Annotated in this window: 199 protein-coding genes, 12 tRNA genes, 1 other RNA gene and 1 riboswitch; of the genes, 106 read left to right on the plus strand and 106 right to left on the minus strand. The window is 47.0% G+C overall.

The genetic code is table 11. From position 1 onward, the window contains the following. Positions 1 to 14 precede the first annotated feature (14 nt). The 7 genes from P22_RS08610 to P22_RS08635 all read right to left on the minus strand — a co-directional run bounded on the left by P22_RS08610 (position 15) and on the right by P22_RS08635 (position 3900). The gene (locus P22_RS08610) at positions 15 to 296 is read right to left on the minus strand and encodes a YaaL family protein (RefSeq protein ID WP_054259837.1); all 282 of its coding nucleotides are present in this window, start codon (positions 294 to 296) and stop codon (positions 15 to 17) included. Between the two features lie 196 nt (positions 297 to 492). Then, positions 493 to 780 carry a DUF2508 family protein gene (locus P22_RS08615; protein WP_054259838.1) on the minus strand — a complete coding sequence of 96 codons (288 nt, stop codon included), beginning with the start codon at positions 778 to 780 and terminating at the stop codon, positions 493 to 495. A gap of 94 nt (positions 781 to 874) precedes the next feature. Beyond that, on the minus strand, positions 875 to 1474 hold the full coding sequence (gene recR, locus P22_RS08620) for a recombination mediator RecR (protein WP_054259839.1): 600 nt from the start codon (positions 1472 to 1474) through the stop codon (positions 875 to 877). A gap of 2 nt (positions 1475 to 1476) precedes the next feature. Further along, positions 1477 to 1812, minus strand: a complete 336-nt coding sequence (locus tag P22_RS08625; RefSeq protein WP_054260013.1) for a YbaB/EbfC family nucleoid-associated protein — start codon at positions 1810 to 1812, stop codon at positions 1477 to 1479. 6 nt (positions 1813 to 1818) lie between these two features. Further along, the gene (gene dnaX, locus P22_RS08630; RefSeq protein WP_054259840.1) at positions 1819 to 3549 is read right to left on the minus strand and encodes a DNA polymerase III subunit gamma/tau; all 1731 of its coding nucleotides are present in this window, start codon (positions 3547 to 3549) and stop codon (positions 1819 to 1821) included. 107 nt (positions 3550 to 3656) lie between these two features. After that, positions 3657 to 3756: signal recognition particle sRNA small type (gene ffs, locus P22_RS19915), an RNA gene on the minus strand. Positions 3757 to 3810: 54 nt separating this feature from the next. Then, a tRNA-Ser gene (locus tag P22_RS08635) sits at positions 3811 to 3900 on the minus strand. Between the two features lie 186 nt (positions 3901 to 4086). Between P22_RS08635 and P22_RS08640 the strand changes: the two genes are divergently transcribed. Further along, positions 4087 to 4299: a hypothetical protein gene (locus P22_RS08640; protein WP_054259841.1), complete on the plus strand. Its 213-nt coding sequence runs from the start codon at positions 4087 to 4089 to the stop codon at positions 4297 to 4299. 6 nt (positions 4300 to 4305) lie between these two features. Here the strand turns inward: P22_RS08640 and metF are convergent, their stop codons facing one another. The 12 genes from metF to P22_RS08700 form a co-directional block, all read right to left on the minus strand. After that, complete coding sequence (metF, locus tag P22_RS08645; RefSeq protein WP_054259842.1) at positions 4306 to 5184, minus strand: methylenetetrahydrofolate reductase [NAD(P)H]; 879 nt, start codon at positions 5182 to 5184, stop codon at positions 4306 to 4308. 141 nt (positions 5185 to 5325) lie between these two features. After that, positions 5326 to 5736 (minus strand): hypothetical protein, encoded by a 411-nt coding sequence (locus P22_RS08650; protein ID WP_054259843.1) that lies wholly within the window; start codon positions 5734 to 5736, stop codon positions 5326 to 5328. A 247-nt stretch (positions 5737 to 5983) separates the two neighbouring features. Continuing rightward, a complete protein-coding gene (locus P22_RS08655; RefSeq protein WP_054259844.1) occupies positions 5984 to 6295 on the minus strand; it encodes a hypothetical protein in 312 nt (103 codons plus the stop codon). Between the two features lie 195 nt (positions 6296 to 6490). After that, positions 6491 to 7339, minus strand: a complete 849-nt coding sequence (locus tag P22_RS21465) for a methyl-accepting chemotaxis protein (protein WP_054259845.1) — start codon at positions 7337 to 7339, stop codon at positions 6491 to 6493. 212 nt (positions 7340 to 7551) lie between these two features. Beyond that, positions 7552 to 8406, minus strand: a complete 855-nt coding sequence (locus P22_RS08665; protein ID WP_054259846.1) for a YitT family protein — start codon at positions 8404 to 8406, stop codon at positions 7552 to 7554. 614 nt (positions 8407 to 9020) lie between these two features. Continuing rightward, a tRNA-Ser gene (locus P22_RS08670) sits at positions 9021 to 9110 on the minus strand. Positions 9111 to 9124: 14 nt separating this feature from the next. Then, positions 9125 to 9577, minus strand: coding sequence for a tRNA adenosine(34) deaminase TadA (gene tadA, locus P22_RS08675; protein WP_216598057.1), 453 nt, complete (start codon positions 9575 to 9577; stop codon positions 9125 to 9127). A 384-nt stretch (positions 9578 to 9961) separates the two neighbouring features. Continuing rightward, complete coding sequence (locus P22_RS08680) at positions 9962 to 11089, minus strand: DUF362 domain-containing protein (RefSeq protein ID WP_054259847.1); 1128 nt, start codon at positions 11087 to 11089, stop codon at positions 9962 to 9964. Between the two features lie 509 nt (positions 11090 to 11598). Further along, a complete protein-coding gene (gene nadC, locus P22_RS08685) occupies positions 11599 to 12429 on the minus strand; it encodes a carboxylating nicotinate-nucleotide diphosphorylase (protein WP_054259848.1) in 831 nt (276 codons plus the stop codon). Continuing rightward, entirely contained in the window at positions 12426 to 14015 is a 1590-nt protein-coding gene (nadB, locus tag P22_RS08690; RefSeq protein ID WP_235814596.1) for an L-aspartate oxidase, read from the minus strand. Before nadB ends, nadC begins: the two co-directional genes overlap by 4 nt. A gap of 1 nt (position 14016) precedes the next feature. Continuing rightward, entirely contained in the window at positions 14017 to 14922 is a 906-nt protein-coding gene (gene nadA, locus P22_RS08695; protein WP_054259849.1) for a quinolinate synthase NadA, read from the minus strand. A 251-nt stretch (positions 14923 to 15173) separates the two neighbouring features. Then, positions 15174 to 16052 carry a LysR family transcriptional regulator gene (locus P22_RS08700; RefSeq protein WP_054259850.1) on the minus strand — a complete coding sequence of 293 codons (879 nt, stop codon included), beginning with the start codon at positions 16050 to 16052 and terminating at the stop codon, positions 15174 to 15176. A 153-nt stretch (positions 16053 to 16205) separates the two neighbouring features. Between P22_RS08700 and P22_RS08705 the strand changes: the two genes are divergently transcribed. Further along, positions 16206 to 17417 (plus strand): MFS transporter, encoded by a 1212-nt coding sequence (locus P22_RS08705; protein ID WP_054259851.1) that lies wholly within the window; start codon positions 16206 to 16208, stop codon positions 17415 to 17417. A 9-nt stretch (positions 17418 to 17426) separates the two neighbouring features. Here the strand turns inward: P22_RS08705 and P22_RS08710 are convergent, their stop codons facing one another. The 10 genes from P22_RS08710 to P22_RS08760 all read right to left on the minus strand — a co-directional run bounded on the left by P22_RS08710 (position 17427) and on the right by P22_RS08760 (position 26665). Further along, positions 17427 to 18506, minus strand: a complete 1080-nt coding sequence (locus P22_RS08710; protein ID WP_054259852.1) for a hypothetical protein — start codon at positions 18504 to 18506, stop codon at positions 17427 to 17429. Next, on the minus strand, positions 18503 to 19417 hold the full coding sequence (locus P22_RS08715) for an acyl-CoA dehydratase activase-related protein (RefSeq protein ID WP_054259853.1): 915 nt from the start codon (positions 19415 to 19417) through the stop codon (positions 18503 to 18505). The genes P22_RS08710 and P22_RS08715 overlap by 4 nt, the downstream gene beginning before the upstream one ends. 158 nt (positions 19418 to 19575) lie before the next feature. Further along, entirely contained in the window at positions 19576 to 20178 is a 603-nt protein-coding gene (locus P22_RS08720; RefSeq protein ID WP_054259854.1) for an SEC-C metal-binding domain-containing protein, read from the minus strand. Between the two features lie 120 nt (positions 20179 to 20298). Continuing rightward, entirely contained in the window at positions 20299 to 21465 is a 1167-nt protein-coding gene (locus P22_RS08725) for an ABC transporter substrate-binding protein (protein ID WP_054259855.1), read from the minus strand. A gap of 339 nt (positions 21466 to 21804) precedes the next feature. After that, a tRNA-Arg gene (locus P22_RS08730) sits at positions 21805 to 21881 on the minus strand. Positions 21882 to 21998: 117 nt separating this feature from the next. Further along, the gene (locus P22_RS08735; RefSeq protein ID WP_054259856.1) at positions 21999 to 23414 is read right to left on the minus strand and encodes an SGNH/GDSL hydrolase family protein; all 1416 of its coding nucleotides are present in this window, start codon (positions 23412 to 23414) and stop codon (positions 21999 to 22001) included. Positions 23415 to 23908: 494 nt separating this feature from the next. Further along, positions 23909 to 24436: a ClbS/DfsB family four-helix bundle protein gene (locus tag P22_RS08745; RefSeq protein ID WP_235814597.1), complete on the minus strand. Its 528-nt coding sequence runs from the start codon at positions 24434 to 24436 to the stop codon at positions 23909 to 23911. Positions 24437 to 24479: 43 nt separating this feature from the next. Further along, positions 24480 to 24854 carry a fluoride efflux transporter CrcB gene (crcB, locus tag P22_RS08750; protein WP_054259858.1) on the minus strand — a complete coding sequence of 125 codons (375 nt, stop codon included), beginning with the start codon at positions 24852 to 24854 and terminating at the stop codon, positions 24480 to 24482. 157 nt (positions 24855 to 25011) lie between these two features. After that, positions 25012 to 25074: riboswitch (Fluoride riboswitch) on the minus strand. A gap of 86 nt (positions 25075 to 25160) precedes the next feature. Next, a complete protein-coding gene (locus tag P22_RS08755; RefSeq protein ID WP_054259859.1) occupies positions 25161 to 26099 on the minus strand; it encodes a DUF1848 domain-containing protein in 939 nt (312 codons plus the stop codon). Beyond that, positions 26096 to 26665 (minus strand): bifunctional transcriptional activator/DNA repair enzyme AdaA, encoded by a 570-nt coding sequence (locus P22_RS08760; RefSeq protein ID WP_054259860.1) that lies wholly within the window; start codon positions 26663 to 26665, stop codon positions 26096 to 26098. The genes P22_RS08755 and P22_RS08760 overlap by 4 nt, the downstream gene beginning before the upstream one ends. Before the next feature lie 14 nt (positions 26666 to 26679). On the opposite strand from P22_RS08760, the gene P22_RS20465 reads away from it, so the two are divergent. Beyond that, entirely contained in the window at positions 26680 to 26919 is a 240-nt protein-coding gene (locus tag P22_RS20465; RefSeq protein WP_156318898.1) for a hypothetical protein, read from the plus strand. 14 nt (positions 26920 to 26933) lie between these two features. On the opposite strand, the gene P22_RS08765 is transcribed toward P22_RS20465, so the two are convergent. The 10 genes from P22_RS08765 to P22_RS08805 form a co-directional block, all read right to left on the minus strand. After that, on the minus strand, positions 26934 to 27407 hold the full coding sequence (locus P22_RS08765) for a methylated-DNA--[protein]-cysteine S-methyltransferase (RefSeq protein WP_054260017.1): 474 nt from the start codon (positions 27405 to 27407) through the stop codon (positions 26934 to 26936). A 433-nt stretch (positions 27408 to 27840) separates the two neighbouring features. Next, positions 27841 to 27921 (minus strand) — tRNA-Ser (locus tag P22_RS20470). A 505-nt stretch (positions 27922 to 28426) separates the two neighbouring features. Beyond that, positions 28427 to 28684, minus strand: a complete 258-nt coding sequence (locus tag P22_RS08770; RefSeq protein WP_054259861.1) for a hypothetical protein — start codon at positions 28682 to 28684, stop codon at positions 28427 to 28429. Between the two features lie 62 nt (positions 28685 to 28746). After that, positions 28747 to 29253, minus strand: coding sequence for a hypothetical protein (locus P22_RS08775; protein WP_054259862.1), 507 nt, complete (start codon positions 29251 to 29253; stop codon positions 28747 to 28749). A 72-nt stretch (positions 29254 to 29325) separates the two neighbouring features. Then, complete coding sequence (locus tag P22_RS08780; RefSeq protein WP_069972793.1) at positions 29326 to 29736, minus strand: very short patch repair endonuclease; 411 nt, start codon at positions 29734 to 29736, stop codon at positions 29326 to 29328. Then, a complete protein-coding gene (locus P22_RS08785) occupies positions 29727 to 31199 on the minus strand; it encodes a DNA cytosine methyltransferase (protein WP_054259863.1) in 1473 nt (490 codons plus the stop codon). Before P22_RS08785 ends, P22_RS08780 begins: the two co-directional genes overlap by 10 nt. 168 nt (positions 31200 to 31367) lie before the next feature. Beyond that, positions 31368 to 33281, minus strand: a complete 1914-nt coding sequence (locus tag P22_RS08790; RefSeq protein ID WP_054259864.1) for a hypothetical protein — start codon at positions 33279 to 33281, stop codon at positions 31368 to 31370. A 208-nt stretch (positions 33282 to 33489) separates the two neighbouring features. Continuing rightward, a complete protein-coding gene (locus P22_RS08795; protein ID WP_054259865.1) occupies positions 33490 to 34680 on the minus strand; it encodes a response regulator in 1191 nt (396 codons plus the stop codon). 3 nt (positions 34681 to 34683) lie between these two features. After that, positions 34684 to 36834 carry a sensor histidine kinase gene (locus P22_RS08800; protein ID WP_054259866.1) on the minus strand — a complete coding sequence of 717 codons (2151 nt, stop codon included), beginning with the start codon at positions 36832 to 36834 and terminating at the stop codon, positions 34684 to 34686. A gap of 481 nt (positions 36835 to 37315) precedes the next feature. Next, on the minus strand, positions 37316 to 37543 hold the full coding sequence (locus P22_RS08805) for a hypothetical protein (RefSeq protein ID WP_156318900.1): 228 nt from the start codon (positions 37541 to 37543) through the stop codon (positions 37316 to 37318). Positions 37544 to 38137: 594 nt separating this feature from the next. On the opposite strand from P22_RS08805, the gene P22_RS20480 reads away from it, so the two are divergent. Next, entirely contained in the window at positions 38138 to 38305 is a 168-nt protein-coding gene (locus P22_RS20480) for a hypothetical protein (RefSeq protein ID WP_156318902.1), read from the plus strand. Positions 38306 to 38815: 510 nt separating this feature from the next. Here P22_RS20480 and P22_RS08810 read toward each other — a convergent pair. The 3 genes from P22_RS08810 to P22_RS08820 form a co-directional block, all read right to left on the minus strand. After that, on the minus strand, positions 38816 to 40720 hold the full coding sequence (locus P22_RS08810) for a UvrD-helicase domain-containing protein (RefSeq protein ID WP_054259868.1): 1905 nt from the start codon (positions 40718 to 40720) through the stop codon (positions 38816 to 38818). Positions 40721 to 40723: 3 nt separating this feature from the next. Further along, positions 40724 to 42748 carry an ATP-dependent nuclease gene (locus tag P22_RS08815; RefSeq protein WP_054259869.1) on the minus strand — a complete coding sequence of 675 codons (2025 nt, stop codon included), beginning with the start codon at positions 42746 to 42748 and terminating at the stop codon, positions 40724 to 40726. Positions 42749 to 43438: 690 nt separating this feature from the next. Beyond that, positions 43439 to 43690 carry a hypothetical protein gene (locus tag P22_RS08820; protein WP_054259870.1) on the minus strand — a complete coding sequence of 84 codons (252 nt, stop codon included), beginning with the start codon at positions 43688 to 43690 and terminating at the stop codon, positions 43439 to 43441. Positions 43691 to 44412: 722 nt separating this feature from the next. Between P22_RS08820 and P22_RS08825 the strand changes: the two genes are divergently transcribed. Continuing rightward, the gene (locus tag P22_RS08825) at positions 44413 to 45846 is read left to right on the plus strand and encodes a nitrilase-related carbon-nitrogen hydrolase (protein WP_069972795.1); all 1434 of its coding nucleotides are present in this window, start codon (positions 44413 to 44415) and stop codon (positions 45844 to 45846) included. Positions 45847 to 45985: 139 nt separating this feature from the next. On the opposite strand, the gene P22_RS20485 is transcribed toward P22_RS08825, so the two are convergent. The 9 genes from P22_RS20485 to P22_RS08860 all read right to left on the minus strand — a co-directional run bounded on the left by P22_RS20485 (position 45986) and on the right by P22_RS08860 (position 49334). Next, on the minus strand, positions 45986 to 46165 hold the full coding sequence (locus P22_RS20485; RefSeq protein ID WP_156318903.1) for a hypothetical protein: 180 nt from the start codon (positions 46163 to 46165) through the stop codon (positions 45986 to 45988). Beyond that, positions 46132 to 46287, minus strand: coding sequence for a YvrJ family protein (locus P22_RS20235; RefSeq protein WP_082378445.1), 156 nt, complete (start codon positions 46285 to 46287; stop codon positions 46132 to 46134). The genes P22_RS20485 and P22_RS20235 overlap by 34 nt, the downstream gene beginning before the upstream one ends. Before the next feature lie 22 nt (positions 46288 to 46309). Beyond that, positions 46310 to 46534, minus strand: coding sequence for a DUF2922 domain-containing protein (locus P22_RS08830; protein ID WP_054259872.1), 225 nt, complete (start codon positions 46532 to 46534; stop codon positions 46310 to 46312). Between the two features lie 44 nt (positions 46535 to 46578). Next, positions 46579 to 46800, minus strand: a complete 222-nt coding sequence (locus tag P22_RS08835; protein WP_054259873.1) for a DUF1659 domain-containing protein — start codon at positions 46798 to 46800, stop codon at positions 46579 to 46581. A 198-nt stretch (positions 46801 to 46998) separates the two neighbouring features. Next, entirely contained in the window at positions 46999 to 47760 is a 762-nt protein-coding gene (locus P22_RS08840) for an N-acetylmuramoyl-L-alanine amidase family protein (protein WP_156318904.1), read from the minus strand. Continuing rightward, positions 47703 to 47957 (minus strand): hypothetical protein, encoded by a 255-nt coding sequence (locus tag P22_RS20490; protein ID WP_156318905.1) that lies wholly within the window; start codon positions 47955 to 47957, stop codon positions 47703 to 47705. The genes P22_RS08840 and P22_RS20490 overlap by 58 nt, the downstream gene beginning before the upstream one ends. A gap of 262 nt (positions 47958 to 48219) precedes the next feature. Continuing rightward, positions 48220 to 48651, minus strand: a complete 432-nt coding sequence (locus tag P22_RS08850; RefSeq protein ID WP_156318906.1) for a single-stranded DNA-binding protein — start codon at positions 48649 to 48651, stop codon at positions 48220 to 48222. Between the two features lie 46 nt (positions 48652 to 48697). Then, entirely contained in the window at positions 48698 to 49057 is a 360-nt protein-coding gene (locus tag P22_RS08855) for a hypothetical protein (RefSeq protein WP_156318907.1), read from the minus strand. 55 nt (positions 49058 to 49112) lie between these two features. Further along, positions 49113 to 49334 (minus strand): helix-turn-helix domain-containing protein, encoded by a 222-nt coding sequence (locus P22_RS08860; RefSeq protein WP_054259878.1) that lies wholly within the window; start codon positions 49332 to 49334, stop codon positions 49113 to 49115. Positions 49335 to 49526: 192 nt separating this feature from the next. Here P22_RS08860 and P22_RS08865 point away from each other — a divergent pair, with 192 nt between their 5' ends. The 3 genes from P22_RS08865 (at position 49527) to P22_RS08875 (ending at position 51589) form a co-directional block, all read left to right on the plus strand. Further along, positions 49527 to 49871, plus strand: coding sequence for a helix-turn-helix transcriptional regulator (locus tag P22_RS08865; RefSeq protein ID WP_054259879.1), 345 nt, complete (start codon positions 49527 to 49529; stop codon positions 49869 to 49871). Between the two features lie 222 nt (positions 49872 to 50093). After that, complete coding sequence (locus tag P22_RS08870) at positions 50094 to 50306, plus strand: hypothetical protein (protein WP_054259880.1); 213 nt, start codon at positions 50094 to 50096, stop codon at positions 50304 to 50306. Between the two features lie 104 nt (positions 50307 to 50410). Then, on the plus strand, positions 50411 to 51589 hold the full coding sequence (locus P22_RS08875; protein ID WP_054259881.1) for a tyrosine-type recombinase/integrase: 1179 nt from the start codon (positions 50411 to 50413) through the stop codon (positions 51587 to 51589). 111 nt (positions 51590 to 51700) lie between these two features. Here P22_RS08875 and P22_RS08880 read toward each other — a convergent pair. From P22_RS08880 to mdh, 4 genes are all read right to left on the minus strand, one after another. Beyond that, positions 51701 to 51777 (minus strand) — tRNA-Arg (locus P22_RS08880). Positions 51778 to 52172: 395 nt separating this feature from the next. Continuing rightward, the gene (locus P22_RS08885; RefSeq protein WP_054259882.1) at positions 52173 to 55952 is read right to left on the minus strand and encodes a phosphoribosylformylglycinamidine synthase; all 3780 of its coding nucleotides are present in this window, start codon (positions 55950 to 55952) and stop codon (positions 52173 to 52175) included. A gap of 251 nt (positions 55953 to 56203) precedes the next feature. Then, positions 56204 to 57013, minus strand: coding sequence for a hypothetical protein (locus tag P22_RS08890; RefSeq protein WP_054259883.1), 810 nt, complete (start codon positions 57011 to 57013; stop codon positions 56204 to 56206). 165 nt (positions 57014 to 57178) lie between these two features. Beyond that, positions 57179 to 58117, minus strand: coding sequence for a malate dehydrogenase (mdh, locus tag P22_RS08895; RefSeq protein ID WP_054259884.1), 939 nt, complete (start codon positions 58115 to 58117; stop codon positions 57179 to 57181). A 203-nt stretch (positions 58118 to 58320) separates the two neighbouring features. On the opposite strand from mdh, the gene P22_RS08900 reads away from it, so the two are divergent. Continuing rightward, on the plus strand, positions 58321 to 59019 hold the full coding sequence (locus tag P22_RS08900; protein WP_054259885.1) for a heparan-alpha-glucosaminide N-acetyltransferase: 699 nt from the start codon (positions 58321 to 58323) through the stop codon (positions 59017 to 59019). A gap of 73 nt (positions 59020 to 59092) precedes the next feature. Here P22_RS08900 and P22_RS08905 read toward each other — a convergent pair whose 3' ends face one another. The 11 genes from P22_RS08905 to P22_RS08955 form a co-directional block, all read right to left on the minus strand. Next, on the minus strand, positions 59093 to 59488 hold the full coding sequence (locus tag P22_RS08905; protein ID WP_054259886.1) for a response regulator: 396 nt from the start codon (positions 59486 to 59488) through the stop codon (positions 59093 to 59095). Positions 59489 to 59535: 47 nt separating this feature from the next. Continuing rightward, the gene (locus P22_RS08910) at positions 59536 to 62268 is read right to left on the minus strand and encodes a PAS domain S-box protein (protein ID WP_172675825.1); all 2733 of its coding nucleotides are present in this window, start codon (positions 62266 to 62268) and stop codon (positions 59536 to 59538) included. 31 nt (positions 62269 to 62299) lie between these two features. Continuing rightward, positions 62300 to 63343 carry a protein-glutamate methylesterase/protein-glutamine glutaminase gene (locus tag P22_RS08915; protein WP_054259888.1) on the minus strand — a complete coding sequence of 348 codons (1044 nt, stop codon included), beginning with the start codon at positions 63341 to 63343 and terminating at the stop codon, positions 62300 to 62302. A gap of 5 nt (positions 63344 to 63348) precedes the next feature. Then, on the minus strand, positions 63349 to 64161 hold the full coding sequence (locus P22_RS08920; protein WP_054259889.1) for a CheR family methyltransferase: 813 nt from the start codon (positions 64159 to 64161) through the stop codon (positions 63349 to 63351). Positions 64162 to 64256: 95 nt separating this feature from the next. After that, on the minus strand, positions 64257 to 65981 hold the full coding sequence (locus tag P22_RS08925; protein WP_054259890.1) for a methyl-accepting chemotaxis protein: 1725 nt from the start codon (positions 65979 to 65981) through the stop codon (positions 64257 to 64259). A 53-nt stretch (positions 65982 to 66034) separates the two neighbouring features. Continuing rightward, positions 66035 to 66526: a chemotaxis protein CheW gene (locus P22_RS08930; protein WP_054259891.1), complete on the minus strand. Its 492-nt coding sequence runs from the start codon at positions 66524 to 66526 to the stop codon at positions 66035 to 66037. 31 nt (positions 66527 to 66557) lie between these two features. Beyond that, a complete protein-coding gene (locus tag P22_RS08935) occupies positions 66558 to 68621 on the minus strand; it encodes a chemotaxis protein CheA (protein ID WP_054259892.1) in 2064 nt (687 codons plus the stop codon). Between the two features lie 26 nt (positions 68622 to 68647). Next, on the minus strand, positions 68648 to 69001 hold the full coding sequence (locus P22_RS08940; protein WP_072169789.1) for a response regulator: 354 nt from the start codon (positions 68999 to 69001) through the stop codon (positions 68648 to 68650). A 34-nt stretch (positions 69002 to 69035) separates the two neighbouring features. Further along, positions 69036 to 69623 carry a TetR/AcrR family transcriptional regulator gene (locus P22_RS08945; protein WP_054259893.1) on the minus strand — a complete coding sequence of 196 codons (588 nt, stop codon included), beginning with the start codon at positions 69621 to 69623 and terminating at the stop codon, positions 69036 to 69038. A 347-nt stretch (positions 69624 to 69970) separates the two neighbouring features. Next, a tRNA-Ser gene (locus P22_RS08950) sits at positions 69971 to 70061 on the minus strand. 61 nt (positions 70062 to 70122) lie between these two features. Further along, positions 70123 to 70211 (minus strand) — tRNA-Ser (locus P22_RS08955). Between the two features lie 357 nt (positions 70212 to 70568). Between P22_RS08955 and P22_RS08960 the strand changes: the two genes are divergently transcribed. Then, positions 70569 to 71519: a magnesium transporter CorA family protein gene (locus P22_RS08960; RefSeq protein WP_054259894.1), complete on the plus strand. Its 951-nt coding sequence runs from the start codon at positions 70569 to 70571 to the stop codon at positions 71517 to 71519. Between the two features lie 59 nt (positions 71520 to 71578). On the opposite strand, the gene nrdD is transcribed toward P22_RS08960, so the two are convergent. Further along, positions 71579 to 71857, minus strand: coding sequence for an anaerobic ribonucleoside-triphosphate reductase (gene nrdD / locus P22_RS08965; RefSeq protein WP_069972794.1), 279 nt, complete (start codon positions 71855 to 71857; stop codon positions 71579 to 71581). A gap of 530 nt (positions 71858 to 72387) precedes the next feature. On the opposite strand from nrdD, the gene P22_RS08970 reads away from it, so the two are divergent. Then, positions 72388 to 72813 carry an EVE domain-containing protein gene (locus P22_RS08970; RefSeq protein WP_054259895.1) on the plus strand — a complete coding sequence of 142 codons (426 nt, stop codon included), beginning with the start codon at positions 72388 to 72390 and terminating at the stop codon, positions 72811 to 72813. Positions 72814 to 72961: 148 nt separating this feature from the next. Next, entirely contained in the window at positions 72962 to 73504 is a 543-nt protein-coding gene (locus tag P22_RS08975; protein ID WP_054259896.1) for a GNAT family N-acetyltransferase, read from the plus strand. Between the two features lie 157 nt (positions 73505 to 73661). On the opposite strand, the gene addA is transcribed toward P22_RS08975, so the two are convergent. The 7 genes from addA to P22_RS09010 form a co-directional block, all read right to left on the minus strand. Then, the gene (gene addA, locus P22_RS08980; protein ID WP_054259897.1) at positions 73662 to 77360 is read right to left on the minus strand and encodes a helicase-exonuclease AddAB subunit AddA; all 3699 of its coding nucleotides are present in this window, start codon (positions 77358 to 77360) and stop codon (positions 73662 to 73664) included. Continuing rightward, entirely contained in the window at positions 77357 to 80818 is a 3462-nt protein-coding gene (gene addB, locus P22_RS08985) for a helicase-exonuclease AddAB subunit AddB (protein ID WP_054259898.1), read from the minus strand. Before addB ends, addA begins: the two co-directional genes overlap by 4 nt. 23 nt (positions 80819 to 80841) lie before the next feature. After that, positions 80842 to 83892 carry an AAA family ATPase gene (locus P22_RS08990; RefSeq protein WP_054259899.1) on the minus strand — a complete coding sequence of 1017 codons (3051 nt, stop codon included), beginning with the start codon at positions 83890 to 83892 and terminating at the stop codon, positions 80842 to 80844. Next, positions 83889 to 85040 (minus strand): exonuclease SbcCD subunit D, encoded by a 1152-nt coding sequence (locus P22_RS08995; protein ID WP_054259900.1) that lies wholly within the window; start codon positions 85038 to 85040, stop codon positions 83889 to 83891. The genes P22_RS08990 and P22_RS08995 overlap by 4 nt, the downstream gene beginning before the upstream one ends. Beyond that, positions 85040 to 85975, minus strand: coding sequence for a DMT family transporter (locus tag P22_RS09000; RefSeq protein ID WP_235814599.1), 936 nt, complete (start codon positions 85973 to 85975; stop codon positions 85040 to 85042). Before P22_RS09000 ends, P22_RS08995 begins: the two co-directional genes overlap by 1 nt. Before the next feature lie 14 nt (positions 85976 to 85989). Further along, positions 85990 to 86790 (minus strand): polysaccharide deacetylase family protein, encoded by an 801-nt coding sequence (locus tag P22_RS09005; protein ID WP_054259901.1) that lies wholly within the window; start codon positions 86788 to 86790, stop codon positions 85990 to 85992. 132 nt (positions 86791 to 86922) lie between these two features. Then, a complete protein-coding gene (locus P22_RS09010; protein WP_054259902.1) occupies positions 86923 to 88353 on the minus strand; it encodes a glycosyl hydrolase family 18 protein in 1431 nt (476 codons plus the stop codon). Between the two features lie 301 nt (positions 88354 to 88654). Between P22_RS09010 and ercA the strand changes: the two genes are divergently transcribed. Together ercA and P22_RS09020 are read left to right on the plus strand one after the other, a co-directional pair. After that, on the plus strand, positions 88655 to 89833 hold the full coding sequence (gene ercA / locus P22_RS09015; RefSeq protein ID WP_054259903.1) for an alcohol dehydrogenase-like regulatory protein ErcA: 1179 nt from the start codon (positions 88655 to 88657) through the stop codon (positions 89831 to 89833). Next, the gene (locus P22_RS09020; protein WP_054259904.1) at positions 89817 to 91745 is read left to right on the plus strand and encodes a sensor domain-containing protein; all 1929 of its coding nucleotides are present in this window, start codon (positions 89817 to 89819) and stop codon (positions 91743 to 91745) included. The genes ercA and P22_RS09020 overlap by 17 nt, the downstream gene beginning before the upstream one ends. A 42-nt stretch (positions 91746 to 91787) precedes the next feature. Here P22_RS09020 and P22_RS09025 read toward each other — a convergent pair whose 3' ends face one another. Further along, a complete protein-coding gene (locus tag P22_RS09025; RefSeq protein WP_054259905.1) occupies positions 91788 to 92285 on the minus strand; it encodes a cysteine hydrolase family protein in 498 nt (165 codons plus the stop codon). Positions 92286 to 92492: 207 nt separating this feature from the next. Between P22_RS09025 and P22_RS09030 the strand changes: the two genes are divergently transcribed. Further along, positions 92493 to 93407: a GGDEF domain-containing protein gene (locus P22_RS09030; protein ID WP_054259906.1), complete on the plus strand. Its 915-nt coding sequence runs from the start codon at positions 92493 to 92495 to the stop codon at positions 93405 to 93407. Positions 93408 to 93452: 45 nt separating this feature from the next. Here the strand turns inward: P22_RS09030 and P22_RS09035 are convergent, their stop codons facing one another. The 11 genes from P22_RS09035 to P22_RS09085 form a co-directional block, all read right to left on the minus strand. Beyond that, entirely contained in the window at positions 93453 to 93695 is a 243-nt protein-coding gene (locus P22_RS09035; protein WP_054260022.1) for a hypothetical protein, read from the minus strand. Positions 93696 to 93852: 157 nt separating this feature from the next. After that, positions 93853 to 95580 (minus strand): ABC transporter ATP-binding protein/permease, encoded by a 1728-nt coding sequence (locus tag P22_RS09040; protein ID WP_054259907.1) that lies wholly within the window; start codon positions 95578 to 95580, stop codon positions 93853 to 93855. Positions 95581 to 95744: 164 nt separating this feature from the next. Continuing rightward, positions 95745 to 97058 carry a glutamate-1-semialdehyde 2,1-aminomutase gene (gene hemL / locus P22_RS09045; RefSeq protein ID WP_054260023.1) on the minus strand — a complete coding sequence of 438 codons (1314 nt, stop codon included), beginning with the start codon at positions 97056 to 97058 and terminating at the stop codon, positions 95745 to 95747. Between the two features lie 28 nt (positions 97059 to 97086). Beyond that, positions 97087 to 98067: a porphobilinogen synthase gene (hemB, locus tag P22_RS09050; protein ID WP_054259908.1), complete on the minus strand. Its 981-nt coding sequence runs from the start codon at positions 98065 to 98067 to the stop codon at positions 97087 to 97089. Positions 98068 to 98169: 102 nt separating this feature from the next. Further along, the gene (cobA, locus tag P22_RS09055; RefSeq protein ID WP_054259909.1) at positions 98170 to 99678 is read right to left on the minus strand and encodes a uroporphyrinogen-III C-methyltransferase; all 1509 of its coding nucleotides are present in this window, start codon (positions 99676 to 99678) and stop codon (positions 98170 to 98172) included. Between the two features lie 11 nt (positions 99679 to 99689). Further along, entirely contained in the window at positions 99690 to 100610 is a 921-nt protein-coding gene (hemC, locus tag P22_RS09060) for a hydroxymethylbilane synthase (RefSeq protein WP_054260024.1), read from the minus strand. Next, complete coding sequence (hemA, locus tag P22_RS09065; RefSeq protein WP_054259910.1) at positions 100570 to 101886, minus strand: glutamyl-tRNA reductase; 1317 nt, start codon at positions 101884 to 101886, stop codon at positions 100570 to 100572. The genes hemC and hemA overlap by 41 nt, the downstream gene beginning before the upstream one ends. Then, entirely contained in the window at positions 101855 to 102499 is a 645-nt protein-coding gene (locus tag P22_RS09070; RefSeq protein WP_054259911.1) for a precorrin-2 dehydrogenase/sirohydrochlorin ferrochelatase family protein, read from the minus strand. The genes hemA and P22_RS09070 overlap by 32 nt, the downstream gene beginning before the upstream one ends. A gap of 111 nt (positions 102500 to 102610) precedes the next feature. Then, on the minus strand, positions 102611 to 104401 hold the full coding sequence (mrdA, locus tag P22_RS09075; RefSeq protein WP_054259912.1) for a penicillin-binding protein 2: 1791 nt from the start codon (positions 104399 to 104401) through the stop codon (positions 102611 to 102613). A gap of 91 nt (positions 104402 to 104492) precedes the next feature. Further along, a complete protein-coding gene (locus P22_RS09080; RefSeq protein WP_054259913.1) occupies positions 104493 to 105923 on the minus strand; it encodes an LCP family protein in 1431 nt (476 codons plus the stop codon). 146 nt (positions 105924 to 106069) lie between these two features. Continuing rightward, positions 106070 to 107305, minus strand: a complete 1236-nt coding sequence (locus P22_RS09085; RefSeq protein WP_054259914.1) for an MFS transporter — start codon at positions 107303 to 107305, stop codon at positions 106070 to 106072. A 128-nt stretch (positions 107306 to 107433) separates the two neighbouring features. Here P22_RS09085 and P22_RS09090 point away from each other — a divergent pair, with 128 nt between their 5' ends. Continuing rightward, the gene (locus P22_RS09090; RefSeq protein ID WP_054259915.1) at positions 107434 to 108309 is read left to right on the plus strand and encodes a LysR family transcriptional regulator; all 876 of its coding nucleotides are present in this window, start codon (positions 107434 to 107436) and stop codon (positions 108307 to 108309) included. A 49-nt stretch (positions 108310 to 108358) separates the two neighbouring features. Here P22_RS09090 and P22_RS09095 read toward each other — a convergent pair whose 3' ends face one another. After that, the gene (locus tag P22_RS09095) at positions 108359 to 109000 is read right to left on the minus strand and encodes a ribonuclease H1 domain-containing protein (RefSeq protein WP_054259916.1); all 642 of its coding nucleotides are present in this window, start codon (positions 108998 to 109000) and stop codon (positions 108359 to 108361) included. A 447-nt stretch (positions 109001 to 109447) separates the two neighbouring features. On the opposite strand from P22_RS09095, the gene P22_RS09105 reads away from it, so the two are divergent. Beyond that, positions 109448 to 110509 carry an HD-GYP domain-containing protein gene (locus P22_RS09105; protein ID WP_054259918.1) on the plus strand — a complete coding sequence of 354 codons (1062 nt, stop codon included), beginning with the start codon at positions 109448 to 109450 and terminating at the stop codon, positions 110507 to 110509. Between the two features lie 50 nt (positions 110510 to 110559). Here P22_RS09105 and P22_RS09110 read toward each other — a convergent pair whose 3' ends face one another. From P22_RS09110 to P22_RS09120, 3 genes are all read right to left on the minus strand, one after another. Further along, positions 110560 to 111594, minus strand: coding sequence for an HD-GYP domain-containing protein (locus P22_RS09110; RefSeq protein WP_054259919.1), 1035 nt, complete (start codon positions 111592 to 111594; stop codon positions 110560 to 110562). Positions 111595 to 111699: 105 nt separating this feature from the next. Beyond that, complete coding sequence (locus tag P22_RS09115) at positions 111700 to 111915, minus strand: heavy-metal-associated domain-containing protein (protein WP_054259920.1); 216 nt, start codon at positions 111913 to 111915, stop codon at positions 111700 to 111702. 108 nt (positions 111916 to 112023) lie between these two features. Further along, on the minus strand, positions 112024 to 113094 hold the full coding sequence (locus tag P22_RS09120) for a glycosyl hydrolase family 18 protein (RefSeq protein ID WP_054259921.1): 1071 nt from the start codon (positions 113092 to 113094) through the stop codon (positions 112024 to 112026). A 277-nt stretch (positions 113095 to 113371) separates the two neighbouring features. Between P22_RS09120 and P22_RS09125 the strand changes: the two genes are divergently transcribed. The 3 genes from P22_RS09125 to P22_RS09135 all read left to right on the plus strand — a co-directional run bounded on the left by P22_RS09125 (position 113372) and on the right by P22_RS09135 (position 116179). Next, a complete protein-coding gene (locus P22_RS09125; RefSeq protein ID WP_235814600.1) occupies positions 113372 to 113656 on the plus strand; it encodes a hypothetical protein in 285 nt (94 codons plus the stop codon). Positions 113657 to 113839: 183 nt separating this feature from the next. Next, on the plus strand, positions 113840 to 114982 hold the full coding sequence (locus tag P22_RS09130) for an amidohydrolase (protein ID WP_054259922.1): 1143 nt from the start codon (positions 113840 to 113842) through the stop codon (positions 114980 to 114982). Positions 114983 to 115192: 210 nt separating this feature from the next. Further along, positions 115193 to 116179, plus strand: a complete 987-nt coding sequence (locus tag P22_RS09135) for a Gfo/Idh/MocA family protein (protein WP_054259923.1) — start codon at positions 115193 to 115195, stop codon at positions 116177 to 116179. 28 nt (positions 116180 to 116207) lie between these two features. Here the strand turns inward: P22_RS09135 and P22_RS09140 are convergent, their stop codons facing one another. Further along, positions 116208 to 116651 (minus strand): hypothetical protein, encoded by a 444-nt coding sequence (locus P22_RS09140; RefSeq protein WP_054259924.1) that lies wholly within the window; start codon positions 116649 to 116651, stop codon positions 116208 to 116210. Between the two features lie 205 nt (positions 116652 to 116856). On the opposite strand from P22_RS09140, the gene P22_RS09145 reads away from it, so the two are divergent. From P22_RS09145 to P22_RS09160, 4 genes are all read left to right on the plus strand, one after another. Further along, entirely contained in the window at positions 116857 to 117915 is a 1059-nt protein-coding gene (locus P22_RS09145) for a S1C family serine protease (protein ID WP_235814601.1), read from the plus strand. A gap of 131 nt (positions 117916 to 118046) precedes the next feature. Then, complete coding sequence (locus P22_RS09150; protein ID WP_054259926.1) at positions 118047 to 118628, plus strand: TetR/AcrR family transcriptional regulator; 582 nt, start codon at positions 118047 to 118049, stop codon at positions 118626 to 118628. 102 nt (positions 118629 to 118730) lie between these two features. After that, positions 118731 to 119798, plus strand: a complete 1068-nt coding sequence (locus tag P22_RS09155; RefSeq protein ID WP_054259927.1) for an efflux RND transporter periplasmic adaptor subunit — start codon at positions 118731 to 118733, stop codon at positions 119796 to 119798. Beyond that, positions 119791 to 122832, plus strand: a complete 3042-nt coding sequence (locus P22_RS09160; RefSeq protein ID WP_054259928.1) for an efflux RND transporter permease subunit — start codon at positions 119791 to 119793, stop codon at positions 122830 to 122832. Before P22_RS09155 ends, P22_RS09160 begins: the two co-directional genes overlap by 8 nt. 334 nt (positions 122833 to 123166) lie before the next feature. Here P22_RS09160 and gyrB read toward each other — a convergent pair whose 3' ends face one another. The 7 genes from gyrB to dnaA all read right to left on the minus strand — a co-directional run bounded on the left by gyrB (position 123167) and on the right by dnaA (position 130517). Next, positions 123167 to 125077, minus strand: a complete 1911-nt coding sequence (gene gyrB, locus P22_RS09165; RefSeq protein ID WP_082378450.1) for a DNA topoisomerase (ATP-hydrolyzing) subunit B — start codon at positions 125075 to 125077, stop codon at positions 123167 to 123169. Positions 125078 to 125131: 54 nt separating this feature from the next. Continuing rightward, positions 125132 to 125392, minus strand: coding sequence for an extracellular matrix regulator RemB (remB, locus tag P22_RS09170; RefSeq protein ID WP_054259930.1), 261 nt, complete (start codon positions 125390 to 125392; stop codon positions 125132 to 125134). After that, positions 125370 to 126236 carry a DciA family protein gene (locus tag P22_RS09175; protein WP_054259931.1) on the minus strand — a complete coding sequence of 289 codons (867 nt, stop codon included), beginning with the start codon at positions 126234 to 126236 and terminating at the stop codon, positions 125370 to 125372. Before P22_RS09175 ends, remB begins: the two co-directional genes overlap by 23 nt. Then, positions 126233 to 127357, minus strand: a complete 1125-nt coding sequence (gene recF, locus P22_RS09180; RefSeq protein ID WP_054259932.1) for a DNA replication/repair protein RecF — start codon at positions 127355 to 127357, stop codon at positions 126233 to 126235. Before recF ends, P22_RS09175 begins: the two co-directional genes overlap by 4 nt. Positions 127358 to 127367: 10 nt before the next feature. Continuing rightward, complete coding sequence (locus P22_RS09185) at positions 127368 to 127583, minus strand: RNA-binding S4 domain-containing protein (RefSeq protein ID WP_054259933.1); 216 nt, start codon at positions 127581 to 127583, stop codon at positions 127368 to 127370. Between the two features lie 18 nt (positions 127584 to 127601). Continuing rightward, on the minus strand, positions 127602 to 128711 hold the full coding sequence (gene dnaN / locus P22_RS09190) for a DNA polymerase III subunit beta (RefSeq protein ID WP_054259934.1): 1110 nt from the start codon (positions 128709 to 128711) through the stop codon (positions 127602 to 127604). Positions 128712 to 128969: 258 nt separating this feature from the next. Beyond that, positions 128970 to 130517 carry a chromosomal replication initiator protein DnaA gene (dnaA, locus tag P22_RS09195; RefSeq protein ID WP_054259935.1) on the minus strand — a complete coding sequence of 516 codons (1548 nt, stop codon included), beginning with the start codon at positions 130515 to 130517 and terminating at the stop codon, positions 128970 to 128972. 541 nt (positions 130518 to 131058) lie between these two features. Here dnaA and rpmH point away from each other — a divergent pair. The 9 genes from rpmH (at position 131059) to noc (ending at position 138390) form a co-directional block, all read left to right on the plus strand. Continuing rightward, complete coding sequence (rpmH, locus tag P22_RS09200; protein ID WP_054259936.1) at positions 131059 to 131193, plus strand: 50S ribosomal protein L34; 135 nt, start codon at positions 131059 to 131061, stop codon at positions 131191 to 131193. Positions 131194 to 131241: 48 nt separating this feature from the next. Continuing rightward, on the plus strand, positions 131242 to 131589 hold the full coding sequence (gene rnpA, locus P22_RS09205) for a ribonuclease P protein component (protein ID WP_054259937.1): 348 nt from the start codon (positions 131242 to 131244) through the stop codon (positions 131587 to 131589). Between the two features lie 11 nt (positions 131590 to 131600). Then, positions 131601 to 131807, plus strand: a complete 207-nt coding sequence (gene yidD, locus P22_RS09210) for a membrane protein insertion efficiency factor YidD (protein ID WP_054260026.1) — start codon at positions 131601 to 131603, stop codon at positions 131805 to 131807. 65 nt (positions 131808 to 131872) lie between these two features. Further along, positions 131873 to 132547, plus strand: a complete 675-nt coding sequence (locus tag P22_RS09215) for a YidC/Oxa1 family membrane protein insertase (RefSeq protein WP_156318910.1) — start codon at positions 131873 to 131875, stop codon at positions 132545 to 132547. Positions 132548 to 132551: 4 nt separating this feature from the next. Continuing rightward, positions 132552 to 133175, plus strand: a complete 624-nt coding sequence (jag, locus tag P22_RS09220; protein WP_054259939.1) for an RNA-binding cell elongation regulator Jag/EloR — start codon at positions 132552 to 132554, stop codon at positions 133173 to 133175. 216 nt (positions 133176 to 133391) lie between these two features. Next, a complete protein-coding gene (mnmE, locus tag P22_RS09225; RefSeq protein ID WP_054259940.1) occupies positions 133392 to 134774 on the plus strand; it encodes a tRNA uridine-5-carboxymethylaminomethyl(34) synthesis GTPase MnmE in 1383 nt (460 codons plus the stop codon). A 22-nt stretch (positions 134775 to 134796) separates the two neighbouring features. Then, a complete protein-coding gene (mnmG, locus tag P22_RS09230; RefSeq protein ID WP_304437567.1) occupies positions 134797 to 136674 on the plus strand; it encodes a tRNA uridine-5-carboxymethylaminomethyl(34) synthesis enzyme MnmG in 1878 nt (625 codons plus the stop codon). Beyond that, on the plus strand, positions 136675 to 137385 hold the full coding sequence (rsmG, locus tag P22_RS09235; protein ID WP_054259942.1) for a 16S rRNA (guanine(527)-N(7))-methyltransferase RsmG: 711 nt from the start codon (positions 136675 to 136677) through the stop codon (positions 137383 to 137385). Between the two features lie 78 nt (positions 137386 to 137463). Beyond that, entirely contained in the window at positions 137464 to 138390 is a 927-nt protein-coding gene (gene noc, locus P22_RS09240) for a nucleoid occlusion protein (RefSeq protein ID WP_054259943.1), read from the plus strand. 80 nt (positions 138391 to 138470) lie between these two features. On the opposite strand, the gene P22_RS09245 is transcribed toward noc, so the two are convergent. Then, positions 138471 to 140858: a homocysteine S-methyltransferase family protein gene (locus tag P22_RS09245; protein WP_054259944.1), complete on the minus strand. Its 2388-nt coding sequence runs from the start codon at positions 140856 to 140858 to the stop codon at positions 138471 to 138473. 56 nt (positions 140859 to 140914) lie between these two features. Next, complete coding sequence (locus tag P22_RS09250) at positions 140915 to 141598, minus strand: vitamin B12 dependent-methionine synthase activation domain-containing protein (RefSeq protein WP_054259945.1); 684 nt, start codon at positions 141596 to 141598, stop codon at positions 140915 to 140917. A gap of 232 nt (positions 141599 to 141830) precedes the next feature. Here P22_RS09250 and P22_RS09255 point away from each other — a divergent pair, with 232 nt between their 5' ends. The 8 genes from P22_RS09255 (at position 141831) to P22_RS09290 (ending at position 149003) form a co-directional block, all read left to right on the plus strand. Next, positions 141831 to 142592 carry a ParA family protein gene (locus tag P22_RS09255; RefSeq protein ID WP_054259946.1) on the plus strand — a complete coding sequence of 254 codons (762 nt, stop codon included), beginning with the start codon at positions 141831 to 141833 and terminating at the stop codon, positions 142590 to 142592. Beyond that, positions 142585 to 143478, plus strand: coding sequence for a ParB/RepB/Spo0J family partition protein (locus P22_RS09260; protein ID WP_054259947.1), 894 nt, complete (start codon positions 142585 to 142587; stop codon positions 143476 to 143478). Before P22_RS09255 ends, P22_RS09260 begins: the two co-directional genes overlap by 8 nt. Positions 143479 to 143515: 37 nt before the next feature. Then, positions 143516 to 144898 carry an aspartate ammonia-lyase gene (locus P22_RS09265; RefSeq protein ID WP_054259948.1) on the plus strand — a complete coding sequence of 461 codons (1383 nt, stop codon included), beginning with the start codon at positions 143516 to 143518 and terminating at the stop codon, positions 144896 to 144898. Positions 144899 to 144945: 47 nt separating this feature from the next. Next, complete coding sequence (hydF, locus tag P22_RS09270) at positions 144946 to 146169, plus strand: [FeFe] hydrogenase H-cluster maturation GTPase HydF (RefSeq protein WP_054259949.1); 1224 nt, start codon at positions 144946 to 144948, stop codon at positions 146167 to 146169. A gap of 52 nt (positions 146170 to 146221) precedes the next feature. Beyond that, positions 146222 to 146899: a DUF554 domain-containing protein gene (locus P22_RS09275; RefSeq protein WP_054259950.1), complete on the plus strand. Its 678-nt coding sequence runs from the start codon at positions 146222 to 146224 to the stop codon at positions 146897 to 146899. A gap of 29 nt (positions 146900 to 146928) precedes the next feature. Then, positions 146929 to 147435, plus strand: coding sequence for a DUF4446 family protein (locus tag P22_RS09280; RefSeq protein ID WP_054259951.1), 507 nt, complete (start codon positions 146929 to 146931; stop codon positions 147433 to 147435). A gap of 98 nt (positions 147436 to 147533) precedes the next feature. Continuing rightward, positions 147534 to 148475: a M23 family metallopeptidase gene (locus P22_RS09285; RefSeq protein WP_235814602.1), complete on the plus strand. Its 942-nt coding sequence runs from the start codon at positions 147534 to 147536 to the stop codon at positions 148473 to 148475. A gap of 111 nt (positions 148476 to 148586) precedes the next feature. Continuing rightward, complete coding sequence (locus P22_RS09290) at positions 148587 to 149003, plus strand: bactofilin family protein (protein WP_054259953.1); 417 nt, start codon at positions 148587 to 148589, stop codon at positions 149001 to 149003. Between the two features lie 69 nt (positions 149004 to 149072). Here the strand turns inward: P22_RS09290 and yyaC are convergent, their stop codons facing one another. Continuing rightward, complete coding sequence (gene yyaC / locus P22_RS09295; protein WP_054259954.1) at positions 149073 to 149660, minus strand: spore protease YyaC; 588 nt, start codon at positions 149658 to 149660, stop codon at positions 149073 to 149075. Positions 149661 to 150285: 625 nt separating this feature from the next. Between yyaC and P22_RS09300 the strand changes: the two genes are divergently transcribed. From P22_RS09300 to P22_RS09360, 13 genes are all read left to right on the plus strand, one after another. Next, positions 150286 to 151392 (plus strand): class II glutamine amidotransferase domain-containing protein, encoded by a 1107-nt coding sequence (locus P22_RS09300; protein WP_054259955.1) that lies wholly within the window; start codon positions 150286 to 150288, stop codon positions 151390 to 151392. Next, on the plus strand, positions 151380 to 153014 hold the full coding sequence (locus P22_RS09305) for a glutamate synthase-related protein (RefSeq protein WP_054259956.1): 1635 nt from the start codon (positions 151380 to 151382) through the stop codon (positions 153012 to 153014). The genes P22_RS09300 and P22_RS09305 overlap by 13 nt, the downstream gene beginning before the upstream one ends. Positions 153015 to 153027: 13 nt before the next feature. Continuing rightward, positions 153028 to 155337 (plus strand): FAD-dependent oxidoreductase, encoded by a 2310-nt coding sequence (locus tag P22_RS09310; protein ID WP_054259957.1) that lies wholly within the window; start codon positions 153028 to 153030, stop codon positions 155335 to 155337. 160 nt (positions 155338 to 155497) lie between these two features. Then, positions 155498 to 156325, plus strand: coding sequence for a carbon-nitrogen hydrolase family protein (locus P22_RS09315; protein ID WP_054259958.1), 828 nt, complete (start codon positions 155498 to 155500; stop codon positions 156323 to 156325). A 266-nt stretch (positions 156326 to 156591) separates the two neighbouring features. Continuing rightward, complete coding sequence (locus P22_RS09320; RefSeq protein WP_054259959.1) at positions 156592 to 157749, plus strand: ABC transporter substrate-binding protein; 1158 nt, start codon at positions 156592 to 156594, stop codon at positions 157747 to 157749. Positions 157750 to 158131: 382 nt separating this feature from the next. Continuing rightward, positions 158132 to 159295, plus strand: a complete 1164-nt coding sequence (locus P22_RS09325) for an ABC transporter substrate-binding protein (RefSeq protein ID WP_054259960.1) — start codon at positions 158132 to 158134, stop codon at positions 159293 to 159295. Positions 159296 to 159530: 235 nt separating this feature from the next. After that, a complete protein-coding gene (locus P22_RS09330; RefSeq protein ID WP_054259961.1) occupies positions 159531 to 160694 on the plus strand; it encodes an ABC transporter substrate-binding protein in 1164 nt (387 codons plus the stop codon). A 282-nt stretch (positions 160695 to 160976) separates the two neighbouring features. Continuing rightward, positions 160977 to 161873, plus strand: a complete 897-nt coding sequence (locus P22_RS09335; protein WP_373432669.1) for a branched-chain amino acid ABC transporter permease — start codon at positions 160977 to 160979, stop codon at positions 161871 to 161873. Between the two features lie 12 nt (positions 161874 to 161885). Further along, positions 161886 to 162857, plus strand: a complete 972-nt coding sequence (locus P22_RS09340; RefSeq protein ID WP_054259963.1) for a branched-chain amino acid ABC transporter permease — start codon at positions 161886 to 161888, stop codon at positions 162855 to 162857. Continuing rightward, positions 162835 to 163602: an ABC transporter ATP-binding protein gene (locus P22_RS09345; RefSeq protein ID WP_054259964.1), complete on the plus strand. Its 768-nt coding sequence runs from the start codon at positions 162835 to 162837 to the stop codon at positions 163600 to 163602. Before P22_RS09340 ends, P22_RS09345 begins: the two co-directional genes overlap by 23 nt. Further along, complete coding sequence (locus tag P22_RS09350; protein WP_054259965.1) at positions 163602 to 164306, plus strand: ABC transporter ATP-binding protein; 705 nt, start codon at positions 163602 to 163604, stop codon at positions 164304 to 164306. Before P22_RS09345 ends, P22_RS09350 begins: the two co-directional genes overlap by 1 nt. Positions 164307 to 164381: 75 nt before the next feature. After that, positions 164382 to 165026: a CBS and ACT domain-containing protein gene (locus P22_RS09355; RefSeq protein WP_054259966.1), complete on the plus strand. Its 645-nt coding sequence runs from the start codon at positions 164382 to 164384 to the stop codon at positions 165024 to 165026. 178 nt (positions 165027 to 165204) lie between these two features. Further along, the gene (locus tag P22_RS09360; RefSeq protein WP_235814603.1) at positions 165205 to 166128 is read left to right on the plus strand and encodes a cation diffusion facilitator family transporter; all 924 of its coding nucleotides are present in this window, start codon (positions 165205 to 165207) and stop codon (positions 166126 to 166128) included. 22 nt (positions 166129 to 166150) lie between these two features. Here P22_RS09360 and P22_RS09365 read toward each other — a convergent pair whose 3' ends face one another. Continuing rightward, positions 166151 to 166621, minus strand: a complete 471-nt coding sequence (locus P22_RS09365) for a hypothetical protein (protein WP_054259968.1) — start codon at positions 166619 to 166621, stop codon at positions 166151 to 166153. Between the two features lie 199 nt (positions 166622 to 166820). On the opposite strand from P22_RS09365, the gene P22_RS09370 reads away from it, so the two are divergent. The 35 genes from P22_RS09370 (at position 166821) to P22_RS09540 (ending at position 196275) form a co-directional block, all read left to right on the plus strand. Beyond that, complete coding sequence (locus P22_RS09370) at positions 166821 to 167642, plus strand: mechanosensitive ion channel family protein (RefSeq protein ID WP_054259969.1); 822 nt, start codon at positions 166821 to 166823, stop codon at positions 167640 to 167642. A 16-nt stretch (positions 167643 to 167658) separates the two neighbouring features. Next, positions 167659 to 167874, plus strand: coding sequence for a DUF951 domain-containing protein (locus tag P22_RS09375; protein WP_054259970.1), 216 nt, complete (start codon positions 167659 to 167661; stop codon positions 167872 to 167874). Between the two features lie 77 nt (positions 167875 to 167951). Then, positions 167952 to 169058, plus strand: coding sequence for a redox-regulated ATPase YchF (gene ychF / locus P22_RS09380; RefSeq protein WP_054259971.1), 1107 nt, complete (start codon positions 167952 to 167954; stop codon positions 169056 to 169058). 167 nt (positions 169059 to 169225) lie between these two features. Further along, the gene (rpsF, locus tag P22_RS09385) at positions 169226 to 169510 is read left to right on the plus strand and encodes a 30S ribosomal protein S6 (protein WP_054259972.1); all 285 of its coding nucleotides are present in this window, start codon (positions 169226 to 169228) and stop codon (positions 169508 to 169510) included. Between the two features lie 76 nt (positions 169511 to 169586). Further along, positions 169587 to 169997, plus strand: coding sequence for a single-stranded DNA-binding protein (locus P22_RS09390; RefSeq protein ID WP_054259973.1), 411 nt, complete (start codon positions 169587 to 169589; stop codon positions 169995 to 169997). A 15-nt stretch (positions 169998 to 170012) separates the two neighbouring features. Continuing rightward, complete coding sequence (gene rpsR, locus P22_RS09395; RefSeq protein WP_054259974.1) at positions 170013 to 170243, plus strand: 30S ribosomal protein S18; 231 nt, start codon at positions 170013 to 170015, stop codon at positions 170241 to 170243. A 263-nt stretch (positions 170244 to 170506) separates the two neighbouring features. After that, entirely contained in the window at positions 170507 to 172069 is a 1563-nt protein-coding gene (locus tag P22_RS09400; RefSeq protein ID WP_054259975.1) for an ABC transporter substrate-binding protein, read from the plus strand. Positions 172070 to 172138: 69 nt separating this feature from the next. Continuing rightward, positions 172139 to 173155 carry an ABC transporter permease gene (locus P22_RS09405; protein ID WP_054259976.1) on the plus strand — a complete coding sequence of 339 codons (1017 nt, stop codon included), beginning with the start codon at positions 172139 to 172141 and terminating at the stop codon, positions 173153 to 173155. A 2-nt stretch (positions 173156 to 173157) separates the two neighbouring features. Further along, a complete protein-coding gene (locus tag P22_RS09410; RefSeq protein WP_054259977.1) occupies positions 173158 to 174003 on the plus strand; it encodes an ABC transporter permease in 846 nt (281 codons plus the stop codon). Positions 174004 to 174019: 16 nt separating this feature from the next. After that, the gene (locus tag P22_RS09415) at positions 174020 to 175024 is read left to right on the plus strand and encodes an ABC transporter ATP-binding protein (protein ID WP_054260027.1); all 1005 of its coding nucleotides are present in this window, start codon (positions 174020 to 174022) and stop codon (positions 175022 to 175024) included. Then, positions 175002 to 175961: an ABC transporter ATP-binding protein gene (locus tag P22_RS09420; protein ID WP_054259978.1), complete on the plus strand. Its 960-nt coding sequence runs from the start codon at positions 175002 to 175004 to the stop codon at positions 175959 to 175961. Before P22_RS09415 ends, P22_RS09420 begins: the two co-directional genes overlap by 23 nt. After that, positions 175958 to 176860, plus strand: coding sequence for an aminopeptidase (locus tag P22_RS09425; RefSeq protein ID WP_054259979.1), 903 nt, complete (start codon positions 175958 to 175960; stop codon positions 176858 to 176860). Before P22_RS09420 ends, P22_RS09425 begins: the two co-directional genes overlap by 4 nt. A gap of 34 nt (positions 176861 to 176894) precedes the next feature. Continuing rightward, complete coding sequence (locus tag P22_RS09430; RefSeq protein ID WP_054259980.1) at positions 176895 to 177434, plus strand: helix-turn-helix domain-containing protein; 540 nt, start codon at positions 176895 to 176897, stop codon at positions 177432 to 177434. 320 nt (positions 177435 to 177754) lie between these two features. Continuing rightward, a complete protein-coding gene (locus P22_RS09435) occupies positions 177755 to 178063 on the plus strand; it encodes a MazG-like family protein (RefSeq protein ID WP_054259981.1) in 309 nt (102 codons plus the stop codon). 4 nt (positions 178064 to 178067) lie between these two features. Then, positions 178068 to 179033 carry a YybS family protein gene (locus P22_RS09440; RefSeq protein ID WP_054259982.1) on the plus strand — a complete coding sequence of 322 codons (966 nt, stop codon included), beginning with the start codon at positions 178068 to 178070 and terminating at the stop codon, positions 179031 to 179033. A gap of 36 nt (positions 179034 to 179069) precedes the next feature. Continuing rightward, a complete protein-coding gene (locus P22_RS09445) occupies positions 179070 to 181085 on the plus strand; it encodes a DHH family phosphoesterase (protein WP_054259983.1) in 2016 nt (671 codons plus the stop codon). Further along, positions 181057 to 181503: a 50S ribosomal protein L9 gene (gene rplI / locus P22_RS09450; RefSeq protein WP_054259984.1), complete on the plus strand. Its 447-nt coding sequence runs from the start codon at positions 181057 to 181059 to the stop codon at positions 181501 to 181503. Before P22_RS09445 ends, rplI begins: the two co-directional genes overlap by 29 nt. 53 nt (positions 181504 to 181556) lie before the next feature. Next, positions 181557 to 183488: a Lon family ATP-dependent protease gene (lonC, locus tag P22_RS09455; RefSeq protein ID WP_054259985.1), complete on the plus strand. Its 1932-nt coding sequence runs from the start codon at positions 181557 to 181559 to the stop codon at positions 183486 to 183488. A gap of 103 nt (positions 183489 to 183591) precedes the next feature. Then, positions 183592 to 184929, plus strand: coding sequence for a replicative DNA helicase (gene dnaB / locus P22_RS09460; RefSeq protein WP_054259986.1), 1338 nt, complete (start codon positions 183592 to 183594; stop codon positions 184927 to 184929). A 197-nt stretch (positions 184930 to 185126) separates the two neighbouring features. Continuing rightward, complete coding sequence (locus tag P22_RS09465) at positions 185127 to 185489, plus strand: ArsR/SmtB family transcription factor (protein WP_054259987.1); 363 nt, start codon at positions 185127 to 185129, stop codon at positions 185487 to 185489. Positions 185490 to 185500: 11 nt separating this feature from the next. After that, positions 185501 to 187402 carry a heavy metal translocating P-type ATPase gene (locus P22_RS09470; RefSeq protein ID WP_054259988.1) on the plus strand — a complete coding sequence of 634 codons (1902 nt, stop codon included), beginning with the start codon at positions 185501 to 185503 and terminating at the stop codon, positions 187400 to 187402. A 154-nt stretch (positions 187403 to 187556) separates the two neighbouring features. Continuing rightward, on the plus strand, positions 187557 to 187754 hold the full coding sequence (locus tag P22_RS09475; protein WP_054259989.1) for a hypothetical protein: 198 nt from the start codon (positions 187557 to 187559) through the stop codon (positions 187752 to 187754). A gap of 362 nt (positions 187755 to 188116) precedes the next feature. Beyond that, positions 188117 to 189400, plus strand: coding sequence for an adenylosuccinate synthase (locus P22_RS09480; RefSeq protein WP_054260028.1), 1284 nt, complete (start codon positions 188117 to 188119; stop codon positions 189398 to 189400). A gap of 19 nt (positions 189401 to 189419) precedes the next feature. Then, positions 189420 to 189680: an HPr family phosphocarrier protein gene (locus P22_RS09485; protein WP_054259990.1), complete on the plus strand. Its 261-nt coding sequence runs from the start codon at positions 189420 to 189422 to the stop codon at positions 189678 to 189680. After that, complete coding sequence (gene hprK, locus P22_RS09490) at positions 189677 to 190639, plus strand: HPr(Ser) kinase/phosphatase (RefSeq protein ID WP_054259991.1); 963 nt, start codon at positions 189677 to 189679, stop codon at positions 190637 to 190639. The genes P22_RS09485 and hprK overlap by 4 nt, the downstream gene beginning before the upstream one ends. A gap of 274 nt (positions 190640 to 190913) precedes the next feature. Next, entirely contained in the window at positions 190914 to 192044 is a 1131-nt protein-coding gene (locus P22_RS09495; RefSeq protein WP_235814604.1) for a cation:proton antiporter, read from the plus strand. Positions 192045 to 192186: 142 nt separating this feature from the next. After that, a tRNA-Lys gene (locus P22_RS09500) sits at positions 192187 to 192262 on the plus strand. Positions 192263 to 192265: 3 nt separating this feature from the next. Beyond that, a tRNA-Glu gene (locus P22_RS09505) sits at positions 192266 to 192340 on the plus strand. A 9-nt stretch (positions 192341 to 192349) separates the two neighbouring features. Beyond that, positions 192350 to 192425, plus strand: a tRNA-Val gene (locus P22_RS09510). Between the two features lie 19 nt (positions 192426 to 192444). Further along, positions 192445 to 192520: transfer RNA gene (locus P22_RS09515), tRNA-Asp, on the plus strand. Between the two features lie 9 nt (positions 192521 to 192529). Beyond that, positions 192530 to 192605, plus strand: a tRNA-Phe gene (locus P22_RS09520). Between the two features lie 159 nt (positions 192606 to 192764). Beyond that, positions 192765 to 194465, plus strand: a complete 1701-nt coding sequence (locus P22_RS09525; RefSeq protein WP_054259992.1) for a methyl-accepting chemotaxis protein — start codon at positions 192765 to 192767, stop codon at positions 194463 to 194465. A gap of 115 nt (positions 194466 to 194580) precedes the next feature. Next, complete coding sequence (gene hsp18 / locus P22_RS09530) at positions 194581 to 195018, plus strand: heat shock protein Hsp18 (protein WP_054259993.1); 438 nt, start codon at positions 194581 to 194583, stop codon at positions 195016 to 195018. Positions 195019 to 195091: 73 nt separating this feature from the next. Beyond that, the gene (locus P22_RS09535) at positions 195092 to 195439 is read left to right on the plus strand and encodes an HAD family hydrolase (protein WP_054259994.1); all 348 of its coding nucleotides are present in this window, start codon (positions 195092 to 195094) and stop codon (positions 195437 to 195439) included. Between the two features lie 533 nt (positions 195440 to 195972). Continuing rightward, positions 195973 to 196275: a hypothetical protein gene (locus tag P22_RS09540; RefSeq protein ID WP_054259995.1), complete on the plus strand. Its 303-nt coding sequence runs from the start codon at positions 195973 to 195975 to the stop codon at positions 196273 to 196275. Positions 196276 to 196307: 32 nt separating this feature from the next. On the opposite strand, the gene P22_RS09545 is transcribed toward P22_RS09540, so the two are convergent. After that, a complete protein-coding gene (locus P22_RS09545) occupies positions 196308 to 197243 on the minus strand; it encodes a DNA/RNA non-specific endonuclease (protein WP_054259996.1) in 936 nt (311 codons plus the stop codon). A 346-nt stretch (positions 197244 to 197589) separates the two neighbouring features. Between P22_RS09545 and P22_RS09550 the strand changes: the two genes are divergently transcribed. Next, positions 197590 to 197934, plus strand: coding sequence for a hypothetical protein (locus P22_RS09550; protein ID WP_054259997.1), 345 nt, complete (start codon positions 197590 to 197592; stop codon positions 197932 to 197934). Positions 197935 to 198197: 263 nt separating this feature from the next. Here P22_RS09550 and P22_RS09555 read toward each other — a convergent pair whose 3' ends face one another. Beyond that, complete coding sequence (locus P22_RS09555; protein ID WP_054259998.1) at positions 198198 to 199307, minus strand: M48 family metallopeptidase; 1110 nt, start codon at positions 199305 to 199307, stop codon at positions 198198 to 198200. A gap of 611 nt (positions 199308 to 199918) precedes the next feature. On the opposite strand from P22_RS09555, the gene P22_RS09560 reads away from it, so the two are divergent. The 4 genes from P22_RS09560 (at position 199919) to P22_RS09575 (ending at position 204661) form a co-directional block, all read left to right on the plus strand. After that, positions 199919 to 200587 (plus strand): hypothetical protein, encoded by a 669-nt coding sequence (locus tag P22_RS09560; protein WP_054259999.1) that lies wholly within the window; start codon positions 199919 to 199921, stop codon positions 200585 to 200587. A 123-nt stretch (positions 200588 to 200710) separates the two neighbouring features. After that, positions 200711 to 201412 carry a YczE/YyaS/YitT family protein gene (locus P22_RS09565; protein ID WP_054260000.1) on the plus strand — a complete coding sequence of 234 codons (702 nt, stop codon included), beginning with the start codon at positions 200711 to 200713 and terminating at the stop codon, positions 201410 to 201412. 383 nt (positions 201413 to 201795) lie between these two features. Beyond that, entirely contained in the window at positions 201796 to 204417 is a 2622-nt protein-coding gene (ppsA, locus tag P22_RS09570; protein ID WP_054260001.1) for a phosphoenolpyruvate synthase, read from the plus strand. A gap of 22 nt (positions 204418 to 204439) precedes the next feature. Next, positions 204440 to 204661: a VOC family protein gene (locus P22_RS09575; RefSeq protein WP_216598056.1), complete on the plus strand. Its 222-nt coding sequence runs from the start codon at positions 204440 to 204442 to the stop codon at positions 204659 to 204661. Positions 204662 to 204903: 242 nt separating this feature from the next. Here P22_RS09575 and P22_RS09580 read toward each other — a convergent pair whose 3' ends face one another. After that, a complete protein-coding gene (locus P22_RS09580) occupies positions 204904 to 205845 on the minus strand; it encodes an AraC family transcriptional regulator (RefSeq protein ID WP_054260002.1) in 942 nt (313 codons plus the stop codon). 144 nt (positions 205846 to 205989) lie between these two features. Between P22_RS09580 and P22_RS09585 the strand changes: the two genes are divergently transcribed. Beyond that, positions 205990 to 206436, plus strand: coding sequence for a YybH family protein (locus tag P22_RS09585; RefSeq protein WP_054260003.1), 447 nt, complete (start codon positions 205990 to 205992; stop codon positions 206434 to 206436). Positions 206437 to 206539: 103 nt separating this feature from the next. Here the strand turns inward: P22_RS09585 and P22_RS20050 are convergent, their stop codons facing one another. Beyond that, a complete protein-coding gene (locus P22_RS20050) occupies positions 206540 to 206782 on the minus strand; it encodes a tyrosine-type recombinase/integrase (RefSeq protein WP_072169790.1) in 243 nt (80 codons plus the stop codon). 616 nt (positions 206783 to 207398) lie between these two features. On the opposite strand from P22_RS20050, the gene P22_RS09590 reads away from it, so the two are divergent. The 11 genes from P22_RS09590 to P22_RS09635 form a co-directional block, all read left to right on the plus strand. Further along, complete coding sequence (locus P22_RS09590; protein ID WP_054260004.1) at positions 207399 to 208310, plus strand: tyrosine-type recombinase/integrase; 912 nt, start codon at positions 207399 to 207401, stop codon at positions 208308 to 208310. A 599-nt stretch (positions 208311 to 208909) separates the two neighbouring features. Beyond that, entirely contained in the window at positions 208910 to 209101 is a 192-nt protein-coding gene (locus P22_RS09595; protein WP_054260005.1) for a helix-turn-helix domain-containing protein, read from the plus strand. 256 nt (positions 209102 to 209357) lie between these two features. Then, positions 209358 to 209534 (plus strand): hypothetical protein, encoded by a 177-nt coding sequence (locus tag P22_RS20495; protein WP_156318912.1) that lies wholly within the window; start codon positions 209358 to 209360, stop codon positions 209532 to 209534. 13 nt (positions 209535 to 209547) lie between these two features. Beyond that, positions 209548 to 209736: a hypothetical protein gene (locus P22_RS09600; RefSeq protein ID WP_054260006.1), complete on the plus strand. Its 189-nt coding sequence runs from the start codon at positions 209548 to 209550 to the stop codon at positions 209734 to 209736. A 40-nt stretch (positions 209737 to 209776) separates the two neighbouring features. Further along, on the plus strand, positions 209777 to 210109 hold the full coding sequence (locus P22_RS09605) for a hypothetical protein (protein WP_054260007.1): 333 nt from the start codon (positions 209777 to 209779) through the stop codon (positions 210107 to 210109). Next, a complete protein-coding gene (locus P22_RS09610; protein ID WP_054260008.1) occupies positions 210109 to 210672 on the plus strand; it encodes a hypothetical protein in 564 nt (187 codons plus the stop codon). The genes P22_RS09605 and P22_RS09610 overlap by 1 nt, the downstream gene beginning before the upstream one ends. 4 nt (positions 210673 to 210676) lie before the next feature. After that, positions 210677 to 210988 carry a hypothetical protein gene (locus P22_RS09615; RefSeq protein WP_054260009.1) on the plus strand — a complete coding sequence of 104 codons (312 nt, stop codon included), beginning with the start codon at positions 210677 to 210679 and terminating at the stop codon, positions 210986 to 210988. A 65-nt stretch (positions 210989 to 211053) separates the two neighbouring features. Then, a complete protein-coding gene (locus P22_RS09620; protein ID WP_054260010.1) occupies positions 211054 to 211335 on the plus strand; it encodes a hypothetical protein in 282 nt (93 codons plus the stop codon). Positions 211336 to 211376: 41 nt separating this feature from the next. Next, the gene (locus P22_RS09625; protein ID WP_054260011.1) at positions 211377 to 212177 is read left to right on the plus strand and encodes a M78 family metallopeptidase domain-containing protein; all 801 of its coding nucleotides are present in this window, start codon (positions 211377 to 211379) and stop codon (positions 212175 to 212177) included. Continuing rightward, positions 212147 to 212428: a tail assembly protein gene (locus P22_RS09630; RefSeq protein WP_054260012.1), complete on the plus strand. Its 282-nt coding sequence runs from the start codon at positions 212147 to 212149 to the stop codon at positions 212426 to 212428. Before P22_RS09625 ends, P22_RS09630 begins: the two co-directional genes overlap by 31 nt. Before the next feature lie 37 nt (positions 212429 to 212465). Continuing rightward, positions 212466 to 213576: hypothetical protein (locus P22_RS09635; protein WP_156318914.1), on the plus strand; the 1111-nt coding region annotated here is incomplete at its 3' end.

Below are 213576 nucleotides of genomic sequence, written 5' to 3' on the forward strand. Positions count from 1 at the left end.
ATTGTAAATCAGAATTACCCGTCTGTCATGCATTTATTTGCATCTTCTAAATGCAAGCTGTCTTTTATCCCTTCTTTTTTAGCTTGTTTTAATAAATAGTTGTATTTTTTTTCGGATGCTTTTATCAGATAAATGGCATACTCTACCAAATCCGGCTCATTTACATTATTAAAATATTGTTGGGCATAGAGCCATTCTTTCCGCGCTTGTTCAACTAACTCCGGCAACCCTGGCAATGCAAGGCCATGCCGTTCTTCAAACAGCCAGCCTAAAAAAAACCTTCGCCACAATCCCATTGTCTTCCCTCCCCTAACACCCCTCTTTCAACAAATATAGTCGCAGCCAGTCCGATTTATGCCAAAAAGGACAAGCCCCCAGTCGAATTGACAAAAAGTTACCTCCATCTCATAATTAGTTCATTCGATACATAAACACCGCTGTCAGGTGTTCCTTTGACAGCGGTGTTTATGTATCGGCAATACAGCCAATAGGCTAATAAACCAATTTAGAATTCTCCTCTATTTCTGCTGGATAAGGATAATAAGTAATGCCAGCCCGTCTTGCTTGTTTTAACAGGTAAACATATTTCTTTTCCGCTGCCTGCATCATATATACTGCATGATCCACCAAATCCTGGTCAGTTACGTTATCATAATAATATTGGGCGGCCAACCACTCTCGCCGGGCTTCCTCCACCATATCCTTCAAATCCGGCAATCTGGCCGGGCTTACATCATGGCTCAAAAGTTGTTTAACAAGTTTTTGCCAGGTTATTTGCATAATCAATCCCCCTCATGAGGTTATTTTTTCCACAAAAGGCGGCAAATAAACAAAAAAGCCCAAACCTTAACAAAAAAGGTTTGAGCTTTTTATATCACAACATTTCTCTGCGGTTCTCCAGAGCTTTCGATAAGGTAACTTCGTCCGCATACTCTAAATCTCCGCCTATCGGTAATCCATGAGCAATTCTCGTCACTTTGATTCCCATCGGCTGAATTAAACGGGCAAGATACATCGCCGTAGCTTCCCCCTCCACATCCGGATTGGAAGCCATAATGACCTCCTGTACCCGGCCATCCCGGAGCCGCATAAGTAATTCCTTAATACGGAGTTCATCCGGTCCGACTCCTTCCAGCGGTGACAAAGACCCGTGTAAAACATGATACATTCCGCTGAATTCGCGGGTTCTTTCCATTGCCGCCACGTCACGGGGCTCTTCAACTACACACAATACAGACTGATCTCTGTTTTGCGACCGGCATATGGCACAGGGATCACAATCAGTCAGATTAAAACAGATCCGGCAATATCCGATTTTGTCTTTGGCCTCAACAATAGCCTTGGATAGCTGCAATGCCTTGTCCTTATCCATTTCCAGTATATGATAAGCCAAACGGGCGGCCGATTTAGCTCCTATACCCGGCAAAGCCCGCAATTGCTCAATTAATCTGGCCAACGGGGCAATCTGCTGCATCTTTAAAACAATCCCGGCGGGAGATTTAATCCTCCGGTCAGTTTTCCCATTTCCGCTGCCATCATGTCATCCACTTTCTTAATGGCTTCGTTCACTGCCGCGGCAATTAAGTCTTCCAGCATTTCAACATCCTGCGGATCTACCGCACTGGGCTCAATTTTTACCGATTGGATTTGTTTTTCACCGTTAATGATAATTTTGATGGCTCCACCGCCGGAAGATACTTCTACCGTACGCGCTTTTAATTTCTCCTGCAGTTTGGCCATATCCGCCTGCAGTTTTTGCACCTTCTTCATCATACCGGCCATATTGCCCATGTTTCCCATATTACCAAACATATTCAATTAAACCTCCTTATTTGTTTCCTGCTTTATCACTTTACCACCGAATACTTTTAGCGCCTGCTTCAAAGCATGTTGTTCTTTTTCCGGCACATTCGGCAGGCTCCCGGTTGAACTTACTGCCTTGACCGGAGTAGAAACCTCGGCCGGTTTAGGCACTGCTGCACTGCCTAACACACAGCGAAGCTGTATCTGTTTTCCTGATACTTGCATGAATATCTTCTCTACAATAGCCCGGTAATCCTCTTTTTCCGTGCGCTCTTTAGGAAAGGCCGCTGTAAATTGAATGACCGCCTGTTTATCGTCCAGTGAGACCAACTGGCCTTGCGCCACACAGGCATGCACCGAACGTTTGCCGGCTGATAACAATTCTTTTAATACCCCATCCCAAACCTGCTTTTTATCTTTAGGTGGCTCGGCGGATGGCTTAACAGTTTCCGGTGGATTTGCCGGCTGTGGCCTTGCCAGGTCAGATGCCGTACGCTGTCCGGCTGCCGCGGGGGGACTGGGAACCGGCTCGGCCGGCGGGACAATGTGTGCAGCTACCTGCGGGTGAGTGACCGGAATATGCCCTGCCTTTATATCACCCATGCCGGCCAGTTTTTCTTCCAACAACTCAATTCGTTTTAAAAGACCGGCCGTGTCGTCCCTCGCGTTGCGGCAGAGAGACAGAAGGGCCATCTCAGCGGTTACCCGCGGCTCCGGCGATCGCTTGGCTTCATTGGCCGCCTCGTTCAACAAACGAATCATACCTACTAATTCTTCATGCGTAAACCTGGCGCTTTGTTCTGCCAATACGGACCTGTCCTCAACATAAAAATCAATGCCGGTAAGATCCGGTGCCGCTTTGTACAACATCAGGCTCCGTATATGCAGTATCATTTCCAGCAAAACCTGCCGTATATCTTTGCCTAAATTAAATAACTCGTCAATAATCAGTAATGTTTCCTTAACGTCCTTATCAGCCAGGCAACCAGTTAACCGTATGACCCATTCGTGACCGACAAGCCCCAGTAGTTGCCGGACCTTTTCCGTATTAATAACCGAGTCGGACAACGTAGCACACTGATCCAGGATACTCAGCGCATCGCGCAAACCGCCATCTGCATGAACAGCAATCATTTTGACGGCCTCATCTTCAATAGTAAGACCGGTATGCCCGGCAATGTCCAGCAAGCGTTTTTCAATTTCTTTATTGCTGATCCGCCGGAAATCATAGCGCTGGCAGCGCGAATGAATGGTAGCGGGAATTTTATGGGCTTCCGTAGTTGCCAGTATAAAGACCACATGCGCCGGTGGTTCTTCCAGCGTTTTCAACAGGGCATTAAAGGCCTCTGTTGTTAACATATGTACTTCATCTATGATGTATACTTTGTAACGCCCGTCAACCGGTGCAAATTTAATGGTCTCACGCAAATCACGGATTTCATCAATTCCCCTGTTGGAAGCAGCATCAATTTCAAAAACATCCATAGAATTACCGGCAGTAATTTTGGTGCAGTTAGCGCAGGTATTACACGGCTCAGCCGTTGGCCCCTGCAGGCAATTTAAAGCCTTGGCCAGTATTTTAGCCGTACTGGTTTTCCCCGTCCCCCGTGGACCGGAAAATAAATAGGCGTGTGAAATCCGGCCCAATTTTATGGCATTCCGTAACGTTTGCGAGATATGTTCCTGTCCTACCAACCCATGAAAATCCTGTGGCCGCCATTGGCGGTATAACGCAACATAAGACATGGCTTTACCTCCTGCTGAGAACTGATTAATGCCAAAAAAGCAACCAGAATCGAATAACTGGCTGCTTTTAAAATGCTATGTCACTGTTTTTAACGTCGGGCCACGGTAATAATCAGGCACCCTTGCGGCACATAGAAATGATCACTTACCGTTGCTCCCTTCCGGACCTGGCGGAGTTCATGAGTTCCTATTGCGCAAGACCCAACATTACCGCGGTCCGACCTTAAAAACAGAAGCCGCAAAGCGGCTGTTTATGTTTTCTGGCGGAGAGAGAGGGATTCGAACCCTCGGTACAGTTTCCCGTACACACGCTTTCCAGGCGTGCTCCTTCAACCGCTCGGACATCTCTCCGGGTCTACCATGTTTAAACCATCTGCAATTTGTCAAGTCAAAACACGTATCGTGTATCGGCTACGCAAAATATATTATCATTTATCAAAACAGTTGTCAATAGAAGATTAGATAAAGGAATAGTGTCAATTCTTACCTGCTGCAGCATACAATATTTCACAAAACGTATCCCAAGGGGGGCTTGCTATGAGGGATGAAGTATTGGCACAAATAGCTGCAAAGCACTCTCTGACAGCCAATAAGGCACTGCAATTCGGAGATTTTGCTGCCATTTATACAATACTGATACTGCTGAATATTCTGGATACCCTGAACACAGACCCGGAAACCAACCTAACCAGCATTTTATCTGTTTCCAACGCAATTGCACAACAAGTCTCCAGCCTGCAAAGTTTTTAGGAGATTTTACACCATAGTTGTTATTCCGGTTTGCTGCAAAATTGTTTTTATCTGTTCCACTTTATTCATAGTGTACAAATGTATCCCGTCAATTTGATGGTCCCTTAAATCCAGAATTTGTTCACAGGCATATTCAATACCGGCTTTTTCCATATCGGCTGTCGAATTCCGGTATTTATCCAAAAGTATCTTTAGTTTTTCTGGTATCCGTGCTCCGCATAGTGACGTAATCCGTTCAATCTGAGCCGCATTTAATACCGGCATGATGCCGATGGAAATCGGACAGTCAATACCGGCTTGTAGTACTCTCTCCCGAAACGCGTAATAACTGTTATTGTCAAAAAACAGTTGGGTGATTAAAAAATCAACACCTTGATCCACCTTCATTTTCAGATACTCTATACTTTTTCCCATATCGCGGCATTCCATATGCCCTTCCGGATAAGCAGCCGCTGCAATGCAAAACTGCCGGCGATCTTTAATATGGCCTATCAGTTCTTGCGCATACCTATATCCGTTGGCAGGCTGCTTAAAGGAAATTTCACCGGCAGGAGGATCTCCTCTTAACGCTAAAACATTATGCACTTGGCACGCCTCCAGCCGGTCTAACATATTGTCAATTTCTTCACGTGCCAAACCAACACAGGTCAGATGTGCTAAGGCTTCAATACCGCAGTGGTTTTTAATCCGGTCGGCAATCTCAAGCGTCCGGGCGGAATTACCGCCCCCGGCACCATAAGTGACGCTGATAAAACTGGGCTTTAGCGCCTTTAGTCCCTCCAGTGTGTTAAAAACATTTTCAATGGGCGACGTAGGTTTAGGTGGAAAAACCTCCAAAGAAACGACCGGTTTAGCTTTCTTTTTAAATAACTCCCCAATATGCACAGCATCTCACCCTTTTATTATACGGCCTGCAAACCGTCTGTCTTTTTCTCTATCTTCGCTATGTACTGCCTAAAATTCCTGCTGTGTTATTCCTGAACCTACTTTTCCGCATAACAAATCCGACTTCAGACGTAAAAAGTTTCAGAAATCTTTCTGAAACTTTTTAGACAATATAGCCACAGGGACTTTATCTTTCCGGCTGGAAGAAAATCGTATATCTTCAAAAATCCGTTCATAAAAATCCGCTTCTTCTTCCGTTACTTCTTCATAACACAGAATTTTTTTATTCTTTTGTGGTTTAGACATCAGCTCGCGGAGTATGCCGGGAAGTTCATCTTCATCAACATATTGAATGGCTTCATTGGTAAAGTAATCATCAACAACATCAAAGAATTGACATAGTTGCAGCATCTCGTTATGACTTAGCTGACGCTGACCGGTTATTTGCAAATACAACGAAAATGGTTTGACACCGGTTGCGTTGCATACATCCGCAATGCTTACAGAAAAAACCCGACATGCATGCACTAATTTTTCTTGAAATGTCGCCATATCGCCATTCCTCCTTAAACCACTATCTGCTAATAGTGATTTTCCTTATTATGCCACATCGTCCTGTAAAATACCATACTTTTCGGTAAAGGACGAAAGAATCCCCGCATTCTAGGGCTCTACAATCCTGCCGGACATGATATATGGGTTGCATCTGGTGACAGTATACGGCATATTTGTGACAAAATTATTACAGAAAAGTAATCTAAGGATAATAAAAAAACGACGCCGTCAAGCGTCGATAAAACTATTTTTTTCTCGCCGGATCTGAACATTTGTCCGCATTCGGCTCCAAAAAAAATGATTTTAATATATTGTTATCCGGGTCCGGTCTGTTAAGTTCAGCCTCAACATACATTCTCATCATTTCCAAATGTACGGCTTGTGAATTTCCTGCCATACTGGCCTTGATTAATTGCTGCAAGCCGGCCTCTCTTACATAAGGGAGTACTTCTTTAATAAAATATTGCTTTGCCGCTTCGTGATCAATCCTCAAATGGCTGTCAGATAAAAATCTAGAAAAATCAACCACGTTGTCTGTTATAGGATTTTTGCCCATATTTTTTCAACCTTTCTCAGACAAGTTTATTTACACTTCTTCATTTTTATCATAGATGGATAGTCTTAGAAAAACGTTTGATTTTAACTAAAAATATCCTTCCATAGCGACAGCTTTTAGCATGACAGATAGTACCCGCACAAGGTTTATCGATAAAAAAACGTCCGGATTAATATTCGGACGTTTTCAGTCTCATTATCGATACCTTTCCACATAGGTTTCCAAATTCTGAGCCCCTTTATTAATTTGTTCTAAATTCGCAGCGATTTCCTGTGTTGCGGCAGCCTGCTCCTGACTAACTGAACTGGTAACCTCTATCGATTTGTAAATTTCAGCAACGGCTTGACTCATTTCCTGGAGGGTCGTCTGTATCTTTTTCGTTGCCTCCTGTGATTGATCCGCCAGCTTTCTCACTTCTTCGGCTACAACGGCGAATCCCCTGCCTTGATCACCGGCCCGGGCAGCCTCAATCGCCGCATTCAGACCCAAAAGATTGGTTTGCTGAGCGATATTCCGGATAAAGCCGATTACCTGCTCCGTTTCTTTATTACGTTTAATCAGCTCTTCAGCCAATTGAATCGCCCTTTGACCTGCCTCAGCTAGTTCGTTGGCGCTCTGGGCAACTTGTTCAACACTTGCGGATGCCTGACTAGTAGAATCAGCCAGTTTTTCCACGGTAGCTACCAAAGCAAAACTGTGCTCTAAATCAATTCCGGAGCTGAGTGTGCCAATAATTTCCCGGTTACTGCCATATATCGGTGTAAAAATCGTTTTTATATTGCGACCATATACTTCCGGCGGAACATCAGCAAAAGTGTTTTTCCCCGTACGAATGCATTCCTCTATTGTTTCAATACCTTGAATCGGTTTACCGGCAGGTAAATCGAGTTCAAAACCCTTAGCCCGTTGATAAGCCAAATATTCGGTCAGATTCGTCAACCCTACAGCCATATCCTCCCGGACAATATGATTCAGGTAAGGCAGCACGATCTTAAAGGCTTCTAATATTTCCTCATTCGTAGGCACCGAGTCTGCATGTCCCATAAAATCCTCTCCATTTTGCATAAAATAACTTTGTCAAATAAATTCGATACGAAACGCCAAATACCTTTATCCCGACAGTTACTATTTGTACTTAGCCGCAGAGAGTCTGCTCTTTCCTTAACATCCTCCGACGTAAAAAGTCGATGCCAAAGCCACCGGGCGGCCCTAGATTCCGAACTATTTCTAAACACAAATAACCTGTTATCATCAGATTAATGAATGGCTTTTTTCCTAAATGTTCCTCCAAAGACATCATATACGTCACTAATCGTTACGAAAGCCTTCTCATCAATTTCTTCGACAATTGCTTTCAATTTGGCAATTTCCAATCGGGTAATTACAGCATAAAGAACCTTCTTGGGGTTATTGCTGTATGCCCCCTCACCATGGAGCACCGTTACACCTCTGCCCAGCCGGTCCATCAATGCCGCAGTAATGTCTGCCGAATAATCCGATACAATGATAACACCTTTGGATTCATCCAGTCCTTTAATCGTAATATCAATTACTTTTGACGCAATATAATAGGTAAACAGGGAATACATGGCCCGGTCCCAGCCAAATACCAGCCCTGCGGCGCTCAAAATAAACAGGTTGATTACCATGACAAATTCACCTACGGAAAAACTGGTCCGCCTGTCCATTAAAATAGCTACAATTTCCGTTCCATCCAGCGAACCTCCGTATCGGACAATGAGTCCTACCCCAACTCCCAGAATGATACCGCCAAATGCTGAAGCTAAAAACAAATCATCTGTTAATCCGGGAATTGGCAAAAATACATTGGTCCAATAGGATAAGGAAAGAATGGCAAACAAAGTTGAGATGGTAAACGTCTTTCCAATTTGTTGATACCCCAAATAAATAAACGGTATATTCACGAGAATTAGAAAGACCCAAAACGGCCAACCACTCAGATAGCTGATCATGATTGCAATACCAACAACCCCGCCATCAATTACATTATTGGGGACCAGAAATATTTCCAGCCCTGCAGCATAAATAATCGCCCCTATAAAAAGTAAGGAATAGCGCTTTATTTGTTGCAAAATCTTGTTTTTCTTCATTAATCAGCCTCTTTTCGATATACTGTGTTATTTAATATTACCATATTTTTATCAAAATAAGAAAAACCGGCCTGACCGGGCCGGCAAGAAAAGAAAAAGAATTATATCTGATAATATAGGCTTTCCCCCTTTCAGGACCAGCCCCTTTCTTTTTCACAAAATATACTGCGTATACATAAGATATGGTGAGGAGGTGATTAGATGTCCTATTATTGTCCAGAATGCATAAGAAGGCAACGAAATTTTTATTTTAAAAGCCGGTTTCCCTTTTGGGGAGCATTCGTATTGGGCCTGGGAATAGGTTCCCTATGGGGATCTCCTTATTTTCGTGACGGGAGATATTCTCCTTATGTAAATCGCTATTACGATTACGATGATGATGACTAGTACGTTTAATAAATTAAAATGGAGGCGAAATTTACTCAACAGTTCCAGGGCCAGTAGCTGCTGGCCTTTTTTATGTAAGCCGGAGCCACTATATCCCTATGAGTTCTCCAGCTATGAAATAAATGCTCTCGAGCTTCCATCCCCTGGTGGGGTACAACCTTAGTTGAAAGTCAACAAAATAAAAAAAGCCCTGCAAATAGCAAAGACTCTAATTTACCAGATTTCTATGGCGGAGAGGGTGGGATTCGAACCCACGGTCCCTTTGACAGGACACTTGATTTCGAGTCAAGCACCTTCGACCACTCGGACACCTCTCCAAATAATAAATATGTTAGTTTCTTCTCCGTTCACGGAAAAAATCTTTCATTAACGCAGCGCATTCTTCCCTGCGCACACCTGAGGTTACTGCCATTTGATGATTTAATGCCGCATTTTGGACAATATTAAAGATGGATTCGACTGCCCCGGCTTTGTAATCCGAACTACCATACACCAACCGGTCAACACGCCCCATCACCAGTGCCCCGGCACACATCGGGCACGGTTCTATAGTAACATAAATCGTTGCTCCCGTCAAACGCCACCGTCCAAGCTTTTGGCACGCCTGCCGGACTACAATGATTTCGGCATGAGCAGTGGCGTCATTCCAGCTTTCACGCATGTTATGCGCACTGGCTATTACCTCATTATCTACTACCAGTACCGCTCCGATAGGGATTTCCCCTAAATCATACGCTTTACGTGCCTCCGCCAAAGCTAATCCCATATAACCGCTGTCATCCATTTTCCGGTTCACCACACAAGCGATTTTCCCATGAACAAAAGTTGACACTGTATCAGTATAGCGCATAGAACAGTATTATACAACCGCAAAATTTAATTTTCTAGAGCTAACCGGATAATACAGTATATTCTTTTAGTTTTTCGTCCTTTATAGGGTATTATCCTTTCAGGATCAACGTTTAGTGTCTCCGCAATAGGCTTCTGTTTATACCTGCAAGATCAGTTTAAAAGGCCTGCGTTTATTTCCGGCAGCCGTATCCGCTAAAATCCGGTAACGAAAATATTTTTCCACAGGATACTAGACCAAACAGCAAAGACAGCGGCTGAAAAAGCCCGTCTTTGCTGTATGCAATGTAAAATTTCGTGATTACAGACAAAATCATCATCAAATCTCGATCAGCTCATAGGCCTTTTGGCCAATGCCGATTTTTTCAGCGTGATCAACACAAGACATCCAGTTGGTTTCCGGGTGAGTCACATGGAAATGATCCTGCCGGGCGCCAGCATTGCCGCCCTGTTTTTCCAATTGTTCGGCTAAATAGCTACCCGGAAAGGCCGGTGCACGATTAGCCATATCCGCACAGGCGACATCCAGCGCTACCGGGTCAAAGGAGGCAAACATACCGACATCCGGAATAATGGGTACGTCATTTTCCGAATGGCAGTCACAATTCGGAGACAAATCAATGACCATACTGATGTGGAAATGGGGTCTGCCATAAAGTACAGCCCAGCTGTATTCAGCGATTTTTTCATTAAGAACATCATTGGATTCATCCCAGGCCGCCGTTATCGCATTAAAATGGCACATCCCAATACATCGTCCGCAGCCGACGCATACCGCGTGATCAATCCCGGCTTTTTTATCAACCATACTGATTGCGCCGTGTGCGCAAATTTTTATACAGGCACCACACGCAACGCAGGCGGCTGTCTTAACCCGGGGCTTGCCGTCACTGTGCATTTCCATTTTACCGGCCCTAGAACCGCAGCCCATGCCAATGTTTTTCAATGCACCGCCAAAACCGGTAAGTTCATGTCCCTTAAAATGATTCAAACTGATCACAATGTCGGCATCCATAATGGCTCTTCCGATTTTAGCCTCTTTTACATGCTTACCGACCGGAACCAGCACATAAGCTTCATCGGTCCCCTTCAGCCCGTCGCCAATGATGATCTGACAGCCGGTGGTAAACGGGTTATAACCATTTTCATAGGCGGCGTCCATATGCTCAAGGGCATCTTTGCGCCGCCCGACATACAAGGTATTACAGTCGGTAAGAAATACCTTGCCACCCAGGCTCTTTACTACATCGACAATCACCTTGGCATAATTAGGCCGGAGGTAGGCCAAATTGCCCGGTTCGCCGAAATGAATTTTAATTGCCGTATATTTCCCCTTAAAATCAATGTCACCAATGCCTGCTCTTCTAACCAGACGTTCCAGTTTTTGCAGTAAATTCATATTGGAACTCGCCCGCAAGTTTGAAAAATACACCTTGGATTTTTCCATAAGAATCCCCCTTAAACACATTTGATACGCATGCCTGAGCATGTTGTCATGGTATTGTAATAATCATACTACAAGATCAATGGAAATAAAATATTGAAGAACAGTCCAAAACGGAATGTTATTTTATTTAGCATGTTGTCGACAGGAATGGCTTTGTATCTGTTGAATTGGTTTAGGTAAACAAATCGTTTCCTAAAGAAGGGGTCCCGGTTTGTTATCTTCCAGACACAAGATTCTAATCGTAGCATCTGTCCTGTTGCTGCTGTTGGCGGCAGGCGCTTTTGGCTGCGTTTACATATGACCCGAGCCTGCAGCTTTTTACTCTATGCTAAGACCACGTTAAACCGCTGGGGGGCAAACAGGCTTGCGGATTTCATTTATTCACCTTAGCCTGGGTTCCCTGACCAGAATATGACTAAGCTTTCACAAAAACGCAATAAAGCGGACTTTATGACTTAAAGTCCGCTTTATTGCGTTCTCTATCGAACCGTTTCCCTACCGACTTTATCCTATTCCATCTTCATGCTGATATCGGCTGCCGCTACCGAATGGGTCAACGCGCCGCTGGATATGATGTCCACTCCGGTTGCCGCCAGTTTGGCAACGGTCTCCAGTGTTACGTTTCCGGAAACTTCGACCAAAGCTCGGTGATTAATCAGCCGCACCGCTTCTTCGACCACGTCCAGCGGCATATTATCCAGCATAATCACATCAACGCCTGAGGCAAGTGCTTCCCGGACCTCAGCCAGACTCTCGGTTTCCACTTCTATTTTGATAAACGGCGATACGCGGCTGCGTACGCTTTGTACGGCCGGCACTATGCCTCCCGCTGCCTTGCTGTGATTGTCTTTAATCATCACCATGGTATCCAATCCATAACGGTGATTGCTGCCGCCACCGGCAGTAACCGCATATTTTTCCAGCATCCGAAGACCCGGTGTCGTCTTGCGGGTATCAACAATCACCGCCCCCGAATGAGCGCAGGCAGCCACATATTTTCTTGTCTCCGTGGCAATTCCCGTCATGCGCTGTAAAAAATTCAGCGCTACCCGTTCCCCGGAAAGCAGCGACCGGGTGGGGCCGTAAAAATGAGCAAAAATATCACCTTTTTGCACAGCATCGCCGTCCTGGCGATGCCATTCGACACCAATCCGTTCATCCAGCATCCGGAAAACATGAGTAAATACCTCCCTCCCGGCCAGAATCATATCCTGCTTGGCCAAAAGATATCCTTTTGACTCATGATCATCAGTAAAGATAGCCTCGCTGGTAATGTCACCAAAGCCAATATCCTCCTGCAGTGCCTGACTGATCAGAACCTCCAGCGCAATCCGATTCATTGCAGGCTCACCTTCTTTCCCCATACATGAATACTGTGTTTTTTAAAATCCCGGTCATTTTGCACCGGGTAGTCGGCTCGATAATGCCCTCCCCGGCTTTCCCGCCGTAATAACGCAGCCTCAACCAATAACCCTGCTAAGAGATAAGCATTATCGGCAGAAAAATCAGGTTGCCCCTCCTCTTGGCGGTTGGCTTCCTGCTGCTGGTGCAGCCACTCGGTCATGTCCTTAAGTTCTCTACCCTGCCGGACCACCCCGGCTGTCACATCCATTTTCTTCCGCAACAAAGCTACCGGCGGCAACGAATGCCGTTTGCGTCTTTCAGCAGCCGAAAAGTCTGCCGTCTGCAAAGGGTTCCGGCTATTATCATGAATATGCGCAGCCACCCTGCGGCCAAACACGACTCCCTCCAGCAAAGAGTTGCTGGCCAGCCGGTTGGCCCCGTGAACACCGGTTGCCGCCGATTCCCCGCAGGCATAAAGGTGCGGAATGCTGCTTTGCCCCCACAGGTCGGTCTTTATTCCACCAATGGTATAATGCGCGGTGGGCAGCACCGGAATCAATTGTTTTTCCATGAAGTAACCGTGCTCCGCCAATTCAGCATAAATTGCCTGAAATCGTTCCATCAGATAGTCTTGTCCTAAAGCCCTGGCATCAAGATAAAGACAGCCGCCCTGCTGCCGCTCCAGTTCAGCCAGCATGGCCCTGGACACCTCATCCCGCGGGGCCAGTTCGGCGCTTTCATGATAGTTAGGCATAAACCGCTCCCCGGCGGCATTTACCAGTAACGCTCCCTCACCTCGCAGCGCTTCACTTACCAAAAAAACCTTGCCTGTCGGCAAAGTAACCGCAGTAGGATGAAACTGGACAAACTCCATATCCGTTATAACTGCTCCGGCACGATAGGCAGCCGCAATCCCGTCACCATTGGCCGCAACGGAGTTGGTAGAACGGCCGAAAATCCCGCTGTAACCACCGGCAGCAATTACGACCGCGGGCGCCAAAAGCTGTAGCGTTTGCTTTTTTTTCTTAACCAGACAGCCACAGCAGCCTTGTGCATTTGTTAAAATATCTATAAGAAAGGTATCTTCCCAACATTCAATATTGCTCCTGCCGGCAGTCTGACGAGCTAGCACTTCGGCAATATGCCTTCCGGTAAAATCATAATGGTGCACCACCCGCTTACGCGAATGGCCGCCTTCCCTGGCCAGTTCCAGGCCTTGTTCACTTTTACAGAACCTGGTCCCCATAGTCTGTAAAAAGTCCAAAGCAGCAGGAGCCTCCCGGGTGAGCACAGCAACGCTTTCTTTTGAACAAAGCCCCTTGCCAACATGCAACGTATCCGCCGCATGTTGCGCCGCACTGTCATCAGTTCCGGCCGCAACCGCCATACCACCCTGTGCTTTATAAGTACTACTTTCGTCCAGGGAATTTTTACTGACCAGAGCTATTCGAAGCTTTTTATCCAAAGACAAAGCAACCGTCAATCCGGCAACCCCCATACCGACAATGATTACATCATACCGCCTGCTTTTCGGGTATTGGCCGGCAGGCAGCATTCCGTTACTATATTCCCGCCCTTTCACATTACACCATCTCCAGCATTTTTCTTAATGTGAGAGTAGCCTTTCGGGCTACAGTGCTATCAAGTTTCATAACACACTGATTCGCAAGTAGCGCCCGGTGAATACTTTCCAAACGGGTTTTCTTCATATTCGGACAAAACAGACCGGCGTGCAGGAGTAAAAATTCCTTGTGCTGCTGACTGGCCCGCAGCCTGCACAATACCCCTGCCTCCGTACCAATAAGATACTGCCGGTCCGGCATTTCCTCCGCATACCGGATGATTTCCGAAGTGCTGCCGGCAAAATCAGCCAGGCTGACCACTTCCGGCGAACATTCAGGATGCACCAGCACTTTCGCTGCAGGATACTTTTCACGGGCTTTCAGCACATCGGCAACCTGTACCTTGGCGTGGGTAACACAACTGCCCTCCCAAAGTATAAATTCCTTATCCGGCAACTGTTTAGCCACATAGTTTCCCAGATTGCTATCCGGGATAAAAATCACTTTATTTCCCGGCAATAATCCGGCTACCTGCACGGCATTGGCGGAAGTGCAACAGACATCGCTTTCTGCCTTTACCTCCGCTGACGAATTGATATAACAAACAACCGGAACCCCGGGATGCTGACGCTTAAGTACCCGTACTGCCTCGGCATCAATGGTGTCCGCCAGTGGACAGCCTGCATCCGCCTCCGGCAATAACACCGTTTTTTCCGGTGACAGCATTTTTGCCGTTTCAGCCATAAAAAACACACCGCAAAAAACAATCACTTCACAGGCCACACTGGCGGCGATTTTGCTTAAATAAAATGAATCACCAACATAATCGGCCACAGCCTGGACCTCATCCAACTGATAATTGTGGGCAAGAATCACGGCGTTGCGTTCCTGCTTCAGCCTGTTTATCTCCTGTGCTAATTCTATCAAAGCTTTCTTCCCCTCTACCTATTCTTTGTTTCAAGATTCACGTACTCATTGTAACGCCAAGGGGGATAGCTGTCAATACACGTGTATTGACAGCTATCCCCCTTGGCGTATTGGTCTATGCTGTTGCTATAAGCATAACTTTCCAACATTATTATTAAAATAAGATTAGAAAACAACCTATAATTCCCCTTAACAGCATGAAAACCCGCTAAGATGATCTTAGCGGGCTTTCATGCTGACTGGTTGTCTTTTTACGGGACAAAATCTTTTAGCAGCCCCAGGAAATGACGGCCGCCAGAGGATAAATTGTGCTTTTGCCCCCATACAATGACCGTTTGCGTACTTACTCCGGGTTCGACAATCTTCTTGTAAGCCAGGGCAGAATCGTAAATCAGGCCTGCAGCAGATTGTGGTACAATCGCCATACCGATCCCCAGTTTAACCCATAATAAATTTTGTAAAATTCCATCGCTTATACAAACAATTTTAGGCTTAAAGCCGACCCGCTGGCAACTTTCGTAAAATACATTACGCCAGCGCCGGGGAACAATCAACGGCTGATTCTGCAACTCTATGAGCCGTACCTGTTCCGGGTCATCACCGCAATAGCAGCCCTCCTGTTTCATGGCAATAACCAGCGGCTCATCCGGCAGGCTGATGGACTCGTAGCCGCTGGAATCAAACGGAGCACGGACAATACCGATTTCAATAATCCGGTTATCCAGCAGCTCCAGAATATGATATCCGTCGCCTTCCCATAATTCAAAAGTAACATGGGGATATAAATCATGAAATTTTTGAATCCACTTCGGCAACAATGCCGCACCCGACGAAGTAACCGTACCAATGGCTACCGTCCCCACCACCCCGGCATTCAGGTCGGTGATTTCCTTCATCGTGGTATCCATCAAACCCAGAATTTGTTCCGCCCGTCCTCGCAGCAGCTTGCCGGCTTCGGTAAGCCGTATCCGTCGGCTGCCGCGTTCAAACAGCTGAACTCCCAAGGCATCTTCCAGTTGTTTCATTTGTTTGCTAAGCGGCGGCTGGGCTATATTCAGCCGCCTGGCAGCATGGCTTATGTTCCCTTCTTCCACAATGGCATAGAAATATTTCAGATCCCGGATATCCATCTGTACACCCCAAACCTATATATTTTTCATATATATACTATATTTTTTTGGTAATTTTAGTATACTATGGTCTATGCTATAATGTACAGGAGCTCATAAAATATTGTCAATACTAATTGTTCCCATGGGTCTTAAAAGAAGGTATTTTTAGTCATGTTGTCAACGGAATGGAAAAAAAATCTGGCCGTTATGTGGGGCATCCAGTTCATTGGGATGAGTGCAATTACCGGTGTAATTTCCTTTTTGCCGCTATATGTTACACAGCTGGGTGTGACCGGTACGGCAGCGGTCAGCGTGTGGTCCGGGCTGCTAATGGGCATCACCTCCTTATGTGCCGCATTGTCCAACCCCTACTGGGGAGCAAAAGCCGATCGCAGGGGCCGCAAGGCATTGGTTAAACAGGTCCTGCTCTTTTTCGGTCTGATCATTATAGCCATGTCCTTTGTTTCCAATGTCTACCAACTTCTGATTTTACGCATACTCCAGGGTTTTTGCGGAGGATTTACGGCGGCGGCCACCGCATTGGTTACAAGCATGTCACCGCCGGAAAAGATCCCGTTTACCATCGGCATGTTTCAATCGGCCATGATCATTGGGGCGGCCACCGGTCCTATGGCCGGAGGGTTTGTCGCCGATACTTTCGGCTACCGCCAGCCTTTTATTGTTTTTGGTGTACTGTGCTTATGTTCACTTGTTATCTTGCACTTTGCCGTAACGGAAAAATACACTCCGTCAGTGGAAAAAGAAAAAACATCCATATGGAAAAACATCCAATACGTTTGTTCGCTTAAAAGTGTAAAATTACTGCTGTTTATTCAGTTTTTGGCCCAGTTCGCCATTCAAAGCATTGGTCCTATCCTGCCGCAATACATCCAGTCACTGGGCATTAATCATAACAATATCGCCAGCATATCCGGCATGATTATTGCCATTGCCGGCATTGCCAGTGCCATTGCTTCCGCAGGTATCGGTTATATCAATAAATATGTTTCCAATAAACAAATTCTGGTCGGAGCCGCATTGATCGGAGCATTGTCTTTCATCGGGCAATTAGCGGTGGATAATCTGACGGCATTATCCCTGTTGCGGGCCCTCAGCGGCCTGTGTATCGGTGTGATGGTCCCCTGCTCCAACACTATTATTGCCTATAGGTTACCGGAAAACAAACGGGGTGCCGCCTTTGGCATAACCGGTGGCGCAGCTTTGCTGGGTAATGTTCTTGGCCCCATCTCCGCCGGGTTATTGTCCTTAAGTTTCGGTATGTTTTCCATATTTGGCTTTACGGCCCTACTATTCTTCCTGGTTTTTCTCTTACTTGCAGCACAGGTTGAGACCGTTTACAAAACCAAAACAGCCTCAACCTGATCAACATATTTAATTTCTTGATAGTCTACGCTTCAGACAATCGGCAAAAGCTTCCAGACGGGTAATTATGGCGACATCACTGAATTGCTCGTCAAGACTGAGCGACAGCAGCGGCACATGGTAGTCCGCTGCCATTTTTTTTAAAGCATATTCGGCAACCACCTCCGGCATGCAGCTGAACGGATAGATGTGAACAATGCCGTCATAGCCATTTTGAATGCACCATAATGCCGTACCAACCGTTTTCAGGCCTTCCCCGCCCACATGATAATGGAAATACGGTTGTGCTTCTTTGAGATAGGCTTTCTCCTCCTTATGCAGCCCGGCAGCCTGTAGCCAGGTATTCGCAAAAGCCCACTGTCCGGTATAAACGAATTTTTTTACCTCTATGCCCTGCTGTACCAGGACATCTTCGATCATATGATTTACATACGGTTCAAGTAATACATAAAATTCTCCCACTAATCCAATCTTTACAGGCTGTTCCCCGTCGTCACCGCTGCTGGCCCTCATTAAATCAATCACCAGTTTTTTCCCTGACTGCACTTCGCTGAATGTTTTATACTCCGCCAGCTGTTGCAAAGCATTATTGCTAATAGCAATGATATCCTTGGGATATTTTGTTCGCGCGCCATAAAAATTTTTGGCATTAACGATGGCATCAAAAGCTTTAAGCTGCTGTATGGCCAGCATGATCTGCTTAATGATGTCCATCCGCCCGGCTTGCGGTGCCAGTGTTTTTAGCAGGTTGTACAAACTAAAAAAGCAACGGTTGGTGTCCAGGGTATAAAATTGCACCTGTTTCCGCTTGGCAAGTTGGATTTTTTGCACAGCATTATAAAATCCCAGACGGCATTTACCGGCACCACACGCCGTGACAAAGGTGTCCGCACCAAGCTCCATGCTTTCCAAAAAATTCCCCAGATTGATTTTGTAAGGTAAACATACTCCCTCCGGCGAAAAACTCGCTCCCAATTCCACCGTTTTTTTGGTAATGGGCGGCGCTTCCACTACATCAACACCTAAATGGTTCAACATGTTACGTACCGGTATACTCAAATATCCCATATGAGGATAGGTTACTTTCAAGCTAATGCCCTCCTATTCACCAAATCCCAAAACGCTTCGACCCGGGTGATGATACCGGCACTTCCGGTATGTTCATCCAGGTTTATAACGATATAAGGTTTTTTGCTTGGTTGCAGAATATGATGCTCCAGATATTCGTTTACCAGTGAATCAGGGCCACAGCCAAAACTTGATACCAGCATGATTCCCTGAATACCGCTCTGCCGACAAAAATAACGGGCGGCACCGGCAAGTTTGGCCGATAACTGCCAATACAGATCCGGCACAAAAATCTGAGCCTCTTCATACAGCATTTTGCCGGGAAGATCATCCGGAGTAATGATGGTTGCTCCCTGGGATTGCAATGTTTTGATGATATCACGGCAAAAAAAGGAATCCCTGACGAGATAATTATGCCCGACCAGACCGATCTTTTGGCTGGAGTAACCATTTTTTAAAGAAATTTGCGAACGCCAGGCCTTAACCGCATGATGGTAGGCAGCCTGACCGGCCAGCGGTGAAATGCCCAGTCCCCGGCAGATGGAGTTCACGGCCTGGATCCGGTTTAGTGGAGTTTGGTTTTCCACATTCGGAGCGAGCAGCCGCTCCGGAGATACTCCGAAGGTATTGCTGATAATGTCGGGCAATCCGGCAAATTTTGCACAAAAATGAAAATTGCGGTGATACTGAGCAATCCGGGGAACAAAAATATGGCTGCATTGGGGCAAAAGTTTATCAACATGACCCAAATACACCTTCAACGGCAGGCAAGATTCGTCAATCGCCAGGGCAGTACCGCGGTCCAGTATGCCTTTATTGGTTTCACCGGACAAAGTAACCGGAATATCCAGCTTTTTAAAAAATTCCCTCCATAAACTACCAAATTCATGAAATAATAATGCTTGCGGAATACCAATATTATATTGCTGCATTATGCCATCCTTTAATATAAAGTAGTCGCCCGAACTCCTTAGTATTTTTTGCAAGTCCTGCCATTTTATAAGTGGAAGATACAGGAGATACTTCGGAGTAAGTAAAAAAGACTTCACGGTCTATTATTCCCATAAAGTCTTTTTATGTTTCATGATATTTAGTGCCCACAGCACTTTTTAAACTTTTTACCGCTGCCGCAGGGACATGAATCGTTACGTCCCACACTGCCTGACAGCTTTTGATCAATTTCTTGTTCCAAAGCGTCCTTTCTGGCAATGAGCGGTGCGACCACTTCGCAAATTTCCATATCTGTTTTTCCGGCCCCGGTTAGTTCATCCGTTTGCCGCCAGATGGTTTGATTCAATTCCACATATTCCCTAACCAGCGGATGGTTAATCATTGGTTTTACAATGCTGTTGATGGGGGTGCCCTGAAATTTGGTCTGATTATCCGCAATAAACAACAGCCGGTTTCCTCTGCCCCGCGGTGTAACATCAATCCACTGTCCCGCAGGGTTTACCCAGACTGTCCAGAATTCGGCTTCCAGCATGACCTCCGGCCATTCCCACACTGCCCAGCCACATTGAAAATCACCACCCTCCTCCAGCATCTTTCTGGCCACATTCGCCAGACAATCCGCTTCCTCATCACCTGTATCGGGACAGTCAACAGGGATGAACACCGGAGAGGCACACGAGTTGATTTGCCGGCATAGTGCTTCTATTTCCTTGGTCATTCGCTGCGGAACCCTAATCTTCATATATTTCCTCCCTTAGCCGTTCTGCCCCATACAGGACAACCGTGCCTGCCTTATAGAGAATGGATGCGTAATGCTACGCATCCATTTCATATTCATACTTCTTGCTTTACTGACAAAGTCTTATTGCTTTATCGTTTCTTTATACACCTGCTTACCGTCTTTCATTTCCATAATTACGACCCCGCGCACCGCATCATGACTTGCATTTAGATCCATCTTCCCGCTGACACTGTCAAAGCCCCTGGTTGCTGCCAGTGCTTCACGGATTTTATCGGCATCGGTGCTACCCGCCCGTTTGATGGCATCCACCAGCAGACGTGCAGCGTCATAACCCATGGCAGCCATGGAGTCCGGCAATTGTCCGTACTCTTTTTGGTAGGCTTCTACAAAATCATTGGAAACAGGATTCTTGTCTTCAACCGAATAGAAATTGGTAAAATAGGTATTGTTCAACGCCTGGGCACCGCCTAATTCGGCCAGACGCGGCGAATCCCAGGCATCGCCGCCGAGAATCGGTACGGTAATGCCTAACTCACGGGCCTGCTTTATAATCTTGCCGACATCTTCATAATACCCCGGTATGTACAATAAATCCGGATTCTGGGCTTTAATCGCCGTCAAAGTGGACTTAAAATCCTGATCTTTTTGCAGGTATGCCTCTTCAGCCACGATTTGTCCGCCCTGGCGGGAAAAAACCTCTTTAAACACCCGCGCCAGTCCTTTGCTGTAGTCACTGGAATTATCTACTAAAATAGCCGTCTTCTGTGCTTTCAGGCTGTTGAGGGCATAATTGGCCCCTACCGTTCCCTGAAAAGAGTCAATAAAACAAGCCCGGAAGGTATAGTCCTTCGCTTTGCCGGTAGCTTCGTCCACCGTCACTTTAGGATTGACCGTAGCTGCCGCAACAAACGGAATTTTGTTATCCTCGGCAACAACCGAACCGGCAATGCCGCAGGAACTCACCGTAAAGCCGGTTACCGCGGCTACCCTGTCCTGCGTAATCACTTTCGTCATGGCATTGGCTGATTCGGAAGGCTCGCCCTTATTATCAGCGGTTACGATTTGAATTTGCTTTCCCAGAACACCACCGTTGGCATTAATCTGCTTAAAGGCCAAATTAGCACCATTGGCCGCCGACGTGCCGTATGACGCGGTATTGCCGGTCAATTCATACACCATACCGATTTTTATGTCTTCGTTGCCGGCACTGCCGCCACAACCTGCCACCACACCGCTAAGACCGATCAATAAAAGTGCTGCACAACCCCATTGAGACAATCGTTTCATCCAGACCTTCCCCCTATATCTCACTCGTCTCTTATAAACCAATATTTTATTGTAAAATGAATATCTTCGCAAGTATTTTAGCTCAATTTTGATGAATTTTTATTCTCCCCGAAGCACCGGTAATGGCAACGTCCGGAAAAGCATCTGGAAGCTACCTTTACCAGCAACTGGTCTGAAAGGCATGTGGCTTGGAAAAATATAAGCCGAGATATGGCTGCGGAAAATGTCAGGCAGGCGTACCTTGTGAAGGAAACATCCCCAGGCAGCCGAAACAATACGGAGCCTAAAAAATAAAAAGCTTCAAGAGCCTGATCCTCTTGAAGCTTTGCTGTTTAAAACTGGTGCGCCTGGGAGGACTCGAACCACCGACCAACGGTTTAGGAAACCGCTGCTCTATCCACCTGAGCTACAGACGCATACTAGCTTTACTTTAGCCATTATAGCAAACCGTCATTTTTTTGTCAAAGCACACAGAGAATAAATATCACTACCGGTTATGCGGCACGCTGCTGAGCCCCAGTCCTCGTGCACCATTAGCCCTTCACTTCAACGGAAGTGGGAGATTGTAGGATATGCTGCCAATTGGCGTTGATAACGGCAGCTATGGCCTGCTTCCCTTTCATGTCCAGATGCAGTCCGTCAATCGCCATACCTGTTGGCAGAATTCCCTGTTCGTCCCCCATGTCCTGTGCGATATCAATGTATTCCCTCGTACGAATAAAAGCATTCACCTGCTGCAGTTTTTCCTGCCAGTCCGGATCCGTTTCTTCATTAAATACTCTGTTTATATTATCCGGGTTAATTGGCGGAAGCGTCAAAAATACAGGCCGTATCCCATTTTTCAAGCATTTTTCTTCCAGCACCTGCAGATCGTCAATAATACTTTGCGCCGTATAGCTGCCCCGTACGCTGTTGCTACCCGCCATGATCAGAAGAATTTGCGGCTTAAACGGTAAAACATCCTGATCAAACCGTTCAACCATAGTTTGACTGGTATCACCGCTTTTACCCAAGTTTATCGTCGGAAAATCCAGATAATGCTGGTAGCTGAACTCCCAGTCCGCCGGTGAATAAGAAACTGAGCCGCCTCCGTGAGTAATACTGTCACCAAAAGTTGCTACTGGCACCGGCTCATCCGGATTCAGTATGAATTCACCGGCATCCGAAAACACTCCGACCGGCCGCCCATCCCGGTCCATGCCCCGGACCCGCCAGTAAAAAGGTTTTGCCGCAAACCGAGGAGTTACATCATAATAATCAAAGCCAACGGCAATGGCCGAATCAATCCGGTGCACAGACGGCATAATACCATTCGGATTTTCCGGCGGTGCATCAAGAATTTCCACCTCATACTTGTCCGCCCCGTTTACAGGAATCCAGGCATATACGGGATAGAGAAGGGTACTGCCCGTGCTTTGATTAAAAATGGAAGTTGGTACCGGCTTTTGGCGTATATCTTTGTTCCTGTCGAGATACACTTTGACAGCGTCGGAAAACTCCCCGACTGGCTTTCCGTCCAAATCTAACCCGCGCACCCGCCAGTAAAATATATTATCCTGAAGAAATTCCGTCAGATCCGCATTAAAACCGTTAACATAAATCTCCCTGCTTGAAAAAAAGGGAACCGGATGAACGTACGGACCTTCAGCAGTCTCCGGCAGCTCATGAAAAAATTCAATTTCGTATGCCACAGCCCCTTCTACTTTAGTCCAAGTCAACACCGGCTTTAAAGAAGCCGGCGACTGCTTTGAAAAGCAAACTGTCGCCACGGGTTTACCACCTTCGGCGTAGACCGGATATTCTATCTCGGCAGACGGCGTTTCCCCATCGGCACCTACCGGTATTTCCGCTTCTGTGGTAGGGAACATAAGGCTAATCACCAAATAGGTCAAGGTAACCGTTACCAAAAAATTGATAATCAGTGATTTTTTCTGAAAGAAGCTATTCATCGGCTCCCCTCCCTACAGATTTTTAATGACGCACCTGCCGATTCACCTTCCAGGACATGAAAAACGCAGTATGATTCCCCTGGATACTGTTTGCTTCATTGAATCACTCTTACGATTAATATACCAGATAAAAACTGGCGTTGCCAAGCCTTCTTTTTCTCTGTAAAAATTACGGATTCCCTTATGAACTGATTGATTGTCCGGATTATTTTCCCCGTCCTGATAGAAAACCATACCTTCACAGCAGCAACACTGTCCACAACCGTTTTTAAGAGCAGGAAAAAAACCACTTCCTATCTTTCCGGTTTAATGACAACGGGAAACATAGGAAGTGGTTTGACTCCAAACAAACGGGCTCTGCCGCAGAAAAGATCACTATCCGGTACGAATTAAAGCCGAAAAACAGGGTTCCGGCATATATTTCTGGAAACAACAGAAGATCAAAAAACAGCTATCCAGATGTATGTGAAAGCAGGTTTCCAAAAACCCAAAATTTATACAACATGCTTTTTCCACTTTCTAAGCTTAGCTCTGAAACTCTTAAAGGGCGCAACCGAATTGATGTGCACCCATTTCCACAGCGGCCAGTTGGCATTGGTTACTGTCCACTTACGTACATTCGGTGTAAAAAGTTCCTCATCGCTCAATTGCTCAATCCAGTTGCACCATTTTTCAACACTTTTCTCAAATAATGTACGTAGTTCTTTTAAGGAATAACCGCTGTATTCAGCATAAAAATGCTGATAAAGCGGCCCTAACTGATTCCATTTGTAATCAGGAGAAGGAGTGACAACCGTTTTACCCGCGAGTTCATCCTGCTCCCAACTCATCACCAGTTGTAACCAGCCAAGCTGGTAGGCAATCATTTCCTGTGGTGTTCTGTCCACTTCTTTGATACGGACATGTATTTTCTGTTCCGGAATATCGTCAAACTCTCTGTCAAAAAGCCGGTACGTCTTTTTAACGGTAGCAATCAACGCTTCCTTGTTATCGTATTCCTGCACCATAACACCCCTTCCCATCGTTTGTCCCTTCCAGCAAAAAAGCCTAATCGTAATAAGATTGTTAGAACAGTTTGGTGACACCCATTCCCAGCCACGTAGCCAAAAAACCGGCCAGGACATTGAGTCCGACATTATAAAACGCCCGCATGACCTCCGCGTCCTGTAAGAGGCGCAGGGTCTCATAACTAAATGACGAAAAAGTGGTCAGCCCGCCCAAAAATCCTACGGCAATAAAAAGCCGCCAATAAGGGCTGACACTCAGGCGTTCAGTCGCCAGCGCCATAAATAAGCCGATAATAAAACATCCCACAACATTAACCAGTAAGGTTCCCAGGGGAAACGCCGTACCAAACCGTGCTGCCATCCAGTTGGACGTCAAATACCGGGTAGTCGCGCCAATTCCGCCGCCAATCGTTACCAAGATGATTTCCAGCATATCTTTCACCTCTCTTGCTCTATCTACTTTCCTATTCTTGTTTCAACGGCCTGCCGTCGTATTTGATAACCTCCATATCGTCAATCATAGCCATTCCTTCCCTAGCGTATCCTCCAATAATATGGCACCACCTGATAAAAAACAAACTCCTACCACATAGGTGGTAGGAGTCATTACCGTTTATACGGAATTCAAGGCGAACTCCATCGCCCGCTATTCAAAGACGAATTCATTATACCAGCCCGCCAGATTCAGTGTCAATATAAACCTGCTTTACACCACGCGCAGGTAGGATTTTTTCTCTATTCAAAACAGCTTTAGCTGTGAGACCTTATTGCTTTTCATTTCCCGCTCGGTCACGACATCATTATTCGTAACACTGCCAACTAAAACCGGTGCTCGCGGATCATGAGAGCCGGTATGTTTAATAATACTGCCCGGTTTGGAAGCTGCATAACAGTAAATGCAGCCGTGCGAACAGCAGTCATAGGTTCCGATGTCAATACTCTGGATGCACCTGCAGGCGGGACGTTGGTTGGTATCCTTTGTAGCTTGAATTTGGCAGCCAATGATTTCCTCAACCATGTGCTGATCAATGCAGGCTGCGTGGGTAATGCCGAATTGGCTCAAATCCAGCGGCTCGGAACAGGTAAATAACCGAATGTCATGGCTGCTTGCAACTTTTGCGAAGCCTTCCGCAATGCGGCGCATATCGGCTTCGTCTGTTTCCTGTGACGTTATGCCATTCAACGGTTTACGCACTTTAGGATAAAGGTCAAGAAAGCTGAAAATACACCGAAACGTAAATCCCTCCAAGGCGGCGGCCATGTTTGCAAACTGATGGAGATGATAGCCTATATTTATTCCTGTGCCTAAGATAACCGGATCATAGCGCCAAACCACACGGTGCGGCCCCAGTCTACCGCTCAGTTTCCGGAAGGTTTCAAGCAGAACGTTTTTGGGCGGAAGGCCCTGTTCAATCCGCCGGTCGTAAGGCGTCAGGGTAAACTGGAAGTAAAACGGATACCCCATATTTTCAATTTCATCCAGCCTAGAAAGCATAGGCGCGGGGTTTTTCGTCCAAAAAACGATACAGTCCACCACTGCCGGATTTAATTCCACACGGCTGTAGTGGTCCGGCCGCCTCGGATTCGGCACCAAAACAGCGCCCTCCCGCAGACGCTGCAAAAACCATTCGGAATAAAAAGCAGGAATATCCGTACGCCGGCTTGCACTGATAATCATAAATCAACCTCCCTGCGGACGAATGCTTGGCGGTATCCTCCGGGAGAAGTGTCTGTTAAACGTTTGAACATGTCGTAAAAGGTGGAGAGGCTGTTAAAACCGCACAGCAGGGCGATATGCAGGATACTATCCTGAGTATCTGCCAGCAATTCTTTTGCCATTTCGATCCGCAGTGCATTTAAATACTCTACCGGTGTTTTCCCGTACTGCTTATAGAACAACTGGGTTATCCGGTTATGGCTCAAGCTGAGCTTTGCCAGTTCTTCCCTCAACCGGTTCCGGTCGGCAAAAAAATGGTCATACACCTTTTTAATTTTTTCGGCCATTTCTTTTTGCGGCTGAAATTCCAAAAGATCGGGCCGGCAGCGTTTACAAGGACGTAGTCCGCAGGCGCACGCCTGCTCTGCCGTATCAAAGAAGAGTATGTGTTCCCTTTTAGGGCTCTTGGATTTGCAGGACGGACGGCAAAAAATGCCGGTTGTCTTAACTCCATAAAAAAAACTGCCGTCATAAGCCGCATCACAGCCGATAATCGCCTGCCATTTTCCTTCATGATCCAGCGCCATGGGAAACACCTCCTTTGCGTCTATTTGCGTTTCATGCTGCGGATTATTCTTTTTGCATCCTTGTCAACACAACAGGATTCCGTAATTTTCTGCAGCGCCTTATTATAGGCCTGAACCGACACGAGTTGGCCGATAATCGCACGAACCAAAGCGGCAAATACATCCGGGATGACCTCCCGCTCTGCTTTGCCCAGCCGTTTGATCGCAAAGCAAAACGCTTCATCGACAGCAAGCGCATTTCTTTGGCGCTATAGGAAAAAACTTGGTTTTAACGGCGGACACGATGCTTTTCCAGTTCAAGCAGTTTTTCCTTAACGTCCAGCCCCGCAGCGTAACCCACCAGTTTGCCGCTGTTGCTGATCACACGGTGGCAGGGTATCAGAATTAATAGAGGATTTTTATTGTTTGCCATGCCGATGGCGCGGGAAGCCCCGGGTTGTCCAATGACTGTTGCCACTTGTTTATAGCTGCGGGTTTCACCATAGGGAATTTCCCGCAGTGCTCCCCAGACGGTTTTCCGGAAGCTGGTTCCCTCCGGTGCCAGCGCCAGCTCAAAGGTCTTACGCTTACCGGCAAGATACTCCTTCAGTTGCTTTGCCGCTTCCCTGAGTAAGGGCGTTTCCCTCTCCACGCTATCTTGGGGCTGGTGTTCCCTGCCAAAGAACAAATCTGTGAGTGCTCCGTTTTTTTCTGCAATACCAACCAATCCGAGCATGGTTTGATAAAATGCGATCTGTTTCATAAAACTTTCTCCTGTTGTTTTATTTTCTTTAGTATAGCCGATTTTCTTTAATGGGTCTTCCGAATTTTCACCATTCAATTTTTATTCCAACTGCTCTTGTTGTATATACGGGAATCAACAAGCCTATAGGCGAAGAGTACTGCCATTTTTTAGATGACCTAAATGCAGCAGCAAAAAATGGGGTGATATTGTAAACGACACCAGACTGGTTAATGGATAAAAGAAAACAGGAAATTGTCTGCAGAATAAAAAGTATATTACGCCTTACCGCTTAATTCATCTCTTCCATCCGCTCCGAAGGTTCATGAAACATCATTTCAATAAGCATTTACAAAATGCAGTTTCCGCCGCGTTGTTGTACGGTTGTTGTAAAACTGCTCTGAAAACGAAAAAAAGGCTTTACGAAAATGCTCGTAAACCCTTGAAATATCTATGGCGACCCCGGCAGGATTCGAACCTGCGACCTTTTGATTCGTAGTCAAATTTCGCCATCATTTTTCGTTTTCAAAATGTCATGAATGCTTGATAATGCTGGATTTTCATCACAGACAGTCACAGAGCTTTTTCGCCGCGTTGTTGTACGGTTGTTGTAGTACAGTAACGGCTGGGTACTAGTGAGCTTACGCTTCCTGCTCCGTTTTGGGAGCCGCTCACCGGATGTTTAGTTAGTATAACATAATCCGGACAACTTCGCAAGTGTCTTCTGATAAAAAACATTCTGACAGGTCTGCCATTACCACCACCAAGCCGTGGTGGTCTTTTTTTCTATGGCCAGCAACCAGAGGGCTGCCGCAAAAAAGCCGCCGGCATCACCAGCAGCTTCCCTCCAGATACTGTACAATTACCTCAAAGGCCATCAGCCAGAAAACCTATATCACCAAGACCGGCCATAGCAAATGGCGGATGGTAGCGCAGTCTGCAACAACCCTACTATCGACAGACCTTTACATTTCCTCTCACTCCGGCAACTGACTGCTAAGATATTATCTACGCTACAAGATAGCCCGCTTTTTTCTTTGTTATAAATTTAGAAGTTCTTCCAAATAATTAATGGTGTTTTTCCTTATCAGACTTTCCCGCATATTACCAAGTCTGACCAGGATTTCATTACCCCGATCAACTACTTCCACATCACGACCGTAATGAAGTTCCCGGTGACAGTTGGGACATACAAGAATTACATTATCAATCTGCACCAGATGATGTGCTTCTATATACCGGTCACCGTTATGTTTGACAAATCCCTCGGCGCCGCATATCTGAGAAAAAAGGGCCAAGGAGCTTTTTCAGCGAAGCGGTTATCCGTGTTCCCCGTTCAATGTGGAGGCTTATCATACAGTCACGCTTTTGCGGGGGAACAATCTTTGTATGTCTCATTCATCAGACCGAGTGCATGAAGCGGGTTTTCCGTTTTTTCAATAACACCGCATATATTAACAGTACGATGCATTCCCGCTGCAGCCAGAATAGCACTGAAGGCACTTTCCGATACGGGCCTGATTGAATTCTGCCAGGAAGGAGTTTCACTTTTCCGCACACTGGCATAATCCAGGCTTTCATAGTATCCGCCCGCCGGATTATAAATGGGAACCCGTCTGATGAACCGTTTCGCCTCCAAAAACCAGGCATTATAATGGTCGCCATCTTCGCACAGTTCAATCTTCCCGATTATGCCTGTTCCAAAATAATACCGCTGTTCTTTCTTTAAGCGGTTCCCCTGATAATACAGAAACAAATCTCCTGGGTTAATCTGTCTCCGGGAACGTTTTGGAAAATGGTACACGACGAAAGGCACATCATTATAATCCGAACCTGCATCCACCCGCTGCGACAGAATTATCGGCATACATCCCGACCTCCGTGATTATAAAATAAAGATGTCTTCATGGCCGTTGTTCCATAGCAACTCCATAAGACATCAAGATGATCGTTCAGCCAGCGCTGTTCTGATTACTTCCATCACTGACTCTGTGTTTTTCCTGACTTCATGCTCCCAGAACCGCAGAACCAACCAGCCTGCTTCTTCCAGTTCCCGGGTTACTTTCAGATCCCGCTCCATGTTTCCGGATATCTTTTTGCGCCAGAACTCCCGGTTGTTCTCCGGTTCCTTGTAGCAAACCGGACAGGCATGCCAGAAGCATCCGTCAACAAACACAGCAACTTTTTTCCCAGCAAAAACAATGTCCGGCTTTCCTGTAATTTTATAATTCACCCGATATCGGAATCCGGCTGCGAAAAGAGCTTTGCGCAGCTTAAGCTCAACCCGTGTGTTCCGGCTTTTGATCGCGGCCATGTTTTTACTGCGGGCTTCTTTCGATTTTACGTCCACTGCTGTTCAGCCTGAATGACCGACTCAGCACCTAGAGCTTCATGGTCATTCCCTGTTTGCGTTCCTGTCGATTGCAATGCTCCTGAATTCAAAGCATGGAACAACGAATCGGCAATTGCCATTGACAAAAGTGGTGGCACGGCATTGCCAATATAGGTATACCGCCTGTTGCCAATAGCTTCAAAGACATAATCATCGGGAAATGACTGAATTCTGGCAGCCTCCCTAACGGTTAAGGTCCGCCCCTGCCTGCCATCCGGATGAATAAAACGGTTGCCATCTTTGGTAAGATGGGCAAAAATTGTAGAGCATGGTTTGTCCCAGGACAGTTTTTTGTATTTGTCCTTAAAACTGTCCATTTTATATTTGATTAGCGATCGAAGGCGCCGGTTTCTGAGGCTATCAGGTATGCCAAAGAAGACTTTGGAAGATGTCCCTTCTTCCATAAATCTGAACAGAATAATATCACTCTGTTGCTGACCTCTGGCTATATGTCCGGTTAATACAGGCTCTTCCTCCTTGGACATGACAAAACGAAGAAATTTTTTTCTGGAATCGTTCCCGGAGGACAGGCTTTGGTTTAAAGCACTCCAGTGATACTCTGCCGGGTCTGCCCCACAGTTGCGTTTCATATTTCGCCGTGCAATCTTTTGTTTCCGGGCTTCACATATAGTAACGCCCTTTTTCTTTTTACCTGCAGCTGTCGTGGTAATTTTAGGAAGTACAGGCGGTAAATCACCAATGGCATCACGCAATGTCACATACGGCAGCAAACCGGTATCTCCAACCTGTTCGGCCGGACAGTGAGTGGGCTCGGGAAAGGGATTAAGCCTGTTAAGCCTGTTACCAATAATAATAACCCGTTCTCTCAACTGTGGAACTCCATAGTCAGCCGCATTGAGGATAAGAAAGTCTGTCGTTACAGCTTCTTTCGAACTCCGGAGAGAATAACCGGCAGCCTTCATCCTTTCGGTTATTTTTTCAATATAGCGGATACCATTTTTATCTTTTTTCGACAATATTCCCAGCACATTTTCAAAAACAAAATAAAGAGGCCTGTAATGATTTATAACCTCAATGTAATGCTCAAAGAGATCATTCCGGTAATCCGTCACATTCTCTTCCTGCTTTTCCGGGGAACCTGAGCGGGGCCCGATCATAGAAAAACTCTGGCATGGGGGCCCGCCGATGATGATATCCGCCTCAGCACAGGCTTCATACAGTTGGTTCTTAACACTGTTCTCACGAATATCACCACAGATAGCAATACGCTGAGCTTTATCACGACCATAACCCGCCCGGATCAGGGATGACCGAACCGTATTAATAGCGTTAACGTCCCAGTCAAGTGCTCCGACAATCTCATACGGGTGGTAACTTTTCTCTGTATATAGTTTAAATCCGAGAGAAAACCCTCCGGCCCCGCAAAATAATTCAAGTACTTTATATTTTTTTTCTGCCATTCGGGAACGCCACCCGCCATTCAATTAGTCAAAATTAAAATATTAATTTCGCTAAAACTTACCAAAATCCTGCCACTTTAATGTCCATAAAGGTTTGGTAAAACCTGCGGGAAGAAACGGCAGATATCTTTCCATGTTAGACGATAATTCTGCAACAAACCCAATTCACTATAAAGGTAAATCAGGCTGATTTGAATCTTCAATCAAATTATCTTCATCTATTTCAGAAGGTGGACAAATGGGAAAAATGACCCCATATTGTGTCAACTGATGCTGAATGCGAATATCTCCCTGTATCAGTATCTGATTTAGCAAATAATTTCGTATATCATCACCGGATACCAGTTCCTGATCGCTCTTTCTGTACCGGCCTGTATGTTTACTGAGTTTCCATGCCGGAGCCTTCCTTTCAGCGATTATTTTCTTAAGCAGGATAAAATCTATGATCGGAATATGCCGGTTCTCATCTATTGTAAGTCCTTTAAATCCGGAAAAAAACATATGATTGCAAATTATCAGCGGCTGAATTATTTTGCCTTCAAATGACAGTCCTGTTTGTTTTTCTATGAACCGTCGCCTTACAGCATCATTTTCCAGCATGTGAGTGCGCTCCCGGATTTGTTCCTCTGCCTTTAGCAGGCTGTCTTTTAAAAAGCAAAATGCCTCAACGAAATTCTCTGGCTTTATACTTGCTTTAGCCTCATAAACAAACACAATATTATCAATCAAAAATATACCATCAATTTCGGGGATCATTTTGACGGCTTTTCGGGGGATACGCCAGAACGGAATAGCATTGTCCCGAAAAAACTTTTCAATATGTTCCTCAAAAAATATACCCCGACTTCTTTTCTCTGGGTACCTGACAACGACTTCATTAGCCAAAATCTTATCAATGACTTTTATAAGAGTTGGTGCCTGTATCCGGGAACGTAATAAATAAATCAGCTCTCCTCTGCGAAAAAGTAATTTGTTCCATGATTGATACCCTCTGTCCTCTTCCAGGTTAAAACAAAACAGTTCTAATAGTTTCTTTCTTCCGGATGTTGGCGGCAACCCAACCATTCTCAGTAGTTGTCTGCTGCCGACAGTTTTTAGTACAGCAGGACGTTTGTCTCCAAAATACACCTCATCCTGCCTTCCGGCATATTCACTAAGTGCCTTTACCATTTCCATCAGATCCCTGATTTTGAAAATGTCTCCCTGATATTCAAACTCGGTATCCGCACTACCATAAAGAAAAGAAAGCATCTGATTTGTTTTAAAAGTTTCAAGTTCAGCAAAGTACCTTTCCGCTTTTGCAAAATCAAACCGAAAAACTTCATTATTGCATTCTCTTCTTAGAAATCCCGAACTTTCAAAAAGATTAATTGAATCACACAAGGTGGTATCATGCTGGCAATAATATTTAAAATTCAAATCACGGTACAATTCAAATTCGGTCCAGTAGTTACAGGTGTGTTCTAAAACCCAGCAGTTCTTTGCATAATTGGGGTTATAAAATTTATATGAAATTCCATTAAAAATATCAGTCGCACTCTCTTTTTGCAGTATTACTGCCATGATTTGCTTAAGCCCTGGCTTTTCTTTTGGTGCAGTATCCTTAAAAGGTATTGCATATCTGGTAATTATATCAATCAAACATCCGAACACTGTCTCATAAAATGCGAATTGTGAATCTGCAATGTGCGAAGGAACATCGTCAAAAAATTTACCTTCTGTTTTATACTTCACCGCTAATTTTTCATAATAATAAAGCAGATCCTGTGCACTAATATTGTTCTCATTTATTAAATGTTCGATTTTCTCATCACATCTGGAGATAAAATGTTTCAGCCATCCCAGGCAAACCAAATCATTCCATGTTTTCTCACTTAAACAGCCTCGCAGTTTGCCAAATATTATCTGAATATCCTGCCCGTCCATTTTTAACATAAACCGGCTTTGCAGAAAAATGTCATGAAATCTGTCTCTTTCTTTCTCATATCCGGCTACAATAAACTGAACAATTCTCCCCTCAAGCAGAGCGCAATCTGCCTGTTTAAGAAATTCATCAATAAATTTCTGGCTTACAGCTCTCACATTGTTCCCTCTTATCATGCACAAAAAATAGGCTTTCTGTTGACCCGAAATATTACAACTATTATTTAATAAAACAGGCTTATGCTGTACACCCATTCATTGTATGCTCAATGGCAGCACATCATAAGCCGCTAATTTGTACCAGTGATTAACGGGAATCCCACAAAGAACAGATTATCCATGCATCACTTTTTTATCTACCAAATCTTTATTCTGTTCCTTTGTTCGTCTCAGTACCTGCGGCCACCTGAGTTTCCGCCGTCGCTGGCTGTAATGACGCCATTACATAATCAACATTTATTCTTGGATGACCAATACGGCCTTTATATCTGGAATAGGATGCCAGTAAATTCTCGGCAAAAGGGCTATCGAGTGATGCAATTTTCTTAAGTGTCATTAAAACATCCGGTGATTCTGTCTTTATCCATTGAAAATCAATTATTGAATGTGGAATATCTAAAGTTCCGGGTAAAAACCAATAGCGCTCAGCCTGACCGTCCTGCTTGTTATTGCAAATTAGCTGTTGTAAAGCTTTTACTTTACCTTTAATTGTTTTGGAGCTTTCCCAATCTTTATATTCGGGAAACGAGGTTAAAGGCCTTGCTTTTGCAACTGTTACATATTCCGCTTTGCACCGCCCATTTGCTCTTGGCACCATATCACAGGTAGGGTGAAGAACAACCCAAGTACCATCTTCTCCGCTTATCTCTCCAGTTAATACATCTCCAGCTGCAAGATACGTAAAAATCGGAGGAATAATATAAAATTCGATAGGCTGTACAACAGGATCGACATCAGCAAGTGCAGTAAATGCTACAGTCGGCTGCGGTAAAAAGCGTTCTGCTGCATTTGGCTCACGTAATTCAGCTGCGAGACGTCTAAGAACAAGTTTTTTAAGTACTCTGGCATCTTGCTGAAATAGTTCGGTTTTCATTTGCTCTCCATATTGATTTACAAAATCCCACATGTAATTTTTTACTGTTTCTTCCACAAATTTTCGTAAGGTATCTTGGAACTGTGGCATCCCTTCTAACATAATTTCTTGTACAATGGTACTTAGCTTTTCGAGGCCTCCCGCCTCTTTCGGAACAACCCGTACCAGCGTTTCTTCGTTGATTTTGCCGGTTAACCCGGTATAAAAAATTACTGGTACAAATCTTTTACTTTTTATAAACTTCAAAAAGGTAGCACCATCATCCTCACCGGCTAATCTCAAATCCAGGATGATAAGGTCAAAAAATGTTGCTTCCAACGCCGCCTTTGCAGCATCAATATTATTTAATCCGGTAACCTTTACCTCAGCATCCCTAAATAATCCAGGCGTTTGAAGATACATTGCAACCTGTTCAGCAAGCTGAGGTTCATCTTCTACGTGGAGTATATGAAAACTAATGCTCATAATTTAGCCATCCTTTCTTGGTAAGGTTATCACAAAACAGGCTCCGGAAAGCATACCGGAAGAAGATAATTCCAGAGTACCATCATGCTCAGCAATAATTTCGCCACATATGACCAGACCTAATCCAGTCCCATCCGGTTTGGTTGTAAAATAAGGTTCAAATATCCGATCTGCATCATCCTGGTTAATTCCGGGTCCACTGTCACAATATACAATTTTTATCTTATCGTTTTCAGTTTCAATCCTTACCAAAATTTCTTTGGCAATCACCTTTGACGATCTCATCCAATAGATACTGTTATCAATAAGATTAATAAAAACCTGTTGTATCTCAGTTGAAAACACCTTCGCTGTGGCAGAGCCGACAACGGATACCCGTATTTTTTCAGAGGTGATTCTGCGTTCAAACACTGAAACGGCATCCCTAAAAATGTCCTCAATTGCCACGACTGATCGGCGCCGGTAACCGGCTCTGCCGCTAAAAGGTTCAATCTTTTTAAACAGCCTGGATATATCCGTGCATTGCCCTCTTATTATTGTGAAATGTTTGTTTAGTTGCGTAGCATATGGATCTTTTATATTGTGTTTTACTTCAATACCACCCAAAAATGCTGCATTATCTATCATTGCCAATGGCTGACGTCCTTCATGAAGAATAATATCCACCAGCCGCCCCAAACTGGCTAACCGCCGGTATCTGATAAATGCACTTTTAACCCGATCAATCCTTAATTTCAATTCACGGTTTGCCTCAGTTACAATTTTGAGCGTATCTTTAGGAGTAAGACTGTCTTTTTTCTCATTTATTGTTGTTTTAAGCTGATCAAGATTGATTTCCGCAAAAAGATCAGTAGTTTTCTTCTTGGTTTCTGGTTCAGCACTTACTACTGGCGGACGCTTTGTCTTATATCTCTTTTCCTCCAAAATTTTAAAAACTGAGATCAGACTTTCCTTCAAATCTTTAAGTGCCTGGTTATTCAATAACCCTTCCCGGCTACTTTTATCAATTAGTTCAGAATTTCTTTGCGATGAAATCTGAACAAATCCTACTACCTGATTATTAGACAGTCGTAAAGTCGGATTCTGTATCCTTCGACTGTCAAGACCAAGCCAGTCATCACCTGGCTCACCATAAGGAAAAACCCTGAATCCATCCCGGTAAACAGATACCCCTGAACTTTTATCCAGCATATCTCTAAGGTCAACAATACTTAACTCAAACAAATCCGCAACTTTTTTTAAGTCACGATGTTCCCGGTCCCACACACGCAATTCAACTTTATACTCACCACAGGAAATTGTCGTTCCAAGTTGTCCGTTTAAGGGCTCCTGATTTCCACCGCTGCTATATGTCAGGGCATACGTTCCATCTGCATATACAGTTCCTTCCAAAATATATTTGGGATTACGAAGAGCATCCGGGCTGAGTACCTCCCCGGTAAGCTCTTCATAATCAGTTTTGACATTAATTTTAAAGTCTAATGTAGTTCCTATCGGAGATTTTAGCCTTTCAAGAGCATTCCACAAATCCTGTATTTTTTCTTTCGTCCATTGTGTATCACGTCGCAAATTTAGAATTCTTATGCAGGTACCATGCAGCCCGGGCTTGGTTTCGGATGGAGTTTTTCCTGCTGCTATTGGTGTAAACTTTTTAGGATCTATAGTTTTCCATGTGTATTTAACTTCATCAAGAAACAGATCGTCATTGTCGAATTGATCCCAATTTAATTCAAAATATGTTTCATATTTTTCCCCTTCTGCCCTAGTACGAATTTGTACCAAACTACCCAGCCTTGCTGTTGCAAACCGACCTATCCCTTTGTTTCCCAACACAGGTCGCCCTTTTCTGCTAAACGGGGATTTCTTCTTAAATGTGGTCGCCGGTTGAAACCAGCCATTTAGTACGACATCTTTAGTCATTCCATGACCATCATCTGTTACAGTAACGGAATCATCCCGTATATTAATCCAAACATTTTCGGCATCAGCATCATAAGAATTTTTCACAAGTTCAATAACGGAAACAATCTGATCACTAACAAGTTCATCACCAAGGAGTCCTTTAACAAGCCTCGCCTTTGGTCTAAATCCTATAACACCCTTTTCTAAAATTTTTTCAGGTTCTTTGTTTTTATTCTCTGATATTATAGGCATGCAAAATTCCCCCGTCATTATTTGTTCAGTCATTATAAACGTCCGCAGAAAAAACAAATACCCGTCCTTTTCTATTAATCAATGACGGGTGCGATTGAGCAGAATATATCTAACTATAATATTTTTATGTGCATTTACTTTTATCATTTGTTCTACAAAACTTACCAAAATCCTGCCAAAATATTATAGTTCACAGTAGCCTCCTTAGAACCAAACAATAATTATGTTTAATTTTTCCGGTTTAAGCTTTTTACCATACTGTATTAGCACAATAATTTTCAGCCTGTTACAGACAGGTTAATGTTCATGCAGTTGTGTCCCCGTGTTGCAGACAGGCATAGAATGCGGGGTAAGCGTTGGTTTATTCATCGCCTTATGCAATCAAACAGATTTACAGGCGTTACACAGGTTTCGTAGCCGAGCCGTCTTGCCCCCAAAGATGTACTAAAAAATAGTAAGAGTATGAAGAAGGCCGCCGGCATCACCGGCAGCCTCCCTGCAAAAACTGTATAACTGTCCCAAAAGCCATCAGCCCGCCGGCCAGCATGATCAGCCAGAAAGCCGACAGCAGTAAGCTGTGGTCGGCGCAGTACCGGATGCTCGGCCGGTCATCCCGGTCCAGCGCGTTCCAATAGCACACCCACAGCGCGGCCTCCACCCGCCACCGTCTCACCAGATAGTCCCACATACTCATGCACCTCCCGCTCATCGTCAGCGGCTCCCCGCCGCCGTCACTCTCCAAAAGAGCGCGGGAGTAAACTTCCTATTGCGCTAAGATTCCGGCGCGGCGCACCGTGTCACCCGCAGGGGCGCAGCGAAGCGGAGCAGGCGCACCCTTGACCGGTGTGATACAATTTGCAGACCGGCGGCGGGGCGTTTCTCGGCACGGGATTACTTTTTAAGCAGTTCCATTCTCGGCGCAAAAAAAGAGCTTCCGCCCTAGTCTGGGATGAACCCGTAACAGGTCACCCGCTCCCGGTAGTATTGCAGTACACGCCGTGTCAGGTGCAGTCGTATCCACTCGGAACCGTCCGGGCTGGTCACAAGCCGGCCGTATAGCACCCGGTCCCTCCGCAGTCTTTTCTGCACCTGTTCGAGTGTCAGCATGGTTACCGCCTCCTGCTCATTTCAGCGGCTCCCCGCCGCCGTCACCCTCAAACAGGATGCTGGCAGAAAACTTGCTGATATAGAGGTAGGCATTTACGCGGCACACCGGGTCACCCGGCAGGGGCGTAGCAAAGCGGAGCAGGCACAAGCCTTGACCGGTGTGATATCATGAAAAGACCGGCGGCGGGGTGGCGCAATGGGCGCGCAGTTCGCGGCTTCCTTGCTGCCGGCAGGCCCGTCGCACGGGTTGCGGCGGCATGGGTTTGGCCGCCGTGCCGGTGCGCTCCCCTGCCAGATTAGCTTACTGCGAATAAAACAGGCTTACAATGTGCGGCCACATGGGTTTCGTGGCTGCTCATCGTAAGCCGTCTGATATGAGACTGCCCGCATATATTGGGACAGTTTTTTTCTGCATTACCCACATTTTTCTCAGGTATGACTTTTTCTCGACCGGTTGCATATTTTTATTCCAATGGGTATAATATAAGAAAAGGACTGACGTGTTAGTAGCACGCCAGCCCACTCCAGACTGCCTAACCGGAAAACGGTTAGCCCATGTCTACGGGATTAAAATAACCGCCGCACTTTGAGCAGGGGCGGTTATTTTTTTATGACTAAGACTATGAGCGTGGCAAATGCGACTGCAAATGTCAATGCCTCATATGTAGTCATAGGCACCACCCCCTTTCTAAAAAGGGTGTGGACTAACCGTCCCCCGAGCAGCCTGTACGATTATTATAGCATTTTCTTCCAAAGATAAATAGACATTAATGCGGCTTCATTGTCAGATGAAGCCGCACTTTTAGTTTCCCTGCTTCTAGCTATCTCTAAGGTAATACATATTACAAATAAAGCGGATTGCCTCTCATAAATTCTAATTACATTTCCTATTATCAATGACCGCCACACCGGCCCCTGTCAAAAGACCATATAATGATCCAATGGATTGACGCGCTTGGCGATTGTTTCCCCGCCGCGTCTGCCTGCGCTCACAAAACGTAAAATAAACTCTCTTCTTTGCCCTAGATAAAGCAACAAAAAATGCACACGTATCTTCATGGGGTTGATTACGAAAACTCCAAAAAGCGTCATCTTCCAGTCCTATAAATATGACTATATCGTATTCAAGACCTTTACTTTTATGGATTGTCATGATGGGAATTGTATTTTTTCCAATGAAATTGTCTAATGTCTGCGACCATTCACATGAAACCTGGTAATCATCAGAGAGAATTGTTGAGGCCTTATTAAGTAAGCTATCATACCAACGGTCCCTTTTATATTGCGGAAATTGGCTTTTGATCGAACTCTCACCCACAAAACTGACAATCAGATTTACTATATACCGTATCACTGTAGAAGAACAAGTCTCCATAGTAACATTACCGAGTTCATTCCTAAGTGTCTGAAGAAAACTAGCTAACTGTCTCTCAATCTCAATATTTTTTCCAGACTTTTCCTCGTGTTGGCAGCCACGAAGTTCTAACAATAGATCAACAACCGCTTGCCAGTCTGTGGGCATGCGTTCCATGGTTGCTAGTCTTAAAAACTGCAAAATGATCTGAATCAAAGGTTCTGCTAACAAATCCTGCATATCGGACTCTACTCGAGCTTTTTGGCCGACAAGACTTAGTTGATTAATTACTTCTCTCGCATAAACATCAACCTGTTGCTTTGCTAAAATCACTATTTTTCTTGGATCTATATATTCGAGAGTTATCCATTCATGAATCTGCCGGGCTAGCACCTCTGCTTCCTGTATATGACTATCAAACAAATAAATTTCACATATCCCCTCATTTGCTTTCCATCCCTCCGCCGCTACGGCTGGAACTGCTTCAGGGTCAAGATGTTGAAAAAGGGCTGCTTGAATATTCACCAGTACAGGGGCAGATCGATGATTTTTTATTAAGTCTAACCTTTGGGCTTGAAAGTCATTACAGTATGTTGAAAATATATTAGGTAAAGCTCCCGCCCACCCCATAATTCTTTGTTTAGTATCGCCGACGGCCGTAAAAATCGCCTGCGAATTATGGAAGGCCGTTTTTAATAAGTCATATTGAAGGTATGTAGTATCCTGAAATTCATCCAAAAAGATATGGCTGTACGTCATTTGTAATGCCTTGACTAGCAAAGGGTTTTGCGTTAGCAAATACTCCGCTAAACGACTGATCATTGGAAAAGTCAACTGTGATGAATTAGAACTATGTAACCATTTTTGCCATATTTCCCTTATAGCCCACTGCTCTAAAGTAGTGTCATTATTTAACGGCAGCTTTCTAACACAAAGATTATTTAATACTCTCTGCGCATGTATTTCGTAGATATTGTGGCCAGACCAAGCAGGTGGCAAAACGAGTTCTTGAATTGCTTCTTGCATCTGATCTCTGGTCGGAAAAATAATCTCGTAATTTCTTGAAGGTTTATAGTCTGCCGGCAGTGCATTTAAAAACTTATCGAGTAGTGACTTTGCAAAAGCGTCAAAGGTATAGGAATCGAAACGTTGTGCCAGAAGCTTGCCACACCGCTTTTCCACACGTTCTGCCAAATTAGTTGCCGCATCTTTTTTGAAACTAATCGCCAAAATTCGTTTTGGCGATTTGCAGCTATTGGTTTGAAGTAAAAGACAAGCTCGTTGGGCAAGTAATTCCGTCTTCCCAGCCCCCGGACCAGCAACCACTACCGTATTAACATTGCTACGAACAGCGGCCTCTGCATTCGGCTCAAGAATAATATTATCAGATGGAACCCAATTTTCAGGGCGAATTGGCGTTAACATGTTTTAACGCCTCCCAAGTCTATTGACGACAGTATTCATTAATGCCGTAATGGGTTCAGGCAGATTGCCTACCAGCGCCCCATCCTCTATCTCTTTTAAAGCAAGTAAGTGAGTCACTGGCTTCCCACGACCAAGGAACAAGTAATTATACCAAATAAACAGTTCCTTTTCTTCCTCACTGTATGTATAACCAGTACATTTTTCATTTTTCAAAGTTGCCTTAATCGCCGTGTTTAATTTCTCCAAAAATGCCGGTTCTGTCCTGTTAGGAATTCTAGGACCAGTCCCTTCCGTGGCACTCTGATAGATTGTTGGAAATGATGAAAGCATCATAAAATCAATATCCAAGGGCGTTGAGAAAAATATCCCATATTTACGTAGCCATTTTACAAACTTATCCATTAATTCTAAACGTTCTGGGTCCAATGGCCATAAATGCATTCCTTCTAGTTGTTCATTCGTAAAAGCAATTGTACTCCCATCTTCAAACTCAATATTAGTCAACTCTGTTATGGGAACACCAACTTCATTGAGTTGCTTTATCGCATACTTAATCCGGCCCCAACCACCTCCATCTCTTTCCCTATCCAGGTCAAGAATTGTAACATACGGAATATCAAGCTGACTTAAGAGACGCCAGAAATGATTAACATGCCGCCCCCCCAACGGTACTATGGAAATAAAGCTTCGGTCGATAGGAGTATTCATCGCTTCAAGAGTCTTTGCCAGAATTAATTCTTCGCTATCTCCCTCGCCTAAAATTACAAGCTTCGCGAAATACAACTCCGGATATGCCTTGACTGCCTCTTTAATATATTTGAATGCTTCAGAGGTAGCTGGGGGAAGTGTGATAGTTTTAACACAAGTTCGCATCTGAGGATTCAACATTCGAAAATAGAGAATATTTTCAGGTTCCACACGCTTTAACACTGCAGGTGTATGTGAGGAGATGATCACTTGTGCATTAGGCTGGCTGGAAACACTTTTTAGTAAGCCAATCACCCGGCCAAGCAGATGGGGGGCCAAATGGTTTTCCGGTTCTTCAAGAGCCATGATCGTTAATACAGGTATTGAGTTACAGTCAATTTCAATTCCTGATTCGGCTGTCATACTTGTATAATCAGCTTCTAATTTCAACAAAGCGGAAACTAACGCAATATAAAACAAGGAGCGGAGACCATCACCCAATTGATCAATCGTATAGCTTTTTTCCTCAGGAGTAGGCTGAAAATAAACTTCAACCCGCTTTAATACTTTTTCCAACTCCGTCGCCGAGAAACCAAGCCTGGCCTCCGAATATTTGATATCATCGTGAAACTCTTTCCATTGAGCTTTTATTAGATTTTCGACAGTTTTAACCCCAGGCTGACTGGTGAAGAGTCCATTTACTTCTTCACTTTTTGCTTTTAGTGTCTCGGCAAGATCAGAAGTCCATTTTACTGCCTTAAAAAAACGATATAAAATTGTGCCAGAGTCATGTTTTAACTGAGCTCGAGGATCACGCATGGCAGGAACATAAAAGGCTTGGATTAGTGAGCGCTGATGAGGTTTGACTGGTATTCTATTATCATCAGTAATAGTCTCCCCTTCAGCAACCGTAATAAATTCAAGTTTAGAATCAATATCACCGTCAGGCGTGTTTCCTCGCTGCCAGGTTGCCGAAAGCCTGATCCTAACATATGGAGCTTGTCCTTGTCCGTTAACAACCATTTGATGAAATAATTGAGGAATGCATCCCGTTCCTGAGCCATCTGTATTTTGCAATTCAGCAAATTCTATTACTGCTTCAATATAAAGTTCGGCCTCAGTAATGTCCTCCGGTTCGACTCCAGGAGGAACATGAAAATCGGCACGCACGAGTTCGCGGTCTTTCGCATACACACCAAAAAGTTTTATTAGTGCCTGCATGGCAGTGGTCTTTCCTGTGCTATTGTTGCCAATAAGGATAGACATATCTTTTAAAGGAATAATGGTTTCTTCCTCTCCCAAGGACCGAAAATTAGACACCTTGAGTTTCGTAATTTGCATTCACACACACTCCTATCTTTCGCCGCTCTATGGTACCTCAAAACTCATAATTCAACCCTTCTGTAAATTACAAATATTTTCTTGATTCGCGGGAGTATATCCTGCCTCTTTTAATATTCGATACAATATAGCCGCGCAGTTCGCGGCTCCCTTGCTGCCGGCAGGCCCGTCGCACGGGACGCGGCGGCATGGGTTTGGCCGACGTGGCCGGTGCGCTTCTCCTGCCAGGCTAGATTACTACAAACAAAGTAGGTTTACGATGTGCGGCCACACGCTTTTCGTGGCTGCTCATGGTAAGCCGTCTGATATGGACTGCCAGTAATACAACGGAATGGGTTCTATTTGGCAGTAGCTAAATGTTATACAATGCCCAACATTTTTTCCTGACCGGTTGCATATTTTTACTCCAATGGGTATAATATAAGAAAAGGACTGACATGTTGCAAGCACGCCAGTCCTACAGGCTGTCTAACCAGAAAACGGTTAGCCCAAACGTTATAGTTATTAAGAAATAACCGCCGCTTTTGAGCTAGGGGCGGTTATTTCTTTTTGGTCGTGATCAATACCATGAGAGTGGCAAATGCAACCGCAAATGTCAATGCCTCGTAGATACTCATCCTACCACCCCCTTCCTGAAAAGGAAGGGGCTAACCGTCCCCCGAGCAGCCTGTACACTTAGTATAGCATATTCTACCAGAGCAAAAAAGAATTTTTATTGTCCCTAACCTTGCTCCGATACAGTGCCGCCTTCCAACCGTGGGCGGCTTTTTTCATTTCTCCCGCCGCGCAGTTCGCGGCTCCCTTGCTGCCGGCAGGCCCGTCCGCACAGGGCGCGGCGGCAAGGGTTTGGCCGCCGTGGCCGGTGCGCTCCCCTGCCAGCCAGACTATAGCAAACAAAACAGGCTTACGATGTGCGGCCACAGGGGTTTTGTGGCTGCTCATGGTAAGCCGTTTATTGGGCTGTAGACACCGGACTGCGAATTCCCCCTCCCGCTTGTTCGTTCGGGAGGGGGTCAGGGGGTGGGTCCATTGAAGCGTAACCGGGCCGTCTGGTGCCGCCGCCGTCTAATTGCCTCCCGGCTAGTGAAGGGCCCTGCCGTGGCCGCGTACCCCCCAATTTGTTCGGCCGCTCCTTAGCGGGGGGGGGTTGGGGGGGTAGTCCTTCCCGTTAGGGCGCCCGGAGTCCTCCCTTCCCCCTGAATTTCAATTGCGGCCCACCGCTTGGACGGCAACGCCATCTAGGTGGGATGGGGGGCGCGGGGGGAAGGGAGGACGGAGAGTGGACACATGCCTTTGGTGTCCACGGGGCGGGACGGGCGCGGCCGCGGCAGGGAACGAACGGCGGTTGCCGCTTGGCCAAGCGAGTGGCGGCAGGTGGCCCGGTGGAGCGTTTGGTCACCGCTCGGGCTGCGTGCTTGGTTTTCCGTTCCCGGCGGCCGGCGGGACGCCCGGCTGGGTCGGCCGATGGTTTTGCGGCCGGTCCGGCCGGAGTGTCCTGCCGGGGCCCCGCGCAGCGTGCGGGGCCAGCCGCCGTAGTCCCGGCCCCGCCAAGCCGGCGGCAACGGGCAAAGTACGCTCTTGCGTTTTCTTTCCGGCCCAGCCTGCACAGGATTTCCTTTGCGCCTGGCGAAAATATCCAGAAGAATGCAAGGGAGGTTTTCCGTATGTCCGTCTTACCGCCCGTGAAAAATCGGTTGCCTTATTTTTTTCTGTCTGCCGCCGGCCTGAGCGCCGTCCTGTTCTTTGTCTCCACCGGCTTTTACGACAACTGGCCGCTGACCTGGCTGGCCCCGCTGCCGGTCTGCCTGTATGCTTTAGAGGCACATGCCGGCCGGGCGGCGCTGGCCGCGCTTGCGGCCTACAGCCTTGGCGCGCTGAACGCGTGGGGCTATTTGCCGCCGCCGCTTTTCGCCGCCTCAACCATCCTGAACGCGGTCGCCTTTGCCGCGGCAGCGCTGCTGCTGCGCAGCCTGGTCCGGTCCGGGCAAGCCGCTTTCGCACCGTTTGCCTTTGCCGCCGCCTGGACGTCGTTTGATTATGTCCGTTCCCTGGTATCCTCGTTCGGCACATTCGCCAGCCTGGCCTATACCCAGGCGCTCAATCTGCCGGTCATGCAACTGGCTTCTCTGACCGGTATCTGGGGCATCACCTTCCTGCTCATGCTGGTGCCGGCCGGCCTGGCGGTTGCCTGGCGCTGCCGCCGGCAGGGGTGCGGGTGTCGCTCCGTCCTGCTGCCCGCCGGCGGTCTGCTGGCGGCAGCGCTGCTGTACGGGGTCTGCCGCCTCTATCTGCCGGCCGCCGGGCCGGTAGTGACCGTCGGTCTGGCCGCCGTCCCGGCCACCAGGGCCGAGCTGCGCAGCCAGGACGCCGCAACCGTGAACCGTACGCTGCAGGGCTACAGCCGCAGCGTGGACGCGCTGGCCGCCGCCGGGGCCCAAGTAGTGGTGCTGCCGGAAAAGCTGGCCTTCTTAGCGCCGGAAAACCGGGAAGAGGGGCTGGCGCTGTTCAGCCGGACAGCGGCGAGAAACCGGGTTGTCCTCGTTGCCGGCCTCAGTCTCCAGCAGGAGCGGCTGGCCAATTCGGCGGTCGCCTTTGCGCCGGACGGCTCGCCGGCTGCCGCCTATGACAAGCAGCATTTGCTGCCGGCCTATGAAAGCCGTTACACGCCCGGCGACAGCCTGGCCTGGCTGAACACCGGCGGGACCGCGGCGGGACTGGCCATCTGCAAAGACATGGACTTTGTCCGGCCGGCCAGGGACTACAGCCAGCAGGGGGCTGGCCTGCTGCTGGTACCGGCGCTGGATTTTCATGATGACGGCTGGCTGCACGCCCGCATTGCCGTCCTGCGTGGCGTGGAGGGCAATATGGCCGTCGCCCGCACCGCCCAGTGGGGCCTGCTGACGCTCAGCGACAGCCGCGGCCGCATCCTGGGCATGAGCGCCACCGATGCGGCTGCCGGCGAAGCGGCCCTGCTGGGGCGGCTCCCGGCCGGCGGCGGCCGCTCGCTGTATAGCCTGACCGGCGACTGGCTGGCCTGGCTGTGTCTTGCCATCACCGCCTTGGCTGTATTACGGCTCCGTCGGCACAGGGGCGACTAACCCGCGCTTGCTAAGTCCCGCCCCACAGGAACGGACGGGCAACGCCGGCCGCACCAGACCAAAGCAACAAGCCATTGACCGCTGCTGAAGCAAGCGTCAATGGCTTGTTTTCATTGCCTGTTCAATTATCGGCCCCGGTTCAGCCGGCCGCGCCGCTGCTGTTTACCACGACTGGCGGAGCGGCCGCCGGCGCTTCCTGTTCGCGGATGCAGCTTTCCTCTTCCTGCTCCACCGCCTCAATCCGCTCCTGATCGGCCGGCGGCGGACCGTACACTGTTTTTAGCATCATTTTTTCGTGACCTCCATCCTTTCGACGCAATTACACATCTGGTTGATTGCGCTGGTCAGTTCGGTCAGGCGCTTTTCCAGTCTGACCAAAAGATAGAAGGCCACCACCATGGGAAAACCGTAGGTCGCCGTCAGGCGGGCCAACTCTTCCATTTGCAGGGCCTCCTTTCCCTCATTAAGTCAACTCGGTAATCGCCAACTGACGGATTTGCGCTTCCTTGGCGGTCACCAGGTCGCCGCTGGTGCTGGAAAATATGTTCTTGGCAATGATAGTCGCCATCACCGCCTGTGCCTCGGCCAGCGTCACCCCGTCCTTGGGGTCTTTCACCACCACCGTCACCTCTTTATTGGCCTCGGTGATAAACACCAGCTCCAACGTCTTGGTGTTGGTATCAGCCATCGGTCACTCCTCCTTTCCCCTTGCTCACTAAGCCTGCCTTACCGTTACTCGCTGATCAGGTTGGCATTGTCCACCCGCGTAATATCCGCCACCGGATACGACTGTAGCCCCATCAGCGCCACCGCGACATCGAACATATCCTGATCGGTCGCCGCCGGTTTGCAGGTGTAATTCCGGGTCACATACGCCGGGCTGCCGCTCGTGGTCACGCCCTTTTGCAACTTAACAGCAATCGTGCTGTTTTGCGGTACCTTTACCACCGCCATGGCTCTCGCCTCCTTTCCTGCCCGGATGGTCCCGCGCAAAAGGCACACCCCGGGAGGTGTGCCTGTCTGCGCCTGGAACGGATTATGACAAGCGCGGCCTAATGGCCACGCGGGTCACCAACTCTTGCCCGTTCCAGGAGCGATATTTCATTTTGTATTTATTATATAGGCAAATTGAAATATTGTAAAGCCCTTTCGCTACCCGGCCGCATAATCGGCCAGGCCGGCGGCCAGGGCCACGGCTGCCGCCAACTGGCCGGCATAACCGGTTAACAGTGCCCGGTCCGCCTCGTTTGAGATAAAGGCCACCTCCGCCAGCACCGCCGGGCAGTCCGTTTCCCGCAGCACCTGGAAATCGGCCTCCTTTACGCCCCGATCGGCGGTATTGAGCTCGACCACCAGCCGGGCCTGCAGGCAGGCCGCCAGCTGCCTCCCCCGTTCGCTGCCCGGATAACAATACACCTCCGTGCCGTGAGCGGCGGGGCTGGCGGCACTGTTGGCATGAATACTGACAAACACGTCCGCCCCGTTGGCATTGGCCAGCTCCGCCCGGAAGGCCAAGCCATCGGTCCCAATATCGCCCGTCCGGGTCAGCAGCACTTCATGGCCCTGTTCATACAACTGGTCGGCCAATAGCTTAGCAATGGCCAGCGCCACGTCGCACTCCCGCACGCCGGCGGCGCAGGCCCCCGGTTCCACCGGCCCGGAATGGCCGGGGTCGATCACAATTTTCATTTCCTTTCCCACCCCTTTAGCGTATGATTTGATTACACCCCCGTCTGCCGCCAGGCAGAATAATGCTAGGCCAGCCCGCTCCGCAGCCCTGCGGGCGGCGCTGCAGCCGCTGCCGCGTCTTCCGCCTGCCGTCCTCGGGCTGCTCCGCTCAGTGCCACACCCAACGGCTACCGCTCTCTGGCCGTCCGCTGCTTGCGGCGTTCCGCTTCGCTCCCCTTGCCGCATCCGCTGCCGTCCGGCCACCGCTGACGCTGAGAGCCGTAGCCTGCCGGGCGGCCATACTCAGTTTGGCAAGGAGCAGGCCCGCCGTTCCCTGCCGCTCGCGGCCGGCCTGCCGAAGCACGGGGCAACGGCCACCCATCCCTACCCCTTCCCTGCCAGGGAAGGGAAGGCGGCCATCCGCTAATGGCTTTTATGTCCACGCCCGCCCGTTGGGTCCGCTTCGCCGGGCTACCGCTGCGCTGGACATAAACCGGACATTAGCGGACGTCCACCGCCGCTGCCGCGGAGCGTCGCCCTGGCTCCTCAGACTACCGGACCCACCCCTGACCCCTCCCGTCAACCGGGAGGGGAACAAGCCGCGCCGGCAGCCGCCTGTCTCCCGTCCTCTATATCCGCGTCCGGCCGCCCGTCCCGGCTACCGTCAACGCCTTGCTTTCCACACACACCACCGCGGCCTGACGGCTAACCCGGCCGGGCCAGGCCCAGCCTGTCCAAAAACTCAATATCCCGGACCACCACCTCGGTCACCTTTCGCCGCTGGCCGTCCGTTCCTTCTAGCTGCCGCGTATGCAGCCGCCCTTCAATCGCCACCCGGCGGCCGCCGTGGCCCTCCTGACCAATCTGCTCGGCCAGCGTATCCCAGGCGACGCAGTCAATCGCGTCGGTTTCCTCCCGCACTCTGGTCTTGAAAGCGACGGTCAGCGAAAACGAACACACCGCCTTGCCGCTGTTGGTTATGCGCATGTCCAGGTCCGGGGACAAGCTTCCCACCAGAAAGACCTTATTCATGCCCGTCCTCCCCCTTGTTGTCCACATAGTCACAGGCTCTATTACTATTATTGGTTTACGTTTATAAATAAAGTTTACGTTTAAATAATGTAACCAGGTTGCCAACCATAATGGTTAACAAACCCGCCTTTGCCAACCCGCTTGCCAACCATTATGGTTGGCAAAACGGCTTCACCAGCGAAAGCCGCGGCTTATCCACAGGGTTATCAACAGATTTATCCACAGTTTTATGATGGACTGGCTGCAGTTCATAATACGGTGCCAGCCGGCCGGGGCGGGGCGTATGAATGAGCAGCCCGGCCGCCACCAGTTCGCCGCGGGCCCGCGACAGCGTCGTATAACTGTAGCCCAGAAACCCCAACAGCGTACTGGCGGCCACCGTCAGCCGGGGCGGCCAGCCGGCCCGGTTGAACAGATGCATCAGCACACCCCACAGAGCCTGGGCTTCACTGGACAGCGGCCGCGTGAGCAACTGCGCGTAGAACGCGTTGAGCTCGACAATGTAATTCATGGCCCCGCCCACTTCCACCGGTGAAAGGCTTCTTTGGACCGCCGGCGCCTCAGTCTCACGGCAGGACGTGCTTCAAATTGGCCGTGTCCACGCCCGTCTTGGCGCTGGCCCGCCGCCGCAGCCACTCATCGGCAGCCTCCACATGAATTAAAAAACGGTTGCCCTCCTTCGACGCCGGAAAGTCCGGCAAATAGCAAAACTCCCGCACCCGGTTCTGGCCAATACCGGTCATGGCGGCAAACTCCTTGACCGTGACTACCAGCTTGGCGTTACTCATAAAAGACCCTCCCCATAAATGAATTAACGCAATTTTTATATTGCATTATGTAATAATTATACGGGACGATTTTCCTTTTTTCAATACAATTTTCACTTTTATATTTACAAATCGCAATACACTATGTACAATGTGGGTAGCAACTACTTTTTACAGTGTGTGCAAATCAATCGTAATGGTGTGTGATAAAACATGAGCAAAGAACTTGGCGCACGCATCCGTGCCGCCCGTGAACGGCTCCATATGTCCCAGGCCGCCCTGGCCGAGGCCATCGGGGCCGGCAATCAGTCCACGGTGGCCGGCTGGGAGCGGGGCCGCACCGAACCGGACGGCGAAACGCTGGCCCGCCTAGCCGTCATCCTGAAAGTCTCAACCGATCACCTCCTGGGTATCGACGACGGCGTGCTGTCCCTGCCGGCCGATGTGGCCGACCTGGCCAAAGACATTGCCGGCCTGCCGCCCTCCGAACGGGCCGTCATCGAAAAAATTGTGGCCGCCTTAAAAGCCGAAGACAAAGCCAAAGTTGTCCCTCGTTAACCGGTGGATACGCAATATGCTCTATCCCGGCGGCAAGCGCCGGAAATAAAACAGGCGGCCGAGTGGCGGCCGCCGAGTGGATAATGTACCTAGGACAAAAGGATGGTGTGTGAACATGGCGCATGCGGCAAAATGCCTGCGTAGCTCCGGGAGGCCGCCGTAGCGTGGACAAGCGCTGCGGCCCTTCCCCGGAGAAATCGCCAGCAAAGGAGGTGTGTGTATATGGAACGCAAATACGGCAATGGCAGTATCTATCGACGTCAGGACGGCCGCTGGGTGGCCGCCGTCTGCAGCCGCGACCCGGTGGCGGGTAAAACCGTCCGTACCTATCTCTACGGCAAAACCAAACAGGAAGCGCTGCAGAAAAAAATGGAGCTCCTTGCAAAACGCAAAGAACTCGCCGCCACTTCCGGCCTGACTGCCTCTCACAGCTAGGCTGCGCCTGTAATTCGTTGCAAACCGCATGCGGTGGCAACGGGTTATACAACAACAGCGTGCAGCCGCCCTTGCCACCGACATCAAGAAGGTGGTGTGTGCTCATGGCGAAACGGGCCAATGGCGAAGGTACCATATGCAAACGCAAGGATGGCCTCTGGATGACGGCCGTCATCATCGGCCGGGACATCGAAACCGGCAAACCCATCCGCAAATACTGCTACGGCAAGACCAAGGGCGAGGTACAGCAAAAAAGAGACGCCCTGCTCGAACAGAGCAAGGGGCCGGTCTTCATTGACGCCGACAAAATCACCGTCGGCCAGTGGGTGGAAAAATGGCTGACCATCTATGCCAGGGCCAGCGTCCGGGGCAATACCTACATTGGTTATCGCTCGGTCGTCAACAACCATATTCTGCCGCTCTTAGGCCAGATTAAACTGCAAAAACTCAGGGGGATTGATATTCAAAACATGGTAAACACCATCAAAGACAACGGCGGCGGACCGCGCCTGGCCGAACTGACCTTTGCCGTCCTGCGCGCCGCCTTAAACACAGCGTTCAACGAAGAAATCCTGCACCGGCTGCCGTTCAAAACGGTGTCCCTGCCCAAGAAGAAGCGCCGCAAGGAATTTGTGCCCTTAAGCAGCGCCGAATGGGCGCGCCTCTTCACGACAGCCGAGGCCGACGCCGAAATGTATGCCGCCCTGTCCCTGGAATGGGCCACCGGCATCAGCCGCTCCGAACTCTTAGGATTGAAGGGGCTAGACTTCAATTTCACCACCGACAGCGTCAGCATCCAGCGGGCCGTCATCATCACCGACAACGGCCTGGAGCTCGACGACACCAAAACCACCGCCCGCCAGCGCGTCCTGCCCCTGCCGGAAATCACTATCCTGCAGGTCAAGCAGCACCTGGCACAACTGGCGGCAACGATCGCCGCCCATAAGCTCAATGGCCAGCCCTGGGAAGACAACAACCTGGTATTTCCCAATTCCCTCGGCAAACTCCAGGACCCGCGCAACTGGTCCAGGAAATTTAAGCGCCTGGTCAAAGCGGCCGGCGTCAATGTCACCTTTCACAAACTCCGGCACGATCACGCCAGCCGCCTCTCGGCCAACGGCGTCAGCATCAAGGACGCCCAGTACCGGCTGGGCCACAGTACCACGCAAATGCTGCTTAATGTCTACACCCACAGGATAACCGGCGGCCAGGAACAAATCGCCTCATGGCTCAATTCTTCCTTTCCGGTCGCACCGATCACTCATGAGACACCACTTAACTGACCGTTTAGAAAATGCAGCTTCCGCCGCGTTGTTGTACGGTTGTTGTAAAGCTGCTCTGAAAACGAAAAAAAAGGCTTCACGAAATCACTCGCAAAGCCTTGATATACCTAATGGCGACCCCGGCAGGATTCGAACCTGCGACCTTTTGATTCGTAGTCAAACGCTCTATCCAGCTGAGCTACGGAGTCATCATGGTCAGCAACAGAGCTTTCTGTTAACCGACAAAAAGTATTATATCATATTCAATTATTTAGTGTCAATAAGTATCTCCAATAAAAATATCGGTCTATTTTATCTAAAAACGCACCTTTTATCCATAGGTAAGTCGTTTTTCATCCGTTTATAGGCACTAATGTCAAAAATATTAACATAAAATTAACCTCATATAACCTCTTCCTACCTGGATTAACGGTCACTGTGGAAAAGCAAACAAAAGTTGTCCACCTTTTGCACAGGTTTATCCACAAAAACAATGACGGTTTTTCGGGAAAAGTGGGTTTTTTCCACAATTGTCATTTTCATTTTTCCACTTATCCACATTTACATAGCATTTGTGAATAAAATTGTGGATAACTTGCTTAGTTTACTTAAAGTAATCCACACCGGCAGTAAATAATTGCTGATCCTTTTTCCCGGGGACATTTTTGGCAATTTGATCGCCGATACGCTCAGAGTGCCCCATCTTTCCCAAAACCCTTCCATCAGGGCTGGTAATCGCCTCTACAGCCTGTACGGAGCCATTGGGGTTGTGTTGTATATCCATTGACGGCACTCCTGCAAAATCCACATATTGTGTAGCAATTTGTCCATTCTGTATCATCCTGGCTACAACTTCGGCGCTGGCTACAAAACGGCCTTCACCATGCGAAAGAGCAATGGTATGCACTTCGCCCAAATCCACACGGCTAAACCACGGCGACAAAATAGATACCACCTTGGTCTTAGCCAAGCATGAAATATGTCGCCCAATGGTATTATAGGTTAAAGTCGGACACTCCGGAGTTAAGTCGCGAATTTCCCCATAGGGAACCAGCCCCAGCTTAATCAACGCCTGGAAACCGTTGCAAATTCCCAGCATTAAACCGTTCCGCTCCTTCAGCAGTTGCATAACGGCCTCTTTTACCCGGGGATTTCTAAACAGGGTGGCGATAAATTTGCCGGAGCCGTCCGGTTCATCCCCGGCACTAAAACCACCCGGGAGCATAACGATTTGGGCTTGATTGATATACCGGACCATGGCATCTATCGATTGCTCCACAGCTGCCGGCGTCAGATTGCGGATAATTAAAGTTTCCGCCAGTCCCCCCGCCTTTTCAAACGCCCGGGCTGAATCATACTCGCAGTTTGTCCCCGGAAAAACGGGGATAAAAACCCGCGGTTTGGCAAACCGGGCAGACGGTTTATGGCGGTTACGTCCGTTGAAAGCAATCGTCTGTACCTGCAAGTCTGCGCCTTTAGTATGAGTCGGGAAAATTTTCTCCAACGGCTGCTGCCAGGCGGCTAGTGCTTCCTTAAGCGCAATGACGGTATTATTGACACGGATCTCCGGAGTTTCCTGCGTCGTACCCAGCAATTGGTAGGAAACCTCAGCAAAAACGGCTGCGATATCCACACCGGCAGACAATTCCAAAATAATAGAGCCGTAATCCGGAGCAAAGAGCTGCTTCATATCAATTTCACCGGCAAAGGCAAAACCAATGTTATTGCCAAAAGCCATCTTGCTGACAGCTGCGGCAATGCCTCCCCATTTCACCGTATAGGAGGAGAGCACGTGCCCCTGCCGGATAAGCCGGTTAATCTTACGGTAATTTTTATCAAGCACGCCAAAGTCCGGCAACTCATAGGCGTCTCTGGGCAGTGAAACCAGTACCACCGGATTGCCGGCATGCTTGAATTCCTGCGACACTACTTGGCCGGCCTTTACCACATTGACAGCAAAAGAAACCAGCGTCGGCGGCACATGCATATCTTTAAACGTACCGGACATGCTGTCCTTACCGCCGATTGCCGGTATGCCCAGCCGTTTTTGTGCATAGTAAGCCCCTAACAGTGCGCTGAAGGGCTTGCCCCATTTTAAACTATCCTGTCCGAGCTTTTCAAAATACTCCTGTAGTGTAAGGCGGATGGAAGAGTAATCTCCCCCTAAAGCCACAATTTTGGCAACCGATTCAATAACGGCATAAAGGGCGCCGTGAAAAGGACTCCAGGCAGCCATAGTCGGATTATAACCATAAGTCATCAACGTGGCCGTTGCTGTTTCACCCGTCAATACGGGGATTTTAGCAGCCATGCCTTCCGCCGGCGTCAGCTGGTATTTCCCGCCGAAAGGCATTAACACCGTTCCGGCACCAATGGTGCTGTCAAAACACTCTACCAGCCCTTTTTGGCTGCACACATTGAGATCGCCCAACATGGCCAGCCAGGCCTGCCGCACATCCGGCTGCTGCCCTGCCAGTGCCTGCGGCTGTTGCCGGAAAAAGTTTTGATCAACATCCGGAGCCGTTACGGCAACATCGGTGAACTGGGTAACCCCATTCGTATTTAAAAAATCCCGGCAGAGATCGACAATGGGTTTGCCGCGCCATAACATCTGCAGGCGATTGGTATCGGTAACATCGGCGACGACAGTCACTTCCAGGTTTTCCGCATCGGCATACCGGCGAAATTCCTCCACATTTTCCGGTGCGATAACGACCGCCATCCGTTCCTGCGATTCCGAAATAGCCAGTTCCGTGCCGTCAAGTCCCTCGTATTTTTTAGGCACAGCATCCAGATTGATTTGCAGTCCGCCGGTCAGCTCGCCGATGGCAACCGATACGCCGCCGGCACCAAAATCATTACAGCGTTTAATCATGGTGCTGACTTTTGCATTCCTAAACAACCGCTGCAGCTTTCTCTCCGTCGGTGCATTGCCTTTTTGGACCTCTGCACCACAGGTTGCCAGCGATTCCTCAGTATGTTCTTTGGACGACCCGGTGGCACCGCCACAGCCGTCACGGCCTGTCCGCCCACCAAGTAATATGACCACATCGCCGGGCAGAGGCTGTTTCCGCACCACATTGCGTTTGGGAGCGGCGGCAATCACCGCACCAATTTCCATGCGCTTAGCCACATAACCTTCATCATAAATTTCCGTCACCTGGCCGGTAGCCAGTCCAATCTGGTTGCCATAAGAACTGTATCCGGCAGCCGCTCCCAGTGTGATTTTACGCTGCGGCAGTTTGCCCGGCAACGTGTCCGCCACACTGGTGCGGGGATCACCACTGCCGGTCACGCGCATGGCCTGGTAAACATAAGACCGGCCCGACAGCGGATCGCGGATGGCGCCGCCCAGACAGGTAGCAGCGCCACCAAAAGGCTCTATCTCCGTAGGATGATTATGCGTTTCGTTTTTAAACATCACCAGCCAGTCTTCCGTTTCACCATCCACATCCACCGGGACGACGATACTGCAGGCATTGATTTCCTCCGATTCGTCCAGATCGGCCAGTTGCCCGCTGCACCGCAATTCTTTCATGCCAAGCACGGCAATATCCATCAGGGAAATAGCTTTCTCTTTCCCCCGGTATACCATTTCGCGGGACGTAAGGTATTCCTCATAAGCGGTTGCAATCGGACGGGCAAAGTGTCCGTCCGCTACTTCAACCTGTTTAATATTTGTCAAAAAAGTAGTATGCCGGCAATGATCCGACCAATAGGTGTCAATCACCCGAATCTCGGTTACAGTCGGATCGCGTTTTTCGCTGTCCCGGAAATATTGCCGGCAAAATTCGAGATCAGCCAAGCTCATAGCCAATCCCAGTTCTTGACGGAAGGCTTCCAATTCCGCTGTATTTTTAGCAATAAAACCCTCAAAGATAGCCACATCGGCCGGAATGTCCGCCACCATCTCCAGGCTGTCCGGTTTCGCCAGCTGCGCTTCGCGGCATTCTACCGGATTGATGCAATACGCTTTAATGGTATTTAGATCATCCTGGGAAATATCACCCTGTAAAATAACCACTTTGGCGGATACAACTACCGGCCGCTCCTTCTGAGTAAGCATCTGCACACATTGAGCCGCCGAATCCGCCGTTTGATCGTATTGCCCGGGCAGAAATTCCATGGCAAAGAGTTTATCCCCGGCTCCAACCGGCAGAATTTCATCATAGACATCATCTACCGTCGGCTCCGAAAAAATGGTATTGCGGGCTAGCGCATACTCTTCCTCGCTAATACCGGCCATATCATAACGATTGATCAGCCGCACTCCGCGCAGCTGTCCAATACCCAGATTTTCCTTCAGATCATGATAAAGACTTTGCGCTTCCACCCCAAAAGGGCTTCGCTTTTCCACATAAATTCGTTTTACAGTTTGCGTCATCAGGCCGCCTCCATTACTTTACTCATTGCTATCTGTCGGCTATATGTTGAACAACATAGCCGGAGTATTTCTCTACTATAGTATACTAAACAATATCGGCTTTAACCGCACAGTGATTTACTTTACGGTTTTACAACTAATTCTGCAGAAGATAGGATTATCCTGCTAACGAAGGGTCTTCCGGCAAAATACCGCTCATAAATCGACAAAAAAAGCGCGTACATAAGACCCTGCTTGTGTACGCGCCTACTTTACAGTTTGCTGACAATACCTAAAATGAGTTCGATCCTACCCAAACGCAGTGTTAACGGAATGCGGTAGCCTTTCGTATTCTGCAGGCTCCCGCCCTTTTCTGTGCAGGGGCTCTTCAGGTCCAGTTCCAGTCCCTGGTCAGATGCATTGACGCAATAGATACCGTTGACCAGATTTAAAAATTCGGCAACACTGTCCTTAGCCAGCTCATCAATTCCCGTCAAATTTTCCTGACTGTAACACCGGGCGATCTCTAATAAACTGCCGTCATTCAGTAAAAGCCCGGTAACTAGCTGTTTCTGTCCGACCGCCCGCTGAGTGACAAACCAGAGATGATCCGTAATATCCAAATCGTCAAAAGACACTCCGGCACCGACCAGCGGGAATTCATCCAAGAACCGCACCATATTGCGGGCCAAAAGCGACGTATAGTTCGTATACCACTCTCGTTCCCCGCCGGCTTCCGGAATTTGGAGCGCAGCAGCAAGCAGGTCATCCATATCCGCCGTCATTATTTCCTGCCCTTTTTTCACTGAAAGACGATTGTCCCGCTTGTATTCTTCCAGCACCTGCTGCATTTGCGAGAGATTCAGGTAGCCTTTATCCAGAATGGCCTGGCTGAGGTATAGCTGCCTGGAATCTTGCAGTGTCAGTAACTCCTGTATCTGCCCTGACGCCAGATATCCCTTTTCCTCGGCAATTTCACCAAAACGCTTATCCCTGCTGCGCTGCAGTTCATGAATTTCCTCTACCTGAGCAGCCGTCAGCATTCCGGAATTCATTGCCAGCACACCCAGTTTGGGCCGCACCGACCATAAATCCTTCTCTCTCCCTCCAGCACAGCGGCTGCCTGCATTTTTCCGTTATATGCTTCTACACTGGCAGAGTGAATCCTGTCACGCCCAGCTAAAAATAACAAATTATTAACATAAAAAGAGACAGCATTCGCTGTCTCTTTTCCGGTAAAGAAAGGATTAGATAACTTTCATTTCTTTTAATACGTTATTCATATTGCGTACAGCCTCAGCACTCTTATTGAATGCCGCCTGTTCTTCCGCATTCAGTTTATAGTCAACAACTTTTTCCCAGCCGTCTTTACCCAGAATAACCGGTACGCCCAGGCAAATATCGCTTTGTCCGTATTCGCCGTCCAAAGCTACGCAACAAGGATAAATTTTCTTTTCATCCAGCACAATGGCTTTCACCAGCGCACCGCAGGAAGCACCGGGAGCATACCAGGCGGAAGTACCCAGCAATTTGGTCAGGGTAGCACCGCCTACCATGGTATCGGCCGCTACTTTTTGCAATGTTGCTGCGTCTAATAATTCGGAAATACGGATACCCTGATATGTAGCAAAACGTGTTAACGGAATCATGGTGGTATCGCCATGTCCGCCGATTACGAAGCCCTGCACGTCAGTAGCCGGACGTTGCAATGCTTCACTCAGATAATATTTGAAACGGGAGCTGTCCAGAATGCCGCCCATACCGATTACGCGGTTCTTCGGCAGTCCAAGTGCTTTATACGCCAGATAAGTCATAGTATCCATCGGATTGCTGATCACCACGATGATGGCGTCCGGAGAATATTTCAAAATGTTGTCGGCTACGCCCTTAACGATACCGGCATTGGTACCGATCAGGTCTTCACGGCTCATACCCGGTTTACGGGGAATACCTGAAGTAATTACAACAACGCCGGAACCGGCAGTTTTGCTATAATCATTGGTGCTGCCAATGACACGGGTGTTAAAACCCAAAGTCGTGGCAGTCTGCATAATATCCATGGCTTTGCCTTCCGCTACGCCCTCTTTAATATCCAGCAATACAAGTTCACTGGCAAGTCCTTGTTGTACAATGACATTTGCACAAGTCGCGCCAACGTTGCCAGCGCCAACTACTGTAATTTTCATGTTGTCATCATCCTCCTAAATGTTTGTTCCCTAAATGTTTGTACCTTTTATATGTAATTATACATCCTTTTTTATTTTTTATCATCCCTTTTATCAAAAGAATGTGAAAAAAAATACGTTCCTTCCAACTGCCTAAAATGACGGCTGGAGGACAACATGGTATAATAACGGTATTCATATCTATATATGAACAGAGGTATATCATGACACATCCTGCCACCCGTATCCGCGAAATCGACCTCCTGCGATCCTTTGCCATCTTTTTAATGACGGTATTTCATGCCGTATTCGATCTGGCGGTTTTTTATGAATACGATTTTGAGTATGATAGCGGTTTTTGGTATTATATCGGCAAAACCTCCGCCATACTCTTTATCCTGGTTTCGGGAGTCAGCACGACCCTGGGCCGCCACAGCCTGCGCCGGGGTTTCGTCGTATTGTCCGCCGGTTTTGTTGTCACGGCTGTTACCTACTGGCTCAGTCCGGCCGACTTTATTGTTTTCGGGATACTGCAGCTGCTGGGAACCAGCATGTTGACCTATCCCTGGCTAAAAAAACTGCCTCCAGGGTATTTACTGCTGTTAGCCTGCCTGATCTTTCCGGCAGGGTATTGGGCTGCCAATCATCAAACTGCCTTTCCCCAGCTGATTCCCTTCGGATTTACCCCTCCGTCATTTTCCTCTCTGGACTACTACCCGCTACTGCCCTGGTATAGTGTCTACCTGCTCGGAGTTTGGACAGGCAAATGCTTCTATTCCGATAGACAGCCCCTCTGCAAGCTTCCGGAGAACCGCATCAGCTTCTTTCTGGAAACCATCGGCCGTCATTCTCTGCTCTTCTATCTGCTGCACCAGCCGATACTGCTGGCATTATTGTATCTGCTGCATGGAAAGCCGGGCTAACCCGCTGTGCAAAAAAACACCGTCAGTCTGAACCAAGTAAACCATGCGGTTGCCACCATACGCATGGTTTTACTTATACCTCCAAGCCCAGTTGCCGCATAACCTCAATCAGCTTTTCTGCATTGACCGGCTTGGCTGCATACGCTTCACAACCTTTATCAAATGAATGGTGTACATACTCTGCATCATGTAAAGCGGTTATCATAATAACCCTGGCTTTATTTTCCTCCGAAACACCTTTTTGTTTTTCCAGATCACGAATGGCCTGCAATGCCTGCAACCCATCCACCTTGGGCATCATAATATCCAGACAGATCAGATCATACGGAGTTCCCATATCCCAGGCCATCATAAAAGCCTCTACCGCTTCGATTCCGTTTACAGTAAGATCGCATTCGCCATAAGGCGATAATAGTTTATCCAGATATTTACGGCTGGCAAGATCATCCTCGGCTATTAATATGCGCATAACGACACCTCTCTTCTATACATTTATCCCGTACAATGCTCTCTTCGTTACCCTGAAGCCCCCTGTTGCACCCGCTTAAAATGGGAATATTCCTGCTTAAGTCCGGCCAGCCGTTTCTGAACCACCTCCTGATTTTCTTTACGGCAAGCCATTTCCAGAAGAAATGCACTGGCTTTCAGCCCTTCAGCCCCCAGACCGGCAGCGGCCTGTTTGATTTGGTGGGCCAGCCCGCCGGCAACCGCATATTGCTCCCCTTTTACCTGTCCTAACTGCTCCATGTATTGCCGGAGCGCTGCCGTCAGCTGCGCCCGTTCCAGCGCTCCCGGTTTGTCACTGCTATTTTCGTTATGGTGTAAAGCAGCCAGGATTTTCCTTTCTTTCGCTTTCAGCAATACACGGTCAATAGCCCGGAGCAGTTCATCCCTAACGATCGGTTTAGCTAGGTAATCATCCATCCCCGCCGCCAGAAATTTTTCCCGGTCACCTTCCAGTGCATGGGCCGTTACGGCAATGATCGGCATATGTTTACCCGTCATTTTTTCTCCCGCCCGGATTTGTTCCGTTGCTTCCAGACCGTCCATCTTCGGCATTTGAATATCCATTAAAACCAGATCCGGTTGTACGCGGGGAATGGCAAGCAGGGCCTCCCGTCCGTTATTCGCTAAACATATCCGGTATTCCGGCGCTTTCAGCATGCGGGTGATCACTTTCTGATTGACAACATCATCTTCCACCAGCAGGATGGTCAGCACCGCCTTCTTCTGCGGTGCCGACGCTTCCCCGGCAACCGCCGCTTCCACAGGGCCGCTCCCTACGGCAAACCCCAGCCGGACATAAAACACACTGCCTTTTCCTTTTTCGCTTTCGGCACTGATGCTCCCGCCCATCAATTCCGCCAACTGCTTGGAAATGGCCAGTCCCAGCCCGCTGCCACCATGCTTGCGGGTATAAGAGCCGTCAACCTGACTAAACTTCTGAAAAAGCAGCGGCATATCCTGCGTGGAAATACCAATGCCGGTATCCTTAACTGCTATTTGCAGTTCTACCTTTTGACCGGCAGCAGCCACCTTGTGCACTGAAAAAACAATGTTTCCTTCATCGGTAAATTTCACGGCATTACTCAACAAATTATTGATAATCTGCTGCAGCCGGTGAGGATCACCATTTAATACCGGCGGTATATCTTCCGCTATATCACACTCCAGCACCAGTCCTTTTTTGGCGGCGTGCACATCATGCATTTGTATGGTGCTGAATAAAACCTGCCTGACGTCAAAATCAATATTTTTCATGACAACTTTACCAGCTTCCATCTTGGAAATATCCAATATGTCATTAATGACATTGAGCAGGGAACCGGCACATTCCCTGGCAATTTTCATATTTTCCCGCTGTTCGTCGGAAAGTTCGGTCAGCAGTGTTAAATCCAGCATCCCCAGGATTCCATTCAGCGGTGTACGTATTTCATGGCTCATATTGGCTAAAAACTGACTTTTGGTACGATTAGCCCGTTCGGCTTCCTCCTTGGCCTCCTGCATCTTTTGCTCCGCCTGCTTGCGTTCGTCTATATCATACAGCGTACCGATATAGCCGGAAAAATCCCCCTCCAGGCCATAAAACGGTTTGCCCATTTCCACTACCCAGCGGTATTCCCCGTCGTACCGCTTTAGACGGTATTCCAGCGCAAAAGGCCGGCGGGCATCAAAGGAGGTCAGAAATTGCTGGTAACGCCGCTGCTGGTCTGCCGGATGAATAATATCCCGCCAGTCGCAGTCCGCCACACCGGAAATATTTTTACCGGTAAATTCCTGCCAGCTCTTATTAAAATAGTCACAAGTCCGGTCAACATTAGCCCGCCAGATCAGAACTGGAAAATTTTCAAATAAGGTCAGATAAAAGTCACAGGATTTCGTAAGATTGTCCTGCAAAACCTTGTATTGCGTAATGTCCTCTATGACCAACAGAATAGATCGTTTTTTGCCGAAAAAGAGCGGTACGGCACTTACCCGCCACCATACCTGTTTCACGCCTGCCGCACTGTTGACGGACTGCAGCCACTCACGTCCGTAACAACTTTCGCCAAAGTATAACACCGCATCCGTTATCTCCCGGACAGGGCATGCCCGGCAAGCTTCACCGCTTCCGCACCCTTTTGGTGTGTCATAACTGTTCATGCACCGGAAACTATCCCCAAGCGGCTGATCGTATATATCCAGCAAATTGCGGTCCAGTTTCTGCAACGCTTCCAGATTGGCCTGTTTAACTTTTTTATCTTCATCCAGAATCAGCATTCCTACCGGAGCAGCATGAAAAATGACTTCCAGCTTCTTTTGCTTATTGATGATTTCCAGCTCGGCCCGCTTCATGCGGTCAATATCCTGAAAAGCAATGACCACGCCACTGATAATGCCCCGTTTTCTTACCGGAGAAGCCGTGGCAGACAGATAACACTCTTTTCCCGAGCGGGAAACAAGAACAGAGTCTTTCGGCAAACCGGTCCCCTGTTCTCCGTTTAGTGCTTTTTGAAACAGGCTGGGCACCGGCCTGCGGGTTTTAACATGAAGGATGCTCATAACGTCGTCCAGTAAAACTCCCTGCACCTCTGCATTAGTCCATCCGGTAATCCGTTCGCCGGCCTGATTCAAAAACTCGACTTCTCCCCGCCGGTTGGCAATGATGACCCCGTCATCCATACTGGACAAAACCGCTTCCATATTCTCTATTTTTTCTGAAGTTTTTCCGACATTCGCCCTTACCGGCTTACCGCGAATTGGATACATACCATCACCTTCATTGAAAAAATACACAACGTCATGATTTACACTGGCCCAGCAACGCATACATTACGCGGGGAATATCACGTAAAGCCGCCTGCTTTTCCACCGCCCCCATTTCCCAGGCTACTTTCGGCATGCCATATACCACGGAAGACTGCTCATCCTGCCCGATGGTTCTGGCCCCCTGCCTCCGCATCTGCAACAGCCCCCTGGCACCGTCACTGCCCATCCCGGTGAGAACGATACCGACAGCCCGCTGCTTAACCACCTCAGCCATGCTTTCAAACAGGACATCCACCGACGGACAATGTCCGTTCACCCGAGGCCCTTGAAAACACTCTACCGAATACAGGGTTCCTGTTTTTTTAATCCGCATATGATAATCTCCCGGTGCAATCAATACCAAGCCGGAATGAATCCTGTCCCCGTTTTGGGCTTCCCGCACTTCCATCGGACAGCACTTGTTCAGCCGATCAGCATACATAGCCGTAAATCGCGGCGGCATATGCTGCACAACCAGAATACCGGGAGCATCCGGCGGCAGCATACTTAAAATATGATACACCGCTTCCGTGCCGCCGGTCGAAGAGCCGACGGCGACAAACCGGTCACTAACGTCGGGCCCGTTTTTGCAGTCTACCGCCTGACAGCTTGCCGCCTGCTGCCAGTTTTTCATATTGGCTACCGAGGCAATTTTAATCTTGCCAATCAAATCATTAATCAGCGTTTTCAGTCCTCCCATATCATGCAGGTCCGGCTTGGTCACAAAGTCGACCGCTCCCGCTTTCAATGCATCAAATACATGACTGCCTATAGAACTGATTACTACAACCGGCAGCGGATACTGCGGCATCAAACGGCGCAAAAAATCAATACCGTTCATCCTGGGCATTTCCACATCCAGGGTCATGACATCCGGCTCGAAAGCAATGATTTTATCCCGCGCATCGTAAGGATCAGTCGCTGTAGCTATCACTTCAATCGCCGGATCAAGAGCGATCCCCCGTGCCAGCGTTTCACGGAATACCAGTGAGTCATCCACCACCAGTACCCGGATTTTCCTGCGCAAAGCTGGCATACTATCTACTCCCTTCTATAAACCGCCGGCATAATATATTTATACCGTGTCCGCTCACGGTTGATGGTTTCCGAATGGCCCACAAATAAATAGCCACCCGGTTCGGTATATTCATAAAATTTATTAATGAGGGCCTCGCGTTCAGCCGATCCGAAATAAATCATGACATTACGGCAGAAGATGACGTGAAACCGCCGTTTAAAGGGGAAGGGCTGCTTTAAGTTAAAATGGCGAAAAATGACATTATCTTTAATTTTTTCGGTTAAGATACTTCTTTCCGCATCAAGTCCGCAAAAATACGCATTCTGCCAGCTTTTCGGCAGGGGTTCCAGACTGTCGTTCGCATAAATGCCCTTTGCTGCTTTGCTCAGTACTTCAGTGGATATGTCGGTTGCCAGAATCCGGGTATCCCATGGTTTAGGACTATTCTGAAAATAGTCCGCCATAATCATGGCCAGCGTGTAGGGCTCTTCCCCGCTGGAACAACCGGCACTCCAGATGCCCAGATCGCGATTGGTTACGGTAGCTGCTAAAAAAGGCAGTACGCTGTTTTTAAAATACTCAAAATGCCGGATCTCCCGCATAAAATAGGTATGGTTTGTTGTCATCCGGTTGATGAGAGTGGTAATAGCTTCGCCGCTTTTGTCGTTAACTACGTAATCGTAAAAATCGGCAAAGCTGCGAAAGTTCTGTTTCTTTAATACGTTTTCCAGCCGTCCGGCTACCAATGCCCGCTTTTCCCTGCCCAGGTGAATTCCATAATTCTGTTTTAAAAATCCGGAAATTAACTCAAACTCTTTTTCCGATAGTTCGGTCATGCTCAATCCCCCCAAGGCCCCGGCACAAGCTGCTCAGAAAAAATGACCCGGGCAGGACAGGCTGCTCCTGCCCGGCTTGTATTCCTGTTAAAAGATTAATACTTGCCAAAATCATGATTCCCTAACGATATTTTAATTTTGGAACCTGCCGGTTTCTCGGAAAAATCATCCGGTTCACCACTGGACTGGGCCGTGTTTTTTCCCGCCATGCCTTCTAGCATTTTCATGATATCCGGACGCAGCGTTTCTAGTGAAGCTCCCTGCTGGCCGCCTTTCTTCAGTTTAAACTTATTGACCATGCTGCGCAATACTTCAGCCTGGCTGGACAGTTCTTCGCTGGCCGAAGCACTTTCTTCAGCCGTAGCGGAGTTGGTTTGCGTGACTTGCGAAACCTGCATGATGCCTTGATTAACCTGACCGATAGCAGCCGCCTGCTCGTTGGACGCTCCGGCGATATCGGCTACAAGCGCCGCCGCCTGAGAAACCTTGTCTACAATATGTTTAAGCGCTTCCGCCGTCTCACTGGCGATTTTCGTCCCGGCATCCACTTTCTTGATCGATCCTTCAATCATAGTGGTCGTTTCCTTGGCCGCATTCGCACTCCGGGCCGCCAGATTGCGTACTTCCTCCGCCACCACGGCAAACCCCTTGCCGTGCTGTCCGGCACGGGCAGCTTCCACTGCGGCATTCAGCGCCAGAATATTGGTTTGGAAAGCAATTTCATCAATGACTTTAATAATTTTGGAAATATTAGCGGAAGATTCATTGATCTCTTCCATGGCCTTAAGCATTTCTCCCATCTGGCTTTCGCCGCGCCCCGCATTGTCTTTGGCCGTATTAGCCAGCTCGTTGGCCTGGCTGGCATTAGCGGCGTTTTGTTTGGTCTGTGTCGAAATTTCCTCCATAGAAGCCGATAATTCTTCCACCGAACTGGCCTGTTCCGTTGATCCCTGTGACAGGGCCTGGCTGGAATCAGATACCTGGCGGGCGGCGGCGGCAACCTGTTCGGCCGAGCTGTTTATCCCGGTAAGGACCTGATTGATATTATCCGACATTTTCCTGAACGAACCGGCCAGCATACCAATTTCATCCTGTGACTGAACATCAACTGTTACATTTAAATCACCGTCGGCAATCTTTTCTGCCGCCACTACCAATTGGCTCAACGGCTGGCTGATTCGCCGGGAAATAAACAGCCCTAGTCCGATGGCCACCAAAATCCCGATCAAAATAACACCAATCATCACTTTAATGGTCATGGCTGTCTGCTGACCATTCTGATTGGAGGTTTCCCGTCCGGCGGTAACTTTCATCTGAAAAAGCTCTTCAATGGAATTATTAATATCCTGCGCCATTTGCAGCGTTTCCCCATTGATCATATTCCAGGCTTTATCTTCCTGTCCGCTCATAGCCAAATTGATAATCTGTTCCCGTACCGGATTATATTTGGTACGTTCTCCCTCCAGTCGTTTGAACACGGCCTGCCCGGCTTCCGTTTTAAGACTTTTCTGGAATTTAAGCAAATTTTCTTCCATTATTTTATCACATGCCCGGATTTCAGCCAGTTTCTTTTCTTTAACCGCCGGATTCTTTTCAATAATCAAATCGCGTATAGCCGAACGGCTCTGTTGGTAGGCAACCGACATGGCACCGATATCCCCTAACGCCACGCCAAAATCTTCATAGGCCTCCGAGTATTTGTTATCAATAACATTAATATTCCAGGCCCCGATTCCTCCCACGACAGCGGCAACAATCGCAACGGCAATGAAACCGGCCAGCAACTTTACTGATATTTTTAAATCAGCAAACCATTTCATTTCTTTATCCCCCTTGATGTTAAATTAACTGCCTTCCAGATTTTATATCCTTTTTAGGAAACTTCATGTAATACGGCCGTTTCCTCATCACTGATCAGCCGGTCACAGTTTAGCAGCAGTTTGACTTCGTTGCCGACCTTGCCGATTCCCTTAATATATTTATTATGAAAACTTGTATGAACACCGGGCGGGGCCACGATGCTTTCCTCCGGAATGTCCAGAACTTCCAGTACCGTATCCACGATCAGGCCAATGGAAATATCATGAATATCAATGACAATAACGCAGGTCCTGTCGGTATACTCCCGCGCCTCTTTCTTGAAGCGCAGCCGAACATCCATGACTGGAATGATACGGCCGCGCAAATTGATTATCCCCTTTACATAGGGAGGCAGTTCCGGCACTTGGGTAATGACCTGAATGCCAATAATTTCAATTACGAATTTTATCTCAATGCCGTATTGTTCTTCCCCCAGCGCAAAAGTAAGAAATTTTCCTTTTTGTGTATCTTCCACCGCTTCTCTTTCTTCTGCCATTTCAGCCATGCTTACACCCCTTCCTAAACTTTCCGTCTTGTCACTGCACATGCGCCTGCAGCACCCCGTCCATATCTAAAATCAGGCTGATATGCCCATCGCCCAGTAAAGCACAGCCGGCAAGTCCTTGAATCTTCTTTATGTACCGCGGCAGCGCTTTAATGACCACCTGCTGCTGCCCCAGCAGTTCATCCGCAAAAAGACAGGCCCCCTTACCGTTCTGCTCCACCAGAATGGTAATACCCTGGCAAATATCCGTTACCTTGGTCCGGACATGATACATTTCATGCAGCCGTAAAACCGGATAACACACTCCGCGGATGACAATCAGTTCATTGCCGTCAGGATCTAAAATCACTTCATTTTCCCGCGCCCGGAAGGACTGACGGATGGAAGTGATCGGAACGGTATAGCGGGAACGGCCCACCCGGATATTCATACCGTCAACTATGGCCAGCGTGAGCGGTATTTTGATGGAAATCGTCGTTCCCTTTCCCACCCCGCTGTCTACCTGGATCATGCCGCCGATTTTTTCGATATTCTGCATCACGACATCCATACCGACACCGCGCCCGGACAGTTCAGTAACCGCCTCCTTGGTAGAAAATCCGGGAAGAAAAATAAACGAATACACTTCTTTATCCGTTAACTCATGGTCCGCTTTGCTGGTAAGGCCATGTTCGCGGGCCTTGTTGATAATCTTCTCCCGGTTAAGTCCCCTGCCGTCATCCTTAACAAGGATCCACACCTCTCCGCCGGAGTTTTTCGCTTCCAGTGTAATGGTGCCCCGATTGGGCTTGCCGGCTGCCAGCCGTTCACGCCCCGTTTCGATGCCATGGTCAAGAGAATTGCGAATTAAGTGCATTAACGGATCGGCAATATGCTCAATAATATTTTTATCGACTTCAGTATCTTCACCAAGAATGACCAGGTCGACTTCTTTATGTAACGTTTTGCAGGCATCCCGGACAATGCGGTTCATTTTTTGAAAGGTGGACGCGAGTGGAACCATACGGATCGACATAACAATATCTTGCAGTTCTCCCGTCAGTTTCTGCAGCTGACGGGCCGATTTATAAAAATTATCTAATTCCAGCCCGGCCAGTTCCGGGTGCTGGGTAACCATGGCTTCAGTGATCACCAGTTCTCCCACCAGATCCATCAGCTTGTCCAGCTTACCCACATTAACGCTTATCACACTGTGACTGCCGGCAGCTGCAGCCGTTGATTTCACTGCCTTTACGGCATCCGCTACCGGTTCGCCTTCATTCTCATCAAGAAAGATCTGTGCAGGCGGTCTTTTCCTTTTTTCCTCCTGCTGCCCGGCAGGACCCTGCCACTCTTCCAGTTCCAGCCGGTCAAGAAGCGGTACCTTCATAAAAAAAGCATGCAGGGTTTCCCTGTCTTCCCCGGAAGCAAAAATCAGCGTGAACCCGTCCTGCCGGATCAATTCCGCCGTAGCAGGATTGGCAATAATATCCTCCGGCCAATATTGTATGTCTTTAGCCATATCCTTGAGCGTGTGGGCTATAGTAAACGCTCTTACGTTTTCCATTTCACAGCCTGCCTCAAAAAAAACAACGGCTTTATAGTATGTTAATTCTCCTGTTGCCGAATGCTCGGCTGCTATGTAATATTTCTGCCGGCTATTTCCCTGCTGCCTGGTATCCGTCTGTTGGCGCGAAGACGGATTTTCTGTTTTTAACAATTCCAAAAAATCTTTGACTTGCTGCAAAAGCACCGACGCATCGCTATCCGTTCTCTTGCCATTTTCAATTTCATTCATCTCATTTTTTATGTAGTCGATACATTCCAGAATTAGATCGGTAAGCCCGGAATGATCAATATAGTCTGGCTTTTGCTCCCGGATAAAGTAAAACAAATCCTCGGCCGCATGGGCGAGCGATGAAATGTTCTTAAACAGCATCATGGCCGCCGAACTTTTAAGTGTGTGCATGATACGAAAAATTTGATTAATCGCCGACTCGGAAAATCCATTTTCCCGTTCACTGCTCAGCACTTCCTGCTCCAGCTGCTCCACCAACTGCACCGTCTCAAATATAAACATTTCCAGCATGGGTTCCCGGTTTATACCGTCAGGCATAGAATCCCCCCCTGTCTTGTTTGCCTTTACAAACCGCTCAGTGTTTTCACCACATGTTCTTCCTGGAAGGGCTTAACGATAAATCCCTTGGCACCGGCCGATATTGCCTCCACAACATTGATTTGCTGGCTCATCGCCGAAATAACGACCACCGTAGCGGCCGGATCAATTTCCCTGATTTTCCGGATTGCCGTAACTCCATCCATTTCCGGCATGGTAATATCCATAGTAATAATGTCCGGCTGCAGTTGCCGGAATTTTTGTATGGCTATCTCACCATTTTCCGCCTCCCCGACGACCTCATAGCCGTTTTTTTCCAAAATGAGTTTTAATGCATGTCTCATAAATAAAGCATCGTCAACAATTAATACACGTTTCACACCGCTCACCCCATACCTATTTTTTCATAACCAGCTAACTGCATCGTACAAAAATTTTTTCAAACATGGACAACATCTGCTCTTTCAAGGGAAAATTGTAGTGATTCAACCGCCATCTGATAACCGTAAAAGTAAAATATCCATAAAGCACTTCCGTTAGTTCGGCACTGGTAAAGGCATCGCCAACTTCACCGCTTAGCCGGGCCTTTTCAATCAGCTCCTTAAAAAAATGTCTCCGGCTGTCGTAAATATCCCGGCTGACCTTTGCCGTCGCCGGATTATTGAGAAAGCAGGTGTAATAATATGTCACCGCCGTAATTGCCGGATAGTTCTCGTAATATTCCGCATGCACCTTAGCAAAAAACAGCAGGCTTTCTTTCAGTGAAAAGTTGCTTCTCCGGATAGTCGTATTGATCATCGGATCGAACTTGGCATAATACCGCAGTGCTTCCACCAGAATTTCATCTTTGTTTTTAAAATGACGGTATAAAGCTGATTCCGCTATCCCTTGGCGAACAGCAATTTCTTTGGTCGACAAACCCTGTAAGCCTAACTCATTCACTATATCAATGGCACTGACAATAATTTTATCTTTGCGTGAAGGAAATTGCTTAGCTGACATAGTCTCCTCCTCTCCGAATCAAGTTAGTGAACACTCACTAACTTGATTCTACCCTGTTGTCGCAATGTCAGTCAATAGATTTTGGGAAAAATATGAAAATTTTTTACAAAAAAAACCATGCAGTAAGCACTGCATGGTTATGCAAAAAAATGTATAAAACTACATAGGTCAATAAAGCAGTTACACTTTATTGATAACGTCCGTTATGCCTTTTGCCCTGCATAACGGACGCTGGAGGAGTTATTGCTGTATTCAGAATACACTATAGTTGTGACAAAAATATGACAGTCCGGATATAAATTAAAAACGGCCATCAATAACCATTGATGGCCGTACGGGATCATTGCTGGCGGAGCGACAGGGATTTGAACCCTGGCGGGCCTTGCGACCCCTAACGATTTAGCAAACCGTCCTCTTCAGCCACTTGAGTATCGCTCCGTATCATTACTGTATTAGTATAAATCAGGGATGGAACCGCTGTCAACAAGCATTTATTCTATGGCGGAGGGGGTGGGATTCGAACCCACGGTCCCTTGCAGGATCACTGGTTTTCAAGACCAGCTCCATAAACCACTCGGACACCCCTCCCTATAAACACACATAATATTATACCTATTACGGTATGGGTTGTCAATTATAAGCGCCATGTTAACTATTTCCATAAAACTAATCTTCCAGACTTTGCCGGATTGCCGCCAAAATACCAACGGTTTTACAGAACTTTAACGTTGCCGTCTTGACTATCGGCAATAGTAAGAGTATATTTTAAAGTAAATCAGTGATTTACTTTAGGCAGGTGAGCAATATGGATGTAGACCGACCTAGTTCACATATGATACCAAATTTATTCAATAACGGGGGAATACCTGTTTTTTTGTTGTTTAGCCGGCTTTAGGATAAACGCATGAAACAAGCTTCCCCAAACAGAAAAGGGGGAACAGCATCATGCTAGCGATCTATAAAAGCAACTATACAACCATAAACGAATTAACTATGGATACAATTGAAAAGGGTTCCTGGATTAACCTCTTAAATCCGACCCCGGAAGAAATTCATCTGGTGGCCGCCATCGCCAATGTACAAAGCGATTTCCTGAAAGCAGCCTTGGACGAGGAAGAACGTTCGCGTACCGAAATTGAAGATGATGCCCTGCTGATCATCACCAACATTCCGATGATGCGCGGTGTCGATAATTACGATACGCTGCCTTTGGGAATTATTTTGACACCGGAGTATATTATAACCGTTTGCCTGGAACAAAATGAAGTCCTATCGGATTTTAACCTGGCTAACGCCCGCTTTTTCAGCACTTTCAAAAAAACCCGTTTCTTATTTCAAATTCTGTATAAATCGGCAACGCTGTACCTGAAATACGTCAAGCAAATCAACCGCCGCACCGATGAAATTGAACGGTATCTGCGAAAATCCGCCAAAAACCAGGATATTTTTGAACTGTTGGATTTACAAAAAGCGTTTACCTATTTTACCGCCTCATTGCGCTCCAACGGCATTGTTCTGGAAAAACTGCTGCGCCTGCGCTCCAACAAGCAGTTGCAACACCTGATTACCATTTATGAAGAAGATGAAGATTTGTTGGAGGATGTCATCATTGAAAACAAGCAGGCTATCGAAATGGTCGAAATGTACAGCAATATTTTAAACGGCATGTTGGATACCTTTGCTTCCATTATATCCAATAATTTAAATATGATTATGAAATTTTTAACCTCGGTGACCATTTTATTGGCTATTCCGACGATGATATCCAGCTTCTTCGGTATGAATGTGGATATTCCCTGGGGAAACAATTCCCAAGGCTTCATTAATATAGCCATTCTGGCCATTTTAGCCACTTGTATTACCGCCTTCGGCTTATATAAGAAAAGATTCTTCTAGACAGGAAAATCCCGGCAGTTAGCACACGCTAATGCCGGGTATTTTTTCTCCCGTTTCGGCTAGAAGTGACTGACACGGTCGGATAGTTCCGCCTGTTTGGCATCATTAAACCGCTCATTGGTACTTAAATAGCCGGTAATCCGCCGCACCCGTTTGATCGGGGAACGTTCAATGGATGTAATCACCAGTTCTTCCGCTTCGACCCGGATATGGATTTCCGCTATTTCCTTGTTCTGCGCCCGCCATAATGTCTTTTCGGTGGCAATAATTTCGGCAATTTCCGCTTCTGTAATGCCTTCTTCCGCCACTACCCGTATTCCGTCGATCATCTGTGCCATGTGTACCTTCCCCCACTATCCTTTATCGCCGTTCTATCCTAATCATATCAATTGACAGGGAATAGTCAATAGGACTTATTGCCGATTTACAAACCGGCACGTTTGTTTTATCGTATTTTTTCATATTTTTGTCACAATCCGGCTGTATACTGACAGGTGAATACATTACAAGAATCGGGTGTTTTTTTATGGTTAGCGCTCATGCCATTAATGCCGTCGTCGCTGTTATCGGGTTCGGACTGGCTTTTATTCTCCTGGATTACCGGCATCTGTAGCCGGCAGGATACTGCTTATATAAAAACAGATCGCGCTTAAGAGCAGCACGATCTGTTTTTATGTAAGCGATCAGTGTAAATTAAAAGGGCTGGATAGTAACAGGCCGCCGGAGATCTGACGGACAGTGAAGCAGAGGAAGTGCTGCAGGACTCCCTGCGGCGTCCGGTTGCTGAATAAATCCCCCGGTATAATCCTGTTCCGTTATTCACATCCTTTGGTTATAGACCTTACTGTTAGGAAAGAAGGTGCTTCTCATGTCTTACTGGCTTCTGAAAACCGAACCCGAAACCTACAGTTACCTGGATTTGGAGAAGGTGGAGCGGGATCGTTGGAACGGCGTGCGCAATTTCACGGCATTAAACCATCTACGCCAGATGCGGCCTGGCGATTTGGCCTTTATTTACCATACCGGACAGGAAAAAGCCATTGTCGGCATTGCCGAAGTAGTGTCTTTGCCCTATCCGGACCCCGCTGAAACCGATTCGCGGTTTGTTGTTGTGGATATAAAAGCCCGCCAGCGCCTGAACCCTCCGGTGACCCTGCGGCAGATCAAGCAAAACCCTCTCTTTGCAGCATGGGAACTGGTGCGCATGCCCCGCCTGTCGGTCATGCCGGTCCGGGCGGAGTATTGGCAGACCGTTATTGCCGCAGCCGGGCAATACAGGCCGGTTTCTACCTAAACAATAATAAAACAAGGCGGTATTTTGCAAACTGCCTTCCGCCTTTTGACGGTCTTTTTCCAACCGGTATATTGCCGTAATTGCCGCATCATATTATCATTATAGATGGGAATGATTTTACAATATTACGGTAAAGGGGGAAAAGCAGATGATTATCGGCGAAAAGGTGATTTTACGCACTGTAAAGGCCAGTGATCTGGATCTGTTATATGATATGCTCAGCACAGTTTATGACAAAGGAGAATACTGGTTGATCGACATTCCGGATGAGCCGGGATTCCGGCGCGCTTTTGATAAAACCGGGTTCTGGCAGGAGGATTTCGGCCGTATGCTGCTGACCGACAGCGACAATTCGTTATTAGGCGAAATCTTTTACTCCCGGGTATCCGACTACCGCACCGGCTATGAAATCGGCTACCAGTTATTCCGTCCCCTGTCACGCGGCAAGGGCATCATGACCGAAGCCCTGCGTTTATTCACCAATTATTTATTTATGGTAATGCCCATACCCCGCCTTCAGGTCACGGTAATCAGCGGCAACCTCCCCAGCCGCCGGGTAGCGGAAAAATGCGGCTACAGTTATCGCGGCAGTTTTCGCAATGCCGTCTTTCATGGAGGGCGGTATCAGGATTTGGAGTTATTTGACCTAATCCGGGAAGACTGGACGTGCTTTCCGCTGATTACCGCTTAATTTCCTAATTCAATTAGCTTAGTCCCCACCGGGAAACTACCTTCAAATCTAATGAAGGGGCAGCCTCAAAATAGGTTAAAGAACCATTTGAGGCTGTCCCTTCACTTTTTAAGACAAGAACATTTTTCTTCCGGTCCGTTCCTACTTAATCCCGTCTTTATTCTATGGGTATGGTTTCTCCGGAATAAAAAGCATAGAAATATTTTTCCTTGACCGGTATCTGCAAAATACTGCTGATGGCCCGGGCATACAGCGCCAGCTGCACCTGATAACGGTCGGCCAGTTCGACGCCGCTTTTACCGCGGTCGGTCTTGTAATCCACCAGCACCAGCCCGTCTGGTTCGTTGAACAGTACATCAATAATGCCTTGAATAAAAATTCCGTCCGGCTGCTGAATCTCCGGATAAAATTCACTGGCCGGCAATACCAGGCTAAAGGGCAGTTCCCGCCGGACACAGGGGGAACTGCGCATCCGCTGCCCCAGACTCCCGGCGAAAAACCGGGACACTGCGTCACAGTTTACCGCTGCTACCTGCTCCGGCAGCAGCAAAAACCGTCTGACCATGCTTTCTAACTGCCGGGCAATTCCTGCCGGGCTGACATCACTCTGATAGTCGACATGCTGCATGACGGTATGCATCAGCGTCCCCTGCTCGGCAGCCGTCATTTTGCCGTCGGCAGCCAGAAAACGGGGACGGACAAAAGCAGGCTGCGATCCATACAGCCGACCGGCCGGTCCGTCGGCATCCGCCTGCGTTTCAAAACGGCGCTTGATCTCGGTTACTGAAAGCTTGGCCGGCTTACCTACTGCCGAAGCATAGGGATAGCACCAGTTCAACCGCCGCTTAACCTCATCCTGCCGGCTATTTTCCGCTACCGGCTGCATTCTTTTTACCTGCTCTAAAAAACTGATATCATGAACCGTCTCTTCAGCCGCTGTTGTTATTTCGGAAGGCGAATACAGCCAAAGGGTCCATTGCGAGGGATTTTCCCTAACCGGAGCATCGGCCGGCTCTCCTTCCCACTGCGCCAGCTGCCGCAGGACACTGCCGGCGGGATGGCGCGCCAAAGCCGGACAAATCCAGTCCAAATAGGTTTTCGCCCCGGCAATAACCCCGTCGGGTAATACCACGCCGGTATGCCCGGCCGATTGGCACCAGTTTTTGGCCCGCGCGGCCAGTTTATTAGCTGATCCGACCAGTATCAGCTTTTCTCTGGCTCTGGTAAGAGCTACATAAAGAATGCGCATTTCTTCGGCTTTGGTTTCCATATTCAACTGGTGGGCGATAGCCTGCCGGGCTAGGGTGGGATAACGGTAGCGAAGTTCCGGCCTGATGACGAAAGGTCCGACTCCCAGCGTTTTATGACACAACAGTAAGCCACGGCTGTCCTGCAAATTAATCTGTTTGCCCAGATCGGCCAGAAAAACCAGGGGAAATTCCAGGCCTTTGCTTTTGTGAATGCTCATTACCCGCACCACGTCTTCGCCTTCCCCCAAAGCCCGCGCTACGGCCAGATCGGTTCCCTTATCCTGCATCCGTTCTAAAAACCTAAGAAAACGGAACAGTCCCCTGAAATTGGTTGCTTCATACTGCCGGGCCCGGTCATAAAGCGCCCGCAAATTGGCCTGCCTCAACAAACCGCCCGGCATTCCCCCCACATATTCGTAATAACCGGTATCGCGATACAATTGCCAGATTAAATCCGGCACCCCCTTGCGTCGTGATACATCCCGCCAAGTTTCCAGCCGTTTGATGAATTGCCTGATTTTATGCTGAAGTGCTTCGGAAAGGCCGCTCTGCCCGGCACTGCTGCTGATAGCCGTCCATAAGTCCGTCCTGCTTTCCGCCAATCGGACCCGGGCAAGTTCTTCGACGGTCAGCCCGACCAACGGCGAGCGCAATACGGCTGCCAGGTGGATATCCTGACGGGGATTGTCAATAACCGACAGCAGGGAAAGCATCACCTGCACCTCTATTTCCCGGAAATAACCGCCGTCCACCTCGGCATATACGGGAATTCCGGCTTTCTTTAATACATCCAGCAGCAGGCCGGCTTTATTTTTCACCGAACGCAGCAAAATGACAATGTCCCGCCAGTGTAACGGCCGGTAAACTTTATCCTGTTTATCGTACACCTGATAGCCGCTCTCCATATATTCACCGATGCGGCGGGCAATCAGCCGCGCCTCCAGCTCAAAGGCACTGACCTCCTCTTCCTCCGCCGGCATATCCGCCTGGTTTTCCGTATCCTGACCGGTCCACACCGGCTCGTCCTGCTCCCGGTCGATCAGGCAAAGCTCTACCGGTCCGTCGAGGACAGGCCGGTCGGTTGCCGGGTAGTCCGGCCCGGGGTTCAGCTTTTCCGCGTCACCGTATTCCAGCTCGGCCACCCTAGGCGTCATAATCTGACAAAACAGGAAGTTAACAGCGTGTAGAATACCGGCCCGGCTGCGGAAATTCTGGGCCAGATCAATCCGCAGGCAGTTCTCGCTACGAACCGGATACTGCCGGTATTTCTCCAGGAACAGCTGTGGTTCCGCCAGGCGAAAGCGGTAAATGCTTTGCTTGACATCACCCACCAGGAAGAGGCTGGGTTCACTCTCCCGGGCAAGCAGGCGCAAAATCGTTTCCTGCACCCCGTTGGTATCCTGATATTCATCCACCATGATTTCCACATATTTCTCCCGCAGGGCTGCGGCAACAGGCGACGGACGAACCTGTCCGGGAAGAGCCCGGCGGTCCAGCAGAACAGCTAGACAGAAGTGCTCCAGGTCGTTAAAATCCATAATTCCCCTGGCCTGCTTGGCAGCCTGAAATTCCCGGTCAAACTCCTGTACCAGGCCGGACAGCGTGCGCATCAACGGGGCAACAGAGCACATATCCGCCAATAGTTCCCTGTCAGGGCGGCCAAAATAGAGCTCCTGTATTTGTTTAACGGCATCTTTTACCTTTTGCCGGCCCTTTTGATAATAATCACGCAGCACTTTGTCCACACCCTTAACCGGCGGCAGTTTCACAAACTGGCACCGGCTAAGGGCCGCCGAGAGTTCCTGCCAGGACTGTCCGGCCGCAGCAATCAGATCGCGCAAAAGCTCCTGATCGGTTAAAAAGGCATCCAGATACACATCCGGCTGTCCCGGCTGCTCCACCTCCCGGCATAATACCGCAAGCTGCTGTCCGGCCTGTTCCAGTTCCAGAATTACCTTTTCCCTGATAATCACTGACCAGGGCGTATCTTCCAGGTCTGTTCCTTCCGGCAGGCAAAAAGCATCCGGCAGATGTTCCAGCCAGTTACCGGGCCAGGGATGACTGCGGGAAAAAGTGTAAAGTTCCAACAGCAGTTGATACAAGGGGGTGTCGTCATTACCGCTGCCGTAATGTTCGACGAATTGTAAAAAGTCTTCATCCTCTTCATTGTAGCGCCGTTCAAACAGTTTTTCCATGACGTCGATTCTAAGTAAAGCGGTCTCCGCCTCACCGGCCACCCGGAATTTCGGATCCAGTTCCAGCAAATGAAAATTCTGCCGGATAACACTTTGGCAAAAGGCATGAATGGTGGAAATGGCTGCCGCATTCAACAAGGCCAGTTGCCGTTCCAGATGCCTGGAATAGGGAGACTCTTTTAAAGCCTCGCTCAGCGCATTGCCAATACGGCTGCGCATTTCCGCCGCGGCCGCATTGGTAAAAGTAACCACCAGCAGGCGGTCAATATCCAGCGGCTGTTCTTCATCCAGCACACGCTTGATGATGCGCTCGACCAATACCGAGGTTTTTCCCGAACCGGCGGCTGCCGCCACCAGTACGTTTTTACCCCTAGTGGTAATCGCCTGCCACTGCTCTCTAGACCAACTCATTCGTCCTCCTCCTTCCCGGCCAGTTTACGCCATATCTGGCTTTCTTCCAATTGCTTCAGTACACGGTACTCATTGTCCGGCAGGGATTGATCAAACTGGCAGACGGGAAAATAACGGCAATAACTGCAGGCTGTCTGCCTGCCTAACTGATAAGGTTCAATCCCGGCCCTGCCCTTCATAATCTGCCCGCCAATACCGGCCAGCGTGGCTTCCACATGCCGTAACAATAAGGAAAACTCTTCCTGGGTTTTTACATAAGCCAGGCTGTTGCTGTATAGGGAACCGTCTTTTTTTAAGGCGACCTTTAAAAAATCGGAACGGCTGTCCATGGCCTGATCCAGGAGCCGGATAATGTCCGGATCGGCCAATACCCAGCCGGGCATTTTCAGTTGATTATTCACCGTTTTTTTAATCTCTTCCGGTGACAGTAAAACCTGCCCGGCGATGCTCGGGTTTTTCAAAAAGTAGTACAATACGCCGGCTGGACGGCATTCACCGGCACCGGACCAAACGCCACCCGACTTTTGCGCGGCCAGCAAATAAGTCAGTAATTGCAGTTTTAGGCCGTAATATACTTCCGGCAGGCTAATCCAGGCTCCTCCGGATTTATAATCAATGACCAGCAGATAACAAATACCGTTATGACAGGCACTGTCCAGCCGGTCAATTTGCCCGACCAGTTCCATAACCACCCCGTCCGTCAGAGGATAGACCAGCGGCGGCAATGCATCGTTTCCCTGGCCGAAGGCTTTTTCCAGTGCTACCGGTTTAAAATGACTGACCCGGTCGAATTCGGCCAGACGCTCCACCGACCGCTTTACGGTATTTTCCAAGCGACGGGTAAGATGCCGGTACTGGCCGGAGCTCAACAGGATCTCATTTTGCAGCCGGGGAATAAGCTGCTGCACAATATCGGCGCAAAGATCGCCGTACTCTGCAGGGGGCAAGGCACCCCAGGTCAGCCCCCTTTCCGCCATGTGATCGCCAAAGGCTTTTAAGGCCGCGTGCAGAAACTGTCCTAAATCCAGCGGCTGCAGCCGGAATACCGGTCGTTCCCTCAACTGCAGCCCGTACTGGACAAAATGCTTGAAGGGGCAGGCCTGGAAGCTTTCCAGACGCGTTACGCTGCCGCGAATTTTCCGGCTGCGCGGATATAAGCGGACGGCCAGTTCCAAGGGCAGGTCGGCGGCCTGGTTCTGATGAAACAATCCGCCCAGGGCCTGCTGCAAATATCCCTTCAGTTCTTTGCGCTGCAGGGCCCAGTTATATACCGCCCACCACACCGGACTGATTTCCCGCCCGGCTTTATATTGCCTGATACTGCCCACGAGAGCCGCTATACTGCGCTCCGGCTGGGCCACATACTCATATTCGCATCCTTCCGGCGGCTCAGCCGGCAAATAAGACAGCGGCGCCTGGTTAAGCAGTTGGCGCAGGCGTTTGATGATCAGCGACGGCGCCAGTTCCCTGCCTTCCTCGTCAGCCAGCGGATAGCTGAACCAGAGGCGTTTCCTGGCCCTGGTCAACGCCAGATAAATCAAATACCGTTCGGCAAAGGTATCGGCCAGCGCTCCGGGCGCCAGTTCCATACCGCAGGCAGCCATGACCTCCCTGTCTTTGTCGGTCAGTACCCCCTCGCTACGCCCCCGCATGGGCAATACACCGTCATTGGCACCCAAAACATACACTGCCGGAATATTGTCTACCGTATTCTGTTCCAGCGAAGCAATGGTCACATGATCCAGCCCGGGAGGGATCAGACTCAGCCGGAGGTTTTCCAGACCATCGCGCAACACGGCGGCAAAATCGGCCGGCTTCATGACCTCGTCGCCGCACGTTTCCACCAGTTGTTCCAAGAGTTCTATGACCGCCGACCAAATCTGGCGGTGCTCCCGTGCCGAATCGACACCGCCGGCCTGTTCATCTTTATCGGCCCAGTTTTCCAGAGTTTCCGGCACCTTCAGTTCTTCCAGAAAATAATACAGTGCCGTCGTCAGTCTCCGGACATTGCCAGCGGCCTGCAGCCCCTCCGACAGCTTGAGCAGCGGGGCGGAAGCCTTCAGCCGGATGGCCTGGATGTTGTCCAGATAATCAAGCTGCGCCTCGCTTAGCTCTTCTTCCTCCCCCAGTGAAAGCCGCCTTACAAACCGCCAGGGTTCCGGCTTGGACCAGCGTGTGCCGCGAATGCCAAATTCCAGTACGTAATTTTCCAATTGATCCACTTCCGTCCGTGACAACGGAAAAAAATCGGTCTTCAAGCAGCGGAACAAAGGTTCATAACTCCAATTTTCAACCAGAGTTTCCAAAGCGGAACGCAGCAGCTCGGCCAGCGGATGGTGCACAGCCTGACGCCGCCGGTCACTGAAAAAGGGAATGTCATAATCGGCCAGAACTCTTTCCACAATATCGTTATAGCTTTCGGCATCCCGCAGCAGTACGGCCATGTCCCGCCAGCGGTAGTTCTCTTCCCGGCACAGCCGGAGCATATCCCGGGCCATGCCTTCCACTTCCGTCCGCCGGTTGGCAGCTTCCACCAGGGCAATGTCCTGATACGGCTGCCGCCACGGTTGAACCGGATAAGAAAAAAACTGCCGCTCCAGATGCGCCAGCGCCGGATTATCCGCAAAACGCCGGGTCTCTTGCAAGGGCACTTCCCGTATCGCAGCTCCCGTTGCTGCGGCCAGCGCCTTCAGCTTGCGCCGGGTATTCCACTGACGGTAAAAAAGCGATGTCTCACTTTGCGGCTGCAGCAAGGCAGACGGCGGCAGGCAAAGTGTAACCGTAACCTCCGCCGCTGTTGCCAGGAGCTCTTGTAAAACGGCTATTTCCTGCGGATTGAACCAGATAAAACCGTCCAGCCATACCTCGGCTCCCTGCACCAGGGAAGACCGGTTAATATTTTCCGCCAGGAGATTCAGGTAGTCTTCGGGGTCGGTATACCTGGACTGTAAAAATACTTCAAAATCATGATACAAAATATATAAATCATGCAGTTTATCGGCCAGCGGCGACGGCAGCATTCCGGCTTTCACCGCCAGTAAATCTTCCGGCTTTACCGCATAACTTTTAAACTCCTTGATGATTCCGGCCAGGGTTTCGGCAAACGAACGCTGACCGGCCGCCTGTTGAAAAACCGTAAATTCTGCCTGATGCTCTTGTAACAGGCGGCTTAACACCAGCTTCTTGCCCAGTTCGGTAATATGCGGCCGCAAGGCCCCGCCCGTTTCCAGCAGCACGCGGTGGGCCAGCCGCTGAAAACCGAAAACATGCGCCCGGGTAAAACCGTGCAGTCCCGGTGTGGCCGCCAGATCGTTTTCCGACTGAAAGGTGGCATGTTCCGGAAGAATTAACAGCAGAGGGTTCCCCTCCGGAGACTGTTGCAAGCGCTCACGGATGGCTTCCCTGCAGTAAAAACTTTTTCCGGTTCCCGCTCCTCCTACTACCAAAGTCAGTCCCATAGGCAATCCTCCTTATGTTAACATCAACCTACTTTAAATTCCGCCCGGCTGCCGGTGCCTGCCCTGCTGATTTCCAGTCTGGCATCAATCCGTTCTTTAAGCTCCGGTACATGGGATATAATGCCGACCAGCCGCCCACCCCGCTGCAGATCCAGCAGCGCCCTGACGGCAAAATCCAGTGTTTCCGGGTCGAGCGTGCCAAATCCCTCGTCAATCAGGATGGTATCCAGATGAATACCGCCGGCGTAGGACTGTACTACATCAGCCAGCCCGAGCGCCAGCGACAGTGATGCCAGAAAGGTTTCACCACCGGACAGGGTTCCGACGGCACGGGCCAGACCGGTATACTGATCAAAAACTTCCAGTTCCAGTCCGCCGGCAGCGTTTTTTCGGGTCCGCTCCATGGTCCGCTGCAAATAATAACGCCCCCGGCTCATGGTTTTCAGCCGCTCATTGGCGGCCACAGCCACATCATCCAGCAGTGCCGCCAGTACAAACCGCTGAAAGGTCAGTTTATGTTCGTTGACGCCGTTGGCTACTTCCGCCAGCCGTCCGATGACCCCGTATTGCCCGGTTAGCGTATCCGTTTCCTGTTTCAGGACAGCCAGGGAAGCCAGCCATTTTTGCTCTTGCTCCGTTCTAATCCTGGCAGCCGCCTGTTCGGCTACTGCCTGGTTATGACTGCTTAGCGCCTCTTTTACCCGCTGAAACAATTGCTCCATTACAGGAGGCACCAGCCCTTTAACTGCTTTATCGGCCTGCTTAAGCCGGCTGCCGGCCGCAGTAAAGTTTTTATCAAACATCTCGATCCGTTCTTGTAACGCCTTCCGGTAATCCGGCGGCTTTTTGGCCCGCTGGTAATCGTCCGGCCCACTGAACCCTGCCGAACGTATCCGCAGGAGAAATTCCCGCCGCTGCGCTTCATAGCGTTCCCGGCTTTGCTGCAGGTTGCTTTGGGTATGTTTATACAGCGTTTGCTCTTTAGCCAGTGCTTCACTCGCTATTTGCAGTGCGCTCTGCGCCTCCTCCCAGCAGATTTTAAGCTGCTCCGCCTTCTGTTGCGCGGCTTGTCTGGCCGCTGCCAGCCTATTGCTGTCACGGTATGGTGCCGGTACACCCTCCCGGCGTTCTTTGGCCACTGCCCGGGCCGCCTGATACCGGCTTTCGGCCTGCCGGTAGCGTATTTCCAACTCCTCCAGTTCTTTGCCCACGTCCGCCTTTTGCGCCTCCAGCCTGGTGATTTCCTGCTGCAAACCGCCTGCGGCGGCGGCTGCCTTCACAGTTTTTTCGTAACTTTCCTCTGCTGCCGCCAAGGCCTTTTCCACCTGTCCCGGCTCCTGCTGAGCATAACTGCCCAGCGCACGCTCCACTTCCTGCAGCCTGTCTTTCGCCGCCAGACAGTTCGCCTGCAGCGTAGCCAGCTTTTCCCTTATGGCGGCAACAGCCGGCTCCAGCGAATCAACCGCCTCCTGGGCCGCTTCCAACGCTCCCTCTTCCGGGGTATCCTCCGGAGAAAAGGCCGGGCGGGGATGATGGCAGGAGCCGCAAACCGGACAGGGAAGGCCCTCCGACAGTCTCGCCGCCATCAGGGCCGCCTGACCGGCAGTCCAGGCCTGCTGCAAGGCGGCCAGCTTCTCCCTGGCGGCCGTATAGGCGGCCGTCACCTGCCGGCTCTTATCCAGCATAGTCATGCGTTCGCCCTCCAGCCGGTCTAAAGAGATTTTCCCCTCTTCCCAGAATTGCTGCCGCTGCCGGGCTTCGGACAGTTCCCGCACGGCTGCTTCCCGGCTGCCGCTTTGAGCCGCCAATACCAGCGCCTGTTGATATTCAGACAGGCTTTTCTCCAGGGCCTGCTGCAGCATATTCAGCCTGGACTGACAGGCAGCCCGCTCCCGTTCCGCCCGGGCTGCTACCTGACCTTCAGCCTCTTCCGTTTGTTGCGCCCTGATGAACCCTGTCACTTTTTCCTGCAGCTGCTCTAACAGCATAACCTCTTCCCAGGCTGCCTGGCGCTCGGTTTCCCGTCCTTCTTCCGCCTGCCAGACAGACTGAGCCCGAACCTGGGCTGCCTGGGCTGCCTGCAGTGCCGTTTCCTGCCTGCTTAACACCGCCTCAAGCCCGGCCAGTTCCTCCTGCCGCTGTTTCACATTCATTTCCGCATCAAAAAATTCCGACGCCTGATTGGCCAGTGCTAATTCCTGCCGCTTCTCCGTCACCAGCGGCAGCTTGTTTTCCAGGTCGCTTAGGCTGTGTCTGGCCTCAGCCTGTTCGGCAAACTTTGCCTGCACGATCTGCCCTTCCGTCAGTGCCGCCTGTGCCGCCTGCAGCGTTTGTGCGGTAACTTGTTCCCGGTCCGTCAGCGTAGCAAGTTCTTCTTTATGGCGAAGATGAATCTGTTCCAGTTCTTCCGTTGAGGAAACACCGGCCTCCTGCAAAATCCAGCCGATCTGTTCTCTTTTCTGCTCGAAAAGCTTCTTTACCTCCTGGTCCTTTTGCTTCAATTTCAGCTCAATCGCACGGTACAAATCGGTTTTGAACAACGTCTGCAATATTTCCTGCCGCTCCAGGGAATTGGCCGTCAGCAGCCGGCGGAATTCACCCTGCGGCAGCAATACCACCTGCCGGAACTGACTGCTTTTAAAACCCAGCAGTTCTTCGACTTTCTGCGTTACATCGCTCCAGCCGGCTGCCAGCAGGGTTTCGGCACCTTCACGCACAAACCATAGTTCAGCAGCCGCATCCATTCTGGTCGTACCTTCTCCCCGTTTTTTGGCGCGTATTTGTTCAGGGCAGCGCCGGATGCGGTATTGCCTGCCGCCCAGCGCAAACGAAAATAACACTTCAGTCGGAATGTCCGGCGTGGCATAGTCGCTGCGCAGCGACCGCCCATCCCGTTCACTGCCGCTGGCCGTACCGTACAGGGCAAAGCAAATGGCGTCTAAAATAGTGGTTTTCCCCGCCCCGGTAGGTCCGTGGATCAGAAAAAACGAACGGGCCCCCAGCTCGGAAAAATCGACAACCTGGCGGCCGGCATACGGCCCGAACGCCTGCATGGTCAAACACAGCGGTTTCATTGTGTAGCCTCCCGTTCTTCCCGGTTTAACTCGTCCAGCAGGTCCCTGAAGGTTTGCTCCTGTTCCGCGGTCAAATCCTCGCCGGTCATTTGATTGAAAAATGCCGCGAATAAACTGGCTTCGCTTAACCGGCGATGGTCACCTGCCGGTCCCTGCAGGGTGCCGCTGCGGCTTAAACGCAGATAGTCAAAATCCAGCAGGTTGGGATACATTTCCTTCAACCTGAGCCTGGCATCCAAAATGGGCTGATGGTCTTCCAGCGTAATCATAAGGTAGTCTTCCTTAGCGCTGTCGGTTTGCGCCTGCACCACAAGATCCTGGAACAGGCCGCGCAGGCAGCGCACCTCATGCCGTGGCGTCAAAGAGAATACGGTGACGGCAACGCTGCCGTCACCGTTCAGTTCCACCAGATTGATCCCCTTTTTCTGTCCGGCTTCGGCAAAAGAATATTTCAGCAGTGAGCCGGAATAGCGTATTTTTTCACTCCCGGCCTGCTGCGAATTATGCAAATGTCCCAGGGCCGCATAATCAAAGCCGGCAAAAAGTGCCGAGCCGACCGCGCCGCTGCCGCCCACCGATAACGGTCTTTCCGATTCGCTTTCCACTCCTCCGGCAACAAAAGCATGCGCCACCGCCACTTTTCGCACACCGGGAGGTACATAGGCTGTCGTATGGGCAATCATCGCTCTCAAGGCTGCTTCATGCCCGTCGGCTTCCAGCTGCCAGGTATTCCGGACAACGGCCGGTTCGGCATACGTCAAAGGAAGAAAGTATACGGGCCCGTAGGAATCATATAAGACAACCGGTTCCAGTTTGGCAGACAGCTGCCCGGTAACAAAAAGGCCCTGGCCGGCCAGCAACCGGTTGCCGAAGCCCAGCCGGTCAGGACTGTCGTGATTGCCGGCAATCATAATGACCGGTACCTTATAATCCAGGAGCAACCGGGACAGCGTATCATCCAGCAGGCGCACAGCCTCCGTCGGCGGTACCGACCGGTCGTATACGTCTCCGGCGACCACAACGGCATCCGGTTTCACCTCCCGCACCAGTTCCAGGAACTGCTCTAAAATATAGGCCTGATCGTCGGTCAGGTGAACTCCGTGAAACATCCGTCCTAAATGCCAGTCCGCCGTATGTAAAAAGCGCATTACTGCTTCCCTCCTGTCGCACAGCCAGTTTGCGGTGTCGCCGCTGCACGGGTTGTCAGATAGACCCCGCCGATAATGACGGCGGCACTAAAAAGTTTAAACCAGCCCACACTTTCGCCTAAAATCAGTTGGGACTGAATAATTGTAAATACAGGCACCAAATTAATAAAAATAGCCGCTTTGGGCGCACCGATTCTCTGGATGGCAATCAACTGGAACAAATAACCCAGCACCGATGCGAACACAGCCATATACAGAATGGACAGCCAGCCCCCTAGGCTGGCAAACGGCAGAAAGGCTAGCGGCCGCTCCCACAGGACAAAAGGAAAAGAAATCAGCGTACACAGTAAAAAAGTATATGCGGTAATCATTAAAGGCGACAGTTGAAAGCGCTGCATATAACAGCGGCTGAGCACAGCATAAGCCGCCCAGCTAAACACAGCGGCAAACATAAACAAATCCCCTGCGTTAAAGGCAAAGCCGGAAACCACACTCCAATCCCCGCCGGTAATGGTCAAAACCACGCCGCTAAAAGACAGGGCGATACCCAGCAAGCGAAGTGTATCCAGCCGGTCGCGTAGAAATAACGCGGCCAGTACGGCAGTCATCATGGGATTGGACGCACCGATTAAGGACGAGTTGACGGCCGACGTATAATGGAGGCTGAAAAAAAACAGCACATGATACAAAAAAGTCCCCACAAATCCGAGTATAACCAGCGGTCCCCACTGAACGCGGCCGGGAAGCCACGCTCCAGGCTGCCTGCTGTATAAAATGGCAAAAATAAACGGCAAAGTAAATAAAAAACGAAAAAAAGTCAAGGCAAAAGGAGGAAATTCCTGTACCGCCATTTTTCCGGTAATAAACGCACCTGACCAGAACAAGGCGGTAAACACCATCAGGACATAGATCTTTCTATTGGATATATTGGTCAAGTTCATTCCCTGCCTTATAAAACGGAATCATACACAATTCCCCTGCCGCCGTATTGCTGCAGCAATTCCCCCACCGGCACAATCCGGTATCCCTGGGTAATGAGCCGCGGCAGCAACCGGGTTAATGCATCAGCCGATGCCTTGCCGGACACATGCAGGCGTACAATGGCTCCGGGTTTGACATGCTGCATAACCCGGCCGACAATGATATCGGCATTGTTATTCACATGATCCAGGGCATCCACTTCCCAGCCGACTGCTTTAAAACCAAGTTCGAAGGCCGCCTGCAAGCCAGCGCGGCTAAACTGACCGACCGCCGGGCGGTATAAGGCGGGCTGCCTGCCGGTTACCTGGCGGATTTCCGTCGCGCACCTTTCCATATCGTTCTTTATACCCTGTAAAGAACCGGAATGAGCCGAACCGTAAGCATAGCTTTGACTGCCAAGCTCATGACCTTTGGAAGTCAATTGCATGGCTTCTTCCGGATAGGCTGCCGCCCAGGGACCGGAAATAAAGAAGGTGGCATGCACACCATGTATTCCGAGCGTTCTTACCATAAGGTCTATCCCATCGGCCCCAAGACCGCTGTCAAAACTCAGGGCGATTACCTTATCCGTAGTAGTTACTGCCTTTATCGGCAGTGCCTCCGGCCGTAGCTGGATGGGCGCCGGAGCCGGTTCGGCCTGAACGGCATTGCCCTGATCACTGTCCTCCCCGGTTGCCGACGGTATTTGCTGCAAAACAAAAAACCAGGTAAACGCGATACACAAACCGATAAACAACATGGTCATACGAATGGATAAAAGACTGCGCATATGATGTCCTCCCGTCACTTCACTGCCGGCTAGTTTTAAAAAAACCAGCCGCCCTTTCTAAGAAAAATACAGCACAACAAGGAATGTGCTAAGCGGTTTACTATTCTGGGACAGGATAGTAAACCGCCGATACTACTTGCTCTTTTGCAACCCGGAATGGATCACCGGCCAAACGGTCTCTTTTTCAAAACCTTTGCGCCATGAAGCGACCCCCGCTAAATTATATTTGTCAACCAGGGCCACTTTAAGGCCCAGGGAGCGTTCCTCTTCCAGCCAGATGCGATGCCGTTTTTCCTGTTCATAAAACTCCGTATAATACTGCCCCTGATCCGCCAGCCATACGGGAGTCAGCCGCTTTTCCCGAATGGTTTTATCTACATCCGCCATCGACATGGTTTTGCCTCTGCCCGCCAGTTTTCCGTTCTTATCCTCTGCCCACTGTCGGGTGTAAAACGGCAAGCCCAGCAACAGTTTTTCTGCCGGAACCTGCTGCAGCATATTGCTAATACCCCGCTCCACCCAGCCAAGCGATGCCACCGAACCGCTTTTCGTACCCGCAGCCCAGTGTTCATCATAAGTCATCACCATGATATAATCGACGATCGCGGCCAGCTTTTCCCGGTCATAGCATTTTGACCAGTTATCCGAACCATCCGGCACCGTAACATCAGCCGAAACGACCACACCCTGCAGTTTGAGCGCCGCCGCAATGCGCGCAATAAATGCGGTAAGCCGGTCCTTATCTTCCATATATACATTTTCAAAATCAATATTAATCCCGTCCAGGTCATATAAACTGGAATATACCAGCAATTGCTTGATAATCCTGTCCTGCGTATACGGACTGCTCAGGATTCGCCGCGTCAGATCCTTATCAAAGCTGTTGTTAACCAGCGCCCACACCTTGTAGCCCTTCTGATGAGCCGTTTTGACATAGCGTATGTCGGCCCGGCTGCTGACCAGACCGTCCTCACCAATGGAGAACCAGGTCGGCGAAAGGACCTGCAGCCCGGGTATCGCCGGCTGTCGTATTAGATCGGTATCTACTGTGCCAATGGCATCCCACACCAAATTGATTTTTCCCTGCGGGCGCCACTTTTTCCGGACGGTATTCAGTTTCCGGCGTTCGGCGGTTTGCGGTTTGGAAATGATCACACTGCCTCCCGCGTCCGTAGTAACATGTAAGCCTAAAAGCGGTTCCAGACCATATACGTTAAGATAAAAAACTCCGTTGAACTCCCTGGTCATAAAGTTCAACGTGACCCCATCCAGAATCTTGACATCCAATGCCCCGTTTTCCAGCCTGAAGTCAGGCTGGGCTACCGAAAGGTATGCCCGGGTATCCGTTTTATCAAACTGAAACGCCCTGTCCAGATAAGCTTCCAGAATGCTCACCGGAACCCAGACAGCGTCTGCACCAACCAGGACTGTCCCACTTTGTAAAATCAGCGGTTTTTCTTCCCATTGATCGGTCAGGTTCCCGTTCTGTCCCCAGCAAACCGTCATGCCGGACCACAATAGTAAAACGATCACCAGACAAGCTCTCACCGTTATTTGTCGCACAGCCATCTCCTTCACTTTTAGGCAAATTTTATATTACTATGTTTATTCTTGGCAATAGGCCGAAAATCCTTTTGTTTAGACAGCCTCATTTTCCGGTAGCAGTACTCCCTTCACATTCTCAATTATTCGACAAATCCCGTCATTTCGTCCATTAGGAGAAGGAAATTGCTACCTGCCCAGAGAATTTATCTACGTATAGTTTTTGTTGTGGTATCCGGTACTCCGGTACCATTAAGCCCATTATACCGCACGCTTTACTACCATAATTTTTCATTGATGAATCCTTAAAGGAGTTACTGCAATGTGTGAATCTGGGCAACCGTCTCTTTTAGAATTGAGAAAATTTATGGCTCCGGAATTTATCTTTGGCGTGGACGCCTGTCTGTTGGCCGGTCAATATCTTCGTAATTTCGGTACTCGCAGGGTTTTGCTGGTAACCGATAGCCATCTGCGCAACACCACCGCCTGGGTTCAAAAACTGGAAACCTCTTTGTCATCCGCCAATCTGCCTTTTGTGGTGGTTGACCAGGTTTCGCCCAATCCCCGCGCAGTGGAAGTCATGGACGGTGCGGCATTATTTTTGCAAGCCCGTTGTAATGCCATTTTGGCTTTAGGCGGTGGCAGCGTTATGGATTGCGCCAAGGCAATCGGCATTATCGCTTCCAGCGGCGGCCACATTGCCGACTATGAAGGAGTCGACCGGATAAAACGCGCCATGCCGCCGCTCATCTGTATACCCACTACCAGCGGCACCGCCTCGGAAGTATCGCAATTTTCCATCATCACTCATGAAACACAAAGAAGGAAACTGGCTATTGTCAGTAAAACGCTGGTTCCGGATGTCGCACTGCTTGATCCGCAGCTCACGACGACTATGAATCCTTTTTTCACAGCCTGCAGCGGCATGGACGCTTTAACGCATGCTATTGAGGCTTATGTATCCAATGCCAGTTCTCCGGCAACCAATCTTCACGCCCTTGAAGCGCTGCGTATTGTCTGGAGTACCCTGCCGCGCGTACTTGCCCGGCCGGCTGATATAGCCTTGCGGGCCCAAATGCTGTTTGCCAGCTTACAGGCCGGTCTGGCTTTTTCCAATGCTATCTTGGGCGCCACTCACTCTCTGGCTCATGGCCTGGGGGGATTGTTTGATCTAACCCATGGCGAATGTAACGCCATTTTACTGGCTCCGGTCGTTGCCGCCAATTATTCCGCCTGCCCGGAAAAATTTCAGCACATCGGCCGTTTACTGGGTCTTGATTTACAGGGAATGACGGTTGGAAAGGCCGCTGCCCTGCTGGCCGGTACGATTGAAAATTACCGGCGGCAGATCGGCCTTACTCATTCGCTGAAGGATTTGGGCGTCAGCCGTTCCGATTTTTCCCGTCTGGCGGCGGTGGCCTTAAAAGATCCCTGTCTGGCCACCAACCCCCGCCCGCTGGAACAACACGATCTGGAGGCTATCTATGAACAGGCATTGTAAGCCCTCAACGGAAAAAAACTTTACCCGTGAACTCCTGATTGGCCTGGGCGAGGCCTCGGTACGAAAAAGTTACTATCCGGAACTCCAGCAGCGGCTGGCCGAACTGGAACGCTTCCGCTTATTGCTGGACCAGGCACAGGACGCCGTTTTTTTAGTGGAACTGCCTGACGGCCGGATTGTTGATGCCAATGCCGCGGCCTGCAGTTGGTGCGGCGCCGATAGCAACGCCCTGATCGGCACTTTGGTCTCCAAGTGGCTGGATTTGCCGGTTCCGCTGGAACTACTGCACGAGAATACCGTCCAGTCCTGCTGCACCTTCCATTACCAGGACGGCCTCGCCATTCCGGTGGAGCTATCTCTGGCGACGGCCACTTTGGACAACCAAGGGTATCTGGTCATCTGTGCCCGGGACATTACGCAACGGAAAATCGCAGAAACCAGTCTGCTTACCGCCCAAAACAAACTGCACCAAAGCTATACCGAACTGGCAGCCCTGTATGCCCAGCTATCGGCAACCGAGGAATCCCTGCACAAAAAAATTGAAGAACTGGAACAAAGCCAGGAGGCTCTGAAAGACCGTGAAGAACGCATCCGGCATATTGCCTACCATGACGCACTGACCAACCTGCCCAACCGGGCCAGCTTTAAGGAAAAGCTTCATGCCGCCTTATTGCAGACAGCAAAGACCCAAGCCAGCGGCTGCGTCCTGTTAGTCGACTTGGATAATTTTAAAATTATGAATGCGTCCTGGGGAAATGACCTGGGTGATGAAATACTGATAGAAACAGCCCGGCGCCTGCGCTCCTGCCTGCCGGCCGGAGCGACCATTGCCCGCATCGGCGGCGATGAGTTCGGCTTACTCCTCTGGCCGGGTAATAAAAACGCAATTGCCCAATGGGCCGCTTGCATCCTTGCTTCTTTCAACGCCCCCTTTATCCTGCGCGGCACTACCTTCACGGTATCCTGCAGTTTGGGTGCGGCCCAGTTTGCCGCTGATGCCAAAAACGTGGAACAGGTGCTTCGCAATGCGGACAGCGCCCTATACCGCGCCAAATCCTCCGGCCGTAAAACCTGGCGTCTGTTTACCCAGGATATGCAGAAAGCCATCGTCAATCGTATGGAACTGGAAGCTGATTTGCACAAGACATTGTCCAGCAATGGATTTTCGTTGCATTACCAGCCCCAGTTGGAACTGCTTTCCGGCCGGACGCTTAGCTTTGAAGCCCTGCTTCGCTGGAACCATCCTGCAAAAGGTTTCATCCCGCCGCAAACCTTCATCCCCATTGCCGAAGAAACCGGCTTAATTCTGCCAATCGGCGACTGGGTCATCCGCACCGCCTGCCGGTTTGGCAAACGGTTATGTCAAAAACATCAACAGCTTTTGCGGATAGCGGTAAATATATCGGCCCGGCAGCTCATGCAGGCCGATTTCACCCGGCGGCTCCACACTATCCTGCTGGAGGAAGGCTATCCACCGGAAGCCCTGGAACTGGAAATCACGGAAAGTATGCTGATCGAATCCTTTGATTCCTGTGTCAAACAACTGACCCAATTGCGGACACTGGGTATCCGAATTGCCTTGGATGATTTCGGCACCGGTTACTCTTCCTTAACCTACCTCAGCCGCTTTCCGATTGATACCATTAAAATTGATAAATCCTTTTTGCACCAATCCGCTACAAATCTGGCAGCAGCAGCCATTATCAGCACCGTTATCCACCTGGCCCGTCAGATGAACCTTGACGTGGTAGCCGAAGGAGTGGAAACCCCCGAACAGTTGCAGTCACTGATCAATCTGGACTGTGGCTTCATCCAGGGCTATCTGATCAGCCAGCCGCTGCCGCCGGAGGCGGCGATTTCCTTCGCCATTCATCACCTGCCTGCCCATATTCCCGCTATTGCTAAAAAATAAAAACGCCGGTTATTGTTAAAACCGGCGTTCACTGTCATCCTGCTAGGACAACAGCCGTTTTAAAGCTCCCAGGGAAATAATCTCGTTGACATTTTCCACAAATGGGATGTTTTGCGGGTTGCGGCTGGCAATCCCGCCCCGCAGAAGAATGGGCACCAGATCAAGATCGAGAGCTCCGCGATAAGTCGACAATACGCAGTATTCGGCACAATAGCCGGTAAGAATCAAGGTGTCCACCTTCAGCTGTTGCAGCTTTTCTGCCAGCCCGGTCTTGTTTAAAGCGTTCCCGTAAGTTTTAACAATGTGAATATCCTCCGGCTTAATGTGCAGATGTTCCGGCAGTTCGAATCCTTCCGTTCCCGGCAAAACACCGCTGGCTTCGTTGCAATGCTGCACGCAGATGACCGGCAGGTTCCGTGAATGAAAGAAATCGATAGCCTCATTAACAACAAGGATGGCTTCCTCCAGCGATCTGGCCGTTTCCGGGCTCCGTTTAAAAAATGCCTTCTGGATATCAATAACGAAAAGCGCCGCTTTCATGATGTAATCCCTCCTCATTTTTACTAATTAGATTGGCTTTATCCTAACTTATACGACATCACCTGGCCGAATCCTCCCCCGTCTCCGGCTGATCTCTGTCGGAACCGGCAGGTATTGAGGCCAAGCCGCTCCATTCTCTCATCAAGGACAGTTTCCGTCCGGAATGTTGCAACTACCATTACGCTGCCGCAAAAGAAGGAGATACGTATGCGCATCTTGATTGCAGACGACAAAGAAATCAATCGCCGTATTCTGACCGACATTCTGCATAACATGGGCTATGAAACCCAGGAAGCGTCCGACGGCCGGGAAGCCCTGAGCATTCTTGAAAAAAAACACTCCCCGTCGATTGTGCTGCTGGACTGGGAAATGCCCCATATGAACGGCCTGGAGGTCTGCCGGATGTTACGACGCCGGGACACTACGGGCTTAAATTACAAATACATTATCATGATTACCGGCCATCAGGAAGCAGCCTCTATTGATACGGCCTTTGCCGCCGGCGCCGACGACTACATTGCCAAACCGTTCAATCTGCAAAAGCTGGCGTTACGCCTGCGAGTGGCCAAGCGCATTGCCGAAATGCAGCAATACCTGCGCCGTCTGGCAACACACGACGATTTAACCGCGGTGCTTAACCGCCGTACCATCGTGGCCCAGCTTAATACCCTCCTGACTGATAGTACCTGTTATCCGCTGGCGCTAGCCATACTGGATATTGATCGTTTCCAGGCCATAAATGCGGCCCTGGGCCACATTACCGGTGACAGAAGTTTAAAAGAAATTGCCCGGAAAATAACCGCGACGCTGCCTGACCACAGTCTGTTCGGACGTCTCGGCGGCGAAGAATTTGTTATAGCCCTGCCGGGTACCGATGCTGCCGGAGCCACAAAATTTTGCAATATGCTTCGTAAACAATTCAGCTCCGATCCCCTCCAGATTTCCTGTCATTCCATTCCGGTAACCGTCAGTATCGGCTTGGCGGTCACACTGAAAAAGCTCTCTCTTGATACATTGTTATGTACTGCCGCCGGTGCCCTCGCTACCGCTAAACAGCAGGGACGCAACCGACTGGTTGCCATGATCGCAGCAGAAGAACAGGTAAAATGCCTGCCATCATGATGGCAGGCATTTTACCTGTTCTGACTCCGTATTTATATCGGAATGTTACCCTAATTCCCCTCTAAGGCGAGCTAACTCTGCCTGCGCTTCGGAATAGTACCAGCGTACCGACTTGCCGAAAACGCATCTCATGGCGTCTACTTTACCTGCTTCAGCTAACTTGCGCATCTTTTTTACGTCAAATCCATTAGAAGAAAAATAACCCGCCGCAACAAACCCTCGATTGTGGAGCCATTTTCGGTAGTAATCGTAATCTCTACTTTCCAACTCAATGCGCCAAATCGCCATGTACGTCACGGCCTTTCTCTTAAGTTTGCTTCCATTATACACTATAAACGTACAAATGTAAATTGATATAATGAAAATTTAACAATTAAGGTAAACTGGGAATAGTTATGTTTCCTTTCTGTAAAGAATAACCAGGCTTTTCTCTATACGGTCATAATCATACCGGACTTATTTTCCAGGAACCGGCGCCATCTAATTCCAACTTCAGCCGGTGATATTTGGTTAACGTGCTACGGTGCCCGACACTGACCAAAATCGCCCGGGGCATTTTTTTACTGATCAGCTGATAAAGTTCTTGTTCTATCGGTTCATCCAGCGCCGTTGTCGCCTCATCTAAAATAAGTATCTCCGGCCGCTGCAGCAGAACCCTGGCAAAAGCCAGTCTTTGCTGTTCACCCAGCGACAGCACCTGTGCCCAGTCTTCCACTTCCTCCAGCCTGCCGCCTAAAAAGCCAAGTTTGCATTCGTCAAGCACTTGCTTCAGGCCAGCCTCATCCACCGGCTGGGCCAGACCCGGATAAGTCAGTGCCTCCCGCAAAGAACCGATCGGTATATAGGACTTTTGCGGCAGGAACAGCGCCTGCTTATCGGCGGGAAAAACGATTTTTCCCTGCCCGAACGGCCAGATTCCGGCCAGGGCCCGCAGCAGCGTGCTCTTACCGCAGCCGGAAGGGCCGCTGACCAGTACCGTATCGCCCGGTGCCAGCTGTAAATGAATATTCTGCAGCAAAGGATGCCCGTCCGGGCGGCAGACCGTTAGGTTCTCCACGCATAAACTTTCCTGTGGCTGCCGGACAATCTCCGGTTCAACCTGCTTTTGCCGCATCGCCCGGACATTGTCCATATTAACGGAAAACTGACTTAACCGGTTGATAACGGCCTGCCATTCCGCAAGCTGAGTAAAACTGTCAATAAAAAACGACAGTGAAGTCTGTACCGTACCGTAGGCATCGGCAATTTGAAACATTTCCCCCAGAGTGATTTTATTGGCGAAATAACGCGGTGCCGCCACCAATATGCCGAAAATAATGGAAACCTGCGAATAACCGGCAACAAACCAGGTCAGTTTTTTATTCAAATTCATTACCTTCCAGTAGTTGCTGAATACATTCTGAAACCGGGACAAAAAGTTCCGCTGTTCCTCCTGCTGCCCTTTATACAGCGCAACGCTTTCGCTGTTTTCCCGGAGGCGCATCAAGCTAAAACGGAAATCGGCCTCGTAACGCTGCTGGATAAAATTCAGCTTCACCAACGGCTTGCCCAGCTTTACCGTTAGCCAGGTACCCAGCCCCGCATAACCGATAGCCGCCCAAACCAGATAGCCGCTAACCACAAATACCGTTTGTCCCAGCGGTATCTCCAGATCACCGGACATCTGCCACAAAATAAAAATAAACGAAATCAGCGTAACCCCCTCCCGCAGCAGTCCCAGCGACAACGTCAGAGCGTGCGTTACAAACAGATTGATATCCTCGCTGATACGCTGGTCGGGATTATCGGTGTTATTGCTGTCAAGCAGCTTCATCCGGTAGAAGGTCTGATTGTGCAGCCATTCACCCAGGTATTGGGTGGTCAGCCATTTACGCCAGCGGATGGTAAGCATCATGCGTAAATACAGCTGGTACCCGGCCATCAGGATAAAAAAACCGGCTAGCATACTGAAATCTCCCAGGGCGCTGACAAACCCGTCCCGGTTATGTTCATTTAACACATTGTAAAACGTGCTGCGCCACTTGTTAATCAGGACATTGATATACACAATGCCCAGATTTAAGGCAATAATAGCGGCAAGCAGTCCTCTGGCACGCCACTTTTCCTCCGAGGACCAGTAGGCCCTGGCCAGTTTCCAGGCGCTGGCCAGCATTTGTAAATTCAGTCTTTTCATGGTTTCCCCCTTACCGCCTGTCTGATTAGCTGCTTCCGGCAGCCTCTGTTGCTGTGCCGGATAGAAAAGGACCCTTGGTTTCGCTGTCGCTTGCCAAAATTCCTTTTGTTACCGCCAGCCAGTGCAAAACCGGGTATAAAAAAGCCGGCGAAAGCCGGCCTGAATTATTTGTTGTTGCGGTGCTGTGCTACCTCGGCAAAAGCCTGCCGGCTGGCAGCAATCGTTGCCTGTATATCCGCTTCCGTATGTGCTGCCGACATAAAGGAGGCCTCGAACGGAGAAGGTGCCAGATAAATGCCCTGTTTCAACATGGCATGAAAATACAGGGTAAAGGCTCTGCTATCGGCCCTGGTTGCACTGTCATAATCATATACCGGCTCTTTACTAAAGAATAACCCAAACATAGAGCCGATGTGCTGAAACTGTAGGAAAAGTCCCTGTTTTTCGGCCTCCGTGCGCAACCCTTCACACAACTGCGCCGTCTTTTTGCCAAGGGCATCATAGATTCCCGTGGTTGCCGTCAGACGTTCCAGCGTGACTATGCCGGCTGTCATGGCCAGCGGATTGCCGCTGAGCGTGCCCGCCTGATAGACCGGCCCGGACGGAGAAACGCATTCCATAATATCCCTTCGGCCACCGTACGCACCAACCGGAAGACCGCCGCCAATCACTTTGCCCAGGCAGGTAAGATCGGGAACAATACCGTACACCGCCTGCGCCCCGCCATAGGCAACCCTGAAACCGCTCATCACTTCATCAAAAATCAGTAATGCCCCGTAGCGGCGGGTAATATCCCGTACGGTTTGCAAATACCCCTCCCGCGGCAGCACCAGACCCATATTGCCTGCCACCGGTTCTATAATAACCGCGGCAATATCTTCGCCATGCTCGGCAAATGCCTGCCGCAGGGCTTCCTCATCATTATAAGGTACGCTGATTGTGCCGGCCGCTACTCGTTCCGGCACACCGGGACTATCGGGAACACCCAGCGTGGACGCTCCTGAACCAGCCTTTACCAGCAGGCTGTCATGATGTCCGTGATAACAACCGATAAACTTTATAATCCGGCTGCGCCTGGTAAAAGCCCGTGCCAGACGCAGCACGCTCATGGTGGCTTCAGTTCCGGAATTCACCATCCGCACCAGTTCCATCGAAGGCACTGCTTGTTTCACCAGCATGGCCAGTTTCGTTTCTAACAGTGTAGGAGCCCCATAGCTGGTTCCCTGCAGCACTGCCTTCTTAAGCGCTTCGGTAACCTCCGGATGCGCATGTCCTAAAATCATCGGCCCCCAGGAACCAACATAATCAATATATTCATTGCCGTCAATATCATATAAACGGCTTCCGGCTGCCCGGGCGATGAAGGGTGGTGTGCCGCCCACACCCCGGAAAGAACGTACCGGGCTGTTTACTCCTCCCGGAATATGTTGTTTCGCCTCGTCAAAAGCTTTGGCGGACTGCTCCAAATGAAACACGATCGCTACCTCCCTCTGCGTGTGGAATCCATCACGCTTCTTCTTTAAGCCATTGTGCGGCGTCCAGTGCATGATAAGTGATGATGATGTCCGCACCGCTGCGCTTCATGCTTAACAGCATCTCCATCACCATGCGCCGCTCATCAATCCAGCCGTTGGCCGCTGCGGCTTTTACCATGGCGTACTCACCGCTGACATTATACACGGCCATCGGCAGATCAAAACTGTCCTTAACCTGCCTTACCACATCCAGGTAGGTCATGGCCGGTTTCACCATGAGGATATCGGCCCCTTCCTCCACATCCAGAGCCGCTTCCCGCAGCCCTTCACGGGCGTTGGCCGGATCCATCTGGTAGCTTTTCCGGTCACCGAACTGCGGTGCCGAATCGGCTGCATCCCGGAAGGGTCCGTAAAAAGCCGAAGCATATTTAACCGCATAAGACATAATGGCTACGTCATGAAAACCCTGCTGGTCCAGCATCTGTCGAATAGCCAGCACCCGCCCGTCCATCATATCCGAAGGAGCGACCATATCCGCACCTGCCCGGGCATGACTAAGCGCCGTTTTCGCCAAAAGTTCCAGCGTACTGTCATTATCCACCTTATGACCGTGCAGCATGCCGCAGTGGCCGTGGGTGGTATATTGGCAAAGACATACGTCGGTAATTACGGTAAGTTCCGGCAACGCCTCTTTTATCCGGGAAACAGCCTGCTGTACGGGGCTGTGCATGTCCCAGGCACTGGAACCCTGTTCATCCTTGTAGGCGGGCAAACCAAAGACCAAAACAGCAGGAATCCCCAGTTCATAAACTTTACGGGCCACTTCCACCGCTTTATCGGCGGAAAAATGATACACGCCCGGCATAGACGCAATATCTTCCTCTATATTTTCTCCCGGTACAATAAACAACGGATATACCAAGTCCGCCGCCTGCAGAGTGTTTTCCCTCACCATCCGGCGGATCCCTGCCGATACCCGCAGTCTCCGGGGACGAATAAACGGTACGTTCATGTTCATTGACCTCCTCTACTCCCTGCTACGGGGAAAGTCACATAACCTGAAACGGCAGACCGCCACGATCTCCATTTAGCCATGTGACTGTTCCCTTTCCTGTTATTGTTTTAAAATCGCGGTCACCAGACCGTCAATGGTATACTCCTCGGCAATGATATCCGGTGTGATGTCATGTTCGGCGCAGGTCGCCGCCGTAATCGGGCCGATGCAGGCCACCTGCGCTTTTTTCAGCAAATGAACATAATCAGGTCCTAATAAAGCACATAAATTGGTTACCGTCGAAGAACTGGTAAAGGTGACTAGATCAATCCCTCCGTCCGCTAACATGCCGGCCAGCTTTTTTCCTTCCGTATCGCCGCATACCGTCTGATAGGCTGGTGCTACATTGACACCTACCCCCATTTCCCGCAAGGCTTCCGGCAGTATATCACGGGCAACGGCTGCCCGTGGAATCAGCACCCGCATACCGGCTTCCACCCGTCCCTGAAGCGCCTCGGCAATGCCTTCGGCCCGAAACTCCACCGGCACTAGATCGGCTAAAATTCCATGCCGCTTCAACATTCCGGCCGTCTGAGAACCGATAGCGGCCACTTTAATCCCGGCCAGGGCCCGGGCATCCAGCTTGGCTTCCCGTAAACGCCGGAAGAAAAATTCCACTCCGTTGACACTGGTGAAGATGATCCAATGATACTGGGACAATTCACCGATGGCTTGATCAAGCTTGGCAAAACTTTCCGGGGGCACAATTTTGATAGCCGGGGCTTCCAGGCACTGTGCCCCCAGTTCTTCCAGTCTGGCTGTCAGCGCACTGGCCTGCTCACGGGCTCGGGTAACCAGCACTTTACGGCCAAATAGCGGACGTTTTTCGAACCAGGCAAGCTTCTCCCGCAAGCGCACCACCTCCCCGACAACAAAAACCGCCGGCGCCGTAATCTTCTCCGTCTCCGCCATGGACGCCGCCTGCTCTACCGTAGTTTCCCATACCTGCTGCTGCGGTTTTGTCCCCCAGCGGATAATGGCGGCCGGTGTATCGGCAGCACGTCCGTATTGCATTAACCGGGAGGTTATGTAGGGCAGATTTTCCACTCCCATTAAAAAAATCAGGGTATCCACCGCAGTTGCCAGTTTGTCCCAGCGCAGAGTTGATTTCTCCTTTGCCGGATCCTCATGCCCGGTAATGACGGCAAAAGAGGTTGCCACACCCCGGTGAGTTACCGGAATACCGGCATAGGCAGGCACGGCAATAGCCGACGTAATCCCCGGTACGATTTCATAAGGAAGCTGCCGGGCTTCCAATTCCAGCGCTTCTTCGCCGCCACGGCCAAAAACAAACGGATCGCCGCCTTTTAACCGTACTACAACCTTCCCTGCCAGCGCCTTTTCTACCAGCAGGCGATTGATATCCGTCTGCTTCATGGTATGGGCACTGGATGCCTTGCCTACATAAATCAGTTCGGCCTCCGGCCGGACCAGTTCCAGCAGACGCTCATCCGCCAGCCGGTCATAAATAACCACATCGGCCACCCGCATGCATTCTATGGCCTTAACACTAATCAATTTATAATCTCCGGGTCCCGCCCCGACCAAATATACCATCCCTTGCTTCACGCCTTTCCCTCCTATAACGCCGCCAGTATCTCCCTGCCGCCGGCTGCCAGCATACGCTCTGCCAGCTTTACGCCCAGCGCCGCCGCTTCCGCCGCCGGTCCGCTGATTTGATCCTCAATTTTTTGCTTGCCGTTCGTTGATAAAATGACCGCCGACAATAGCAGCGAATCTCCGGTCAGCGTACCGTAAACACCAAGCGGAACCTGGCAACCGCCCTCCACTTTTTTAAGATAGGAGCGTTCGGCCGTAACCACCGTTGCGGTAGCCGGATCATTCACAAAAGATACGATTTCCCGTACCGTAAAATCATCACTGCGGGTTTCTATCGCCAGGGCTCCCTGGCCTACGGCAGGCAGACAAATATGCTGCGGTAAAATCTGACTGATTTTTTCCTCCCAGCCCAGCCGCACCAACCCGGACACCGCCAAAACAATGGCATCCAAATCGCCGGTTTCCAACTTACTCATTCTGGTATTCAAATTGCCGCGCAGGTCACAAATGCAGAAGTCGGGGCGGTAATGCAAAAGTTGGGCCTTGCGCCGCAGGCTTGACGTGCCGATCCGCGCTCCCGGCGGCAGTTTATCCAGTTTGCCATAACGGGGACTGACAAGAGCATCGCCCGGATCAGCCCGTTTTGTTACGGCCGCCAGCATTAACCCCTCCGGTAACTCCGTCGGCATATCTTTCATACTGTGCACGGCTAGATCAATCTCACCGTTTAGCATGGCATGTTCTAATTCCTTGGTAAATAAACCCTTGCCGCCAATCTTGGCCAAAGGCACATCCAGTATTTTATCGCCGGTCGTGACAATATGTCTTAACTCCACCTGTATATTCGGATATTTCCCGGCAATCATCCGGGCAACATGTTCCGCCTGCCACAAGGCAAGTTTACTGCCGCGCGTACCGATAACAAGATTTTTTTTCACTATGTCCGCCATCTCCTATTGCATCAAGTTTAAACAAAGCACGTACGGCATCCAGGTAATACTGCTCATCGCCATGCACGGCGGCTTCATGAATACGCATCATCGGATCGCGCAACAGTTTGCGCACCAGCATTTTTGACATATTTTCCAGCACCCGGCGTTCTTCCACCGCACTTTCCGGCAGCTTGGCCAGCGCCCGTTTTAATTCCCGCTGGCGGATCATTTCCGCTTTATCGGTCAGTCGTGCCATGGTTGGCTGATAAGAAAGATAACGGAATTTCGCCACCAGTTCCTGCAGTTCCTCGGCAATAATGACTTCCGCCCGGCGCGCTTCCTGTTCCCGTTCATGAATGTTACATTCCACCACGGCTTCCAGATCGTCGATATTATACAGGCTGACGCCCGCCACAGCGGCTACTTCCGGCTCGACATCCCGCGGTACGGCAATATCAATAAAAATGATCGGCTGGCCTTGTCGTTTGGCCATCAGATGGGCTACATCCAGGGTCCGGATAATATAATGCGGCGCCCCGGTAGAAGTAATTACAATATCCGCTTTTACGGCGCATTTCATAAACTCCTCAAAGGGAACGGCAATCCCCTGGAACTTGTCTGCCAACTGGGCGGCCCTTTCAAACCGCCTGTTGGATACAAAAACCGTCTTCACTCCATTTTCCACTAAATGGCGGGCCGTCAGTTCGCTCATTTCGCCGGCTCCCAATAGTAATACATTAGAAGCCGAGAAATCGCCAATCGCATGCTTGGCCAACTCAACGGCCGCATAACTGACAGAAACGGCATTGTAGGCAATCCGGGTTTGCGTGCGGACTTTCTTCCCTACGGCAATGGCCCGGTTGAATAAAGTATTTAACACCGTACTGGTCATACCCACTTCCCGGGAAATCGCATAGGCCTTTTTTACCTGACTTAAAATTTGTCCCTCGCCGATAACCAGTGAATCCAGGCTCGACGATACCCGGAACAGGTGCGCTATACACTCATCTTCTAAATATACATAAAAATGTCCCTCAGCCGCATTTTCAGCATCCGCCATACGGGTCAAAATGCTCTGCATAACTTCCAGTCCGTCTTCGGCATCATCCACGACCGCATACATTTCCGTACGGTTACAGGTGGACAAAATAACACATTCGGCTATCTCTTCGCGGGTAACCATGTTCCGGAGAGCCGCTTTCACCTGTTCCTCCGAAAAGGAAAAGCATTCCCGTACATCGACCGATGCCGTCTTATGATTTAATCCCAGAACAACCAGCTGCATGTTCTATCTTTTCCTCCGCCTCTTTAACCTTACCTTGTTTCAGTAAAGCAAGTATTTCCTGATCAAACGCCTGCCGCCAGAAAACTTCCCTGTCCTTAGGCCTGTCCAACCCCTCCTTGACCCTGTCCCGCAGCGCGGCAACCAAATCCAGATATAAACCGTATTCCGCACCATAACGCCCGGCCAACTCTTCCCGCAGCAGCCGGGATATGCCCGGACTCTTACCGCCGGTTGACACCGTCAACAGCAAATCACCGCGGACCACTTGCGCCGGCACGGTAAAATCGCTAAGCTCAGCGTCATCCACCACATTAACCAAGGCTCCGGCCTGCTTAGCCTCTTCAGCAGCCGCACGGTTAACCTCCGTCCGGTTTGTTGCACAAATCACGATAAAAAACTGCTGCAGCATACCAAAACGGTAAGCCTCGGCCACATGTACAATCCGTCCTGCCGCCTGCAGCCGGCGAAGTTCCGGCGTCAAGTCCGGGCTAATTACCGCCACCTGCGCTTTTGCCGCCAGCAGCGAGCCCACTTTGCGTTCGGCAACACTGCCGCCGCCAACTACGGCACAATGCCTGCCGGTCAGCTGCAAATTAACTGGATATACAGGCATAAACGTTCACCTCATCTTCATCTTGTTTAGTATTCGCTATCGTATTCCGAACTCCTTTTTTCGTCTGAAATAGTTATTGTTTTGCTTACTATCTATTCTACATATCCCCCGTCAGGGTTTTGCTGCTTTAAAATAGGCCTGTAAAACCTCTCTTACTACCGGTGCGGCAGCAACCGAGCCTTCACCGCCTTCTTCCACCAGTACGGCAACGGCAATTTCCGGCCGATCCGCCGGCGCATAGCAGGCAAACCAGGAATGAGTTGTCCCCTTGCCGGTTTCCGCCGAACCGCTTTTGCCGGCAACAGTCGGCTGAAAATCACGAAAAACAGCCGCACCCGTGCCGCCGGCAGTTACCTGTTGTAACCCCTGCCGTATCAGTTCCCAATGCGCAGGCTGCAGGTATACCGTCCGCAGAATTTCAGCCGGAAATTCCTGCGCCACACTCCCATCCTGCGCTAAAACCTGTTTAACCAGCTGTGGCCGGTACATAACGCCGCGATTGGCGACCGCCATTAAGAGCATGGCCTGCTGCAGCGGGGTTGCCAGGTAATACCCCTGCCCGATAGCGGCAATCAGTGTTTCTCCTTCATACCAGGGTTGCTGAAACCGCTCTTCTTTCCAGGCTACCGTAGGGACCACGCCCTGGACCTCTCCGGCCAGTTTAATCCCGGTAGTCTGCCCAAATCCAAAGGTCCGGGCATAATCGGCCAGCCTGTCCACCCCGAGCCGCCGTCCCAATTCATAAAAAACCGGATCACTGGACCAGGCTATGGCTCCCACGATATCGAGTTTACCCAGTCCCTTGATATCCCACCCATAAAAGCTCCAGCCATGGTATATATATACGCCCTTGTCGATAAACACCTCATCGGCCTTGGTCTGCCCCGTATCCAGTGCGGCAGCGGCCGTTACAATTTTAAAAACCGACCCGGGCGGATACGCATTCTGAATGACCTTATTCGCTAAAGGATTACGGACATCCGTTGCCAGCCGCTCCCATTCCTGATAACTAATTCCGTCAGTAAAAAGATTGGGGTTAAAAGCCGGATAACTGGCCATGGCCAGTACTTCCCCGTTTTGCACATTTAAGACAACCACACAGCCCCCCTGTGCCGGCGCCCCGCTTTTCCGGCTGCGTTCCACCTGAGCAGCCAAAGACTCTTCCGCAGCTTTCTGCAAATTGGCATCCAGTGTGGTCACAATCGCCTCACCGGGAGTGGCGGCCTCTTCCCCCAGCATATTGACTTCCTCGCCCTGAACATTAACCTCTACTGCCCGGCCACCCTCCCGGCCGCGCAACACCTGTTCCCATTCCTTTTCCAGACCGGATTTTCCAATCAATTCATTGGGCCCATACCCCTGCTGCTTATATTCCCCATACTCTTCCTCGCTAATGTTGCCGACATATCCAAGGACCTGAGCCGCCAGTTCGTTATATAGATAGTGGCGCACCGGAACGGCTTCAATAATCACTCCCGGCAGATCATTTTTGCGTTCCTGAATCTTGGTAATCATAACTTCATCGGCATCGCGCTTTAAGCGAATGGGTGAATAAGGCATAGCCCGGTTGCGCTCCAGGCTGCTTTCAATTTCAGCAGCCGGTACTCCGGTAATGCCCGCCAGCACCGGGGTAGCTTCCACTGCACGAGTGTATTCCGACGGGATAATGGATACGGCAAAACTGGGACGGTTAGAAACCAGCACCGCTCCATGACGATCGTAAATGATTCCCCGTGGCGCCGGTGAAGCGATTTTACGGATACGGTTGCTTTCCGCAAATTCTTTATATTGCGGCCCCTCAATCAATTGCATCCAGCCCAGCCGTAAAACCAGCACCAGGATCATGCCGGCGACAATCATCAGCAATACCCTCAACTTCTGCAATTTTTCAATATGCATCATGCCTTATCACGTCCTACTGCCATACTCTTTTTATTATGGCAAAAAAGGACAAAAAAAATAGCCCCGAGCGGGGCTATCCTTACCCTACAAACTATTTACCTGCAAAATCCCTGCCAACAATCACTGTGGCCTGGCTGTTTTTATTATCGTCATTTTCGACCTGCAGAGAATACTGAAACGGCAGGTTGCTTAATTTGTCAACCACTGCGCTATTGGCCGTATTGGCAACAACGGTAGTGGTCTTATACGTACTGGTCATATTGGAAACCCCGGAAACCTGAAAGCCCTGTGCCTTGAGCAACGAAGCCATTTTGTCCCCGGCGCTCGCCACACCGCTGGCATTAAGGACTTTCACCGATATTTTAGCCGGCGGTGGCAACACCGGCTTATCCCGGATTTTGTCCTTCCTGTTGTCCCTGTCTTTTTCATTTTCCCTATTGGCAGCCTTGTCCCTCTCTTTATCTTCCTTTTTTTGTTCTTCTTTTTCCTGTTCTAGTTCTTCAGCCGTTTTGGGCGGCGGATCAAGAACCGTCATTTCCTTGGGAATGGAGTTTTCATACTCGGCAGCGGTACGTTTGGCATCCACCAGATATCGGTCGCCGGCCTGGATATCCAGTAAGGCGGCCATATGCTTGCGCAGTGCAGCAATATCCGGAATCCAGTAACTGACATCATCAATATAGGCCGGACGGCCCGGTACCATAGTCGCATGCAGCCCCTGTTTGGAGGCATCATTCAGCAGCTTGGCCAAATTCAGCATTTCATTTACCGACATGTCGGTTTTAATGGCCGAACTCAATTCACTGATTAGTGCCGGCACTTTGGTGATAACCGCCGGGCTGGCCGCTTCATCCATCAGCGCCTTGACAAATTTCTGCTGCCGTTTCACCCTGCCGATGTCACCTTCTTCATCCCGATAACGGACATACTGAATGGCGGTTTTACCGTCCATATGCTGCAGTCCGGGACGCAAATTGATAACCAGCCCCTTATCATCGTAAGGATCTTCATAATACATTCTTTTTTCCACGTTGATGTCAATGCCGCCCAGGGCGTCCACAATATTGACAAATCCCGAAAAATTGACCAAAACATAGTAGTCAATGGGAATATCCAATAATTCCTCGACTGCCTTCATGCTAAGCTTATGCCCGCCTTCGGCATAGGCATGATTGATTTTATCATACCCGTGCCCGGGAATTTTAACGCGGGTATCGCGCGGTACCGACAACATGGATACGGCTTTTGTATCCTTGTCCACCGTAATGACAAATAACGTGTCCGAACGGCCGACATCCCCGGAACGTTCGTCCACACCCATAACCAGAATATTGACTTTTCCCGTCCCTATCAATGTGCTGCCTACCCGTTTAGTTGCTTTTTCAAAATCCCCGCCACTAATAAACCAGACATAGGACGCTGCTGCCACCGTAAGCATAATTAAAAGCATTGCCAAAACGGCCCATATACGTGTTTTCTTCCTAACCCTCTGCTGTGAAAGCCGTTCTTTCAAACGTGCCATTTTGCAACCTCCTTTACAGCCGCTTTCCCCCTGTGAATCAAACCCAGACCTTTGCCATTCCGTTCAGCAACCGCACCCGTGCAAGAAATAAGCCCCCAATACGAGGGGGCTTTATTTCTCAAGTATACAAAAAGTTACACCAATGGTCAAGCTTTTTTATGGGCTGCCGGGTAAGACTGTAAACCGGCTGTACATTGACCTTCCCTGGCCCAAAGCGCCACTGACACAAGCAAGGCGGTTGACAGCGCCAGACCGATCAATAGCACTACGCCCTTCCAGCCGTGCCACAGCAAAAATTTTCCGCCCCAGGCCCCAAGTATGCTGGAGCCGATATAATAAAATAGGAGATACAGGGATGCAGCCTGTGCTTTTCCGGTCTGGCGGCCCTTGCCGACCCAGCTGCTGGCCACAGAATGGCTTCCGAAAAAACCAAAAGTAAATACCGCCACACCGATTACCTTGATGTATATATTCATAGTAAGCGTAATTACAGCACCGGCCAGCATAATCACCAGCGACAGGCAGAGCACTTTAGCACTACCTACGTTGTCGGCCATTTTCCCCATAAAGGTGGAACTAAAGGTCCCTACCAGATAAACAACAAAAATGCATCCCACAATGGTCTGGCTTAAATTATATGGCGGTGCCATTAGCGGATAAGCGATATAATTGTACAACGTAACAAAACTCCCCATAATTAAAAACCCGACGGCGTACAGACAACATAGCTGCGCCTCCCGCAAGTTTCCGAAAACTCCCGCCAAAGTATCTTTAAGCCGCAGAGGACGCGGCTGGAAATTGCGGGACTCCGGCAGACTGAACCAAAACCACAAACTGGCCAGCACACTGATAAAACCCAATGTCCCCAGTGCAAAACGCCAGCCAAAGAAATCGGTTAATGTACTGATCATTATCCTGCCTAAAAGACCTCCCACAGAATTGCCGCTGACATAAATCCCCATAACCAGACCGGTAATATACGGACTGAACTCCTCGTTAATGTAAGCCATGGCGATAGCGGGAAAACCGGCTAACAGTATCCCCTGCAAAATCCGGATGACCAGCAGCAAGGCAAAATTTGAACTAAAAGCCGCCGCAATTGCCAAAACGGATGAACCGAGCAGCGAAACCGCCATAACACACTTTCTTCCTTTGGCTTCAGACAGCCAGGACATAAACAGCATCGCCACCGCCAGGCTGCCGGTGGCAAACGATATTGACAAACTGGCGCTGGCCGGTGGTATATGGTAGACAGCCGAAAAAACGGGAATCAACGGCTGCATACAATATAGCAGGGCAAAAGTCGCAAAACTGCCTAAAAACAGCGCGGCAATGGTTTTCCAATACTGCGCGTCACCTTTCTCAATAAGACCGTCCAACATCACATACACTTCCCTGGTTCCAAAAATTGATTTGACTTTTTTATCTTACGCCTAAATTAATTATAATTCCAATGCATCTTTATTATATAATTAATGCATAACAATTATATAAAAAAGGTGATCGTTTTATGGAATGGTATCAACTGGAAAACTTCAAAGTAGCGGCTAACACTCAGAACATAAGCCGTGCCGCCCGTTTAATGTCCGTTTCCCAGCCGGCTCTTAGCCGCTCCATCAGCAAACTGGAACAGGAATTGGGTTGTCCTCTGTTTGAACGCAACGGAAAGCATGTGATTTTGAACCGCTATGGCCGCACATTTTTACAATACGTTGAACAAGCTCTGCAAGAAGTAGACACCGGCAAAAAAGTCATTCAGGATATGCTCCACCCGGATCATGGCACCGTTTCCCTGGCCTTTTTGCATTCCCTGGGCGGCAATGTCGTCCCCAGACTGTTGGGAAAATTTCATAACCGGTACCCCGATATCCAGTTTAAACTATATCAAAATTACACCACCTTACTGATTGATCAGTTAGAGGCCGGTGAAATCGACCTTTGCCTATGTTCCCCGACTATTGACAAGCCAACGCTGGAGTGGCGGCCCCTATTCAATGAAGAATTGCTGATCGCCGTTCCGCACGGACATCCTCTGGCCCATCGTCGCGAAATTAAACTCACCGAAATTGCCAATGAACCGGTTGTGACGTTTAAACAAGATTATGGCCTCAGAATTATCATGGATCAATTTTTTCATGCTGCCGGCGTAACCCCTCTAATCGCCTTTGAAGGCGAAGAAATTCTTACCGTTGCCGGTCTGGTAGAAGCCCGTTTTGGCATTGCCCTCATTCCCCGCATCGCCGGACTGGAAAATATGAAAATTTCTTTCCTGCATATTGCCCAAGCCGACTGTAGCCGCATGATTGAAATGGTCTGGGTTAGAAATCGCTATTTATCACCGGCCGCTCATACGTTTAGAAACTTCGTCATTAACGAGTTTACCTAATAAATCAATACAAAAAAAGCCGCAAATACGCTTTGCAGCTCCCTCTGGGTTAGGCTTCGCAGTCATCAGCCCCATATTCCTTTAACGCTTGTCCTGCCAGCTTGTCCGCCAGTTCATTGCCTTCCACTCCGGTATGGCCGGCAACCTTATTAAAGTGTATCCAGTCCAGATGCTGACGGATAAAAGCAGCATAGGCCCGGGTAATCTCATTATTGGTTTTCCATCTTCCGGTTGCCCATTCGGATATGCCGATATAGTCATGATGGATGGTAATCGTATCTACATCCTGATGTTTTGCCCAATTGACGGCCTCCACCGTGGCCTCCAGTTCGCCTGCCACATTACGGATGGCAGCGGCATCAGCCTGCTTCCCAACGCCGCTGGCGGTATGAATTACCTTGCCGTTCCGATATACGGCAAACCCCCAGCTGTACTGCTTCTTATTGTGGTCATAGCTGCCATCCACGTAAATGTGATAATGCCTGCCGGAGGATAAATCAGAGCCCGGACCTTCTGCTGCCGGCCAAACGGCGGCCTGGCCGCGAATATAGGCAAGTGCTTCCTCTTCCGTCGGGAAACTCTTGAATAGCGCCCCCTTAAAGCCGGTCACCTGTTTTTGACACTCTCCCCAAGTGGTAAACACTCCCGTTTCCCGGCCGGCTTTGACCGCATAATATTTTTTTGCTGCCATAAAACATCCATTCCCCCTAAAATCGACTGTCCATTATTCTGTCCGTTCCACCGCGGATTGCTTGCCTGCTCCGTACAGCCTCAAAGCCCGGCTTACAGGGAAAATCCGCTAGTTTCCCGCGAAGCCTTATGATAAGCAAACCTGTCCAAGGCAGTATTTCGGAACCAGTTCTTTTTAAAACGTTGATACGGTTCCCCTGCACTGCATCCTTCCACCTGCTGTTTCATTTTACCATAAGGACGTGCATCGCCAAAAGCCTAATATCAGACTAAATCCAAAGACACCGGTTTTACTATAATGGTAAGGAAACAGGCAAATAATATAACATGCTCCCCGGCGAATTCTCTAAGAAGGAATTTTACTATTTTGAAAGGATTATAGAAGGATTATAATGGATATGGCTTATGAAAAATTTCATAAATATAAAAACTGTCAGGGAGGTGTCTCATGCGCCGTATACTATTAGACAACATCCAACCCGGTATGTACCTGTCCAGAGCGTTGATTGCGCCTGATGGTGCTGTTTTATTACATGAAGGCATAGAAATGAAGGAGCGATATATTAATTACCTGCGTGAACAGGGAATTGAGTATCTATATATTGATGAACCCAAAACCGAGGATATTGTGGTCGAAGATGTCATCAATCCTAAACTACGGCAGCAAGCACTGCAGACAACAGTGGAAATCATTAATAACTTCCAAGTCGGCAAGGGAGTTGACCTAAGCAAAGTTAAATCCATTGTCAGTGACATGATTAATCAATTGGGGCAAAAACGTGAAATCATGGTACATTTTATTGATATCCGCCGCAAGCAGGACTATATGTTTACCCATGCCGTCAATACCTGTCTTCTGTCGGTAATGACCGGAATTGCCATGGGCTATAATGATACCCAGTTGGAAGAACTGGGTTTAGCCGCCATGCTGCATGACATCGGTAAAATTAAATTTTCTCCCAATCTGTCACAAAGATATCCCCGACGGTTAACAGAAGCAGAGAAAGAGGAATATCGGCAGCATCCTTTTTATACTCTGGAATTATTAAAAGACAACCCTTTGTTAAATACGAATATCCTCAACGCCTGTTTTCAGCATCATGAACGCTGGAACGGCAGCGGTTATCCTATGGGGCTGGAAGGAGACGTCATTAACGAGTATGCGCAGATCATCAGTGTAGCCGATGCTTACGACCGCCTGATTTCCGGATTGCCGCACCGCAAACCGACACCGGTTTATTATGCCGCGGCCATTCTCAAAAAGGCCGCCGGTCAATATTTTAATCCCCTTATCGTTGACAATTTCATTAAGAATATCGCCATTTATCCCATTGGTACAACCGTTAAACTCAATAATAATCAAACTGCTGTTATTTTAGACGTTGACAAGGAAAATAAACAAACACCTATTGTACGCATTATGTCTGGTGAAGACAGCAGTAAAATAAACCAGTTAATTGAACTGGACCTGAAAAAAAATCCCGAATTATTTATTGTTGATTTTGAATGACCGTATTATGGTTAAGAATAAAAAGAAGCGGCCCCGACACCGCTTCTTTTTTATTCCCTGCTGATAATGATAAGACCGGATTCTTTTTCCAGGTCAATAAACTGACCGTCTTGTGTACGTACCACCAGGCGAAGCTGGCAATCCTTCCCTACACTGACAATAGTGGCTTTACGTCCATCGCTCAGCAATACCGAATTACCTACAATCCAGCCCCTGATATTTTCTAAAAATATCCAGCAAAGGCTTGGATCCAGTTTTTCAAACATTTCCAAATATAAAACCCTTGCTACCTCATAGGGTGTTTTGGCCTCATGATAAACTCGTTTCGACGTCATCGCATCATACATATCCACAACGGCAATAATTCTGGCAGAAACAGGGATTTCTTCTTTTTTTAACTTTCCGGGATAGCCGCTGCCGTCCATTCTCTCATGATGATGCAATACCGCCCATAATATGGATTCCGGAAAGTGACTGTAACGGAGCAGTTCATACCCTGCCAGCGGATGCTGCTGAATGATTTTTCTTTCCCGTTCAGTTAGGTTTCCCGGCTTATTTAAAATCCGCAAAGGGATGGTAATTTTGCCAATGTCATGCAGTAATCCGGCCATCATCAATTCATGGGAATCAGCTTCCGGATAATTGAGCCATCTGGCAAAAATACCGGATAAAACCGCCACATTAATGGAATGCTGCAAGGTATATTCGTCACGGCATCTCAGATCGTGCAGAAAATCAATAACCCCATAGGTCTCCATCAACGGTTTTATGGCACTATTCACCAGGTTTTTTACGTCTTTGATTTGAATATCCTGAATATACTGGGTTGAAAAAAAGAAATCTTTTACCCTTTCGACCGTTTCCCGGTATGTTGTCACAAATGCTGCAGGAATTTCCCTGTAACCCTGCTGACGATCGGAATTCTCCCTATCGCAGTAAACTTCCATATGTTTAAGTGTTTGAAGATGGGAATTGGTCAATATGGTGCCTTTTGCCAACAATAATTGTCCTTTTTTTGAAAAAAGCGAATGCTGCAGCTTTGTGCCCACACCATATCGCGACGGCCAAAATCGTCTGCCCTTCAACCCTATCTTCCCCTTTATCAAATAAAAATCCCTAAAAATATTTGATAATACTACCCATTACATAAAATTCCCTCTAAATTTCATCAGGCGAAAAAGAAACCATCACTACTCCCGCTCTGCCACTGTATATCCTTCCTCGCCAACCGCTGTCGTGATCTCAGCCAGCGTAATCTTTTCATTATCATAGGCCACAGAAAGCTTTTGAGTATCCAAATCCACCTGAGCCGCAATAATCCCCGGCAAAGCCAGCACCGCCCTCTCCACAACGGCCTTGCAATGGGCACAGCTCATACCTTTTACTGTTAAGATTATCTTTTCCATATAACTGCCTTCCTCCCCTGCTTTTTTCAAAACAAAATTCCCAGGGATATCATTGTATTCCGTATTATATGGTAAAATAACCTGCTGGCTTGGCCAGCAAGTTATTTTTTACTGTTGCTTAGGAAATTTTTGATCGATTAACGGCCAAATATCCGGTTGTTCCTGTCCCAACCGCCATATAGCGATACCGGCCGGGTTGTATTTGGCAATAATATCCAGTTTCGCCGAGGTGCTGTCGGCATTTTCAAACCATACTTCATGATTATCATATTTAAAATACGGTGATTTACTGGCCTCGTCAAACATGATCTTTGCTCCGTTTTGTTCGGCCCGGACAATGGCATCCGCATAAGTAACCGTTTCGCCATCTTTATCCGGAGCCCAATCATAACCATAAGCCCCCAGTCCGATTAATACCTTATTGGGACCACCGCATTGTTCGATTGCATACTTAATATTTTTTTCATACCATTCAATCGGAGCTATCGGCCCCGGCGGCGATGTTGACCAATGATGGTCATAGGTCATAATTTGCAGATAATCGGCATTTTTAGCCAATTCAGGATAATCATAAGCCCCGGATACATCTTCCGCCACATCTACCTGAGGAAAAACCGAAATAATCAACAATTTATTCAGGGCTTTTAATTTCGGATAAAGTTCCGCAACAAAGGCGGTTAAATTTTCCCGTTGTGCAGGCGGCAGCAGCTCAAAATCAATATTGATACCATCATATTGCTTTTCCTGAGCCAGTTTGACAATATTGTCAATCACTTTGCTGCGGATTGCCGCATCCCCCAGAACTGCCTCGGTAGCTCCGGATTTATTGGTTATCAACGGTATAATTTTTAAACCTGAATTACGGGCCGTGTCATAAACCAACTGGCTGTCCCTGGCTTCCAGGGTGCCGTCCTGCGTTGCCCGGTACCAAAAAGGTCCCACACCGGTCATACTGTTAGCATGTGTTTTCATACTGGGAAAAGATCCGGTCTTATCCGGAGTTCCCGGCCAGGGATTCTCATAATAACCGATGATTAGGCGGGCCGGAATATTTAAATTAGGGACCGATGGCAATAACTTGGGAGCAGGCGACTTTTGACCGCCGCACCCGCCTGACAGCATTAAAATCAGCACAGAAACCATGATCACAAATACCACACTTATTTTACACCAACGCATCCTATTCACCCTTTCTGATACATACTCATCATTAGTATCAGCCAATAGCATTTTCTTATGCGCCGAACCCGCTTTAAAACACTCAATTTCTTAGATAAAACGTATGATATTAATAAAATCTGTTAAAATATGAATACCTTCGTAATCATCCGGCTTTTTGGCGCTAACCCGATCTAACCGCATTTTTACGTGTTTTAGCGGCAAGCATTTATCCCGCCGAAATGTTATACTATTCGTATAATTACAAATACATCTTTAACGAGGGAGCGTGTTGAGTTTGAAAGATAGCAAGGATTGCTTGGCCATCCCCACTCCACCGCTGGACGGACCTTCCGTAAAATTATTGGAAGACGCCCTGATGCATTCCCCTACGAAAAGCATTCAACTGGAAATTAACAGTTCGAATTATCAAATTTCGCGTGAAGGCCGTTGGTTTAAATTTTCCCTTCTCACCAAAAAAAGAACCATAAAAAAAGCGACCTTGTTTGCAACCATAACCGAAATGTATAATCAGTCCGTCCATGGGCAAAACTGGCGTATTGCTGAATCATCCAGCGTATAATAAAACCCTCCTCAACCGGAGGGTTTATTTATGTCCGTTTTCATACTCCTATCATAACCTTATTTGTGAGGTCTTCGTCAAGTACCCCGCCATTTTAACCATTTCCTTGCGAAATTCCGTCCCGCACATAAACCGGATAAACCGGGGTAAAATAAAACCATACCAAAACAGGGGGAGATTGCTATGCTGGCGATAGTTAACGGAATGGTATACACCGGTACGGGAGAGAAGTTGCCGGGAGCATCCATACTGATTGATCGGGGAAAATTTTTAGCCGTGGGACCTCATCTGGCGATTCCCCATGATGCATCCAGGATTGACGCTTCCCATAAAATCATTACTCCCGGACTAGTTGACTGCCATACCCATCTGGGAATTGCCGAAGAAGCCGCCGGTTCTGCCCATCTGGATAAAAACGAAGTTAATGATCCGGTATGTCCTCATCTCCGGGCACTTGACGGTATTAATCCGGAAGATCCCGGTCTGGAAGACGCCTATTCTTCCGGTACAACCAGCATTATTGTAACCCCCGGCAGTGAAAACGTAATCGGCGGTCAAAGCGTTGCCATCAAGACCTTTGGCAAGGTCATCGATCATATGATACTGCGCCAGCCGGCCGGGCTAAAAATGGCTTTTGGTGAAAATCCGATTCAAATGTATCTCAAAAAAGACCGCCCGCCTTCCACTCGCATGACCATTGCCGGTATGATCCGGGAAACTATCATTGCCGCCTTAAACTATGAACAACAATTATCTGCCGGGAAAGCAGAACGTAACCTCCGCATGGAAAGCCTGCTAATGGTGCTGCACGGTGAAATTCCGGTGCGGGCTCATGCCCATGCCGCCGATGATATCATGACCGCCATCCGCATTGCCGATGAATTTGGTTTAAAACTGACGATCGAACATGCTACCTCCGCCCATAAAATAGCCGGTGAATTGGCCTGCCGCGCTATTGCCGCAACTGTCGGCCCTTCTATTACCGCCCGGGTTAAAGTGGAATTAAAAGACCGTACCTATCGTACTCCGGCAATTTTACACCAGGCCGGGGTTAAAATTGCCTTAATTACCGATCATCCTTTCCTGCCGGTCAGCAGTCTCCGTCTGGAAGCCTCCCTGGCTGTCCGCGAAGGGCTGCCGGAAAAAACAGCTTTACAGGCCATTACCCTGAACGCTGCTGAAATTATGGGAGTAAGCGACCGAATTGGCAGCATCGAAAAAGGAAAAGACGCAGATCTGGTTATCTTTGACGGACATCCGTTTGCCATTTCCACAAAAGTGGAACGGGTTTATATCAACGGGATGGAAATTAGTAACCATCTTTGATTATGTTACATCGAAAAATGAAATAATACGCTCTTGAAAAAAGGCCTGCGATGCAACATCGCAGGCCTTTTTGTTTTTGCAGTCGCTGTAAATCAGAATCTATTTTATAAGAAAAATTGACCGCGCACCTTCAATATCAACAAAGACTGTGATACTATGGAAGTAAATTCCCATTATTGTAGTACAAAACTGTCAATGAGGAGGAATATCATGATTCGCTTCGGAACTATCGGAACCAGTTGGATTACGGAAGAATTTATTCGTTGTGCATCCCTGACGGGCGACTTTACACTAAGCGCCGTCTATTCCCGGGAGTTGGAAAAAGCAAAAGCCTTTGCCGCCAAACACGGTGCAAACCATGTTTTTACCAACCTTGACGCTATGGCGCAAAGTGATGTCATCGATGCAGTCTATCTTGCCAGCCCCAATTCTCATCACGCCGGACAGGCTATGCTATTTCTGGCAAACCATAAACATGTCCTGTGCGAAAAACCTATGGCCTCCAATGTAACAGAATGTTCGGCCATGATTGATACGGCCAGGAAAAATCAAGTATTACTAATGGAAGCCATGAAAAGCACCTTCCTCCCGAACTTTAAAAGTGTGCAGGAGAATCTGCCGAAAATCGGCAAGATAAGAAAAGTTTTCTCCAACTACTGCCAATACTCATCCCGTTATGACATCTTCAAAGCGGGCAGGCATATCAATACCTTTGATCCCGCCTTCGCCAACGGTTCTATTATGGATATCGGCGTGTATTGCATTTATCCTGTCATCTTTTTATTTGGCTCGCCGGAGGCGGTTTCAGCCAATGCCACCATATTAGAATCGGGTATTGACGGCTGCGGGAGCATTACCTTGCATTATCCGGATATGGAGGCTATTATTTCCCATTCTAAAATAAGCGATTCTTTTATCTCCAGTGAAATACAGGGAGAAAAAGGAAACATTCTAATTGATAAAATTTCCACCCAGGACAATGTGAAAATTATCTATCGCGATGGCTCCACCGAAGATATTACCCGTAAGCAATCCGCCGATATTATGTATTATGAAGCGCAGGAATTTATCAACCTGATTAAGGCAAAACGAACCGAATCCACTGTCAACAGCTTTTCACTTGCCTTGGCTGTTGCTGAAGTGATGGAAACCGCCCGCCGGCAAATTGGACTGATATTCCCGGCAGACAAACAGTAAAACTGTCCACTGTGATCCGACAACCAGGCTACCGGACATCCTTCGTATCAAAATCAGAAGAATTGACAATGACTTCCTGGGTGGCCGGTGCCTGCAGGTGAATAGTTAACAAATTATCTTTTTCACTGACTCTGCGTTTGGTCAAACTGATTTCACCGTAACCTGCCCGGCTTCCGGGAAATTCCAGGCTAAGCCGCAACGTATATCCCTGGGGTACCCGGAATTCAAATACTTCACCCGAAGATTGTGAAGGAATAGTAAAAGACCTGCCCATGCCGGACAGACGAACGGTATCCAGTTTTGCTCCCCAAAACGGATACTGCCAGAAATAATCCGGATTATCAATAACAACATGTACCTTCACGTTTACCAAATCACTTTCAGCTGCTGCTGAATGACTGACGGGGAAATATAAAGCCAATAATACCACGATGGAACAAACTATCCCCCAACACTTACTTTTCAGCATCATTCTTCTCCTCCAATCCGCATTATCTTTACCTTCCTGTCGTGCTTATTATTTACTTTTCTTTATTGCAAATAGATTTCCTTGTTCCCATCTGAATTAAATGACAGGCTTCAGTACTATTTGTAACCGGCTCTGCAAAACTACTGTCATACAAATGTCATAACTATGGATTATACTATTGAATACTATGTAAAATGGAGGGATTCTTTTGAACGCATTTGTTAAGAAATTCACCCTTTTCACTCTACTATTTGCCATATTGAGTATGTCTGCCATAACGAATGTCAGTAATGCGGCCACAATTAATCCTTTTTTTGATAATAGCCAGTCAAGCGCCCGTAATACCTATGTTGTTCAGGCTGTTAAAAACGTCGGACCGGCCGTTGTCGGCATTTCCAATAAAGCTTATGTAAGAGATAATTTTGATCAAAAAGTGTTGATTGAGACAGGAGTAGGCTCAGGTGTTATCTTTAACTCCAATGGCTATATCGCAACAAATTACCATGTCATTCAAGGTGCGCAGGAAATTGTTGTTTCCCTTGCCGACGGCCGCACGGTAAACGGTAAGTTACTGGGGGCCGATCCCGCCACCGATTTGGCTGTGGTGAAAGTGGATGTATCCGGCCTGCCTTCCGTAACCTTTGGTGATTCCAGTACACTGATGATCGGTGAACCGGCCATTGCCATCGGTAATCCTCTGGGAATGGAATTCAGCGGCAGTGTTACCGTCGGCGTAATCAGCGCCTTAAACCGGACTATTGAAATCGGCGACCGCAAATTCAATTTGATTCAAACCGATGCCGCCATCAATCCGGGAAATTCCGGTGGAGCACTGGTTAATGCCGATGGACAGGTGATTGGTATCAACAGTGCCAAAATTTCAGCTGACGGCGTGGAAGGTATGGCATTTTCCATTCCTATTAATTCCGCCCGGCCGATTCTGCAGGCTTTAGTGGAAAAGGGAAAGGTTGTCCGCTCGTATCTGGGCGTCGGCGTATGGGACAAAAATGCAGCCGCCCGTTATGGTTACAGCCTGCAGATTGACAATGGTGTATATGTTATGCGCGTAGAAGCTGACGGACCGGCCAGCCAGTTTATCCGCCAGGGGGACATTATTACCAAAGTAAACGGCACAGCCGTTGATTCGGTAGCCGACCTGCGTAAAATATTAGACGATATTCCGGTAAATACCAAAATCACTGTGGAAATTGTTCGCAACGGAAAAACGATGACCGTCAGCCCGACTGTCAGAGAAATGCCAAATTAATCGCCTGCGGATCCAGGCTTGTAATAGAGACAGGGATAAAAATATTTCTGTCTCTATTGTTTTTTATAAACTAAAATACTATAATAGTTTATAGGTAACCACGATCTACTATTATCATTACAGGTGAATATATGAAAGATATAAAAAATCTAATTCTGGATAAAGCCAAAAACCGGCTGGACCGGTTTGGTTTCAAAAAAACAACCATGGATGAAATCAGCCGGGACTGCAGAATTTCCAAAAAAACGGTATACGAGCATTTTAAAGACAAGGAAGATTTATTTACCTGCCTGTTAACCCGGGAATGCCATAGCGCAATAGAAACCATCTTCTCCAGGATGGGTGACATACCGAATCCTTTAGAACGCCTGATACAACTGATTCGGACAGCCGTCGAATTTTTTAATGAAGATACCTTTATAACCAGACTGCTGAAAGACGATGACGACTTGTTTTCAGCCTTTTTAAACCGCAAATATCACGCTATGATTGATGAGGAAATTATATTAAAGATTGCACAAATCATTCAGGAGGGAAAAGAAAAGGGAATCTTCCGGGATGTGGATGAAAAAGTGTTCGGCTATGCCGGATTCCGTCTGTTTCAGGCCTTCAGCTACATGCGCACCTGTGCCCTTTCCCCGGAAACTGAGGAGCAGGAATATTACACGGCCGCGTTAATTGATTTCATTATTCATGCAATTATTAAGAAATAACTTTAGTGCTGTGCCCTACTCACGGCTTTAGTTTATTTTGTCCTAAATAAACTAAAATACTAATATGGTTTATTTGATTTTATGTATGGAGGAGACAAGTAAATGAATACACGGTTAGTCCGCTACACAGTTCTGCTAACGCTTAGCATATTTTTTATCAGCGGTTGTTCCGGCACAACAGCCGTTAAGGAAGCAATTCCTCTGGTCCGCACCCAAACCATCCATTTTAATCAAACTGATCAACAGGCCAGTTATTCCGGTGAAGTGCGGGGACGGTATGAAACACAATTATCCTTCCAGACAGGAGGAAAAATCATTAAGAGACTGGTAGAAAGCGGTAACACCGTAAAAGCCGGGGATATACTGATGGAGATTGATGCCAAAGATATTCAGCAAACGGTAAACAGCGGTTCTGCTCAGCTTGCTTCCGCGCAGTCACAGCTAACATTAGCCCGCAATAATCTGGAACGCTACACTAGATTATATGAACAGGGTGCCATCAGCCGCGCCCAGCTCGACCAATACCAGAGTTCCTATGATGTGGCACTTTCTGCCGTTCAACAAGCATCGGCCCAATACAATCAAGGCACCAACCAGTTGGGCTACAGCACCTTGACTGCCGACAGCAACGGTATTATTTCCAATATTACGGCCGAAGCCGGTCAAGTCGTCAGCGCGGGCCAGTCTGTTTTAACCCTGGTAAAAGACGGCGAACGGGAAGTTGAAATCAATATTCCTGAAAATCATGTTGAAAGCCTGCGCCATGCCGGGCAGGTTCAAGTAAGCTTTTGGGCCCTGCCAGGCATTGTCACTAATGGTGAAATCCGGGAAATCTCCCCGGTAGCCGATAAAGTAACCAGAACCTATACCGTCCGTATCCATCTTGTCAGCCCTCCGCCCAATTTACAGCTGGGTATGACAGCCACTGTAACGGCCGCAAATGTTAGCGCCCAGCCATCGGTCTATATTCCTCTGTCTGCCATTTACCAAACCGGAGATACGCCCAATGTATGGGTCATCAACGAAGGCCAGGTAACACTGCATCCCGTCAAAGTCGGGTCTTTCGGCGACGGAAAAATCCAGGTTCTTGACGGTTTACAGGATGGCGATATCATTGTTTGTGCCGGAGTCCAAAAATTACACGAGGGACAGAAGGTGCGCTATGAATAAGCTGAATCTATCGGAATGGGCACTACAGCATAAACAGTTAGTCTATTTTTTTATTGTAATTATTTTTATTGCCGGCATTTTATCTTATCGGCAGTTGGGACGAATGGAAGACCCTGATTTCGTCATTCGCCAAATGGTTGTATCCGTTTCCTGGCCGGGTGCCAGCGCCCGTGAGATTGAAGAGCAGGTAACCGACAAAATCGAGAAAAAGTTACAGGACACACCTGGCCTGGATTATCTAAAAAGCTATTCTCAGCCAGGGAAATCCGTTATCTATGTAACTTTAAAAGATACGGTAGCGGAAAACGATGTACGGCCAACCTGGCTTGAAGTCCGCAATATGGTTAACGACATAAAGAGCACCCTGCCGCAGGGTGTTGTCGGCCCTGCCTTTAATGACCGTTTTGATGACGTGTTCGGCAGCATCTACGCGCTTACCGCCGATGGCTATTCTTATGAGGAAATGCGTGATCAGGCGGAAAAAATAAGACGTAATTTACTCGGCGTAAATAATGTAAAAAAAGTGGATTTACTCGGCGTACAACCGGAAAAAATTTACATTGAAATGGAAAGCAGCAAATTAGCCCAGCTAGGTCTTGATCCCAATCTGATCATGAATGCGGTGAAAACACAAAGTGCCATGTCGGCCTCCGGTATGGTCGAAACGGCTTCAGACAACATCTATGTCAGAGTCAGCGGAATATTTGAAAATATAGAGGATTTAAAGAACCTGCCCATCCGGGCAAACGACCGGACATTCCGGTTAGGCGATATTGCTTCCATCCAGCGCAGCTATAGCGATCCCATTGAGCCGAAAATGTTTTTCAACGGTCAGCCGGCAATCGGGATTGCCGTTTCGATGAACAAAGGAGGCAACATTCTGACGCTGGGACAGCAACTGGAAGAAACCATTACCCAAATCAAACAGGATTTACCGCTGGGACTCGAAATCAGCCAGGTATCCAACCAGCCTAAAGTGGTAAAAGAATCCATCGGTGAATTTGTGAATTCGTTAAAAGAAGCCATTATCATCGTTCTTGTCGTCAGTTTTTTAAGTCTCGGCTTCCGGTCGGGTATTGTCGTTGCTCTTTGCATTCCCTTGGTTATTGCGGGCATCTTTGTCTGCATGAATATATTCGGCATTGACCTGCACAAAGTATCTTTAGGCGCTCTTATCATTGCTCTGGGCCTTTTGGTTGACGATGCCATTATTGCCGTAGAAATGATGACCGTGAAACTTGAACAAGGCTGGGGACGCATGGAAGCCGCCTGCTATGCTTATACGGCCACCGCCTTTCCCATGCTTACGGGAACCTTGATTACCTGCGCCGGATTTATTCCCATCGGTTTTTCCAAAGGATCGGCATCCGAATTTACCAGCAGCATTTTCACCGTCGTTACCATTGCCCTGTTACTATCCTGGATTGTATCCGTTATAGTCGCTCCGTTGCTCGGTTTTAAATTGATAAAACCCAAACATATGGCCGGCCAGGGGCATAACAGCTATGATTCCCGTTTTTACCGCATCTTCCGTCAAACATTAACCTGGTGCCTCAACCACCGTAAACTGGTCATTAGCGCCACCGTACTATCTTTTGTGGCTTCCCTGTTTTTATTAACGCTAGTCAAGCAGGAATTTTTCCCGCCCTCGGTCCGCCCGGAAATTATCGTTGAAATGACATTACCGGAGGGGTCATCCTTGCAAGCAACTGAACAGGAAGCACAAAAACTCGCAGCCCAGCTCACCGGGAATTCCAATATCGAAAATTACAGCTATTATGTCGGCGAAGGAGCTCCCCGTTTCGTTTTAACCACCGAACCCAAACTGCCTGCCAGCAATTATGCCCAGTTTGTGATTGTTGCCAAGGACCTTACCGCCAGAGAAACACTAATTAACGATATTAATACCTTATTTGCCAATGATTTTTCCAGTGTGCGCGGCCATATTAAGCTTATCCAGACGGGTCCGCCGTCACCATATCCGGTTATGCTGCGGGTTAGCGGCTACGATCATGAAAAAGTACGGGAAATTGCCGAGCAAGTTGGTACTGTTATGGCTGCAAATCCTAATCTTTACGATATAAACTTTGATTGGAATGAAAAAAATAAAGTTATGCACCTGGCTATTGATCAGGATAAAGCCCGATTATTGGGTATAGACAGCCAAACTTTGGCTCTCGATTTACAAACTCAATTATCAGGATCTTCTATCGGTGAATTTTATGAACAAGATAAAACGGTAGGTATCGTTTTCCGCCTGGATTATCAAAACCGTAAAAATTTAGCTCAGATTAAAGATCTTCCTATTCCGGTCGGCAACGGTAAATTTGTTCCTTTGGACCAGATTGCCACAATCGAATATGCAGCGGAAGAAGGGTTGATCTGGCGCCGTGATTTAAAACCCACCATTACCGTTCAAGCCGATGTTTCAGCAGCGGTTACCGGCAATGACGCTACCAAAGCCGTCTATAATGAGTTAAAACCACTGCGGGACAGTCTGCCGGCCGGTTACAGCATTGCTATCGGCGGCTCGCTGGAACGAAGCCAGCAGGCTATGGAATTTTTGCTGCAGCCTGTACCGGTGATGATTTTACTGATTCTTATCTTCCTCATGATACAACTGCAGAAAATCTCGTTAACGACGCTAACTGTTTTTACGGCTCCACTGGGAATTATCGGTGTCAGCCTATCCATGCTGCTCACCAGGCAACCTATAGGCTTTGTTGCCGAACTTGGTATTTTAGCACTTGGCGGCATGATTATCCGTAATTCGGTCATTTTAATCGATCAAATTGAACAGCATATTAAAAGCGGTGAATCCCCCCGGGATGCTATCATTGATTCGGCGATTTTGCGTTTTCGCCCGATTATGCTGACCGCCGCCGCTGCCATCTTAGGGATGATCCCCCTGATTCCCAGTAATTTCTGGGGACCGATGGCTGTAGCCATCGCCGGCGGATTGCTTGGTGCTACCATTTTAACCCTTTTGGTCTTGCCGACCATGTATGCAGCCTGGTTTAAAATTAAGCCTTAACGCAAAGAGAAAAAGAGACAAATCACCCGAATCATGGTGTGACTTGTCTCTTTTACAATTCATAATAATCCCTAACTATAAAGCATATTTACCCAAAGGCCCTATAAACCTTCTAATCTTTTAACTGATACGGCACGGTTGTAACTATCACATTTTCCCTTAAAATAAGTGTTGTCCTCAATATCCATCCTGTTTGATTGTGATTTTCGTATAGAAAAGTATTTTAGCCATTTCATCAATTATAAAGCAAATTAAAGTGAATATCTCCTTACAGTAGAACTTGTATAAACATAAGGCACTACGTTAAAAAACTTAGTGCCTTATGTTATAGACTTTAGATATCTAAATTTCTTACGCTATGCGCATGTTCTTCAATGAAATTTCTCCTGGGTTCCACTTTATCGCCCATAAGAACGGAAAATATCGCATCGGCCTCCATGGCATCCTCCATGGTTACTTTCAATACGGTACGTCCTTCCGGATTCATAGTGGTTTCCCATAACTGTTCCGGATTCATTTCTCCCAACCCTTTATACCGCTGGACATTAATATTATCGCGGCCAATCCGGGCAAGCAATGTATCCATTTCTTCATCACTGTATAAATACCAGTGTTCTTTGCCTTTTTTTATTAAATATAAAGGCGGCTGAGCAATATAAACCTTACCATTTTCAATTAACGGCTTCATATACCGGTAAAAGAAGGTCAACAGCAAAGTACGAATATGAGCCCCGTCAACATCGGCATCCGTCATAATGATAATTCGGCCATAACGACTTTTTTCCACATCAAATTCGTCACTGATGCCACAGCCAAATGCGGTAATCATCGCTCTGATTTCTTCATTATTTAATATTTTGTCCAGCCGGGCCTTTTCCACATTCAAGATCTTACCGCGTAAAGGCAAAATTGCCTGAAAACGCCGGTCACGCCCTTGTTTGGCTGAACCGCCGGCCGAATCACCTTCCACCAGATAAATTTCCGTCTGTTCCGGATCACGTAAGGAACAATCGGCCAGTTTACCGGGCAGTGAACTAATTTCCAGGGCATTTTTGCGGCGGGTTAATTCCCGTGCCTTGCGGGCAGCCTCCCGGGCTCTGGAAGCCATAATTGTTTTTTCAATAACTTTTTTGGTTACAGCAGGATTTTCCTCAAAAAACTCGCTCAATCCTTCCGAGACAATGGTATCAACAATGCCACGGACATCACTGTTACCTAGTTTTGTTTTGGTTTGCCCTTCAAATTGCGGTTCCTGTATTTTAACACTGATTACCGCAGTTAAACCTTCCCGAATATCCTCACCGCTCAAATTTTCGTCATTTTCTTTAAGCATATTCAATTTACGGGCAAAATCATTAATTGAGCGGGTCAGGGCAATCTTAAAGCCGCTTAAATGCGTTCCACCCTCCTGGGTATTGATATTATTGACAAAACTAAAGATATTCTCAACATAGCTGTCATTATACTGCAAGGCAATTTCCGCTATGGTAGTCTCCTTATTGCCTTTAAGATAGATAGGCTTGGTATGCAGTACATCCTTACTCTTATTTAAATGCTCAACAAACGAAATAATACCGCCTTCATAATGAAACATTTCAGAAACGCCGGTTCGTTCGTCAGATAACGTGATATTTAATCCCTTGTTTAAAAAAGCCAATTCCCGTAAACGCTGTTTCAGCGTATCAAAGTGATAAACCGTTTCTTCAAATATTTCCGCATCGGGTTTAAAGGTGACCTTGGTACCGGTTTCTTCTGTTTCTCCCAAAACCTGTAAAGGCTGCACGGTATTGCCGCGTTCGAAGCAGATTCTGTGTATCTTGCCACTGCGTTTTACTTCCACTTCCATCCGTGTACTCAGTGCATTTACTACCGAAACGCCAACCCCGTGTAGTCCGCCGGATACCTTATAACCTTCGCCGCCGAATTTGCCGCCGGCGTGAAGAACAGTTAAAACAACCTCTACCGCCGGTTTCCCTACATCGTGCATATCCACCGGAATACCGCGGCCGTTATCAATAACCGTAATACTGTTATCCTGATGAATTGTAACATCGACTTTTGTACAATAACCGGCTAAGGCTTCATCAATACTATTATCAACCACTTCATAAACCAAATGGTGAAGTCCACGCGCCGAAGTACTGCCAATATACATCCCCGGACGCTTACGCACCGCCTCCAAACCTTCTAACACCTGTATTTGATGTGCACCATAATTTCCACTTACCGTAATATCTTCATTCAAGCTATAGAACCCCCTATCATCGAATTCCACCCTATAAACCGCCCAATGATCGGTTTATAATTCTTCCTCATCCTCTTCCGGTATATGACCGGCCCGTTTTTTTAACGTCAATGAAGAAATAGCTGATAAATATACAACTTTATCGGTTAAAACAAAACTCTTGGGATTATTATCCGAAATATCAATGATCATTTGCTCATCCTTCATTGTTTTTAAAAACTCATTATTAACATTCGATTTTCCGGACCGCAGATCATTAATGGCAATCACATTTTTTAACGGAATAACGGTATCAGCCCCTAGATGCAAAAACATACGGTTTCCTCCTGATTTTTTGCAAAGTGAGATTCACAGTCTCTGCTGTGAGTTCTTCCGGTTTCTTAGCATGTATTAACATGGCCAGTGTCGTAGTCTGTACGGCATCGGCTTGTCCACTCTGAATCGCATAATCCATGGCCAGGCGGGAGATAAGCTCATTTTTCGCCCGGTCAAATTCAAACCTGGTGCAATCAATATATTTTTTTAGTTCATCATAAGTAAACCAGGGAGCTTCCAGCAGCATCCTTCTAATGTCTTTTACTGTTTCTTGCCGCAGGATTCGCCTGCAAACAGCACAATAAGTCTCATCGGGAGGGCAAAGTGTACCACACTCTGCGCAGGAATGCCAGTGAGCCATCTTTTTTAATTTTTGAAAAGCCAGTGATTTTTTAGTGAATACCGCCAGTCTTTTTTGTAAAGCCGGGTCGGTAACATTACCGGTAACAGCATCTATCATGGTCAGCTCTGTTGCATCCAAACGCACGGCAGCTAATTTTTGTTTCATCGGGACGACTACATCCGCCTCTTTTTCATTCTTACAATATTTCAAATATCCTGCCTGAAAACGGATATCCTTGACAATTTTTTCGCCGACAAACTGATTAATTTTATAAATAATGCTTTCTTTCAGCATAAACAAATGATGACTCCATACCGAGCTGCTTACGGAAATAAACAGCACGCCGCCTTCCATTCTGACCGGGCAGGCATGTGTAGCAATATCTTCACCGACGATTTCCGGCCACCGGTCGATGGCCAGTTCGGCACGGTAACGTTTGGTCAAGCCCATTTTTTTTAGTGTCTGCTCCAACACTTCAGCTATGCATTGCAACTCTATCACTCCATGACAGTCCCCTGATTCACATAATAATATCGGCCCATCTTTTTTTCCGGAAAATAACTTTGATCGGTAGCCGTAATAAAAGTCTGAATTTTATCTTTAATAAAAGAGAGCAATTGCTCTCTTCTTACCATATCCAGCTCACTCATCACATCATCCAGCAATAATACCGGATATTCGCCGGTTTCTGACTTTATAAATTCCAGTTCGGCTAACTTTAATGCCAAAACTCCGGTTCGTTGCTGCCCCTGTGAACCAAAATTTCTAAGATTAATACCGTTATTGACCGTTAACACCAAATCATCACGATGCGGCCCTATACCGGTACTTCCGCGCTGAACATCGGTGAATCTTAATTTCACCAGCATCTGCCGGTACCATTCGGTTAACTCACTATCGGCAATTGGCTCATTATTTTCGGTACCGGACAGCGCATATTGCAATGTTAGGTTTTCCCTGCTGGCTGTAATTTTACGATGCATCAAATTCGCCAGCATGGCCAGCTTTTTTACAGCCTCCCGTCTTTTCATCACAATCCTGGCTGCGGCTTGGACCAACTGCTCGTCCCATGGTTCCAGCAAATCCATATGCAAGCGGTTTTCCCTAATTTTTTTTAACAGATTATTCCGCTGGGACACAAGCCGGTTATATTTCATTAACTGGCTATAATAAGCAGGACTGGCCTGAGAGATTTCCATATCAATAAACTGCCGGCGGGCCGCCGGCATTCCCTTTACTAGTAGTAAATCCTCCGGTGAAAATAGTACAACATTGAAGGCACCCATCAGTTCACGTGTTTTTATACTATAGCCATTGTAGATAATTTCCTTATGCTGACTTTGTTTGGCAGTCTGTTGAGAAAAACGGAACAAAAGCTCGTTAGCCACATCCAAACGGAAAAAATAAAGCTGCACAGTTCCCTGCGGATATCGCCAACGGACCAGTTCCATATCGTTATGTGTACGATAAGACCGTCCCATCGCACCAATATAAATCGCTTCTAAAATATTGGTTTTCCCCTGTGCGTTATGGCCGATGAAAATATTAACATTATGCGGAAAATCCAGCGACAACTCTGCATAATTTCGAAAATTATGCAGCACTAACCGATTAATTCTCATGCTGTACCTTTCACTCGCTGATTACTTGCCATTGTCCCATACCCTTAACATGTACAACATCACCGGGGTATATTTTTTTTCTTCTTTCTTCAATTCTCTTACCATTTACCTCAATCATCGCATCAGCCAGCAGAAATTTTACCTGAGCGCCGCTTTCGACAATACCAGCCCACTTTAACAACTGGTCCAGCTGAATGGTAGCAGTATGAATAGCAATTTCCTCCAATGTACATACCCCCGAATATCAGCTCGTTCTGACAGGTGTAATAACGTAAGTATACAAATCATCATCCACCGGTTTGATACAGGCCGGGCTTAATGGGGTGTTAAGTGAAAAAACCAGCTTATCACTATGAATATTTTTCAAAATATCAGTGACATACTTGGCATTAAAAGCAATTTCCAATTCATTGCCTTCAATTTCCGCTTCCACGGTTTCACAGGCCTTGCCAATATCAGGATTGTTTGAATTTATTATCACCATATTATTTTTAAAGCATAACCTGATGACATTATATTCTCCGTCTCTGGCCAACAAGGAAACCCTCTCGACCGCATCCAGAAAATAATCGGTATTTAATTTGACAAGAGTTGCAAAATTTTCGGGAATTACCCGGTTATAATCAGGAAACTGTCCCTCAATAAGCCTTGATTTTATGTAAACATTATCAAAAGAAAAGGACACCTGATTTTTTTGCCAGGAAACCCAAACATCCAAAGGATGCTCTGAAACCAACAGCCTGGCCAGTTCATTTAATATTTTAGCAGGAATAATCATTTTAAATTGATTGGAATTTTTTTCCAAAGTATCTTGTTTTAAAGCCAGACGATGTGTATTAGTCGCTACCATTTTAGCATTCATTTGATTAATTTCCAAGAGGGCGCCGGTAAAAATTGGCCTAGCCTCATCCGTGGCACAGGAGAAAACAGTTTTTTTGATTAGTTCTCTTAATACGTTGTCTTTAATAACAAAAGAACTTTCTCCCTGCAGTTTATTAAGGACAGGAAATTCTTCAGCCGGTAACAGCAGCAAATTAAACTGGGCGGAGTTGGATGTAATTTGAATCGTTTTTTCTGCCTGCTGGGAAATGATTTGTATGGTATCCCCCGGCAATTTTCTGACCAGTTCCTGAAAATAACGGCCGGAAAGTACTATAGTACCCGGCTCTTCAATATCAGCGTCCACAGTGCAGCTGATACCTATTTCATAATCAGTGGCTTGTAATTCCAGTTTTCCATCTGCAGCGGACAGGTATATGCCAGTTAGTATCGGTAGTGTTGTTTTACTTGCTACGGCCTTTTGGACGGTTTGTACAGCATGAGTTAATAATTCTTTGGAGCAGGATATTTTCATTTCATTACCTCCTGTTGGTATATTATTACTAAAAGATACATAATATATAAAAATTAGTCGTAATAGTAGTAGGCGCTGTCGATATGTTGATAAGTGTAAAATGGTGTTGTCGAATTAACAAGGGAGATGTTAATAACTTGTCGATAAGCTAAACAGCACTTATACACAAATTCACAGGATTTTGCTGTGTAAAACATATTAACAATTCATCAACAAACATATAACCTTGTTATAAACAAGGTTAATAACAAGGAAAAATTATACACTTTCAATTCGTTTAATCAGTTCTTTTAAGGTATTACTCAACTTTACATCCTCGTTGCGTTCGCGCGTGATCTTATCATGGGCATGAATAACCGTTGTATGGTCCCGTCCGCCGAACATTTCCCCAATGCGCGGCAGAGACGTATCGGTTAATTCACGGCAGAGGTACATAGCGATTTGCCGTGGATAAGCCACATTACGGGTGCGCTTTTTAGCAAGAAGCTCTTCAATTTTTATTTTGAAATAGGAAGCAACTATTTCCTGTATCAGTTCCATGGTAATTTGTTTGGGACGGCCGTTAGGGAAAAGATCTTTTAGAGCTTCGGTAGCCAGATTGATATCAATACTTTGATTAGTCAGGGAGGCATAAGCCATAACCCGGATTAAGGCTCCTTCCAGCTCGCGGATGTTATTGTCAATGCGGCTGGCAATATAAACCATAACATCATTAGGAATATTGAGATTTTCAATCATGGCTTTTTTACGTAAAATGGCAATCCGGGTTTCCAGGTCAGGCGGCTGAATGTCGGTGATGAGCCCCCATTCAAAGCGTGAGCGCAAGCGGTCTTCCAAGGTCTGTATTTCGCGTGGCGGCCGGTCGCTGGAAATAATAATTTGTTTATTGGCTTCATGCAGCGTATTAAAAGTATGGAAAAATTCTTCCTGAGTATGTTCTTTTTTAGATAAAAATTGGATATCGTCAACCAGTAAAACGTCAATATTGCGATATTTTTGCCGGAAACTTTCCGGTTTGCCGTCACGAATGGAGTTAATCAGCTCGTTGGTAAACTTTTCACTGGATATATAGACAACTTTAATTCCGGGGTAATTTTGTAATATCCGGTGGCCGATGGCATGCATCAGATGGGTTTTGCCAAGACCTACGCCGCCATAAATAAAAAAAGGATTATAAACCTGGGCCGGAGCTTCGGCAACGGCTAAGGACGCCGCATGAGCAAAGCGGTTGGAATTGCCGATTACAAATGTTTCAAATATGTATTTGGGATTTAATATAACCAAAGAATCATCAGTTCCGGCAGGAGAAATTTTAGTTTGCGGCGGGGGATTAAAGGTTTCCAGCGGCAGAGTTTCCTGCAATTGCGTAGTCTGAGTGGCTGCTATTTCCGGAACGTACGATTTGGTTTCATCAAGCACCGGTTTTTCGGCCTCAAGGGTAGCCGTAGCTGCCGGATGGTGTCGGATGACCTGGGAGTTGGGAACGGAGAAATTGGCCGGGAAATTTTTAATTTCGGCGGCGGCAGGCGCATTTTCCAAGTGATCGTCATCGACATTTAAATTAGTGATTTTTATAGACAATTGTCGGCCAAAAATTTGCTGGACGGCAGTTTCGATTTGCGGCATATATTTTGTTTCCAGCCATTCTTTCATAATTTGCCGGGGAGTCCCTATTTCCAGTACATTTCCGGTAAGTGATAAGGCTACGGCACCTTTAATCCAAGTATCAAAGAGCGGTTTTATGATTTCGGTTTCTAATTTTTTTAATACTTGTTCCCACAGCACTGTCAATTGCGAAGTATCCATATAGTCATTCCTTTCATGATGAATAGCCTTAATTTATTAACATATCCAGACGTCATTTAAAAAGTTATCCACAATCTTATTAACACCTGTGAATAAAAATAGCCATATTAAGTAAATTTAAAGAAAAAAAAATACAACAGCAGCTATAAATGAATAGCTTACGGCCTTGTATTATAAAGAGTTCACATAAATCACCGGTATTGTGGATAAAATTGTGTATAATGCCTTAATTATGTGTATAACCCTGCGGTATATGTATATAATTTATAATATAAAACAAAATTCATATCGCCTTGCTATATAATATATTAACAAATGGGTGTGGAGTTATCAACATATTTTTGTGGTTAGTGACAAGCTTTGGTGTATTTATCCACAATCATAAGTTTCCCGACAAAAAAATCCATTAAGATATTATCCTTAATTGTCAAAGTAATTTTCTTGACACTAGAGGGTTACTGGTCTATAATTTTTTATAGTTAAAATGATTATTTTAGCATGGAATATTCCTGTGCATTTAGGCAAGGAGGTGTAATCATAGATGAAACGGACTTATCAGCCGAATACGTTATGGAAGAAGAGAACTCATGGTTTTCGCGAACGTATGAGCACTAAGGGTGGGCGTATGGTTTTAAAAAGAAGACGTGCTAGAGGTAGAAAGAAATTATCCGCATAGTAGGCCGCCGGTGCGTGGCCTATTTTTTCCATGTGACAGGATGGTTTAATGTACAAGTTAAACAAGGGCAGTATCGTTAAAAAAAATAAGCATTTTCAGGCGATATATCAATCAGGCATTTCCTATGCCAATAAAATGCTGGTGCTTTATATTTTGCCCAATCATGAAAATGGCCGGCAGGTGGGGTTTGCGGCAGGAAAACGGCTGGGTTGTGCGGTAATCCGTAATCGGGCTAAACGTCTTCTGCGGGAAGTATATCGCCTGAATCAGAACCGCCTTGCCGACAATATGAGTTTCCTTCTTGTTGCCCGCAAGCCGCTTGTCGATGCGGATAGGGAAGAAGTGACCAAAGCTTTTTTGGATTTATCCCGGAGAGCGAAAATTTTAATTAAGTAGGTATGACGCTGATGAAAGCTGTATTGCTGTTTTTGATACGATTTTATCAAAACTACATATCACCATGGAAGCCGCCTACTTGTCGGTTTATACCTACCTGCTCCGAATATGCGATTATGGCTATTGAAAAATACGGGGTTTTACGCGGTGTATTATGGGCTGCACGGCGTATTTTGCGTTGTCATCCCTGGCATAAGGGCGGTTATGATCCCGTTTAATATATTTAGGTAAGAATGGCTCACAATGATTTCCTGTAAAGTGATTGAGCGTTAGGAGTGAGAATTTGTTTGATACGATCGTTGTTTTTCCTTTGCAAAGCCTGTTGACCTTTTTTTATAATGTGACTGTAACGTTAGGAATTCCTAATTACGGGACGGCTATTATTTTGTTAACAATCGCGATTAAATTAGTATTATATCCACTGACTGTAAAGCAGATTTCTTCCATGAAAGCCATGCAGGAACTGCAGCCGAAGATCAAGGAATTGCAGGAAAAATATAAATCTAATCCCGAAAAAATGAATAAGGAGCTGGCAGCTATCTACAAACAGTCCGGTGTGAATCCTTTAGCCGGATGTTTGCCGATGATTATTCAGATGCCTTTTCTTATTGGTATATTTTATGCAATCCGTGATTTTCACTATGTTGATTATCCGGGATTTTTATGGATGTCGAATTTGGCCCAAAACAGCAGTGTAGTAGATCCGTACTATATTGTTCCGATTTTGTCGGCCGCTACCACGTATTTGCAGCAGAAGCAGACTATGGCATCTTCGGATCCGAAAATGAATCAGCAAAATCAGATTATGCTGATTTTTATGCCGTTGTTTATCGGTTATATTACGTTAACATTTCCAGCCGGTTTGGGAGTTTACTGGGTGGTTAGCAATTTAATACAGATTGTTCAGCAGTGGTGGATGTATCGTAAGCCGGCTGTTATTCAGGGGGAGGCACAATAATACCATGACTTCTTTGGAGAAAACTGGGAAAACTGTTGAGGAAGCATTAGAATCAGCGCTTTCTGAGCTTGGCGTGGGCCGCGACCGTGTCGATTTTGAAATTTTGGATAATCCAAGCAAGGGTTTATTCGGGTTTCTCGGCAGTAAGCCTGCACGGGTGTTGGTTACGGTTAAAAAGGTGGATCCTTTGGAAGTGGCAAGAGAGTTTTTGCAAAATATTGTTGACTCCATGGAGTTGCAGGTAGTTATTGAAAAGCTGACAAGTGAAGAACATACTGTTTTTAATTTACGGGGCAATGATTTAGGAATTTTAATTGGCAAGCATGGACAAACTCTGGATGCATTGCAGTATCTAACTAATTTAGCGGCTAACAGGGATGCGGAAGATAAAGTCCGTATTATTCTGGATGTGGAGGATTACCGCAAACGCCGTACGGAGACCTTATCCCGTCTGGCTTTACGGTTAGCCGATAAAGTAAAAAGGCGCGGGGAAAAGGTATCCCTGGAACCGATGAGTCCGCATGAACGCAAAATTATTCATGTCGCGTTGCAAAATGATAACCGGATCATTACATATAGTGAAGGGGATGAACCTTTCCGCAAGGTGGTTATTGCATTAAAACGATAGAATGAGAGAATGGTATGTAACAACCCAGTAATAATTTTATTACTGGGTTTTCATATAGGCCAAGGTATGATTTACTTGATGTCGGCTACACTATGCTAGTACCGTGCGTCACCAACATATGTCCGATATACGCGGCTCCTCCGCCTTGTAAATTAATCTAATGTTTCACATGACGTACGGTACCAGGCGTAATCTTACATTATAGGAGTGAAGGCTGTGTTTCAGGAGGATACGATTGCCGCTGTGGCTACGGCTGTCGGGGAAGGTGGCATAGGTATTATTCGTATGAGCGGTATTCAGGCACTTGCCATTGCGGATAATCTGTTTAAAGGAATAAGGGGGAAAAAAGTAGCCGATATTCAATCGTATCAGGCTGCCTATGGACATATTATCGATCCGGCCAGCGGCCAGCCGGTTGATGAAGTACTATTATTGGTTATGCGTGCCCCTAATTCTTATACCAAGGAAGATGTAGTTGAAATTCACTGTCATGGGGGACCGGTGCCGTTAAAACATATTTTGGAACTGGCAATAAGCGGTGGTGCCCGCCTGGCCGAGCCCGGAGAATTTACAAAACGGGCTTTCTTAAATGGAAGGCTTGATCTCACGCAGGCGGAAGCTGTGATTGATGTTATCCGTTCCAAGACCGACGTATCCCTGCGTATGGCTGTTAATCATTTAGCGGGCAGTCTGTCAGAACGTATCCAGCGCATGCGTCAGATTGTGTTGGGAATGATTGCCCAATTGGAAGCGGCTATTGATTTTCCGGAGGAGGATATTGAGGAGCTGACTGCACGGCAAGTTGCGGAACAGTTATTTCCCCTACAGGAAGAAGTGGATGAATTATTAAAAACAGCCCATACCGGTCGTATTTTGCGTGAAGGGCTGGCAACGGTCATTATCGGTAAACCAAATGTGGGAAAATCCAGTTTGCTGAATGCCCTGCTAAAGGAAAATAGGGCTATTGTGACGGATATTCCCGGAACGACCAGGGATATCATTGAAGAATATGTCAATATCCGGGGAATACCCTTAAAAATTGTGGATACGGCCGGAATTCGCCAGACAGCCGATGTCGTTGAGCAAATAGGAGTAGACCGGGCGCGTGAATTTATCAGCCGGGCTGATCTTATACTGTTGCTACTGGATGTTTCGGTGCCCCTTTCGGAGGAAGATTATGAAGTATTACAGTTATTGCAAGGCCGTGATGTCATTATTTTACTGAATAAGACCGATCTGCCGGCAGTTTGGCAGGAAGATAAAATTTTAGAAATAACCAAACAGGATATCCTGAAAATTTCGGTAAATAGCGGAGCCGGGCTGCAAGAGCTGGAAGAGGCGATTGTAAATAAGGTATATAGCGGTCAGGTGACTTTACCGGAGGGAAGCTATATTAATAATATACGCCAGGCCAATTTGCTGGCTAAAGCCAGGGAGCATCTTTTGGCGGCGCAGTCTACGATTACTGCCGGTATGCCGCCTGATTGTATTGTTGTTGATTTGCGGGGAGTATGGGAGCGCCTTGGTGAAATTACCGGTGATGCGGTGAATGAGGATATTATTTCTGAGATTTTTAGTCAATTCTGTATTGGTAAGTAAGTGTTACTGGGAGATGATACAGGTGTTTAATGCCGGAAAATATGATGTGGTTGTTGTTGGTGCCGGCCATGCCGGCTGTGAGGCGGCTTTGGCAGCAGCCCGCATGGGTGTCACTACGCTGTTGGCTACCCTTAACCTGGATAATATTGCTTTGATGCCTTGCAATCCGGCTGTCGGCGGACCGGCTAAGGGACATCTGGTGCGCGAAATTGATGCCTTGGGTGGTGAAATGGGTTTAAATACGGATAAAACTTGTATTCAAATGAGAATGTTGAATACGGGGAAGGGGCCGGCCGTGCATGCTTTGCGTGCCCAATCGGATAAGAAGTTTTATCAGAATATGATGAAGCATACGGTGGAAAATCAGGATAATCTGGAAGTCAAGCAGGTACTGGTAGATGCCATCCTAACCCGCTCCGGCCGTATTACCGGTGTTCAAACTGAAACCGGAGAAATATATGAATGTCAATGTGTGATTCTTGCTACCGGGACCTATTTAAGAGGTAAGATTATACTTGGTGAACTTGCTTATCCGGGAGGTCCTAACGGGCAAAGGGCTGCTATCCAGTTGAGCCGGTCTTTGCAGGAAATTGGTATAGAATTAATGCGCTTTAAAACCGGCACTCCGGCCAGAGTGGATAAACGGTCCCTGGATTTTTCAAAAATGAAAATACAGCCGGGCGATGATGAAGCCAGAAATTTTTCGTTTATGAGTGAATGTAAAACCAGGGAGCAGACTCCCTGCTGGCTGACATATACCAATGCCCGGACGCATGAGATCATACGGGCCAACCTGCACAGGGCTCCGTTATATACCGGCCTGATTGAAGGGACAGGGCCCCGTTATTGTCCTTCTATTGAGGATAAAGTGGTACGTTTTGCCGAAAAAGAAGCCCATCAGCTGTTTATTGAGCCGGAAGGTTTAGATACCAATGAGATGTATGTTCAGGGTATGTCCACCAGTTTGCCGGTTGACGTACAGCAGGCTTTTTTAAGTACGATTGCCGGGATGGAAAATGTGCGGATTATGCGTCCCGGATATGCGATTGAATATGACTGCCTTGATCCTACACAATTAAAGCCCAGTTTGGAAACAAAACAGGTTTCCGGCTTGTTTTCCGCCGGACAGGCCAACGGTACTTCCGGTTATGAAGAGGCGGCTGCCCAGGGGTTAATGGCCGGTATTAATGCGGCACTAAGAATTAAAGGAAAAGAGCCGTTTATTTTATCCCGTTCGGAAGCATATATTGGTGTCTTAATTGATGATTTGGTTACTAAAGGAACCAATGAACCTTACCGGATTATGACTTCCAGGGCGGAATACCGGCTTATTTTACGTCAGGACAATGCCGATCTGCGGCTAACGGAAAAAGGGCGTCAGCTGGGGCTGGTTAATGATGAACGTTATAACCGTTTTACAGCCAAACGGGAGGCCATTGCTGCCGCTATGACAAAATTAAGGGAAATCTTTATTACACCGAACAGGGACGTTCAGGTGAAAATGCAGGCAATGAATTCGGCTGAATTGCGTTCAGGCATTTCCTTATATGATTTATTGCGCCGCACCGAAGTGAATTGCAAGCTGTTGACAGAGCATTTTGGTCTGGAGCCGTTGCCACCGGAGGTACAGGAGCAAGTGGAAATTGCCGTTAAATATGAAGGCTATATTAATAAGCAGATTGAGCAGGTTGAACGGTTTGCCAAACTGGAAGCCAAACGATTGCCGGAAACTATTAATTATGAAACGATCAGTGGACTGGCTTTAGAGGCGCGGCAAAAATTGAATAAGATCAAACCGCTTTCAATTGGTCAGGCAGCCAGGATTTCCGGAGTTTCACCGGCCGATATATCCATTTTGATGATCTATCTGGAACAGCAGCGGCGCAGGGAGGGGATATGATTGTTTACTGCTCATCTCTTGCAGGCTGCTAAGGAATATGGAGTTGCGCTTACGGAACATCAGGCAAAACAGTTTGCCGAGTATTATGCATTATTGATTACTTGGAATGAAAAGATAAATTTAACGGCCATAACGGAACCTCGTGAAGTTGCGGTTAAACATATGATTGATTCGCTTTCCTGCTATCATGAGGCTTATTTTCCCAGGGGAAGCAAGATCATTGATGTGGGTACCGGGGCCGGGTTTCCGGGACTGCCCTTAAAAATTATCCGGCCGGATATTACGCTGACCCTGCTTGATTCCCTGCAGAAGCGTCTGAACTTTTTACAGGAAGTAGTACAGAAGTTAGCATTACAGGATGTTCGCCTCCTTCATGCCCGGGCTGAAGATGCAGGGAAAAAGCTGGAACGGGAACAACATGATGTGGCTCTGTCGCGTGCGGTTGCCCGGTTGAATGTGTTGAGTGAGCTGTGCCTGCCTATGGTTAAACCGGGCGGTTATTTCGTGGCTTTGAAAGGAGCGCAGTATCTTCAGGAAATAAAGGAAGGTCAATCGGCAGTGAGTTTATTGGGAGGCAGAATAGAAGAGGTCAAGCCTGTCAGTTTACCGGGTTTGCAAGATGTCCGGGCCGTAATTTATATACGGAAGATAACAGCCACACCGGTTCAGTATCCCCGGAAGGCAGGAACTCCTGAAAAAAAGCCTTTATAATGGAAGTTTTTGTAAGAAGGAATTGATCGGTATATGGCGAATATTACCATATCTGATTTGTGCTAAGGCGGTGTGCAGATGAAATTAGCCAGATTTTTTGGTTTAAATGCGGAAAAGGGAACTACTGACGACGGAGTCAATACAGATATAGTCGATTATGACGAAAAAATAGCTATGGTACAGGAAACGGAAGGAACTGCCGGAATTTCTCAGCAGGAGATTTTCCGTATTGCGGTCGCTGATATTGAACCAAATCCATTCCAGCCACGTAAGACTTTTTATGATGATTCCCTGGCGGAACTATCTGCTTCGATAAAAGAGTTTGGCGTTATTCAACCGTTATTGGTGCGTCGAAAAACTCATGATACCTTTGAACTGATTGCCGGTGAGAGACGGTTACGGGCATCAAAACTGGCCGGGTTAGAGAATGTTCCTGTCATTATTAAAGAATTGAATGACCAGGAAATGGCGGAACTGGCCATGATTGAAAATTTGCAGCGGGAAGATTTGCATTTTCTGGAGGAAGCTGAGGGTTTTCAACAGTTAATTGCTAATTTTGGCTTTACTCAGGATGCTTTGGCATTGAGGGTTGGTAAAAAACAATCTACCATTGCCAATAAGCTGCGGCTGTTGCGATTACCGGAAGACATCCGCGATATCTTGAGGCAGGAAGAGTTAACAGAAAGGCACGCCAGAGCCCTGCTGAAAGTGGAGGATGCCACTATACAGAAGAGGGTTCTTGATGCCGTTTGTAAGGATAAGCTCAATGTTCGTCAAACGGAGGCGTTAATTGAAGAAATTCATAATGAAATTTCCCGGGAAATGCCCCAAAAAGCACCAAAACAAAATGTAGTTAAAATTATAAAAGATGTGCGCATATTTCTTAATACGATTAATAAGGTCGTGAACGAAATAAAAAAAGCAGGTTTGAATGTACAGATTAAACAGGAACAGGATGACGATTATATACGTGTTACCATGCGTATCCCCAAACGGCGTTCATGATAAAAATAATGAAAACTTGTTTAACATACATAAAGCAGCCCCCTGGCAATAAAAGCTTGCCGGGGGGCTGCTGTCTATATTTATAGCTTTATGTCGTTCATTAGTTCCTTAGCTATTTTGACGGCGGCAACGCCGTTGGCGGCGTAGCGGTTCGCACCGGCTTTCCTTGCATAATCAGCGGTCAGTACGGCTCCGCCGACAATGGTTTGGACTGCAATTCCGGCTTTTTTTAAGGCGGCGATGGTATTGTCGATTTCAGGCATAGTGGTGGTCATTAAAGCACACAAACCGACAATATCTGCGTGGTGTGCCGCCGCGGCCTCCACAATGGCTTCGGCGGCAATGTCTTTACCCAGATCAATGACTGTAAAACCGCTGTTTTCCAATAAGGCGCCAACAATATTTTTACCCAGGTCATGGATGTCACCCTTGACGGTAGCAAGAACGACAGTGCCTAGACTTATGTGGTTTTGTGCCGGCAGCACTTCCTTAATGGTTAAAAAAGCGGCGCGCATGGTTTCGGCAGCCAGGAGTACTTGAGGTAAAAAGCACCGTCCTTTACCAAAGTCATCTCCTATTTCGTTCATGGCGGCGGTAAGCCCTTGTTCGGTAATTTCAGCCGAACTATAGGATTGTTCCAGGGCCTTCCGGATTAAAGGAATAATGGCTTCTTTTTCTCCATTGATAACGGTTTGGCGGATTTGGGCGAGCATAGCTCTTGTTGTCGGTATGTTGTTTGCTGGCGGCGTAGCGCCGGCAGTTCCGGTTGTTCCGTAGGCAGTGCTGTAGGATCGGCCGCTGGCATCATGGCCAAGCAGGGCGGCAGCGGCAGCCAAAGCGTCTTTCATACGGGTATCCAGGGGATTTAATATCGGTGCATCTAGCCCGCTGGCCAGAGCCATTGAGCAAAACGTCGCATTTAATAAGTCTCGCTGCGGCAGACCAAAAGAAATGTTGCTAAGGCCCATGGTCGCCGGGTAACCGAAGTGCTGGCGGTATAATCTTAAAGTATTAAGAGTTTCCAAGGCTGCCCGGCTGTCAGCGGCAACCGTCATAACCAGGGCATCCAGTACAAAGTCCTGTGGTCGTAGCCCGGCGGCCAGTGCGGCTTCAATGATTTTTTTCATGATGGCTACCCGTTCCTGTCCGGTGCCAGGTACGCCACCGGGAGCAATCGGAAGGCAGAGGATGGCAGCTCCGTATTTTTTGGCTAAAGGCAAAAAGCTTTTCAGACGTTCCGGTTCGGCACTGACCGAGTTGATAAGAGCCCGGCCGGGGTAAGCCTTAAGTCCGGCTTCCAGTGCCGCCGGATCAGTCGTATCAATAGAAAGCGGGGCATTTACCAGCATGGATATTTCCTGAATCGCTTTGTGCATGGCTGCTGCCTGGTCAATACCCGGCACGCCCATATTGACATCCAGTATGCGGGCGCCGTTTTGAATCTGCAATAAGGCGTCTCTTTTGACGGAAGTGAAATTACCTTCACGAATATCCTGGGATAATGCTTTTCGACCCGTCGGATTAATCCGTTCGCCGATGATAGCTGTTGGATAGTCCGGTCCTAAAAAAACTGTTTTACTGCGGCTGGTTAGGGCGGTAGCCGGTTTGATTACCGGCCGTTTTTCCGGACGTAGTGTGGCGCAGGCTTCCCGGACTGCCTTAATATGAGCAGGTGTTGTCCCGCAGCAACCGCCAAGATAACTGGCACCGGCGTTGACCAGTTTAATCGCCCAGTCGGCCATTTCAGCCGGGCTCATGGGAAAAATCGTTTGCCCGTTTTTTAATTCCGGCATGCCGGCGTTAGGCTGAATACTGATAGGCAGATTGGTGGTTTGGGCTAAGGTCTTTACTACGGCCAGCAGTTGGGCTGGTCCTAGTGAACAATTGGCGCCGATAACATCTGCACCCATGGCTTCCAATACCAGTGCGGCGGTGCGGGGATCGGTGCCGGTTACCGTTCGCCCGTCGGCTTCGTAGGTCAGCTGGCAAATGACCGGTTTATCGGTGACTGCTTTGGCGGCCAGTAAAGCGGCCCGCATTTCCTGGATATCAATGATGGTTTCAATCAGGATCATGTCCACACCGGCCTGATGCAGGGCGGATATTTGTTCGGCGAATACATCGTAGGCTTCGTCAAAAGACAGTTCACCCAATGGTGCAATAAATTTGCCGGTTGGTCCGACCGATCCGGCGATTTTCGTATGGGCCGTGCAGGAAGCTCTGGCAGCGGTTACCGCCGCTTTATTCAGAGCGGCTACCTGATGTGATAGTCCGTAATGTGACAGTTTTATCCGGTTGGCGCCAAACGTGTTGGTTTCAATAATATCCGCTCCATGGGCAATGTATTGGCGGTGTACCGCCGTTATATTTTCCGGTTGTTCAATATTCCATAATTCCGGACAAGAACCGGGAGCTAATCCTGCTTTCTGCAACATGGTGCCCATAGCTCCGTCAAAAAATGTAATCATGTATAGTCTCCCTTCGGTATCCCGGTCAAATTGGTTTTTAGCTGTACTGGTTTTTATCAGCTTCTTTTTCGTGATTGACAATTCAGTTGTGTACAAGTTGAACAACCTTCGGTTTTTCCCATTGTCGGCACCATAAGCTGATTTTGATGAGGGGTAAGACCGATAACAGCGGTTACTGATTTGCGTGGAACCAGCATGCAGGTATCTGTCGTAGTTATGCCAATACGATGTGCCTGAATAAGCTGCAAAATTGCCGGCTGTACCGTTATATCCCAGCCTCCGTAACCCGGACTAAAACGAAAGGTCGTATCATAACCCTGTTTGGCTGCATGCTGGGCAATCAAAGCCGATAACTGGTCGGCTGTTTCTTCGACTGCCGTTGTGCCGGCGGCGTCCAATAACAGACCGGCAGTATAATTCCCCTTGGAAAAGTGGTGGCTGACCAGTTTTTCCAGCTCTTCTCCGATGGTTACCGCCAGGACGGCCACTTGGCTGCAGTGTTCCAGGTGGGCAATAATTTTTTCTCCCTGTAGTCTACAGGGTTGTTCGGCGAGGATGGTTTCCAGGTCGGCATCATAAGGGTAGATTTCCCATATTCCTTTAGGCTCTGCCAATACATGTGCCTCCATACAGGCGTTGACCACCAATTGGTTGGGAAAATCGGCCGTACGCATCAGACCGGCATAACGTTTGGTTTCATTAATATCAATATGGGTAAGGGTGGCATTGTAAATCGGCATGATCTATCCCTCCACATGCTTTTGCATAAATTACCATAATTAAATCTAATAGTCAATACTTTTTAGTAAATAAAGGCAGATAATGATCTTTAAATTTTCCTTAATAGTATTGTAATACAATGCTATTAATTATGTAAACTTATAAATTTATCTTAACCAAATATTTGGCAGGAGAATGTTTGTAAAATGTGGAATGAAATAAACTTAGTTCAAAAATATGAGGTGAAATATATTGGTCAAGGTCATTGCGATTGCCAATCAAAAGGGCGGTGTAGGTAAAACAACCACATCTGTTAATTTGAGTGCGTGTTTGGCAGAGCTCGGAAAAAATGTATTATTAGTGGATATTGACCCCCAGGGTAATTCTACCAGTGGTTTAGGCATTAATAAATCCTCTATTAAACGTTGTACCTACGATGCATTGGTAGGGGACGTACCCTTAGCCGACATCATTTTGGATACGGAAGTGCCAAATTTAAAAATAGTTCCGGCTACCATTCAGCTGGCAGGGGCGGAGATTGAATTAGTCTCCGTGATGTCACGGGAAAATAAATTAAAGAAAACGCTGGATAAAATCAAGTATTTGTTTGACTATGTAATTATTGATTGCCCTCCGTCATTGGGATTATTAACAATTAATTCTTTAACAGCAGCAAATTCAGTTTTGGTTCCAATTCAGTGTGAATTTTATGCCCTGGAGGGATTATCACAGTTAATGAATACAATTTCTCTGGTACAAAAAAATTTAAATCCGGCACTTACTTTGGAAGGAGTTGTACTGACTATGTTTGATGCCCGGACCAATTTGTCTATTCAGGTGGTTGATGAAGTGAAAAATCATTTTCGCAGTAAGGTATACCAGACCATTATTCCGCGTAATGTCCGTTTAAGTGAAGCGCCCAGCCATGGACAGCCGATTATTAAATATGATGCCAAATCCAAAGGTGCCGAGGTGTATTTGGATTTAGCAAGAGAGGTGTCTGACGATGATTAAGCAGCGTGGATTGGGAAGAGGTTTAGATGCGCTGATTCCTCAGGCTGTGTCCGAAGAGGGGGCCAGCGAAATTGCGGTTGATCAAATAAAACCGAATAAGTTTCAGCCGCGTCGTGTTTTTGATGAAGAAGTGCTGATGGAATTATCACAGTCTATTCAACAATATGGAGTTTTACAACCGATTATTGTGCGTAAAACTCTGGCCGGTTATGAACTGGTTGCCGGGGAACGCCGCTGGCGCGCCAGCCAGAAAGCCGGTTTAAAAAGTATTCCTGCAATTATCCGTGAATATACTGATGCTGAAATGACGGAGATTGCTTTAATTGAAAATTTACAGCGGGAAAATTTAAATCCAATTGAAGAAGCTATGGCTTATCGGCGTTTGATGGAAGAGTTTGGCCTTACCCAGGAAGAAGTGGCCTGTAAAATTGGGCGCAGCCGTTCCTTGATTGCAAATACCATTCGGTTATTAAATTTGCCGCCTATTGTTCAGGAATATGTTTCACGTGGAACATTATCCATGGGACAGGCCCGGCCGCTTTTGAGCTTAGAAAATGAAGGACTCCAAAAGGAAGCTGCAGATATGATTATAGCCGAGGACCTTTCGTCCAGAGATGCGGAAGAACTGGTAAAAAAGTTCGGATCGCCATCAAAAAAATTAGGAAAAGACATTTCCGAACAGCCCAGGGAAATTTTTGTGGTGGATGCTGAAGAACGCTTAAAGCTATTACTGGGAACACAGGTGAAAATTAAGCCGGGAAAATTAAAGAGTAAAATAGAAATTGAATTTTATTCTTCAGAGGATTTGGATCGGATTTTGGAGGTATTGACGCCACAGTCATCCGCTGTGACTGTTTTTAAAAATCGCAGCCCCTTAACTGTATAATATGTTTCACGTGAAACAATCATAATATGGGGGTGGTATGATGCGCTTAGAAAAAGATCTGCTAGGGGAAAAAGAAATTGAGGATGAAGTATATTATGGAATACATACAGTCAGGGCCAAGGAAAATTTCCCGTTAAGCGGTCACAGCGTACATCCGAAATTGATTGAAGCGATAATAGTAATAAAAAAGGCAGCTGCTGAAGTAAATGGTGAATTAGAGTGTATTCCCCAAGAGGTTGCTAAGGCCATCTGTACGGCCGCCGATGAGGTTTTGGCAGGACGTTTTCGTGAACAGTTTATTGTCGATGCCTTACAAGGCGGAGCCGGAACATCTACCAACATGAATGTCAATGAAGTATTGGCTAACCGGGCAATTGAATTATTAGGCGGGAAAAAGGGAGATTATCAGCTTGTACATCCGCTGAATCATGTAAACAGGCAGCAATCTACCAACGATGTGTATCCGACCGCCCTGCGAATGTCGGCTATCTGGCTGCTAAAACCTTTGAGTGAGGCCTGTTCATGCTTGCAGGAAAAACTGCAGGAGAAAGAGGCGGAATTTGCTTCTATTATTAAGGTAGGGCGCACGCAATTGCAAGATGCAGTCCCTATGATGCTGGGACAGGAGTTTGGTGCATATGCCCAAGCCATTGCCCGCGATCGGTGGCGCCTGTATAAAGTGGAAGAACGGCTGCGGCAGGTGAATTTAGGTGGAACTGCCATAGGTACAGGATTAAACGCTCATAAAAAATATATTTATCTAGTTAATGACAGGGTTCGACAATATGCCAGGTTTGGCATGGCCCGGGCGGAAAATATGGTGGACGCAACGCAAAATGCCGACGTTTTTGTCGAAGTATCCGGACTGCTGAAAGCATTGGCAGTGAACTTAAATAAAATTGCCAATGATTTGCGGCTGTTATCGTCCGGACCATATACCGGTCTAGCTGAAATCCATTTACCGGAACGGCAAACCGGGTCGTCTATTATGCCTGGCAAGGTAAATCCGATTATACCGGAAGCGGTTAATCAAATTGCCTTTCATGTAATGGCCTCTGATGTGGCTATTACTATGGCTGCTCAGGCCGGGCAACTGGAACTAAATGCTTTTTTGCCGTTGATTGCGTATCATTTATTGTCGAGTATAGAGTTGTTAACCAATGGGATTAATATACTGAGTGAATTATGCATAAAAAACATAACGGCTAACAGCAGTCGCTGCCGTGATTATGTAGAGCATAGTCTGGCAACGGCCGCCGCCTTGGTTCCTTACATTGGGTATGACGGGGCAACAAGGGTTGCTTGTTACGCAGCCGAGCAGGGAAAAACTATATATCAAGCGTTGCAAAGCTTGGCTATAATAGAAGAACAAGAATTAGATACGATACTAAATCCTTATAAAATGACCAGTCCGGGCTAGTAAAAGCGACAGCAGGCTGCCGCAATTTGTGAACAGGGGATGATGCTATGCAAGATACACCGAAGGGAAACCGGCTGCATATCGCTATTCTTGGCAGACGTAATGCAGGAAAATCAAGTCTGATCAATGCTCTGGCCAAACAGGAGGTTGCCCTGGTGTCCGATATCCCCGGCACGACTACCGACCCGGTGTATAAAGCAATGGAAATTCTGCCGGTAGGACCGGTCATGCTGGTGGATACAGCAGGTATTGACGATGAGGGAGAATTAGGGTCCATGCGTGTGGAACGCAGTATGCAGGTACTCGCCAAGGCTGATGTCAGTATTATGGTGATTTCGGCAGATGAACAATTGTCGGAATATGAACATCAACTTATTCGTTATATCCGTAAGGAGGAACTGCCTGTAATTGGTGTTGTCAATAAAAGTGATCTGGAACAGTTTTCAGAAAGAAACAAACAGATATGGGAGGAACAACTGGGTATTCCGTTGTTGGCGGTTAGCGCTATCAACCATAACGGAATTGAAAAATTAAAACAAATGATCATCGAGCAAGCGCCGGATGACTGGGAAGGTGCACCCATTATTGGTGATTTATTAAACCCGGGAGATTATGTGGTATTGGTGGTTCCCATCGATTTATCCGCACCCAAAGGCAGGCTGATTCTGCCTCAGGTGCAAACTATCAGGGATGTTTTGGATCATGATGCATACAGTATTATTGTAAAAGAAAGAGAATTAAAAGAAACTCTGGACAATGTACGTAAGCCACCCAGGATTGTGGTTACCGATTCACAGGAGTTTTTAAAAGTGGCCGCAGATACGCCGGAAGAGGTCATGCTTACATCCTTTTCCATTCTGTTTGCCCGCAATAAGGGTGAGCTGGCAACCTTAGTGGCCGGGGCAAAAGCGATTGAAAAACTAAAACCGGGAGACAGGGTTTTAATTGCCGAAGCGTGCACACATCACCGGCAGGCAGATGATATCGGAAAGGTGAAAATTCCGCGCTGGCTGCGGCAATGGGTAGGAGGAGAGCTTGTCTTCGACTGGACCTCCGGCGGCTCATTTCCGGAAGACCTTGACCGGTATCAGCTGATTGTACATTGCGGGGCATGTATGCTGACGCGCAGGCAAATGCTGCAGCGGTTGTCGATTGCCCGGCAAAATCAGGTGCCCATCGTCAATTACGGAGTGCTCATTGCTTTTATTCACGGTATTTTAAAACGCGCTTTGTTCCCTTTTCCCAGTGCGCTCTGTATGCTGGAGGAGTAAGAGGGCGTTAAGCGCGTTGTGGCTTTGTTTGGATTTGACGGGAGATGACAAAATGAAAGGAACCTTGGTGAATGTTTCTACTGTGCTGGTTGGGGCACTAAGCGGAGTTTTATTGAAAAAAGGTCTGCCGGAGAAATACCAAAAAACCTTAACTCATGGTTTGGGTTTGGCAGTAGGACTAATCGGCTTGCAAATGGCGTTAAAAACCAACAGTATATTAATTGTTATTATCAGTCTGGTTATTGGCGGAATACTGGGAGAAGCTATCGATATCGACCGCTGGCTGAGTGCTTTGGGAAGCTGGATCAACAGCCGTATAGGCAGTCAATACGGCAATGCGGGTCAGGGATTTGTTACGGCGAGCCTGGTTTTTTGTGTCGGGGCAATGGCAGTAGTAGGGTCCATTCAGGACGGGCTGACGGGAGATGCATCAACTTTGTATGCCAAGTCGATATTGGACGGGGTCTTTTCATTTGTATTTTCCTCCAGTATGGGCATAGGGGTTGCTTTATCCGGTATATCCATATTCGTCTATCAAGGCACTATTACCATGCTGGCAGGACTATTCAGCTCGATTTTATCGGATAACATCATCCGGGAAATGACGGCGGTTGGTGGAGTATTGATTGTCGGTATCAGCCTGCTGATGCTGGAAATTAAAAATATTAAAGTCGCCAACTTTCTACCGGCCATACCGGCTGCTGCCCTTATTGCCGCTTTATGGAGATAATTTAGAAATAACAGAGAGGAAGAATATAAATGAACTTTTTTTCGGAGCTGACAGTATGGGTGTCAGCCAATATCCAAATCGTGTTAATGGTAATGACAGTACTGATATTTCTGGCACTTATTATATTTATTAATATTAATATCAAACTGGCTCAGATGAACCGTCGCTATCGCAAACTGATGCAGGGAGTGGACGGCTCCAATTTAGAAAAACTGCTGTTGAGTCATATTGAAGAAGTGCGTGATGCGGTGCAAAAAGTGGATACGCTGACCCTTACCTGCCGCAATCTGGAAACGATATCCCGTGCTTGCGTGCAACAGGTTGGCATAGTGCGCTTTAATGCTTTCGAGGATACCGGCAGCGATTTGAGCTTTGCGATAGCCTTATTGGATGCTCAGGATAATGGCGTAGTGATTTCCAGTATATTTGGACGCAATGAATCACGTACTTATGCTAAACCGATAATAAAGGGAAAGTCACAATATTTTTTAACCGACGAGGAAAAAGATGCTCTGGAGCAAGCCTGGAAAAAATAACTAAAAATTTATTTTTTAGCAGGAAAATTTTGATAAACATAGAATATAAGACAGATGTGTAATAATCGAAATGGGGAATGATAATAGCAAAGAAAGGAGTGTGCTGGTTGATAAAACAACAGAAGAAACCGGACAAGCGGAAGTATACCATTATGCTTGTTCCGCATCAGGGACAAGCTGGCGTGCGTAGCCTTCATATTCCAATAGTGGCTGTCAAATGTGCTGCCGTTGCATTTTGTATTATGGTCGTGTTTTTAATTGGCATAACAGTAAATTATCACAAAACGGTTGATACAGCCGGAATGGAAAAAGCCGAATTGGAACGTTTAAGGCAGGTAAATGGTTCCCAGGTCAAGCAGATTGAGGAGTTAGCAAAAGCCACCGCTGCTTTGCAGCAGGATATGAACAGGCTCAATAAGCTTGACGCGGAAATCCGCCGCATAGTAAATGAAGACAATGATGGTAATACTTCCCGGGCCGGACTTACCAGAATATCACCTGAACCAATGCAATATGCAGGACAGGGAGGGCCGAATCCCCCGTCATTGTCTGATTTGCAGCAAACGGTTACTGCCATGCAGCAAAATCTTCAAGTCAGGGAACAGAGTTTACAGAATTTAAAAGAAGAACTTCTGGCTAAAAATGCCAGACTGGCTGCTACTCCGTCGATCTGGCCGGCGGCAGGACAAGTTACCTCACGTTTTGGCTGGCGCAACTCGCCGTGGGGCAGCGGCAGCGATTATCATCCGGGTATTGACATTGCCGGTGATTACGGTGCGCCGATTGTAGCGACGGCCGACGGCGTAGTTGTCCATAGTGACTGGGCCAGCGGGTATGGAAAATTAGTAGAGGTGGATCACGGTAACGGTATTGTGACACTCTATGGGCATTGTTCCCAGCTTTTGGCGAAAGACGGTGAATATGTCAAAAAAGGGCAGGTCATTGCCTATATGGGCAGTACCGGCTTAAGCACCGGAACACATGTGCATTATGAAGTACGCGTCAATGGGACTGCAGTAAATCCCGATAAATTTTTATAACAGACTATAAACTTTCTTTTCATTGAAGAAAGATAAAATACATTTTGCAGTGCTTGTTTTATAGTATATAGAAGTGTGTGCATAGGCTAACTTGGTTTGGGAGAGATAAAAATGTTTGGTAGCAAGAAAACAGCAGGAATAGAACAACAGGTTGAAACCATTATAGGCAGGGAGACTTTTATTAAAGGTACCGTCACGGCCAATGCCGGAATCCGGGTGGATGGGAAAATCGAAGGTGATATCCACGCTTCCGGCGATGTTGTTGTCGGAGAAAACGGGCAGATCTTTGCCCAGATTAAAGCACGCAATGCGGTCATTGCCGGACTTGTCCGGGGAAATATTGATATTCAGGAAAAGCTGGAGTTATTGCCGACAGCTAAAATTGACGGTGATCTGAAAGTGGCCGTCTTGACAATTGCTGAAGGTGCTGTATTTAAAGGCGCCTGCGAAATGCGCGGGCAAGAATCCCAGCACAAAGAGGTTCATTCACAGCCCGTTTCGGCACAAACAGTAAAAGCGGCTAAGTAATAAGGTAGAGCAATACAGGCACCCCGGTAACTCAGTTACCGGGGTGCCTGTATTGCTCTACCTTGCTTTTCACATTTGCCGGCAATACCCTGTTGCCCGTAAACCAAAGGAAATACCATAGGCGATGGTATCCGCCATTTTCATGACCAAACTTAGGCGAGTGCTTTGCAAGACAAGATGTTCCATAAATCCCCCGACGTTGACGATGCCGGTGATATAGGCATTGCCAACAGGAGGGAGGTCTTTCTTTACGGCAGCACCCGGTTTTACCGAGCCGCGCCCTAAGGAAACATAGCCAACGCTTTCACTTTTTCCGAGGCAGGCGTCGACTGCAATGATATAAGGGTCCGTAAAAGTTGAAGTAATTTGGTTCAGTATATCTCTTAAGTTGGTAGCATGGACAGGCTGTTCCAGAGTGCCGAATACATGCGGATGTGAGTTTAAGGCACATAATTTGCTGCCGGTTAAGGGACCCAGAGAATCTCCGGTAGAACGGTCTGTTCCAATACATAGTATGATGATATCCCTTTTGATTGGATTATGTTCATCCAGGAGGCTGCGAATATTCATGGCAAGGGTATAGGTTGCACCAGGATCCTGAATATTGCACTTATATTCAGCAACAGAAGGCGGTAAATGAAAGAGTTTATTCAGCATACGATCTCCTACATACTAATTTTGTAATAGAGTATATGTAGATCGGCTATTTCTTATGCAAAGTAGATAAAATCCAAAAAAATAAAAAGAAAATTCAGACTAAATGATTTAAAAATGTATACAGAAAAACAATTCAATACATTGTTAAAGTTATTCAGAATTATCAAGCCATATTTTGTTCTTTTATGTAGAACAAAAACGGGTGTATATCACATTCCAAAGGTTTAAAGGAACGGCTATGTAAAATAAATATTGCATAAATATACAATATAAAAAAAGCAAATGCGACTGTTGAGCTTGAAAATATAGGATTTATCAGAAAAAACTTTATTTTAATATGCATATTGACAGTATAACATTTCGTTTTTATAATTAAATAGAGCTTCATATAGTATTGTGTTAAACAGAAAACACAAATGATTAAGGAGTGTGCCTAGGGTTCCGCGCGTTTGCGGTCTGGACCGAGCGGCACAGGTGCAGCGTGGCACCTGCTAGGTAAACGCTGTGCTACACCGTTGGTATAAAAAACCCGGCGGAAGGTCCTGGAAAATGGAGTTCCGGTACTTTCGCAGGGTTATTTTTTATGTTTTGATTTTTATTTTACTTATGGGAGAGGTGGAGACCTATGTGCCGAATTGGTGCGATTAAAAGCAAGGTGCCGTTTCATCCTTCGGAGGCGCTGTATTTAATGCTCCCTCAGCAGGAAGGGCATGATAACTCCGGTTTTGCGATGGTCATGCAGGATTTGGATGGAATGTTTGCACAATACAAGGATAAGCCGCTGTTGTCATTAGCTTGCACCCAGAAGGGGGCTAAGTTAGTCGAAGATTATATGGAGGCTCATGATTTTCGTCCTTTGTATGAATGGATTCCCCGTGGCGACCGTCAGCCGGGACTGGATATTAAGGCCATGCCGTATTATATTTTCCGGGCCTATGATTATCCGGAGCATTTCGGTCATGCCAGTCAAACAGAAAAAGAGGAGCTGCTGCTGGATGTCCGCTTAGCTTTGCGGGCCATTCTGGAAAAAGATAATCAGGGATATGTATATTCTTTTTGGCCGGATGTACTGACCCTGAAGGAAATCGGCGATCCGCGGGATATTGCCACTTATTTTAAATTGTGGGACAAGAATGACAGCTTAATGGCGAAAAATATTGTTGTTCAGTGCAGGCAGAATACAAATTATGATATCGTCCGCTATGCGGCTCATCCGTTTTTCCTGCAGGGTTATACACTGTGCGCCAATGGTGAAAATACATTTTATACCAAAAATAAGGAATATCAAAAATCATTGCACAGAGGTTATATCGGTTTTGAATCCGACTCCCAGAATTTCTTATATACATTGCACTATGTACTGCATGAACTAAATTGGCCGATTAAATATTATAAACACGTGATTACTCCGTTGCCGTTTGATGAAATTGAACAACGCCCGGATAAAGCGCAACTAACGGCCATCCGCCAGTCGCTGGGTCATCTGGAAATTAACGGGCCGAATACCATTATTGCTATGCTGCCGAGTGGCAGCATGATGACTTGCTGTGATTCGAAAAAATTACGGCCGGTTGTCGTCGGCGGGGATGATACCACGATGGCGATTGCTTCTGAAGTATGCGGCTTGAACGTAATTTTGCCGAACCGGGACAAAGAAGCGGATATTTATCCTAATGAACGTGAAGTTGTTGTCATTACGCCGGAATTGGAGGTGCAGCGATGGAAACAGTAAGAAGCCAGGATGTTGGTGTTAACGACTTGCCCTGGAAAATTGAATATACGACGGAACGGTGTACTATGTGTGGCAGTTGTGTGGCTGCCTGCACCTTTAATGCCATTGAAGCCGTCGTGGAGCGCCGCTCGGTAACTATTTCTACAGGTCGTCAGCCTGAACCAACCCAACGTCATACTGCTGTACCGGTCATTAAACAAAAGAGCAGTATAGCCAATGCCTGCGTCGGCTGCGGCATGTGCGAAAAAGTGTGCCCCAACCGGGCGATCAAGCCGGTGCGTAACGAAGATTCCCGGTTTAACCTGCTGGCCCGCAGCGGCGGCAATGCCATTAAACGGGGTGGACGGACCAATTTAAATGCCGACCGTACTTTGGATAAGATCGTCATTGGCCGCATATCGCAGATGACGGACCCCTCACTGGATTCGGAACGCCATACATTTGATATTCTGGCTCCCTTCGGCCGCGTTTTGCCGGCCGATGAACTGCCTTTTAAAGTAAGCAATGGCGAACTGGAATTTTCCGAAAAAACCCCTCCGGTCAACTGGATTTATCCGGTCATTTTAAGCGATATGTCTATCGGTGCCCTGTCCACCCGTGCCTGGGAAGCCGTGTGCATGGCGACTGCTTATTTAAACGAAAAGCATCATTTGCCGGTTCGGATGTGTTCCGGTGAAGGCGGTATGCCGGTTAAATTAATGGAATCGGAATACCTTAAATATGTTATTTTGCAGATTGCTTCGGGACACTTCGGCTGGAACAGGATTATTAAAGCCATGCCGCGGATGAAGGTGGATCCGGCCGGTGTGCTGATTAAAATCGGCCAGGGGGCAAAACCCGGCGACGGCGGTCTTTTGCCGGCAGCCAAAGTGGCTGAACACATTCAGGCCATCCGCGGGGTGCCTAAGGCGGATTTACTGTCTCCGCCCAATCATCAGGGTTTGTATTCTATTGAAGAGTCGGTACAAAAGATGTTCATGTCGATGAACGCTGCCTTCAAATTCCGTGTTCCGGTTGCCATTAAATGTGCGGCTTCGGCAACTTCGGTATCGGTATACAACAATCTGCTCAGGGACCCGTACCGTATTTGCGGTGGTTTCTTTATTGACGGTATTCAGGGTGGTACCGGTGCTGCCAATGAAGTATCCTTGGACCATACCGGTCATCATGTTGTTTCCAAATTGCGTGACTGTTATCTGGCTGCTGTTAAACAGGGTCGCCAGGGACAGATTCCGTTATGGGCGGGCGGCGGCGTCGGCTTAACCGGTAATGCCGCGGCAGATGCGTTTAAAATGATTTGCCTGGGCGCCAACGGCGTATTCATGGGTAAGGTTCTTATTCAATTGTGCGGCTGTGTCGGCAATGAACATGGACGGTGTAACTCCTGCAGTACCGGTAAATGCCCGACAGGGATTTGTACGCAGGATCCGCGTCTGGTAAGACGCCTGGATATTGATAAAGCGGCGCAGAATATCGTTGATTATATGCTGGCTTTGGACAGTGAAATGAGAAAAATGATGGCGCCGATCGGCAATAGTTCATTGCCGGTAGGACGTTCGGATGCATTGGTCAGCAAAGATGATGCTGTAGCGGATAAACTGGGCATCCAGTACGTATGTTAGGAGGGGGAGCATAGTGTTCAAATTAAGTGCAATTGAAGGCAATAACCGTATGTCGACCCAGGACCTCCTACAAGCCATTAATGAAGCTTTGGCTAACGGAGAAACGGAATTTCATATTGAAGCGGCCGGACAACATGATATCGGCGGTCCGTTATGGCATCCGGAAGGAAAAACCTTACGGTTTTATGTTACAAACCCCGGGCAGAGGGTTGGGTCCATGTGCCTGGAAGGGACGGAAATTATCGTAGAGGGCTCGGCTTCAGCCGATGTTGGCTGGCTGAATGCCGGCGGTAAAATCGTTGTTAAAGGCGACGGCGGTGATACCACAGCCCATTGCGCGGCAGCCGGCAAAATCTTTGTGGGCGGCCGGGTAGGGACCCGTTCGGGTTCGCTGATGAAACATGACCCGCTATACGATCCGCCGGAATTTTGGGTACTCAAAAACTGCGGTAGCTTTTCCTTCGAATTCATGGGCGGCGGTATTGCCGTTGTGTGCGGCTATGACAGCGAAGAGTTTGTCTCGGTTTTGGGGGATCGCTCCTGCATGGGCATGGTTGGCGGTACCTTATATTTCCGCGGCAGGGCAAGCGGCATATCGCAAAAAGACGTCAAGGTGTTGCCGCTGGAAGAAAAGGATATTGCTTATTTGAACGGCAATATGGAAGAATTTCTGACTTCTATCGGGCAGCCTGAACTGCAGACGGAATTAAGTGTGTGGAGTGACTGGAGCAAGGTTGTACCACTTACCTATGAGGAACGGCCCAAAAAGGCCGCCAGTGATACCTATTCCTTCCGGATGGATAAGTGGGTGCCGGGCGGTATTTTCAGTGATGTATATAAAGATGATTTTCAAGTGGCCGGTTTGGTAACCACCGGTGTTTTCCGGCAGCGTGTTCCTTTATGGGAAAATGCCAGATATGCGGCTCCCTGTGAATTCAATTGCCCGGCGTCGATTCCCTCGCAACAGCGCTTTAATCTCTTACGTGAAGGGAAAATTGACGAGGCTTACCGTCTGGTTCTGGAATATACTCCTTTTCCCGGATCGGTCTGCGGTGCTGTTTGCCCCAATCTGTGTATGGATTCCTGTACCCGCAGGGAAGTGGATATTTCAGCGCAAATTGGCCGCCTGGGAACCTACTCTGTTCAGGTGGACTTACCAAAAGCTGAGCAGAAGACCGGTAAGAAAGTGGGCATTATCGGCGGTGGTGCGGCCGGACTTACGGTCGCCTGGCAGCTTAGCCGTCTAGGTCATGAGGTAACGGTGTTTGAAGCCGATTCTCACATGGGCGGTAAAATGGAACAGGTTATCCCCCGGGGACGCTTGCCGCACGACACGTTAACACGTGAGTTAAAACGCATAGAAAATATGGGCGTAACCTTTGTGACCAATACCAAGGTGGATAAAGAAAAGTTTGCCGAAATTAAAGCCGGCCATGATGCGGTGGTGGTTGCCAGCGGCGGTCATATCGGTAAGGTAATCCCATGGCCGGGACATGAACGGATTATTAAGGGCATTGAATTTTTGAAGGCTATTAATAAAGGCCAGCATTATAAAGTCGGTAAACGGGTTATTGTTATTGGCTGCGGCAACTCGGGCATGGACGCCGCGGTAGGGGCCTATCAGATGGGGGCCGAGCAGGTTACCTGTATCGACGTACAGCGTCCGGCGGCTGATGAAAAGGAAATCGCCCATGTGGAAGAAATGGGCGGCGTTCTCAGATGGCCGGTTATAACCAAAGAAGTTACGGCAGAAGGGATTATCACCCAGTCAGGAGAGCTGATCCCGGCGGATACCGTAATTATTAATATCGGCGACGCACCCGATCTTGGCTTCTTGCCGGAGGGTATGCCTATAGAACGCGGGCATCTGAAACCGGGGCCTGATTTTCAAGTGGCAGAGGGCGTATTTACCGCCGGTGACACCGTCAAGCCGGGCAGGCTGGTAGATGCCATTGGTGCGGCCAACAAAGCGGCGCAGGCCGTGGATGCCTACCTGATGCACACGGAATACCAGCCGGTAGACAAGAAAGAAAAAGTTCCGGCCGGCAGACTGAGCAAGGCCTATTTCGAGAAGTGCCATGCCTGTGATTTGCCGGAAGCCAAAGACGATCACAACCGCTGCATTAGCTGCGGCACCTGCCGTGATTGTCATATGTGTGAAAAATCATGTCCGGAACGTGCTATCACCCGCAAAACACTGCCGGACGGCGGGTTCGAATATGTGTCCGATTCGAAAAGATGTATTGGCTGCGGCATTTGCGCCGGTATTTGTCCCTGCGGTATTTGGGGCATGTATGTAAATAACGAAACCATTGTTTTATAAATGCCGGAGTAAGATAGCCGGCTCAATCAAGCAGATTGAGCCGGTTTTTTGTTGTTATAAAACGGACAAGTTTCCCGTACACTGGATAAATAAAAAGGGTTTACAACAAGGGTGAAATGGAAGAGAATATAGGATAAAAGAAGGAAGGAGTGTTTGGTCCATGGATAAACTGAAGCTGGGAATCTGCCAGATGGCTGTAGTGGAAAGCAAAGAGAAAAATCGGAAAAAGGCGAGAAAAATGGTTGCCGAAGCGGCAGAACAAGGATGTCAGTTAGTAGTTTTGCCTGAAATGTTTAATTGTCCTTATCAAACTGATTATTTTGCGGCTTATGCTGAACCCTACCCGGACGGAGAGACCATTCAAATGTTGTCTGAAGTAGCTTCCCACTATAAGATCATTCTGGTTGGCGGTTCCATTCCGGAAAGGGATACGGACGGCCGGATTTATAATACCTGCTTTATCTTTGATGAAACGGGAAAACTGGCCGGCCGGCATAGAAAAGTGCATTTATTTGACGTGGATATGGCCCAGGGGACCTTCTTCCAGGAATCCTCCGCCTTGACGGCGGGCGAAACAATCGGTGTGGTTACGGCCGGGAAATGGTGTTTTGGCGTGGGTATTTGCTATGATATCCGGTTTCCCGAAATGGCCCGGCTGATGACTTTAAAAGGAGCCAAACTGCTTATTTACCCCGGTGCATTCGGCCCCAATACCGGTCCGGCCCATTGGGAATTATTACTGCGCTCCAGAGCGATTGACAATCAGGTGTTTATTCTCGGTGTATCGCCGGCACCAACGCCGGGAGCCGCGTACCAGGCTTACGGCCATTCCATGGCAGTGGATCCCTGGGGAAACATTTTATCTGCCGCAGGAAGCATGGAGGCTGTCCTCTGCCCGGAGCTTAATTTCGCAACTATGCGGCAGGTGCGGGCCGAATTACCGCTGTTAAAACACCGGCGGCCGGATATTTACCATAACAGTTTGTAAATTAAATAAAACAAACCAAACACTTGTGTCTATTTAATAAAGACAAAAGTGTTTTTAAATGGCGAAAATATTGTTGACATGGTGTTAATATGGAGAATATAATAAATTTTAAAGACAAAGATGCTGTAATTACATACTTAAATTATTATGATTATTTAATTTTGTAAACAATCGGCCTGACGGTAATCAATCTGGCGTAAGGAGGCGGTCGGTGCTTATTTGCTTAGGAATGATTTTGTGATCAATGACTAGAGAGGGATGGGAAGATGGTTAAAAAATCAAAGATTTTTTTACTGTTTGCCGTACTGCTGACACTAATTTTAGCTGGTTGCGGTTCTTCCGGTACCGATTCCAAAGAAATTAAAATCGGCGGCAACTTTGAACTTACCGGCGGGGTGGCGAACTTTGGCAAGCAGACGGTAAACGGTATACTGCTGGCTTTTAAGGAGGTAAATGATGCCGGCGGTGTACATGGCAAGAAATTAGTGCTGGTACAGGCCGATAATAAATCGGAGCCTTCGGAAGCGGCTAATGCGGTAACAAAATTGATCACCCAGGACAAAGTTGTGGCGGTGCTGGGACCGGTTACCAGTTCGGATGTACTGGCAACTTTGCAGATTGGCCAGGATAACAAAGTGCCGATTATTACGGCTACAGGTACCAATCCAAAAATTACGGTGGATAACGGACAGGTAAGACCCTACTCTTTCCGCGGCTGTTTCATTGATCCTTTTCAGGGAAAGGTAATGGCTAACTTTGCATCCAAATCATTACAGGCAAAAACAGCCGTTATTTATGTGGACAGTAGTTCGGACTATTCTAAAGGGCTGTCGGATTCCTTTGAAGCTGCCTTTACCCAAAACGGCGGTCAGATTATCGCCAAAGAGGCTTTCCTGCAAAAAGATCAGGACTTTAAAGCAACGTTAACCAAAATTAAGGGCATGAACCCGGATGTGATTTTTATTCCCGCTTATTATGAAGAAGTGGGAAAAATCGTTAAACAGGCCCGGGAACTGGGCATTACTGCTCCGCTGCTGGGAACAGACGGCTGGGATGACGCAAAACTGGTTGAAATTGCCGGTGCGGCTGTTTTGAATAATGGCTTTTTCAGTAACCATTATTCTGCGGAAGATAAAGACCCCCGTGTCGTAAAGTTTGTTGAAGCCTATAAAAAAGAATATAACGAAAGCCCCAGTGCCTTGGCCGCACTTGGCTATGATACGGCATTGATGCTGGCTGACGCTTTGAAGCGGGCCAACAGCGAAGATCCTGTGAAAATCAGGGATGCTCTGGAAGCCACCAAGGATGTACAGGTGGTAACCGGGGTGCTGACACTGGATGCTGAACACAATCCCGTTAAAAGTGCGGTAGTTATTGAAATGAAGGATGGCAAACAGGTATTTAAGGAAAAAGTAAATCCGTAAAATTAAGAGAAGAAGCTCCTGACCGGTTGCTGGCCAGGAGCTTCTTCTCTTAAAGTAAACTGTTTACATTACAGTGGAAAAGCCGAATGAAGAGAAAAATGGAGAGCAAATGTGCTTTTATAGTGGACATTATTAAATTTATCTATTGACAGAAGATACAATGGTGCATATAATAATTCCATAGACAATTATATTTGTATTGTGTACTTATAAGCAGGGTAGTTTGGCACTGTGTAAAGAAAAACGCCGGGGTTGTTTAGGTAACAGGCAGCTTGTCCGGCCAGGGGATAAACCCGGTGGATGTTGACTTGTAAAATATCCGTGGCGGGGTTTTTTTATTGCTCTGTGGCAAGTAAACTTACACAAGAGGAGATGGGAATGAATGAAGAAAAAATGGTTGGGATTGGGATTGGCTGCTATTTTGAGTGCTTCCCTGGTAGCCGGTTGCGGCGGCAGCGGCGCCGGTAGTGATTCGGAAATTAAAATCGGCGGCAATTTTGAATTGACAGGCGGGGTTGCCGACTATGGTAAGCAAACCCTGAACGGCATGCAACTGGCCATTAAAGAAGCGAATGACGCCGGCGGTGTATTGGGCAAAAAAATTGTGCTGGTGCAGGCCGACAATAAGTCCGAGGCTTCAGAAGCCGCCAATGCAACGACAAAGTTGATTACCCAGGATAAAGTGGCGGCGGTGCTGGGACCGGTTACCAGCTCGAATGTAATTGCTTCCGTGCAGATTGCCCAGGACAATAAGGTGCCGCTGGTTACAGCCACCGGTACAAACATGAAAATAACCGTTGACGACAGCGGTAATGTCAGACCATATATTTTCCGCGGTTGTTTTATCGATCCTTTTCAGGGTATTATAATGGCTAATTTTGCCACAAAAAGCCTGCACGCCAAAACGGCGGTTATTTATATTGACAGCAGTTCGGATTATTCCAAAAATCTGGCAGAGTCTTTTGAAGAAAACTTTACTAAAAACGGCGGCCAAATTATCGGCAAAGAGGCCTTTTTACAGAAAGACCAGGATTTTAAAGCAGCGTTGACTAAAATTAAAAGCCTGAATGCCGATATTATCTTTATTCCGGCTTACTATGAAGAAGTGGGAAAAATTGTTAAACAGGCTCGTGAATTAGGCATTACCGTGCCGCTTTTGGGCACCGATGGCTGGGATAATGCTAAAATAACGGAAATTGCCGGTGCCGCGCCGTTAAATAATACCTTTTTCAGTAATCATTATTCAGCAGAAGACAAAGATCCCCGTGTTGTAAAATTCGTCGAGGCCTACAAGAAAGAATACAATGAAACGCCAAGTGCTTTTTCGGCACTAGGGTATGATACCGCGCTGATGCTGATTGATGCGATTAAACGCGCTAATAGCACCGAGCCTGAAAAAATCAGGGAAGCTCTGGAGCAGACCAGGGATTTACAGGTAGTCACCGGCGTGTTAACTCTGGATGCTAATCATAATCCAATAAAAAGTGCTGTTGTAGTTGAAATGAAAGATGGTAAACAAATTTTCCGGGAGAAAATAAATCCCTAAAAAAAATAAAAAAATATTCGGATTTTGGCTTTGTTTTTAAGATAAAGACAAAATGTCTATCAGGCAAGGACATTCACATAAAAGTCCTTGCCTGAAGTATTGACAGGGTAAAAATGCAAACATATAATATACACTGTGAATAATACAAAGGTGGGGCGTATTCATCCCTGGTAGACGAATGGCAGGACTAAAAAGTATGGTCGGATTGATCCGTACTAAAAACAGGGGGAGAAAGATGATTGCAAAAAAAATGTTATCACTGTGTCTAGGTATGCTGTTGACAGGTGTAACCATCGCCGGGTGCGGAGGTCAGCAGGGAGCGGACGGCATTAAGCTTGGTGCCAATCTGGAAATGACCGGTGGCAATGCAACCTTCGGGCAGTCTGCCAGCAATGGAGCAAAACTAGCTATTAAGGAAGTAAATGAAAAGGGCGGAATATTAGGAAAGCAGGTATCTTTGATTGTTGCCGATAATAAAAGCGAGGCTGCCGAAGCTGCCAATGCCATGCAGAAGCTGATTACACAGGACAAAGTCGTCGCCGTAATTGCGCCAATTGCTTCTTCCAGTGTTATTGCCGGTGCTCAGGTCAATATGGACAATAAAGTGCTGGCTATCAGTCCAACTGCATCTAATCCTAAAGTTACCGTTGATCCGGCTACCGGTAGTGTCCGTGATTTTTTGTTTCGGGCAGCCTTTATTGATCCGTTTCAAGGATCGGTGATGGCCAATTTTGCCAGCAAGACATTGAAAGGAAAAACGGCGGCCGTATATATTGATAACTCTAGTGACTATGCAAAAGGTCTGGGACAGTTTTTTAAAGAGACTTTTGAGAAAAACGGCGGCACGATTATAGCCGACGAAGCCTACCTGGCGAAAGATACTGATTTTAAAGCTACGTTGACTAAAATTAAAGCTGCTAATCCTGACGTATTATTTGTCCCCGGCTACTATCAGGAAGTAGGCATGATTATAAAGCAGGCGCGTGAAATGGGGCTGACCATGCCGATATTGGGCGGTGACGGTTGGGATTCGGCCAAGTTGCCGGAAATTGCCGGTGCCCAGGCGCTAAATAATACCTTCTTTGCGAACCATTATTCCCCGGATGATAACAGTCCGGCTATTAAAAACTTTGTTGCCGCTTACCAAAAGGAATACGGACAGGTGCCGGACGCATTTGCCGCCTTGTCTTATGATGCCACTATGATGGTTTTGGAAGCCATTAAGAGGGCCAATTCCCTAGATACGGTTGCCATTAAGGATGAACTGGCCAAAACCAGGGATTATCCGGCTGTCTCCGGGAGCATCACTTTAAATGAGACCCATGATGCAGTGAAGAGTGCGGTCATTATTGAAATGAAAGACGGCAAGCAAACCTTTAGAGAAAAAATTAATCCATAAGTAACATAGTCATTAATCCTTGATTAGGTGTATAATATACTCATAGTATAGAGCGTGTCTGTTACAGTAGATTATTAGCTATAAAACAGCATATATGGATTTTCTACGACTGGCAAATGCTTAACTTGGTGTAGAATATCTGTTTGTGGGGCGCCGCGGAAGGGCCAGTATAGACTTCGGAGTGAGTGTGTCCAAAAGGGGATAAGGCATCTAGTCTTATCCTTTTCCTGTTTAGCGGCCTAGACGAGCCTTAGTATAGAAATAGAAAATATTTGGAGGGAAATGGAAATGGAATCCTTTACTCAACAGTTTATCCAGCAGTTGATTAACGGAGTATCGCTTGGCAGTATTTATGCCTTGATAGCGCTGGGGTACACCATGGTCTATGGCATTATCAAACTCATTAATTTTGCCCATGGCGATATTTATATGTTAGGTGCGTATGTCGGTTTCTTTGCCACGACAACTTTAAAATTGCCGTTCATACCGGCGTTGCTTTTGGCCATGGTCGTAGCGGCATTGACCGGTATGCTGATTGAACGTCTGGCCTATCGCCCCCTGCGGTCGGCACCCAAAATTGCCGTACTGATCACCGCGATCGGTGTATCGCTTTTTCTGGAATACGGGGGAATTTTATTGGTATCACCGCAGCCGCGGACTTTTCCTAAAGTATTTTCGGCTGAATTGTACAATATCGGCGGGATTATTGTAAATAGTCAGCAAATCATCATTTTGGCAATCTCCCTGATATTAATGGTACTATTGACTTATGTCGTGCAACGTACAAAAATCGGTAAAGCCATGCGGGCCGTTTCTTTTGACACTGATGCCGCCCGCTTAATGGGAATTAATGTTGACCGGGTTATTTCCTTCACTTTTGGCATTGGTTCCGGTTTGGCTGCCGCTGCTGGGGTACTGGTTGGTGTATACTATAACTCCATTGATCCGCTGATGGGGATTATGCCGGGTTTAAAAGCCTTTGTTGCCGCCGTATTGGGGGGGATCGGCGTGATTCCCGGTGCCATGCTGGGTGGCGTGATTATGGGGGTTGTGGAAGCACTGGTTAGCGGATTTATTTCTTCAACCTTCCGGGATGCCGCGGCTTTTGCAATTTTAATCCTGATTTTGCTCTTTAAACCGTCCGGGTTACTGGGCAAAAATGTACGTGAGAAAGTGTAGGTGACAGAAAAAATGAATGCGATAACCAAAAAAGATTTGCTGTCACTGGGTCTCTGTATTATCATATACGGGATTGTGCAGGCCTTAATCATGACAGACCAGATCGGGCCTTTCTGGCAGCTGAATATTGTGTTGATTTGCATTAATATTATCCTGGTAACCAGTTTGAATCTGATCAATGGTTTTACCGGACAATTTTCTATTGGGCATGCCGGCTTTATGGCCGTCGGTGCCTATTTGGGTGCGGTATTGACGGTAAAGATGCATCTGCCGTTTATTGTTTCGATTGCCGGTGGTGCACTGGGTGCTGCCATTCTCGGTTTCATTATCGGCCTGCCAACCTTGAGGCTCAATGGTGACTATCTGGCCATAGCCACGCTGGGATTAGGTGAGATTATCCGTATTACCATTTTGAATATTCCTTATGTCGGCGGTGCTTCCGGCTTTATGGGCATTCCCCGTCTTACGACCTTTACCTGGGTTTTCTTTTTTACGGTGTTTACTATATTTTTTATCAAAAACCTGATAAACTCTTCCCATGGACGGGCCATTCTTTCCATCAGGGAAAATGAAATCGCCGCCGAGGCAATGGGTGTGGATACCACAAGATATAAAGTACTGGCTTTTACTATCGGTGCTGCTTTTGCCGGTGTGGCGGGGACGCTGTTTTCTCACTATTTCTATATTGCTCATCCGGCTTCATTTACCTTTATGAAGTCTTTCGATATTCTGACCATGGTGGTGCTGGGGGGACTTGGCAGCATCACCGGCTCTATTACCGGAGCGGTACTGTTAACTTTTGTATCGGCCGCTTTGGCCAGTTATCCGGAATGGCGTATGGTTATTTATTCGGTTGTATTGATTATTTTAATGATTTATCGCCCTCAGGGGTTATTTGGCTATAGGGAAGTCAGCTTGCAGGTATTTAAAAAGTGGAGCCGGCTGTTAGGGGGTGATAAAGATGACGTTGTTAAAGGCAAATAAGTTATCAAAGGTATTTGGCGGATTGCGGGCCGTATCGAATTTTGAAGTGGAAATTGCCCAGGGGGAATTAATTGGTCTTATCGGACCCAACGGGGCTGGAAAAACTACGGCATTCAATTTGCTTACAGGCGTTTATGAACCGACCGAAGGCGATATCGAATTTGACGGAAAAAACCTTGTTGGCTTAAAGCCTTATCAGATTACGCAACGGGGAATTGCCCGTACTTTTCAGAATATCCGTTTATTTTCCAACCTCAGTGTATTGGACAATGTAAAAATTGCCTATCATTTTCATGTAAAATATGGCTTAGTGGAATCGGTTTTCCGTTTTGGCCGCTATTTTCATGAAGAACGGGGAATAGAGGAAAAAGCGGTCAAGCTTCTGGAAATATTTAATTTGGCCGATAAAAAGGATGAAATAGCCAAAAACCTGCCATATGGTGAACAACGCCGTCTGGAAATTGCCCGGGCACTGGCGGCACAGCCCAAGCTGTTACTGCTGGACGAACCGGCGGCCGGGATGAATCCCCAGGAAACGCAGCAGTTAATGGAAATGATCCGCTGGATCCGCAGAGAATTTAATTTGACCATCCTGTTGATAGAACATGATATGAGTTTGGTTATGGGTGTGTGTGAACGCATTTATGTGTTGGATTATGGCAGTATTATTGCCCATGGTGTCCCTGAAGAAATCAAGCATAATCCAAAGGTAATCGAAGCTTATCTTGGGGAGGAGGTGCACTAATGCTGACAATTAACGATATCAATGTATATTATGGCGCTATTCATGCATTAAAAGGAATCAGTGTACAAGTAACCGAAGGTGAAATTGTCACGCTGATCGGTGCCAACGGTGCAGGAAAAAGTACCATCCTGCGGACCATTTCCGGACTTTTAAAACCCAAGAGCGGCAAAATTACATTTGAAGGGCAGGAAATAGGCGGCATGCCGGCCCAGAACATTGTAAAGCTTGGTATTTCCCAGGTGCCGGAGGGACGCCGGGTATTCGCCAATATGAGTGTACTGGAAAACCTGGAGCTAGGTGCATATATCCGTTCTGATAAAAGTGGAATTGAACAGGATATGAACATGGTATTTGAAAAATTTCCCCGTCTGGCGGAGCGTCGCAGTCAACTGGCGGGAACATTGAGCGGCGGGGAGCAGCAAATGCTGGCTATGGGTCGGGCGCTGATGAGCCGGCCACGTCTGCTGCTTTTGGATGAACCTTCCATGGGTCTGGCACCGCTGCTGGTAAAAGAAATCTTCTCCATCATTCAGGAAATCAATGAATCCGGAACAACAGTATTGCTGGTAGAACAAAATGCGCATATGGCATTGTCGATTGCTCACAAAGCTTATGTGCTGGAAACCGGGCGGATCACGTTATCGGGTGACGCCAGAGAATTAGCTGCCAGTGAAGAGGTTAAGAAGGCTTATCTGGGAGGATAAACAGGACAGAATGGGGAATATAATGTAAGAGCGGTAATCGGTAGTAAAAACTGTGAAAATGGGAGATGAGTTGTGATGTTTGTGTCGAACAGAATGACCCCGAATCCAATTACCATTACTTCGAGTACAACCATTGTTGATGCCACCTATCTAATGCGTAAGCATAAATTTCGCCGTTTGCCGGTGGTGGACAACGGCAAACTGGTTGGCATTATTACTGACCGTGATCTGCGGGAAGTATCTCCTTCTGCGGCTACCTCTCTTTCTATCTTTGAAATTAATTATCTGCTGGCCAAAATGCAGGTTAAAGATATGATGAAGAAGCAGCTGGTTACCGTTCGTGCCGATGCGACTATTGAAGAGGCGGCTCTTTTGATGTATAACCATAAAATAGGCGGCATGGTGGTTGTTGACGAACAGGAGCAGGTGGTCGGAATCATTACGGAAACCGATATTTTTAAATGCTTTGTTGACCTGATGGGCTTGCCGCAGGGAAAAACCCGCATTACGCTGGATGTGGCCGATAAGGTCGGGGCACTGCATGAAATTACGGCTGTTTTTACGGAACTGGGAATTAATATCGGCAGTATGATCTGTCATGCTATGGCGGACAGTAAGGCCGAACTGGTTATCCGGGCTGATGTAACCGACATTGACGAGTTATCGGCGCGTCTTAAGGATAAGGGCTATCCGGTGCAGCATGTGGCCCAGATTGGCTAGGCCGAATTTTGCGGTGGATATTTACACTATTTCCCGAGTATGCTAATATAATGAAATAAGATCAGGTAGCCGGTTTAAACGGCAACTGGGCAAGGTACGCAGCAGGCCTATAGCCTGCGGGATCGGAGGATTCCGCAGGTTTTTTGTTATTTAATTGATGGAAGGGGAGGTTTGTGTTTTGACGGAAAATCGTTTTCCGGAGGAAAATCTGAAGCGAAATGCGGCCTTATTATCTGTGGCATCCAATTCGTCACTGGTGGTTTTAAAATTAGTGGTCGGCTATCTGACCGGAGCTGTCAGCATCATATCGGAGGCGGCCCATTCAGCGGTTGATCTATTGGCTTCTTTTATTGCCTTTTATGCCGTCAAGAAATCCGATTTACCGCCTGATGAGGATCATGCCTATGGGCACGGTAAGTTTGAGAACCTGTCCGGAGCAGTGGAGGCACTGCTTATCATTGTGGCGGCGGTGTGGATTGTTTACGAGGCCCTGGATAAGTTCTATGCACAAAGTATGCCGGAATTATTGGAATATGGGATTGGCATTATGCTGATATCCATTGGTATGAACTATTGGGTGTCCGGGCGGCTTATGGCAGTGGCCCGCCGGACGGAGTCCCATGCCCTGGAAGCCGATGCGCTGCATTTGAGGGCTGATATCTGGACGTCCGCCGGAGTTCTTATCGGATTGCTGATCATTAAAGTTACCGGTTTATACTGGCTTGATCCGTTGATTGCCATGCTGATAGCCATTATTGTATTTAAAGCCGGGTATAACATGACGAAGAAAAGTGTGCATGAATTGACCGATATTGCCTTGCCGCCGGAGGAAGAGGCGATCATTAGTGAAATTGTAAACGGCCACGAAGAGGTCATTTCCTTCCACCGTCTACGGACGCGGCGTTCCGGCAGTTACCGGCTGATTGATATGCACTTAATTCTATATAAGGATATGCATTTGGATAAAGCGCATGCCGTATGCGACCAACTGGAAAAAGAAATTGAAGCCCGGCTGGGGTTGTGCGATGTGGTCATTCATATTGAGCCGTGTGATTATCATGACGGTTTTGGCAGCTGTCCGTTGCCGCAGGAAAAAGAGTAAGGCATTGACGTGGGTCAACGCCTTACTCTTTGGTTGCATTCTGTGGAGATGAGGGAGTTCCTTTATTGCGCCATTGCGGGATATTGGTAGATGTGTAAGAGTTTGGTCCGGAACGGAATCTGTCCAGGACTCGCCGTAGTATTTCAATTTGTAAAATTTGTTCGCCTGTCCGGTAAGGGGTGTCGGTGACATCGGTTTCGTTGGACAGCAAGCGGAAAATGTCAATCGGGGCGCAGGTAACGCCGAGAAATTCGCTGCTGAAACTAATCTTACAACATAATAATTCTAATAATATGTCAATCAGTGTGCCGGTGTGGTCAAAACGTTCCACCGACCGGATAAAGATATCTTCCGGAATGCCTGGAATACGCTGGATTTCTTCAGCCGCCCCGACAAGCAGGCGGTAAGAGCTTACCAGCGATGAAAAATTGGGAATGATGGCATTGACATCAGCAAGAATGGCATCAATAATGGGTTCTGGTGTTGTCGCCATCGTTATCGCTCCTTTAGAGGAATCTGTCATACATAGTATGACTGTAGTCGTAAAAAGGTTTCTGTGGTAGATAAAAGAGGAATTTTTTCTGCGAAGTGTAATATTCTATATATCCTAGGGAAGAGTCTGTAAAAAACGGCTGTCTTTCAGAATAGGGAAATTTTACTGGAATAGGATGTTGGCAGTTAGGAGGAGTGACGTGCTGGATGTAGTTTTCGATCCTGCATTGATTGTAGGAATAGGAACCAAAATGCTGCGAATTGCTGTTATTATTGTGGGGGCTGCAGCTGTTATCAAGATATCCCGCAGTATTATCAGCCGTTTGTTTATCCCTCATACGGGTATAAAAGGTTTTTATTTGGAAGAGAAAAGAGCGCGTACTCTGTCGGTGCTGCTGGTGAGTATTGTCCGCTATTTACTATATTTCATTGCCGGTGTGATGATTTTGCAGGAATGTAATGTGGATACCACTTCCATTGTTGCCGGTGCCGGCGTGATCGGGCTGGCGCTTGGTGTGGGGGCGCAAAGCTTGATTAAAGATGTTATTACCGGTTTTTTTATAATACTGGAAGATCAGTATTCGGTGGGTGACTATGTCGTTATTATGGATATGGCCGGAACGGTGGAGGAAATCGGTTTTCGAGCTACTAAACTAAGAGATGCCAACGGTGTATTGCATTTTATCCCTAATGGGGCCATATCCCGCACCAGCAATTATACCAGGGGGCATATGCAGGCAGTAGTGAATATCCCGGTCGCCTATACCGCGGATATCAGCCAGGTATTGTCCATTCTGGAGGCGGCCTGTTCCTGGATTGCCGAAAATATCCCGGAAGTGGTAGAAGGACCCCGGGTGGTTGGCATCGTTGATTTCCGCAGTTATGATATGCTGGTGCGCATAGCGGCTCAGACCGAACCGCTGAAACAGGGGGCGGTGGAAACCGCGATACGGCACAAGGTAAGACTGATGTTTAACGAAGCGGGCATTCCGGCACCGGCTGTACGCCCGGAGCAGAGTTAGGATTAGGAGGAATAGGATGAATATTATCCGCTATGAAGTAGGCGATATTGTAAAAATGAAAAAACAGCATCCCTGCGGTTCGGATCGCTGGGAAATTACCCGGACAGGCATTGATTTCGGCATAAAGTGTCTGGGTTGTGGGCGGTGGGTGATGATTCCACGGCCAAAGTTTGAAAAAGCCGTTAAGGCGATAGTGGGGAAAGCGGGCGAACCGGGAGAGAATAAATCGTAAGTCTTGAATTTATTGATGTAATACTCTACAATAAACAAAGATGTTTTCAGTATATGGAGGTAAGGTGGAATAGCTGCATGAGTACAAATTTAGAAGTCGGTATCGTTGGTTTGCCCAATGTCGGCAAAAGCACCCTGTTTAATGCGATTACCAAGGCCGGTGCGGAAGCGGCCAATTATCCGTTCTGCACGATTGAGCCCAATGTCGGTGTTGTGGACGTCCCTGATGAACGGCTGGGAAAGCTGGCTGAGATATATAAATCCAAAAAGATTATTCCGTCGGCCATTCGTTTTGTGGATATTGCCGGTCTGGTTAAGGGCGCTTCACAGGGAGAGGGCCTCGGGAATAAATTTTTAGCGCACATTCGCCAGGTGGATGCGGTGGCTCAGGTTGTGCGCTGTTTCCGTGATGAAAATATTACCCATGTGGAGGGGGGATTAAATCCTCTGCGGGATATTGAAATTGTTAATACCGAATTATGTCTGGCGGACCTGGAAACGCTGGAAAAACGAATGGAACGTACGCAAAAGTTATTAAAAAGCGGTGATAAGAAGCTTTTGGTGGAAATCGAAGTATTGAAACGGATCCGCGCGGCACTGGAGGATGCCCAGCCGGCTCGCCGCGTGGATTTGACCGAGGATGAGGCGGTACTGATTGCCGATCTAAATTTGCTGACCTTAAAACCGGTACTGTTTGTAGCTAATGTCAGTGAGGAGGAAGTGGCAAAACCGGAGGACAATCCCCATGTACAGGCCGTTCGCCAATATGCGGCTCAGGAGAAGGCCGAAGTTATCGCCGTTTCGGCGAAAGTGGAGGCGGAAATTGCCGAACTCGGGGATGAGGACGCCCGGGAATTTTTGGCTGATCTTGGCCTTCAGGAGTCCGGCCTGGACAAACTCATTAAAGCTTCGCAAAAACTGCTGGGACTTATGACTTTTTTAACTGCCGGTGAACAGGAAGTGCGGGCTTGGACTATCAGAAAAGGAACGAAAGCTCCCCAGGCAGGCGGTAAGATTCACAGCGATATTGAACGCGGCTTTATCCGGGCGGAAATTGTATCCTTTGCTGATCTTATGGCGGCAGGCAGTCAGAACGCCGCCCGGGAAAAAGGATTGGTTCGCCTGGAGGGAAAAGAGTACATCATGCAGGACGGCGATGTGACTTATTTCCGTTTTAATGTGTAGTTTCACTGTTATTGTGCGGTATGTAATAAGTTTCTTGCAATGCTGTGAAAATGGTGATATACTATTTTAGTCTAGAACATTGTTCCAGCTATGGGGTTCAAATTTTATTTGCAACCTTCCCTGCTCCCTGCTGAGGGAGCCATTAGTCCACAGGAGGAGGTGATTTCGTGAGAAAATACGAAGTCATGTTCATTGTTAAGCCGTTGGAAGAAGAGGCAACGAACGCAGTTATTTCCAAGTTTGAAAGTCTTATCACTTCGAATGGCGGCAACATTGAAAAGATTGATCGTTGGGGTAAGAAACGCTTGGCATATGAAATTAAGGATTTCACCGAGGGTTATTACTGCCTTTTCTTTTTCACCGCAGAGCCGGCTGTTGTTGCCGAACTTGATCGCGTGATGAAGATTACCGATGAAATCTTAAAACACATGGTTATTAAAGAAGACGAATAAATACATGCGCTGTTGCGCAAACACTAAAGCGCCTGTTGCTGTTCATTGACGGCAGCAGACCTTGGAGGGAAAAACCATGAATAAGGTTATCTTAGTCGGTCGCTTGGCCCGTGATCCGGAAGTGCGCTATACGCAAAGCGGTAAAGCGGTAGCTTCCTTTTCAATTGCGGTAAACCGCTTTGGCGGCGGACAAGGCCAGGAGCAAACTGACTTTATTCCTATCGTTGCATGGGAAAAATTGGCCGAAGTTTGTGGCAATAATCTTACCAAAGGACGCCGTGTGCTGGTAGAAGGCCGTTTGCAGATCCGTTCTTATGACGGAACGGACGGACAAAAACGGCGTGTTGCCGAAGTTATCGCCCAGAACATTGAATTTCTGGACAGCCGGCAGGCTGCCGCTGGAAGTAGCGGCGGCAGCAATAATACAATGAATGACGCCAGCTCTTTTGGTAGTGATGTCTTCCCTGAAGAAGAAATACCATTTTAAAGGGAGGTTCATACGGTGAAACGTGAAAGAGGCAGAAAACCCAAGAAAAAAGTTTGTAGCTTCTGTGTAGATAAGGTAGAAGTCATTGACTATAAAGAAGTGCCGAAATTGCGCCGTTATACGACCGAACGTGGCAAAATCCTGCCGCGCCGTATTTCCGGAAACTGCGCGAAACATCAACGTCAATTGACTCTGGCTATTAAACGTGCCAGAAATATTGCATTACTGCCGTTTACTGCAGAGTAAGTCAGATCAGAGAGAGTCCGTTTGTGGATTCTCTTTTTTTATTTGTTTATGCCATAAAAAACACCAAAAAAGATTTCTACATAGAAGGGATTTTTAAAATGATGAAGAATACATGAAAAAAAAGATAGATATTTCATCATATTGATTATTTGTGCAAGAAATTAGAAATCTATATAAAGTCATTAGGCAACGAAGCCTTGGGATAATGTATTTGTCCTAAGGCTTTTTTTATATAGATGTTTATACAGAGACGGGGGGAGAGCATGAAAAAAATATTTATTTTAATGCTAACGGCCGTATTTTTAGGCGGCTGTGGAGGAGGCAAACCGGCGGAGCAAGCCAAAGTTCCGAACGATACTCTGGTAGTGGGAATGTCGCTGGATTTAGCCACCTTGGATCCGGCAGTAACCATGGATAATGCATCCTGGAAGATTACCTATCCATGTTATGACCGGCTTGTAAAATACAAGATTGTTGATGGAAAAAGCAGCACCGAAGTGGAACCAATGGCAGCCGAATCCTGGAATGTCAGTGAGGACGGCCGGGAGTGGACCTTCAAATTACGCCAGGATATAGAATTTCATGACGGATCGCCACTGAACGCACAGGCAGTAAAGTTTAGCTTCGATCGTTTATTAAAACTTCATAAAGGACCATCGGACTATTTTCCGACACTGAAGTCGGTGGAAGTTGTCGACGACTATACCGTAAAATTTGTTATGGATAAACCGTTTCCGCCGTTTTTATACACTCTGGCGACCAATGCAGCCAGTATTATCAACCCCAAAGTCATGGAACAGGAAAAAGACGGTGATTTGGCCTCTGCCTATCTGGGAGAAAATACGATGGGCAGCGGTGCGTATAACCTGAAGGAATGGAATCGTGGTCAGAATATGAAACTGGAAGCTACAAAGGGTTATTGGGGCGGAGAACCGGCTTTAAAAACGGTGTTGATCCAGTTTATCAAAGATCCGTCCGCTCAGCGGCTGCAATTGGAAAATGGGGATATTGATATTGCGGAAAGCATACCGGTTGACCAGCTGGAACAGTTAAAAAACAATGATAAAATTCAAATTTTAGAATCACCTAGCTTGAATGTCAGCTATGTGTATCTCAATAACAAAAAAAGTCCGCTGGATAATGTCAAAGTCCGCCAGGCGTTAAATTACGCAGTCGATTATGACGGAATGATTCAGGGGGCTATCAAGGGTAAAGGAATTCAGCTTAAAGCTCCTATCCCGCAAGGGCTGTGGGGGTACGACCCGAAAGTCAAGGGATACAGCACCAATCTGGAAAAAGCCAAACAATTGCTTTCCGAAGCAGGTTTTGGGCAAGGGTTGACGCTAAAATTGCTGTATTCCGATTATAAAAATTTCTGGGACAATGAGGCCCTTATCCTCCAGGATAATCTGTCAAAAATAGGCGTTAAACTGGAACTTGAAAAAATCGCCTGGGCGACGCTGCGGGATAAAGTCGACCGGGGAGATTTTGATCTTTGCCTGGGCGCCTGGAGTCCGGATTATGCCGACCCGCATATGTTTATGACGTATTGGTATGACTCCCGGATGCATGGTCTGGCCGGTAACCGTGCTTTTTATAAGAATGATGCGGTTGATAAGTTGCTGCGTCAGGCAGAAGAAGTCAGCGATCAGCAGGAACGGATTAAACTGTATCAACAGGCGCAGCAGCAAGTCCTGGAAGATGCTCCCTATATTCTTCTTTTTCAGAGCAATGCCATGACGGCTCTGCGGAAAAACGTGCAGGGGTTTGTTTATAATCCCATGCTGGAAAGTATGTATAATTTTGAAACCATGAAGAAAAATTAGCAATTTAGTTTGTCTGGTTATGGATATGCAGGGCATATCCATAACCGAATTTTTGGGGGAGTACCAACTATGGTTGTATTACGATATTTTCTAAACCGAATACCAAGATTGCTGATTGTCTTTTTCGGAGTGTCCATCATCACATTTGCCATATCACATGTGATTCCCGGAGATCCGGCCCGCATGCTGGTCGGCCAGCGGGCCAGTCAGGAAACGCTGGACAAAATGCGGGGAGAACTGGGACTGGATAAGCCCCTCCATGTCCAATATATCAAATATGTCGGTGATTTGCTGCAGGGGGATATGGGCAAATCCATCCGGACGCAGCAGCCGATTGCCAGCGAATTGAAACGCTATTTTCCCGCTACGCTGGAATTGACACTGGTAAGTATGCTGATTACCTTAATTGCGGGAGTTTTGCTGGGCGTTTGGGCGGCGGTAAAGCGTGACCGGTGGGTCGATCATATCAGCCGGATTGTCTCGCTTGTCGGTGTTTCCAACCCGTTGTTTTGGTCGGGACTGGTGGTTATGGTGGTTTTTTATAAATGGCTGCAGTTATTCCCTGCCTCCGGACGACTCAATCCTTTTATCAGTCCGCCGACTTTTTATACCGGGATGTACTTGGTGGACGGATTTTTAGACGGTAATATGGCGGTTGTCGGGAATGCCGTACAGCATTTGGTGCTGCCGGCTGGCTGCCTGGCCTATGTCCAACTGGCGGTTATTGCACGGCAGGTCCGGTCCAGTATGATTGAGGTATTATCGCAGGATTATATTCGTACCGCGAAGTCCTTTGGTTTATCCACCCGCAAGATCATTTATCATTATGCGTTAAAAAATGCGCTATTACCAACAGTTACCGTGGCCGGGCTGATTTTTGGGGAACTGCTTGGCGGAGCGATTATCACGGAAGCAATTTTCGGCTGGCCAGGTATGGGTAAATATGTTGTCGATTCCGTTACCTTTCTTGATTTTCCGGCTATTATGGGGTTTACCATGGTGGTTTCCTTTGGTTACGTAATCATTAACCTGCTCATAGATTTACTATACCGTGTGCTTGATCCGCAAATCAGGGAGGGTGGCTGAGCATGGTAAAAGTTTTTGCTTACTCATATGTTGCGATACTCAGGCGCAATCCACTGACCTTTATCGGCTGCCTTATCGTTGTGTTCATGCTGCTAATTGGTTTTGGCGCGCCGGTTTTGGCTCCTTATGATCCTGTGGCCATATCTATACAGGATAAACTGCAGGCACCGGGAAATCTGCATTGGTTTGGTACCGACGAAATGGGCCGTGATATTCTCAGCCGGGTGATGTATGGCTGCCGGATTTCCATACAAGTAGGACTGTATATTGTGTTGCTGGCGGCTTTCCTTGGTACGGTCATTGGCAGCATTTCCGGCTACATGGGAGGCAAGACCGATCAGAGTATCATGGCTGTCACGGATATTGTCTTGTCCTTTCCGTCGCTGGTTTTGGCGATGGCATTGGCGGCCGCACTGGGGCCAAGCCTGTATAATACCATGCTGGCGGTGGCTATTGTTAAGATTCCGGTTTATACACGGCTGGTACGGGGGCAGGTGCTGGCTCTCAAGGAAAAACAGTACGTCAGGGCGGCCCGTACGTTTGGTGCCAACCCTTTTTGGATCGTTTCGCGGCACATTATACCTAACTGCATTGCACCGGTATTAATCCAGATTACCCTTGGCATCGGGGAGGCAATTTTGACCGCTTCATCGTTAAGTTTTATTGGACTAGGAGCGCAGCCGCCCACTCCGGAGTGGGGGGCCATGATCAGCACGGCACGCTCCTATGCACTGGATCAGTGGTGGTATGTCAGTTTTCCGGGGATGGCCATTTTCATTACCGTTGTCGGTTTTAACCTGCTGGGTGACGGTATCCGGGATATGCTGGATCCCCGGTCAAAAACTTAAACAGGGAGTATACGGTATGGAGCAGACACTATTATCGGTTCAAAAGTTAACGGTCGATCTGACGGTGGGCAAGGAAAAGGTGCGTGTTTTACACGGTGTATCCTTTGATGTTTGTCCTGGTGAAATTATTGGGCTGGTCGGCGAATCGGGCTCGGGGAAATCCGTTACGGCTTCAGCGGTCATGCAACTTTTGCCCGGTGGTGCCGGGGCAGTCAGTGGTGGAAAGATTATATTTAACGGTCAGGATCTGCTGAAAAAATCACCGGAAGAAATGCAAGGCATCCGTGGCAAAGATATTTCCATGATTTTTCAAGAACCTATGACCAGCCTAAATCCGGTACTGACGATCGGGCGGCAATTTATTGATGTTATCCGGGCACATCAGAGCAGAGACCAAAAAGAAGCCACCCTGCGCGCCTGCGAGATGTTGAAAGCGGTACATATCACCGATCCGGAGCGTATTTTTAAAAGTTATCCCTATGAATTGAGCGGTGGAATGCGGCAGCGGGTGATGATCGCCATTGCCTTGTCGTGCTCACCATCGCTGCTTATTGCCGATGAACCAACTACGGCACTGGATGTAACCATTCAGGCGCAAATTCTGCGACTGCTGCGGGAAGCTACGCAGGTATCCGGGTCTGCAGTTATTTTTATTTCGCACGATTTGGGAGTGGTTTCGCAAATTTGCCGGCGTGTCGCCGTAATGTATGCCGGAGAAATTGTTGAATATGGTTTGGTTCAGGAAATCCTGCAGTATCCGCGGCACCCGTATACGCAAGCCCTGCTGAAGGCGATTCCTGATTTTACAACAAAACCGCATCAATTGTCGGCTATTCCGGGCACTGTCCCGAATATTCGGCAATTGTTAACCGGCTGCCGGTTTCATCCGCGGTGTCCGGTAAAACAAGATATTTGTATGCAGAAAAGTCCGCAGGGCTGTATACTGACCGGAAACCACTTAGTCCGGTGCTGGGTTACGACAGGGGAGGTTCGAAACAATGCAGCCATTACTAACGCTTGATGCTGTGGAGAAGCACTTTATACATAAATCGCTTTTGGGAAAACCAAAAGTAGTCCGGGCTGTTGACGGAGTTTCCCTGCAGGTGGAAAAAGGAGCGACGCTGGGAATTGTCGGAGAATCGGGCTGTGGGAAAAGTACCTTGGCCAATTTAATCATCCGCTTGGAGGAACCGAGCGGCGGACGGATACTGCTGGAGGAAACGGATATATCTCATTTGACGGAGAAGCAATTACGTGCCGTGCGTTCGCGGGTCCAGATTATTTTTCAGGATCCCTATTCATCATTAAATCCCAGGTTTACTGTGGAACAAATTGTTTCCGAACCGATGCGGGTGGCGGGCAAATGGAGCCGGACGGAAATTCGGAGAAAAGTAATTTTTCTTTTGGAAAAAGTCGGACTGTCTGAAGATTATCTAAAACGGTATCCCCATGAATTCAGCGGGGGGCAGCGGCAAAGAATTTCCATTGCCAGGGCACTGACCACCGATCCGGAAATCCTGATACTGGATGAGCCGACATCGGCTTTGGATGTTTCCGTACAGGCACAGGTATTAAATTTGTTGTTAAAACTGCAAAAAGAACTGGGACTAACTTATATTTTTATCTCTCATAACTTATCTGTGGTAAAATATATCTCGAACAGAGTTGCCGTCATGTATCTTGGTAAGATTGTGGAGGCAGGTTCAGCCGAAGATATCATGTTTGATCCCCGGCATCCCTATACGCAGGAACTGGTTGCCGCCGTTCCGGTTATCGGCAAACCGTTGGACAGCGAAGAGTTGGCCTGCCGGGAAGCAAAGAGTGCAATAGTCGGGCGGCAGGGCTGCCGGTATTATCTTCGCTGCCGGCTGGCGACAACGGCCTGCCGGGAAACCGAACCAGAATTAAAGGAATACGAAGCAGGTCGCTGTGTGGCCTGTATGGAGGTAAGGGCATGAATAAATTACGCCAGAATTTGATAATATCTTTGGAATATGAGAATATTCCGGTCAGAAAAGTGGCCGTTTGTTATCAAAAAAACAGGGAACTGGCTGAAAAGCTGGCTTCTTTGCTGCCATACACCAGCATAGTTGTTTGTACAACGGACACACTGCTTCAGGACAGTCAATTGGATGAAATCAGCCATGTACTGGAACTGTACCATCCGTCCGGCAGTTTTTATGATGTATGCCTAAAGCAACGGGAAATGATGCGCAGCAAAGGCTGCCGTATCTTGACACTGTATGACTGGGAAGAGAAATATCTTAACGATAGTTTTTGGGGTAATACCGATTATCGTGAACTGGCAAAGCTGGTGAATAAAGTAAAAAATGACCTGGCTGCTGTAAGGAATTTTCATATTACATCCGAACTTGGCACCGATATCAGCTTTTCCGTAGCCGGCCGGCAATGGCTGGTTGCCGATGGTATTTGCCGCAATGGCCGCCTGACGCAGATGCCTGATGGCGAAATTTACACTTGTCCGGTAGAGGAATCTTTTTCCGGGGTGATTGTTGTAGATGGAACAGTTAGCCGGTCCTGGGTACCTGATGAACCCCAGCACTTGGAATTCAGGCAGGGAAGACTGGTGAACTGCTCCCCGGCGCTGGCTAAATATATTGAACCCAAAGGGCCGGATATCTATATGATTGGTGAATTTGCCCTGGGGCTTAATCCTGCCCACCGGCAGATTGTACACAATATTTCTGTTGATGAAAAAGCAGCCGGTACGGTGCATTTTGCCTTGGGCGACAGCTATAACCTGGGTATCAATCACTGCAAATGCCATGTGGACATGGTTATTCGTAAGCCTCACATTGAAACCAGCCCCCGTATCCTGCTGCCATATTTTTCTTAAAGAAAGCCATTTTAACAGATCAGGGTGAGACAATATGAATTTGGGTGAAAAAATCCGTAAGCTGAGAAAAGAACAAAAAATCAGCATTGAGCAACTTGCCGGCATGTCCGAACTAAGTGTGGGCATGATCAGCCAGATTGAACGGGATATTACTGTACCAACCGTTTCGTCGCTGTGGAAGGTGGCAAAAGCACTGAAAGTACACATCAACTATTTTTTTGATGAGTATGAAAACGATAATCCGATTGTCAGAAAAGAAGAGCGGAAAAAAATCATTCTTCCCCATTCCAATGTGACCTATGAACTGTTAACGCCAAACCTGAAACGTAAAATGGAATTCCTCATGATCAAAATTGAACCGGGCGAAGTCAATTTCGGAGATCAGATTTGCCATGAAGGGGAAGAGTGTGGCTATATGTTGCAAGGGCGGATGATGGTGAAATGGGGCAGCCGGGAGTTTATTCTCAATGAGGGGGACAGTATCTATTTGGATAGCTCTGTCCCTCACCGCTATATCAACATCGGGGAAACAACCGCTGTCTCCATTTGGACTATGACACCGCCAAGTTTTTAGAAAATATTCTTTGTCTAGTATAAAAACGGAAAATGTTGTTCTAATATTATAGAAATGTATCATACAATGAAATACGTATGTAAATATAACCAATCCTAAAAACAACATAATCTGTTTGGAATGTCCGATAATCAATATCACTGACAAATAAAACAGCAACAAGACACTTGCGGTCAAAACAATCCTTGTGGAAAATTTGACAGCAGAGTCTTGTTGTTTTGTTTTTCGATTTGTATTTTCGGTCTGTTGCAGGAAAGTGGCCTGTTCCCTTCGAATATAATTACGATCTGTCTGTTTATACAGGATGAGGGGGGAGAGCCTTGTTTGCTCACGAAACAGAAATGTTACGCAAAATACGGTTTATAGATTGGTTAAAGGCTGAAATTGTCGCTAATATAGGTTCCATTTATCAAGCTATGGCTAAAAATAGTGAACAAGCCGTCAAAGAAGGTTTGGCGACGCTGATCCTCTCCTGCTATGTGCTGGGGCGCCGCCTGGGAATTCCCTTTGGCGAACTGGATGAGATTATTTTGGCAAAAACTGGGGAGAATATACGGCGGGAGCATGAAGCAGAACGCTTATTTGGTGATTTTACCGCTTACCAGCGATATCTTCAGCAAAGGAGATGAATGGATGAACCATACGAATATCAAGCCGGTGGCTGAAGGCGGCCTGTTGTCCGCATTGGCCGTTATGATGATTTTAATTAGTGTTTATATCCCGCTGCTGGGTATTGCTACCGCCATTATCTGGCCGGTGCCGATTGCGCTTTTGGGTGTCCGGCACGGCCTGAAGTGGAGTATCATGGCAACCGTAACATCAGGCGTTATTGCCGCCATGGCTTTGCAGCCGTTAACGGCCTTGCAGATGGTGGTGGCTTTTGGCAGTATCGGGGTTGTCATTGGGCAGGCCATTCGTTTAGATTGCAGTCCGTTAAAAACTATGCTGGCGGCGTCGGCTATCTCATTTTTAGGGATATTGGCGGTACTGCTGCTGGGTTTTGTCATCATGGGAGTTAACCCGCTTTCCCTGCAAATGGATATGATAAACGAAACCTTTACCCAGGTGATAGATATGTATCGCAGTACCGGGGCTTTTAGTGAAGCGGAACTGGCAAATATGAGCAATTTGACCAATAACAGCCTGGAATATTTGAAAGTAATTATGCCGGGTCTAATGACCCTTTCCGCTGTTTTTTATGCTTTGATCAATTTTATGGCTACCAAAGCCGTTTTACGTAAGCTTGGCCGGCAGGTGCGGTCTTTTCCGCCGTTCAGGCACTGGTATTTACCGCGTAAAATACTCTATATTGCCGCGGTAACCGCGGTGATGTATTACTGGGGAAATTACCGCAGCGTTGCTCCGCTGGATGATATCAGCATGAATATAGGTCTGCTGTTGATAGTTCTGTTTTTTGTACAGGGGTTGTCTTTATTTTACTACCTTGCCGATAAATACAATTTGTCAAGGCTGACAAAGGGTATTATACTGTTCTTAACCTTTACTAACGCGTTCTTTATGGAAATGGTATTTTTTGCCGGGCTGTGGGATGTCGTTTTTGATTACCGGAAACTGAGAACACCACGTGTGTCGGATTAATATACCGATAACGCGTTTAGCATGGGAGGCGAGAAGATGCCGCAAGGACCTTCTTTTTGGTTTGATACCCGGGTATATCTGGCTGTTTCGGCAGCCTTGTTGATGATCATTGTTTTTTATAACCGTTATTTTGCAATTCTGGGGATCATTTTGCTGTTTGTTTTATATATGTACGGCAAAGAACGGTATGCCCAGCAGCAAAAAGCACTGAACGCATACTTAAGCACCATGTCGCAGACTATCGACCAGGCAACCGGCTATGCGCTGCAGAATTTGCCGGTGGCCATTGCCATCGTTGACGGTGAAGGGCGGCTGCATTGGTTTAACTCGGTCCTGGCCGATTGGGCTAAAGGAGAGGATTTGGAAGAGCTTCAGCAGGGACAGGATGTATCGGTTGTCTGGCCGGAGTTTTCCATAGCCAAGATGTGGGGAAAGTCAGGCCATTATATCAAATCGGTCGGCGAAAAGCACTACCAAATCATTCATAAGATGCTCCGCCAGGATGACGCTGAGCAGGAGTTACTGATCCTGTATATTACCGACATATCAACGAGTGAACAGGAAAGGGTTCAGTGCAGTATGTCGTTGCCGGTTATCGCTCATATTCAGATTGACAATTATGATGATGTGCTTTCTGGCTTAACCGACAAGCAGCGCAGTGTCATTCTGGCAGAAGTGAATAACTTGCTGGTGGAATGGGTCAGTGAACTGAACGGATTTTCAAAAAAATACGCTGAAGATATGTTTTTGGCCGTATTTGACCGGCAGGCACTGATGAAAGTGATGCAGGATAAGTTTGAAATATTGGACCGTGTGCGGGCGATCCAAGCCGGCAACCGCATTCCGGTAACCCTTAGTATTGGCGTGGCTGCTGATGAAGCTACCGTCGGGGAACTGGCCCAGCGGGCCCAAAGCGGCCTGGATTTGGCATTGGGGCGGGGCGGTGATCAGGTTACCGTCCATATTGACGGCAAAGTACAGTTCTATGGCGGTAAAACCAAAGCCACCGAAAAAAACACCCGCGTGAAAGCCCGTGTGGTTGCCCAGGCGATCAAGGAAATTATCGGCGATGCCGACTTGGTGCTGGTTATGGGGCATACCAATGAGGATTTCGACAGTCTGGGGGCGGCTATCGGGGTTGCCAAAATGGCACGGCATCTGGAACGCGAGGTGTATATTGTCGTCAGTCAGGCCGGTGTAACCTTTAACAAGCTGCAGGATCTGCTGGAAGAATATGAGGATTATCAGAACTTCTTCATTACTCCGGAAGAGGCGGCTGACATGGTGAGAACGAATACTCTGCTTTGCGTGGTAGACACGCATCGTCCCGAACTGACAGCGGCCCCTGAATTACTGGAACGCATTGAACGCACCGTGGTGATTGACCATCACCGCCGTTCGGAGTCGTTTATCACCAACCCATTTTTGGTCTATCTGGAGCCGTCGGCTTCCTCCACTTCGGAACTAGTCAGCGAACTGCTGATGTATTTTGATATTAAACTGGATTTGACCAGGATGGAAGCTACGGCGTTATATTCCGGTATTGTTGTGGACACCAAAAACTTTGCCATGCAGACCGGGGTGCGCACCTTTGAGGCCGCTTCTTTTCTGCGGCGTTCAGGTGCCGATCCCACTTTAGTGAAGCATTTGTTCCGGGTGGATTTTGATATTGTAAAAACCCGGGCGGAAATCATGCGCAATATTGAAATGCTACCCGGCGGTGTGGTTATCGCAACCTGTCCTCCCCATGTCAGCAATGCGCAAATTGTAGCGGCCCAGGCCGCCGACGATATGCTGCGCATAGAGGGGGTACGAATGAGCTTTGTTCTTTTTCCGCTGGAAGATGGTGTGGGGATCAGTGCTCGTTCTACCGAAGATGTCAATGTGCAGATGATCATGGAAGAGTTTGGCGGCGGCGGGCACCAGACGATGGCGGGCGCCCAGCTGAAGCGGGCGAATATGAATGAAGTCAAGCAACGGCTTCTTGAGCTTAGCGCTAACTATATAAGGGAGAGTGAAGAAAATGAAAGTGATACTGCAGCAAGAAGTTAAAAAATTAGGCAAAAAGGGTGATATTGTCGAAGTGTCGGAAGGATATGCCCGTAACTTTCTACTACCGCAAAAACTGGCCATTCCGGCAACGAATAATAATATTAATGATGTAAAACAAAAGAAAGCTTCCGAAGAACGTAAGCGCCAGCAACAGTTGGACGAGGCCAGGGTACTGGCGGCGCAAATGGCCAAAGTGGAAGTAACCATCCCGGTAAAATCGGGTGAGGGTGGTAAGCTCTTTGGTTCGGTTGCAGGGAAAGATGTCGCCGAGGCACTGGTCGCCCAGCATGGCATTGAAATGGACAAACGTAAAATTGAGCTGAAAGATACCATTAAAGCTTTGGGCACATATCAGGCAGTCATTCGATTGCACCCGGAAGTAACCACAAAAATTCAGGTTCACATTACAGCGCAATAAGTCGCGGTGCCGAGATGCAGAAGCAGGCCCGTTCGAATAGAAAGGAAAACATCATGAAAGATTTTTTTAACAAGTTTCTGCGAACCGATTCAATGGAACAAAAGACAGCACCTGAAGAACAACTGAAACGTCAGGTCGCGTCTTTATATGGATTGTATTCCGGCATTATGGGGGCCGAGAAGGTAGTTTTGAAAGCGGGTAAGCTGGATGCTTTGGAATATATGCGTTCCGATAACCTGTCCGAACGGGTGCTGGCTTTGCAAAAGATTGTGTTTGAGGATCCGACGGTGGATAAGCTTCCAGCCATAGAAGAAATACCGGGAATACTGGAAGACATTGAAGATGAACTTGCGGACTTGATGGCTCGCCGTACGGTAGAGGAAAAACTGGAACGTAAGATTACCGAAAAAATGGAAGAACGCCATCAGGAATATGTTAAAGAAATCAAAATGCAAGTATTAAAAGAAGAACAAAATAGTGTGGAAAATCCGCAAACGTTAAAAAAATATGCCATGCTGGAAGTGCTGGAGGGGAAAAAGCTGACCAAGTCGGCTATGGAACTCTTAAGGCCGGCGGCATTAGCCGAAATTGTCGGTCAAGAACGTGCCGTCGAGGCGCTGCGGGCTAAACTGGCTTCGCCTTATCCCCAGCATCTGATTCTGTACGGACCACCAGGGGTGGGGAAAACTACGGCCGCCCGCCTGGTGCTGGAAGAGGCCAAGACACTCAAATTTACTCCGTTTGCTCAGGATGCACCGTTCATTGAAGTAGACGGCACCACCTTGCGCTGGGATTCCCGCGACATGACCAATCCCCTACTGGGTTCGGTTCATGATCCCATTTATCAGGGGGCGAGACGGGACTTAGCGGAAACCGGGGTACCTGAACCGAAACCCGGTTTAGTAACCGATGCGCATTCCGGTATTTTGTTTATTGACGAAATCGGGGAAATGGACCCGCTGCTGCAAAATAAGCTGTTAAAAGTGCTGGAAGATAAACGGGTATCGTTTGAGTCGGCGTATTATGATCCGACCGACAGCAACATTCCCAAATATATTAAAAAGCTCTTTGACGAAGGGGCTCCGGCAGACTTTATTCTGATCGGCGCCACAACCCGCGATGCGGAGGATATCAATCCGGCTATCCGCTCGCGTTGTGCAGAAATTTATTTTGAACCATTAACACCAAAGCATATTGAAGAAATTATCTATAATGCTGCCCGGAAACTGGAAGTCGAAATGGATCCGGATGTCCCGCAGCTGATCAGCGAATACACTATTGAAGGCCGTAAAGCCATCAATATTTTGTCTGATGCTTTTGGGCTGGCCCTCTACCGGGATGGCAGTGACGGCCGGAAGATAATCATCACCAAGGAAGACGTCTATCGTGTCGTGCAGGTCAGCCGCCTGTCTCCTTATGTTACCCGTAAGGCGGCAGCCGTATGCGAGATTGGCAAGGTCTTTGGTCTGGGAGTCTCGGGTTATCTGGGGTCGGTACTGGAAATTGAGGCCGTGGCCTTTCCGGTCGTGGAAAATGGCAAGGGCAGTATCCGCTTCAATGATACCGCCGGCAGCATGGCGAAAGATTCCGTTTTCAATGCCGCTGCCGTAGTACGGAAAATTACTGGGGAAGATTTAAATAATTACGATATCCATATCAATGTGATTGGCGGCGGACGGATTGACGGACCTTCGGCCGGTACCGCCATTACGGCGGCCATTATTTCCGCCATTACCGGCCGGGGCGTGCGTCAGGATGTGGCTGTAACCGGTGAAATTTCCATTCAGGGCAAGGTCAAGGCGGTAGGCGGCGTGTTTGAAAAGGCTTATGGAGCAAAACAAGCCGGAATCACCACCATGGTTATTCCCAAAGAAAATGAACAGGATATTCCACCGGAACATTTAGGGCTCCAGATCTGCCCGGTGGATACAGTCGAAGAGGCGCTCCACATTTTATTTGCTGCCGCCCAGGAAGCGAGTGCGTAAACAATAGTGCAGGTATAGGGGAGGGCTGGCAGCCGTCCCTCTATACCTTTGCCAGTAATGTTTTTGTTGGGCTCCGGCTCAACTGGGTGAGGGGGATATGAACTTGATTGACAGAGTACCACCGCAAAATATCGAAGCCGAGCAATCGGTGCTCGGCGCCATGCTGATTGAACGTGAGGCCATTTCCAAAGTGGCTGAGTTTTTACGCAAGGAAGATTTTTACCGGGAAGCGCACCGGCTGATTTACAATGCCATGCTGCAATTATTTAATAAGAATGACGCCGTTGATTTAATTACCGTAACCGAATATTTACGCAAAGAAGATAAGCTGGAAGGTGCAGGCGGGATTGCTTACGTTACTTCGCTTGCCAACTGTGTGCCTACGGCTGCCAATGTGCTGTATCATGCACGCATCGTGGAAGAAAAAGCTTTGCTGCGGCAGTTGATCAATTCGGCCACGGAAATTGCCGGTATGGGTTATGAAGCAACCGAAGACGTAGCCAATATTTTGGATGAAGCGGAGAAAAAAATTCTCGGCGTTTCCAACCGTAAAGTCGGACAGGATTTTACACCGATTAAAAGCATCATTTTTCAGGCGATCGATAAAATTGAGCAGTTGTATGAATCGAAAGGCGGAATCACCGGGCTGGCAACAGGATTTAAGGATCTTGATCAACTGACTTCCGGTCTGCAGCCTTCCGATCTCATTCTGATTGCTGCCAGACCGAGTATGGGGAAAACCGCCTTTGTACTTAATATTGCCCAGCATATTGCCATTCGCGAAAAACAGCCGGTTGCCTTTTTCAGTCTGGAAATGTCCAAAGAACAGCTGGTGCAGCGTATGCTGTGTGCCGAAGCGCCGATTGACTCCCAGCGAGTCCGTATCGGGCAGTTGGAGGATAAGGATTGGCCCAAACTGATCAAGGCCGCTGACCGGCTGTCTTCTTCACCGATTTTTATTGATGATACGCCCGGCATCACGGTGGTCGAACTCCGGGCGAAAGCCCGCCGCCTGAAAATTGAGCATGGACTGAAGCTGATTATCATCGACTATCTCCAGCTTATGCAAGGCGGGACTAGCGGGCGCGGCGGCGAGAACCGTCAGCAGGAAATATCCGAAATATCACGTTCCTTAAAATCGCTGGCGCGTGAATTGAATGTACCGGTGATTGCCCTGTCACAGCTGAGCCGCAGCGTGGAATCCCGCCAGGTTAAAAAGCCTATGCTCAGTGATTTGCGTGAATCCGGCTCATTGGAGCAGGACGCGGACATCGTCTCTTTTCTATACCGTGAAGATTATTACAACCCGGATACCGAGAAGAAAAACATCACCGAGATCATCATTGCCAAACACCGTAATGGTCCGGTGGATACGGTGCAGCTCTTCTTCCATAAACAGTTTACCAAATTTGCTGATTTTTCCAGAATGGATAATCCGTAAAAAATCTTTTAAAATAAATATAGTAATACGCTAAGTAAGCCAAAACGCTGTCTGTACAGTGTTTTGGCTTACTTTGTCTTTAGGAATTTTTGTAATCGACTATTGAAAAATAGATTGGCCATCCATTATAATAGTAATTGAGTATATGAATATACGTTCACATACTCAATTACTCACATATAACGAGGTGATAAGGCTTGCGGGAAAAGATTGATGACTGCGGTGATAACCGCTGTATAGAAGAACGGCGTTTAGCGAGTTTACGGGAAAATATGCTGGAAGAAGAAATATTTCTGGATGTTGCCGATACCTTCCAGGTGCTTAGCGATGCTACCCGGGTGAAGATTGTCTTTGTGCTGGCCGAAGGGCAGGAACTGTGTGTGCACCACATTGCCACCTTGCTTAATATGTCCCCTTCGGCCGTATCGCATCAGCTGCGGCAACTGCGCAACATGCGGCTGGTCAAAAACCGTAAAGAGGGCCAGCACGTATATTATTCTTTGAGCGACAATCATATTGTACAACTGTTCAGGCAATGTCTGGAACACGTGGAAGAGTGAGGTGATATGCTGTGGAAAGGGCAGAGTCGATAGAATATTGTGGTCATGAAAGTCACCATCACCATGAAGGGCATATTAGAGATTATGCGGTAATAGCCGTGTCTGCCGTTCTGGTAGGCCTTTACTGGTTTGAGATTCTACCGTCGATTTTTGGTATGGATACAGCCTTGCTTGCCGCGATTATTTGCGGGTATCCGATTGTCAGCGAAGCGGTAAAGGCTATTTTACAGCGGGGCGATACCAAAGTCGGTTTGCTGGTGAGCATTGCCATTATTGCCTCGATTGCGATCGGCGAGTATTTTGCGGCAGCGGAAGTGGCGCTGATCATGACCATCGGGGAGCTTCTGGAACATATGACACTGGAAAAGTCCAATTCGGCACTCCGGAAGCTGGCTGAACTTGCACCGCTGAAAGCCCGCCTTATCAGAGACGGCGTGGAAGAAGAAATTGCGGCGGAACTGGTAGCGGTGGGAGACCGGCTGCTGGTGAAACCGGGCGATAAAATTCCGGTTGACGGGGTGGTTACTTCGGGTTTTGCTGCGGTTGATCAGTCGACGATTACCGGTGAATCCTTGCCGCTGGAGCGCCGGGAGGGCGACAGCGTGTTTGGGGGGACGATCGCTGTTACCGGCAGTATCGAAATAATTGCAACCAAGGTTGGTCAGGATACGGCTTTAGGGCATATTATTAAAATGGTCAAGGAAGCACAGGACAGCAAAGCTCCGATTGCCCGCATGATCGATCGCTGGGCCAACTGGTTTGTCCCGCTCAGCCTGGCAATTGCCACACTGGTTTATCTGGTTACCGGTGATATTGTACGGGGCGTTACCATCTTAATTGTTTTTTGCCCCTGTGCCATGCTGCTCAGTACGCCGACTGCGGTAGCTGCTGCCATTGGCGCGGCGGCAAGACGGGGTATCCTGATTAAAGGCGGTGAAATTCTGGAGACCGCCGGCCGGGTGGATACCATCATTCTCGACAAGACGGGGACATTAACTGTCGGCAAACCAAGATTGAAAGACATCCGCTGCTATGGCGGCTGGCAGAGAGAGCAGGCTTTGGCGTTGGCTGCCGGAATTGAAAAGCGTTCCGAACATCATCTGGCTAAAGCTGTTATGCAGGCGGCGGACGCTGTGGGGGCACAGTATGTTGAGCCGGAAATCTGGAAGCCGGTCGTGGGGCAGGGAGTGGCGGCCGAACTTCAGGGGACAAGGTATCTGCTGGGTAACAAAACCTTACTGGAAAGTTATCACATTGCTATTTCAGAAGAGCAGGAGCAATATTGTGCCGGAGAGCAAGCCTTGGGAGGAACTGTAGTGTTCTTTGTTGCCGGTGAAGAAGTTGCCGCCATACTGGTCATTGAAGATCCTGTCCGCGAAGAGGCTGCCAGAGTGCTAAACAAGCTTTACCCGGCGCAGGTGAGTAATGTAGTGCTGCTGACCGGCGATGCCGCTGCAGCGGGCAAAGCAATCGGCGCGCGGCTCAATATCCCGGTTGTGCATGGGGATTTGCTTCCGACCGATAAAGTGGAATATGTGAAGAAATATCAGCAGGCTGGTCATAAGGTGGCTATGATCGGTGACGGGGTGAATGATGCCCCGGCATTAGCCAAGGCGGATATCGGTATGGCTATGGGCTATACCGGAACGGATATTGCTATTGAAGCCGCAGATATCGCTCTTCTGGCCGATGACCTGCGCAAGATACCGGAAGCCATTGCCGTAAGCCGCCGTGCTTACCGGACCATCAATCAAAATATTATTGTGGCCAACGTTATTAATGTTGCCGCCATTGGTTTTGCCGCCTGGGGGCTGTTAGGACCGGTTGCGGCCGCTATTGTCCATAACGCCGGGGCCATCTTAGTGGTATTAAATTCGGCACGGCTGCTGCGTGTGGCAACGGCGGTAAAATAAACGATATGAAATTAAGGCAGCCTGTGTTAAAACCCCGTTGGGCAATCGACGGGGTTTTAATACTGCCAGCCGGTATTTTCAGGTATCATGCATGAAGACCGGACAACAGGCAATACTACGGAGGTCAGTTAATGTTAAAGGAGGAGGATTACCTATGATCAGAGTATGTCCTAACTGTTCCAATGTTGACCTTGAAAAATTACACGCCTTTCTGCCGGAAAATGAACTGACCGAAGAATGTATTGGCGAATGCGGTCAGCACGAGGATAAAAGCTTCGGTTATATTGATGAAGAATTGGTTATTAAGGAAACGGAAGAAGAGTTTATAAACGCAGTCAAAGCCGTATATTAAAACGCTAACAGTATTTTTATAAAAATAAAATGATTTAAGTGATGAAATCGTCGAATAACCGAGAATTTCCGAACATTTATTCATTTGCAAGCAATATCATTCGAAATTTGATTTGACATCGTCAGGTGTAAAATGCTATGATAAGCAAGGGAAAATCGGATAATTTCCTCAGCAAACTCAAATAAAGGCGTAGGCTACGTCCTGTTTGAGTTATTTTTGTGGCTTGGGGAAAATAAACCCAAGATAATGTGAATAAACTATCCATGAATGATAGCTATACCAAAATATTGTCACCGGACAAGTGGAAGGCAGGAAAATATCTATTATGACCGGAACCGGTCCGGGGAAGGGTGAGGATGCAAATGTCAGCAACAGTGGTAATTGGAACTCAGTGGGGCGACGAGGGGAAAGGAAAGATTGTCGACTATTTGGCTGAAAAGGCTGATGTCGTGGTACGTTACCAGGGGGGGAACAATGCCGGGCATACTGTGGTAGTTGACGGTCAGGAATTTAAGCTTCATTTGTTACCGTCAGGGATGCTGTATTCGGGAAAAATCTGTGTTGTCGGCAACGGCGTCGTTGTTGATCCGCAGGTTATGCTGCAGGAAATAAAAGCTATGCAGAAAAAGGGCATAGATACGTCTGGCCTGCGTCTATCCAACCGGGCGCATCTGATTATGCCGTATCACCGCCTGCTGGATGAAGTGGAGGAAGAATCCCGGGGCGATCATAAAATCGGTACTACCAAACGCGGAATTGGTCCCTGTTATATGGATAAAAATGCCCGTTGCGGTATCCGGGTATGCGATCTGCTGGAACCGGAAGAATTTAGTGAAAAACTGGCCCGCAATCTGGAAGCAAAAAATCATTTGTTGAAAGCCGTTTATGGTGTGGAAGGCTTTGATTTTGAAACCGTGAAAAAAGAGTATTTGGAATATGCCCAGCAGTTGCGTCCGTATATTGCCGATACGTCGGCCATCTTAAATGACAATATTAAAGCCGGCAAAAAGGTTCTTTTTGAAGGGGCACAGGCCACGTTGCTGGATCTCGACCACGGTACGTATCCCTATGTAACCTCTTCGCATCCGATTGCCGGTGGAGCCTGCATCGGTGCCGGTATTGGACCGACTAAAATCAGCAAAGTGGTGGGCGTTGTTAAGGCTTATTCCACCCGGGTAGGCGAAGGCCCGTTCCCTACCGAGCTGCATGATGAAGTGGGAAATCATATCCGGGAAGAAGGCCATGAATACGGTACTACAACCGGCCGTCCGCGCCGCTGCGGCTGGCTGGACGGCTGCATTGTCCGCTATGCGGGTTATGTAAGCGGTATTGATTATATGGCCATAACCCGTCTGGATATTTTAGATAAACTGCCGAAAATCAAGCTTTGTGTGGCCTACAAATATAACGGACAGATTATCAATGAATACCCGGCCAGCCTTAATGTTATGTCCAAAGTGGAACCGGTTTATGAAGAATTGCCGGGCTGGCAGGAACCGACCACGCATATCCGTGCTTATCAGGATCTGCCGCTTAATGCGCGCCGTTATATTGAACGTCTAAGTGAAGTCAGCGGTATTGCTATCGGAATGGTTTCGGTTGGACCTGGCCGGGAACAGACTATTATACTTGCAGATATGTTCTAGGAGTCGGGAGGTCCTGGGAGTGACGAGGAGAAGTGTGGAGATTATCAGCAAAAACAGCCTCCATCCCCGCCGGGCAGCGGTATTCGCCAGAGCGGCCGGGCATTTTAAATGTGAGATTGCCGTGATCAACGGCGATTACCGTGTTGATGGAAAAAGCATTCTGGGCCTGATATCACTGGAGCCGCAACAGGGAGCCAGAATTATTATTGAGACTGACGGGGAAGATGAAGTGCGGGCTGTGGAAACCCTGGCTAAAATACTGGAAGGACAGCAGATATGAAAAAAGAGTTGTTTGTCAAAGACATAGTGGAGCCATGTGGGTTGGAAGTGCTTTGCGGGGCTGATTATCTGGAGCGCCCGGTGAGGGTTTCGGATATTAACCGCCCCGGATTGATGCTGGCCGGTTACTTGAAATATTTTGAACATCAGCGGATACAGGTGATTGGTACTGCGGAACTGACTTTTTTAGAATCCCTGGGCGAAACGCTGGCCGTTGAATGCTGGAAAACCCTAACCGGCTTGGAAATCCCCTGTGTTATTATTACCAGAGGACAGTCTTTGCCGGACGAATGGCTGAAGATGGCGGAGGATGCTCATCTGGCCGTTTTACGTACCTCGCAGCCGACGACCCGTTTTATCGGACGACTGACCGATTATCTGGAACGCTGCCTGGCTCCTAGTATTACCATTCACGGGGTGCTGGTTGATGTTCATGGTATTGGGACGCTGATTACCGGGGACAGCGGGATAGGGAAAAGCGAAACGGCGCTGGAGCTGATTAAGCGTGGCCACCGGCTGGTGGCCGATGATGCCGTTATCGTTACGTTGGTTAGTGAAGATACCTTGCTCGGCCGGGCTCCTGATATGATCCGTCACCTTATGGAAATTCGGGGACTGGGGATACTGGATATCAAGACTTTGTTTGGCATTCGTGCCGTACGTCTGTTTCAGGAAATCAATCAGACCATTCATCTCGAAGAATGGCAGCATGGCAAATATTATGACCGTTTAGGCATTGATGATGAGAAAACAGAAATTTTAGGCGTATCTGTTCCCAAGACCGTTATCCCGGTGCGTCCGGGGCGGAATCTGGCCGGTATTGTAGAAGTGGCGGCTATGAATTACCGCCTGAAAACTCTGGGTTTCCATACGGCCAGGGATTTTGTGACTCGTCAGACGCAATTGCAGGAGCAGGAAGATGTGGAAGATATCAGCGATTTTAGGCACGGTTTATGGTAGACACAGGTGCGTTCATATCCGTTTTTCCCGCCGATACCGGCTGTATCCTGTTGACATAAGCTCCGGGAAGTCTACCGTTACGGAGAAGAAGAGCTGATTCTTGACTTATAGCAAATAAAATGCTAGGATAATATCACATTAAAGAGTTTTGATTTTGGGGGAGCCTGTCACCAAGGGGTTCTCTTTTTTATTTTTAAGTAAATGTATATTTGTTATGTAAAATACAAGAAAGGCATGATAAAAGTTGCTATATTTTAAAATGTTAATTATCCTTTTGTCAACAAAGCTCGCAGGGGATTTAAGCGTTAAATTAAAACAGCCGGCAGTACTGGGAAAATTGATTATCGGTATTGTCATTGGCCCGGCCATGCTGGGATGGATCGAAAATTCGGAAATCATTGATGAAATCAGTGAAATCGGTGTTTTACTGCTTATGTTTCTTGCCGGACTGGAGACGGATATTCACGCGCTCAACCAAAACAGGAATTCTTCCATAGCTGTTGCCGTAGGCGGAGTTGTTTTTCCTATGCTTTTTGGGCTTGTCACAGGCCGGTGGATTGGCATGGATCAGGCACATGCTTTGTTTTTGGGCTTATTATTGTCGGCTACATCTGTCAGTATTTCTGCTCAAACACTAAGAGAATTAGGGCAATTACAAAGCCGGGAAAGCATAACTATTTTAGGAGCGGCCGTGCTTGACGATATTTTGGTTGTTGTGGCCCTGGCGATTATGATGAGTCTGTTTACAGCGGAAGAAGTAAGCCTTGGTCTGATACTGGGGAAAAAAGTCTTATTTTTCATTGCTATTATTTTTATTGGCTGGAAAGTGGTACCCTGGGTATTAAAAAAGCTGGCGCCGCTGCGTGTTTCGGAAGCGGTGGCCAGTGCCGCATTGATTATCTGCTTCTTCTTTGCTTATTTTGCCGAATTTCTTGGAGTAGCCGGAATTATCGGTGCCTTTGCCGCTGGGATTGCGATTTCACAGACTAAATATAAAGAAAATGTGGAACATAAGATTGAACCTATTGCCTATGCGTTTTTTGTTCCTGTATTTTTTGTCAGCGTTGGCCTTTCCGTATCATTCCATGGGATGGGAAATCAACTGTGGCTGATCCTTATGCTCAGCGTCCTTGCTGTTTTGACTAAATTGATTGGTGCCGGATTAGGGGCACGTTTAACCGGATTCGGCGATAAGTCATCATTGAGAATTGGCGCCGGGATGGTGTCGCGGGGCGAAGTGGCTCTGATTATGGCTGCTATTGGTTTAGAATCCGGCCTGCTTCGTGAAGATTATTTCACGGTAATGGTTACCGTTGTCATCATTACCACATTGGTTACTCCTCCAATGTTAAAAGCTTTGTTTGCAAATCAATCGGCTGAACTGCCACAAAAATCAGAAGAATAGTGGATGGTGGTGTTTGATTAGTAACATAAGAAAATGCACCTCGTTGTTCCTAGTGATTATCACAAGGTAAACACAGTATTTTTAAAAATTTAGTTGACAATAATGAAATGTTGCTATATAATCATATCTTGTGAGACGGCATGATCCACTAGCTCAGTCGGTAGAGCACCTGACTTTTAATCAGGGTGTCCCGCGTTCGAGTCGCGGGTGGATCACCAAGTGGCCCGTTGGTCAAGCGGTTAAGACACCGCCCTTTCACGGCGGTATCGGGGGTTCGATTCCCCCACGGGTCACCAATTTATTATGGGCGATTAGCTCAGCTGGGAGAGCGCCTGCCTTACAAGCAGGATGTCGGCAGTTCGATCCTGTCATCGCCCACCATTTTTATATTTTTTGAAACGGCCCGGTGGTGTAGTGGTTAACATGCCGCCCTGTCACGGCGGAGATCGAGGGTTCAAGTCCCTTCCGGGTCGCCATTTTTATTCGCCTCGGTAGCTCAGTCGGTAGAGCAGAGGACTGAAAATCCTCGTGTCGACAGTTCGATTCTGTCCTGAGGCACCATACTGGGTATAAAGTAAGCACATACGCAACGGTATGTGCTTTTTCGTGTTTTAGAAAATGACCATGTGCAGCAAAATTTTTTCAAAGGATTCAGGCTGACAACAAAGAATTGTAGGATAACGCTTTTTTATATTGTTAAATCTACAGAAGAGGTGCAACATGAACAAGATGAGATTGTCCATTGCCGTTCAATTAGGAGGAATGTTTGGCCTAACCATCGTACTATTGGGCTGTATCCTGGGAGTCACCCTGTATAATTTGATGGACAACAGCAGTAAGACGGAGTCGATCATCAAGCATACGGCTGCCCGTACGGTTGCCTTAAAAGGTGCTCATACCGACTTTACCAGAGCTTTGCTGGATATGCGCGGGTTTCTGTTTTATGCGGATGGTGCGGCCACCTATGAAGAGGGTTACCGGAAAAATATGAAAAATAGCCTGGAGGCGGTAACCCATTATGTGGAGACAACTCAAGCGGTTGATATAAAAGCAGAAGGGGATAAGCTGCAAAAGCTAATTACAACGTATACTGACATAGGCGACAGAGTAATTGCCGCCAAAAAGGTAAATGACCCGAACCTCTCTAAAATCATAGCGGAAGGCCGGAATCTGGTTGGTGAGATAGATAAGCAGTTTGAACATGTATCGGACATGCAGGAAAAGACCTTTGGAGAAAAGGCCCAGGATATGATTGCTACGAATAGTAAGGTGGTTTTTGGCACCAGCCTTGCCGCCCTGTTCTTCCTGGTGTTGATTTCAGCCCTAGTCACCTGGTATAGCGGTAATTTATCCGGACGCCTGAAAAGTGTCAGCCAGTCTTTAGCAGAAATTGGCGAACTGGATTTAAGCAAACCCGATCTTCAGCCGACACGGGATGATGAAATCGGTGATATGGGCCTGGTTATTATCAAAATGCGCCATGTACTGAAAGATATCACCCGTCAGATTCAAGAAGGCGGCAAGCTGCTGGCTTTGGCCAGTGAAGAACTGACCGCCACGGTAGATGAACAAATGAAATCGGTAAACATGGTTGCGCAGAGCATTCAGGATATTGCTGCCGGGGCCACGCAAAATGCGAACAGTATTAACGACATTTCGGCTACCCTTGAGGAGATATCGGCCGGAGCCGAACAAATCAGTGCCGGGGCTGCCGAATTGAACGATAACACCCAACTGGCGGTACAGGAAGCGAGCGAGGGAATGCACCTGCTGTCCGAGGTGGTTAGTCAGAATGAAATGGTCAGCCAGGCTATGACGGAAATCAACACTGTGACCCTGAATTTGTCGCAGGGATCGAACGATATAAAAGGTATCGTAGAATTGATTAATGGTATTGCCGGGCAAACCAACCTGCTGGCGCTTAATGCGGCTATTGAAGCGGCACGGGCCGGAGAGGCAGGGCGGGGCTTTGCCGTTGTGGCGGAGGAAGTACGCAAGCTGGCTGAGCAAAGTGCGCAGGCCACGCAAAATATTGCCGAGATTATTGAACGTATGGGCAATGAGATTGACCATGCGGTGGAAAGTGTCGGCAGAGCCAGTGAGGAAGTAGCTAAGGGTTCGACCACTATACATAGTACGCAGCAGGGCTTTACTGTCATTAATGAAAAGCTGGCCGTCGTTAAAACCGGCATATCCCAAATTGCCGCATCGGTCAAGGAAACGGCTAAAGGAACGGAAGCCATGGTGGCCGGCGTGCAGAATATTAGTGCCATTGCCGAAGAGACTTCCTCCAGCACGCAGATGGTAGCCGCATCGACTGAAGAACAAAATGCCAGCATGCAGGAAATTAATTCCAATGCAGCGTCTTTAGCTAAAATGGCCGGCGACTTAAATGCTATTGTAAAACGGTTTAAATTATAGAAATATATATAATATAGAACGATAACACGTGAAATTCAGGATCTAATTTTCACGTGTTATTTTTATTACTACTGTATATACTATGAAAAAACAAAAAACGAAAGGAGCTAAAAACATGTTTGGGTTAGTACCATTTCGCAACAAAATGGCTGCAAGAAGAGACTATCTTGATCAACTGATGCAGGGTTTTTTTGATGATGATTTTTTATCTCCCGTGAGAAATATGGCAAACGCCTTTCGGGTAGACCTCCGGGAAACCGATAATGAATATATTGTGGAAGCAGATTTGCCGGGAGTTAAGAAAGGAGATATTACGCTTCATTATGAAAATCAGTACCTGACAATCGCCGCTAAGCGTGATGAAACCCAGGAAGAAAAAGAAGAAAACTATGTCCGCAAAGAACGACGGTACGGGCAATTTCAACGAAGCCTGTATGTGGACAATGTTCTGGAAGATCAAATTGATGCCACGTTTAACGATGGAGTACTGTCGGTGACGCTGCCCAAAAAAGATAAATCCCAAAAACGGCGAAGCAATATTCCCATACACTAAAATGCGGGCCGTACTTTGATAGTACGGCCCGTGTTTTACCAAAAAACGTTATTACGGCGAACGGAGCAGTAGAATGAAAAAAACGGTTGTATTGGACTTTGACGGCGTTATTCACAGCTACACCAGTAAATGGAAAGGCACTACGGTTATACCTGATCCGCCGGTAGAAGGAATCAAAGAAGCCATTCAGAGCATACGCAAGCAGTATCGTGTAGTCGTTGTTTCCACCCGTTGCTTTCAGGAGGGGGGAGTAGAAGCGGTAAAAGCATGGCTGGCCCGGCATGCAATCGCGGTGGACGATGTGGTTGCCCATAAACCTCCGGCCACCGTTTATGTCGATGACAGGGCCATCAACTTCGATGGCGATGCGAGTACACTGCTGGATAAAATAAAAGCTTTTAAAACATGGCAGCAGAAGTAATTTTGGTGCTGTTCTTTTTGGCTCCAGTTACTCTTTTGTAAGCGAAATAAATTGCCGTCTTTTGGTCATTAGGTAAAAAGAAGTGGTTCCGCCCTTTTATTTTGCATTTATTTGTTTGGTATTGGTATATTTATGAAGAACAATATCATAGTATATAAAGGAAATCCTCAGTAATAATACTGAGGATAAAGATGAAGTACTCTACAACTATTTAGATAAAAAGATAATGAGGTTAAGCAACATGTAGTAGATTGTTAACATCACTACGACATCTGAGGTGGATACTTCTAGTGTGATTTTCATGGTACCACCTCCTTATTCTTTTTGGGGAATAGCTCGCAACTATTCCCTAAAATAATATATATGACGGAAAGTTCTAAAATATTCCTAAAATATTTTAGAACTTTCCGTCCTGAGAGAGTTTTTTATTTAACATTATGGAATTGTTAATAAAAGGTAAAATTAATTAATTTTGGAAGGGTAACTGCTTCTTCCACCGAATTCTTAGGTAAATGGTAGAGGGAGGGGTGGCCATGGCGGAATTACAATTTACACTATGGTTTGATCAAAGGGGGAGCAGTCCCTGTTATGCACTGGAATTTTACCGCAAAGTAAGTATAATTTTAGTTGCAAACCGTATTGCGACTGAGATCCGGCATATATGTGATTTGAAAGTACCGGTTGCTGAAGATAGTCTTCGGATTGCGATTTCATATACGGCAAAAAACAGTGAGAACCCCAGGGTTTTGACGATAGACAATATAAGAGAGAATTTGCTGAGAATGCTAAAGGAAAATGATCTGTATTCCAATTTCCAAATCACGCAAGAGAACTAGGAGGCGTCCCCCGGGGCGCTTATTTTGTATCCTTATAGCCTTATATCGTCGGCAGTTTCAATAACATGGCCAATTGAATTTTCGGCACGATACAGTGGATCGCAGGTTTGTAATTTGTTAAAATTGAGTCCGGTTAATGCTTCAATTTTAGAAATAGGCACCTGGTAAGTCTTGTATTTTCCATAGGCAAATTGCAAAGAAACGATAAGCTGTTTTTGGGTTTGTAAATAAGCGGTAGCTGACAACTGGCCATTTTCTTTTACCATGACAGCTACTTTCCAGAATTCCGCGGGTATCTGAAACTTTTCTCTATACAGGATATCGTCGCTGCGAAAAACAGGCCCGGTAAATACGGATACTTTAAGATGGCGGTTCCTTGCATTTTCTAAAATATAGTCCTCTAATTCAAGCCAGGTCTTCTGATTTAAAGATTTGTGCTGCGGAGAGCAGTTTGTGAAATGAAATGTATCCACATTTGCCTTTGCTGCGGCACTGCCCCAGGCGGGATCACGCCTGCGCACCAAATGACCTCTGTCGATATCGTTATCATTATATAACTCCGGACCGTATTGATATTTTTGATCAATACGGGGATCGAAATACCATCGGTCCTTTTCCCTCTCTACATCCACTAATTGGCTGCCGTCAACATTAACTGCGGTATAAAAAGCCAAACAACGTGACTTGCTCATCATAATTGAGAAATGCGTGTAGTGTAAGATAGTACCACCATTCTTAAGGGGAGCAACATCTTGTTTTAAATCGGCGCGCAGTTTGGGAAACGGTACTTCAAAATTTTTGCCCAAAAACCTGGAATCGTAGCCTGTCGATCGTTCAAACCATTCCAAGTCTAATTCTTCGCCCGCTTCTTCCCTGTCTTTAACTGATCTGGCTGGCAAAGCCTCTGGCTGTTCAGGGTCAGGTGCATGATCTGCAGGTTGCCCTTTATCAAGCTCTGTAGTCGACATATCTTCCTCCTAAATCATTAGAAATCGCTTCTGGTCAAAGAAAAATTTTTGTCTAAGCCTAGGTACGTAATGGCCTTTTTATTATCATTTATTTGCCTGGGGAATGGCATATTTATAAAGAGCAGCATCATAGTATATACATAAAGAAACCCTTGGCAGTGTATTGAGGAGTGGTTTGCAATTATTCCCTAACATAATATATATGATAGGGAATTCTAGAATATTCCTGAATTCACTTATATAATTATGTTCTCCGGGGCGTTTTTCTTTGCCGGGGATTAGTCATATTTTTATCATAATTTGATGATAAGCTTAAGTCAATTTTAGAATATGAGGTGATAATAAAATGACTTTTGGTTTATTATCAATCAACTCTATGATGAAATCATATAGCCGGTCCAGATACAGCGGTAGTCATGCACGGGTTGCAAGAGTGGATCACGTACAGTTACATCTGGTAGAAGAACAACCCTATCCGGAATACAGGAAAAGGACGCACGAGTTTGAAGAGCTGTTGTCAGAATGTTTAAATGTAAATCCGGATGTCAATCCAGAGCAGCAGAGACCAGGAAGTTTTGCACAGGACCAGGCAGCGGAAGAGCAGCAGGACGAAAATAAGCCTATGCCAGATATCGTGGAGCTTGGAACCGACTTCTATTATGTCCCGGTAACTTATAAAGGCAGCAAATAGCGGCGAAGGGAATACCGCCAATTTTAGCAGGATAAGAAATTGTGCATTTTCTATGCTTGTTTGCCTTAAACCACTTTTTCAGGGATTACTGGTTCACCCGTTTTCCCTTGCAGCTTTCCTTGAGGAACCTGTCCCGCCTTAAGACATTAAAAAACACAGATTAGCGTAATTCAATAAAAAAATCCAAAGTCTTTTTATAAAGGACTTCGGATTTTTTTATTACGTTTTATACGCTCACCAGTAAAAAATATGTATACTACTTACTATTTTATCTCATTTAAGATTTTCACAAGTTCATCTGCACTTGTATCCGCGGAACCAGGCTGCACGATTGCTAGATCGCCAAGCCGAACCACGCCGTTGTCATTACGGGCTTGTGCAAGAGGTTCTTTACTATGATAAGCTTTAGCCAGCTTACCGGCAACCAAATAGCTGCGTTCCAAACCACTTATGTTACCAAAGCCAGCCGGTTTCATAAAGGATTTGTTATTTACTTTAATTTCGCCGGTGGCAGCATTGACGGTAACTTTATTATTGCTGTACTCGGTCAGCTTTTTAGCATAATTGTCCCGTCTTTCCTTCTCGCCCGGATGAGTAGAAGGATTTAAAATATCATCAAAAAAACCTTTGGAGCCACTGCCCATTTTATCGATTACGCGCTGCCAAACTGCCGCCGGAGCGCCCGGATTATAACCGGCATCGGTTAAATAGCCAAAGGCAATATTATCCGCTTCCCATTCGTTAGGCTTGGTTACGCCGACAGCCTTGGCATTGGTAGCGACTACATCAACAGCCAATTTGCTGCCGCCACTCATTTGTGAGCCGGCAACCTTTTGCACAAATTCTACAGTCATTTTTTTCTTGGCGCCATTGATAGGATGATTTTTTTGTCCGTGGACCAATTCGTGCGCAACAACCGCTGCTACCTTGTCCTGATCATTATCAAAAAAGGAGAATACCCCAACATTGACGGAAATATTATGCCCCAGAGTGCAATAGGCATTAAATACCGTTTGCGGGTTAATAAAATAATTGTAGGGCTTGTCTTTTATAGAAGGTTCTGTTTTAGCAACTGCATTTGTCAGTCTTGTCATAATACTGCTAAGTTCATTATTTAAATACGGATCGTTGATGACGCCATCCGTTTTTTTTATCTCTTCAAAAAGTTCATTTCTCCCAGCATTCTCATAGTAATCAAGTGATTCCCTGACCTTTTGTTGCTCCGAGGCAGTGCTTGCAATGGAGCCGCCAAGCTTACCAAGACTCAAGGCTTCGATTTTGCTTGGCTGCAGCAGGCCGATAGACAGCGCAAGACATAAAGCCGAGATTCCTGCTTTTAGTACTGCCTTACAGAAAGAAGTTCTTTGATTCAATTAAACAACACCTCATTTTCTTTTTTGCTCTGCGCCTTTTACCGAACGAACTGACACGCTTTCAAATTCATTCCTGCTGATCATTACGTGAAACAGCGTTATCCTCATCTGTTCCTTATTGCCGAAAATAGTAAGGTTCTGACTTATAGTATAATGGCAATACCTGAAATGACTTGGCTCATTTGGGCCTTAGAGCAGACATACCCGACTATTTGCAAGGTCATATCCATTAGTTATATCGTGTTATCATCACGGACATCTTATAGGACAATTATCCTTTTTTTGCAGAAAGTGGTCCTATTTTTTCTGATTGCTTAGGTTAAGATATAGATAATTTGTAACCCCGGCCTAGGAGGGTTTGAAACAGGAGCTTATAAGGCCCTTTCGGAGAAATGCTCATAGGGAAGCTCTAAGAAGAAGTACTGGAAATGCTTGATGCCAGTTAGCAAAAAAAATGATTAGGATTTACTTGATGCAGCGTAAAATAGCCGTGTAGCCCGTGCAAGGTATCTTTGGGGGCTGATTTTTACGAATAGATTCCGGAAGTTTGTGGTATAATATATCATTACTGGAGGAAATATCCAGAAACTACATGATAGGGGGAGTTATTAATGAAGAAAAAAGTGATAGGAGTTGTTGCGGCACTATCTTTAGCTACTTCAGTTGGATTTGCAGCACCGCTAAATGACTTTTCAGAAGGTAAGATAGCTGTTGATATTTCCGGGAGAGCGAGCAATGACATTAAGGTAAGTGATAGAACCGGCAGTGAAACCTATGATGCAAAAACATCCTGGGAATATGGTGTTACTGCTGGCTTAGGTAATAATTTTGCTATCCAGTATAAAAACTTTAATCCTAAATCGAAAGATTATAGTGGGTTTAGTGGTAAACTAAAAACCCAGGAATTTAATGTTTTGTACAAAGTAGACGAAAACTTTACGGTATTTACTGGTTTTGTTCAGGCTAAGTCAAAATATGAGGGCAGGGGACTAGGTAGTTTTGAGGGCGATACTAAGAGCAATTGGCAACTCGGTGTAACCGGCCAGACCCCGCTTGCAGATAGGCTGACCGGTTACGCTACGGTAGCCGCAGGAGCGGATACTAGTGCCTGGAAGCTTGGTGTATCCTATGCCATTAATAAAAATGTGGATTTTGATTTATTCTATGCCGAAAACAAATATGATAATGTAAAATACAATGGAGCAATTGCTAGTGCATACGGCAGAGATGCCGACTATAAGGTAAAAGGGTTAGGATATGGGCTAACCTATAAATTCTAGAGAGAAACTAAAATATTTAAAGCCGCAAGTGTCCTTATGGATGCTTGCGGCATTTTTACTTTAAGGTGAATGTTGTTTATGTTAAAATAAAAATTATATTCTCTGTTAAAGAAGGTTATTTTTATGTCTATAATAAAGCGTTATTTATTGTTTATTTGTGGTCTTTTTTTTGTGTCTCTCGGCATTTCCTGTATTATCAAAAGTATGCTTGGAACTGCACCAATTTCCAGCGCACCCTATATTTTAAGTTTGCGGTATCCTATTTCTCTTGGGGGATTTACCTTTATTATTAATATGGTGTTTTTTCTTGGGCAAATTATGATCTTACGTCAACAGTTTCAATATATTCAAATGTTGCAGGTTCCCATGACTGGCATCTTTGGAAGTTTTATCGATTTTACGATGTTTTTACTTAGTACGGTGGCACCGGAAATATATATTGGAAAAATTGTTGTCTTATTGTTGGGAATTTGCAGTATGGCATTAGGTATTGCTTTAGAAATCATCGGGAATGTTGTTATTTTGCCAGGAGAGGGAATTGTTAAATCTATTGCCGATCATTGGAATTTTGAATTTGGTAATACAAAGACCTGTTTTGATACAAGTATAGTTTTTTTTGCCGGCTTATTATCTTGGATTTACTTTGGTGAAGTTCGTGGTATTCGCGAAGGTACTTTGCTTTCTGCTCTTATCACTGGTTCTATTGTAAGATTTTTTTTAAAGCATTTAAGCTACGTAAAACAAAATGGAACTATTATCTTACATTTGCCTTTTACAGCTTTTCATGATGATGCTGATAAAGGTTCAAACATCCAGCACCATTAATAAATTGCACCAGATTGCCAAAACAGCGATAGTCCGGGAAATCATGGACCGGGCAAATGCAGCCGAACAGCAAATCTGATATTACGAAACCCGTCAGTACATTCTCTTCCCACCAACCGTTGAATACTGCTAGAGCAGGCGGAACATATTGCCGCCCGCTCAAAATCAGCAAAAAACTATACCTGAAAATCTAGAGAAAATGCTTATGAAGAAAATAAATTAAAACGTGAGCCGGTTGGGTGGTTGGAAATCATCTTGACTGGCTTAATTTTTAATATTTTTTTAGGTATCTAGGATCGCTAACAAGAGAATAGTATTACTGTATTTAAAGATTGTTAAAATGCGCTATCTAGTCGTTTGAACAACAACAAGGAGGGATATCTGTGAATCCCTATGTGCTTAGTTTTCCGGAGATCGATAAAACAAAGCTTATGGTAGTCGGGGGCAAGGGCGCCAACCTGGGGGAACTATCCAGAATTGAGGGGATACAGGTACCGGAGGGTTTTTGCGTGACTACCGAAGCGTATAAAAGAATCATCAGACAAGCACCCGAGTTTGACGCGTTGCTTGACCAGCTATCGCAGCTTAAGGTGGAAGACCGAGAAAGAATTGGTGAGATCAGCGGCAAAATTCGCCAGGTTATCGAAGGGATATCCATTGCCGGGGATATAGAGGAGGAGATAACCCTCTATCTCACAAAGCTTGGTGAAGAAACCGCTTATGCCGTGCGTTCCAGCGCCACAGCGGAAGATTTACCGACGGCATCCTTTGCCGGCCAGCAGGATACTTATTTGAACATTATCGGCAAAGATGCCATTCTTAAGCATATCAGCAAGTGCTGGGCGTCGCTGTTCACTGACCGCGCCGTAACCTACCGCCTCCAAAACGGCTTTGACCACCGCAAGGTCTATCTGTCTGTCGTTATCCAGAGAATGGTATTCCCGCAGGCTGCGGGAATTATGTTTACTGCAGACCCTGTTACCTCCAATCGGAAAGTGTTGTCTATCGACGCCAGCTTTGGCCTTGGTGAGACGCTGGTGGCGGGTCTGGTGAACGCCGATATCTATAAGGTGCGGGAGGGTAGGATTGTCGATAAGAAGATATCCACTAAGAAGCTCGCTATTTATGCCTTAAAAGAAGGCGGCACCGAGGAAAGGGAGATAGAGCCTGAAAGGCAAAATCAAGAGACGCTGACGGACGAACAGATTTTGCAGCTAGAACGCATGGGTAGAAAGATTGAGGCCTATTTTGGCCGTCCGCAGGACATCGAATGGTGCCTTTATGAAGATAACGTCTACATTGTCCAGAGCCGTCCCATCACTACCCTATACCCTGCACCGGAGGCGAAAGATGGGAAAAACCATGTGTATTTTTCCTTCGGTCATCGGCAGATGATGACCGAAGCCATGAAACCATTGGGTTACAGCTTTTTTCAGGATTTTTTTAAGTTGATTTCCGGTTCGGCGATGATTGAGCTCGGAGGAAGGTTATATATAGACATGTCCCGTGAACTTAGTTTACCGATAATAGGCAAGAATTTGGCCAAAAGTATGAACATGGTTGATGTTTTGATGCAGAAGGCTGTTTATAATATTCTAAAACGGAAGGATTTTATCAAAGGATTATCCCGGGAAAAGGGAATGATGATAGGGCTTTCAGTGTGGTTGAAATGGGGAATCGACACACTAAAAACCTATCTTAGGAATGACCATGTTATTGTGAAAAACCTTATGGCTCATAATGAGATGGTGATGCACGACCTGGAGCAAAGGATTGCCAAAGTATCAGGAAATGAATTGTTTGATTTTATTTTTAAGAGTTATACGGACATAAAGGATGCAGTTTTCGCCGGCTACGGAGCGGTTTTTACCGGCGCCTATGCCAGCTCCTGGATCAATAAAAACATGCAGAAATGGCTGGGGGAAAAAAATGCGGCTGATGCCCTTGCCCAGTCGGTCCCCGATAATGTTACCTCCGAAATGGGACTGGAACTTTTGGACGTAGCGGATGTCGTCAGAAAGTATCCGGCGGTGATTGAGTATTTTGAGCATGCCAGTGACGAGAACTTTTTTGCGGATTTAGCTGAATTGGAAGGCGGGAAAGACGTAAGTGATTCCATTCGGGCGTACCTTAAGAAATACGGTATGCGTTGTTCCGCGGAAATTGATATAACCAGACCGCGGTGGAATGAGAAGCCGACGACGCTTATTCCAATGATTCTTAGTAATATCAAGACTTTTGGGCCTGGTGCCCACAGCATGAAATTTGAACAAGGACTGGAGGAAGCAAAACGGAAGGAAGAAGATATTCTAAGCCGTTTGGAACAACTGCCCGGTGGAAAGAGCAAAGCCAAAAAGACCAAGAAAATGATCAGTGTTTTGCGCAATTTCGCTGGGTACAGGGAATATAGCAAGTATCTGCTTGTCTGGTATCTCTGGATTATCAAGCAAGCATTGCTGAAGGAAGCCGATAAGCTCGTGCGAAAGGGAGTGATAAGAGACAGGGAGGACATATACTATCTATCTTTTACGGAAGTGAGGGAAACAGTGAGAACGAACCGGGTGGATTCCAGCATCATAACAAAGAGAAAAGAAGACTATGAGGTTTTTAAGAAGCTGACGCCTCCCCGGGTCATTACTTCAGAGGGGGAGATTATCTCCAGTGAATATGACACCGGCAACATTCCTCCCGGCGCTTTGGCCGGCGTGGCGGTTTCCTCCGGCGTCGTTGAGGGGCGGGCGCGGGTCATATTAAACATGGAGGATGCCAATATCGAAGAAGGCGATGTTTTGGTCACTACCTTCACTGACCCCAGTTGGACACCGGTGTTTGTAGCTATTAAAGGCCTGGTGACGGAGGTAGGCGGGATGATGACCCATGGCGCCGTTGTTGCAAGGGAATACGGTCTTCCGGCTGTAGTAAGCGTAGAGAATGCTACCCAATTGATTAAAGACGGACAGCGAATTCGGGTGAACGGGACGGAAGGGTATGTAGAAATCCTGTAATATAAAAGGTGGAGTGTTCAAAATGGTCGGAGTAGAAATTGACATGGTTATTACAGATAGCTTGAAAGCATTGGAATTATACGAAAAGGTATTTGATCTCCAACGTGTTGAGGTTACAAATTTTCCTAGAGGTGAAAATGGAGTCATTTTTACCCTATATGGAGTACGCTTTCATATGTTGGATGAAAACCCGAAATTCGGCTTAAAAGCGCCAATCCTGGATGAACCCCAAATTAATATATAATGTATTATTACGCTCAAAAATTAGGGCGAAAATTTTTTTATTCTCTTTGTGTCGTATTGTAGTCCATAACAGGCTGGATTGTCTTTCGTTGAAAGGATAATCTTCATAAACATTATTAAAATTTAAACATAAAGAAATAAGTTGTTTGCGTATCATATTTTATATTTCCTCTCATTAAGTTGTTAAGGACTGCGTCAAATATCAGATTGGTTATCTCCCAGGTACGCTAGCCAGTACCAAGCTTAACGAGATTTTTTCAACTCTAGAGCCGGGTCTGTGGCAAGACTTTCGGCAACTTGCCTCCGTCGAAACTCCGCCGGTGTAAAGCCCGTTTCACGTTTGAAGAATTTGCTGAAGTGGGTAGCTTCCTCAAAACCAAGTTTCTCCGCAATTTCGCCGATGGGGAAGTCTGTATGTACCAGCAAACGTTTCGCTTCAAGATTGATGCGCGCAGAGATGAACGTTTTTGCACTCACGCCGACCGCTGCCTTGGTTGCGCGAGTCAAACTCCTTTCCGTGCAACCAAGGCGGATAGCGTATTCGCTGACCTGGCTCCACTCGGCAAAGTGCTCTTCAACGAGTTTCTGAAAACGTGTAAAGCGCAACAATGCGTGAGAATGCAACGTATCATGCGTCCGTCGTCGGCTATGGATAACGCCAAGCCACGTCACGAGCGCATAGAGCTGATAGCGCAGCAGCGTGTGGACGTCTTCTGATGAAGCGTTGATCAGAGAGTCTTCGCGCATCTGCACGATTGAATCCAACACACGACGCAACTCATCGCTGTTTAGATTTAGAAAGCTTGGCAGTCTTTCGAAATCGAAAGTGAGTTCGAGGTCACTGGATGGAGATAAGGTGGGCAGGAGAAACTCCGGCCGAAAGAGAACAACCCAGCCGTCCCAATTTTCATCGCGCCCGAAATTGTGAGCCTGTCCAGGCCGCAGTGCGATCAAAGCCCCTGGGTTACAGGAAATGGGATCGAAATCGACCCATTGCACGCACCTGCCATGGGTGACGCATATAAGCATATGGAATTCATACCTGTAGGTTACGCGCATCTTCTCTTCGCGAGTTCGCCGCTTGAGGTCAGACACACGAAAGATCTCCAGATCGTATGGGTAAGGCACTGCAGGTCGATAGTTGAGGTGTTCGATATCTTCCCTATGTTTGGATGTGCGTACCATCACGGTATCCTCCATTGTCCTAAGGTCCGCTGAGATGACCAAAATGTCCGAAATATATCATTCACAGTCCATATTTAACCTTTTATCCTTATTGCTAATGACCTATAATTATCATATCATATACTTATAAAAGGAGCAAAAAAAATGAAACCTAACATTGGCAAGATCACAGAAACCATCCTCGATATAGAGCGTTCACTCAACGAGCGCTGGAGTACTGGCGATTGCAGCGGTTACTTTGACGCCTACAGCGAGGACATGACCTATTTCGACTGCTTTACCGAAAAGCTACTTGTCGGCCACAATGCTGTGGTGGAACATCTTTCTAGGTTATACAAGAATCCCCATATCGTGCGCAACGAGTATCTCAATCCCGAGGTGGCAGTCAGCGATAGCGGCGATCTCGCGGTACTGAGCTATAATTTGAACACCTTCGTTGCTGGCGAAGGAGGGGGCGAGAAGCTTCTCAGGGCCTGGAATTCTACTGAAGTTTACCGTTTGATCGACGGCAAATGGCGCATAGTGAATTCGCACTGGTCGCTTGCGAATCATCCGGCAGTTATGCAGATTTTTAGTGGCTCAGCGTCTTAAAATGAGATCCAGCCCGTCCATTTCTCAGTATACCCATCGTGATAAGAAAGAGCATTTTCTACAGTGATTCATCATTGGGGAAAATGCTCTTTCCTTTGTAGCTCTATAAATTTAGATTCAAATAAACGTTGTCAAGATCATCTTGAGTAATACCAATATATCTGAGTGTGATCGAAGGAGCCGAATGGTTAAATAATTTTTGTATCACTCCAATTGAAACTCCAGATTGATAAGCGTGATAGCCAAAGGTTTTTCGAAGAGTATGAGTGCCAATTTTCTCAGTAATTCCAATCGACCGGGCGGCATTGTTAATGATTTTGGTGGAAGGGACATGGGGACAGGTTATTTTGTCCTAAAATGGATATACTAGCTTAGGGTGAGTTTATGGTAAGTTAGGAAGAAAAGTGAAACAGGAAAAGGAATCGCAGGGACTGTTCTATTGTTTCCACTTGCTAATGTAGATGTAGAAAAAATAGGCGGATTTGCAAGGTCACGGTTCGCTTCCATCAATCATATATACAAAATACCTCGGCGTGTTCCTCGAAATCGAGTGGGTATAAAAGTGGTATTAACGCATTTGTCTGCAATAACATATTACCAACTAGTCACACTTGATATTGAATTATAAATATGCTATATTAATATTCGTTAGTTAGCCTTGATAGTTGACGCACAAATGACGTTCAAGAAGTGCTAAAACTACTCAAAACTAACAAACATTGAGACCTAAAAACTCAGTAAAATCAATATGTGCGGGCGTAGCTCAGTGGTAGAGTACCGGCTTCCCAAGCTAAAGGGGATTATCAAAACACTTATAACATTAGATAAATTCTAGTGTTGTAGGTGTTTTTTTGTTTGCCTACAATACAATACTCCCTGCTACACGGACAGAATTCATAGATTTTTCTAGGCCTGTATTCTAAAAATCTCAAATTTATGTAAAGTAGAGAGGTTATAAAAGCATGGAATTAGGAGAAGGAAAAAAAATATTTTTCATTACTAAAAAAAGTGAAAATGTTACTGAACGAACCATTGGAACATATGCTGATGTACTAGATAAATTTTTTGAATATCTACTCAAAAAAGATATTTATGATGTTGAATTAGTAACCAGTAATGTAATTCGTGAGTTTTTAATTTCATTACAAGAAAAAGGATTGAAAGGGATAACGAGACATAGGTATTTCCGAGTGATAAAAACCTTTTTTATATTCTTGTTTCGTGAGGATTATATAGATAAAAACCCTATTACCAATGTAAAGCCGCCCAAAGTAGAAAAAAAGGTTATGCGGACATTTACTAGCAAGGAAATATCTAAACTATTGAATGCATTTGATAAAAGCACTTTTATTGGATTTAGGAATTATACAATTTTTTGTTTGTTTTTCAGTACCGGAATAAGAAAGGGTGAGTTGTTAAATTTAAAAATCACTGATGTGAATATCACAAATGATTTAATTCGTGTATTGGGAAAAGGGCAGAAAGAAAGATGTATTCCTATAGGTAGAGCAATGAAACGTATCTTAAAGCAGTACTTTGCTATGCGTGAAGAATTTTTGGATGGAGAATTTTGTGAATGGTTGTTCATCACTCTTAAAATAGAGCGCAAAATGACATCTTCTAGTATTAATTCTTTGTTTATGCGGCTTAAAAAGGAATTGAATTTGGAAGGTGAGAAAATTAGCTCGCATACATGGAGACATACATTTGCTAAAAACTACCTCCTTGCGGGGGGAGATATATTCAGTTTAGCTGAAATTATGGGACATGCCGACTTAGACACTACCAGAAATTATCTTAGCCTGAATGAGAAAGAACTAAAAATTCAACACAAGAAATTTAATCCGCTTGATAATCATGATTGGCTATATTAAAAATAAAAAGGGTGGCTGTAGAATGATTTATTATATAATCACATTTTTACTAGGTGGGTTTATTGGTGCAGTTGTTGGTGTCCTTATGGTTTGTATGTGCGTGTTATCTAAAGAAAATAAATAATAATTAAATCTTATGATGGGTATGAATTTACCCATCTTTTTTATCACTGTTGTTAGTTGATCTAATAATATGCTTACTTTGCCTTATAGTTAATCATAGATTAACGTCGACGTAAAACCTTGTTTTACTAGTAAAAACTATTCTAATTACAATTAAATTTAGACATAACTTTAATGACTAAGGTATTTATATAGGGTAAGAATTTTATATGTCAAAAATATAATAAATAATAATAAAATTGTTTTGAAGTATTGTAGGAACTCCTAAAAATTTGTAGTTAGTGACAAAAATGTCACTAACTTACAACATCACAAAGTGTTTAAAATTTATTAATAATAACATTAGTATTGTAGGGGATAAAAATGATTTATTGAAATGTGTATTATATAAACCAACACTTTATTTAAAGTCAGCATAAGCTGGCTTATTTTTTTTAGGCTATTTAGTATCAAATGTAAAGGAAGGCGGTGAAAACATGAAACCAGTGTTATCAAAATTAAAGTTAAAAAGATTGCTTTTATGTAAAACGCAGCAGGAAGTTGCTAATGCAATTGGAGTGAGTAGACCTTATATTAATTCTTTAGAAAATGGTAGAAGTACTTTAACGGGTGAAATACTTGTAAAATTTGCAAGATATTATAATTGTAAGGTTTCAGAGTTGGTCTAATAGCTTATTATTTTTTTGCTTATTTAGTATCAAATGTAAGGAGGTGACAGGGATAAATAATCTTTTAGCTGAAGTTATTAAAAAACTTAATATTTATAAAGAAACAGGCAGCGAATCTATAAGGCTTGAACTAAGCCGCTTGAAAATACAAGCAGCTAATTGCTTTATTAACTCAGGAAGGAGAAAGGAATATAAGGGGATACTAGACTACATCCATTATTTGTTAAAAGACATAAATTAGAAGGAATGATGCTGAATGAGTAAAATCGTTGATCAAGTAAAAAGGCTAGTAGCTGAATTACAGCAATTACAACAAAAAGAAGCAGAGATTAAAAACCAAATTCATAACATTATTCAATGGCGTAATCATGAATTAACAGAGGAAGAACTTACAGAGGTTATTAAACTGACTGGTTATGATAATGAATTCTAATTGAGGTGACTTGATGGGTAGAAAAAAGAAAGTTATTCAAACAGTCATAGAAGAACCGAAGGACAAAACTATCAAATATAAGATTTGTTTACTGGAATTATTTACAAAATATATTTGTTTTGATTCTCATTGGAAGGTTGCACCTTCAGCAGAAAAAGAATTTTTGGAACTTATGCAGGGCAAGCAATTAGAGCGAATCTGATTAGCTTGCTTTTATTATTAAATATAGAGGATGATTTGAAATGAAGTATCTAAAATTTATATGTTCTAAATGTGGAAATATTTTTGCTCCTTCGGGTGGAGGGGTATTTTATGAAAGGGATAGATTCAGTCAAGCTATTCAATTCATTTGTCCGGATTGTAGCAAAGAATACACTGATAAATGGACAGTTAAAAGTAAAGTGTTTAGTCAAAGAAACATAGGTTTTATTGAGAATTTAGTTACTATTACATTTGCTGATGGTCGTGTTATAGAAGATATTCGTTGTAGTCAGATTAACGGAAAAATTAAATTGGTTGATAACACATGTTTACCAGAATATGTTGTGGCACAAGTTGAGGGGGATATTGAATAGTGAAAAGATATTTTAGATCATTCAAATGTGGTTATTGTGAAAAGACATTTAAAGGAGATTCTGCAGGTGTGTGGGTTATGCCCAGAAAAGATAAAAGGGATACCAACGCAGAAGATAAATTCATTTGTCCGGCTTGTATGGCAAAATGGTATAAAAAATATGAGTATAAGAATATGGTATATGTGCCTAATAATGTATTCCCAAGAGTTGACGTTACTTTTAATGATGGGAGAGTTTTAGGATTTGACATTAATACGCCTCGTCATGAAAGTGATGTACCTGATGAGTTATGGAATAAAATAGATATTTGTGTTCAAAAATACCGCGAAGAATTATATAAAAAAGCATGTATAGACGTTTCAGTTCTAGATACTTGGGATGAAAATAAAATGATAGCTACATTCGGCGATGGTACTAAATACGAACTTGAATTTAGATATCATGCTCAAAATGGTTTACAGTATAAACCTGACGATGTGAAGAAATTGACACAAGATCAAATACAGAGAATTAATACATGGTTAAGGGATAATAACATTACCAATTATTATATTAGGGGTTGATAACATGACTAAAATATTTGGATTAATTGATAAAAAATATATTATCGCAAAGGCAGGACTAGAGATGGATAAAAAAATATTATTAGAAAAAATGTTTAATGAATTTAAAGCAGATATAAAAGCTGAGATAGAAAAACTCAATACTGAGATTACAAAATTAAATAAAGAAATGGTAAATATCAAAGCCGAAAAAGAAAAAATGGTTAATATGCTTAAAGAGCAGCAAGATAGAATCTATTTTGAATCAGAAGAATTTAAAAAGCTATCGCCATTGGATAAATGTAAGGCAATTAGTAGAAAAAGATATAGCAAATAATAGTAAATATATTAATGGGCGCAAAAATGCGCCCTTCTTTATTTTTTGAAATAGGAGAGATAATAATGGAAATTACTAAAGTTAGATTTATAAAGAAGAATAGCAAAACAAAGTATCATATTTGTGATGCAATATTGCAGATAGATCATGCTTTTGAAATTCATAAAGTACATGTATTTGAATATGAAGATGGAACGGTAAAAGCATATACTCCCCGTTATAGGAATAATGACCAGGTTTTTAGCTTTATCAAGTTTTATAATCCTAAAGATTTTCTTAAGAAAATAGACAAGGCTGTAAAAGATCAATTAGAGGAAATTAGAAAATTAGGTTTATGGGAAGAGTAGGGTTACCCCTACCTTATTTTTTATTAATAAAGGGGTATTAAATGGGGAATATGGTAAAGAAAATAAATAAGAGAAGACAGACCCGAGATAAAAGCGGAATGATTGCATATGGTACACCTGTTATTACTATATCTGATACTGCTTATAAAACATATAAATTTACTGACGAATGGACGGGTAATTTACCTGATATACCGCAGGATGGTTGTATATTCATAAAAGATAAATATTATGACATGTTTCAGTACTTTTTGAATTACTTAAGAGCAAGTAAAAAGATATTCTATGTTCTGCCTATTGAAACGTATAAAAAAGTATTTTCTGAACAAGTTTTAAAAGCGTCTGAAGTAGATTATGACTTTTCTGGATGTAGCCACATGTTAAATAATGAAAGTTGGATTATAGCGATACCGCAATATATTACTAGCAAAAAACATCTGTATATACTTGGTCATGAAGTAGCGCATATTTATTTAGATAATTTACCAGAGAATGATCAAAGTAATCAGAAGATTGATTATAAAGCAGAGTATGAGGCAGATACTTGGGCGTATGCCGTTATGGAGTATTTTGGATATCTTACACCTTCTCAAAGGTTGAAACTTACAGAGTTAAGCCAATTAGAAATCTTAGTTTGGACAAAACAGATCACACCTGAAGCATACGACAAAATCGCATCTCTTGATTTATTTAAAACATATGACAGAAGCAAGGGCTTACTGTCTGACGTAATATCAGCAATGATTCTAAAAGGCATATCTGGCGGCGATATTATAAAAATGTTGCCTGAAACAATAGGGGGGAATAAAGAATGTCAAAATCAAAGGGTAAAACAGTATTAACAATAGCAGGTTTCTTTTTAGGTGCTGGACATGTGGGGCAAGCATTCTTTGGAGCTTCAAGTTCACTTATTGGTGGGCTTTATGGTGCGTCTTTAGCTGGATCACTTTGGTCAGCCACACATAAGCCAAAGATTGATAATAGTAATTCGTATAACTTTAATCAGCTTATGAACTCCGTATCATCTGAAGATCGCATACCAATAATCTATGGAACTCGTAAATGGGGTGGATGGCATTATAAAGAGGCGTGAGCCTCTTTTTTATTTCAGATAATGAGAGGTTGATTACATGGACAGTAACAATAATAATATACAGTTTGCATTGGTATTTAAAGGTATCCAGGAAGCAATACGAGATATACAAAGGCTAAAAACCGAAATGGATAAATTAGGGCAAAAAGATAAAGGCAATAATACTGCAGTAGCAGAGCAATTAAAAAAAGACTTAGCTTTAACCGAAAAGGTTGTATCCGATGAAGTTAAAGCTATCAATGACAAATTAGGGTTAATCGGAAAACAAAATGCTGATGCCAGTAAGCAATATTGGAAAGATGAAGAGGAAGCTATTAAAAGGCGTTCCAGATTGCTGCAGTCTCAAATGGAGGCTATGGCAAGGGAAGAGGATGCTTTAAATAAAGAACGTCTTAGACAGCAAAAGGGAAATCCTGCTTTAGAAGCACAGCAATTAGCTACAGCAGAACGTTTAAGACGGTCACAAATGCAATCAGAGCTAGAAGCCGTATTTAACCCTACAAAATTTGTAGACGGTTACAGACAGGCCATTGCATCAGCAACAGCCGAGGCTGAGAAATTTCATAGATTATTTAAAGAAACTGGCAATACTGATTATCAACAAAAGTCTATGCAATCGGTTTTACAGGTTAGACAACTCACAGATGAATATGAGAAATTTAATAAGACACTAGGTAATACGCCTGGCTTACTGAGCAATATAGGAAGTGAATTTAAAAGGCACCTAGGGTTTACTCTTACTGGTTTGGGCGTAGGGGCGGTAATTGGTGGCATTTATGGGGCGTTGAGCGATATATCTAAACTGGATGAGGAATTCAACCAGTTAAAAACGGTATTACCGCAAACTGAAGCAAACCAAGAAACCTTTAATCAAGCCATTGAAGATAGTTTTCACCTTGCACAGAAATACGGTACTGCAATCAAAGATGTTACCGACTCCTTGCGCTTGATGGGACGTGGATACCATGATCTAAGCCAAACAGAAAAACTTAGCGAAGTAGCTTTAAAACTTGGCGTAGCTGATAATTTTAATCCTGAATTGGCTACACGTACAATTGAGGGTGTTGTAGGGGCTTACGGGAAGCAGGCCGAAGCGGTACAATTCGCTACGCATGTTATGGATGCCATGACAAAAGTATCCCATACTA

The sequence above is a fragment of the Propionispora sp. 2/2-37 genome, assembly GCF_001298735.1.
In the GTDB taxonomy this organism is placed as follows: domain Bacteria; phylum Bacillota; class Negativicutes; order Propionisporales; family Propionisporaceae; genus Propionispora.

What these genes read in the sequence shown, in the direction of transcription:
- recF (WP_054259932.1), bottom strand. Translation starts at nt 127,357, where the DNA reads ATGAGAATTAATCGGTTAGTGCTGCATAATTTTCGAAATTATGCAGAG.
- P22_RS08945 (WP_054259893.1), bottom strand. Translation starts at nt 69,623, where the DNA reads ATGTCAGCTAAGCAATTTCCTTCACGCAAAGATAAAATTATTGTCAGT.
- P22_RS09550 (WP_054259997.1), top strand. Translation starts at nt 197,590, where the DNA reads ATGACTTTTGGTTTATTATCAATCAACTCTATGATGAAATCATATAGC.
- P22_RS08775 (WP_054259862.1), bottom strand. Translation starts at nt 29,253, where the DNA reads ATGCCGATAATTCTGTCGCAGCGGGTGGATGCAGGTTCGGATTATAAT.
- tadA (WP_216598057.1), bottom strand. Translation starts at nt 9,577, where the DNA reads ATGGATGACAGCGGTTATATGGGATTAGCTTTGGCGGAGGCACGTAAA.
- P22_RS09040 (WP_054259907.1), bottom strand. Translation starts at nt 95,580, where the DNA reads ATGAAAAGACTGAATTTACAAATGCTGGCCAGCGCCTGGAAACTGGCC.
- P22_RS09315 (WP_054259958.1), top strand. Translation starts at nt 155,498, where the DNA reads ATGGATAAACTGAAGCTGGGAATCTGCCAGATGGCTGTAGTGGAAAGC.
- dnaA (WP_054259935.1), bottom strand. Translation starts at nt 130,517, where the DNA reads ATGGATACTTCGCAATTGACAGTGCTGTGGGAACAAGTATTAAAAAAA.
- hsp18 (WP_054259993.1), top strand. Translation starts at nt 194,581, where the DNA reads ATGTTTGGGTTAGTACCATTTCGCAACAAAATGGCTGCAAGAAGAGAC.
- P22_RS08755 (WP_054259859.1), bottom strand. Translation starts at nt 26,099, where the DNA reads ATGATTATCAGTGCAAGCCGGCGTACGGATATTCCTGCTTTTTATTCC.
- P22_RS09345 (WP_054259964.1), top strand. Translation starts at nt 162,835, where the DNA reads ATGACGTTGTTAAAGGCAAATAAGTTATCAAAGGTATTTGGCGGATTG.
- P22_RS09585 (WP_054260003.1), top strand. Translation starts at nt 205,990, where the DNA reads ATGAAACCTAACATTGGCAAGATCACAGAAACCATCCTCGATATAGAG.
- P22_RS09480 (WP_054260028.1), top strand. Translation starts at nt 188,117, where the DNA reads ATGTCAGCAACAGTGGTAATTGGAACTCAGTGGGGCGACGAGGGGAAA.
- P22_RS08830 (WP_054259872.1), bottom strand. Translation starts at nt 46,534, where the DNA reads ATGGCTGATACCAACACCAAGACGTTGGAGCTGGTGTTTATCACCGAG.
- P22_RS09620 (WP_054260010.1), top strand. Translation starts at nt 211,054, where the DNA reads ATGGAAATTACTAAAGTTAGATTTATAAAGAAGAATAGCAAAACAAAG.
- P22_RS09410 (WP_054259977.1), top strand. Translation starts at nt 173,158, where the DNA reads ATGGTAAAAGTTTTTGCTTACTCATATGTTGCGATACTCAGGCGCAAT.
- mrdA (WP_054259912.1), bottom strand. Translation starts at nt 104,401, where the DNA reads ATGATGCATATTGAAAAATTGCAGAAGTTGAGGGTATTGCTGATGATT.
- P22_RS08760 (WP_054259860.1), bottom strand. Translation starts at nt 26,665, where the DNA reads ATGGCGCTGGATCATGAAGGAAAATGGCAGGCGATTATCGGCTGTGAT.
- P22_RS08885 (WP_054259882.1), bottom strand. Translation starts at nt 55,952, where the DNA reads ATGACGCAAACTGTAAAACGAATTTATGTGGAAAAGCGAAGCCCTTTT.
- P22_RS08910 (WP_172675825.1), bottom strand. Translation starts at nt 62,268, where the DNA reads ATGTATCCAATTCGCGGTAAGCCGGTAAGGGCGAATGTCGGAAAAACT.
- ercA (WP_054259903.1), top strand. Translation starts at nt 88,655, where the DNA reads ATGTGTGAATCTGGGCAACCGTCTCTTTTAGAATTGAGAAAATTTATG.
- P22_RS09440 (WP_054259982.1), top strand. Translation starts at nt 178,068, where the DNA reads ATGAACCATACGAATATCAAGCCGGTGGCTGAAGGCGGCCTGTTGTCC.
- P22_RS09280 (WP_054259951.1), top strand. Translation starts at nt 146,929, where the DNA reads ATGAACTTTTTTTCGGAGCTGACAGTATGGGTGTCAGCCAATATCCAA.
- P22_RS09140 (WP_054259924.1), bottom strand. Translation starts at nt 116,651, where the DNA reads ATGATGCTGAAAAGTAAGTGTTGGGGGATAGTTTGTTCCATCGTGGTA.
- P22_RS09320 (WP_054259959.1), top strand. Translation starts at nt 156,592, where the DNA reads ATGGTTAAAAAATCAAAGATTTTTTTACTGTTTGCCGTACTGCTGACA.
- P22_RS09595 (WP_054260005.1), top strand. Translation starts at nt 208,910, where the DNA reads ATGAAACCAGTGTTATCAAAATTAAAGTTAAAAAGATTGCTTTTATGT.
- hydF (WP_054259949.1), top strand. Translation starts at nt 144,946, where the DNA reads ATGCAAGATACACCGAAGGGAAACCGGCTGCATATCGCTATTCTTGGC.
- P22_RS08820 (WP_054259870.1), bottom strand. Translation starts at nt 43,690, where the DNA reads ATGAGCAGCCACAAAACCCCTGTGGCCGCACATCGTAAGCCTGTTTTG.
- P22_RS08865 (WP_054259879.1), top strand. Translation starts at nt 49,527, where the DNA reads ATGAGCAAAGAACTTGGCGCACGCATCCGTGCCGCCCGTGAACGGCTC.
- P22_RS08735 (WP_054259856.1), bottom strand. Translation starts at nt 23,414, where the DNA reads ATGAATAGCTTCTTTCAGAAAAAATCACTGATTATCAATTTTTTGGTA.
- P22_RS09390 (WP_054259973.1), top strand. Translation starts at nt 169,587, where the DNA reads ATGAATAAGGTTATCTTAGTCGGTCGCTTGGCCCGTGATCCGGAAGTG.
- P22_RS08745 (WP_235814597.1), bottom strand. Translation starts at nt 24,436, where the DNA reads ATGGGAAGGGGTGTTATGGTGCAGGAATACGATAACAAGGAAGCGTTG.
- P22_RS08995 (WP_054259900.1), bottom strand. Translation starts at nt 85,040, where the DNA reads ATGCGCTTTTTACATACGGCGGACTGGCATTTAGGACGGATGTTTCAC.
- P22_RS09350 (WP_054259965.1), top strand. Translation starts at nt 163,602, where the DNA reads ATGCTGACAATTAACGATATCAATGTATATTATGGCGCTATTCATGCA.
- P22_RS09580 (WP_054260002.1), bottom strand. Translation starts at nt 205,845, where the DNA reads ATGGTACGCACATCCAAACATAGGGAAGATATCGAACACCTCAACTAT.
- P22_RS08615 (WP_054259838.1), bottom strand. Translation starts at nt 780, where the DNA reads ATGCAAATAACCTGGCAAAAACTTGTTAAACAACTTTTGAGCCATGAT.
- P22_RS08640 (WP_054259841.1), top strand. Translation starts at nt 4,087, where the DNA reads ATGAGGGATGAAGTATTGGCACAAATAGCTGCAAAGCACTCTCTGACA.
- P22_RS09260 (WP_054259947.1), top strand. Translation starts at nt 142,585, where the DNA reads ATGATTAAGCAGCGTGGATTGGGAAGAGGTTTAGATGCGCTGATTCCT.
- hemA (WP_054259910.1), bottom strand. Translation starts at nt 101,886, where the DNA reads ATGCAGCTGGTTGTTCTGGGATTAAATCATAAGACGGCATCGGTCGAT.
- P22_RS09415 (WP_054260027.1), top strand. Translation starts at nt 174,020, where the DNA reads ATGGAGCAGACACTATTATCGGTTCAAAAGTTAACGGTCGATCTGACG.
- P22_RS09070 (WP_054259911.1), bottom strand. Translation starts at nt 102,499, where the DNA reads ATGCCTGTATATCCAGTTAATTTGCAGCTGACCGGCAGGCATTGTGCC.
- P22_RS08650 (WP_054259843.1), bottom strand. Translation starts at nt 5,736, where the DNA reads ATGGCGACATTTCAAGAAAAATTAGTGCATGCATGTCGGGTTTTTTCT.
- P22_RS09540 (WP_054259995.1), top strand. Translation starts at nt 195,973, where the DNA reads ATGGCGGAATTACAATTTACACTATGGTTTGATCAAAGGGGGAGCAGT.
- nrdD (WP_069972794.1), bottom strand. Translation starts at nt 71,857, where the DNA reads ATGGCACAGATGATCGACGGAATACGGGTAGTGGCGGAAGAAGGCATT.
- P22_RS09005 (WP_054259901.1), bottom strand. Translation starts at nt 86,790, where the DNA reads ATGCGCAGTCTTTTATCCATTCGTATGACCATGTTGTTTATCGGTTTG.
- P22_RS09155 (WP_054259927.1), top strand. Translation starts at nt 118,731, where the DNA reads ATGAATACACGGTTAGTCCGCTACACAGTTCTGCTAACGCTTAGCATA.
- mdh (WP_054259884.1), bottom strand. Translation starts at nt 58,117, where the DNA reads ATGAAAATTACAGTAGTTGGCGCTGGCAACGTTGGCGCGACTTGTGCA.
- P22_RS08855 (WP_156318907.1), bottom strand. Translation starts at nt 49,057, where the DNA reads ATGAATTACATTGTCGAGCTCAACGCGTTCTACGCGCAGTTGCTCACG.
- P22_RS09130 (WP_054259922.1), top strand. Translation starts at nt 113,840, where the DNA reads ATGCTGGCGATAGTTAACGGAATGGTATACACCGGTACGGGAGAGAAG.
- P22_RS09375 (WP_054259970.1), top strand. Translation starts at nt 167,659, where the DNA reads ATGAATATTATCCGCTATGAAGTAGGCGATATTGTAAAAATGAAAAAA.
- dnaN (WP_054259934.1), bottom strand. Translation starts at nt 128,711, where the DNA reads ATGAAAATATCCTGCTCCAAAGAATTATTAACTCATGCTGTACAAACC.
- jag (WP_054259939.1), top strand. Translation starts at nt 132,552, where the DNA reads ATGACTTCTTTGGAGAAAACTGGGAAAACTGTTGAGGAAGCATTAGAA.
- P22_RS08990 (WP_054259899.1), bottom strand. Translation starts at nt 83,892, where the DNA reads ATGAAACCGCTGTGTTTGACCATGCAGGCGTTCGGGCCGTATGCCGGC.
- crcB (WP_054259858.1), bottom strand. Translation starts at nt 24,854, where the DNA reads ATGCTGGAAATCATCTTGGTAACGATTGGCGGCGGAATTGGCGCGACT.
- P22_RS08970 (WP_054259895.1), top strand. Translation starts at nt 72,388, where the DNA reads ATGTCTTACTGGCTTCTGAAAACCGAACCCGAAACCTACAGTTACCTG.
- P22_RS09630 (WP_054260012.1), top strand. Translation starts at nt 212,147, where the DNA reads ATGTCAAAATCAAAGGGTAAAACAGTATTAACAATAGCAGGTTTCTTT.
- P22_RS09265 (WP_054259948.1), top strand. Translation starts at nt 143,516, where the DNA reads ATGATGCGCTTAGAAAAAGATCTGCTAGGGGAAAAAGAAATTGAGGAT.
- P22_RS09525 (WP_054259992.1), top strand. Translation starts at nt 192,765, where the DNA reads ATGAACAAGATGAGATTGTCCATTGCCGTTCAATTAGGAGGAATGTTT.
- P22_RS08835 (WP_054259873.1), bottom strand. Translation starts at nt 46,800, where the DNA reads ATGGCGGTGGTAAAGGTACCGCAAAACAGCACGATTGCTGTTAAGTTG.
- P22_RS09340 (WP_054259963.1), top strand. Translation starts at nt 161,886, where the DNA reads ATGAATGCGATAACCAAAAAAGATTTGCTGTCACTGGGTCTCTGTATT.
- P22_RS08680 (WP_054259847.1), bottom strand. Translation starts at nt 11,089, where the DNA reads ATGGAAAAATCCAAGGTGTATTTTTCAAACTTGCGGGCGAGTTCCAAT.
- P22_RS09120 (WP_054259921.1), bottom strand. Translation starts at nt 113,094, where the DNA reads ATGCGTTGGTGTAAAATAAGTGTGGTATTTGTGATCATGGTTTCTGTG.
- P22_RS09025 (WP_054259905.1), bottom strand. Translation starts at nt 92,285, where the DNA reads ATGAAAGCGGCGCTTTTCGTTATTGATATCCAGAAGGCATTTTTTAAA.
- P22_RS20495 (WP_156318912.1), top strand. Translation starts at nt 209,358, where the DNA reads ATGAGTAAAATCGTTGATCAAGTAAAAAGGCTAGTAGCTGAATTACAG.
- P22_RS09605 (WP_054260007.1), top strand. Translation starts at nt 209,777, where the DNA reads ATGAAGTATCTAAAATTTATATGTTCTAAATGTGGAAATATTTTTGCT.
- nadC (WP_054259848.1), bottom strand. Translation starts at nt 12,429, where the DNA reads ATGAATCGGATTGCGCTGGAGGTTCTGATCAGTCAGGCACTGCAGGAG.
- P22_RS09300 (WP_054259955.1), top strand. Translation starts at nt 150,286, where the DNA reads ATGTGCCGAATTGGTGCGATTAAAAGCAAGGTGCCGTTTCATCCTTCG.
- P22_RS08805 (WP_156318900.1), bottom strand. Translation starts at nt 37,543, where the DNA reads ATGAGCGGGAGGTGCATGAGTATGTGGGACTATCTGGTGAGACGGTGG.
- P22_RS08655 (WP_054259844.1), bottom strand. Translation starts at nt 6,295, where the DNA reads ATGGGCAAAAATCCTATAACAGACAACGTGGTTGATTTTTCTAGATTT.
- P22_RS08875 (WP_054259881.1), top strand. Translation starts at nt 50,411, where the DNA reads ATGGCGAAACGGGCCAATGGCGAAGGTACCATATGCAAACGCAAGGAT.
- P22_RS09250 (WP_054259945.1), bottom strand. Translation starts at nt 141,598, where the DNA reads ATGCCGATTTACAATGCCACCCTTACCCATATTGATATTAATGAAACC.
- P22_RS08610 (WP_054259837.1), bottom strand. Translation starts at nt 296, where the DNA reads ATGGGATTGTGGCGAAGGTTTTTTTTAGGCTGGCTGTTTGAAGAACGG.
- dnaX (WP_054259840.1), bottom strand. Translation starts at nt 3,549, where the DNA reads ATGTCTTATGTTGCGTTATACCGCCAATGGCGGCCACAGGATTTTCAT.
- P22_RS08925 (WP_054259890.1), bottom strand. Translation starts at nt 65,981, where the DNA reads ATGAAATGGTTTGCTGATTTAAAAATATCAGTAAAGTTGCTGGCCGGT.
- recR (WP_054259839.1), bottom strand. Translation starts at nt 1,474, where the DNA reads ATGCAGCAGATTGCCCCGTTGGCCAGATTAATTGAGCAATTGCGGGCT.
- P22_RS09365 (WP_054259968.1), bottom strand. Translation starts at nt 166,621, where the DNA reads ATGGCGACAACACCAGAACCCATTATTGATGCCATTCTTGCTGATGTC.
- P22_RS21465 (WP_054259845.1), bottom strand. Translation starts at nt 7,339, where the DNA reads ATGGGACATGCAGACTCGGTGCCTACGAATGAGGAAATATTAGAAGCC.
- P22_RS09135 (WP_054259923.1), top strand. Translation starts at nt 115,193, where the DNA reads ATGATTCGCTTCGGAACTATCGGAACCAGTTGGATTACGGAAGAATTT.
- P22_RS09160 (WP_054259928.1), top strand. Translation starts at nt 119,791, where the DNA reads ATGAATAAGCTGAATCTATCGGAATGGGCACTACAGCATAAACAGTTA.
- P22_RS09405 (WP_054259976.1), top strand. Translation starts at nt 172,139, where the DNA reads ATGGTTGTATTACGATATTTTCTAAACCGAATACCAAGATTGCTGATT.
- P22_RS08920 (WP_054259889.1), bottom strand. Translation starts at nt 64,161, where the DNA reads ATGACCGAACTATCGGAAAAAGAGTTTGAGTTAATTTCCGGATTTTTA.
- P22_RS09615 (WP_054260009.1), top strand. Translation starts at nt 210,677, where the DNA reads ATGACTAAAATATTTGGATTAATTGATAAAAAATATATTATCGCAAAG.
- P22_RS09330 (WP_054259961.1), top strand. Translation starts at nt 159,531, where the DNA reads ATGATTGCAAAAAAAATGTTATCACTGTGTCTAGGTATGCTGTTGACA.
- P22_RS08715 (WP_054259853.1), bottom strand. Translation starts at nt 19,417, where the DNA reads ATGCAGCAATATAATATTGGTATTCCGCAAGCATTATTATTTCATGAA.
- P22_RS09560 (WP_054259999.1), top strand. Translation starts at nt 199,919, where the DNA reads ATGAAGAAAAAAGTGATAGGAGTTGTTGCGGCACTATCTTTAGCTACT.
- ychF (WP_054259971.1), top strand. Translation starts at nt 167,952, where the DNA reads ATGAGTACAAATTTAGAAGTCGGTATCGTTGGTTTGCCCAATGTCGGC.
- P22_RS08935 (WP_054259892.1), bottom strand. Translation starts at nt 68,621, where the DNA reads ATGCCTGACGGTATAAACCGGGAACCCATGCTGGAAATGTTTATATTT.
- P22_RS20235 (WP_082378445.1), bottom strand. Translation starts at nt 46,287, where the DNA reads ATGGAAGAGTTGGCCCGCCTGACGGCGACCTACGGTTTTCCCATGGTG.
- P22_RS08725 (WP_054259855.1), bottom strand. Translation starts at nt 21,465, where the DNA reads ATGAAACGATTGTCTCAATGGGGTTGTGCAGCACTTTTATTGATCGGT.
- P22_RS09020 (WP_054259904.1), top strand. Translation starts at nt 89,817, where the DNA reads ATGAACAGGCATTGTAAGCCCTCAACGGAAAAAAACTTTACCCGTGAA.
- P22_RS08840 (WP_156318904.1), bottom strand. Translation starts at nt 47,760, where the DNA reads ATGCGGCAAGGGGAGCGAAGCGGAACGCCGCAAGCAGCGGACGGCCAG.
- P22_RS09105 (WP_054259918.1), top strand. Translation starts at nt 109,448, where the DNA reads ATGCGCCGTATACTATTAGACAACATCCAACCCGGTATGTACCTGTCC.
- P22_RS09095 (WP_054259916.1), bottom strand. Translation starts at nt 109,000, where the DNA reads ATGGCAGCAAAAAAATATTATGCGGTCAAAGCCGGCCGGGAAACGGGA.
- P22_RS09535 (WP_054259994.1), top strand. Translation starts at nt 195,092, where the DNA reads ATGAAAAAAACGGTTGTATTGGACTTTGACGGCGTTATTCACAGCTAC.
- P22_RS09290 (WP_054259953.1), top strand. Translation starts at nt 148,587, where the DNA reads ATGTTTGGTAGCAAGAAAACAGCAGGAATAGAACAACAGGTTGAAACC.
- hprK (WP_054259991.1), top strand. Translation starts at nt 189,677, where the DNA reads ATGAAAAAAGAGTTGTTTGTCAAAGACATAGTGGAGCCATGTGGGTTG.
- P22_RS08900 (WP_054259885.1), top strand. Translation starts at nt 58,321, where the DNA reads ATGACACATCCTGCCACCCGTATCCGCGAAATCGACCTCCTGCGATCC.
- P22_RS09085 (WP_054259914.1), bottom strand. Translation starts at nt 107,305, where the DNA reads ATGTTGGACGGTCTTATTGAGAAAGGTGACGCGCAGTATTGGAAAACC.
- hemB (WP_054259908.1), bottom strand. Translation starts at nt 98,067, where the DNA reads ATGAACGTACCGTTTATTCGTCCCCGGAGACTGCGGGTATCGGCAGGG.
- P22_RS09030 (WP_054259906.1), top strand. Translation starts at nt 92,493, where the DNA reads ATGCGCATCTTGATTGCAGACGACAAAGAAATCAATCGCCGTATTCTG.
- P22_RS09400 (WP_054259975.1), top strand. Translation starts at nt 170,507, where the DNA reads ATGAAAAAAATATTTATTTTAATGCTAACGGCCGTATTTTTAGGCGGC.
- P22_RS09245 (WP_054259944.1), bottom strand. Translation starts at nt 140,858, where the DNA reads ATGATTACATTTTTTGACGGAGCTATGGGCACCATGTTGCAGAAAGCA.
- yyaC (WP_054259954.1), bottom strand. Translation starts at nt 149,660, where the DNA reads ATGCTGAATAAACTCTTTCATTTACCGCCTTCTGTTGCTGAATATAAG.
- P22_RS08705 (WP_054259851.1), top strand. Translation starts at nt 16,206, where the DNA reads ATGTTGTCAACGGAATGGAAAAAAAATCTGGCCGTTATGTGGGGCATC.
- remB (WP_054259930.1), bottom strand. Translation starts at nt 125,392, where the DNA reads ATGTTTTTGCATCTAGGGGCTGATACCGTTATTCCGTTAAAAAATGTG.
- P22_RS09600 (WP_054260006.1), top strand. Translation starts at nt 209,548, where the DNA reads ATGGGTAGAAAAAAGAAAGTTATTCAAACAGTCATAGAAGAACCGAAG.
- P22_RS09080 (WP_054259913.1), bottom strand. Translation starts at nt 105,923, where the DNA reads ATGGCACGTTTGAAAGAACGGCTTTCACAGCAGAGGGTTAGGAAGAAA.
- P22_RS20480 (WP_156318902.1), top strand. Translation starts at nt 38,138, where the DNA reads ATGGGCGCGCAGTTCGCGGCTTCCTTGCTGCCGGCAGGCCCGTCGCAC.
- rnpA (WP_054259937.1), top strand. Translation starts at nt 131,242, where the DNA reads ATGTACAAGTTAAACAAGGGCAGTATCGTTAAAAAAAATAAGCATTTT.
- addB (WP_054259898.1), bottom strand. Translation starts at nt 80,818, where the DNA reads ATGGGACTGACTTTGGTAGTAGGAGGAGCGGGAACCGGAAAAAGTTTT.
- P22_RS08810 (WP_054259868.1), bottom strand. Translation starts at nt 40,720, where the DNA reads ATGTTAACGCCAATTCGCCCTGAAAATTGGGTTCCATCTGATAATATT.
- P22_RS09335 (WP_373432669.1), top strand. Translation starts at nt 160,977, where the DNA reads ATGGAAATGGAATCCTTTACTCAACAGTTTATCCAGCAGTTGATTAAC.
- addA (WP_054259897.1), bottom strand. Translation starts at nt 77,360, where the DNA reads ATGAGTTGGTCTAGAGAGCAGTGGCAGGCGATTACCACTAGGGGTAAA.
- P22_RS08975 (WP_054259896.1), top strand. Translation starts at nt 72,962, where the DNA reads ATGATTATCGGCGAAAAGGTGATTTTACGCACTGTAAAGGCCAGTGAT.
- P22_RS08795 (WP_054259865.1), bottom strand. Translation starts at nt 34,680, where the DNA reads ATGAGCATTAGTTTTCATATACTCCACGTAGAAGATGAACCTCAGCTT.
- P22_RS09355 (WP_054259966.1), top strand. Translation starts at nt 164,382, where the DNA reads ATGTTTGTGTCGAACAGAATGACCCCGAATCCAATTACCATTACTTCG.
- P22_RS09430 (WP_054259980.1), top strand. Translation starts at nt 176,895, where the DNA reads ATGAATTTGGGTGAAAAAATCCGTAAGCTGAGAAAAGAACAAAAAATC.
- P22_RS09575 (WP_216598056.1), top strand. Translation starts at nt 204,440, where the DNA reads ATGGTCGGAGTAGAAATTGACATGGTTATTACAGATAGCTTGAAAGCA.
- P22_RS08905 (WP_054259886.1), bottom strand. Translation starts at nt 59,488, where the DNA reads ATGCGCATATTAATAGCCGAGGATGATCTTGCCAGCCGTAAATATCTG.
- P22_RS08930 (WP_054259891.1), bottom strand. Translation starts at nt 66,526, where the DNA reads ATGGCTGAAATGGCAGAAGAAAGAGAAGCGGTGGAAGATACACAAAAA.
- P22_RS09325 (WP_054259960.1), top strand. Translation starts at nt 158,132, where the DNA reads ATGAAGAAAAAATGGTTGGGATTGGGATTGGCTGCTATTTTGAGTGCT.
- P22_RS09115 (WP_054259920.1), bottom strand. Translation starts at nt 111,915, where the DNA reads ATGGAAAAGATAATCTTAACAGTAAAAGGTATGAGCTGTGCCCATTGC.
- P22_RS08870 (WP_054259880.1), top strand. Translation starts at nt 50,094, where the DNA reads ATGGAACGCAAATACGGCAATGGCAGTATCTATCGACGTCAGGACGGC.
- P22_RS09445 (WP_054259983.1), top strand. Translation starts at nt 179,070, where the DNA reads ATGCCGCAAGGACCTTCTTTTTGGTTTGATACCCGGGTATATCTGGCT.
- rplI (WP_054259984.1), top strand. Translation starts at nt 181,057, where the DNA reads ATGAAAGTGATACTGCAGCAAGAAGTTAAAAAATTAGGCAAAAAGGGT.
- yidD (WP_054260026.1), top strand. Translation starts at nt 131,601, where the DNA reads ATGAAAGCTGTATTGCTGTTTTTGATACGATTTTATCAAAACTACATA.
- P22_RS09275 (WP_054259950.1), top strand. Translation starts at nt 146,222, where the DNA reads ATGAAAGGAACCTTGGTGAATGTTTCTACTGTGCTGGTTGGGGCACTA.
- P22_RS09035 (WP_054260022.1), bottom strand. Translation starts at nt 93,695, where the DNA reads ATGGCGATTTGGCGCATTGAGTTGGAAAGTAGAGATTACGATTACTAC.
- P22_RS09150 (WP_054259926.1), top strand. Translation starts at nt 118,047, where the DNA reads ATGAAAGATATAAAAAATCTAATTCTGGATAAAGCCAAAAACCGGCTG.
- P22_RS08720 (WP_054259854.1), bottom strand. Translation starts at nt 20,178, where the DNA reads ATGAAGATTAGGGTTCCGCAGCGAATGACCAAGGAAATAGAAGCACTA.
- P22_RS09305 (WP_054259956.1), top strand. Translation starts at nt 151,380, where the DNA reads ATGGAAACAGTAAGAAGCCAGGATGTTGGTGTTAACGACTTGCCCTGG.
- P22_RS08625 (WP_054260013.1), bottom strand. Translation starts at nt 1,812, where the DNA reads ATGTTTGGTAATATGGGAAACATGGGCAATATGGCCGGTATGATGAAG.
- P22_RS09090 (WP_054259915.1), top strand. Translation starts at nt 107,434, where the DNA reads ATGGAATGGTATCAACTGGAAAACTTCAAAGTAGCGGCTAACACTCAG.
- P22_RS08800 (WP_054259866.1), bottom strand. Translation starts at nt 36,834, where the DNA reads ATGCCTATAATATCAGAGAATAAAAACAAAGAACCTGAAAAAATTTTA.
- P22_RS09625 (WP_054260011.1), top strand. Translation starts at nt 211,377, where the DNA reads ATGGGGAATATGGTAAAGAAAATAAATAAGAGAAGACAGACCCGAGAT.
- P22_RS09425 (WP_054259979.1), top strand. Translation starts at nt 175,958, where the DNA reads ATGAATAAATTACGCCAGAATTTGATAATATCTTTGGAATATGAGAAT.
- P22_RS09565 (WP_054260000.1), top strand. Translation starts at nt 200,711, where the DNA reads ATGTCTATAATAAAGCGTTATTTATTGTTTATTTGTGGTCTTTTTTTT.
- P22_RS08700 (WP_054259850.1), bottom strand. Translation starts at nt 16,052, where the DNA reads ATGGATATCCGGGATCTGAAATATTTCTATGCCATTGTGGAAGAAGGG.
- P22_RS08815 (WP_054259869.1), bottom strand. Translation starts at nt 42,748, where the DNA reads ATGCAAATTACGAAACTCAAGGTGTCTAATTTTCGGTCCTTGGGAGAG.
- P22_RS09590 (WP_054260004.1), top strand. Translation starts at nt 207,399, where the DNA reads ATGGAATTAGGAGAAGGAAAAAAAATATTTTTCATTACTAAAAAAAGT.
- P22_RS08785 (WP_054259863.1), bottom strand. Translation starts at nt 31,199, where the DNA reads ATGGCAGAAAAAAAATATAAAGTACTTGAATTATTTTGCGGGGCCGGA.
- noc (WP_054259943.1), top strand. Translation starts at nt 137,464, where the DNA reads ATGAAATTAGCCAGATTTTTTGGTTTAAATGCGGAAAAGGGAACTACT.
- P22_RS08665 (WP_054259846.1), bottom strand. Translation starts at nt 8,406, where the DNA reads ATGAAGAAAAACAAGATTTTGCAACAAATAAAGCGCTATTCCTTACTT.
- rpmH (WP_054259936.1), top strand. Translation starts at nt 131,059, where the DNA reads ATGAAACGGACTTATCAGCCGAATACGTTATGGAAGAAGAGAACTCAT.
- P22_RS09475 (WP_054259989.1), top strand. Translation starts at nt 187,557, where the DNA reads ATGATCAGAGTATGTCCTAACTGTTCCAATGTTGACCTTGAAAAATTA.
- P22_RS09545 (WP_054259996.1), bottom strand. Translation starts at nt 197,243, where the DNA reads ATGTCGACTACAGAGCTTGATAAAGGGCAACCTGCAGATCATGCACCT.
- P22_RS08915 (WP_054259888.1), bottom strand. Translation starts at nt 63,343, where the DNA reads ATGCCAGCTTTGCGCAGGAAAATCCGGGTACTGGTGGTGGATGACTCA.
- lonC (WP_054259985.1), top strand. Translation starts at nt 181,557, where the DNA reads ATGAAAGATTTTTTTAACAAGTTTCTGCGAACCGATTCAATGGAACAA.
- P22_RS08765 (WP_054260017.1), bottom strand. Translation starts at nt 27,407, where the DNA reads ATGAAACAGATCGCATTTTATCAAACCATGCTCGGATTGGTTGGTATT.
- P22_RS09420 (WP_054259978.1), top strand. Translation starts at nt 175,002, where the DNA reads ATGCAGCCATTACTAACGCTTGATGCTGTGGAGAAGCACTTTATACAT.
- P22_RS08860 (WP_054259878.1), bottom strand. Translation starts at nt 49,334, where the DNA reads ATGAGTAACGCCAAGCTGGTAGTCACGGTCAAGGAGTTTGCCGCCATG.
- P22_RS08825 (WP_069972795.1), top strand. Translation starts at nt 44,413, where the DNA reads ATGTCCGTCTTACCGCCCGTGAAAAATCGGTTGCCTTATTTTTTTCTG.
- P22_RS08960 (WP_054259894.1), top strand. Translation starts at nt 70,569, where the DNA reads ATGCTAGCGATCTATAAAAGCAACTATACAACCATAAACGAATTAACT.